Origin of the sequence: Sodalis sp. RH15 (assembly GCF_047324255.1) — a bacterium.
GTDB lineage: Bacteria > Pseudomonadota > Gammaproteobacteria > Enterobacterales > Enterobacteriaceae > Acerihabitans > Acerihabitans ligni.
Map to the genome: position 1 here is coordinate 5,354,005 of NZ_CP178738.1, position 230,686 is coordinate 5,584,690.

The 230,686-nt window shown below is 55.0% G+C and carries 189 protein-coding genes and 3 pseudogenes (1 of these 192 cut by a window edge); 77 read left to right on the forward strand and 115 right to left on the reverse strand.

Annotated features, from left to right (window positions below; all coding sequences use genetic code 11):
• Positions 1–189, reverse strand: partial view of a type II toxin-antitoxin system Phd/YefM family antitoxin gene (locus tag ACL2XO_RS24335; protein WP_132925394.1) — the 5' portion only. 51 nt of this gene lie to the left of the window's left edge; only the first 189 of its 240 coding nucleotides appear in the window; it begins with the start codon at positions 187–189; its stop codon lies off the left edge, out of view.
• 126 nt (positions 190–315) lie between these two features.
• Positions 316–876 carry a GNAT family N-acetyltransferase gene (locus ACL2XO_RS24340; RefSeq protein WP_413741731.1) on the reverse strand — a complete coding sequence of 187 codons (561 nt, stop codon included), beginning with the start codon at positions 874–876 and terminating at the stop codon, positions 316–318.
• Between the two features lie 375 nt (positions 877–1,251).
• Between ACL2XO_RS24340 and ACL2XO_RS24345 the strand changes: the two genes are divergently transcribed.
• The gene (locus ACL2XO_RS24345) at positions 1,252–1,461 is read left to right on the forward strand and encodes a hypothetical protein (RefSeq protein ID WP_203520999.1); all 210 of its coding nucleotides are present in this window, start codon (positions 1,252–1,254) and stop codon (positions 1,459–1,461) included.
• Between the two features lie 128 nt (positions 1,462–1,589).
• Here the strand turns inward: ACL2XO_RS24345 and ACL2XO_RS24350 are convergent, their stop codons facing one another.
• Complete coding sequence (locus ACL2XO_RS24350; protein ID WP_413741732.1) at positions 1,590–2,558, reverse strand: PDR/VanB family oxidoreductase; 969 nt, start codon at positions 2,556–2,558, stop codon at positions 1,590–1,592.
• Between the two features lie 19 nt (positions 2,559–2,577).
• Positions 2,578–3,612 carry a molybdenum cofactor-independent xanthine hydroxylase subunit HpxD gene (gene hpxD / locus ACL2XO_RS24355; RefSeq protein ID WP_413741733.1) on the reverse strand — a complete coding sequence of 345 codons (1,035 nt, stop codon included), beginning with the start codon at positions 3,610–3,612 and terminating at the stop codon, positions 2,578–2,580.
• Between the two features lie 137 nt (positions 3,613–3,749).
• Here hpxD and ACL2XO_RS24360 point away from each other — a divergent pair, with 137 nt between their 5' ends.
• The 7 genes from ACL2XO_RS24360 (at position 3,750) to ACL2XO_RS24390 (ending at position 10,764) form a co-directional block, all read left to right on the forward strand.
• Complete coding sequence (locus ACL2XO_RS24360) at positions 3,750–4,652, forward strand: LysR family transcriptional regulator (RefSeq protein ID WP_413741734.1); 903 nt, start codon at positions 3,750–3,752, stop codon at positions 4,650–4,652.
• Positions 4,653–4,737: 85 nt separating this feature from the next.
• Entirely contained in the window at positions 4,738–5,232 is a 495-nt protein-coding gene (locus tag ACL2XO_RS24365; protein WP_413725700.1) for a DUF1198 family protein, read from the forward strand.
• Between the two features lie 359 nt (positions 5,233–5,591).
• The gene (locus ACL2XO_RS24370; RefSeq protein ID WP_413741735.1) at positions 5,592–6,587 is read left to right on the forward strand and encodes a hypothetical protein; all 996 of its coding nucleotides are present in this window, start codon (positions 5,592–5,594) and stop codon (positions 6,585–6,587) included.
• A gap of 130 nt (positions 6,588–6,717) precedes the next feature.
• Entirely contained in the window at positions 6,718–7,176 is a 459-nt protein-coding gene (locus tag ACL2XO_RS24375) for a GTP-binding protein (protein ID WP_413741736.1), read from the forward strand.
• A 198-nt stretch (positions 7,177–7,374) separates the two neighbouring features.
• The gene (locus ACL2XO_RS24380; protein ID WP_413741737.1) at positions 7,375–8,511 is read left to right on the forward strand and encodes a mandelate racemase/muconate lactonizing enzyme family protein; all 1,137 of its coding nucleotides are present in this window, start codon (positions 7,375–7,377) and stop codon (positions 8,509–8,511) included.
• Entirely contained in the window at positions 8,474–9,247 is a 774-nt protein-coding gene (locus ACL2XO_RS24385; protein WP_132925363.1) for a GntR family transcriptional regulator, read from the forward strand. The genes ACL2XO_RS24380 and ACL2XO_RS24385 overlap by 38 nt, the downstream gene beginning before the upstream one ends.
• A 179-nt stretch (positions 9,248–9,426) precedes the next feature.
• Positions 9,427–10,764, forward strand: a complete 1,338-nt coding sequence (locus ACL2XO_RS24390; protein ID WP_413741738.1) for an MFS transporter — start codon at positions 9,427–9,429, stop codon at positions 10,762–10,764.
• Positions 10,765–10,862: 98 nt separating this feature from the next.
• Here ACL2XO_RS24390 and ACL2XO_RS24395 read toward each other — a convergent pair whose 3' ends face one another.
• Positions 10,863–11,504 (reverse strand): glutathione S-transferase family protein, encoded by a 642-nt coding sequence (locus tag ACL2XO_RS24395; RefSeq protein WP_203520990.1) that lies wholly within the window; start codon positions 11,502–11,504, stop codon positions 10,863–10,865.
• Positions 11,505–11,676: 172 nt separating this feature from the next.
• On the opposite strand from ACL2XO_RS24395, the gene ACL2XO_RS24400 reads away from it, so the two are divergent.
• Positions 11,677–12,213, forward strand: a complete 537-nt coding sequence (locus tag ACL2XO_RS24400) for a TetR/AcrR family transcriptional regulator (RefSeq protein WP_207917970.1) — start codon at positions 11,677–11,679, stop codon at positions 12,211–12,213.
• A gap of 28 nt (positions 12,214–12,241) precedes the next feature.
• On the opposite strand, the gene ACL2XO_RS24405 is transcribed toward ACL2XO_RS24400, so the two are convergent.
• Positions 12,242–12,760 (reverse strand): cupin domain-containing protein, encoded by a 519-nt coding sequence (locus tag ACL2XO_RS24405; protein ID WP_413741739.1) that lies wholly within the window; start codon positions 12,758–12,760, stop codon positions 12,242–12,244.
• 299 nt (positions 12,761–13,059) lie between these two features.
• Between ACL2XO_RS24405 and ACL2XO_RS24410 the strand changes: the two genes are divergently transcribed.
• The 4 genes from ACL2XO_RS24410 (at position 13,060) to ACL2XO_RS24425 (ending at position 17,958) form a co-directional block, all read left to right on the forward strand.
• Entirely contained in the window at positions 13,060–13,824 is a 765-nt protein-coding gene (locus ACL2XO_RS24410; RefSeq protein ID WP_413741740.1) for an alpha/beta hydrolase, read from the forward strand.
• A 29-nt stretch (positions 13,825–13,853) separates the two neighbouring features.
• Complete coding sequence (locus tag ACL2XO_RS24415) at positions 13,854–14,534, forward strand: heavy metal response regulator transcription factor (protein WP_132925356.1); 681 nt, start codon at positions 13,854–13,856, stop codon at positions 14,532–14,534.
• Positions 14,531–15,982 carry a heavy metal sensor histidine kinase gene (locus ACL2XO_RS24420; protein WP_413741741.1) on the forward strand — a complete coding sequence of 484 codons (1,452 nt, stop codon included), beginning with the start codon at positions 14,531–14,533 and terminating at the stop codon, positions 15,980–15,982. The genes ACL2XO_RS24415 and ACL2XO_RS24420 overlap by 4 nt, the downstream gene beginning before the upstream one ends.
• Positions 15,983–16,272: 290 nt before the next feature.
• Positions 16,273–17,958, forward strand: a complete 1,686-nt coding sequence (locus tag ACL2XO_RS24425) for an NAD-dependent malic enzyme (protein WP_413725709.1) — start codon at positions 16,273–16,275, stop codon at positions 17,956–17,958.
• A 67-nt stretch (positions 17,959–18,025) separates the two neighbouring features.
• Here the strand turns inward: ACL2XO_RS24425 and ACL2XO_RS24430 are convergent, their stop codons facing one another.
• On the reverse strand, positions 18,026–18,616 hold the full coding sequence (locus tag ACL2XO_RS24430; RefSeq protein WP_413741742.1) for a TetR/AcrR family transcriptional regulator: 591 nt from the start codon (positions 18,614–18,616) through the stop codon (positions 18,026–18,028).
• Positions 18,617–18,727: 111 nt separating this feature from the next.
• On the opposite strand from ACL2XO_RS24430, the gene ACL2XO_RS24435 reads away from it, so the two are divergent.
• Positions 18,728–19,468, forward strand: coding sequence for an SDR family NAD(P)-dependent oxidoreductase (locus ACL2XO_RS24435; protein WP_413741743.1), 741 nt, complete (start codon positions 18,728–18,730; stop codon positions 19,466–19,468).
• Positions 19,469–19,600: 132 nt separating this feature from the next.
• Here the strand turns inward: ACL2XO_RS24435 and ACL2XO_RS24440 are convergent, their stop codons facing one another.
• Both ACL2XO_RS24440 and ACL2XO_RS24445 read right to left on the reverse strand, forming a co-directional pair.
• Positions 19,601–20,686 (reverse strand): lactonase family protein, encoded by a 1,086-nt coding sequence (locus tag ACL2XO_RS24440; protein WP_413741744.1) that lies wholly within the window; start codon positions 20,684–20,686, stop codon positions 19,601–19,603.
• 288 nt (positions 20,687–20,974) lie between these two features.
• A complete protein-coding gene (locus ACL2XO_RS24445) occupies positions 20,975–21,523 on the reverse strand; it encodes a DedA family protein (RefSeq protein WP_132927981.1) in 549 nt (182 codons plus the stop codon).
• 195 nt (positions 21,524–21,718) lie between these two features.
• Here ACL2XO_RS24445 and yajD point away from each other — a divergent pair, with 195 nt between their 5' ends.
• Positions 21,719–22,069, forward strand: a complete 351-nt coding sequence (gene yajD / locus ACL2XO_RS24450) for an HNH nuclease YajD (protein ID WP_132925344.1) — start codon at positions 21,719–21,721, stop codon at positions 22,067–22,069.
• Here the strand turns inward: yajD and ACL2XO_RS24455 are convergent, their stop codons facing one another.
• The 32 genes from ACL2XO_RS24455 to ACL2XO_RS24610 all read right to left on the reverse strand — a co-directional run bounded on the left by ACL2XO_RS24455 (position 22,070) and on the right by ACL2XO_RS24610 (position 53,840).
• Positions 22,070–22,756 (reverse strand): GntR family transcriptional regulator, encoded by a 687-nt coding sequence (locus tag ACL2XO_RS24455; RefSeq protein WP_413741745.1) that lies wholly within the window; start codon positions 22,754–22,756, stop codon positions 22,070–22,072.
• A gap of 72 nt (positions 22,757–22,828) precedes the next feature.
• Entirely contained in the window at positions 22,829–24,232 is a 1,404-nt protein-coding gene (uxaC, locus tag ACL2XO_RS24460) for a glucuronate isomerase (RefSeq protein ID WP_413741746.1), read from the reverse strand.
• 100 nt (positions 24,233–24,332) lie between these two features.
• The gene (locus tag ACL2XO_RS24465) at positions 24,333–25,811 is read right to left on the reverse strand and encodes a mannitol dehydrogenase family protein (RefSeq protein ID WP_413725714.1); all 1,479 of its coding nucleotides are present in this window, start codon (positions 25,809–25,811) and stop codon (positions 24,333–24,335) included.
• A 381-nt stretch (positions 25,812–26,192) separates the two neighbouring features.
• Positions 26,193–26,759: a hypothetical protein gene (locus tag ACL2XO_RS24470; protein WP_413725715.1), complete on the reverse strand. Its 567-nt coding sequence runs from the start codon at positions 26,757–26,759 to the stop codon at positions 26,193–26,195.
• A 37-nt stretch (positions 26,760–26,796) separates the two neighbouring features.
• Complete coding sequence (locus tag ACL2XO_RS24475) at positions 26,797–27,048, reverse strand: hypothetical protein (RefSeq protein WP_413725716.1); 252 nt, start codon at positions 27,046–27,048, stop codon at positions 26,797–26,799.
• Positions 27,048–27,695, reverse strand: coding sequence for an HrpE/YscL family type III secretion apparatus protein (locus ACL2XO_RS24480; protein ID WP_413725717.1), 648 nt, complete (start codon positions 27,693–27,695; stop codon positions 27,048–27,050). Before ACL2XO_RS24480 ends, ACL2XO_RS24475 begins: the two co-directional genes overlap by 1 nt.
• On the reverse strand, positions 27,640–28,278 hold the full coding sequence (locus tag ACL2XO_RS24485; RefSeq protein ID WP_413725718.1) for a type III secretion apparatus protein OrgA/MxiK: 639 nt from the start codon (positions 28,276–28,278) through the stop codon (positions 27,640–27,642). Before ACL2XO_RS24485 ends, ACL2XO_RS24480 begins: the two co-directional genes overlap by 56 nt.
• Entirely contained in the window at positions 28,259–29,017 is a 759-nt protein-coding gene (locus ACL2XO_RS24490) for an EscJ/YscJ/HrcJ family type III secretion inner membrane ring protein (protein ID WP_413741747.1), read from the reverse strand. Before ACL2XO_RS24490 ends, ACL2XO_RS24485 begins: the two co-directional genes overlap by 20 nt.
• Positions 29,014–29,313 (reverse strand): type III secretion system inner rod subunit SctI, encoded by a 300-nt coding sequence (gene sctI, locus ACL2XO_RS24495; RefSeq protein WP_132925330.1) that lies wholly within the window; start codon positions 29,311–29,313, stop codon positions 29,014–29,016. Before sctI ends, ACL2XO_RS24490 begins: the two co-directional genes overlap by 4 nt.
• Positions 29,314–29,410: 97 nt before the next feature.
• Positions 29,411–29,635, reverse strand: coding sequence for a type III secretion system needle filament subunit SctF (gene sctF, locus ACL2XO_RS24500; protein ID WP_413725720.1), 225 nt, complete (start codon positions 29,633–29,635; stop codon positions 29,411–29,413).
• A 22-nt stretch (positions 29,636–29,657) separates the two neighbouring features.
• Positions 29,658–30,845 carry a PrgH/EprH family type III secretion apparatus protein gene (locus tag ACL2XO_RS24505; protein ID WP_413741748.1) on the reverse strand — a complete coding sequence of 396 codons (1,188 nt, stop codon included), beginning with the start codon at positions 30,843–30,845 and terminating at the stop codon, positions 29,658–29,660.
• Positions 30,846–31,308: 463 nt separating this feature from the next.
• Positions 31,309–31,578: a phosphopantetheine-binding protein gene (locus ACL2XO_RS24510; protein ID WP_413725722.1), complete on the reverse strand. Its 270-nt coding sequence runs from the start codon at positions 31,576–31,578 to the stop codon at positions 31,309–31,311.
• A 68-nt stretch (positions 31,579–31,646) separates the two neighbouring features.
• Positions 31,647–33,965 (reverse strand): hypothetical protein, encoded by a 2,319-nt coding sequence (locus ACL2XO_RS24515; RefSeq protein ID WP_413741749.1) that lies wholly within the window; start codon positions 33,963–33,965, stop codon positions 31,647–31,649.
• 16 nt (positions 33,966–33,981) lie between these two features.
• Positions 33,982–35,133, reverse strand: a complete 1,152-nt coding sequence (locus ACL2XO_RS24520; protein WP_413725724.1) for an IpaD/SipD/SspD family type III secretion system needle tip protein — start codon at positions 35,131–35,133, stop codon at positions 33,982–33,984.
• Positions 35,134–35,190: 57 nt separating this feature from the next.
• Positions 35,191–36,339: an IpaC/SipC family type III secretion system effector gene (locus tag ACL2XO_RS24525; RefSeq protein ID WP_413725725.1), complete on the reverse strand. Its 1,149-nt coding sequence runs from the start codon at positions 36,337–36,339 to the stop codon at positions 35,191–35,193.
• A 13-nt stretch (positions 36,340–36,352) separates the two neighbouring features.
• Positions 36,353–38,140 (reverse strand): type III secretion system translocon subunit SctE, encoded by a 1,788-nt coding sequence (sctE, locus tag ACL2XO_RS24530; protein ID WP_413741750.1) that lies wholly within the window; start codon positions 38,138–38,140, stop codon positions 36,353–36,355.
• Positions 38,137–38,643, reverse strand: coding sequence for a type III secretion system translocator chaperone SicA (gene sicA, locus ACL2XO_RS24535; protein ID WP_413725727.1), 507 nt, complete (start codon positions 38,641–38,643; stop codon positions 38,137–38,139). The genes sctE and sicA overlap by 4 nt, the downstream gene beginning before the upstream one ends.
• A gap of 192 nt (positions 38,644–38,835) precedes the next feature.
• A complete protein-coding gene (locus ACL2XO_RS24540) occupies positions 38,836–39,882 on the reverse strand; it encodes an EscU/YscU/HrcU family type III secretion system export apparatus switch protein (RefSeq protein WP_413725728.1) in 1,047 nt (348 codons plus the stop codon).
• 35 nt (positions 39,883–39,917) lie between these two features.
• Positions 39,918–40,709 (reverse strand): type III secretion system export apparatus subunit SctT, encoded by a 792-nt coding sequence (gene sctT / locus ACL2XO_RS24545; protein WP_413725729.1) that lies wholly within the window; start codon positions 40,707–40,709, stop codon positions 39,918–39,920.
• A gap of 2 nt (positions 40,710–40,711) precedes the next feature.
• Complete coding sequence (locus tag ACL2XO_RS24550) at positions 40,712–40,972, reverse strand: EscS/YscS/HrcS family type III secretion system export apparatus protein (RefSeq protein WP_132925308.1); 261 nt, start codon at positions 40,970–40,972, stop codon at positions 40,712–40,714.
• A gap of 22 nt (positions 40,973–40,994) precedes the next feature.
• On the reverse strand, positions 40,995–41,651 hold the full coding sequence (locus ACL2XO_RS24555) for an EscR/YscR/HrcR family type III secretion system export apparatus protein (RefSeq protein ID WP_413725730.1): 657 nt from the start codon (positions 41,649–41,651) through the stop codon (positions 40,995–40,997).
• Entirely contained in the window at positions 41,641–42,576 is a 936-nt protein-coding gene (locus tag ACL2XO_RS24560) for a FliM/FliN family flagellar motor switch protein (protein WP_413741751.1), read from the reverse strand. Before ACL2XO_RS24560 ends, ACL2XO_RS24555 begins: the two co-directional genes overlap by 11 nt.
• Positions 42,573–43,520 (reverse strand): hypothetical protein, encoded by a 948-nt coding sequence (locus ACL2XO_RS24565; protein ID WP_413741752.1) that lies wholly within the window; start codon positions 43,518–43,520, stop codon positions 42,573–42,575. The genes ACL2XO_RS24560 and ACL2XO_RS24565 overlap by 4 nt, the downstream gene beginning before the upstream one ends.
• Positions 43,508–43,960, reverse strand: a complete 453-nt coding sequence (locus ACL2XO_RS24570) for a hypothetical protein (protein ID WP_413725733.1) — start codon at positions 43,958–43,960, stop codon at positions 43,508–43,510. Before ACL2XO_RS24570 ends, ACL2XO_RS24565 begins: the two co-directional genes overlap by 13 nt.
• Complete coding sequence (gene sctN, locus ACL2XO_RS24575; RefSeq protein WP_132925298.1) at positions 43,944–45,239, reverse strand: type III secretion system ATPase SctN; 1,296 nt, start codon at positions 45,237–45,239, stop codon at positions 43,944–43,946. Before sctN ends, ACL2XO_RS24570 begins: the two co-directional genes overlap by 17 nt.
• Positions 45,240–45,641, reverse strand: a complete 402-nt coding sequence (gene spaK, locus ACL2XO_RS24580) for an SPI-1 type III secretion system chaperone SpaK (RefSeq protein ID WP_413725734.1) — start codon at positions 45,639–45,641, stop codon at positions 45,240–45,242. It lies immediately after the preceding gene.
• A gap of 20 nt (positions 45,642–45,661) precedes the next feature.
• Positions 45,662–47,716 carry an EscV/YscV/HrcV family type III secretion system export apparatus protein gene (locus tag ACL2XO_RS24585; protein ID WP_132925294.1) on the reverse strand — a complete coding sequence of 685 codons (2,055 nt, stop codon included), beginning with the start codon at positions 47,714–47,716 and terminating at the stop codon, positions 45,662–45,664.
• Positions 47,717–47,754: 38 nt separating this feature from the next.
• On the reverse strand, positions 47,755–48,861 hold the full coding sequence (gene sctW / locus ACL2XO_RS24590; protein ID WP_413725735.1) for a type III secretion system gatekeeper subunit SctW: 1,107 nt from the start codon (positions 48,859–48,861) through the stop codon (positions 47,755–47,757).
• A complete protein-coding gene (gene sctC, locus ACL2XO_RS24595) occupies positions 48,852–50,567 on the reverse strand; it encodes a type III secretion system outer membrane ring subunit SctC (RefSeq protein WP_413725736.1) in 1,716 nt (571 codons plus the stop codon). The genes sctW and sctC overlap by 10 nt, the downstream gene beginning before the upstream one ends.
• A complete protein-coding gene (locus tag ACL2XO_RS24600) occupies positions 50,564–51,334 on the reverse strand; it encodes a helix-turn-helix domain-containing protein (protein ID WP_413725737.1) in 771 nt (256 codons plus the stop codon). Before ACL2XO_RS24600 ends, sctC begins: the two co-directional genes overlap by 4 nt.
• Positions 51,335–51,577: 243 nt before the next feature.
• Entirely contained in the window at positions 51,578–52,093 is a 516-nt protein-coding gene (locus tag ACL2XO_RS24605; protein ID WP_413725738.1) for a transglycosylase SLT domain-containing protein, read from the reverse strand.
• 10 nt (positions 52,094–52,103) lie between these two features.
• Positions 52,104–53,840 carry a winged helix-turn-helix domain-containing protein gene (locus ACL2XO_RS24610; RefSeq protein WP_413725739.1) on the reverse strand — a complete coding sequence of 579 codons (1,737 nt, stop codon included), beginning with the start codon at positions 53,838–53,840 and terminating at the stop codon, positions 52,104–52,106.
• A 1,056-nt stretch (positions 53,841–54,896) separates the two neighbouring features.
• Here ACL2XO_RS24610 and ACL2XO_RS24615 point away from each other — a divergent pair.
• Genes ACL2XO_RS24615 through ACL2XO_RS24630 form a run of 4 tightly spaced genes read left to right on the forward strand, consistent with a single transcriptional unit; the run spans position 54,897 to position 63,936 of the window.
• Complete coding sequence (locus ACL2XO_RS24615) at positions 54,897–56,180, forward strand: MdtA/MuxA family multidrug efflux RND transporter periplasmic adaptor subunit (RefSeq protein WP_413725740.1); 1,284 nt, start codon at positions 54,897–54,899, stop codon at positions 56,178–56,180.
• The gene (locus tag ACL2XO_RS24620) at positions 56,177–59,392 is read left to right on the forward strand and encodes an efflux RND transporter permease subunit (protein WP_413741753.1); all 3,216 of its coding nucleotides are present in this window, start codon (positions 56,177–56,179) and stop codon (positions 59,390–59,392) included. The genes ACL2XO_RS24615 and ACL2XO_RS24620 overlap by 4 nt, the downstream gene beginning before the upstream one ends.
• Positions 59,392–62,496 carry an efflux RND transporter permease subunit gene (locus tag ACL2XO_RS24625; protein WP_413741754.1) on the forward strand — a complete coding sequence of 1,035 codons (3,105 nt, stop codon included), beginning with the start codon at positions 59,392–59,394 and terminating at the stop codon, positions 62,494–62,496. The genes ACL2XO_RS24620 and ACL2XO_RS24625 overlap by 1 nt, the downstream gene beginning before the upstream one ends.
• A 48-nt stretch (positions 62,497–62,544) precedes the next feature.
• Positions 62,545–63,936: an efflux transporter outer membrane subunit gene (locus ACL2XO_RS24630; protein ID WP_413743106.1), complete on the forward strand. Its 1,392-nt coding sequence runs from the start codon at positions 62,545–62,547 to the stop codon at positions 63,934–63,936.
• A gap of 94 nt (positions 63,937–64,030) precedes the next feature.
• Here ACL2XO_RS24630 and ACL2XO_RS24635 read toward each other — a convergent pair whose 3' ends face one another.
• Positions 64,031–64,699 (reverse strand): TetR/AcrR family transcriptional regulator, encoded by a 669-nt coding sequence (locus tag ACL2XO_RS24635; protein WP_132925276.1) that lies wholly within the window; start codon positions 64,697–64,699, stop codon positions 64,031–64,033.
• A gap of 592 nt (positions 64,700–65,291) precedes the next feature.
• Between ACL2XO_RS24635 and ACL2XO_RS24640 the strand changes: the two genes are divergently transcribed.
• Entirely contained in the window at positions 65,292–65,543 is a 252-nt protein-coding gene (locus tag ACL2XO_RS24640) for a hypothetical protein (protein ID WP_132925274.1), read from the forward strand.
• 705 nt (positions 65,544–66,248) lie between these two features.
• Here the strand turns inward: ACL2XO_RS24640 and ACL2XO_RS24645 are convergent.
• From ACL2XO_RS24645 to ACL2XO_RS24655, 3 genes are read right to left on the reverse strand one after another with little or no spacing between them, the layout of a single operon-like run.
• Positions 66,249–67,283 carry a lysylphosphatidylglycerol synthase domain-containing protein gene (locus ACL2XO_RS24645; protein WP_413741755.1) on the reverse strand — a complete coding sequence of 345 codons (1,035 nt, stop codon included), beginning with the start codon at positions 67,281–67,283 and terminating at the stop codon, positions 66,249–66,251.
• Positions 67,280–68,524 carry a cardiolipin synthase ClsB gene (clsB, locus tag ACL2XO_RS24650; RefSeq protein WP_203520905.1) on the reverse strand — a complete coding sequence of 415 codons (1,245 nt, stop codon included), beginning with the start codon at positions 68,522–68,524 and terminating at the stop codon, positions 67,280–67,282. Before clsB ends, ACL2XO_RS24645 begins: the two co-directional genes overlap by 4 nt.
• Entirely contained in the window at positions 68,521–69,285 is a 765-nt protein-coding gene (locus tag ACL2XO_RS24655; RefSeq protein ID WP_413725744.1) for an endonuclease/exonuclease/phosphatase family protein, read from the reverse strand. The genes clsB and ACL2XO_RS24655 overlap by 4 nt, the downstream gene beginning before the upstream one ends.
• Before the next feature lie 595 nt (positions 69,286–69,880).
• On the opposite strand from ACL2XO_RS24655, the gene ACL2XO_RS24660 reads away from it, so the two are divergent.
• Entirely contained in the window at positions 69,881–70,975 is a 1,095-nt protein-coding gene (locus ACL2XO_RS24660; protein WP_413725745.1) for a DNA alkylation repair protein, read from the forward strand.
• On the opposite strand, the gene ACL2XO_RS24665 is transcribed toward ACL2XO_RS24660, so the two are convergent.
• The gene (locus ACL2XO_RS24665) at positions 70,932–72,173 is read right to left on the reverse strand and encodes an anaerobic sulfatase maturase (protein ID WP_413741756.1); all 1,242 of its coding nucleotides are present in this window, start codon (positions 72,171–72,173) and stop codon (positions 70,932–70,934) included. The two genes, ACL2XO_RS24660 and ACL2XO_RS24665, sit on opposite strands and share 44 nt — an antisense overlap.
• 222 nt (positions 72,174–72,395) lie before the next feature.
• Positions 72,396–73,661: a translesion error-prone DNA polymerase V subunit UmuC gene (umuC, locus tag ACL2XO_RS24670; RefSeq protein WP_413741757.1), complete on the reverse strand. Its 1,266-nt coding sequence runs from the start codon at positions 73,659–73,661 to the stop codon at positions 72,396–72,398.
• A gap of 373 nt (positions 73,662–74,034) precedes the next feature.
• Here umuC and ACL2XO_RS24675 point away from each other — a divergent pair, with 373 nt between their 5' ends.
• Genes ACL2XO_RS24675 through ACL2XO_RS24685 form a run of 3 tightly spaced genes read left to right on the forward strand, consistent with a single transcriptional unit; the run spans position 74,035 to position 77,977 of the window.
• Positions 74,035–76,488 (forward strand): DmsA/YnfE/YnfF family dimethyl sulfoxide reductase, encoded by a 2,454-nt coding sequence (locus ACL2XO_RS24675; protein ID WP_413741758.1) that lies wholly within the window; start codon positions 74,035–74,037, stop codon positions 76,486–76,488.
• A gap of 9 nt (positions 76,489–76,497) precedes the next feature.
• The gene (locus tag ACL2XO_RS24680) at positions 76,498–77,115 is read left to right on the forward strand and encodes a DMSO/selenate family reductase complex B subunit (protein ID WP_413741759.1); all 618 of its coding nucleotides are present in this window, start codon (positions 76,498–76,500) and stop codon (positions 77,113–77,115) included.
• Between the two features lies 1 nt (position 77,116).
• Positions 77,117–77,977: a DmsC/YnfH family molybdoenzyme membrane anchor subunit gene (locus tag ACL2XO_RS24685; protein WP_413741760.1), complete on the forward strand. Its 861-nt coding sequence runs from the start codon at positions 77,117–77,119 to the stop codon at positions 77,975–77,977.
• 501 nt (positions 77,978–78,478) lie between these two features.
• Here the strand turns inward: ACL2XO_RS24685 and ACL2XO_RS24690 are convergent.
• Positions 78,479–79,804: a hypothetical protein gene (locus ACL2XO_RS24690; protein WP_413741761.1), complete on the reverse strand. Its 1,326-nt coding sequence runs from the start codon at positions 79,802–79,804 to the stop codon at positions 78,479–78,481.
• A gap of 468 nt (positions 79,805–80,272) precedes the next feature.
• On the opposite strand from ACL2XO_RS24690, the pseudogene ACL2XO_RS24695 reads away from it, so the two are divergent.
• A pseudogene (locus ACL2XO_RS24695) lies at positions 80,273–80,790 on the forward strand (DmsC/YnfH family molybdoenzyme membrane anchor subunit).
• Between the two features lie 106 nt (positions 80,791–80,896).
• On the opposite strand, the gene ACL2XO_RS24700 reads toward ACL2XO_RS24695, so the two are convergent.
• From ACL2XO_RS24700 to xylF, 8 genes and pseudogenes are all read right to left on the reverse strand, one after another.
• Entirely contained in the window at positions 80,897–81,595 is a 699-nt protein-coding gene (locus ACL2XO_RS24700; RefSeq protein ID WP_413741762.1) for a hypothetical protein, read from the reverse strand.
• A 1,029-nt stretch (positions 81,596–82,624) separates the two neighbouring features.
• Positions 82,625–82,993: pseudogene (locus tag ACL2XO_RS24705) on the reverse strand (methylated-DNA--[protein]-cysteine S-methyltransferase); the annotation flags it as partial.
• A complete protein-coding gene (darD, locus tag ACL2XO_RS24710; RefSeq protein ID WP_413725752.1) occupies positions 82,992–83,657 on the reverse strand; it encodes a darobactin export ABC transporter ATP-binding protein in 666 nt (221 codons plus the stop codon). The gene darD and the pseudogene ACL2XO_RS24705, both read right to left, overlap by 2 nt.
• A gap of 1 nt (position 83,658) precedes the next feature.
• Complete coding sequence (gene darC / locus ACL2XO_RS24715; RefSeq protein WP_413741763.1) at positions 83,659–84,915, reverse strand: darobactin export ABC transporter periplasmic adaptor subunit; 1,257 nt, start codon at positions 84,913–84,915, stop codon at positions 83,659–83,661.
• Positions 84,906–87,290 carry a darobactin export ABC transporter permease subunit gene (darB, locus tag ACL2XO_RS24720; RefSeq protein WP_413725754.1) on the reverse strand — a complete coding sequence of 795 codons (2,385 nt, stop codon included), beginning with the start codon at positions 87,288–87,290 and terminating at the stop codon, positions 84,906–84,908. The genes darC and darB overlap by 10 nt, the downstream gene beginning before the upstream one ends.
• A gap of 369 nt (positions 87,291–87,659) precedes the next feature.
• A complete protein-coding gene (gene xylH / locus ACL2XO_RS24725; RefSeq protein ID WP_413741764.1) occupies positions 87,660–88,838 on the reverse strand; it encodes a xylose ABC transporter permease XylH in 1,179 nt (392 codons plus the stop codon).
• The gene (locus tag ACL2XO_RS24730; protein WP_132925245.1) at positions 88,816–90,360 is read right to left on the reverse strand and encodes a xylose ABC transporter ATP-binding protein; all 1,545 of its coding nucleotides are present in this window, start codon (positions 90,358–90,360) and stop codon (positions 88,816–88,818) included. Before ACL2XO_RS24730 ends, xylH begins: the two co-directional genes overlap by 23 nt.
• 148 nt (positions 90,361–90,508) lie before the next feature.
• Positions 90,509–91,504, reverse strand: coding sequence for a D-xylose ABC transporter substrate-binding protein (gene xylF, locus ACL2XO_RS24735; protein ID WP_132925243.1), 996 nt, complete (start codon positions 91,502–91,504; stop codon positions 90,509–90,511).
• Between the two features lie 490 nt (positions 91,505–91,994).
• Between xylF and xylA the strand changes: the two genes are divergently transcribed.
• Positions 91,995–93,314 carry a xylose isomerase gene (gene xylA, locus ACL2XO_RS24740; protein WP_132925241.1) on the forward strand — a complete coding sequence of 440 codons (1,320 nt, stop codon included), beginning with the start codon at positions 91,995–91,997 and terminating at the stop codon, positions 93,312–93,314.
• A gap of 280 nt (positions 93,315–93,594) precedes the next feature.
• On the forward strand, positions 93,595–95,052 hold the full coding sequence (xylB, locus tag ACL2XO_RS24745; protein ID WP_413741765.1) for a xylulokinase: 1,458 nt from the start codon (positions 93,595–93,597) through the stop codon (positions 95,050–95,052).
• Positions 95,053–95,201: 149 nt separating this feature from the next.
• On the opposite strand, the gene nadS is transcribed toward xylB (ACL2XO_RS24745), so the two are convergent.
• The 6 genes and pseudogenes from nadS to ACL2XO_RS24775 all read right to left on the reverse strand — a co-directional run bounded on the left by nadS (position 95,202) and on the right by ACL2XO_RS24775 (position 100,721).
• Positions 95,202–95,486, reverse strand: a complete 285-nt coding sequence (gene nadS, locus ACL2XO_RS24750) for a NadS family protein (RefSeq protein ID WP_132925237.1) — start codon at positions 95,484–95,486, stop codon at positions 95,202–95,204.
• Positions 95,473–95,820, reverse strand: a pseudogene (locus tag ACL2XO_RS24755) (type II toxin-antitoxin system RelE/ParE family toxin). Before ACL2XO_RS24755 ends, nadS begins: the two are co-directional and overlap by 14 nt.
• Positions 95,821–96,091: 271 nt before the next feature.
• The gene (locus tag ACL2XO_RS24760) at positions 96,092–97,531 is read right to left on the reverse strand and encodes a carbohydrate porin (RefSeq protein ID WP_413741766.1); all 1,440 of its coding nucleotides are present in this window, start codon (positions 97,529–97,531) and stop codon (positions 96,092–96,094) included.
• 82 nt (positions 97,532–97,613) lie between these two features.
• Positions 97,614–98,915: a C4-dicarboxylate transporter DctA gene (dctA, locus tag ACL2XO_RS24765; RefSeq protein ID WP_413725759.1), complete on the reverse strand. Its 1,302-nt coding sequence runs from the start codon at positions 98,913–98,915 to the stop codon at positions 97,614–97,616.
• 40 nt (positions 98,916–98,955) lie between these two features.
• A complete protein-coding gene (locus ACL2XO_RS24770; protein WP_132925231.1) occupies positions 98,956–99,864 on the reverse strand; it encodes a hypothetical protein in 909 nt (302 codons plus the stop codon).
• Positions 99,864–100,721 (reverse strand): amidohydrolase family protein, encoded by an 858-nt coding sequence (locus tag ACL2XO_RS24775; protein WP_413725761.1) that lies wholly within the window; start codon positions 100,719–100,721, stop codon positions 99,864–99,866. The genes ACL2XO_RS24770 and ACL2XO_RS24775 overlap by 1 nt, the downstream gene beginning before the upstream one ends.
• Positions 100,722–100,884: 163 nt before the next feature.
• Here ACL2XO_RS24775 and ACL2XO_RS24780 point away from each other — a divergent pair, with 163 nt between their 5' ends.
• The 5 genes from ACL2XO_RS24780 (at position 100,885) to ACL2XO_RS24800 (ending at position 104,891) form a co-directional block, all read left to right on the forward strand.
• Entirely contained in the window at positions 100,885–102,102 is a 1,218-nt protein-coding gene (locus ACL2XO_RS24780) for a LysR substrate-binding domain-containing protein (protein WP_413725762.1), read from the forward strand.
• 522 nt (positions 102,103–102,624) lie between these two features.
• On the forward strand, positions 102,625–102,825 hold the full coding sequence (locus ACL2XO_RS24785; RefSeq protein WP_413725763.1) for a multidrug ABC transporter ATPase: 201 nt from the start codon (positions 102,625–102,627) through the stop codon (positions 102,823–102,825).
• An 8-nt stretch (positions 102,826–102,833) separates the two neighbouring features.
• The gene (locus ACL2XO_RS24790) at positions 102,834–103,676 is read left to right on the forward strand and encodes a hypothetical protein (RefSeq protein WP_413725764.1); all 843 of its coding nucleotides are present in this window, start codon (positions 102,834–102,836) and stop codon (positions 103,674–103,676) included.
• A gap of 829 nt (positions 103,677–104,505) precedes the next feature.
• A complete protein-coding gene (locus ACL2XO_RS24795; RefSeq protein ID WP_413725765.1) occupies positions 104,506–104,688 on the forward strand; it encodes a hypothetical protein in 183 nt (60 codons plus the stop codon).
• A gap of 5 nt (positions 104,689–104,693) precedes the next feature.
• Complete coding sequence (locus ACL2XO_RS24800; protein ID WP_413725766.1) at positions 104,694–104,891, forward strand: hypothetical protein; 198 nt, start codon at positions 104,694–104,696, stop codon at positions 104,889–104,891.
• 401 nt (positions 104,892–105,292) lie between these two features.
• On the opposite strand, the gene ACL2XO_RS24805 is transcribed toward ACL2XO_RS24800, so the two are convergent.
• Positions 105,293–105,481 carry a hypothetical protein gene (locus tag ACL2XO_RS24805; protein WP_413741767.1) on the reverse strand — a complete coding sequence of 63 codons (189 nt, stop codon included), beginning with the start codon at positions 105,479–105,481 and terminating at the stop codon, positions 105,293–105,295.
• Positions 105,482–106,615: 1,134 nt separating this feature from the next.
• Here ACL2XO_RS24805 and ACL2XO_RS24810 point away from each other — a divergent pair.
• From ACL2XO_RS24810 to xylR, 3 genes are all read left to right on the forward strand, one after another.
• Complete coding sequence (locus ACL2XO_RS24810; protein ID WP_413725768.1) at positions 106,616–106,813, forward strand: hypothetical protein; 198 nt, start codon at positions 106,616–106,618, stop codon at positions 106,811–106,813.
• Positions 106,814–107,047: 234 nt separating this feature from the next.
• Positions 107,048–108,103, forward strand: coding sequence for a PDDEXK nuclease domain-containing protein (locus tag ACL2XO_RS24815; RefSeq protein WP_413725769.1), 1,056 nt, complete (start codon positions 107,048–107,050; stop codon positions 108,101–108,103).
• 329 nt (positions 108,104–108,432) lie between these two features.
• Complete coding sequence (gene xylR / locus ACL2XO_RS24820) at positions 108,433–109,611, forward strand: D-xylose utilization transcriptional activator XylR (RefSeq protein ID WP_132925217.1); 1,179 nt, start codon at positions 108,433–108,435, stop codon at positions 109,609–109,611.
• A 34-nt stretch (positions 109,612–109,645) separates the two neighbouring features.
• Here the strand turns inward: xylR and ACL2XO_RS24825 are convergent, their stop codons facing one another.
• Positions 109,646–110,050, reverse strand: a complete 405-nt coding sequence (locus tag ACL2XO_RS24825; protein WP_413743107.1) for a winged helix-turn-helix transcriptional regulator — start codon at positions 110,048–110,050, stop codon at positions 109,646–109,648.
• Positions 110,051–110,148: 98 nt separating this feature from the next.
• Here ACL2XO_RS24825 and ACL2XO_RS24830 point away from each other — a divergent pair, with 98 nt between their 5' ends.
• Positions 110,149–111,018, forward strand: a complete 870-nt coding sequence (locus tag ACL2XO_RS24830) for an SDR family oxidoreductase (RefSeq protein ID WP_413741768.1) — start codon at positions 110,149–110,151, stop codon at positions 111,016–111,018.
• A gap of 119 nt (positions 111,019–111,137) precedes the next feature.
• Here the strand turns inward: ACL2XO_RS24830 and ACL2XO_RS24835 are convergent, their stop codons facing one another.
• The 4 genes from ACL2XO_RS24835 to ACL2XO_RS24850 form a co-directional block, all read right to left on the reverse strand.
• Entirely contained in the window at positions 111,138–111,569 is a 432-nt protein-coding gene (locus ACL2XO_RS24835; RefSeq protein WP_132925211.1) for a CopD family protein, read from the reverse strand.
• Positions 111,566–111,934, reverse strand: coding sequence for a DUF3817 domain-containing protein (locus ACL2XO_RS24840; protein WP_203520837.1), 369 nt, complete (start codon positions 111,932–111,934; stop codon positions 111,566–111,568). Before ACL2XO_RS24840 ends, ACL2XO_RS24835 begins: the two co-directional genes overlap by 4 nt.
• A 341-nt stretch (positions 111,935–112,275) precedes the next feature.
• The gene (locus tag ACL2XO_RS24845) at positions 112,276–113,520 is read right to left on the reverse strand and encodes an FAD-dependent monooxygenase (RefSeq protein ID WP_413741769.1); all 1,245 of its coding nucleotides are present in this window, start codon (positions 113,518–113,520) and stop codon (positions 112,276–112,278) included.
• A gap of 245 nt (positions 113,521–113,765) precedes the next feature.
• The gene (locus ACL2XO_RS24850) at positions 113,766–114,413 is read right to left on the reverse strand and encodes an L-fuculose-phosphate aldolase (RefSeq protein WP_413725773.1); all 648 of its coding nucleotides are present in this window, start codon (positions 114,411–114,413) and stop codon (positions 113,766–113,768) included.
• A gap of 690 nt (positions 114,414–115,103) precedes the next feature.
• On the opposite strand from ACL2XO_RS24850, the gene ACL2XO_RS24855 reads away from it, so the two are divergent.
• From ACL2XO_RS24855 to yicI, 9 genes are all read left to right on the forward strand, one after another.
• Positions 115,104–116,603: a sugar ABC transporter ATP-binding protein gene (locus tag ACL2XO_RS24855; RefSeq protein WP_413725774.1), complete on the forward strand. Its 1,500-nt coding sequence runs from the start codon at positions 115,104–115,106 to the stop codon at positions 116,601–116,603.
• Between the two features lie 3 nt (positions 116,604–116,606).
• Positions 116,607–117,587 (forward strand): ABC transporter permease, encoded by a 981-nt coding sequence (locus tag ACL2XO_RS24860; protein ID WP_132925203.1) that lies wholly within the window; start codon positions 116,607–116,609, stop codon positions 117,585–117,587.
• A 101-nt stretch (positions 117,588–117,688) separates the two neighbouring features.
• Positions 117,689–118,612 (forward strand): ABC transporter substrate-binding protein, encoded by a 924-nt coding sequence (locus ACL2XO_RS24865; protein WP_413743108.1) that lies wholly within the window; start codon positions 117,689–117,691, stop codon positions 118,610–118,612.
• A gap of 89 nt (positions 118,613–118,701) precedes the next feature.
• Positions 118,702–120,501 carry an L-fucose isomerase gene (gene fucI / locus ACL2XO_RS24870; protein ID WP_132925201.1) on the forward strand — a complete coding sequence of 600 codons (1,800 nt, stop codon included), beginning with the start codon at positions 118,702–118,704 and terminating at the stop codon, positions 120,499–120,501.
• A gap of 109 nt (positions 120,502–120,610) precedes the next feature.
• On the forward strand, positions 120,611–122,080 hold the full coding sequence (fucK, locus tag ACL2XO_RS24875; RefSeq protein WP_413741770.1) for an L-fuculokinase: 1,470 nt from the start codon (positions 120,611–120,613) through the stop codon (positions 122,078–122,080).
• Positions 122,074–122,502, forward strand: coding sequence for an L-fucose mutarotase (gene fucU / locus ACL2XO_RS24880; protein WP_413741771.1), 429 nt, complete (start codon positions 122,074–122,076; stop codon positions 122,500–122,502). The genes fucK and fucU overlap by 7 nt, the downstream gene beginning before the upstream one ends.
• Positions 122,503–122,570: 68 nt before the next feature.
• Complete coding sequence (gene fucR, locus ACL2XO_RS24885) at positions 122,571–123,320, forward strand: L-fucose operon activator (protein ID WP_203520823.1); 750 nt, start codon at positions 122,571–122,573, stop codon at positions 123,318–123,320.
• A 185-nt stretch (positions 123,321–123,505) separates the two neighbouring features.
• Positions 123,506–124,858 (forward strand): glycoside-pentoside-hexuronide (GPH):cation symporter, encoded by a 1,353-nt coding sequence (locus ACL2XO_RS24890; RefSeq protein WP_132927976.1) that lies wholly within the window; start codon positions 123,506–123,508, stop codon positions 124,856–124,858.
• A gap of 66 nt (positions 124,859–124,924) precedes the next feature.
• A complete protein-coding gene (yicI, locus tag ACL2XO_RS24895; protein ID WP_413741772.1) occupies positions 124,925–127,252 on the forward strand; it encodes an alpha-xylosidase in 2,328 nt (775 codons plus the stop codon).
• A 150-nt stretch (positions 127,253–127,402) separates the two neighbouring features.
• On the opposite strand, the gene ACL2XO_RS24900 is transcribed toward yicI, so the two are convergent.
• The gene (locus ACL2XO_RS24900; protein ID WP_413741773.1) at positions 127,403–128,236 is read right to left on the reverse strand and encodes a sugar phosphate isomerase/epimerase family protein; all 834 of its coding nucleotides are present in this window, start codon (positions 128,234–128,236) and stop codon (positions 127,403–127,405) included.
• A gap of 83 nt (positions 128,237–128,319) precedes the next feature.
• Entirely contained in the window at positions 128,320–129,108 is a 789-nt protein-coding gene (locus tag ACL2XO_RS24905) for a 3-ketoacyl-ACP reductase (RefSeq protein ID WP_132925186.1), read from the reverse strand.
• A gap of 210 nt (positions 129,109–129,318) precedes the next feature.
• Here ACL2XO_RS24905 and ACL2XO_RS24910 point away from each other — a divergent pair, with 210 nt between their 5' ends.
• From ACL2XO_RS24910 to ACL2XO_RS24935, 6 genes are all read left to right on the forward strand, one after another.
• Positions 129,319–129,975 (forward strand): TetR/AcrR family transcriptional regulator, encoded by a 657-nt coding sequence (locus ACL2XO_RS24910; RefSeq protein WP_413725782.1) that lies wholly within the window; start codon positions 129,319–129,321, stop codon positions 129,973–129,975.
• Between the two features lie 166 nt (positions 129,976–130,141).
• A complete protein-coding gene (locus ACL2XO_RS24915) occupies positions 130,142–130,633 on the forward strand; it encodes a MarR family winged helix-turn-helix transcriptional regulator (RefSeq protein WP_413741774.1) in 492 nt (163 codons plus the stop codon).
• A 12-nt stretch (positions 130,634–130,645) separates the two neighbouring features.
• A complete protein-coding gene (locus tag ACL2XO_RS24920; protein WP_413741775.1) occupies positions 130,646–132,736 on the forward strand; it encodes an FUSC family protein in 2,091 nt (696 codons plus the stop codon).
• Positions 132,733–132,942: a DUF1656 domain-containing protein gene (locus ACL2XO_RS24925; protein ID WP_132925178.1), complete on the forward strand. Its 210-nt coding sequence runs from the start codon at positions 132,733–132,735 to the stop codon at positions 132,940–132,942. The genes ACL2XO_RS24920 and ACL2XO_RS24925 overlap by 4 nt, the downstream gene beginning before the upstream one ends.
• A 21-nt stretch (positions 132,943–132,963) precedes the next feature.
• Positions 132,964–133,878 (forward strand): HlyD family secretion protein, encoded by a 915-nt coding sequence (locus ACL2XO_RS24930; RefSeq protein WP_207917953.1) that lies wholly within the window; start codon positions 132,964–132,966, stop codon positions 133,876–133,878.
• Between the two features lie 2 nt (positions 133,879–133,880).
• Entirely contained in the window at positions 133,881–135,389 is a 1,509-nt protein-coding gene (locus ACL2XO_RS24935) for an efflux transporter outer membrane subunit (protein WP_413741776.1), read from the forward strand.
• A 56-nt stretch (positions 135,390–135,445) separates the two neighbouring features.
• On the opposite strand, the gene ACL2XO_RS24940 is transcribed toward ACL2XO_RS24935, so the two are convergent.
• Both ACL2XO_RS24940 and ACL2XO_RS24945 read right to left on the reverse strand, forming a co-directional pair.
• Entirely contained in the window at positions 135,446–136,510 is a 1,065-nt protein-coding gene (locus ACL2XO_RS24940) for an NAD(P)-dependent alcohol dehydrogenase (RefSeq protein WP_413741777.1), read from the reverse strand.
• Positions 136,511–136,605: 95 nt separating this feature from the next.
• A complete protein-coding gene (locus tag ACL2XO_RS24945) occupies positions 136,606–140,970 on the reverse strand; it encodes a hypothetical protein (protein ID WP_413741778.1) in 4,365 nt (1,454 codons plus the stop codon).
• Between the two features lie 405 nt (positions 140,971–141,375).
• Between ACL2XO_RS24945 and ACL2XO_RS24950 the strand changes: the two genes are divergently transcribed.
• Positions 141,376–141,873, forward strand: a complete 498-nt coding sequence (locus tag ACL2XO_RS24950; protein ID WP_203520803.1) for a thiol-disulfide oxidoreductase DCC family protein — start codon at positions 141,376–141,378, stop codon at positions 141,871–141,873.
• 9 nt (positions 141,874–141,882) lie between these two features.
• Here the strand turns inward: ACL2XO_RS24950 and ACL2XO_RS24955 are convergent, their stop codons facing one another.
• The 7 genes from ACL2XO_RS24955 to ACL2XO_RS24985 all read right to left on the reverse strand — a co-directional run bounded on the left by ACL2XO_RS24955 (position 141,883) and on the right by ACL2XO_RS24985 (position 149,816).
• Positions 141,883–142,851 carry an MBL fold metallo-hydrolase gene (locus ACL2XO_RS24955; protein ID WP_413725789.1) on the reverse strand — a complete coding sequence of 323 codons (969 nt, stop codon included), beginning with the start codon at positions 142,849–142,851 and terminating at the stop codon, positions 141,883–141,885.
• Positions 142,852–143,001: 150 nt separating this feature from the next.
• On the reverse strand, positions 143,002–144,537 hold the full coding sequence (locus tag ACL2XO_RS24960) for an HAL/PAL/TAL family ammonia-lyase (protein ID WP_413741779.1): 1,536 nt from the start codon (positions 144,535–144,537) through the stop codon (positions 143,002–143,004).
• A gap of 25 nt (positions 144,538–144,562) precedes the next feature.
• Complete coding sequence (locus ACL2XO_RS24965) at positions 144,563–145,339, reverse strand: ABC transporter ATP-binding protein (RefSeq protein ID WP_132925156.1); 777 nt, start codon at positions 145,337–145,339, stop codon at positions 144,563–144,565.
• Positions 145,336–146,070, reverse strand: coding sequence for an ABC transporter permease (locus ACL2XO_RS24970; RefSeq protein ID WP_132925154.1), 735 nt, complete (start codon positions 146,068–146,070; stop codon positions 145,336–145,338). The genes ACL2XO_RS24965 and ACL2XO_RS24970 overlap by 4 nt, the downstream gene beginning before the upstream one ends.
• Positions 146,071–146,097: 27 nt before the next feature.
• Complete coding sequence (locus tag ACL2XO_RS24975; protein WP_413741780.1) at positions 146,098–146,814, reverse strand: ABC transporter permease; 717 nt, start codon at positions 146,812–146,814, stop codon at positions 146,098–146,100.
• Between the two features lie 81 nt (positions 146,815–146,895).
• A complete protein-coding gene (locus ACL2XO_RS24980; protein WP_413743109.1) occupies positions 146,896–147,726 on the reverse strand; it encodes a transporter substrate-binding domain-containing protein in 831 nt (276 codons plus the stop codon).
• A 437-nt stretch (positions 147,727–148,163) separates the two neighbouring features.
• Complete coding sequence (locus ACL2XO_RS24985; RefSeq protein WP_413741781.1) at positions 148,164–149,816, reverse strand: glucan biosynthesis protein D; 1,653 nt, start codon at positions 149,814–149,816, stop codon at positions 148,164–148,166.
• Between the two features lie 307 nt (positions 149,817–150,123).
• Between ACL2XO_RS24985 and ACL2XO_RS24990 the strand changes: the two genes are divergently transcribed.
• The gene (locus ACL2XO_RS24990; protein ID WP_341785751.1) at positions 150,124–150,672 is read left to right on the forward strand and encodes an N-acetyltransferase family protein; all 549 of its coding nucleotides are present in this window, start codon (positions 150,124–150,126) and stop codon (positions 150,670–150,672) included.
• Positions 150,673–150,756: 84 nt separating this feature from the next.
• Here the strand turns inward: ACL2XO_RS24990 and ACL2XO_RS24995 are convergent, their stop codons facing one another.
• On the reverse strand, positions 150,757–153,210 hold the full coding sequence (locus ACL2XO_RS24995; RefSeq protein ID WP_413725791.1) for a DUF3772 domain-containing protein: 2,454 nt from the start codon (positions 153,208–153,210) through the stop codon (positions 150,757–150,759).
• 331 nt (positions 153,211–153,541) lie between these two features.
• Here ACL2XO_RS24995 and ACL2XO_RS25000 point away from each other — a divergent pair, with 331 nt between their 5' ends.
• Positions 153,542–154,831 (forward strand): DUF445 domain-containing protein, encoded by a 1,290-nt coding sequence (locus tag ACL2XO_RS25000; RefSeq protein WP_413741782.1) that lies wholly within the window; start codon positions 153,542–153,544, stop codon positions 154,829–154,831.
• A gap of 204 nt (positions 154,832–155,035) precedes the next feature.
• Positions 155,036–160,933, forward strand: coding sequence for a hypothetical protein (locus ACL2XO_RS25005; RefSeq protein WP_413741783.1), 5,898 nt, complete (start codon positions 155,036–155,038; stop codon positions 160,931–160,933).
• Positions 160,934–160,990: 57 nt separating this feature from the next.
• Here ACL2XO_RS25005 and ACL2XO_RS25010 read toward each other — a convergent pair whose 3' ends face one another.
• Both ACL2XO_RS25010 and ACL2XO_RS25015 read right to left on the reverse strand, forming a co-directional pair.
• Positions 160,991–161,890, reverse strand: a complete 900-nt coding sequence (locus tag ACL2XO_RS25010) for an SDR family oxidoreductase (protein WP_413741784.1) — start codon at positions 161,888–161,890, stop codon at positions 160,991–160,993.
• A gap of 167 nt (positions 161,891–162,057) precedes the next feature.
• Positions 162,058–162,798 (reverse strand): SDR family oxidoreductase, encoded by a 741-nt coding sequence (locus ACL2XO_RS25015; RefSeq protein WP_413725795.1) that lies wholly within the window; start codon positions 162,796–162,798, stop codon positions 162,058–162,060.
• 126 nt (positions 162,799–162,924) lie between these two features.
• On the opposite strand from ACL2XO_RS25015, the gene ACL2XO_RS25020 reads away from it, so the two are divergent.
• A complete protein-coding gene (locus ACL2XO_RS25020; protein WP_132925128.1) occupies positions 162,925–163,818 on the forward strand; it encodes a LysR family transcriptional regulator in 894 nt (297 codons plus the stop codon).
• A 39-nt stretch (positions 163,819–163,857) separates the two neighbouring features.
• On the opposite strand, the gene ACL2XO_RS25025 is transcribed toward ACL2XO_RS25020, so the two are convergent.
• Together ACL2XO_RS25025 and ACL2XO_RS25030 are read right to left on the reverse strand one after the other, a co-directional pair.
• On the reverse strand, positions 163,858–165,816 hold the full coding sequence (locus ACL2XO_RS25025) for a glycoside hydrolase family 127 protein (RefSeq protein ID WP_413741785.1): 1,959 nt from the start codon (positions 165,814–165,816) through the stop codon (positions 163,858–163,860).
• A gap of 21 nt (positions 165,817–165,837) precedes the next feature.
• Positions 165,838–167,235 carry an MFS transporter gene (locus ACL2XO_RS25030; protein WP_413741786.1) on the reverse strand — a complete coding sequence of 466 codons (1,398 nt, stop codon included), beginning with the start codon at positions 167,233–167,235 and terminating at the stop codon, positions 165,838–165,840.
• Between the two features lie 328 nt (positions 167,236–167,563).
• On the opposite strand from ACL2XO_RS25030, the gene ACL2XO_RS25035 reads away from it, so the two are divergent.
• Complete coding sequence (locus tag ACL2XO_RS25035) at positions 167,564–168,388, forward strand: helix-turn-helix domain-containing protein (RefSeq protein ID WP_132925122.1); 825 nt, start codon at positions 167,564–167,566, stop codon at positions 168,386–168,388.
• A gap of 59 nt (positions 168,389–168,447) precedes the next feature.
• Here the strand turns inward: ACL2XO_RS25035 and ACL2XO_RS25040 are convergent, their stop codons facing one another.
• The 6 genes from ACL2XO_RS25040 to ACL2XO_RS25065 all read right to left on the reverse strand — a co-directional run bounded on the left by ACL2XO_RS25040 (position 168,448) and on the right by ACL2XO_RS25065 (position 177,436).
• Positions 168,448–169,563, reverse strand: coding sequence for a succinylglutamate desuccinylase (locus ACL2XO_RS25040; protein WP_413741787.1), 1,116 nt, complete (start codon positions 169,561–169,563; stop codon positions 168,448–168,450).
• A gap of 15 nt (positions 169,564–169,578) precedes the next feature.
• On the reverse strand, positions 169,579–171,054 hold the full coding sequence (gene astD / locus ACL2XO_RS25045) for a succinylglutamate-semialdehyde dehydrogenase (protein WP_413725798.1): 1,476 nt from the start codon (positions 171,052–171,054) through the stop codon (positions 169,579–169,581).
• 208 nt (positions 171,055–171,262) lie between these two features.
• A complete protein-coding gene (locus ACL2XO_RS25050) occupies positions 171,263–172,201 on the reverse strand; it encodes an Rpn family recombination-promoting nuclease/putative transposase (protein ID WP_413741788.1) in 939 nt (312 codons plus the stop codon).
• Between the two features lie 304 nt (positions 172,202–172,505).
• Entirely contained in the window at positions 172,506–175,571 is a 3,066-nt protein-coding gene (locus ACL2XO_RS25055; RefSeq protein WP_413741789.1) for an efflux RND transporter permease subunit, read from the reverse strand.
• Positions 175,568–176,662 (reverse strand): efflux RND transporter periplasmic adaptor subunit, encoded by a 1,095-nt coding sequence (locus ACL2XO_RS25060; RefSeq protein ID WP_132925113.1) that lies wholly within the window; start codon positions 176,660–176,662, stop codon positions 175,568–175,570. The genes ACL2XO_RS25055 and ACL2XO_RS25060 overlap by 4 nt, the downstream gene beginning before the upstream one ends.
• Before the next feature lie 156 nt (positions 176,663–176,818).
• Positions 176,819–177,436: a TetR/AcrR family transcriptional regulator gene (locus ACL2XO_RS25065; protein WP_413725802.1), complete on the reverse strand. Its 618-nt coding sequence runs from the start codon at positions 177,434–177,436 to the stop codon at positions 176,819–176,821.
• Between the two features lie 166 nt (positions 177,437–177,602).
• Here ACL2XO_RS25065 and ACL2XO_RS25070 point away from each other — a divergent pair, with 166 nt between their 5' ends.
• Positions 177,603–179,432, forward strand: a complete 1,830-nt coding sequence (locus ACL2XO_RS25070) for a glycoside hydrolase family 15 protein (RefSeq protein WP_413741790.1) — start codon at positions 177,603–177,605, stop codon at positions 179,430–179,432.
• Between the two features lie 79 nt (positions 179,433–179,511).
• On the opposite strand, the gene ACL2XO_RS25075 is transcribed toward ACL2XO_RS25070, so the two are convergent.
• The 3 genes from ACL2XO_RS25075 to ACL2XO_RS25085 are packed head-to-tail and all read right to left on the reverse strand — an operon-like array spanning position 179,512 to position 185,113.
• Positions 179,512–180,378, reverse strand: coding sequence for an aldose 1-epimerase (locus tag ACL2XO_RS25075; protein WP_413741791.1), 867 nt, complete (start codon positions 180,376–180,378; stop codon positions 179,512–179,514).
• Complete coding sequence (locus ACL2XO_RS25080) at positions 180,356–181,786, reverse strand: sugar porter family MFS transporter (protein WP_413741792.1); 1,431 nt, start codon at positions 181,784–181,786, stop codon at positions 180,356–180,358. Before ACL2XO_RS25080 ends, ACL2XO_RS25075 begins: the two co-directional genes overlap by 23 nt.
• A gap of 9 nt (positions 181,787–181,795) precedes the next feature.
• A complete protein-coding gene (locus tag ACL2XO_RS25085) occupies positions 181,796–185,113 on the reverse strand; it encodes a DUF5107 domain-containing protein (RefSeq protein WP_413741793.1) in 3,318 nt (1,105 codons plus the stop codon).
• A gap of 111 nt (positions 185,114–185,224) precedes the next feature.
• Between ACL2XO_RS25085 and ACL2XO_RS25090 the strand changes: the two genes are divergently transcribed.
• A complete protein-coding gene (locus ACL2XO_RS25090; RefSeq protein WP_203520745.1) occupies positions 185,225–186,445 on the forward strand; it encodes an ROK family transcriptional regulator in 1,221 nt (406 codons plus the stop codon).
• Between the two features lie 388 nt (positions 186,446–186,833).
• Here the strand turns inward: ACL2XO_RS25090 and lsrG are convergent, their stop codons facing one another.
• From lsrG to lsrA, 6 genes are read right to left on the reverse strand one after another with little or no spacing between them, the layout of a single operon-like run.
• Entirely contained in the window at positions 186,834–187,127 is a 294-nt protein-coding gene (lsrG, locus tag ACL2XO_RS25095) for a (4S)-4-hydroxy-5-phosphonooxypentane-2,3-dione isomerase (protein ID WP_132925098.1), read from the reverse strand.
• 20 nt (positions 187,128–187,147) lie between these two features.
• Complete coding sequence (gene lsrF / locus ACL2XO_RS25100; protein WP_413725808.1) at positions 187,148–188,029, reverse strand: 3-hydroxy-5-phosphonooxypentane-2,4-dione thiolase; 882 nt, start codon at positions 188,027–188,029, stop codon at positions 187,148–187,150.
• A 23-nt stretch (positions 188,030–188,052) separates the two neighbouring features.
• On the reverse strand, positions 188,053–189,078 hold the full coding sequence (gene lsrB / locus ACL2XO_RS25105; RefSeq protein ID WP_132925094.1) for an autoinducer 2 ABC transporter substrate-binding protein LsrB: 1,026 nt from the start codon (positions 189,076–189,078) through the stop codon (positions 188,053–188,055).
• Positions 189,079–189,107: 29 nt separating this feature from the next.
• Positions 189,108–190,109, reverse strand: a complete 1,002-nt coding sequence (lsrD, locus tag ACL2XO_RS25110) for an autoinducer 2 ABC transporter permease LsrD (protein ID WP_132925092.1) — start codon at positions 190,107–190,109, stop codon at positions 189,108–189,110.
• Positions 190,109–191,179 (reverse strand): autoinducer 2 ABC transporter permease LsrC, encoded by a 1,071-nt coding sequence (lsrC, locus tag ACL2XO_RS25115; protein ID WP_132925090.1) that lies wholly within the window; start codon positions 191,177–191,179, stop codon positions 190,109–190,111. The genes lsrD and lsrC overlap by 1 nt, the downstream gene beginning before the upstream one ends.
• Positions 191,172–192,707 (reverse strand): autoinducer 2 ABC transporter ATP-binding protein LsrA, encoded by a 1,536-nt coding sequence (gene lsrA / locus ACL2XO_RS25120; protein WP_413725809.1) that lies wholly within the window; start codon positions 192,705–192,707, stop codon positions 191,172–191,174. Before lsrA ends, lsrC begins: the two co-directional genes overlap by 8 nt.
• Before the next feature lie 255 nt (positions 192,708–192,962).
• Between lsrA and lsrR the strand changes: the two genes are divergently transcribed.
• The 12 genes from lsrR (at position 192,963) to ACL2XO_RS25180 (ending at position 204,613) form a co-directional block, all read left to right on the forward strand.
• The gene (gene lsrR / locus ACL2XO_RS25125) at positions 192,963–193,922 is read left to right on the forward strand and encodes a transcriptional regulator LsrR (RefSeq protein WP_413726849.1); all 960 of its coding nucleotides are present in this window, start codon (positions 192,963–192,965) and stop codon (positions 193,920–193,922) included.
• A gap of 78 nt (positions 193,923–194,000) precedes the next feature.
• Positions 194,001–195,602 (forward strand): autoinducer-2 kinase, encoded by a 1,602-nt coding sequence (lsrK, locus tag ACL2XO_RS25130; protein ID WP_253073431.1) that lies wholly within the window; start codon positions 194,001–194,003, stop codon positions 195,600–195,602.
• Between the two features lie 523 nt (positions 195,603–196,125).
• Positions 196,126–197,559 (forward strand): Ig-like domain-containing protein, encoded by a 1,434-nt coding sequence (locus tag ACL2XO_RS25135; protein WP_413741794.1) that lies wholly within the window; start codon positions 196,126–196,128, stop codon positions 197,557–197,559.
• A gap of 256 nt (positions 197,560–197,815) precedes the next feature.
• Positions 197,816–198,490, forward strand: a complete 675-nt coding sequence (locus tag ACL2XO_RS25140) for an Ig-like domain-containing protein (RefSeq protein ID WP_413725812.1) — start codon at positions 197,816–197,818, stop codon at positions 198,488–198,490.
• 434 nt (positions 198,491–198,924) lie between these two features.
• On the forward strand, positions 198,925–199,848 hold the full coding sequence (locus ACL2XO_RS25145; protein WP_413725813.1) for a ketopantoate reductase family protein: 924 nt from the start codon (positions 198,925–198,927) through the stop codon (positions 199,846–199,848).
• A gap of 490 nt (positions 199,849–200,338) precedes the next feature.
• Positions 200,339–200,680, forward strand: coding sequence for a hypothetical protein (locus ACL2XO_RS25150; protein WP_413725814.1), 342 nt, complete (start codon positions 200,339–200,341; stop codon positions 200,678–200,680).
• A 142-nt stretch (positions 200,681–200,822) separates the two neighbouring features.
• Positions 200,823–201,056 (forward strand): hypothetical protein, encoded by a 234-nt coding sequence (locus ACL2XO_RS25155; RefSeq protein ID WP_413725815.1) that lies wholly within the window; start codon positions 200,823–200,825, stop codon positions 201,054–201,056.
• Complete coding sequence (locus ACL2XO_RS25160) at positions 201,053–201,271, forward strand: hypothetical protein (RefSeq protein ID WP_413741795.1); 219 nt, start codon at positions 201,053–201,055, stop codon at positions 201,269–201,271. The genes ACL2XO_RS25155 and ACL2XO_RS25160 overlap by 4 nt, the downstream gene beginning before the upstream one ends.
• A gap of 449 nt (positions 201,272–201,720) precedes the next feature.
• Positions 201,721–202,290 carry a cytochrome b gene (locus ACL2XO_RS25165; RefSeq protein ID WP_413725817.1) on the forward strand — a complete coding sequence of 190 codons (570 nt, stop codon included), beginning with the start codon at positions 201,721–201,723 and terminating at the stop codon, positions 202,288–202,290.
• Positions 202,291–202,464: 174 nt separating this feature from the next.
• Positions 202,465–202,998 carry a tetratricopeptide repeat protein gene (locus ACL2XO_RS25170; protein ID WP_413726850.1) on the forward strand — a complete coding sequence of 178 codons (534 nt, stop codon included), beginning with the start codon at positions 202,465–202,467 and terminating at the stop codon, positions 202,996–202,998.
• 26 nt (positions 202,999–203,024) lie between these two features.
• Complete coding sequence (locus ACL2XO_RS25175; protein ID WP_413725818.1) at positions 203,025–203,639, forward strand: sigma-70 family RNA polymerase sigma factor; 615 nt, start codon at positions 203,025–203,027, stop codon at positions 203,637–203,639.
• Complete coding sequence (locus tag ACL2XO_RS25180) at positions 203,636–204,613, forward strand: anti-sigma factor family protein (RefSeq protein WP_413725819.1); 978 nt, start codon at positions 203,636–203,638, stop codon at positions 204,611–204,613. The genes ACL2XO_RS25175 and ACL2XO_RS25180 overlap by 4 nt, the downstream gene beginning before the upstream one ends.
• A 111-nt stretch (positions 204,614–204,724) precedes the next feature.
• Here ACL2XO_RS25180 and ACL2XO_RS25185 read toward each other — a convergent pair whose 3' ends face one another.
• On the reverse strand, positions 204,725–205,411 hold the full coding sequence (locus tag ACL2XO_RS25185; protein WP_413725820.1) for a TetR/AcrR family transcriptional regulator: 687 nt from the start codon (positions 205,409–205,411) through the stop codon (positions 204,725–204,727).
• A 610-nt stretch (positions 205,412–206,021) separates the two neighbouring features.
• Between ACL2XO_RS25185 and ACL2XO_RS25190 the strand changes: the two genes are divergently transcribed.
• The gene (locus ACL2XO_RS25190; protein ID WP_413725821.1) at positions 206,022–206,597 is read left to right on the forward strand and encodes an Ail/Lom family outer membrane beta-barrel protein; all 576 of its coding nucleotides are present in this window, start codon (positions 206,022–206,024) and stop codon (positions 206,595–206,597) included.
• Between the two features lie 397 nt (positions 206,598–206,994).
• Here the strand turns inward: ACL2XO_RS25190 and gntU are convergent, their stop codons facing one another.
• The 10 genes from gntU to ACL2XO_RS25240 form a co-directional block, all read right to left on the reverse strand.
• Entirely contained in the window at positions 206,995–208,332 is a 1,338-nt protein-coding gene (gene gntU / locus ACL2XO_RS25195; protein ID WP_132927971.1) for a gluconate transporter, read from the reverse strand.
• Between the two features lie 580 nt (positions 208,333–208,912).
• Positions 208,913–209,974 (reverse strand): glycosyltransferase family 9 protein, encoded by a 1,062-nt coding sequence (locus ACL2XO_RS25200; RefSeq protein WP_413741796.1) that lies wholly within the window; start codon positions 209,972–209,974, stop codon positions 208,913–208,915.
• Between the two features lie 334 nt (positions 209,975–210,308).
• Positions 210,309–210,611, reverse strand: a complete 303-nt coding sequence (locus ACL2XO_RS25205) for a chaperone modulator CbpM (protein WP_132925060.1) — start codon at positions 210,609–210,611, stop codon at positions 210,309–210,311.
• 6 nt (positions 210,612–210,617) lie between these two features.
• Positions 210,618–211,574, reverse strand: coding sequence for a curved DNA-binding protein (gene cbpA, locus ACL2XO_RS25210; RefSeq protein WP_413741797.1), 957 nt, complete (start codon positions 211,572–211,574; stop codon positions 210,618–210,620).
• A gap of 191 nt (positions 211,575–211,765) precedes the next feature.
• Entirely contained in the window at positions 211,766–212,551 is a 786-nt protein-coding gene (locus tag ACL2XO_RS25215; RefSeq protein WP_413741798.1) for an inositol monophosphatase family protein, read from the reverse strand.
• A gap of 151 nt (positions 212,552–212,702) precedes the next feature.
• Complete coding sequence (locus ACL2XO_RS25220) at positions 212,703–213,629, reverse strand: carbohydrate ABC transporter permease (RefSeq protein ID WP_413741799.1); 927 nt, start codon at positions 213,627–213,629, stop codon at positions 212,703–212,705.
• Positions 213,630–213,632: 3 nt separating this feature from the next.
• Complete coding sequence (locus ACL2XO_RS25225) at positions 213,633–214,910, reverse strand: ABC transporter substrate-binding protein (RefSeq protein ID WP_413725825.1); 1,278 nt, start codon at positions 214,908–214,910, stop codon at positions 213,633–213,635.
• 57 nt (positions 214,911–214,967) lie between these two features.
• The gene (locus ACL2XO_RS25230; protein WP_413725826.1) at positions 214,968–215,768 is read right to left on the reverse strand and encodes a carbohydrate ABC transporter permease; all 801 of its coding nucleotides are present in this window, start codon (positions 215,766–215,768) and stop codon (positions 214,968–214,970) included.
• A 15-nt stretch (positions 215,769–215,783) separates the two neighbouring features.
• Positions 215,784–216,908, reverse strand: a complete 1,125-nt coding sequence (locus ACL2XO_RS25235; RefSeq protein WP_203520705.1) for an ABC transporter ATP-binding protein — start codon at positions 216,906–216,908, stop codon at positions 215,784–215,786.
• 148 nt (positions 216,909–217,056) lie between these two features.
• Positions 217,057–217,857 carry an SDR family NAD(P)-dependent oxidoreductase gene (locus ACL2XO_RS25240; protein WP_132925041.1) on the reverse strand — a complete coding sequence of 267 codons (801 nt, stop codon included), beginning with the start codon at positions 217,855–217,857 and terminating at the stop codon, positions 217,057–217,059.
• Between the two features lie 157 nt (positions 217,858–218,014).
• Here ACL2XO_RS25240 and ACL2XO_RS25245 point away from each other — a divergent pair, with 157 nt between their 5' ends.
• From ACL2XO_RS25245 to ACL2XO_RS25255, 3 genes are read left to right on the forward strand one after another with little or no spacing between them, the layout of a single operon-like run.
• Positions 218,015–218,866 carry a DeoR/GlpR family DNA-binding transcription regulator gene (locus tag ACL2XO_RS25245; RefSeq protein WP_413725828.1) on the forward strand — a complete coding sequence of 284 codons (852 nt, stop codon included), beginning with the start codon at positions 218,015–218,017 and terminating at the stop codon, positions 218,864–218,866.
• A 49-nt stretch (positions 218,867–218,915) separates the two neighbouring features.
• On the forward strand, positions 218,916–219,716 hold the full coding sequence (locus ACL2XO_RS25250; protein ID WP_132925038.1) for a BtpA/SgcQ family protein: 801 nt from the start codon (positions 218,916–218,918) through the stop codon (positions 219,714–219,716).
• A 34-nt stretch (positions 219,717–219,750) separates the two neighbouring features.
• The gene (locus tag ACL2XO_RS25255) at positions 219,751–221,277 is read left to right on the forward strand and encodes an FGGY-family carbohydrate kinase (RefSeq protein WP_413741800.1); all 1,527 of its coding nucleotides are present in this window, start codon (positions 219,751–219,753) and stop codon (positions 221,275–221,277) included.
• Here the strand turns inward: ACL2XO_RS25255 and ACL2XO_RS25260 are convergent.
• The 5 genes from ACL2XO_RS25260 to dalD form a co-directional block, all read right to left on the reverse strand.
• Positions 221,255–222,133, reverse strand: a complete 879-nt coding sequence (locus ACL2XO_RS25260) for an ABC transporter permease (RefSeq protein ID WP_132927969.1) — start codon at positions 222,131–222,133, stop codon at positions 221,255–221,257. The genes ACL2XO_RS25255 and ACL2XO_RS25260 overlap by 23 nt on opposite strands.
• A gap of 115 nt (positions 222,134–222,248) precedes the next feature.
• Positions 222,249–223,748 carry a sugar ABC transporter ATP-binding protein gene (locus ACL2XO_RS25265; RefSeq protein WP_413741801.1) on the reverse strand — a complete coding sequence of 500 codons (1,500 nt, stop codon included), beginning with the start codon at positions 223,746–223,748 and terminating at the stop codon, positions 222,249–222,251.
• Between the two features lie 46 nt (positions 223,749–223,794).
• Complete coding sequence (locus ACL2XO_RS25270) at positions 223,795–224,754, reverse strand: substrate-binding domain-containing protein (protein ID WP_132925032.1); 960 nt, start codon at positions 224,752–224,754, stop codon at positions 223,795–223,797.
• A 468-nt stretch (positions 224,755–225,222) separates the two neighbouring features.
• Positions 225,223–226,692: a xylulokinase gene (xylB, locus tag ACL2XO_RS25275; protein ID WP_413725831.1), complete on the reverse strand. Its 1,470-nt coding sequence runs from the start codon at positions 226,690–226,692 to the stop codon at positions 225,223–225,225.
• A gap of 15 nt (positions 226,693–226,707) precedes the next feature.
• A complete protein-coding gene (gene dalD / locus ACL2XO_RS25280; RefSeq protein ID WP_413741802.1) occupies positions 226,708–228,108 on the reverse strand; it encodes a D-arabinitol 4-dehydrogenase in 1,401 nt (466 codons plus the stop codon).
• Positions 228,109–228,293: 185 nt separating this feature from the next.
• Between dalD and ACL2XO_RS25285 the strand changes: the two genes are divergently transcribed.
• Both ACL2XO_RS25285 and ACL2XO_RS25290 read left to right on the forward strand, forming a co-directional pair.
• A complete protein-coding gene (locus ACL2XO_RS25285) occupies positions 228,294–229,247 on the forward strand; it encodes a sugar-binding transcriptional regulator (RefSeq protein WP_413741803.1) in 954 nt (317 codons plus the stop codon).
• A gap of 131 nt (positions 229,248–229,378) precedes the next feature.
• Entirely contained in the window at positions 229,379–230,341 is a 963-nt protein-coding gene (locus ACL2XO_RS25290; RefSeq protein WP_413741804.1) for a GNAT family N-acetyltransferase, read from the forward strand.
• Positions 230,342–230,686 lie beyond the last annotated feature (345 nt).

The following is a 230,686-nucleotide window of genomic DNA, read 5'->3' on the forward strand; positions in this document are numbered from 1 at the left end:
ATTATCGGGAGCCGAGATTTTCCCCTTCATAAAGCCAATCCTGGGTGTTTTTTCCGCTGCCGACAAAGGGACGATTTTAGCCATAGGCTTGCCGTTGCGAGCTATCACATAGGTTTCTCCCGTTTCTTGTACTTTGGAGATAATCCTGGAAAGATGGGTTTTTGCATCATAAAGATTTACTTTTTGCATCACTGCCCCCTTGGCGTTAACGGTAAGCCAGCGTCAAAAAAAGTTGGTCAACTGCATTGAGTCTACTTGGTCTAATTTTGTTGGTCAAGACATGCAAATAATCATTGAGGCTTTCATCCCAAGGTATCATACCGTCGTGTAGAGATAGATATGGGTGTCATCCAACCGGCCATGGCCATCGAGACGCTCGTTGGAAAGAACGGCTTCGCGCTTGAAACCGCAACGCAGCGCCACGGCAGCGCTACGAATATTCTTTCCCGCGGTTCTGATTTCCAACCGGTTCGCTTTCAAAACGTCGAGGGCAAGGTTTCGCACCAAAATGCACGCTTGGGTCATCAATCCTTTGCCCAAAACGTCGGTTGCAAGCCAATAGCCTATTTCATAATAGGGGATTTGCGGATTACGAATAAAAAGACTGATGCAACCCAAGAGTTTTTGGCTTTCGCGACTGATGATGAGGAATTTGTATTCGTTACTATCCTTTGCAAAATCCTGTATCGCTGCCCGCATATTTTCCCGAACATCATCAAGGCTGTTTTCCCTGGATGCCCATAAAAGGAAATCATGATGCAATTCATTGAAATGACTTATCAAAATGAGCATTTCTTCAACTCTGCTCATCGTAGGCGCAATGAGTCGAATGGAGTCATTACAGAGAGATTCCACCGGAAAATCCATGATTTTCATGATAATAGCCATCCTGTTTACCGACCTGTCAGCGCAAAATAGTCCATCCGAAGCCGCAATAAAAGTAAAAAAACGGTGAATGTACCGAGAAATGGAGAGACCCCATCCCCAGTTTCCGCTACGTTTCGTTCTTTGACGAAGTTAACCAGAACGCCGGGCTTCAGGGAAGTCACCCTGACCCACAGCGGCTCGCTGGCGTTCAGAAGATTGTTAAACGTTTAAACCCTTTTGCTTTCATGATCCGGCAAAATGCAAAAAAGCCACACCATGCCCCTCCAGATCTGTTTATCTTTGATTTAATATGATATATGAACTGTTTTGGTGCAACTTCGGGTAAACAACTCACCAAAATCAATCAGAGAAAAGGATAAGCTTATGTGTTTCTATAAAGCGACGTCGTTAAAAGAAGCTGAAAATATCCTCAAAACGGGCAAGGCAAAAAAAGTTGAATTCGCCTTCGCAATGACCAGCGATGAGTTTTTTGAACTGACTTCGAACCTAACTGCCACCGGAGGTAAAATAACCAAAGAAAACGGTAACTTCATCTTCACCCTGAAAAATTCCCTTTCCTGCCAAAATCTTTAAAACCACCTATATAACATTTTAATACCACCGCATCAGCTTTCGGAGGCGGTGTCAATAATCAACGGGCTAACGCCTGCAAGGGCGATGGAGATGCGTCATGTGCCCCTTCTCCATCGCCACGGACAATCCTACAAATCAATAACCAAATTGCCGGTCAGGCTGCGGGAGCAGCAAAGGGTTATCTGCTGCTTATGGCCGGCCTTTTCCGTTTCTGACTGCACGGTGTCGCGATGGTCCGCTTTGCCCTCCAGCACCGGCGTCAGGCAGGCGCCGCAAATGCCCATTTCACAGGACAGAGGCACATCGACGCCATGCTCTTGCAGCACGGCGGCGATGGTTTTGTCTGGAGGAACGGTAAAAGACATCCCGCTGGATTTCAGCGTTACGGTAAAATCATGCTCTATCTGGGTGCAGGGTATATTACGCGCGCGGGGCTGGAATGATTCAGAGTGAATGTCTTCAGAACGCCAGCCGGCATCAAGCGCTCTGTTGCGGATATGCGACATAAACGCCTCTGGGCCGCACAAATACAGTTTTTTCCCCGCGGCGGGCTGCGCCAGCCCTTCAGGCAACGCTGTCCGCGGCGATCTTCCCTCGCAACCCGACCCGACATGGCACCGGCCATAGGCAAAATGGTTGTCCAGCCTTTCCCGGAATATTACGTGGCTTCTCCGCTTCACATAATAACGCAGCTCAAAGGGTTGCTTAAGGCGCTCCAGTTCTTCCGCCATCGCCAGCAGAGGCGTCAAACCGATCCCGCCGGCAATAAGCAGATAGCTGTCAGCCTCTTCGAGGGGAAAGAGATTTCGCGGCGGTGAAATCTCCATCTGCTGGCCTAACCGCAGTTCATTATGCAGATAGCGCGAACCCCCGCGGGAATCCCGTTCATTTTTAACGCAGATGAGATAATGATCCGTTCCGCCCGGAGGCCCCGTCAGGGAATATTGCCTGATAAGCCCGTTGGCCAGATGGAGATCAATGTGAGCCCCCGCTTCCCAAGCCGGCAGCGATTTCCCCGGTTCCGGGGTAAGCCTGACGGCTATGCAATGTTCTCCCTGGCGCGAGAGCGCATCGACAAAAACGGCAAGTTTTTCCATTTCCGTTTCCTTTTAGATTTCAAACCAGGAAGAATTCGCCGAAACCAAGTTTTTTCAGTCCGCGCCGGTAGGCAATGGAGCTCCGGTCAGCGGGAATATGCGCCTCCAGCGTCAAATCGAGAGGAAGGCGTTCCGGCCGTTGCGTCTCCACCATCAGCCGGTCCTCTTCGAAAACCTTATGGTTAAAGGCATGCACGTCCTCAACCGGTACATGGAGGTCAAAGTTACGGGCGATGGGCGCGAACATGCGGGTCTTTCTGGCGGAAACGGGGGAGGCCGCGTTCATTATGACCAGCCGCGACTCGCCGGGAAAATGTATGGTCAGCGTGGCGGTGAACGGCAGATACATATCGAAACGGCGCAGCCATTTAAAGCCCTCGGGGCCGCGGTGCTCCGCACTGGCGGGATAATTTCCCACCGTACTCCAGTAATCAACGGAAAAACCGTACGGCGTTTCAGCGGGGGAATAGTCCGGTACTTCCTGGTTGTCGGGATCGGCGAAGGTTGCGGTATGGATCCAGGCAAAATGGGCGACGTCCAAAAAACCTTCGACCTGGCGCCCGGCAAAACCCGCCACATCGAACGGGGGGCAGGTTATTTGCTGAAAACCGGCATCGTCCCAGTGGGGCATCGACGGCAGCGGAGCGTCAGTGTCTTGCACCGGTGCCAGACAGGTCCAGATCAGCCCATAACGCTCCCGTGCAGGGAATGTCGTCAGGTTGAGCTTTGCCGGAATGGTTTGTCCCGGGCTGGAGGGAATCCGGTTGCAGCGGCCATTTACACCGAACCTCAGCCCGTGATAGGGGCAAACAATGCCCTCCTCTTCCTGAAATCCCAGCGTCAGCGGCACTCCGCGGTGCGGACAGACGTCTCTGGCGACGACAATTTGCCCTTTTAGCCGGTAAATCACCAACTGTTCGTCCAGCAAGGTCGCCTTTTGCGGCGCGTTGCCCACATCGCACGCTCGCGCCACGGGATACCAATAGCCGGCCAGCCGCAGCCAGTCGTCAGGCTCGAAACTGCAGTGAGGAGGGGGCGCTATTTTATTCATCATCCGGTTCCTCTCAGACTCACAAAAAATAATGGATAAGACATTGCTCTTGCATTTACATTGTGAATACACTTTGGTGTTGCAGTCCATAACAGAATTTTAACTTTTACTCTGCAAAAAACAGTACAGGAGCGACGCCAGTGGATCCTTTCTCCAGATTTGCCACCTATTTTGTGGAGGTCGCCCGTAGCGGCAGTTTGCGTAATGCATCTGAAAAACTTCACGTTTCCGCGTCGGCTATCAATCGGCAAATCCTGAACGCCGAGGAGGAAATGGGGGTATTGTTATTTGAACGGCTACACGCCGGTTTGCGGTTAACCTCCGCCGGAGAGCTGCTCTGCGATGATTTGCTCCGCTGGCGCCGCGAATACTCACGCACCCGAGAACGTTTTGATGAGCTCCAGGGACTCAAGCGCGGCCATGTATCCCTAGCGCTGATCCAGGCGCTGAGCGAAGGCGTCATCGCCGGAAAGCTGGCGGAGATTGCGCTGGAATGTCCCTGGCTGACGCTGGATATCAGCGTGAATGACAGCCGTGACATCAGCCGGCGCGTATCGGATGCGGAAGTGGATTTCGCCATTATGCTGGACCCGGTGGAACATCATGGGCTGGAGGTGAAAACCTTTATTGAAATACCCATTGGTATCGTGATGTCGCCGGCCCACCCTCTCGCTTCCAGCCAAACGGTGTCCATCAGCCAGATGTCGGAATACCGCCATATTATGCCCGCAGCCCCACTGACCGTGCACGATCGGGTGCATCTCCACTACAAAAGGCACAGCATCACCCCCGACGCCGGGATCCTGTGCAATGATATCCGGATGATCAAATCGTTTATTCGCCAGTCGGCCGGTATCGGCATCTTGAGCAAACTGGATGTCATCACCGAGGTGCAAAGAGGCGAGCTGCTGTTCGTTCCCATCCAGGGCAGGCCGATACGCCCTTTAACCCTGGCGCTTTGCGTCGCCCCTCGCCGCCAGCTGTCGCGCGCCGCGCAGATGATGATACAGAAGCTGGCGGTCACGCTGGATGAAATGGCGTGAACGAAGACAACCTTCCCTCAACACCGCTGTTTTCTCTTCTATGGTTTACCCTTATGATAGGGCTTGGTTTGCTAAAGGATGTCCCATGATCTGGCTAATACTGGCGACACTGGCTGTCGTTTTTCTTATCGGCTTTCGCATTGTGAACTCCGATTCCCGCCGGGCGTCGCAGGCGTTGACCAAACGGCTGAACATCGAGCCGGTTTACGTGGAATCCATGATAAGCCAGATGGGGAAGACCCCCGGCGGCGAGTTCGTCAGCTATCTGCTGCATAATACCGAGGCCCATATCGGCAACGCGGCGGGCGTGCTGCTGATCTACCAGACCTTTATTATCGATGAGTCCGAAGAGAGCCTGCTGTTCTGGCACTCGGTGCTGGGTAAAGCGCGGCTGCCCGCGGAGCTGACCCATAAACACGTACGTCTGGCGCTGTCGTTTTTACGGGAACTGGAGCCGGATGCCGATGAGCTCGCGGCTTATCGCCTGCGCTATAACGGACGATTTACCGCCATCGCCGATGCGGGCCCCGCCGCCAACGGCAATGTGTTCTATATGGACGGCGTTTCACCGAAACATTAAGCAGCGCCGCCGGCGTGGCTTCGTGCGCACGGCCGCCCTCTCCTGCCGCCCTCTCGCCCTCTCATCCAGGCGGAACCTGCCGTTATTTATTCCTCTCCTAGAAAATCGCGGCAGTATAAAAATAGCGACTTAAGCCAAATTGGAATATGCTAAAATTCATTACAGGGTGAAAAATAATATTGCCCAATTATGGGTGACTCGCTTTGAATATATATATGTATTCGATCAGAATACATAAATAGATTCGATCCGAACGATCGATTTTATCAATTATACATTATCGATTATGGGTCTTAAAGTATTTGCTTCGGTATACTTCTTGAATACATTTTGAATAGATTAATGGTAACGGAGCGAATATGTTTACACCCACCTTTACCGCCGTAATGGCACGCATCTATGCCGGCCAGGAAGATGAATCTGTTGCAGCCCTGCTTCACGCCGCCGGAGACGGACGAAAATCCCACGATCCCTTGGCATTGCGGCTTAAACCAGGCGTTCGGGAATTTGTCGTTCGTCAATCAGCCGGTTTGGGTATATCGGCTTCCGGCCTGATCAATCTCATTCTGGAAGGGGTTATCCGTGAAATGCTGCTGCCGTTTGAAAATCAGGCCAGTCATGTTTACGAACGTTTCCAATTACTTATGGAAGCGCATGGTTTGGGCATCACCGAAGTGGCGACGCTGCTGGCGCCGTTCAACATTCGCCTGGGGGTGCTGGAAGACCGGGCGCGAACGCTGGATTATCTCAATGAAGAAACCCTGGATTGCATAGCCGGCTGGTTCAATATCGATGCCGACTGGCTGAAGGCAAAAACCGCCGCGCCGGTCAACCTCGCCCTGTCTGCCCATCGGTGGCGGGATAATCTGGACCATGCGGCCAAAAGCCTGCTATCCGCCGACAGCGGAGATATTAAAACGGATGTTTATTTCTTTCGTTCAAGCCAGCACTCGTTGCTCAATAACAATATCGATAACGATCATCATGTGGGGCTGTATGTTCTGCGCCGTAAAAGCATTAACGGCGTAAGCATCAATACTGTGAGGCTTTTTGAACAGGCGCCGTGGAGTAATGAGCAGGCCCGGTCGCAATACCGGATGTTGATGGGGTTTTGCGCCCTGGCCCAGACCGCCGGACGATTACATCTGAACACGGTGGCCTTGCGGCCGGGGCAAATGATGGCGCTGCGCAGCGGCGTAACGCTGCCGGCTTTGATAGCCTTCCTGCCGCAAACCGTGGGCTCGTTGAACAGCTGGCGTCCGGAGGAGAATTTACCGCTGCGTTATCCGGATAATTACATGACGCCGGAATGGCGGGCCATCGCAAATAAGTACCTGCATGGGACAAATGATTAAACCATGGGGAGATGACTTTTTTATTATTGATCGTGATTAAGACCTACCTAAAAGAGACATTAATGATGCGCCGGCATCAGGGAATTCTTTTGCTTAAAATCTTGCCCCCTTTTGAAAAGGACAAAACACAATGGACCATAATTTACCCGAAACCGAAAGATACGGCATGGGCAACTTTATCTACCGCGCCCGTCGACCTTTCCATCCTGAGCGTTTATATCCTCTTCTTGAAGAAAATTTACCGGGTGTCATACGCTCCACCGGTTTTTTCTGGCTGGCTACGCGTCCCGGTTACACCGGTTTCTGGTCCCGCACCGGTGGCGTGAGCATTTATGGGCTGGCGGGACAGTGGTGGCCCGCCATACCCCGCGACACAATGTCCCACGATGCCCAAGCCCGGATTCATCCACGCCAACATTGGCTTGAAGGAATTGGCGATGCCCGGCAGGAGCTGGTATTGATAGGCCGCGGCCTTGATGAAGCGGTGTTGAGAAAACGATTTGATGATTGTTTATTAACCGATGAGGAAATGGCGCTGGGAGCGAAAATCTGGCAGTGGTATAGCGATCCGTTCCCGGCATGGTATTAAACCGCTGATCAGAATCTGCGGCTTTGTTCACATTTTCGATTTTTTAATCTTGAACACTTGGATACAAGTGTCCAAGATATTCTTACATAAACAATACTGGTTGTTAACATAAATGCCATAAAGCGTTGTCCAGGCGCCTGAAAAAGGATAACTACCGGCCGGTAAGAGTTCTTTATTCAATTTAACAGGGTAAAAACAATGAAAATCAGCAATATAAATGTCTCGGTTTACAGAACGCCGCCCAGCGTCGCCTGGGAAGACGCTACCAATAAAGTCCAGGGCATTGAATTCATCATCGTTGAGATTCAGACAGACAAAAATATTGAAGGAACCGGCTTTACCTATACGGTGGATATCGGAGGCACCGCCATTGCGTCGCTGATTGAAAATTACCTGGCGCCGCTGGTTATCGGCATGGACCCGCTGGATAACGAAAAAATCTGGCACACCCTGCAACGCCAATCAAGGCGCCTGGGTATCGGGGTGAATCTAATGGCAATCGCCGCCATTGATATAGCGATATGGGATATAAAAGGTAAAGTTTTCAATCAGCCCTTATATAAAATTTTCGGCGGCATGCGTTCCGACATCCCGGCCTATATCAGCGAAATTAATCTCAGCAAGGATGACCCGCTGGAGAACTTTCTGGACAGGGTGGATGATTATATCGCCAGGGGTTATCAAACCATCAAATTCAAAATCGGTCGGGATGACCTGGAAGAAGATATCGAGCGAATTGTAAAGGCGAAGGAGAAATTGGGCGGCGACGGAAAGCTGCTGGTCGACCTCAACCAGAAATGGTCCGGCAGCGACGCGCTGGTAAACTGTGCCCGTCTGGACGCCTTAGGACTGGGCTGGATTGAGGAACCGCTGCTGCATGATAATCTTCAGGGCTATGTCGATTTGAAGGCCGCCGTCAGGACGCCGTTGGCCCATGGCGAAAGCATGCATGCCCGATCGCAGTTTCTGGACTACCTGAAGGCCGGCGCCATCGATTTTGTCCAGGCGGACGTAGCGTTTGTCGGCGGCTTCACCGAATGGCTCAAAATAGCGCATTTATCCCAGGCTTTCGGTAAATTAGTCGCGCCGCATTTTATGATGGAGCTGTCCGTCCATATGCTGTGCGGCGTGCCGAACGGCTTCATGCTGGAAAACGTTATCGGCGGCTCTTTCCAGGAACTGGGCATAGCGGAAGGGTCCGTCACGATAGAAAATGGCATAGCCTATCCCAGTGAAAAACCAGGCCATGGCATCGTATTTGATAAAAAAGCGTTAATATCGATAAAGCTAAATCCCGATGATGTCAGAAATTCATTTAAAGGCGGCAGTAAATAACGGCGGCTTTTTACCGGAGACAGGTATGAACGCAAATACATCCAATGCTTTTGAACTCGACAGAAACACATTGGAAAACCAGATCTATAAAGAACTGAAAAACAGGATTGTTTCGGTGCAAATTCTGCCGGGACAGATGATTTCCGAGAATGAAATGGCCAATAAATTCAGCGTCAGCCGTACCCCTATCAGGCAGGCTTTTTTCCGCCTGTCGGTTGACGGATTGCTGGAAATTATGCCGCAGAGAGGCGCGCTGGTATCGTTTATCTCCAAACGAAAAGTCAGGGAGGCACAAAGGATCCGGGAAGTCCTGGAGCTTGAGGCCTTCACGGAAGCCGCGGGAAAATGGGATAAAACCGCCTTGGAAAGCATTACGCTGTTGGAAAAAGCAGAAATGCTGATAACAAAACAGGAAGAAGAGATAAAAAAGCTCGATTATTATGAATTCACCAAATTAGATGAAGAATTCCATGATTGCATCATTCAATTTTCCGGAAATCTCAGCCTTGCTTATATCGTTAAAGAAATGCGTTCCCATTTGAACCGGCTTCGCTATATCGAATTGCAGGAAGCACATCACGAAGCAACGGCCATTCTGCAACACCGTGCATTGCTGCTGGCCATCAAAAACAAGGATGATGACGGCGTGAGTAGAATTCTCATCGACCATCTTAAATTAGTGGAAAACTTCAGGGAGTTCATTTTCAAAAAGCGGGCTGAACTGTTTATTGATTAAAAAATAAATCAATACTCTCGCAACGCGCCAGCGTTTGGGAGCGGTTTTTCCAAAGACTCTCTTTATATATCGGCTTTTGCTGAGCCGCGGTGCTGTTTATTTTTTTGCATGACATTATTTTTTATTTACCTACCCGTATTGGCGTATATCAAGATGGTATCGAATTCAGGAGAGACAGAATGAACGCTGAAAAAAGTTTTCTGCCACAAAGCACTCTGGTCAAGCAAAGGTCGGGAATAAGGCGCGCGGTTATCGCATCCACCGTTGGTACCGTTATTGAATGGTTCGATTATGCCCTGTATGGCTCCGCGTCGGCCCTGGTTATCAATAAACTTTTTTTCCCCCAGCTTTCCAATTTGGCCGGCATTCTCGCCGCCTTCGCCACCTTTGCCATCGGCTTTTTCGTTCGGCCTATCGGCGGGATGATCATTGCTCATATCGGCGACAAATTCGGCAGGAAACCGGCCTTATTGCTGACCATTATCCTGATGGGTATCGCCACCGTCGGCATGGGGCTGTTGCCCACCTATGCCCAGGTGGGCATATTGGCGCCCATACTGTTGGTGCTTACCCGCGTATTGCAGGGTTTCGGCGCGGGTGCGGAATACGCCGGCGCCGTGACCCTGGTGGCGGAATATTCCCCCCCCGGCGAACAGGCCAAGCTCACCGCCATACTTCAATCCGCCTCGTTAGGCGGCATACTGCTCTCAACCATCGTATTTCTGGCGGTGGCGCAGTTGCCGGAAGACGTATTGCTGGCATGGGGATGGCGGATACCCTTTTTACTTTCCATCTTTTTATTTGTTATTGCCGTTTATATCCGTAAACATCTGGAAGAAACGCCTGAATACAATTTAGCCATGGCCAAGGCGGCGAAGAATAAGCGCGAAAAACAGATTCCCATTAAGGATCTGCTTAAAAACTCCCCTAAAGAAGTGATATTCGGTTTCCTGTCGATCACCGGACATAACGCCAATGCGTACCTGTTGGGAAGCTTTGTATTAAGCTATCTGACCAACACCGTAAAAATGCCCAAAAGCGACGGGCTGGTTGTGGTGATGATCTCTACTCTCGTTGGCGCGCTGATGACGCCGCTGGCCGGCAAAATCGCCGATAGAATCGGTTGCGCGCCGGTGTATGCCTTTGGCGCCGTGTTCACCGGCATCTACGTTTATCCGCTTTTAATGATCTTGCAACAGGGGAATCTGCTGTTCTCCATCCTGGCCATGTCCCTTGCCTATGGCGTGGGTTTTGCCACCCTGGCGGGGGCCCAGGGCGCGTTTTTGTCCAATCTTTTCCCGACCCGTTACCGGTATTCAGGCATCGCCATCACCCGCGAACTCAACGCTATGCTTATCGCCGGGCCCACCCCGTTTATCGCCACGGCGCTGGTGGCGGCGGCCGGCGGCAGCCCCTATTATGTGGCGGGGTATATGTCCCTGTGCTGCCTGGCGACCTTTGTCGCCATATATGCCCTGGTGCGCGTACAAAAAAGGGCGGTAAGCACTGAATATTGAAATCAACTCCGCCCGCGGCGCCGTACACAGGGCGCCGCGTCAGATGCCGTCCGTCGCGGCACCCTTCACCAAGCCGAAGAGGTATAGGGGGAAAAGGTTTAGGCGTTGGCCACGCTCGGGCGCTGGTACATGCGCTCCTTCCAGGCCAAGAGCGCGGAATACTCTGCCGACACCGGGATATCGGCATAATGCGCAAACAGCAGTCCCCCCAATACGGTGGCGTCAGCCATGGAAAATGCCTCTCCGGCGATGAATGGCTGCTCTCGCAGTACCCTATCGAAATAGTGCAGACCGCCCTCCGCCTGTTCGCGATGCATCCGGCCCCATTGTGTCCGCCCCTCCCATTCCGGATGCTTATGGGCCTGCAAGATGGGCCCCAGGCCGGGCGTGGCGTGGTGGAAATAGATGCCGATGGCATCGATAAGCTCAGACTCGGCGCGCTTTTGCATCATGTGGATCACCGCCTTTTCCCGCGCCGTCCTGCCGGTGAGGGTTGGATTCCCCGCCAGATTGTCCAGATACTCGGTAATGGCCGTACATTCAGAAATATACGTGCCGTCATCCAGTTCAAGCACCGGTACCGTACCCGTGGGATTAATGGCGAGAAACGCCGGCTGTTTATGCTCGGCGGCAATCAGGTCGATTTTGATAAACTCCACCTGTGACAGCAGATCTTTTTCGCCGAGAACAATGCGCACGCGCAGGGGATTGGGAAAGCCCGGGGTGTCGTAAATTTTCATAATGTTTATCCTGTAAAAAAGCGCGGCGCTGGTGGTTAACATGACAAATTCCATGAATCTATCGATAGATAGACAATAAGGCTTGCATTTCCAGCCGTCAACATTTATTAATCGTTGCAGGAATCAACGGGAGAGCACCGAAATGGGCAGTGCGGACACAAAGGAAAATATCATGGCGATTGCGCGCTTGATGGTGCAGGCCAACGGCTATACCGCCCTGAGCTTTCGCGACATCGCCGCCGCCGTGGGGGTCAAAAGTTCAAGCGTGCACTACCACTTCCCCACCAAGGGGTCCCTGGGAGCGGAACTTGCGCGCCGCTACACGCAGGAAATGAATGATTATCTTGAGCAGTCCCTCGCTGAAAGCCCGGACGCCGCAGCGTTTATGGACCGGTATACCAACGTGTTTCGCGCCGCCCTCGCCAATGACAATCGGATGTGCATGTGCGGGATCATGGCGGCGGAGCATGACGAGCTGCCGCCGGAAGTGCAACAAGAAGTCGCGTGTTTTTCCGAGGTTAATGTACTGTGGCTGAGCCGCGCCTTGGCGCTTTTTCGTAAGGAAGAGCCGGCGGCAAGGCTTCAGTCCCATGCGCTGGCTATCTACGCCGCGGTGGAAGGGGCTCAGCTTATCGCCCGCAGCCGCGGCGATATCGCCGTCTATGACCACACCATTGACGCGTACCGTTCCAACGGTCTGCTGCCTTGAGAAGCCGGCCGGCATAGAGATAACGGTATCATCTTGATGCAGGCAGAGAGCCCTCATCTCCAGGCCTAACATCCGGCAAACCATCGTGCCCGCCGAACGCCTGCTCCGGCGGCGATATCCAGCGATCATCACGCGTCAGTTCATAGCGCGGGTTTTTCGGATAATGAATCCTGTTTTCCGCTTTCGACGCTTCCCCCACCACCAGTAAACGCACTTCATTGGCGCTATTATTGATAAAGGTGTGGCAAATACCGGTCCCGGCGGGAAGCCCCACCGCATCCCCCGGCGAGAGTTGATGCAGATAGCCATTGATCCAGGCATGGGGGGAGCCTTCCAGCACATAGATAAATTCCTCCTCCGCGCTCTCGGCATGAGGATAGCTGGTGCGGTGTCCGGGCAGCAGGCGTTCGTGGTTAATGCCGATACGGGTCAAACCCAACGCACGGCCCAGCGGGGCTTCAATGCACATCGGTTCATCGCTGTCCTCATAGGATTTCGCGTCTTTGGCCTCTAGTTCGCTCCAGTGCTTGATAAATTCAGGGCGCATCAGTTTTCTCCTTTGCGCAAACGCCACGGATGTGACGGGAAGGTGGGTGGAATGTAGTCTGTCTGCTTTAAAAATAGTCGCATCGGTTAATTAACGCTATCCAGCGCTGCCTTCATCGCCATGCTTCCGGCTTATAATGTACTTGGTTCAAGAGCGTCAAAGAGACTGGGCGAGGGCAGTTCGGCCCGGGCCCGTCATTTTTTTGTAATAACCTGGTCATGGTCCTGTTGGTGGCCCGCCCGTAGTCTGGGAAACGTGCTCAACACCACTCATCCAACGTTATCCATTAAGGACTTGCCATGACCACCAAACGTACCGCCTTATCTCTGTTATGCTCCGCCCTGCTGTTAGGGGCGGGAACCGCATCCGCCCTGGCCGCGCCCATTAAAAATATCGTGCTGGTACACGGCGCCTTTGTTGACGGAGCCGGCTGGCAACCGGTCTATAACCTCCTCGTCAAAGACGGTTATCACGTCACCCTGGTGCAGGAACCGCTGACCTCGTTTAGCGATGACGTGGCGGCCACCAAGCGCATCCTCGACCAGCAGGACGGTCCGACGGTGCTGGTGGGCCATAGCTACGGCGGCGCCATCATCACCGAAGCCGGCAACGACCCTCATGTCTCCGCCCTGGTCTATATCGCCGCCCACGCGCTGGACAGTGGGGAAACGGAAGCAAGCAACGGCAAAAAGCTGCCGAACACGGCGCACCCGTTTGTCAAAACCCCGGATGGCTATTTATATATTGACCGCAAGAATTTCCCGGCGGATTTTGCCGCCGACCTGCCTCCCGCCGTAGCGCGTTTTGAAGCCGACTCGCAAATACTCACTTCCGCCTCGGTGTTTACCGCCAACATTCCCGACCCGGCGTGGAAAGTGAAGCCCAGCTGGTATATGGTGGCTCAGGCCGACAAAATCATCAGTCCGGATCTGGAACGCATGTATGCCAAACGGGCCCACAGCACCACGGTGGAAGTGAAAGGGGCCAGCCACTCGGTCTATCGCTCCCACCCGCGAGAGGTGGCCCGCCTGATTGAAAACGCGGCGCAGAATGCCCTAAGATAACCCTCCTTCCACCCGACAGGCGGCCGGCCATGCAAAGGATCCTGATTATTGAAGACGAGCCGAAAGCCGGCGAGTATATGCGCTCGGGCTTGACCGAGGCCGGCTACGTCGCCGACGTGGCTACTGACGGCATCACCGGGCTGCACCTGGCACGGGAGTTTCAGTTTGACCTGATTTTGCTGGACGTGATGCTGCCGGATATGGACGGCTGGCAGGTGATGGCCGCGCTGAAAAATCACGATGTCCCTACGCCGGTGCTGTTTCTGACCGCGCGCGGCACGCTGGAGGATCGGCTGAAAGGCCTGGCCTCCGGCGCGGAGGATTATCTGGTCAAGCCCTTTTCGTTTGCCGAACTGCTGGCGCGCATCCGTATCGTGCTGCGGCGCGGCGGGCGGGAACCCCAGCCCGATCTGCTGGAGCTGGCCGGCCTGCGAATGGACGTGCCGAAACGCCGCGTGGAGCGCGACGGCGTGCGTCTGGCGCTGACCAATAAGGAATTCAATCTGCTGCATCTCTTTTTAACCCACCGGGGTCAGGTACTCTCCCGCACGCTCATCGCCTCCAGGGTATGGGACATGAATTTCGACAGCGACACCAACGTGGTGGACGTGGCGGTGCGGCGCCTGCGGCAAAAAATCGATGAGCCGTTTTCCCGCCGCCTGTTGCATACCGTCCACGGCGTGGGCTACCGCTGCGACGACGAAGCATGAGTCGCTTCTCGCTGACCGCCAGGCTGTCCATTATCCTGGCGGTACTGACGCTGACGGTCATGACCGCCGTGGGCTTTATCATGTACCGCACGCTGGAGCGGCAGCTTATGGTGCGCGACGATGGGGCGCTGGTGACCCGCGTTGAGCAGATCCGCGCCCTGCTGCACGATGAGGATGTACTGGATCTCATCCATAACAAACCGCAGCTGTTCGCCAATATGCTGGGCAATACCGAATCGCTGCTGGTGCTGCGCTTTCCCGGCCGCACGCCGCTTATCGAAGTGAACCCCGGAAACTCCCCGGTGCCGGATATCGCCGCCGTGCCCGCCGACGGCAAGCTGTCCCTTGCGGCGGTGCACCATCGGCTCCAGGACGATATCCCCTTTATCTATACCGCTGCCCAGGCAAGGACCACCCGCCCGCCCTATAGGCTTGAAATCATCACCGGCCGACTGATGATGGAGCGCACGCGTATGCTGGCATCCTATCGCAACCAGATTTTCGCCGTGGTGGCCGGCGCGTCGCTGCTGACCATGCTGCTGGCGGGGCTGGTGGCCCGCCGCGGGCTGCTGCCGCTCCATCGCCTTGCCGCCCAGACCGGGCGTATCGGCAGCAAAAACCTGTCCATACGCATCGATAGCGAAGATGCGCCCCGTGAACTCAAGGCCCTTATCGACGCCTTCAATTTGATGCTGGATCGGCTGGAGCTGAGCTTTACGCAGTTAAGCCAGGTATCGGCGGACATGGCCCACGACCTGCGCACCCCCATCGCCACCCTGATGGGCCAGACGGAAGTGGCCCTCAGCCGCCCGCGCCCGGCGGAGCACTATGCCCGGCTGCTGGGCTCCAATTTTGAGGAACTGGGCCGCCTGTCGAAAATGATCGAGAATATGCTGTTCCTGGCCCGCGCCGAACAGGCCGGCCATGCCATCGGCCGCGTCTGGCTGGATATCGATGACGAGTTCGCCACCCTTAACGACTATTTCGAGGGTCCGGCGCAGGAGCGGGACCTGCGGCTGGCGTTCAGCGGCGCCGGGCGGATCTATGCCGACCCCCAACTGCTGCGCCGGGCGCTGGCCAATCTGCTGGCCAACGCCATACAGTATGCCGATGCGGGTTCCACGGTGACCCTCAGCGCGGAACACCAGGCCGGCCATACCATCCTGAGCGTCAGCAACCTGGGTGCGGATATCAGGGAAGAACATTTAGCACGCCTGTTCGAACGTTTCTATCGCGCCGACGCTTCCCGCACGACCGCCAACCAGGCCAGCGGCCTGGGGCTTGCCATTGTGCGCGGTATCATGACACTGCATCAGGGCGGCTGGCGGGCCACCAGCGCGGCGGGACAAACCTGTTTTCAGTTGACCTTTCCCCACGGCGAACGCCGGCACGATGACGATGTCCGGGAGAATGGCGAGGAGGCTCCCGCCCCCATTGAGCGGCCATAGCGGGCGGGTTAAGCCGGTCGGGTTCAATCCCTCAGCTGATTTGCGGCGATAACGGACGCAACGGCGCCGTCGGACCGCCGCTGTTCCAGCAAGCGGCGAAGATATGCGTCGTCCGGCAGCATAAAATAAGAAAAAAACGCTGAAAAGACATTTTTCAATCTCTATCGACCGCTATTCCCGAAGCCGTTTTAGCAAAAAATTAAGTATAATAATTCAACAGACTGGATAGCAAGATCTTAAAAAAACCGCTGCATAAAGACATGCCGTAATGCATTTCATGAGGCCATTTCATGCTAACAAAACGTCCGCTCTATACCCACTACACTGGTTCGTTGTTGATCGATAATCCGCTCCTTAATAAAGGTTCAGCGTTCAGCCAGGAAGAAAGGCTGGAATTGAATCTCACCGGCCTGCTGCCTCAACAGGTTGAAACCATTCGGGAGCAAACCGATCGCGCCTATACGCAATTCAAGGATTTCAAGCGAGATATCTCCAAACACATATATCTGCGAAATATTCAGGATACCAACGAAACCCTGTTCTATAACCTGCTTACCGAACATCTTGAAGAGATGCTTCCCATCATCTATACGCCGGTGGTGGGTGAAGCATGCGAGCAATTTTCCGATATTTATCGCCGGGCAAGAGGTTTATTTATCTCTTACCCCGATCGCGATCACATCGAAGATATGCTGCAGAATTTCTCCAAAAACGATATTAAGGTCATTGTCGTGACCGATGGAGAACGGATCCTCGGCCTTGGCGATCAGGGCATCGGCGGGATGGGAATCCCTATCGGCAAGCTCTCGCTGTATACCGCCTGCGGCGGCATCAATCCCGCCCATACGCTGCCCATTATGCTGGATGTCGGTACCAATAATGCGCTGCGCCTGGATGACCCTTTATATATGGGCTGGCGCCATCCCCGCATTACCAGCGAAGATTACCGGAATTTCTTGGATATGTTCGTCCAGGCGGTGAAAGCGCGCTGGCCTGACGTGTTGCTTCAGTTCGAAGACTTCGCCCAGAAAAACGCCATGCCGCTGCTGCAACGCTACCGCGACCAGCTTTGCTGTTTTAACGACGACATCCAGGGAACGGCGGCGGTGACGCTGGGGTGTTTGATTGCCGCCAGCCATGCCGCGGGAACGAATTTACGCGATCAGCGTGTGGCTTTTTTAGGCGCCGGCTCGGCCGGTTGCGGTATCGCGGAAAAAATTATCGCGCAAATGGTGGATGAGGGCGCTGATGAAGAAGAAGCGCGCGGCCAGGTATTTATGGTGGACCGCTTCGGTTTATTGACCGATGAGATGCCGAACCTGCTCGACTTCCAGCAGCGGCTGGTGACGAAACGCGACAAGATAAACCATTGGACGGTGGATCCGCACAAAATATCGCTGTACGACGTGGTGCGCAACGCAAAGCCCACGGTGCTTATCGGCGTATCGGGCCAGCCCGGCCTGTTCACCGAGCAGATCGTGCGCGAAATGAACCGGCATTGTGAGCACCCGATTATCATGCCCCTATCGAACCCCACTTCACGGGCGGAAGCGCTGCCGCAGGATATCATCGACTGGACGTCGGGAACCGCCCTGCTCGCTACCGGCAGCCCCTTTGCACCGGTATTCTATCATGACCGGACGTATGATATTCCGCAGTGCAACAACGCCTATATCTTCCCGGGGCTGGGTTTAGGGATTCTGGCCGCCAAAGCCAAACGCGTGACCGACGCCATGCTGCTGGCGGCCAGCCAGGCCCTGGCCGCTCACTCGCCGCTGGCCTCCACCGGCCAAGGTTCTCTGCTGCCCGCCATCGCCGATATCCGTCAGGTCTCGCAGGCGATTGCCATTGAGGTGGCCAAAGTCGCCCAGCGAGACGGCGTGGCGCCGATAATCTCTGATGAAGACCTGGCGCAGGCGATAAAAAACGAATTTTGGCAGGCCGACTACCGGCCTTACAAACGCTCGGCACTGTAAGGCGGCATCACCGGCGCCGCGGGTGCCGGCGGTAGAGTTTGATGACATGGCGTCCGGTCGGGCCCGATTATGCCGGCCAGAGGGCCATCGCCATCTCCGCTACGGCATCAAGGGCCTCGAAGCCGGCGCCGTCGCGGGCCTGTATCGACAGTCCCTGCTGAATGCCGACATACATCCTTGCCAGCGCGGCCGTATCAATGCCGGCGCGCAGTTCGCCCATTCGCACCCCCTGCTCCAGGCGGCCGGCCAGCTTATCGATGCCCTTTTGGCGCAGCCGCATAACGATTTCCCCCAATCGGGGGTTGCCTTCACTGGCGACGGTGGACAGCGTTACCATGCAGCCCAGGGGAGCATCATCGCGCGTCAGAACTTTCGCGGAGCATTTGAGCCACTGCCGTACCCCTTCGCGGACGCTGGGGGCGGTATCCAGCGGCGACCATAACTGCGGCGCAATGCTTTGCTCGTAATAGGCGACGGCCTCCAGATAAAGATCCTCTTTATTGCCGAAGGCGGCATACAGGCTGGGCGAATTTATTCCCATCGCCTGATAAAGATCCGCCATCGACGTGGCGGTGTAGCCCTTTTGCCAAAACAGCGCCATCGCCGCGGCCAATGCGTGCCGGCGATCAAAACTTCTCGGACGTCCTCTTACAACCATCGACCCGCTCTCATTAATTTTGTGCCAATCGATATAATAATCCTGTTGACCCTGGGAGACAATTACGTTTACTGTAATTGTGTATCGATCAACACATAAATAGGAAACAAGATGAACTCTCTAAAAGATAAGCGTGCGCTGGTAACCGGCGCCAGCCGCGGATTGGGCAAGGCCATGGCGTTGTCTCTGGCGCGGGCGGGCGCCGATGTGGCGATAACCTATGAAAAGTCCGCGGATAAAGCCCGACAGGTGGTGGAAGAGATCAAAGCGATGGGCCGCAAAGCGGTAGCCATTCAGGCCGACAGCGCATCCCCCGCGGCGGTGCGCGGCGCGGTAACTCAAACCGTGGCCGCGCTGGGGGGCCTGGATATTCTGGTGAATAACGCCGGCATCGCGCGCGGCGGTATGCTGGAGGAGTTGTCGCAGGAGGATATCGACGCAATGATTAACGTCAATATCCGCGGCCTGGTGATTGCGACTCAAGCGGCCCTGCCTCATCTGGGCGCCGGCGGCCGCATCATCAATATCGGCAGTTGCCTGGCGGAACGCGTTCCCATGCCGGGCATCAGCGTTTATGCCATGACCAAATCAGCGCTGCTGGCGTTAACGCGCGGACTGGCGCGGGAATTGGGTCCCAAGGGTGTTACCGTTAATCTGGTGCATCCCGGTCCTACCGACAGCGACATGAACCCGGCCGACGGCGAAGGCGCCGAAGCACAACGCCAGTTCATCGCCCTGGGCCGGTATGGCAAACCCGACGACGTGGCGGCCGCGGTGACCTTCCTGGCCGGCCCGGCGGCACAGCATATCACCGGTACCGGCATTAACGTCGACGGCGGCGTCAACGCCTGATAGCGGTCGGGGAACGGCGGCGCGCCAGGCGCGTTCCGGCGTTTCCGCGTTCCAGCGTTACGGCGTTATGACCTTGCTGCGGCGCCGTTTGCCCGGTCCGGCTCATGGGCGAAATGATGTCCGCCCTTGATATCAGTTAAAAGTTACCGTCTCAATCCAGTTCGGCCCCTTCCCCACCGGATAGTGTCCGATGGCGGTAAGATTTCCGGTGGATTTATCGATACCATAGACGCTCATTTGCGTGGAAAGCTGTCCCACCGCCAGCAGATAACGCCCGGAGGAGTCAATGGCGAATCCCCGCGGCTGTTTCTCGGTAGGCCAGGTGCCGGTGCGGGTGAGCTTGCCGCTGGCATGGTCCACCTGAAACTGCGCCAGGGTGCTGGAGGTGCGCTCCGAGGCAAACAGGTAGCGTCCGTCGGGGGTGAGATGCACATCGGCGCCCCAAGGTTTGGCGCCGTTGAAATCCGCCGGCACGATGGACACGGTTTGCACCGGTTTAACGGTATCGTGGTGCCGGTTGAAGGCCAGTACGTGCAGTTTCCCGTCAAGTTCGTCAATCAGGTAGACAAACCGGTGGTCGGGGGAGAACACAAAATGCCGGGGTCCGGATTTTTCCGGCAGCTTGAACGCCGGGGCCTTGTCCTGCGTCAAACGGCCGTTTTTCGCATCAAATTTCAGCCGCAGCCAGGCATCGGATCCGAGTACCGAGGCAAATACATAGCGATTATCCGGTGCGTTTCTTATGGCATGAGCCATGGGGCCGGTGGGGATGACTTGCTGTACGTTCCCCACCAGGCCATCCGCTCCGATAGGGTTCACCGCCAAAAGATTACCGCCATAGGAGGCGGAAAACAGGTAGCGCCCGGTGGCATCCGTGGAGATATACGCCATGCTCTCCGCCAGCGGTGAGGATTTGACCTGCGTCAGGTGCCCGTCGGCGGGATCGATGCTGAAGCTCAGCACCTGATAGGGCTTGGAGCGCAGCGCGGCGTAGAGATGGTGTTTATCCGGCGATACCGCCATGGGCATCACGGTTCCCCCCGCCGGCTTAGTGGCCGCTTTTGTCAGTAAACCGCTGTTTTCATCGAGCCGATAGACCGAAATATCGCCACTGTCGGCATTGGATATATAGGCGAATGTCGCCGCCCGCGCCGTACCGCCCAAGGCCGCTAAAACAATCAGGCCGATACGGCCGTAAAGAGATAAAGCATTTCGCATTTTTTGGTCTTCCCCGACGGTGAGCGTTATAAGGCGAATAGAAAGACATGCCGGAATCCGTGCATTCAAATCCATTGATAATCATAAAAAAGCGTGAAATGACGTTTAAGCACACATCAGGCAGCAGTATAAGAAACGGCAATGGCGGCGGCAGCGGTCAAAAGCACAGAATTATATTCACTGCCCGCGGTATTTTTGGGCGGGTGTATAGACCGGTGCGAATTGAATCACAAAAAAATCATGTGGCGGCTTACCGCCCGGATTTGGGCGGGTTAAATGCGGAGTTTGCTATGACCTGCGATGTTTCAGAAAGTAGCGAATGGTTCTGGGAAGCAGCCAGACCACCACCACCACCGCCAGCAGGAAAAAGGCGTATTTCAGGTGATGGTGGACTTTTGCCAGCCACGGCGCGACCATCTGGCCCCCCAGATAACCCAGGGTGACGAAAATAAGCGCCCACAGCACGGCGCCGATGACATTAAAAATAATGAACTTGACGGGCGAGAGCCGGCTGGCGCCGATCATCATCGGCCCCACTAGGCGAAAGCCATACATAAACCGAACAGCCATCACAAAAAATAACGGATGGCGCAGAATCATTTTATTGGCGCGCCGGATATTGGGCTGGGCTTTCTTGAAACGCCTTAATAACTTGGCGCCGTACCGGCGACCGAGAAAATAGAGCAGCATATCCCCGGTAGTGCCGCCGAGGGCGGCCACCGCCACGACATAGCCGTAGTTCAGCAGGCCATCGTGGGCCAGCAGGCCACCGAGCAGCGTGACCGTTTCTCCCTCGGCCAGGCAGCCGACGAATAGCGCCCAGTAACCATAGAGCATGATGAAATGAGTGAAATGCAAGGTATTCAGTTTCCTGTAAATCCGCGACTGCCAGCCGGCGTTTCCGCCGGAAGAGAGATGCTATTACAACATGTACCCGACATACTTCAGCACGGGCTAAAACATGGTAATTAGCCCTGTTTTAGCGTTAGTATAACCCTATATCCTTTGCACTGGGCTAAGAACAGGTTCCCTATGGCATACATTCCGAAAAATTACGCGCGGCTCGAGACCGACTACCGTGAAAAGGCGCTGAAGCTTTTTCCCTGGGTCTGCGGACGCTGTTCCCGAGAGTTTGTCTATTCCAATCTGCGGGAGCTCACCGTGCATCACATCGATCACGATCACAGCAACAATCCGGCGGACGGGAGTAATTGGGAACTGTTATGTCTCTATTGCCATGACCATGAGCATTCGAAATACACCGAGGCGGATCAGTACGGCTCCACGGTGGTGGCGGGAGAGGATGCGCAAAAGGATATAGGGGTGGCCACCCATAACCCTTTTGCTGATTTGAAAGCGATGCTGAACAAGAAAGATCGCTAGCTACTTGTCTTCAAACCAGTCGCTATTTTGCTGGGCGATAGGCGTGATGGTATAGATAAGCTCCTGCAAATGCTCGCGGATGGCCCGTTCCGCCGCATCGGGATCCTGATCCCTGATGGCGTTGAATATCTGATAATGCTGGGTTATCAGGCTCTGCGGCGGCGAGACCTTGCCGAGGCTGAGAAAACGCACCCGGTCCATGGTGGCCTTGATGGATTCGATGATATCCCAGGCCAGGGCGCAATCGGCTATTTCCGTCAGCAGCTGATGGAAATCGTCGTCCAGGTTGAAAAATTCCCCTATCTGCCGGTTCTGCGCCGCCAGCTCCTGGCGATGAAGGTTATGCTCCAGCAGCATAACCTGTTCGTCCGTGCGTTCCGACGCGGCGCGGCGCACGATGCTGCACTCCAGCGCCTGGCGGATGAAACGGGCGTCCGCCACCCGCTTCGCCGAGATTCGCATGACAAAGGTGCCGCGCTGCGGCAGGATTTGCACCAGGCCGGCTTCCGCCAATTTGATAAAGGCTTCCCGCACGGGTTGGCGGGATACTTCAAAACGGGTCGCCGTCTCTTTTTCAGACAACAGCTTGCCGGGAGGAATAACGCACTCGACGATATCCTTGCGCAGCAGCCGGTAAATTTGCTGATTAACCGGCTCGTTATTATTAAATGAAAATAATGTATCCATGCGAGTGCATTTTTCCCCTGCTAAACCCGATATCGTTACCGTATATTATACCAAATCCATCGGGCCGATTTGCTAGAATTGGAAATAATCCCGAGCATTGTTATAGCAAACATTTTCCGTAAGTCGTTTGAGCAATTTCATATCGTTGGGAATTTCTCCCTGGCTAACCCAAAGGCCGACCAAATTGCAAAAAATCCGCCGGAAATAATCGTGACGGGGATAAGAAACAAAGCTCCGTGAATCCGTCAGCATGCCGACGAAATTCATCAGCAACCCCTGATCCGCCAAGGTGGTCAATTGCCTGACCATGCCCCGGCGGGTATCATTAAACCACCAGCCGGATCCAAATTGCATGGGAGATTTCACCACCCCGGGCCGCTGGAAATTAGCCAGTGCCGAGGCAACCACGTCGTTTTGCGCCGGATCCAGATTATAAAGAATGGTTTTCGGCAAACTTTCCCGCTGGTCCATGGCATCCAGCAGAGCGTTAAGCTGCTGTGCTATATCCGACTGGGAACAAAGTGAATCACACCCTATATTGGCCCCCAGTTCGTTAAAGCGACGGGTATTATTATTACGCAGCGCGCCGAAATGAATTTGCATGGCCCAGCGGCGCCGGGCATAAGCCCCGGCCAAAGCCAGCAGTACCGCGGATTGAAAGCGTATTTTCTCGTCCGGCGCCAAGGTCAGGCCCCGGCATTTTTTCGCCAGCAGTGCGTCCAGGGTCTTTTCATCGGCGGGCAGATATTTCACCTCCGTCAGCCCGTGATCCGCCAGGCGGCCGCCGTGCCGATGGAAATACTCCACCCGGTTTTCCAGCGCGGCGGCGAAATCGCCGAACCGGGTAATCTCTTTACCGGTCAGTTGTCCCATCACCGAAACGAAGTGGATAAAGGCTTCGCCTTCGGCATCCAGGGCAGCATCGGGCCGGAAGGTGGGCAGGACTTTGCAGGGGAACGCCTCATCGGCCCGAATGGCGTCATGGTATTCCAGCGTATCCGTGGGTGAATCCGTGGTGCAGATTACCGCGACGTTGGATTGGGTAATAAGACCCTTGGGAGAAAATTCCGGACGCTGCAATAACCGATTGCACTGGTCCCATATACGCCGCCAATTATCGCCATTCAGGGTTTCGGTAATGCCGAAATAAAACTTCAGCTCCAGATGCGTCCAATGATAAAGCGGGTTGCCGATACAGGAATCCAGTGTCTCCGCCCAGGCCTGGAATTTTTCCACCGCCGGCGCGCTACCGGTTATTTTCTCTTCCGGTACGCCATTGGCCCGCATGGCCCGCCATTTGTAATGATCTCCCTCCAGCCATAAATCCGTAATGGTATCGAAAGGTTTATTTTCGGCAATCGCCCGCGGATCCAGATGGCAGTGATAGTCGATAATAGGCTGGTGGGCGGCGAACTGATGGTAGATCTCCCGCGCGGCCTCGTTGGTTAACATGAAATCTTTACCAATGAATTCCATAACGCCTTCTCATGAAAGGAGTGAAGTAGCTGTCTGATAGGAGCGACCCGACAAATAGGCCTTCGCCGTATTGTCGGGTCATTGGTGGCGCACGGGCGGATTAAATGTCCGCAACCTTGCTTACCGCCTGTTTTGCGCCGTGGTTTTTCAAGAGCGCATAGGCATCGCAAATACTTTTGACGAAGAGATCGTTGGCCGGCAGTTCGTCGCCGAACACGCTGGATAAGGAGAGCAGCGCCTTGACCCGTTCATTGCCGTCGGCGGAAGACTTCACCAACCTGGCCAGCTTGTCCTTCAAGGGATCGCTGATATCGATGGCGTTGCCCTGATCGTCCACGCCGCCGACATAACGCATCCAGCCCGCGACGCCCAGCGCCAGCAGCGGAAACGGCGTACCGCGTTCCAGGTGAACGCGGATGGAATCCAGCATACGCTGCGGCAGCTTCAGGGTGCCGTCCATGGCGATTTGCCAGGTGCGGTGCTTTAGCCCGGTATTACGATAGCGGGCCAGCAGCGACTCGGCGTAGGCGTTTAAATCAACCCCTTCGGTATGCAGGGTCGGCGCTTGCTCATTAAGCATCAGCTGACGCGCGGCGCGGGCATAATGTTCATCTTCCATGCACGCATCGATGTATTGATAACCCGCCAGATAGCCCAAATAGGCCAGGAAGGAGTGGCTGCCGTTGAGCATCCGGAGCTTCATTTCTTCATAGGGCAGCACGTCGGCCACCAGCTCCGCGCCGGCTTTTTCCCATTCCGGCCGGCCGGCGACAAAATTATCCTCGATAACCCATTGCCTGAAGGGTTCGCAGGCGATCCCCGCCGCATCCGTCATGCCGCCCAGCAAATCGGTAATTTTTTCCTGGCTGGCGGGGGTCATGGCCGGCACGATCCGGTCCACCATGGTACAAGGGAAACTGACATGCTGCTCTATCCACTCAGCCAGCTCGGCATCGCCGGCTTTTGCCAGCGCCAGCACCACATTGCGGGTCACATGGCCGTTATTGGGCATATTGTCGCAGGACATGACGGAAAACGGCGGCAATCCCTTTTCCCGGCGAATGCGCAGCGCTTCGATAATCACCCCCGGAGCCGATTGCGGCTGACGCGGATGGCTGATGTCATGCTGTATCAGCGGGTTTTCTTTATCGATGGAGGCGGTGGAGGGCAGATAGCAGTAGCCCTTTTCGGTCACGGTCAATGAAACGATGGCGATTTCCGGCTGCGCCATGGCTTCCAGTACCCGATCGATGCCGTCCACGGCGCCGTGCAGCGCCTGGCGTACCACGCCCACTACCCGGCCGTTCCAGTGATCGCCATTCATTTCGCAGACGGAATACAGCAAATCCTGCTGTTTGATAGCCGCTACTTGCTGCTCACCGCCGATAAGATTAACCTCGCAGTAACCCCAATCGCTGCCGTGCCCGGATGCCAGCAAATCGGCGAATACCGCCTGATGGGCCCGGTGAAAGGCGCCGAATCCCAGGTGAAGGATACGGATTTTCAGCTTGTCGCGATCGTAGGACGGCGTGGTGACCCGGCCGGCCAGATGTTTTAACGTATTGGTTGTCAGTTGCACTTTTTTATCCTGCATAGTCAGGTTAATTACCCATTTCACAGAGAACCGTCATCGATATCACGGACACCCCTTCATGTCTACTACCATACAAGTATCGATGCTAGTATTTTTTGAGGCAAGTCACAGTTTTCGCTAAACCAGCGATATTTACCGAGGTGAGAATATCATGCGCGGCATAACCGGCGCACCCGGCGAGATGTCAGATGAAAGTATATACCCTAAATAATTCGAGTTGCAGGAAGGCGGCGACGCACCAGCAATACGGGTATAGCCTACCGCGGCCGATAACCAGCGATTAGCTGATTGGCCGGGATTTCGGGGGGTATTTGAGCGCGGAAATAGTCCGATGCCAAGACTGCCGACGGCACCGGTGTGCGGTAATTACCGGATATTCAATACATCGGTGGCACAGTGCATATAGCCGTTCAACGCGTTGTTCCATAACGTTATGTCCCCTGCGCCGGCATTCTCCCGACCGGTCAGAACATAGGAGGGCGCATAGATCGGCTTGCCGATATCCTGAACCTGACGGCACAGTGCGGCCAATTGCTGTTTATTGCTAAAGCGCGCATTGATCGCCTGCCAAAAGGCCTGCCGCTGATCGTTATTAATGGATTGCAACGCTTCTCCCAGCATCGAGGAGTGCGCCTGCCTGGCCTGGTCCGTATCAACACGCAGAGCGTCGAAATAGGAATACGTCCCCGCCAGGGCGAAGAGCAGCGCCCCATCGTTCAGGTTATTGGCTTTAATGCAACTTACCATGCCCTGATACAGCACCGGCGGCGTCAGGGTATTGTTCAAGGAGGCGTGCGGCAGACACCCCGGGTTGGCGACCTGGGTTAAATACTTGCCGCCGGGGCTGTCCTTTTTAGTGGACTTCATGGGCGAGGAAGTACAACCAGTCAGGATCATCACCACCGCTATTGTCGCCAGGGCGCGGGTGTTCATTGCTTGCCCTCCTGTTTGAGCTGTGCCTGAATCATATTCATTCGTCTTTCCATGCGTCCCACCAATCTTGTGGTTTATTGGTCACCATATTCATGGTGAAAAAGTCCAACGATATTATTCTGCATACCTCGGCATTATCCGGTGATTCCGCCCCCCCTTCCGTGGCCGGTATCCCGGCTTTGGCTTTTTGTATTGCGTCCTGAACGCGCTCTTCGATGCTGGTGGGCTTTGACGCATTTACCGCCGAATTTAGTGGCTGATTTTCCACCGGTTGAATCGGTATCGACATCAGTTGTCTTCCTCTTTGTCCAGATTATCTCCGGACGCAAATTGTAAAAATACCTCATTTAGCCTGCCCAGGGCGGTTTCGCTGAGGGCCCGGCACTGCTCCGGCAAGCTATCTGTCGAAACGAGGCGCTGCATGCCGGCGGCCATAAATGCATCGGCGTCGAACTCAGCCAATTGATCGCCGTACTTCATCACAAACCGACTATCGTCGTGGTAGGTCAAGGTGAATTTACCCGCCCACCCCGACTCAACCCTCTGCTTAAGGGCGGCGTGTGATTTACGGGCCGCCTCCGGTATCAGCAAATCAAGGACCGCCGGTGACGCCGGATCGGGTAAGGCCGCCAGCCACTCGTCCACCAGTTCCAGAAGGATGTCCGGATGGTTCAGAGCGGAAGACAACAATTGCCGCGCATGTCCGTTAATACGTTTTTGCACATCCGCGGCCAGTTGCCGCTCCTGCGCCAGAAAGCCGGCAACGGCCGCCGCCGACGCCAGGATACCTTCCTGATAACCCTCGCCGACGGCCTGAGCGCGTATAGCCTGGGATTCTTCCTGGGCCTGTTTCACCAACCTGGCGGCCTGGCGGCGGGCATCACTTAATACATCCAGGCATTGGCGCTGGCGCTTGAGCTGTGCGCGGGTAATCAAAACGCCGCCTGAACTCGGCGGCATCCGGCGTATCGGGATCTCTCTTGGCATGTTGAAAGGCAAGCTTAATCAGTAACGGATTGGGAGATAACTGCCGCGAAGCGGCATCATCCCTATCCATATGGGGTGGAAACAACAGGGAAATGCGTTGCCGGAGAGCCTCCGGCAACTGCTGCCCGCAGGCAGCGAGCTCGTCTTTTCCCCAGGCTATCAAGGTAAGCGGTTCCCATGGCATAAACGGCAAGGGGGCGGCTGAATCAACGATATCCAGTTGGGCAAAGCGACGCACCCAGGCCGGCAGGGACATTATGCGGCCTTGGCGGGTCAGCGCCGCCCGGTGGCGCTGGCAGGCTATCAATAGCGCGACCTGGGGCAAATGTTCCCATTGATGGATGAAATGCTCAGCGAGGCCGGTTTCCGCTAACACCGGACGCTCGATGGACCAGCCATGGGCCCGGATAATCATATCGTTGATAATCGAACGTTGGGCAATGCCGTCAAATCCTCTTTTAAGAGTCAAACGCTGCGGATGCATCCAGGACAGCGGATTGAACAGTATCGTATCAAGCGGCGTTATTTTCATCAGGGGCGGTCCGATTCGGTTGCAGTGCTTTTACCTTGCGCCAGTAAACCAGCCCCGCGGCCAAGGCTATCAATAACAGGAATCCCCCCGCCATGGTTAACAGCCCAGCGGATCCTCCGCTTTTGCCCGCCCGATTATCCACGGGCGACTGATGCTGAATCGCAGGCTGTTTGGACATCACCACGGAAATATTGTCATAGTCCACTTGATTGAAACTATTTTTCAAAAAACGTTTGATATCGCTTATCAGCAGCGAAGGATCGGCGTCGCTTCGATAGCTGACCAGCGCCGAGAGATGCACCGGGGCCGGGGCCCGGCCGGTCTCGCCGGAGTCAATATCGTAGCTCACGTGCACCCGGCCCGACACTACGCCGGCCAGAGTCTGCAAAGATTGCTCCAGCCGCTGTTCAATAGCCGAATAAAGGCGGGCTTTTTCGGCCCGCGGCGAAGAGACCAGCGAATCGCTGGGAAAAAGCTGGGCGATTTCCATACGCGCCCGCGAAGGCAAATCATGGACCTTGAGCAAATCCACCGCCGCGGGGATATCCGCCTTATGAACGCTGATGCTATAGCCGCTTTTTCCTTTATCGGACTTGGCGGCCTCGATATTATTCCGCTGCAGGGCGGCGATGACCTCATTGGCCTGCTGTTGATCCAGTCCCTTGAGCAGAGGTTCGTCCTTGCAGGCCGCCAGGGTAAATACCAGCAGTGGAACAAGCAATAACGGCTTTTTCTTCATGATGACCGAAGCAGCGTTTCCGCCGTGCCGACAATTTTACGCGCCGCGGTACCGATAAAAGCCACGGTATTGCTGTACTCCAGCATCGACTTTTGAATTGAACCCACGACCGCGGGATCGGCAAGATTATCAGCAGTCATCATTCGGGCGATATCCTGCTTTTCCACGTGAATATCGGCGGTGGTTTTAGCCATCGTCTCTTTTATAATATCGTTAATGGAAGCCACTTCCCCGATTGCCGGATTAATATCCACTGCCCGGAGCCGGTTGACTTCAGTTATGCTGTTAATAGGCATACTCTGTCCTTACTATACATAAATCGCTTTTAATACCGCTGGAAGATGCGGGAGCGCATCTTATGACCAAGGTATAATGAGCACTTATAAATTGGCGCTAAAACTTCGATAGTATTAATGAATCAAGATCGGCAATCTTCTTGATCGCCGTTGCGCTCAAGCTCTGCACAACGCTATATTCATTGAGCTTGGCCTGATATTCCGCCAGGTAAAAGGGATTGGACGGATCGCTTTTGGCTTTCTCAAGCGCTTCCTGCTGGCTAATATTCGCTGCTATCGTACTCGGCTCCAATGCATCATAAATCGCGGTTATCGAACCCATAATGTTCTCCAGTGACAGGTGATTAAGGTTTAGGGAAATACCAGTGCCCGGGCGTCATTTTAACGTAGCCGTGCTGCCCGTATTTAAATGATTTGCCTTTTAGCCAATCATCTTCCAGCTCGACGGCGAATTGCACGTAATGCCCATTCCAGCGGCGCTCGTACCCTTCGACAAAAGAACGTATCCTTTGACGCTCGCCATCGTTTAATGCGCCGGTAATAACAAATGTCACGCTATCGGCATTGTCTATCCGGGTATAAGGCACGGCGAGTTTTTTAACGCCCTCCTCCGCGTCCGTTGCCACCGCCTGGTCATCCATATTTTCCAATCGGATATCCTGGGCGTAGGGCAATTGCTCCATCAATCCTTTGTGCAATAGGTTTATTCCCGCATCGTCCACCACATTTCTTTGCCGGCTTATCAATAGCAACGGCTGCGTGGGTTGCTCAAGATTGAAGTGGTGCAGCTTGATAAAGGGATAATTCGCCTCCAGCCAGCGCCCAATGCGCTGCGTCTCTTCACGGTAACTGGCGATAGTGACCTTTTGCGACGCTTTGCTACGCACCAGGGACTGGCGTCCCCAGGAGGCATCCTGATCATCGGCCGTCAGCACATGCATCGTGCCGTCACGCCCGGAAAGTATGCGGTATTTTTCCGGTTCGTCGCTCAGCTGATTGGCCAGCGCCATGATTTCCCGCTGCTGGACATCCCATTTCCCCAGGAGTAATACCAGGATAAATGCGGTGACCGCCGTGCAGGCCAGGGCGGCGATAACCCAACGGTTGCGATTTTTATTGCGTAAGGGAACGGGCGCCGGCGCTTTATCAACCTGGAAATTCAGAATTTCGTCCGACCAGGTTTCATTCCCTTTCCGTATGGCCAGCATCAGGCTACCAACCGGGTATGCCCGGTTGGTCTCCAGCGTGGTTTCACGCGCTTCGCTATCGTCAAGAATGTGTAAAACGGCCGTCTCGCCGGTGGCCGGCGCGGTGATAATCTCGAAATTGACGCTTTCGCCTTCCGCCAGCAGCAACACGCTGTCCTGGGGAAAGGAGGGTAGCGCGCAGGCGTCAAGCTCGCCTCCATCCGCCGCGATAAACAGCGTTTTACCGGAGGAGAGATGATATTCACACCCTTTCAACAACCCATTCAGCAATCGAACAACTATAACGTCATGGGGGTCGACCAATCTATCTTGTTCAGTATGCATGTTAAAATTTATTGGTATTCCATAGGGTCATAATGAAATGGAGTATAAGCCGTTCCCTATATCACTTCATGATGACAATCTGATAAAGTATCCTCAATAATAATGATGCCTAATAATTTTATTATCTCGAATTACAACGTTTAGCATCAAAACCTGTCCGACGCTTTCTTTATCATAGCGCCGGCGATCGTGGCATATATTGATGAGCCTCTTGAGGTTACGCATGCTTGATCGTCAACGATTTCTGTAAGATATAGCATGACTATCCTACTTCAAGAATTTTAACAGCAGTGACTTCAACATCACCATAATCACTTCTTTATTTTGATGATGAATCGTCTTTACCCGGCCTTCAACCCAGGATATAACCCAATTAACGCGTATTGTCGACGAATGAAAATAGCATGAAGCGGTTTATAGCTTTACCGTCTCGTACGGTTGCGGGGCATCCGGCTCCATGGATCTATTTATCTGCGATATGCCTTTTTACGATGTGATAAAGATCTTCCACTGTTTCCATTTGCAGCACCTCTTTTTCCGAAATATGAACATCAAATGTTTCCGAAATACCGATTTCAATTTCGATGAGATCTAAAGAATCAACGTACAGCTCATTTACCAGATGAAGGTGATTTAAGATCTCGTGTTGTTGTCGGCCCAATTTATAGGCCAGCAAGGCATGCAGACGCTCTCTGATCGGGTCATCACATTGGAGCAGCGGAGTGTTGGTCATGGTATGTTAGCCTCGTGCGTTATCCAGTTACGTATAGGCCTGCCGCCCTAAGGGCGGTGGGCCGGATTTCAGCTTTTGCCGTCTTCTTTGATGTCGTTGGCCCCGGGTTTATAAGCGGCCAGGCGTTTTGACGTATAATTCGTTTTGCCATTTGCCAGCGTTGGCAAAACCTCTGGCGTTTCACCCATCGGCACGAAATGTTTTACGCCCGATGTACCGTGCGTACGGTTCGGCCGCCGAAGTCCCGACGCGGAAAGCACCACCGGTTCATATGCTTCCGTCGGCTGAGAAATCGGCGGCTCGATTGGGGATGTGTCCAAGGGTTTGCTTGGCGGTACTGCTTTTGTTTCAGCGGCCGGAATAGCCTGCGGGGCCGGCATATCTCGGGCCATCGTCTGAGCGACATCAGCACGCGACAGCTGCTGTGCCCTGGCCCGAGTTTCGGCGCCGCCGTCTGCCTGGCGTTTCAATGCCTCCAGAGGCGGCGACAGAGTATCCATGCCGGTTCTTTTGAGCCGATTCCTTACGGCTGTCAAATCTTCCTTTTTCATATTTGACGGCGCGAAATGCTTTACTTTCGGCTCAACGCGCGGCAGTTGCGACAGCTGCCTGCCCTGATTGGTGAGCACTACCGGCTGCGTTTCTTCCAGCGCATGGGAACGTGTTTGCTCGTGGGTCCACGAAGCATCTTCGTCCTTAATGACCCGTTGGTCATTGTCCGATGGCGGCAAATTATGAACCTGGGCACGGGAAATCGGCGACCTGGTTATTTCGGCGAAGCGTTTATCGTCCGCCATGGTGTGGTTGATGCCGGAAAGCGGCACGTCCTGCGCCTTAGACAGCGGTGCGGCATACTGCGGCGCCTGGGCTGTCAGCGGCTGCGAATGGATAACGGTGGATAACGGCGCTTCAACTTGGCGCGGCGAAATATGTTCCGCAACCTGGAGAGGCGGCTCAACGATGCTGATGGTCTTTAGCTTGCTGAGCATTTTCGCGCTGAGGATTTGCTCAACTGGCTTTTCCTCCACCTCAGCAAACATTGGCTTTGGCCACACACCAATCTCATACTTTTCCTGTATTTGAACCGGGATCCAATCTGTTTGGGTAGAGGCATCCGCCCGTTCGGTATGCGGTTTCTTACTGTCCGGCTTTTCCTCGCCCTGGTTGATATTGATGTTAATAGGATTATGAGTGATATGAGTGCTGAAATCGTATGAATTATTGATATTATAGATACTGGCTGGTTTAGGCGGCCCGTTTGTTTTATCCTGCTCGCTGCCCGAAAGTACGGTGGCGGGGTTAATCTCATCCTCATCCGTCTCAGTCGTCAATGGTTTAGGCTTGGGCTGCTGCTCCAGGGTGGCTGTTTCCGAGGGCCGCTTTTCTTTAACCCGGTCTTCGATTAATGGCCCTAATAAATTCGGCAACTTCAAGACCATATCGATGGCTAGGCAGACCTTCTCTATCTCGTCGGTTTTATGTTCCTTGATGCCTTGAAGCACATTTTCCCAGGTCGCTTTGGCCCGGCTATCAAGGAGCTCGTCGATCGTTTTCGATTGTTCCGGCGTAAGCAAAATGCCTAATTTTTTCTCAACATAAGTTCTAATAAAAGGTTCAGCACCTTTCGTGCGTAAAAAATTCCCGGCGGCAAAGGTACCCTCCCCAACCAATTTCGCCAATCCCGCCATCAAATCCGTCTCAAGGCCTTTTACCTTTTTGAAATCATCTTTCCCACCCGGCCGGTAGCTGCCGAAACTGGATTTTTGGCCCAGGCCGTCCTTTACCATCATCGTGGTCAGTTTTGCCATGACGCCATTGATTTCACTCATCGCATCATTGGAAGGACGCGCCATTACAGCCACATGATAAGCGGTGGCTATCCTTCTCAATCGAGGTAGAGCAGCCTTGTTTTCACATTTGCCGAACAAGGTGACCAGGGCGTCCTTATTTTTACCGGCGGCATCAAAAAGCGAGTGCAAACAGGCCTGATCAAAATCATTTTTAAATTCGTCGAGATGAACCGGCGTTCGCGGCGGGCTCTTTTGCCCCATCGCGGAAGCAGTTAACTCATCCGCGGCTTTCGCCATGTCGTCGTGAATATCGCTATCATCCACACTCGACGACCGGACGATACCTTTTACACCCGCTGAACGGGTTGAACGTGTTTGGCCCGGGACCTCCTTGCCTACGGCGCCACGAGAGACGCGACGGGCATCTGATTTAGCCATCGGCGCCGATTTGGCCGGCGGCACCAATGATGATGCGGCCCGTGCTGTCACGTTGCCGATACCCTTCATGCGGCTTGCCAACGGCGATGGATCTAAAATATCGCCGACTTTACGTAAAGCTGCGCCTATGGCGTTTGCTGTCGCGCTAATAGTGGTCATAGTCTTTTCACCTATGCTACATGGAGGCAAGGATTTGTTTAAGCGTTTCGGCGCCGGCGGTTATCGTAGAGCTCAAAATCTTATTTATCGTATCGAACATCCCGTTGGCATTGCCGTATTTGGTGGTTAGCGTTTGCAACGTTGTTTGAAATTTACTCGATTGAGCATCAAATCCGCTTTTCCACGACTGGTATTGGAAAGTCGTCATGGTACCGGACATCTCTTTGAGATTATCGCGGATGGTGGTCAACGGAGAGAGGTCTATCGTTACCACAAAACCGCTGCCGGAGGGCTTGACGCAACCGGCGGGCAAACCCAGTTCGGAGGCCCACTTTTTCGCCTCGGTTTCGCTCACCGTGCCGGAGGCGGGGAAAAGCACGGCCTTGTCCCCGGAATAAGAGCTAATCAAGGCATTAATTTTCTGCAGCGCTTCCGGTTTGAATTCCATGGTCTGAGTGCCTTTATCATCCGTACTAAAGGTAATCAGGGCGGTCAATCCACTCATAAAATCGCTGAAGCTGCTGTAAAAGGCGGTATAGCGCTCCACGACCGTTTCATACACTTCCAGATAGCCCGATTTGATGCTGTTAATGCCGTCCGCCGCATCCTGCCAAAGCTCCCGGTAGCTTTTGGCCCTTTTCTCATCCAGATCGGCGATAAAGACCGAGGCGCCGTCATCAATGCTTTTGGCAAAGGTATCTGAACCTACCGCGCTCTGCTCAAGGGCCATGACCCCATTCAACTTATCCATGGCCGACTTCAATTCAACCTGCCAGCCCGGATCGGTTTTAGCCGACGCCAAAGAGGAGACGTTTTGCCCTTGAGCGGGGTTTTCATTCCGCAGGCCGGCGTCCATGGCATTATCAAGCTGCCGTTGGCTCGCGTGGAATTGACTTTCCAACTTCGCCGTGTTGTTTTTTATAGTATTATCGTTTCTGCTCAACGTTTCACGGCAATTTCTCAGATCGACAAGGGCCTGGGACGTTAAGGATTCCATCTCATTGACCAGCGCCGAGTTGTTATTAGCGCCGCTTTCTGCAGTAGGCGTTTCGTCAAGAGAGTACACTTCAACGGCGTTTGTAAGCTGGTTTGACGTCTTATCCACATTTTTGGCAATAAAAAAGGGCTTGGGATGATTTGTTATTGACGAGGAAATTTCATAAGACATGGTGTTAACGCTCCATACTGCGCGCCGCCGCGTCATTGCCGGCGGCGCTTGTTATAATCAAACTGATTTACCCGCTATCATGCCGGCGGTGTCCAAATGGGCCCGTATGATTTCCGCGAGTTTTTGCGCGATGGTTTGCAGCAGGCTCTCGAAATCACGGGAATTGGCGCTGCTGGTTTCCCCCAGACCGTCGGCGGCATGACCCACCTGCTGCAGAATATGCTGCTGCGCATTCTCACTGGCCTGAATAGCCTGGGTTTGGCCGGCGGTGATGCCCGTGACGGGATGGTTCATCTGTGACATGAACATACCTAGGTTTTTGATTTTTTCAGCTTTGGCCATCTCATCCTTCATATCAATTTCAAGATGATTGATTTCATTCTCCCGTGCGGTGAATCGGGCGCCATCTTTGACATGCTCCCCATACGCCTCTTTAGCCGTTTCATTACTTTGTCCGCGGACAAAGTTTTGACCGTCGGCATTATTGAAACGCGGCGGCTCGATATCCATGGCGGAATCGGGGGTTGAAGTTCCGCTTCTTGAAAAATTCATTCGATCGTTTTCCAACGTAAACTTCTTTTCAACAATGTCCCTGTTATTATTCTTAAGCACTTGGCTTTCGTGAGCGAGGCCTTTTTGTTGCGTGCTGAAACCCGCCCCGGAAATAGCGGTGCCGAATGCCGCCTGGCCGATAGCGCCGTTGAGTGCTGTTTGTCCACTCTTTATAATGGCTTCCGCGGCACCCGCGGTCATTTGCCCTTTCAGGATCGCCATATCCCCTTTATTATTATTTTCCGCCGTTTTATTTGCCTGCAGCGCCTTTAAAATTTCGGCAAATATGGCGGCGATATTACTGGACGTTAATTTACTGATATCAAATTCCTTTTTTACCTCCTTTTTTTCCGTGCCTTCGGCTGCACGTTGCTCCAAAACCTGCAAGAGATCCGGGCGTTCCAGCATTTTTTCCACCTGGGCATGCAGTTCCTTGACCGGCATGCGCCCGGCGCTATCGGGATGTCTTAACGTGACGGCGGCACCGGTACCTAATAAAGAGTCAAGCATTTTGTCGGTGACGATACCGGCAAAAGATTGGCTGGATGATATCGGTTTCCCGTTGGCCTCGGCATTGCTGGTTTGAGCATTTGCGGTGAGAGCTTCCTGGTTCAGCACACTAGAGGCTATGCCTTGCGAAGATATTGCGGACATGATAATTTCCTTTTTAAGCTATTGAATTTCTGAGTATGGATTTCTGGGTTTGGCCAGTATTGGTTTGCGCGTCTGACAACATCGCCATAAGCCGTTGCTGATCCTGTTGCGAATCGGCGAACTTCTCGATTAATTGTTCAATCAGTTGCCTGATTTGCGCCATCACCGCGCTGGACAGGGTGAAGCTTGCCTCAATGTCAGCGGCATTTTTTTCAGCGAATCCCCTGGCCACGCCGATGCCCCCCTGTATCGTTTCCGAACCCAATGCGGTACCGGCACTGATAGTGTTAAGACGATTGGAATAGAGCTGAAGGGCCTCTTTATCCGACGCCATCTTCAACCGGTCAAGCGCGCGTCTCACACCGCTTCTCACCGCGCTGTTCACCGTGGTGGCGGCATTCTTCAACACCACCGGCAGGATATCCTTGAGCGCTTCCTTCACCATATTGGCAAAGGCGGTGGAGGCCACTTTTCCGGCCGCGGCTTTGCCCACAATCATGACGGCGATGACCAGAGCCGCGGCCACCAGCGTTCCGACAATGCCGCCGATCATGTTGGCGGTGGCGGCGTCCATCCCCAGCCTTTCGAGCATTTTGGCAATGCCTTTGCTCAGGGCATCCACCAGGGGTTTGATGATATTGTCCATGATCGGGCTGAGTGCTTTTTCCATAAAAGAAACGCCGGTGACCGCTTTACTGATTTCATCACCCACCATCAAAGCGATACCGACGGCAGCGATGGCCAGGCTGGCGCCTCCGGAAAATATCGCCCCGACGACGCTTATCAGCGTGATAAGGCCGCCAAGAATTCTGCCGACGCAGCCCATTGCCGTATTCAAGGCCTCGGCTTTTTTCATCTCTTCGGCGTGTTTGTCACCCTGGATTTTCAACGATCGCTGTTCGCTTTCCTGGATGTTCAGAAATAATTCCTGATCGTTTGCCAGCGCTTTTTCATTGTTTTCACCCATCAGCTTCATCAGGGTGCTGATAAGGAATAACATGCGGGCCATGGTGCTGAGGCTTTGTTCCGCCGATTCCTTCATCATCGGGGACGGAATATTTGCCGTTCCCTGCATTTTCCGGAACAGATCGTCCAGTAATAAAGAACTTTCCCGTGCGGCCTGATAGGACTCACCGGCTTTTACCTGCGCCTGGGCAACATCCCTTGCGGCGTCGGACAATTCCCGCTCGGCCGATTCGAACCGGCTTAGTGCGGCGGTATATTCCGGGTCCTCGGGAGAAAGCAGGTCCAATCGATTTTTGGCCTGATCATAATTTTCCTGTTTTTCCGCCAGCGAATTTTGTGCGGTTTGCAATGATGCGCTATCAGCTTCCGCGGCACTGAGCGCGGCCGCGCTGCTGTCCACAGCCTGCTGGAATTGCTGCGCCAAAGCCTCGTTAGCCTGTTGCAAAGCTTCGCTATTGGCCTGTATTATCTGCAACCGATCGGCCAACTGCACCAGGGAGTGATTCCCCAGCAGCATCATGGCGTTTCCGGCCAACAGTGTGAACACGGCGCTGCCGCTGAGTTTTGCATCCGCGCCCACCGGTTTCGCCGGTTCTCTTAACTCAGGCGCGCCGCTTTCAGCCAAAGGCCGCGAAGTGGATTGTGCAGCGTTATCGTTCATGACGGCCAACATGGCCAGCGCAGCCTTCTGCGATTCCTGAAAAAGCGACAGCGCTTTTTCCTGCGTAATATGTGTCTTATTGTATAAAGCCGTATTAACGGCTTCATTGCCCTTAGCGGGTGTCGTAAAAATATGAACTTGACTGCTGCTCAGGGGTTTTGAGATATCCGTCATGTAAGCTCCTTATGTTCAGCAACTGAATCTTTTTTTTCAACATCCTTATTGAGTTGGTCCAAATAAGCGTTGGCTCTGATGCGAAAAGCTTCTTCCCGTGAGTGTTCCGCCACTAATTCAAAGCATTGTTTTGCTTTATTGGCCTTTTGCATCAGCAGCTGGCATTGCCCGCTGAAAAACACCGGCCGATAATCATCTTGTGCAAGAGAAAAAGCCACGGCATAAATATCCGCCGCTTTTTGGAATTGCTTTTGCAATTGATATACCGCCGCCAACCCCATGTAATAATCAGGATTATAAAAATCATAAATACATAGAAAGCGGAAAAAAGTGGCGGCTTCGTCCAACTGCCCTTTATTGTAAAAATCATAGGCGTGCGCATAAAGCCCTTCCATCATTTCATCCGGCAACTCATGCACGTCTTTTAACGTTACTCCGCTTTTAACCGCATTCCACAACATAGACGCGATTTGCTCATCGCTGACATTATCATTTACATTCATAAATAACTCCTGAAAATGTCACCATCGATAATGATGGTGACTTGATTGAAACATGAAACTAATGGCATTACTTTCAACTATCGCTTACTAAAAAAAAGTGAGATAGTTTTTTTAACCAGACGAGTGTGATCAGATTCAGAATATTAATAAATTTTTATTGAATATTTAAAATAAAATTTTTCTTTAAATCCATCAAGGATGTGATTCACTTTGCCAGGCATCTTCTACTTCTTTAAGCCAGGTTAATAAACGCATCACTTCATCAAGTTCTTCTAATTTAATAAAGGTATATAAACGATGGGTTTTATAAATCTTCCTGGCTAGCTGTATATCACGTACTACGGGTACGCCGACCTCTTCGGCATAGCGTCTGACCGCCAATGCCCGCTGGTTGCATTCAAAAACCGAAATAAAGGGCGCCGGCACGACATCCGGGTTGAAATAAATCCCGATGGCTATATGCGTCGGGTTGGCGATGATAAGCTTTGAGCCCCTGATATCCGATTTGGTCTGCTCTGAAAGCAACTCCATATGCAGCTGGCGCCGCCGTGATTTAATCTCTGGATTTCCGTCTTGTTCTTTCATTTCTCGTTTAACTTCTTGCTTATCCATTTTCAATTCTTTTAAATGCAAAAAATAATCCGCCAGAGCATCAAGCATCGAAACGAGGATAAGACAGGCCAGGCAGGTTAACACCAATGACAACAGCAGATCGCGCCAGATAAAAACAATGCTTGCGCCGGTACCGTGGACCTGAGAAAAAAGAAGGTGTTTATTTTTATGCCAGGTGATAACAATAGCGAGGGCAAAGCTTGCAAAGTATAAGAACGCTTTTACCGCATCCTTGATGGTCCGCATGCTGAATATTTTCTTGAAGCCTTTGGTAGGATTCAACGCGTTGAAATTCAGCTTCAGCGCCTTGGTGGCAAGAACAAAGCCGGTTTGAATCAGCGTGGGCAGCGCCGAGGTCGCCAAGCATATCAGCAATATAGGGATAATCAGCTTTAATGCCAGAATGATTATTGCGGTGCTGTACGCTTTTAGGTTCAATTCAAAATTGACGGCTATCAGATTACGATACAGTTCCATCAATTCTGACAAAGAGCTCACGGACGTCAGCCAAAGAACGCCGCATAGCAGCATGCAGGCCACCAGAAGATCGCGGGATTTAAAGGTTTGGCCTTTTTGCGCCGCGTCCTTTAAGCGTTTCGGGGTCGGCTTTTCTGTTTTGTTCGACATCGGGTTTCCTGCGGCTGGGCCTTATCCGTTGGTGATCAGTTAATAGATGAACCTATTACATCTTTTAACAGCCAAATATTCCAATGATCGCCCTGAGGCCATAACGCCCTGAATGCGTCGGGCACAACCGGTGAAAAGTAGAGTATGAGAATGAAGAATGCAATTAAGCTTTTAATGGTTAATGAGATTGAAAAAGCATTCATTTGTGGCGCAAAACGCGACAGCAGCCCCAGCAGCATTTCCGATAGCAATAACGCGGCCAGAACCGGGCTGGCCAGGATCATCATTTTGGTGACCAGATAAGATAATAATCCCAACACCGGAATCAGGGGCGGCGAGCATGTCAACAAGGGATCGCATATCTGATAGCTCCGCCTGAAACCCTCCATCATCAGTGACAAGCCGCCGCCAAACAGGAACAGCGCACCGGCAAAAAGATTGAATAAATTGGCCAATTCCGAGGTATCGACCCCGGACATGGGATCAAGCGTGCTGCTGATGGTAGCGCCGCGCTGGTTGTCGATAACGCTGCCGATGGCGTGCATGATCCAGAACGGCATGGCGAAGACGATGCCCAGGATCAGGCCGACAAAGGCTTCCTGGGCAAGAATTTTCATATAATCAGCGACATGCTCGAGAGGCAGGGCGTTGATGGGGTGAGGCCATAATGATAGGCCAATCAACATGATGACCGGCATACGGATGGTGGCGCTGACAACGCTGCTGCTTAAAAAGGGCAGCAAAAAAAAAGCCGGCGTGATTCTTACTGAACCCAGCACCATGGCGGCCAATCCATGCTGAATGTCGAAAATCGATGAGATATTCATGATCAGGGTCGGCTCAAGGCCATTCTGATGACTTCCCGGCCGAAACCAAGCAGCGTCTCACCGTACCAGCCGGATAATAGAAAAATGCATAACGTCACGCATAATAATTTTATGCCGAAAGGCAACGTTTGCTCTTGTAATTGCATGACGGTTTGGAATAAACCCACCAGCAGACCGACCACGGTGGCCACCAATATGGGTCCGGCGGATAAAATAAGCACCAGATAAAGCGCTTTATTACCGGCAAAGACAATATCATTCATTATTACACCAGATTCTCTTTCATTAAGTAGCCAAATCTATGTACTGTAAAATAAGGCCCTTGGAGAGGAGCGTCCAACCATCGAGCACCACGAATAAAATAAGTTTTATCGGCACCGAAATGGTTATGGGGCTCATCATCATCATGCCCAAGGCGAGCAGAATGCTTGAAATCAATAAATCCACCACCACAAACGGCAAATAGAGATAAAAACCTATCTTGAAGGCATTTTTTATCTCGCTCAGGGCATAAGCCGGCAACAGGGCAAGCATCGAGGGAGAGGAAAGCTCATCCTCAATGTCGGTGTCCCCATTTTTATGTGATTGCGCTTTTTCAAAAAAGCGGGCCAGATCGGGGTCGGTATATTTTTGCAAATAGGTTTTATAGCCGTCCAACCCGTTTTCCATAAAATTCATCACGGATTCCGAGCTGGCCATATCCACGCCTTGATCGTGAAATGACTGATAGGCGTCGCGGGCCACGGGCGCCATAACGAATAGCGCCAGCAGCAGCGCTACCCCGTTGAGCGTCATATTAGACGGCACCTGTTGCAAACCCAGCGCATTCCTCACCATGACAAAAACGATGGAGAACTTGATATAACAGGTGCCGGACGCAATCAGGAACGGCAACAACGACAAGAACGATAATGTGCCGATAAGGCCTATATCAGTGTTCATTGGAACGGTCCTGGTGTAACGACATTATCTCAACTCCAAGCCTGTCCTCCAATTGCACCAGTTCACCCACCGCCATCACATGCCCGTTGGCCCGGATTTCTATATTTTTTTCACCGGACGGATCGATTTCCAACACTTGACCTTTAAACAGTTGCTGTAGCTCACCAATTGGCAGATAGCGCCGCTGCAGGATAAACTCCACCTTCAACGGTACCGCCGCCAATGCGCCGGAAACGGGTTCTTCCGCCGGGGACGTCATGCCATCCCCCTCCGGCAGGTCGCCAAGCTGATGGTTCTCTTTAATCATAATCATCTCTTCTTTTTGCCAATAGGTGCCGATTGTTATCCCCTGGCAGCGCACCTGGTTTTCCGTCTTGCTGATCAGCAAGACATCGCCAGCGGAAAGTTGTTTCGCCAGGGCGCCGGGTACACGGCTTGAGCCGATTATCCACTCAACCGCCAACGGCATACCGGACAAGCAGGTCCCCGCGGATCGTGGTTTCATCACCAGGCTGTCGGCGATGTCGGTAATCCACAGCGTACATTCCCGTGCGGATACGCGGGGTAAAGGTTCTGAATGTCCGCCGCCTTGCTCGATCAGACCTTCGGCCCGCAAGGAGCGGTACGTCAGGGCTTTGTGGGCAAAGGTCAGCGGACGCGATCGGATATTGAACAGCGCCATGATTTTTTCGTCATCGCAGGCAGCGCCGGCGAGAGTCGCCAGCTCTGGAAATTCATGGCACAGCCACTCCCTGGGATCCATTAACGCCCGCCAGACGCCGCCATCGGCGCTGACCAGCATGCGACGGCCGACATGCACCGGCGTCTCCAGGGAGACAGCGATATCCTGCGTTCGCCAGCTCGCCAGTACGCGTCGCCAGTTCATCTGCGTACGGGGCAGAGACCGCAGTTGCCGGTAGCTCACTGATCCTCTCCCGTTTCCTGGTCGTGCCGCTGTCGCTGCTGCTGTTCACGATCGGAAGGGGGTTTTACCAGATACCCCCGCGCCTCGCTTTGGTTCGCCAGCAGATTCTCCTGGGTGATTCTATTGGACGGGGTCAGTACCGTCGAACCTTGGAAGGCAATCTTCACCTGATTGACTTCCAGGGCTCCCGAGGCGAGCGCCTTACCATTATTAAAGGTATAGAGCAGCGTGCCGTCGCGTTCGCTGTCACGGCTTTTCGTCTCGGGCGCGAATTGAGCGATATGGTGCCGTTCATTCAACAGCGGGTCTGGGGTTTTTAACTGCGCCGGCATCGATTCTCCCGCCGGGCGCGCGTTCACCGGAACGCCGGCGGACGCCAGGCCGTTGAAGGAGTTATCCTCGCCCTCTCCGGCGCTGTCTGCAACGGTGTCGGGCATGTCGGCAAGCCTGGGTTCGGCGGCATTGGCCGCCGATGGCAACAGGGCTTCCCCCGTAGCGGCGACTTTGGCCGCCGGCGGCAACGGTGTTTCCCCCGTAGCGGCGGCTGTTAACCGGCGGCGGCCTTCCCTATCAACCAAGGCGCCCTGGATATCCTGTCCCGCGCCATGACGGTTTTTAAGCCGGGATGCGGATTTATTTTCCCCCATGGCCGCAGACTCCTGCAAAGGTATGGCGCCTTGAACAAGGGCACCCACTTCACCGTCGAGACCGGGCTGCTTCTTTTTCCTGCCGACGCGATCCTCCCGAGACAGCTCTTGTCCGAGCGATGGCTGTGCGGCGTTGTCCGCCGTGTTGGCCCAGTCAACCGGTTTCTCCGCCGGCGACGGGCTGGCCGGGAATTGAAACGCTCCCTTGCCGGCAACGATCTGTTTAATATCGACGGCGGCTTGCTGACCGCTGAACGAATCGGCGTAAACATGTCCTGAGGTCGTTAAGATTTCCACGTAATGATCTCCTGCATTTCATTTTCCTCCTGGCGTAGCCGAACGGCGCTGCGCTGCTGTCGCTGCCGGTCGGCCCAACGCTGATATTTTTCCTGCTGCCGGTGCCAGTGCCGCCGGCGGGCCTGCACTTCGCGCATCTGCTGACCGAGCTCCTCAACCTCCTGATGAAGCTTTTTTTCCTGGAGCTGCAGTTCATGAAATTTCCGACGCAGGACCGCCAGGCGGCGTTGGCGTAAAAAAAGCTGCGCCCGGTCCAGCTGGCCTTGCGGCCGCTCCAGTTCGATTAATCGCCGCATCCCCTCGTTATGCCGCTGCAGCGCGGTAATCTCTTCGAGGAAGCCCTGCCGGCGCCGTTCGTCGTTGGCCAACTGCAGTTCACAGCGCTGCCGGCTGACATCACAACGGCCGATAAGGTTTTTTATCTTATGAAATAACGTCATACATCCCCTGCAGCGTCGCCGTGAAATCGGTGGCCTCGACGGTGGATTGGCATAGAAAATCCCGCAATGCCTGGCGTTTGTTGATAGCGCGATCGTTTTCGGGATTTTCGCCGGGCTTGTATTCACCCAGATCGAGGAAAATCTGCAGCTCCTCAAGCTTGGCCAGCAGTTTGCGGATCTCCCCTGCCATAAGCTGCTGGTTATTGTCCGTCACCTGTCCGGAAACCCGGCTGATGCTGCGCAGGATGTCGATGGCCGGGTAATGGTTCTGCATCGCCAGTTTACGGCTCAGATAAATATGCCCGTCGAGAATAGAGCGTATTTCATCGGCGATGGGATCCGGTTCGTCGTCGCTTTCCAGCAAAATGGTATAAAACGCGGTAATGCTGCCACGGCGGGTGTTGCCGGGCCGTTCAAGGATGCGCGGCATGGCATCGAAAACCGATGCGGGATACCCCCGCCGCGCGGGGGCCTCGCCGGCGGCCAGGGCCACATCGCGCAGGGCGCGGGCATAGCGGGTGATGGAGTCCAGAAACAGCACCACTTTTTTGCCCTGATCGCGGAAGTACTCCGCTACGGTGGTGGCGACCATGGCGGCATTGCAACGATCCAGGGAGGAGTAATCCGAGGTGGCGTAGACCAGAACCACCTTGTGCTGTCGCCCGGAAAGCCGCAATGCTTCGGTAAATTCGGTGACTTCCCGTCCGCGTTCGCCGATAAGACCGACGACAAACACGTCCGCGTCTGAGCGTTCGATAAGCATATGCATCAGCACGGTTTTACCGCAGCCGGCGGAGGCGAAAATGCCGACCCGCTGGCCGGCGCCGCAGGTCAATACGCTATCGATGGCCCGGATGCCGGTAATGAAAGGCGAATGGATGCCGATACGCTGCTGATAGGAAGGCGCATCGGTGTCTATAGGCCTGATTTCCGGCAAAAGGCCCTCATCGGGCCGACAGAGCCGTTCGGTAATAGCCCCTTGCGGATCAATAACCGCCCCCAGCAGAGCATCGCTGACGCTTACCGTCAGCTGCGCGCCGGTGGGATGCAGGACCACATCCCGCGACAGGCCCCGGCCGTTGCCGATTAAACTCAGCACGGTACGTTCATGATGGAACCCCATGACCTGTGCGCGGGCAATCACCTCCGAAGAGGTCCAGTTGCGGCGGATTTCGCATATCTCACCCACCTTTACGCCCGGCAAAGCCGCCTCGATGATGGGACCGGCCAGACGCAGGGGCATGGCCTGCCGTCGCAACAACCGCAAGGTGCCGGTCATTTACTGCATGACCACGACGAAGCGTTCAAGTCGCTCAAAGAAACCGCTTAGGGCAACCGCAAAATTCTGCCCGCTGTTCAAGCACATGGGTTTTAGCAGGGCTTTGAGTTCGAGGTAGCCCTCGTTCCTGGATAAATGAAACTGTTCGCCGCGGATAAAATCAGCGCCGCTCATTAATTCATCAAGCAAGGCATGTGCCCGTTGCTCCAGGATATTATCGCTATATTCCGCCAGTCGCGACCACAGCCAAATATCCTCTTCCTGACTGCTGATATAGATACTTGGCAAATCATTAAAATCAAGTGCGATAGTGGAATGACTATCGAAATTACTCAGCAGATTCGGATCGCAACCGCTTTCTAACAGTGCTTCTCGGACCAACTCTGCAATATCAACATGCATGTATTATACTCCAAGGTTAATTATATTGTTTTGATAACATTAACATTGACAACTTCTGTCAATTCACCAAAAGACATCACTTCAAGATCGCGGAACCGCGTTTCAATCAATTTTTTAACAAATCGGCGAATATCCACCGACGTCAATAACACCATGTCTTTATGAGCAATCAATATGTTTTCTAAACCTACGGTAAATAGGTCCATTAATTCCTCCGATACTGCCGGCTCGAGATTGAGAAAAGCGCCTGAGGAGGTATTTCTGATACCGCCCCGAATCATTTCTTCAATTTCGGCTGAAATAATTATCGCCCTAAGTTCATTATTAACGGCAAATTTATGACAGATATAGCGCGCAAGCGCGGTGCGCACATGCTCAACCAGGGTGATGACATCCTTTTCCCGCGGCGCCCATAAGGCCAGCGACTCCATAATAAGCTTCATATTGCGGGTGGAGATCCGCTCGGTTAACAGCCGTTGCAGTACTTCGGCGATACGCTGTACCGTGGCGTGGCGCAATACTTCTTTCAGCAGGTCGGGATATTTGCTTTCCATCATATCCAGCATGTGCTTGGTTTCCTGCACGCCGAAGAACTCGTTGACATGATGGGTGAGCAACACCGAGAAGCAATGGTAGATTTCGTCTACAGCGGAGCGTAGCTGATAGCCTAATTGTAATAACGTTTCCTGCGCCTGGCGCGGCACCCAGATAGCGTCATTTTCCTTACGGGTTTCAATGCCCAGTTGATAAAGTTCATCGGTGCCGTTTATCACCCTCATCAAATTGAAATGGATGGTGAACGCATCCGCGCGAATTTCATTGATCAAGACCACTACCGTTTGATCGTCCACATTATCCGATGCGCGCAGCATCAGCTCCGGCAGTTTGACGCCATAGTCCACAAAGAACTGGCTGCGAAGTCGCTCGCATAGCTGATCTTTTGCCAGCACGGCGTGGTTGCCGCGGGAGACGAGCAGGATCAGCGCGACGGTTTCGGCGGTCATTTGATCGAGATCGTTGATAATGCCCAATTGGCTTTCCATGCCGGGATTTTGTCCAGGCGTTCCCTCTTGAAACGCCATGGGGGAAGAAGCGGCGCCCGCGCTGGCCCGCCGGGTTTGGCGATGCTTGAAATAAAACAGGCCGCTGAGCGCCACCGCCAGTAGAATGAACACCGGCATGGGGAATCCCGGCAGCATACCGATGCAAAGCGCCAGCATGGCGGTGATGACCAGAACGAACGGGTTGCCCAGCAACTGCTGCATGATGGTGCGGCCCATATTGTCGCCGTCCCCATTGACCCGGGTGACAATCAGGCCGGCGCTGATAGAGATGAGCAATGCCGGTATCTGGCCCACCAGCCCGTCGCCGATGGTTAACATGGTGTAGGTGGCCAGCGCCGTGGACATGTCCATATGGTGCTGATTCATCCCCACCGCCATACCGCCGATAAAGTTAACGAAGGTGACGATGATGCTGGCGATGGCATCGCCCTTGATGAATTTCATCGCGCCGTCGTAAGAGCCGTACAGCTGGCTCTCCCGCTCAAGCACGCTGCGCCGCTCGCGCGCGCCGTCCGCGTCTATGGTGCCGCTTTTGAGGTCGGCGTCGATACTCATCTGTTTACCGGGCATACCGTCGAGGGAAAACCGCGCCGCCACTTCCGCCACACGTTCAGATCCTTTGGTGATAACAATGAATTGCACCACGGTCACGATAGCGAAAATCACGAATCCCACCACCAGGTTATCGCCGATGACGAACTGGCCGAAGGTGGCGATGATTTCGCCCGCATCGGCGTTGGTGAGTATAAGGCGCGCGGTGCTGATGGTGAGCGCGAGCCTGAATAATGTCGTAATCAGCAGCACGGAGGGGAACGTGGAGAAGCTCAGAATACGCTCGATATAAAAAGCGCCCATGAACACCAGTATGGCTATGACAATATTAAGTCCAATCAAAAAATCCACTAAATAAGTTGGTAATGGAATAATGAGCATAGCGATGATCATAATGACCAACGCTAATATCAGCAGCTCAGGCCGCGAACGCAGATTGTTAAGAAATTTATTAAACACGTAACTATTCCATTACCAGTTATATAGATGATGATGAACTATTTTATTCTGTCTTCAATCAATTCATGCTTATAGGCAATCGAGGCGAATGATTGCAAATCCCTTAGCAGTCTGAATGCCGATTCGGCACTGTGAAATAATCCATGCGGTAATGATTTACATGCCTGAAAGAGTAATTGTAAAATGGCCGATCGCTCTCTATGGTAAGTTAACATAAATCTATCCCCTAATAATATATGAAGATGATTACCTATTTCTTCCGGATATTCCAGCAGTGAAAAAAACAGCATCAACCACTCCGGCTCGCTTTTATTCAAAGCGGCCATGGTATTGTTGTTCATTAATTTTTTAATGAATAGTTCATCGCCGGAACGAATGAGCTTTACCTGACTTAGTTTGCCGATAAGGTCGCCGAACTCCAGTTTTGAACAGCTTGGGTCCTGCGAATCAATATCCGTTAGCAGCGCCGCTTTAATGAAATCCAGCACCACGCCGCGATATTGATAACCATAGCAGGCGATCCAGTCTTTGTAATCCTCCATGGCGTGCTGTTCGTTTTGCAGATAACGTCGATAGCTACTGCGTAATAAAGACGGTTTCAACGCCAGGTATTTTTGGCTGAAAAGGCGCGCTTTCAACGCGCAGTTGATGCCCGCTTTGGATTCGCGGGGATTGGCTTGCGCCACCACTTCATCAAGCAGGGCTTTAAGCCTCTTCTTCAAGGTTTCGCTTAATTTGTGACGCAACAGCTCCCTCAGTACCATGATCAAATCGCTGTCGTCGGGAAACATCGAGCGGGCGTAAAGCAGCAGATTCACCAGAGATTCTTCTTTTACCGATGCGACCTTCAGCAGTGATTTGGCTTTCGGTATCGCGTCTTCCTCCAGTACCCGCTCAAAACCATCGGACAGAGATTCCCCTTTTTTATCAAAAAGACGTCTGTTGGCGAATTGGGACGCCAGCGCCGACATTTCGTCGCTGGATTGGAGAAACTTCAAGAGCTGCCCGACCGGCGCCTCCTCGCTTTCTAGATTTTCGGCCAAGTCATGGGCCGCTGTCGGCACCGTATGCGGTTTTGTCTCCGACTGCGCCGGATTGCTGTAAACCGCGGGTTGGGGCATAGGGTTATTAATGCTCAGCGCCATTTCTGACTGTCCAGGTAGTTACGGGACCAATCGGGTAAATGATCGTTCTCGCGGTTTTTGATAAGCCCCGTGGCGAATTCACTCGCATCCGCCGGCAAGGGCTCGGTAATCTCGCGCGGCTGGATAAGGAAAATCCGCACGGTATTGGACTGGCTTTCGTGCTTATAGCGGAACAGGCCGCCGATAAGGGGTATATTGCCCAGAACCGGTATCTTCCCTATCTTGTTGCTCGATTCATCCCGCGTGTATCCGCCCACCAGCAGGCTCTTCCCCTTCGGTACCCGCGCCACGGTGCTGATATGGGTGCGGCCGACCTTAGGCAGCAGGGCCTGTGCCGATTCGTCATTTTGCGGCAGCTCATTGCCGTCTTCGATATTCAACACCATTTCTATCTGCCCGTCGGCGGCGAAGCGCGGCAAGACGCTTATCATGGTGCCGTAGGTAACGTGCTGCAGATCGGCGAACCGCTCACCCAGCAGCTCAGTATAAAAAGTGCGGTTGTTGTCAAACAGCGCCGGGACATTCTCCTGGGTCAGCACCACCGGACGGGAAACGATATTGGCCCGCTTTTTTTGCGACAGGGCCTGTACCGAGGCGACAAAGCGCCCGCCGTCCAGCGTGGAATAGGACCCCTGGTTGAAGGTGGCGCCCAATTGGCTGCCAATCTTGACGCTGCCCTGCCAATCGACGCCCAGCTGATCCAGATCCTCTTTCTGCAGATCCACGATCCACAGCGACAGTTCCACATGGCGTTTGGCGATATCCAGCGCCGATACCAGATTGGTCACCAGCTGCACCTGCCTGGGCGTGCCTTTTACCAGCAGGCTGTTGGTATCGGGATTGGCGATAACGTTGACGGCGCCGGTTCCGGTGCCGGCCTCGGCGCGCAGCGCTTCAGCCAGGCTCGATCGCGGCTGGTACTCCATACCCCGCGCCCCGATATTCTCTCCGTTGAACGTCGGCATCGCCGGCGCCGGCATGCCGTCGGGCACCAGATTCATCACCTGGGGCTGCACCGTTTTTTCCCCCTTTTTGGTTTCCCCGTGCAGCAGCCGGTCTATCACCGTGGCGATGCCGGGAATGGTGATTTTCTCACCGCGGGATTCATAGGTCCGGTCGCCGACAAAGGTGTTGCTCAGGCGGATGACCGCGGTTTTTTCGCCTCCGTTCTGCGTTTCGGGCTGCTCGTCCATAAACTTGGCGGTATTGAGCACCAGGTCCACATACACCGGCGGACCGGAGACATAGAACGTGCCGCTATTGTCGTCGCCGCGCAGCGCATAGCGCTGGTCGTAAAGCTGCGAACTGCGCAGAAAATTATTCAGCGCGCTGAAGGAGATATTGCGCAGCGACATGACCGAATTGCGCATTTCACCGGCGTCGTACACATAAACGGCCTGTCCGTCGTGGTACCAGATGAGTCCCAACTGTTGCGATATCTGTTCCAGCAAGGCTTGCGGATGACTGAAATCAAACTCGCCGCTGATGTGTTTGCGTGCCGCAAGCTTGCTGACAATCACCGGCTTGCCGAGGCGCGAGGAGAGCGCATCGAAAAATATTTTCAGCCCGTCTTTATTGGCAATGTACCCTTCGGCATCGGCGCGGCCGCCGTCGGCCAAGGGCGCCGCCTGCAGGTGAGTGGACAGCGGGCCGCCGGACAGGCACCAGCAGATGAACGTTAATCTCAAATAGCGTAGCGATTTCATTTTTCCGATTTCTTGTTGATCATGTTCCACAAACCCCTGGGAGAGACGCCAAAAGCATCTCTGATATCGTTGGAAAGATGTGAAGATGAGGCATAACCGTATCGCATGGCCACCTGGGTCAGACTTTGACCCTCTTCCACCACATCCAATAACGCCCTGGCTATGCGCCAGCCTCGCAATTCACTTTTCGCCGAATTGCCCAGGGCGTTGCGGCATAAACGCCGAAAGTGGGAATAGGACAAACCATAGCGCGCCCCCAGCTCTTGCAGCTTGCCGTTATTCACCGATTCATTGAGTAAAAAACGGATCAGCCAGTACCATTCGGTCCGGCGCAAAAAAGAGGCCAGGGTCGCCATTTCCACCGGCAGCGTATGGGTTTGCGATAATAACCAGCGCTCCACGTCGCCGCAGGACGTGATATGCGGATAATTATTAAGCTCAATTGATTCCCAGTGTTGCGGCTGCTCATATTTCAACGTCAGATTTTTAGACTCATCAATAAAGACCTGCAATTTCACCAAGGCAAATAACGGCAATTCCTGCTGTTTCATGGCGCCGGATATCACCTCGATATTGACGCGATTCATCATCAATATGCCGCGCCAGCCCTGTGGCACGGCAAGACAGTTGGATTCCCGGGCGGAGTGGAAATGAAAACGGCACCCTTTTTCACCGGTTTCAAACAGCCAGCATTTTGGTGAATTAATATCCTCTTTGAAGGTTGCCGCCAGCAGCCTTTCGGGAGCAATAATATTTTCCTTGTGCATTATTAGTCCCGTCCGTCTTTGATTTACCTTTACATTCATTATAATGCCTATCTATTTTTTAAAAATCATGATGGGAATCTGATTCATGGTCAAATATTCATTATTCTATAAGACATAGCGAAATATAATAAAGCCTAAATAACCTCGCTGTTTGAACAAGGTGAAGAACTTTATTCATCCTTAACGGCCGAAGCAATTAGCGCATCAAAGGTAATATTCCGCTTTATTTATAAGTGAATTTAATTATGTATTAGTAATACCTTTCAACTTGGGGCTGGCGGGATATTTTGCCGGCGCCGCGGGCGCATTTCCAGGCCGTTCGGCAGGGAGTTTTTCATAATGACCCCAAACCCGTTTGGCGTAGCGCCGCCGCAAATCCCGGCGATGGGCAGCCGTGCCGGCGTTGTAGGCCCCTACAGCCTCCCATGAATAACCGTACCTTTTCATCATATCCGCCAGGACCGACGCTCCTACCATAACGGAAAGACAGCTGTCGTTATAAAGAAGATGCTCATCAATGCCCAGTGCTTTCAGGCGGGGCAAATGGATGCTGTTTATCTGCATCAGGCCGATATCCCGGCTGCCGTCCTTATTGAATCCCGTAGCCTGGGGATTCATGTTCGATTCGGTAATGGCTATGGCCTGCAATAATCTGGCTTCGATGCCGAAATGGCGCTCCGCATCGCTCCAGCAGGTAGCGGACGCGGGGGTTGAGGCCAAAATCAGCAACAGCAGGCAACGTATTCGGCGGTAAGACATGATCGCGCGTTTACTCCCCCGTCAGGCTATAAAGCTGTTTTACGCGCGGATCGTGGCGCCAGAGCATCAAACAGCGTGAAGATGAGCGGCTTAAGCGGTCATACCATTTTTTAGCGGCGCGCAGTCCCTGGCATTGCATGATCATCGGCAGCAGCGCCGACGGCATGGGATGCTCCGGCTGTTGCATCATTTGAGCGAATTGCTCCGTATCCGCGGCGGCGGGCTGTGAAAACAGGCGGGCATACAAGGTATTGAAAAAAACAATCCCGTCGCTTTCACTGCCTTGCCGCAGGTGTTCGATCAATTCCTTGGCGCGGCGAGGCTGTCCCTCGGTGCAAAGGATAACCGCTTTCATGCTTATCAGGACCGGATGCCGCGCGATGCCGTCCGGCTGTCCGTCGGCCATTTGCAGGGCGACGGACGCGTTATCGTCGCAATACGCCAGCCACATCATCAATACCCGTATCGCCGTCATCGCCGGCAGCATGCCATGGGCCTGCCGGGCAAAATGCCGCGCCCGTTTGATTTCGCCGACAAGGAATAAATGCCAGGCATAATAATAATTTACTGACGGGCAATCCGCCGCCAGCGTCAGGGCGGCGCGGAACATTTCCGCCGCCTGGCCCAATTGGGAATCCAGGCCGTGCAATACCCCTCCCAGCGCCAGCGCCAAAGGATGCCGCGGCTCCAGCGCCAGAATCGCCGACACCAGCGCGCCGCACTCCCGCAACGCGCTGTCCAGCCCCTGCATTCCCATTTGTCCCAGGGCGAAATAGCACTCGGCGAGATGGCATAGCACCTCCCTGTCCTCAGGCAGCCGCTGCCGGCATTGCTGGAATAAGGAGAGGGCCAGGGCCAGGCTCTCCGGGGTGTATTGCAGGAAGGCCTCGCGCCCCGACCGCAGCAGCTTTTGCGGATCGTTTCCCCCCTGCGGGTTCAGGGTGTTTTCTTGCCGGATCCCCAGGCTGGAAAGATGCCGCTGGACAAGGGGCCTTAGCGCGGCATTGATATTATCCGCGTCCGGGGGATTGCCCAAGGCTATGCCGGTGCGGTGCAGGACTACGTGATCGTGGGCCCGAATCAGTTCCATACGCAGGCAAGGCCCGTCTGACAGCAGCAGTTCATAGCCGGTGAGATAAAAATCAGCACGGATTTTATCCAGCATATCCAGGGTCTCGAGTATGGTGCCGCAATTGAGGGTCAATGAGGACGGCAAGACGTGCAGCCCCGATGCCGCATAACCCGATAATTCCTGTACGATGGCGTCATGCAGGCCCGGCGCTTCCGGCCGGTTGTTCAGTTTAAAAGGCAGCACGGCGAATATGCAGTTGGCGCAGACCGGCCGCTCCGCCGGAACAATCTTGGTGACCGGCAGGGAGAAACGATAGCCCTTGCCGTAGACCGTATCGATAAAGCGCTGATGCTTACCCTCCTGCAAAATGCGGCGCAAGACATAAATGCACCGGGTCAGGGACTCCTCGCCAACGTTGCCGCCGGCCCACACGTTATCGATCAGCTGCTCTTTGGTAACGACCTCGCCGGCCGATTCCAGCAGTAATACCAGCACGGCCAACTCTTTCGGCGATACGTTGATTTGCCGGGTTTTATGAAACAAAACGCGAGAAGGCTGTAGAATAAAATCGCCAAAAGAGTATTGCGCTTTAATACGATTGATTACCTCTTTTCTCACCCCTTTGATGGGAAGAGAGAGGGGTTTCTCAGCATGCGGCTCATTTAATGATGTCATTGTAATTTAACACCCCAACGAAATTAATATACGCCTAATATTTATCACGACTCGCCTAAGAATATGATAAAATTCGTGTATGCTTCATAAATGAAACAGATTAACTATTATCTATTGACATCTGTGCAATTCATTTTTTATACGATCCTCGATGAATAAAATTAACACTGGGCATTAAATAATATGCAATAATTATCCACATCAATGATGTAATATATTTTATAAGCGAATAAGCTCACTGTTATCCTTTTTCAAATGTAATGATAACTAAAGCTTACAGATAAAAAGACATAACTTTTGCTGCGCAGATCAAAAATGTTAAATCTTAAATTTACGACCGTTAACTTTGGCGCCTCTCAGCGTCATTAACACCACCCATGCTTTCAGGTCTTAAAGAGTGTACCTTAAAACCTATTACCTCTTCAGGTAAAAATCACTAAGGATAATGACCGGTCGCTACATCAGATTTGTGTCGAGTATATAGTGAGTATGCTTACAGTCAAATTAAGCAAAATGGCGATGTGTAAAGTTATGGCATCCGACGTTGCCGGAACGGGGAAGGGGAGATATTTCGGAATAAACCACGGCCGGAATAAACATTAAATCCGCATAAATAATCATTATTTTAACATTTTTAACTTTTATGAAACAAATCACATTGATGATTTAAACGCCGTTTTACGAAAGGAAAAATATGACCTGCTAAAAAAATATCTTCATAAACAAAGGACTAAATGGAATGAGGACAACAGGAAATTGCAAAAATAAACTATTAATATCAAATCATTACGAATTTTGTCGTTCTTGGGTTCCTACCGCTGCCTGATAATAATCTTGATTACATTATGCACATTGCACCAAATAAACTTGGAAATTAATTCATCCCATTTATAGATGCCTGACAATTTTTTTACAGTTTTTCACCCGCTACCATCGCAAACTCGCAGGGAAAACCCGTCTGGTCGCCCTTAATCGAAGATAAGTGAAATGGTTTTTGTCAAAACTTTTACAGTAACTATGAGTAAAATACTTTATCCTTATTGAATCATTTATCTTATGATCATCACCTTTGGCCGCCCGTATCGCATGAAAACCCATTCAGCCTCCAAAATTAAATGGCGTAACGTCATACTGCTGTTAGTCCTGGTATTGCTTATCGTATTTCTGGTGTATTACTTTTTCTTTCGTCACGCCGCAGGGGATGGACGCGGCAAACCGGGTATGGACCTCGCCACGCCGGTGCATAGCGGCGTGGCGCGGCAAGCGGATGTGCCGGAGTACCTTTCCGCGCTTGGCACGGTGGTGGCCAATGCCACGGTCACCGTCACCAGCCGGGTGGACGGCCAATTGATGGCGGTCTATTTCACCGAAGGCCAACAGGTGGCCAAAGGGCAGCTGTTGGCCCAAATCGATCCGCGCAGCTACCAGGCCACCCTTGAGCAATACCAGGGCTCCCTGGCGCAAAACCAGGCCCTGCTGAAAAGCGCCCAGCTGACACTGGCGCGCTACAAAACCCTGTACGCGCAGGACTCCCTGGCCCGGCAGGATTTGGATACCCAGACCGCCACCGTGGGCCAATACCTCGGCGCCATCAAAGCCGACCAGGCGCAGATTGATGCCGCCAAGCTTGATCTCGAGTATGCCCGCATTACCGCGCCCCTGTCCGGCCGGGCGGGCCTGCGTTTGGTGGACCCCGGCAATATGGTGCACAGCAGCGATACCACGGGGATTGTGACCATTACCCAAACCCAGCCCATCGCGGCAACCTTCAGCGTGCCGCAGGTCTATTTGCAGACCTTGCTCCAGGCGCTCCGCCAGGGCAACGGCCTGCCCGCCACCGCCATAGATCAGGACGGCGTGACGGTATTAGCCCAGGGCAAGCTTAACTTTATCAGCAATCAGATCGACAGCGATACCGGCAGTATCAAGCTGAAGGCGATTTTTGATAATAAAGACGAGCGCCTCTACCCTAACCAGTTCGTAAATATCCGCTTACAAACCGGCACGCTGGCAAAGGCGACGGTGATTCCCGCCCAGGCGTTGCAGCTGAGCAGCGACGGCGATTTTGTCTATGTCATCCAACCCGACAATACCGTGGCGCGCCAGGCGGTGAAGACCGGGCCGACCTTCGGCGACGATATGCAGGCCATTCTTTCCGGAGTGGCGCCTGATGACCGCGTGGTGACCGAAGGTATTGATCGTTTGAAGACCGGCAGCAAAGTGTCGGTGGTGAACAGCGCACCGGTGGGCACCGCCGCGCCGGTCCCGGAAAAAGCACGGGATGCCGCCGGCTCCCCGGAGCATAAGGCGATCCAGAATAAAAGCGTGACCGCGCAATGAATCCATCCCGTCTGTTTATTGAGCGTCCGGTCGCCACTATCCTGTTGATGATCGGCGTGCTGATAGCCGGTATTTTCGCCTATCGGCTGCTGCCCACCTCTGCGTTGCCGCAGGTGGATTATCCCACCATCCAGGTCACCACGCTTTATCCCGGCGCCAGTCCGGATGTGATGGCGTCTGCGGTTACCGCTCCGCTGGAGCGGCAACTGGGCCAGATGGCCGGCCTTAGCCAGATGTATTCCGCCAGCTCCGGCGGCGCGTCCACCATCACCCTGAAATTTTCGCTGGATTTATCACTTGATGTGGCGGAACAGGAAGTACAGGCAGCCATCAACGCCGCCAATAGCCTGCTGCCGGACGATTTGCCCAATCCGCCCACCTATAAGAAGGTCAATCCGGCGGATACCGCGGTGATTACCCTGGCGGCCACATCCGATACCTTGCCGTTGATAAAGGTACAGGATCTGGTGAATACCCGCATCGCGCTGAAGCTGTCGCAGATTTCCGGGGTCGGCATGGTGACGCTGGCCGGCGGCCATCAGCCGGCGATTCGGGTGCGGATGGATCCCCGGGCCCTGGCGGCGCGCAACCTGACGCTGGAAGACGTCAATACCCTGATTGGCAACAGCAATGTCAACGGTTCCAAAGGGGGATTCGACGGCAAGCACCACTCCATTACCATTGATGCCAACGATCAGTTGCGCACCGCGGCGCAGTACGGCGATTTGATCCTTTCGTATCAGAACGGCGCCGCTCTGCGCCTGCGGGATATCGCGCAGATCGATGAGGCGGAAGAGAACATTTACCAGTCCGCCTGGGCAAACCGGCAGCCGGCCATTATCATCAGCGTCCAGCGGCAGCCCGGCGCCAACGTGATATCGGTGGTGGATGCCATCAAAGCGCAGCTTCCCACCCTGCAGGCGGCGTTGCCGGACGGGGTCAAGGTCACGGTTTTATCCGATCAGACCCAGACCATCCGCGCCTCCATCAGCGATGTACAGTTCGAATTGCTGCTGTCGATAGCCTTGGTGGTAATGGTAACGTTCCTGTTCCTGCGCAACCTGGCCGCCACCCTGATTCCCAGCATCGCCGTGCCGCTGTCCCTGGTGGGGACGTTCGGCGTCATGTATCTGGCGGGCTTTAGCCTGAATAACCTGTCGCTGATGGCCCTGACCGTCGCCACCGGCTTTGTCATAGACGATGCGATAGTGGTGGTGGAGAATATCTCGCGCCGGCTGGAAGACGGGGAGACGCCGATGCAGGCCGCCCTTAATGGCTCGGCGCAAATCGGCTTTACCATTATTTCACTGACGTTTTCCCTGATCGCCGTGCTGATCCCGCTGCTGTTCATGGGGGACGTGGTGGGGCGCCTGTTCCGGGAGTTCGCCATTACCCTTGCGGTATCGATCCTGGTATCCATGGTGGTGTCGCTGACCCTGACGCCAATGCTGTGCGGCTATCTGCTGCATCATATTCCGGAGGAGCGGCAGAGCAGGTTCAACCGCAAGGGCGGGCAAATTTTCGATAAGCTGATTGCCGGTTACGATCGCCTGCTGTCCATTGTGCTGGATCACCAGACCCTCACCCTGCTGGTGGCCCTGGCGACCCTGCTGTTTACCGCGCTGCTGTATGTTATCGTGCCGAAAGGATTTTTCCCTACCGAAGACACCGGGCTTATCCAAGGCATCACTATCGCCTCCCAGGATGTCTCATTTAAGGAAATGGCCACGCGCCAGCAGCGGCTGGCGGACGTTATCCTGAAAAATCCCTCGGTGGAAAGCATCTCGTCCACCATCGGCATCGACGGCAACAATACCAGCCTGAACAGCGGGCGGCTGCAGATCAATCTCAAACCGTTCTCCGATAGGGATCTGCGGGCAACGGAGATCATTCAACAGCTCTCCACCGCCGCTCAAAACGTCGCCGGCATCCGGCTTTATCTGCAATCGTCCCAGGATCTTACGGTGAACGATCAGGTCACCCCCAGCCAGTATCAGTTCACTCTTGATGATGCCGACAGCGAAAATCTGGTGACCTGGACGCCCAAAATGGTGGCGGCATTGCAAGGGCGGCCGGAGTTCAGCGACGTAGTGAGCAATCTGCAAGACCAGGGTCAGGTGGCGTATGTGGAGCTGAACCGCGATGAGGCGGCCCGTTACGGCATTACCGCCGCCGATGTGGATACCGCGCTGTACAACTCCTTTGGGCAACGGCTGGTGTCCACCATATTTACCCAAGCCAATCAATATCGCGTGGTGCTGGAAGTTGAACCGAAATTCCAGCAGTCGCCGGCGTCGCTGGACGATATCTATCTGGCCGCCGGTTCCACCAGCAGCACCGATTCTTCCAGCAGCACCAGCACGTCAAGTACCTCCGGCAGCTCCACATCTTCCAGCAGCGCGAGCAGCAGCACCACCAACGATTCCGGTTCCTCTTCCACCACCACCGGCATGGTGAAGCTCACCTCCATTGCCCATGTGCACCTGCGCACCGGTTCGCTGGTGTATGCCCGGCTTAATCAATTCCCGGCGGTCACGCTCTCGTTTAATCTGCGGGACGGTTATACGCTGGAGGATGCCCAAAAGGCCATCGCCAGCGTCAGCAAGCAGATGAAGCTGCCTGACACCATTACCCTGCGTTACCAGGGGGAGGCCTCGGCGTTCCAAAGCTCCACCGACAATACGCTATGGCTTATTCTGGCGGCGCTGCTGACTATGTATGTGGTGCTGGGCATCCTTTATGAAAGCTTTATCCACCCGGTAACCATTTTATCCACCCTGCCCTCGGCGGCGGTGGGCGCCCTGCTGACGTTGCTGTTCGCCAATACCGAGTTCAGCCTGATTGCGTTAATCGGCGTCATTTTGCTGATAGGCATTGTGAAAAAGAACGCCATCATGATGATAGACTTCGCCCTTGAAGCGGAGCACAAACAGCATCTCTCCCCCCGTGACGCCATTCACCAGGCCTGCCTGCTGCGCTTTCGTCCCATCATGATGACCACCATGGCGGCCCTGCTGGGGGCCCTGCCGCTGATGCTGGCCCATGGGTCGGGGGCGGAGCTCAGGCGGCCGCTGGGGCTGGTGATCGTCGGCGGCCTGATATTCAGCCAGGTGCTGACCCTGTTCTCCACGCCGGTTATCTATCTGGGATTTGACCGGTTGTCCCAGCGCAGCCGGCAGGTATGGCAGCGGTTCGGCCGGCAGGCGCGCTAATGAATATTTCCAGGGTATTTATCTTCCGGCCGGTGGCCACCCTGCTGCTGACCGCGGGCATCCTGCTGCTGGGCATTCTGGGCTACCGGCTGTTGCCGGTGGCGCCGCTGCCGCAGGTGGATTTTCCCACCATTATGGTCAGCGCCAGCCTGCCCGGCGCCAGTCCGGAGACGATGGCCGCCACGGTGGCCACCCCGCTGGAACGCGCGCTGGGACAGATCGCCGGCGTCAGCGAAATGACCTCCAACAGTTCCCAGAGCTCCACCAACGTCATTTTGCAGTTCGATCTTGACCGGGATATCAACGGCGCGGCGCGGGATGTGCAGGCGGCCATTAATGCCGCGCGCAGCCTGCTGCCCAGCAGCATGCCCTCGCTGCCCACCTACCGCAAAGCCAATCCGTCCGATGCGCCCATCGTGATGCTGGCGCTGACCTCAACCACCCGCAGCAGCGGCGAACTGTACGATTTGGCCTCGAGCCAGATCCAGCAGAAAATCGCCCAGGTGGACGGCGTCGGCCAGGTCTCGGTGGTGGGCAGCTCGCTGCCGGCGGTGCGTATCGATTTACGGCCGCAGATGATCACCCATTTCGGCCTCTCCCTGGACAGCATACGCAGCGCCATTGCCGACAGCACCACCAATCTGCCTAAGGGAATGCTGGAAGGGGATCACCAATCCTGGCTGGTGGACGGCAACGGCCAGCTGGATCAGGCCCGGGACTACCGCGCGCTGATTGTCAGCTACCGGGACGGCCACGCCGTGCGGCTGGGGGATGTGGCCAATGTCTACGACTCGGTGGAAGACAAATACAACGTCGGTTTTTACAACCAGACCCCGGCGGTGATGATAGGCGTTACCCGCCAGGCCGGCGCCAACATGTTGGAAACCATCGACGCCATCAAGGCCAGGGTGCCGGCCTTGGCCGCCACCCTGCCCGGCGACGTCAGCCTGAATATCGTCATCGATCGCTCGCCGACGATTCGCTCATCCCTGCGCGCCACCGAAGAAACGCTGCTGATCGCCATCGCACTGGTGATAGGCGTGGTATTCATCTTTCTGCGCAACCTGCAGGCGGTGATAATCCCCGCGCTGGCGCTGCCGGTGTCGCTGATCGGCACCTGCGCGGTGATGTACCTGCTGGGCTATAGCCTGGATAACCTGTCGCTGATGGCGCTGATTATCTCCACCGGTTTTGTGGTGGATGACGCCATCGTTGTGCTGGAGAATATCACCCGCTATATCGAGGAAGGATTCGGTCCGGTGCGGGCCTCCCTGAAGGGGGCGAAAGAGGTGAGTTTTACCGTGCTGGCCATGACGGTGTCGCTGGTGGCGGTGTTTATTCCCATCTTGCTGATGGGCAGTATCGTCGGGCGGCTGTTCCGGGAATTTGCCATTACCCTCACCGTCTCGCTGCTGATTTCCATGCTGCTGTCCCTGAGCCTGACGCCGATGCTGTGCTCGCGCCTGCTCAAGCGCAAGGCCCCGCCCACCCGCCGGCCGCCCCGCATTTATCTGCTGATCGAACGGGGCCTGGCGCGGATGCTGGCGGGCTATTCGCTGGGGCTGGCCTGGGTGATGCGCCATCAGGGATTCACGCTGCTGACACTGCTGCTCACCATCGTATTGAATATCTTCCTGTACACCGTGGTACAGAAAGGCTTTTTCCCCAACCAGGATACCGGTTTGCTGATGGGCATGCTGCGCGCCGACCAAAACGTGTCGTTCCAGCAAATGAAACCCAAGCTGGCGGAGTTCTCCAAGCTGGTGCAGCAGGATCCGGCGGTGGACGGCGTGCTGGCATCCATGGGCAGCGGCGGCTTCGGATCGCGTAATACCGCCAATTTTTTCGTGCATTTGAAAGACTTCAGCCAGCGGGACGCCGATGCCACGCAGGTGGCGAACAGGCTGAGCGCCAAAACCCGCAACCAGGCGGGCGTACAGCTGTTTTTGATGCCGGCGCAGGATTTACGCGTAGGCGGGCGCAGCGCCAACGCCTTGTATCAGTACAGCCTGCAGGCGGACGACCTGTCCTTGCTGCGAATCTGGACGCCCAAGGTAGAGGCGGCGCTGGAAAAAATCCCGCAGCTCACCGGCGTGGACAGCGATGCCCAAACCGGCGGCCAGGAAGTGATGCTCAACATCGATCGCGATAAAGCCACCCGGCTGGGGGTGGACGTCAAGATGCTGGATACCATGTTGAACAATGCCTTCAGCCAGCGGCAAATCGCCACCCGCTATAAGACGTTGAACCAATACCATGTGGTGATGACCCTGGACAGCGATTTTACCGCCGACCCGTCGGTCCTCAACGATCTGCTGGTGGTGAACAACGACGGCAAACAGATTCCCCTGTCCGCTTTCGCCAGCTTCAGCGGCGCCAATACGCCTTTATCGGTGGCGCACCAGGGGCAATCCGCCACCAGTACGGTGGCGTTCAACCTGGCGGACGGCGTGTCGCTGGAGCAGGCGCAGGCCCTTATCAAAACCGCCATGGCGCAAATCGGCCTGCCGGATACCATCCAGTCCGGTTTCCAGGGCACCGCCAAGGCCTTTACGTCGCTGGCCGCCTCGATGCCCTGGCTGATTCTCGCGGCCCTGGCGGCGGTGTATATCGTGCTGGGCATGCTTTATGAGAGCTATATCCATCCCCTGACCATTCTTTCCACCCTGCCCTCAGCCGGCTTGGGGGCGCTGCTGTTATTGCTCATCACCGGCACGCAGCTGACGGTTATCGCCCTGATCGGTATTTTACTGCTCATCGGCATCGTGAAGAAAAACGCCATTATGATGATAGATTTCGCGCTGGCGGCGGAACGTAAGCAAGGGCTTACTCCGCAGCAGGCTATTACCCAAGCCTGCCTGATGCGTTTTCGACCCATCATGATGACCACTCTGGCGGCTTTTTTCGGCGCCTTGCCGCTGGCGCTGGGCGGCGGCGGCGATGCCGCTCTGCGCAGCCCGCTGGGGATGGCCATTGCCGGCGGCCTGGCGTTAAGCCAGCTGCTGACCCTGTTCACCACGCCGGTAGTGTATCTCTATATGGATCGCCTGAGCCGAGGCAGCCGACGAGTCTGGCGGCGCTATGCTAAGCGCGACGCGGTTTAACCTGATAATGACGATGGAATTATGCTAAAAAAACGCGGACTGCCCGCCATGAAGCTGCTCCCTTTGACCGCCGTGCTTTTAATGGCCGGTTGCCTCAACGGTTGTATGGTAGGGCCGGATTACCGACGCCCAACGGTCCAGACGCCGGCACAGTTCAAACAGGCCAAGGGCTGGACGCAGGCGGTGCCGCAGGATCAGGCGGACAAGGGAGAGTGGTGGGGAGTCTATCGGGATCCGGTCCTGTCCGGGTTGCTGGGCCAGGTGAAGATCTCCAATCAGAACGTGGCGCAGTATGAAGCGCTGTACCGGCAGGCGCGGGCATTGAGCGCCGCCTCGCGGGCCAATCTTTATCCCACGGTAACCGGCACCGCGTCCAGCACCCGCAGCGGTACCGCCGGCAGCGCCGCCGCCACCCATAACGCCGAGGTCAGCGCCAGCTGGGAGCTGGATATCTGGGGTAAACTGCGCCGCACGCTGGAAGAGAATCAGGCCAGCGCGCAGGCCAGCGCCGCCGAACTGGCCAACATCACCCTGAGCGCCCAGTCGGAATTGGCGCAGGATTATTTCCAGCTGCGGGTTATGGATCAGCAAATCGCCCTCTATCAGCAAAGCGTCGAGGCTTATCAGCGCTACCTTCAGATCATAGACAATAAATACCGGGCCGGCAGCGAGTCGCGCGCCACCCTGGCCCAGGCGCAAACCCAGCTGGAGAGCGCCCGCGCCTCGGCGCTGGATCTGCAATGGCAGCGCGCGCAGTTGGAACATGCCATCGCGGTATTGATGGGCAAAGCGCCGGCGCAGTTCAGCCTGCCGGCCGCACCCCTGACCGCCGCCATGCCGCGCATACCGGTGGCATTGCCGGCGCAGTTGCTGGAGCGGCGACCCGATATCGCTTACGCCGAGCGTAACGTCGCGGCGGCCAACGCCGCCATCGGCGTGGCGCAGGCGGCCTATTATCCCGACCTGACCCTGAGCGCCAGCGGCGGTTTCCAAAGTTCAGTGCTGCATAACCTGATTTCCATGCCGAACCGGGTCTGGTCGCTGGGGCCGGAACTGAGCGGCACCCTGCTGGATTTCGGCGCCACCAAGGCCGGCGTGGAGCAGGCGCAGGCGGCGTATGACGCCAGCGTCGCCAGCTATCGTCAATCGGTGCTGGATGCTTTCCAGGAAGTGGAGGATTATCTAGTGGAATTATCGACCTTGGCAGAGGAAACCGCCGCCCAACAGCGCGCCGCGGAATCGGCCCAGGAATCCGCCCGGGTGACCTACAATCAATACCAGGCCGGCATGATAGATTATCTCGATGTCGCCACGACGCAGAACACCAGCCTCTCCCAGCAGCAAAATCTGCTGTCCCTGCGCAGCACCCAGTGGGTGGCCAGCGTTCAGCTGATTGTGGCGTTAGGGGGTGGTTGGCATGGAGAAGGAGTGCAGCCCTAAGTGCCTGGTCGGTGTGAACCTTTGGGGTCCCCCCGGCCAGGATGGCGGAGTGAGAGCGCCGCCATCCGCGCCTGATTTCCTTTCATCGCCTGTGTCAGGCTTCTTCCGCTACCGGGGCTTTATTCTTTCCGGCGCTGGTGAGCTCCGGCCAGACGGCCATCAGAGTGGAAACGATATTATCCAGCTCTTCCTGGGTCGCCCCGTCACGGGCCTGCACCGCCATGCCCTGCATAATACACATCAGGTACTTGGCCAGCGTGGCAATATCGGCCGCGGGAGAGATATCTCCCTTGGCCTGCCGGGCCCGCAGGAAATCCGCCAGCATATTTTCCTGGAAATGATGGCGTGCGCGCAGCATTTGCGCCACATCGTCCGATTGTGAAGAAAGCGCCGCGGAAGTACAGATAAGAAAACAGCCCGACGGCAGGTTTTTATCGGTATAGAGCGCCGCGGTATCGCGCATGAAATCTTCCGTTGCCTCCGACACCGTGCAGTTCGGATTGGTCAGCAGCGCCCTGCCCCGTTCGGCGAATTTAGTCATATAACGTTCAGCCGCCGCACGGAACAACCCTTCTTTATTGCCGAATTCACCGTACAGTGTCGGTGCCTTCGCGCCTGTTGCCTCAACCAAGTCGGCCAGCGAAGTCGCTTCATAGCCATGGCGCCAAAACAATTCAAGCGCCTTGTCCAGCGCATCGTCACGATCGAACTGTTTTGGACGTCCGCGTCCCTTTTTGGCGGACACAACATGCTCAGTACTCATCAGGTCCTCTCTTAGCAAAAAATGCCATCACCATATAATTAATGATCGTTAAAAAAATTACAACCACTTTTTGTCAAAATGACAAAAATGGGGTAATTCATTAGCATCGTAACTATATTGTTGCTCCTTGCAGACGTTGGTTTTCATATCTCAAGCACAGAACGAACAAGCGAAACAGAATGGCGTTTCGTTCCCCAAATCAACATTATAACAATTATATTAACGATCGTTAAAATTTTAGTTGATCTCAGTCACAATTACCACTATTATTTAATTATCGAGCGTTAATAAAAAGTTAATTTAACGTAACTCACCTCTTCAAACTCCAAGGTCAGGCCGCCTGTTTCGACAGGTATGGCGCCTGAGCCTCAACCGGGACGCCAAAGGAACGCGCAACCTTAACCGGGCAGCGAGGCAACCTTGCTGGGTACAAGAAAAAAATATGATAAAACAACGCGGTAAGTTTTATCTTAACGATCATTATATTATTTACTTGATCCTGCCGTGTCCCTGTACTACCATTTACTTATCGAATGTTAATAAATTTGCGGCGTGATGAAAATAGTCATCTTTGCCGTAAGGAGTAAGCACCATGCGTAAGGTAAAAGCAGTAAGCCTGGCTATTGTCTTGGGGGCGTTATCTTTCGGCAGCAGCGCAATGCAGATAACCACCCAGGGGACAGGTCCGGCGCAAGACACCGCCGTAAGCGCGAGCGCTGTCCTGGCCTCCTCGGCCAACGGCGCTTTGAATGAAAAAGCCGTACCTGACGGTACCCGTTCTTATCCGATGACTTCTGTTGCCGGCCAGCGGAATATGCACAGTACGTCGGTTGTGTATGAATAATGAGCCCTCGACAACGGCGGCGCATTTTTCATGCGTTACGGTCTATTTAAAAAGCGTTTGTTAATAGTTTGGCAAACGCTTTTTTTATGCCGTTCCGGCCTGTGTTTTTCAGAAATATTCCGCTAAAATAGACTAATCCGAAAAAACAAATAAATATTTAAATTAAGCCTTTTCTTATTTCTAAATAGCGAGTATGTTTATTCTATCCTCAAGAACTTCCTTTCCCGTCATTAATCGTAATTTGATACATTTGTAGTAACTATTTTTACGGTTAGTCTCATTGACCTATTATTCATTAAGGTTAATCATTACAGCGTATGTAATGATAAATTAACTGGAGCTTGCCAATGCGTCGTATTTTAACTTACCTCGGGATTATTATGCTCAGCGTTGCTTTAAGCGGCTGCATTTGGGGTGGACCGTGGGGCCGGGGCCATGGCGGCCATGACGGCGGCGGATACCATCGCCATTATTAATCCGATTTTTTAAAAGCTGCCTTGAGAGCTGCGCCCCAACCGCCTGTGTGTTTCCCCGGAGTTTGGCGGCGCAGTTTTTTATGCCAGTGTATAAATTCCGATACCCGCCGATAATATTCATTTATCCATATGTGGCAGCAGGCTTAAATTGTTTTCCTTGCCGTCGCTGCCCGGTTTGAACTCTTTCCTCCAGCCTCATAGGACCGGTTCTTTTCAAAACCTTACCGGTCTAGGATTCTCCGTCCTCTGCTATATCGGGACCCACGTTCTTGTCCCGTGAGGGTGTTTTCGCCCGCAGCGCATCGGCGCGGCTCTCCAAGCCGAAATAGAGCACAATCGCCAGCAATAACGGCGCGATAAAATAGATGGCGCGATAGGCCAGCAGGGCGGCGATAATGGTGCCGTGACTAAGATGCTCGCCGCCGAGCATGGCGACAAATACCGCTTCCAGCACCCCGATGCCCGCCGGAATATGCACAATCACCCCGGCAATGCTGCTTACCAGCAATACGCCGAGCACCAGCGGGAAATCCGCTTTATTATTCAGCAGGACATAGATAATGGCCGCCATCACCATCCAGTTGGTACAAGACACTAGCAATTGCATGCCGGCCATGCGCAGCGACGGCAGCACCAGCTTCTGGCCCCTGACGGTCCAGCGGCGGTGTTTGGCAAAGGCGCAGCACCACAGATAAGCGGCGATAAACAGCAATAAGCCGATGCCGATGAGTCGCAGCGCTATATCGCTGATATCCCATTTTCCCGGCAGCTTTATCACGCCGAAGGCGCAGACCACGCCGGCCAACAGAATATACCCCAGCCAGTTGGTGGCGAGGCTCAGGCTGAATATGCGGGTGATGGCGCTGTTGGACAGCCCGAGACGGGAATAGAGCCGGTAGCGCATGCCGATGCCGCCGACCCAGGTGCTCAGGGTCAGCGTAAAGGCATAACAGATAAAAGAAACCAGCATGACCTGCGACACCGCCAGTTTGTGGCCGCAGTAAGCGCGGCCGATGAGATCGTAAATGCCGTACAGCAGATAGCTGACCACCACCAGCCCCGTCACAATCAGTACCGATCGCCGGCTGTAATGGGTAATGGCCTGCGCGACATCGCCCCAGTCCACCTTGCGCGCATACACCACCAGCAACACCGCCACGGCGATAAAAAACAGCGCCGTCAGCATTTTTTTTATTACGGGCCAGCGCCCGTGCTTTTGTTTCGGCTGCCTCCCATGGCGGCGGGAAGAGTCGTCATGCTTCATGGCTTGGCGCCCTCGTTTTCAGGTTCGGCGCGGTCCTGGGTTTCAATTTCCGGCTGCACCGGCGGCGGCACCAGGGATAATTTCGGCGTATGGGCCGGCAGCCAGCCGATCCAGGCCGGAAAATGCCGTAAAAAATGGAACACCAAAACGCTTTTCGCCAGATGCCAGTAGGTCTGTTTCGGCACCTGGCTCTCATCGATAAGCTGGCAGTCCTCGGCGATTAACCGATCGAGTTTATTACGCAGCGTATGGTTGAACTGACTGTCGTGAATCATCACGTTAGCTTCAAGGTTCAGCGACAGGCTCAGGGGATCGAGATTACTGGATCCTACGGTGGCCCAATAGTCGTCCTTGACGGCGACTTTGCCGTGCAGCGGACGGCGGAGATATTCATATATCATTACCCCCTCCGGCACCAGATAGTTATAAAGCATCCGCGCCCCCACCTTTACGATGGGCATGTCCGGCTCCCCCTGCACGATCAATTTCACCCGTACGCCCCGCCGCGCCGCGTTACGCATCTCCTTGAGCAGCCGGTAGCCGGGGAAAAAATAGGCATTGGCGATGATCACATCCTGCTTGGCGGTGCGCAGCATATCGAGATAATGCCGCTCGATATCGGTATCGTGTTCGTCGTTATCACGATAGACGAACAGCGCCTGGGCATCGCCGGGCTGACGGTTATAGGCCGGCAGTTTCGAGCGTCGGCCCCACCAGTTGCGCTGCCGGGCCTCGCTGTACAGCGTTTCCAGGGTATAACGGTGAATATCCGCCACCACCGGCCCCTCCAGCTCTACCGCATAATCCTGTTTCGCCTGCGGGCCGTAATCGCTGTAATGCTCGGCGGAGAAGTTAATACCGCCGATAAAGGCAATGCGTCCGTCCACGACGACCGTTTTACGGTGCAGGCGGCGGAACATATTGGTGCGCATCCCCATAAAGGCCGGGCGGGGATCAAAAAAGCGGAAACGAACCCCGGCGGTGGTCAAGGCGGCGATATATCCCTCGGAAAGATTGGCCGAACCGTAACCGTCCACCATGACTTCCACCTTAACGCCGCGCCGCGCCGCGGCAATGAGATTCTCTTGCAGTGCTAAGCCGACCTTATCCTCGAACAGGATAAAGGTCTCCAGCAGCACTTCCGTTTCCGCCCGGCCTATCCGGTCATAAAGCCGAGGGAAGAATTCCTCGCCGTTTTCCAGCAGGGAGATTTTATTGCCGTCACGCCATTCCATATTCATAACGAAATCTCCACCGCCAACGGGGCATGATCGGACAGATGCGACCAGGGCTGATTGGCCAGGGAGGTGGGCCGGCTGATGCGGGCATTGCGGACATAGATGCGATCCAGGCGCAATACCGGAAAACGGGCGGGAAATGTCTTGGCCGGGCGGCCGTAGGCTTTGGTGAACACCTCTTCCAGACCGGCCTCCCGGCCGAGCAGGGCATTGGCCTGTTGGCGCCAGTCGTTGAAATCGCCTGCCAGCACCAGCGGCGCGCCCTCGGGCAGGGTGGCGATATGTTTGCTTATGAGAAGCATCTGCGCACGACGATGCCGCTCCCTTAATCCTAAATGCACGCACATCATGTGCAGCGGCATATCCCGGCCCGGCACCTGGAGGATACAATGCAGCATACCGCGCTTCTCGGTGCCCTCAACCGAGAGATCCAGGTTATGGTAGCTGGCGATGGGAAAGCGGGAAAGCAGGGCGTTGCCGTGATCGCCGTCGGGATAGACCGCGTTGCGGCCATAGGCAAAATCGGCCCACAGGGTATCGGCCAGAAATTCGTATTGCGGCACCACCGGCCAATTTTCAAACCGCCGCGAATGTTTTTCATGGGTTCCCAATACCTCCTGTAAAAAAACGATATCGGGATCGACGGTACGTACCGCTTCGCGCAGCTCCGGCAGGATGAAACGCCGGTTAAACGCGGCAAAGCCTTTGTGGGTATTGATGGTTAATACCTTGAAGGAGAATCCCTGCTCCGCTGATGTCGTCATGCTCACTGTTTCTTTTTTCTCTACGTGAAGGTTCGTTCGAAGCATGGTGCAAAACCCCTGGGTTATCCTTTGGCAAAAGCCCGCCGCTTCCGATGACGGCAGGCGAAAAATACAAGGTTGGTTTGAACCGCGAATATTACGGTGCGGAGTTCGACGGCTTATGCCGTGAAATCGGGCCGCAAAATTGATGGAAACCGTCATGGTGCGGTTTCCTCATTTTATTGAAATTTATGATCATGCTTATTATCGTAGCCATCCAGGGGCAACTCCGCCAATGGCGATCCCCCGGCGAGTGAGTGGCCGTGCCAGTGGCCGCCCGTGACGGTTCCGGTTTATCTGATTAATAATCCTGACTTTTACCCCCATGGCGGCCCTCATTCCGGCCACGGCGGCGCTGACGCGCAACAAATAAAAAAGTTATAAAAATTGATTCAAGATTACGTTTTGTTACCTTTGGATACGTTATGACATCCACGTTAACCCATCGGCGTTACGACGGCCTTCCGCGGCGGGCGGCCGGCGGGTTCTTCGCCCTTGCGGCTAGAGGTAATTTTCATTAGCCTGCTGTATCGCAGCCATCGGATGGAGAGAGGGAATGTCCGAACAAAGCGCCCCGGCGCTGAAAGAGATTTTCAACCATCAGCGGCTGGAGTTTATCGCCGCGCAAACCGAGTCCGTTTACGGGGATTTTCCCAAGGCGCGTTTTTTGTCCGCCGCCGCCGCCGGACTGGACGAACTGTCGCTGATGGCGCGGCTGCGCCGGGTCAGTGCTTGTCTTCACGACGGCCTGCCGGCGGAATTCCCCGCGGCGCTGGAGATTTTGCGCCGTCTCGCTCCCCGTCTGGACAGGGGCTTCGTCACGTTGATTTTACCGGAATACGTGGCCATGTACGGGCTGGAGGACTATGAGCTGTCTATGGAGGCGCTGCGTTTTTTTACCTCCTTCGGCTCGTCGGAATTCGCGGTGCGGCATTTCCTGCGCCAGGATATGTCCCACGGGCTGGCGCTGCTGGAAATCTGGTCCCGGGATGAAAACGAGCACGTCCGGCGGCTGGCCAGCGAAGGCAGCCGCCCGCGGTTACCCTGGTCCTTTCGTCTGGAAGCGCTGCGGGCCGATCCCTCGCCGGTACGCGGGATACTGAACAACCTGCGCGCCGATCCCAGCCTATACGTGCGAAAGTCCGTGGCAAATCACCTTAATGATATCACCAAGGATCATCCGGAATGGGTCATGGATCTCCTGGCGGGCTGGCCGCTGGAGGATCCCGCCAGTGCCTGGATTGCCCGCCATGCCTTACGCACCCTGATCAAGCAGGGAGATCGCCGCGCATTGGGTCTGGTAGGGGCCGGCAGCGCGGCACAGGTCAGCGTTGAAGCCTTCACGGTCACTCCGGCGGCGCTGGCGCTGGGGGAACCGGTAGTCCTGGCTTTCAGCCTGCGTTCTACCTCGGCCCTTCCGCAGCGGCTGGTTATCGACTATACCGTTCATTATGTCAAAAAATCCGGCGCCACCTCAGCCAAGGTGTTCAAGCTCAAGACCTTGACCCTGGCCCCTAATGAAACGGTAGCCATAACCCGCAGCCAGACAATCCGGAATTTCACCACCCGGACGCATTACGCCGGTAAACATGTGGTGGAAATTTTTATCAACGGCGAGTGCCTGGCGCGCGGGGCATTTGCGATCCGCTGATGGTTGCCGCCGCCGCCATCACATTGGCCGGTGGCTGCCGCAGCTGAATCTGGCGGGCCATGTAGCGCATGTAGGGATCCATATGGCTGAAGATGGCTTTATAGCCGGCGCACAGATGGTTATGCCAATGGTTATCCACTTGATGAATCCGGTGTTTCGGGCAGCCGCCGCGGCAAGCGAACCGGTATTCACAACGTTGGCAATCCGGGGGAAGTGAGGCTTTTTGCATGCCGAAACGTTTTTGCTGTTTGCCGTAGACCACCTCTTCGAGCCGGTCCCGCTTGATATTGCCCAGGCGATGCTCGGGATAGACGTAATGGTCACAGCTGTAGAGATCGCCGTTCTGTTCCACCACCAGCCCATGGCCGCAGGTGGGCTGCATGATGCACAGGCTTGGCTTTTCACCGGTCCAGGCCGCCAGGGCGTTATCAAACAGCTGGACATACACCCGGCCCACATCGTGCCTGACCCAATAATCAAAAACAGCGTTGATAAACCGGCCGTACTGCTCGCCGCTCACCGACCATGGAGTCAGCCCGTGGTCTCCCAAGGCCTGGGGATAAATCAACTCCCCGCTGGGACGCGACGCGGACCTTTGCTCCACCACCGGAATAAACTGGACAAACCGCGCGCCCAGTTCCCGGGTCAAAAACAGGTAGATTTCCAGCGGAGCCTCGGCGGTAGCGCTGTTCACCACCGTCAGGATATTAAAATCAACCCGGTATTTCTGCAGCAGCGAAATGGCATTGATAACCCGGTCAAACACTGATTTCCCCGCCGCGGTCTTACGATACCTATCATGCAGGGGCGCCGGACCGTCCACCGAGATGCCCAACAGGAACCCATTCTCCGCCAGAAAGCGCGCCCATTGCTCATTTATCAATACGCCGTTGGTCTGGATACTGTTATGTATGACTTTGCCGTCGGCAAAGTGCCGCTGCAAGGCCAGTACCCGCTGGTAAAAGTCCAGACCCGCCAGGGTCGGCTCGCCGCCCTGCCAGGAAAACTCCACCTCCCCGCCGGGGCTGCACTGGATATACTGGCGGATGTAGGACGTCAGCACCTCATCGTCCATGTGTCGCCGTGGCCGTTGGGTTTTCAAGGCGCCCTGCTCTTTCTCAAGGTAAAAACAGTAATCACAGGTTAAATTGCATTGATAGCTGGCGGGCTTGGCCATCAAATGAAAAGGACGCTGCATAAGCTCTCCGGGTAAGTCTTGCCGGCGCGGGGTGATGTAATAGCTAACATCCAAATTGTCGACAGCAAGGTATGGGCAAAATGTATGACATTGTTTGTTGCCAAACCCTAATAATAAATATGCCTAAACCATCATTTTGCGATCTATGCAGGCGTTGAATTCCTGATGCCGTCCGACGCATGACTTCCCCGCGCCATGGGGCATTGCCAAGGCGTCCGCCGATCACACCGACACCCGGAGCAAATCCTTTAATCGGGTGGTATAGGCCGGCGACAGCATTTCCCGTTTCATTTGCCACTGCCGCCGGATGCCCTGGCCGGCGAAATAGATTCTGTTTTCGCCGCCGCGATTCAGTTTATCCAGCGTCTTCATTAATGACCCGCTGTTTACCCTCGGCTTGTATTCATCAAATAAGCCGAGCTGCGCCACCCCCTGATCAAAAAAATCCCCCAGCACGACGCCCGCTTTCAAATAGCGCTGATCCTCCAGCCAGATACTCTCCAGGCATTGAACCGCCTGGGCGATGATATCCCGGGTATCATTGGTGGGAATGGTAATCAGGCCGGTGGCTTGATTACCGTAAAAGAGCTCCCCCTGCGCATGGGGGCTGGTGCGGATAAATACCGATACCTGCCGGCAATATTGTTTCTCGTCGCGCAATTTTTCCGCCGCCCGGCCGGCATAATCACATACCGCCTCGCGCATGTCCTGATAGCGGCTAATACGGGAACTGAAGCTGCGGCTGCTGATAATCTGCTGCTTAACCGCCGGCACCTCCTCCACCGCCAGGCAAGATTCGCCGCACAGTTCCCTGACGGTGCGCTCCAATACCACGCTGAAATTTTTCCTGATAAACGCCGGCGGGGAATCCGCCAGCTGCAGCGCGGTGCAAATGCCCATGGCCCGCAGTTTTTTACCCATGCGCCGCCCGACGCCCCACACATCTTCCACCGGCATCAGCGCCATTAACCTGCGTTGGCGCAGGGGTGAGGAGAGGTCCACCACCCCACCGGTCTTACGCCACTTCTTGGCCGCATGATTCGCCAGTTTGGCCAGGGTCTTGCTAGGGGCGATGCCCACCCCGGAGGTGAGCTTGGTACACTGCAGCAGGGTTTGCCGCACCTCGCGTCCGAACTGTTCCAAAGAGGCGCACGCGCTGACGCCGGTGAGGTCGAGGAAAGCTTCATCGATACTGTAGATTTCCACCGCCGGCGCCATCTCCTCAAGGAGGGTCATCACACGCTGGGACATGTCGGCATATAGGGCATAGTTACTGGAAAAGACCGCCACGCCGTGGCGGGCAAGATGCTCGCGGATTTTGAAATAGGGCTCGGCCATATTGATGCCCAACCGTTTGGCCGCCGCCGAACGGGCAATCACACAGCCGTCGTTATTACTGAGCACCACGACGGGCCGGTCCCGCAGCTCCGGCCGGAATACCGTCTCGCAGGATGCGTAAAAGGAATTGATGTCTACCAGGGCATACATGGATGCGCTCGCCTGAATACTGTAATTAAATACAGTATAGCGGCATGCGCTTCGCCTTGTGAAGCCACCCTCCCCCGGTAAACAGCCAACCCGTTGTTAACAGGAAATATTCAGTTATCGCTTTCGGGTTAAGGCTGTGCCGCCTTTATAAATCATCTCATTTATCGCACCGTTATATAATAAATTACCTAACGGATCATATTTTTTGCTTTTTAAAAAACGGGGTTTTTATAACAAAATTGTCCGAGAACAATATTCGCTGATTATTTTTCATTCATCATCATAAAAGTAATTCATCAAAGAACCATAAGCACACTATGTATATCCGTGCCGCCGGCAGACAGGATGATAAAAATATATCGGGGGATGGCAGATGAAGGAAAACTTTCTTTTAACCGCCCTGGCCGAGTCGGGCATCAGCCGGCGCAGCCTGGTGAAAGGCGGCATGGCGGCGGGAGGACTGCTTATCGCCAGCAGCGCGCTGCAGTTACCCTTCACATTCGCCCGTAGCGCCATGGCCCCGATCCCGGCGGCCGGGGCAGACGATAAGACGGTCTGGAGCATGTGCTCGGTGAACTGCGGCAGCCGCTGCGCGCTGCGTCTGCATACCCGCGATAACGAAGTCTACTGGGTTGAGACGGATAACACCGGTCAGGATATTTATGGCGATCATCAGGTGCGCGCCTGCCTGCGCGGCCGATCCATACGCCGCCGGATGAACCATCCCGACCGGCTTAAATATCCGATGAAACGGGTGGGTAAGCGTGGTGAAGGCAAATTTGTTCGCATCAGCTGGGACGAGGCGCTGGATACCATTGCCGATAATCTCAAACGCATCGTCAAAGACTACGGCAACGAAGCGGTGTATATCCATTATTCATCGGGCATCACCGGCGGCAACTTTACCCGCTCCTCCCCGTCTGGCTCGCTGGTGACCCGGCTGATGAACTGCTACGGCGGTTCCCTGCAGCAATACGGCACTTACAGCACGGCGCAGATCAGCGCCGCCATGCCTTACACCTACGGTAGCAACGACGGCAACAGCACCTCGGACATCGTCAATACCAAGCTGGTGGTGATGTTCGGCAATAACCCGGCGGAAACCCGCATGAGCGGCGCCGGCATCACTTACCATCTGGAGCAGGCCCGTGAACGCTCCAACGCCCGCATGATTGTTATCGACCCGCGTTATACCGATACCGCCGCCGGGCGGGAGGACCAATGGATTCCCATCCGCCCCGGCACCGACGCGGCGCTGGTCTCGGCCCTCGCCTGGGTGTTGATTACCGAGAATTTGGTGGATCAGGCGTTTCTCGATACCTATTGCGTCGGTTACGACGAAAAAACCCTGCCCGCCGGCGCACCGGCCAACGGCCACTATAAAGCCTATATCTTAGGCCAAGGGGACGATAAGACCGCCAAAACGCCGTTCTGGGCGGAAAAAATCACCGGCATCCCGCGGGATCAGATAATCAAGCTGGCTCGTGAAATCGGCGGCGCCAAACCGGCCTATATTTGCCAGGGATGGGGACCCCAGCGGCAGGCCAACGGCGAACAGACGGCGCGCGCCATCGCCATGCTGCCGATCCTCACCGGCAATGTGGGTATCAACGGCGGCAACAGCGGCGCCCGTGAATCCACCTACACCATTACCATCGAACGTATGCCGGTGCTGAAAAACCCGGTTAAAACCCAGATCCCGGTATTCATGTGGACCGACGCCATCTATCGCGGCAAGGAAATGACCGCCCTGAAGGACGGCGTCAAAGGCAAGGCCAAGCTGGATGTGCCCATTAAGTTTATCTGGAACTATGCCGGCAATACCCTGGTGAACCAGCACTCCGATATCAACCGTACCCACAAGATTCTGCAAAACGAGCAGGACTGCGAGATGATTGTGGTTATCGAAAACTTTATGACCTCTTCGGCGAAGTATGCCGATATCCTGCTGCCGGACATGATGACCACCGAACAGGAAGATATCGTGCCCAATGACTATGCCGGCAATATGGGGTATTTGATCTTCGGCCAGCCCTCCACCACGCCGAAATTCGAACGGCGCTCCATCTATGAGATAACCAAAGGAATCGCGCAGCGGCTGGGGCCGGACATCGAACAGAAGTTTACCGAAGGGCGCAGCCAGTCCGAATGGCTGCAGTTTCTCTACGGCAAGATGCTGGCGAAAGATCCCCTGCTGCCCTCTTACGATCAGTTGAAGGCCCAGGGGATTTATAAACGCCGTGACCCGGACGGACATTTTGTCGCCTACAGGGATTTCCGCCAGGACCCCCAGGCCCATCCGCTAAAGACCCCTACCGGCAAAATCGAAATTTATTCCACCGCCCTGGCCGCCATCGCCGCCACATGGGAACTGAAAGCGGACGAAGTCATCAGCCCGCTGCCCGTGTATGCCAGCACCTTCGAAGGCTGGAACGATCCGCTGCGCTCACGTTTCCCGCTGCAGCTGGCCGGATTCCACTATAAGGCGCGCACTCACTCTACTTACGGCAACATCGACGTATTGCAGGCGGCCTGTCCACAGGAAGTCTGGATCAACCCGCTGGACGCGCAAACCCGAAATATCAATAACGGCGATCGGGTGCGAGTATTTAACGACCGGGGTGAAATCCGGATCTTCGCCAAGGTCACGCCGCGCATCCTGCCGGGCGTCACCGCCATCGGACAGGGGGCTTGGCACCAGGCCGATATGGCGGGGGACAAGATTGATCACGGCGGCTGCATCAATACCCTCACTACCCAGCGCCCGTCGCCGCTGGCCAAGGGTAACCCGCAGCATACCAACCTGATTGAGATAGAGAAGGTTTAGGAGTAGCCGATGAGTACGCAATACGGTTTTTATATTGATTCAAGCCGGTGTACCGGGTGCAAAACCTGTGAGCTCGCCTGCAAGGATTACAAAAATCTGGGCCCCGATGTCAGCTTTCGCCGCGTCTATGAATATGCCGGCGGCAGTTGGCAGCAAGACGGCTACGGTTATCATCAGGATGTTTTTGCCTATTATCTTTCCATTGCCTGCAACCACTGCGAAGATCCCGCCTGCGTCAAGGTGTGTCCCAGCGGCGCCATGCATAAAGGCGACGACGGCTTCGTGGTGGTGAACGAAGATATCTGTATCGGCTGCCGCTACTGCCATATGGCCTGTCCTTACGGCGCGCCGCAGTTCAACGCCGAGAAAGGCCATATGACTAAATGCGACGGCTGCCATGAACGGGTGGCGGTGGGGCAAAAACCCGTTTGCGTGGAATCCTGCCCGTTGCGGGCGCTTGATTTGGCGCCCATCGGCGACTTGCGCGACAAATACGGCGATCTGGCCGCGGTGGCGCCGCTGCCCGACCCGATGTTTACCCAGCCCAATCTGGTTATCAAGCCCAACGCCGGCAGCCGGCCGCTGGGTGATAACACCGGTTATCTTGCCAATCCTAAGGAGGTTTAATATGGGTAACGGATGGTCGGAGTGGCCGCTGATGTTTTTCACCGTGGCGGCCCAGTGTGTGATTGGCGGTTACCTGATCATGGCCATGGTGCTGTTGGCGGGTAACCTGACGGCGGCGGGCGCCCGCAAAGTGCATCTGTCGATGTTCTTTTTATGGCTATTGATGGGGCTGGGATTCCTCGCCTCCATGATGCATCTGGGTTCGCCGCTGCGGGCCTTGAATTCATTAAACCGCATCGGCGCCTCGCCGCTGTCCAACGAGATCGCCGCCGGCTCGCTGTTTTTCGCTCTAGGAGGCATCTACTGGCTGATAGCTGTGCTTAATCGCATGCCCCGGATGGCGGGTAGCATATGGCTGGTGATCACCGCCCTGTCCGGCCTGCTGTTTTTATATGCCATGGGCCGGGTCTATATGATAGATACCGTGCCCACCTGGGATACTGTTTATACCCCTCTTGGTTTCGTGCTGACGGTATTTATCGGCGGACCGCTGCTGGGCTGCCTGCTATTGCAGGGCGCGGGCATCAGCGGTCCGGGCTGGCGCTACCTGCCCTGGGTAAGCGTTATCGCGGTGATGATAAGCGTGGCGGCGGTAATGATGCAGGCCGCCGGTCTGGCCGCTATCCACAGTTCGGTACAGCAGGCCTCGGCAATGGTCCCCGATTACGGCCTGCTGATGGCGGGAAGGGTGTTGCTGCTGGTACTGGGACTGGCCTGCTGGCTTTGGCCGGTGGCCCGCGGCAAAACGCCGCCTGTAGCCGGGCTGGCGCTGGGACTGGTGCTGATTATCGGCGGCGAGCTCATCGGCCGGGCGGTATTCTACGGCTTGCATATGACGGTGGGCATGGCGATTGCCAGCTGATGCATGATCTCCATGCTTCAGGCTGGCCGTTGGTCTTATTGCGCTAACTGTGGAACCTGCCGGCTTAGGCGACCGGTTTTCTAACCCATCAGATTTGCCATGAAAAATTTATTGTTTCACTTTTTTCTGGGATTCGGCGCGGCTTGCAACAGAACTGTAACTTAGGGTTAAGGACCCTGTTATTGTATCCGCAATGAGAACGTCACCGACATTAGCATATACATTGCCTTTAACATTTTCGGCTAGGTTTAAAATTTCATTCAGATTTTAATTTTTAATGAATTTTCTAATACATCTGTACCGGATGAATGAGCGCATTGATTCGCAGTGGCTGGACTGGTGCCTGGCTGTGAATTTCCTGAAATTTGCATATTGTTTTACTCCATCTCTTCTATTGCAATGAGCTCTAAAAATACCTAAATTGATATTCTTAAAGCCTTTTTCTCTCGCTTTCCTTTTTATTTCTGATCTTTTATTACCAGCAAAACAACGTTTTTGGAATTATGAAACCACCTCGATAATATTATCTATATAATCCACACTGCCGGTACCTTTAGTGACCAACTGTAATTTAGCATCCGGGTTAGCCGAATTATCCACCGTTAGTGTCGAAATCTTCCCGTAAAGAAAGATTTCAAAAATATTTTTTTCTATATTAACAGAGTTGGAAACATCAATCTGGTATTTATCGGGCTGTGGACCAAAAAAGATCTGAGTGTTATCCACAATTGATTTGGCCCTGCAATTTGTATAACTATTACCAAAGGTGATTGAACCAGCAAACCTTTTCTTAGGGATTTCATGACTTGTTGTGGGATTATTTTTCTCACAAGGCTTTTCAGGTATAACCCAATGGAGATGGTTCAAGCTTGATTTTTCATCAATAACCGTATTTTTGCTATTCGTTGTAATCTTTGCTTTATGAACAGTATTTTTAAAAACTGTTTTACCTGTTTTTTGCTCAATGCATGTGTTTTTGTCGGTTTTAATTCTTTCGACTGTGATTTCACCGGAGTCCGTTATCAATTTTTCCGGCATATAGCAGGTAGAACCTTTAATGAAAATATTTCCGCTTGTTGTTTCAATTTCTTCAGCATCAGAATTATCCAATGTGACTGACCCGGATTGTTGATTGGTCTTAATTTTTTTTACTTTTGCGTCACTTTCAAGTTTAACGGAGCCACCGTCGGTTTTAATTTCATTTTTAACAGAACTGTATTCCACTAAGACATCGGCACCCCTACATAAGGTAGCAATCGTGCCCACCGTTGATTTTCCAAAGAGTCGGACCTTCCCGCCGATAGTTCGGACATCATCAATAACTTCACTTCCGGTGACTATGACGATACCGCTTCCGCATGTGGTTTTAATGCTTTTTGCTTTCGAACCGCTGATTAGCTCAACAAATCCTTGAGTAGTAGTAATACTATTTTCAACTTCACTATCGTACACCTTGATAGAACCGGTCTCTTTCTTAGTTTCTATGGCGGCAACTTTTGCATTTTCGGACAGCTCAACAGCGCCTTGTTCAGTACTTATCGCTTTTAAATTCGCTCCCTTTATCTCGACGTTTCCAGTGGTTGATTTAACATTGGCATTCATTTCACCGTTTTCTATTGATATACGACCTTGCTGACTATCGATTGTTATTGTATTGTCTCCCTCATTAGTAAAACAGCTTATCAAATTAATATCATTTCCATTCGAAAAAATATCAGAAGACAATCTTTCCGCTATCTTTTGAATACCACCACGCATATTATTACTTGTTGGACAATTACTGCCGGTAGCTATGATTGAGGATAATGAGGGGCTTGAAATATTCATAATATTATTCTCTTAAAACTTGATGTGATCATATGCCTTTAACAAAAAAAGCACTATAAACTGAGCGTTGATTATAATAAGAATTAATTAAACGAACGCTTAACAACTTTATTCTAAACGTGAGTTATGAAGCGTACCATTGCGGATAAAATACGTACCAGCGAGCATAATAAATTTTCGCCTTCGCTGAAATAACCTTATCTACGATTTTGCTATTTTAGTCTCCTTTTCAATCAGAAACCGCTTGCGTTCAATCCTCCAGCGCTAGCCGGACAGCGCACCGCCGCTGCGCACCACCAGATGTAAGGGGATGGCCACCTCCAGCTGGTTGGCGGCGCCGGCCACGGCCGGCTGAAGCATAGGCCCTAGGCGTCAGTGCGGTAATGGATTTGAACAGGCGGTAAAAATAAAACGGCCATCCGCTGGGTGATACCACCGGTTATCTTGCCAATCCTAAGGAGGTTTAATATGGGTAACGGATGGTCGGAGTGGCCGCTGATGTTTTTCACCGTGGCGGGCCAGTGCGTGATTGGCGGTTACCTGATCATGGCCATGGTGCTGTTGGCGGGTAACCTGACGGCGGCGGGCGCCCGCAAAGTGCATCTGTCGATGTTCTTTTTATGGCTATTGATGGGGCTGGGATTCCTTGCCTCCATGATGCATCTGGGTTCGCCGCTGCGGGCCTTGAATTCATTAAACCGCATCGGCGCCTCGCTGCTGTCCAACGAGATCGCCGCCGGCTCGCTGTTTTTATATGCCATGGGCCGGGTCTATATGATATATGCCATGGGCCGGGTCTATATGATAGATACCGTGCCCACCTGGGATACCGTTTATACCCCTCTTGGTTTCGTGCTGACGGTATTTACCGGCGGACCGCTGCTGGGCTGGCGCTGGGACTGGTGCTGATTATCGGCGGCGAGCTCATCGGCCGGGCGGTATTTTACGGAAGGCATATGACGGTGAGCATGGCGATTGCCAACTGATGCGCGCCGTTGGGACAGGGGTTGGCGCGGGCATAAAACAAACCCGGCCCGCGGGAGATTTCCCCAAGCCGGGTGGTGTGTTTCAAGCAGCGTTATAAAAGAGCTATTACACCGGTTTTCCGTGGTTATAAGTTTCGACAGTGCCCTTAGAGCTCATTATGATCCCCGTCCGCGGAACTCTATGAACGTCATGGGACTTCAAACCATTTATATTTTCACAACTGGAAATGGTGCCAGTTACTTTCTCTGTCCTTATGAAAGAACTCTCTCCGCCGAAAACGTTAGTCGTTCCGGTTGAGGGACCCGGTCTGACCCCGGCATTGTTTGATGATCCTTGAGTGGAGTTTGCACCAGCAGAACGGGCAATGTCTTTATTTGCTGGATTCCCAGGGGTCTTGATTTTATTTTTGTCATGACGGCTCGTAAATGTCGATCCGCTCGAAAAAAAAGTGGAAGTCAGATTTAATAGGCCAATCGTATCCGCCTTAATAGAATCACCGTTATTGGCGATTATATCTCCCTGAATGCCATCGGCATTTTCCAAAATCTTATTCAAACGTTCAAAACGTTCATCTAAATTAATATCGTCGGAATGATAATGTCTCGTCGAAGTTATATCGCCTATTATTTTGGATTTAATGACGTCGCCTGTGTTAGCGACAAGATCGCCCTTGCAATTTACGGATTTTTTGATGATTTCTTCCAAATTATTAAGATTATCGGTGTTTCCCGCCCCATAATTTTTCACCGATTCTATTTTACCTATATTTTCCGCTATATAAACATCACCGCTATTGGCAATCACATCACCGTTAACTTCTGTCCAATCGCCGTGGTCAGAATCCGGGGTGGACGGACGGGAAGAAGATGAAGATTAAGATGAAGATGATTGTCGCCCATCAGGGTTGTTTCGCGCGCTGGAAAATTTTTGCGTCGCCACATTCAGGAAAAATCCCGATGATGGATCAGTGCTCTGACTACTCGCGCCGGTGCGGGTTTCGTTTGGCTGTGAAGTTGCGGGTGGTTGTGTATTTCCGGTAATTTGCATAATGTTGTCCTCAATCCTATTTATACTGTTTCGGCCATATGAATAAATAATTCACTACTAACTAATGACTTATTTTGAGCGTACTTCACTAAAACAAATTTTCACCGTTTCAATCAGGGATAAAGATTAAGCTATAGCCCGTTTTATTAACTATATTTACGCTTATAACAACTCCTGTCGTTTTGTGTCGGGCCTGACAGCCAGTTAAAATAAATTTATTTTTATTGTTTTTTCAGGCATTAGCCAATGAATACATCCTACAGATGAATCTTTATCGATTATTGTTTTTTGCTTGCCGTTGTAATCAATTACTTAAGACCTTATACTACAAAATTGGGTTAAAGTACGAATCAGCAAAATCCTATAACAGCCAAGTTAAACACATCTCTAACAGATCTTCCAATAATCCACATTCATACTGCGTATCGCATATGATACGGCACACTGACATAATATATCACCCTACCATCGTCTCGTTAAACAGTTTGGAGACAGCCTTGATATTCCGGCAGAATTTCCGAGTCCGCTTATGACTGAAAGAGATGCCTGTCTGAATAATCCTTTTATTGAATTAGAACAGAAGGCGCTTTTGCATCTCTTGATTAATTATCAATATCCTGAACGGGGTACTACAGAATACTGATAAGATAATTAATTATAATCGCTGCATTTTTATTCCAATTATATACTATATCAAACCAGCTATTGCGCGCCATCTTGATAAAGCAATGAAATCCGGGTCATGCACATGGACGGACAAAACGTCGCGTTATTATGCGAAACTCTTCAGCGTTGCCCCTCGATTACCAGCAAACGTCTTTTGCGTTCGATACCCCAGCGATAGCCGGACAAGGTCCCGCCGCTGCGCACCACCCGATGGCAGGGGATGGCCACCGCCAGCGTATTGGCGGCGCAGGCGCCGGCCACGGCGCGAACGGCGATGGGCATGCCGATGCGTTTTGCCACCTCGGCATAGCTTAACGTGCTGCCGGGGGGAATGTCCTGCAAAGCCTGCCAGACCCGCGGCTGAAACGCGGCGCCCTTGATATCCAGGGGTAAATCCAGCCCGAGGCGAGGCGCATCGACAAAGCCGGTAATCAAGGCCATTCGCCGGACGAATTCGTCATTGTCCCCGGCTAACCGGGGTGGCTTGTCAATGGCTGTCAAGCCGGCCATCCCGCATCATAAGAACGCGCCCGGCATAGCTGGACGCCTCCCGCGAATGGGTCACCATTACCACTGTGGTTCCCTGCCCATTGATTTTTTTAAGCTGCTCAAGTACCGCCCGGCTGTTTTTACTGTCCAGATTGCCGGTGGGCTCATCGGCCAGGATCAGCGCCGGATGTGAGATCATGGCGCGGGCAATGGCAACCCGCTGCTGCTGGCCGCCCGAAAGCTGAGACGGGTAATGTTCCGCCCTTGGGGTCAGTCCAAACGTCTCCAAAGTCTGCTTGACCCGCGCTTTACGCTCCGTTTTGGGCACATTTCGATACTTAAGCGGCAGGGCGACATTTTCATTTACCGTCATATGGGAAATAAGGCTGAAGGACTGAAAAATATAGCCTATCAAGCGCCGCCGCAGTGCTATTTTTTGGGAATAAGAGAGCCCTTCCACCACTTCGCCATCCAGGGTAAGACGCCCTGTATCCAGGGACTCGAATAAACCCAGAACGTTCAGCAAGGTGGATTTTCCCGAGCCGGAGGGGCCCATGACCGACAGGAATTCCCCAGGGATAATGGCAAGATCCACATTATTAAGCGCCAGCGTTTTGATGGTCTTGGTGAGATAGAATTTTCCGGCATGTTCCAATTTAATCATATCAATCGAACTCGATGATGTTGGATTTTTCATAGTCGTTGTCAGCGAAGGTCACCACCTGCTGTCCCTCGGCCAGGCCATCGATAACTTCTGATTGCGCCGCCCCTTGGCGCTTGATCTTCACCGGGGTTTTCACCGCCCGCCGCGTCTGTTTATCAAAGACATACACCATGGCCTGGCCGTCCTGAAAGAATATCGCTTCCGAGGGCGCCAGCAGCGCATTGCGGGAGGTGCCCAGAGAGACGCGCAGATCAATGGACTGGCCGCGTTTCAATGCAATCTGTCTGGGCCGGGACATCAGCAGCTTCGCTTTGAACTTGCCGTTATCTACTACCGATGAAACCGTCTCGATGGTCAGCGGGATGCTAATGCCGCCGGCATCAGCCATTACATTCACCTTCGGCTTTATTTTATCGAGGTAATACTCGCTGAAGGCGGCCTCAAAGTAGTAGGAATGCAAATTATCCACTACGCTGACTTTTTCGCCGGGTTTGATTTGCTGGCCGATTTTAATATCCAGAGCGGTGAGCGTACCCTCTATGGGGGAGACTATCGTAAGCTGTTCCAAACCGCCTTTGATCAGATCAACCAATTTCCCCAGACGTTTGATGGATTCGTCTATCTCCCGATATTGATGGGGCAAAATGATGGCTTGCTGTTCATTATGTTCGGATAGGATTTCATAGGTCTTTTTCCAATATGCCAGCTCATCCACCAGGTTTTCATATTTGGCTTTTTCAATGATGGATTTCTCGTACAATTTTTTATTCCTTTGAAGTTCCTTTTTTGTTTTCATTAAGTTATAGCCCGATTTCTCGAGTTCTATTTTGGTGTCGCGGCTATTGCGTTCAAGCAGCATACGCATATTACGTAAGTTATTAATTTGCTCAGTGGCATCAGCGATACGGGAGGTCACCTGTAAAACAAAATCATAATTGGACAGCCGGGCGATAACCTCTCCCTTTTTGACAAAACCGGAGGAAAATTTGTAAATTTCCACCACTTTCCCGCCCCGTTCGGAGGAGACAACCACGCTTTCATTTGGAATGGCGACAGCCCGTGTCACCAACGTATCATTATACGAGCCGCGTTTGATCTCATGAAATTTCACCCCGGAAGAAGGCACCCGCAAAAAATTATCCGCGGTGGCCAATCGATACATGAACCCGCACAGTGAAATAAATAACAGTAACGCACCCCAGGCCAGCCATTTGGACCGCCAATGTATGAAGGATTTTTTTTCCAGCTTTACATCCATGCCTCCCCCTTCTGCGTGCGCCCTGTGGCCCGGAACCACCGACCGCCCGCCATCAGCGACAACGCCATCACCGCCGCCACGCCCAGAGTCAGCAGCAGCAGCGCGGCGAGTGCATAGGTATAGGTTAACCCGGTCACCAGGTCATATCGCTTGAGCCAGCGATGTAAAAAACCAAAACCTACTATAAAAGCAAGGGCGGAGGATATAAGCAGCGGCGCCATGTTTTGCTGCAAAAAGAAAACGATGCCGGTATAGACCGAGCCGCCCACCGCTTCCATGATTTTCAGGGTCTTATTCAGCCGGACGGCCTCGGATATACCGATAATCACGGCACTGCCCAGCAGCAACAGCAGAGAAAGCGCCGCCACCAGGCGTATTACATTGGTTATCAACAGATGGTTTTTAAAATGCCGGCGGTGCAAATCATCCACCAATACTATTTGACTCTCGGAAAGCCCATAATCCTGGAGCTGCGAGATGATGTTATCCCGTTGCCGACGCGTGGAATATTTAATCGAGCCATATTTTTCGATGTTGTCTTTTATAAATATCATTAACGGCTGCGGTAATGTTGTCCGCTCGCCGAGGTAGATATTGTCCACGATACGCAGCACACGCAGCGCTTTTTTCTTTCCGTTGAGATCAATATAAAAGGTGTTATTCATCACTTCATCATAGGAGGACTGTCCCATCGCATTCATAAACGCCCGGGTGACAATGACGTGAAGGATTGCCGGATCCCGGCTTTCACTGACGGCGTTTTCTTTGCCGGCCAGGGTCTCCAGGCCCCACACCAGGGGGAAGTTACGGTCTGCGGAAAAGGCGTTAATGGCGACGGACTGATCCTGCTGCTGCCGGCCATGCTGTACCGTCATCACCGCTGGGGACATATCAAAGGGCCGCCAGCTGCTTAATGCAATATTGGATGTACCGGTGGTTTCCTTTAGCCGGTCTTGCAACATCCGCAACATTGCGAGAGAGCGCAACGGCTCATTAATTTCAAAAGTCAGCAGATTTTTTTTGTGATATCCGAAGTCGGTGTCCATAACATAGTGGTTTTGCGCTATGGCGCCGGCCCAAATATAAACCATGCTTCCGGAAAGCAATAGCTGGGCCACCATGGACAGCTTATTGATATAATAAGTTGCCTTGCTTTCAAAACGGGCATCCCCGCGTGTATTTCTTACGCTAAAGACAAACAGGCGAAGGTAAATCCATTGGCTCAGAACAATCATGCCACCCATTATCAGCGACACGGATATAAATACCCCAACCTGCAGCCGGCAGGGAACTTGATGCAATAACGCCAGTATCGGTTCGGACAATAGCGCGGATCCCAGCAGCATTCCCAGGGCCAGAATCATGATGCAGAGAAATTGAGGGAAGATGATACCGCAGTATTCCGCGAGGATTTGTTTATCCGAGGCGCCGATGCAGCGCTTGATATGCAGACTGCTTCTTTTGGCGGCATTGATAATGCCGTTTATGGAGAGAAAATTTACCAGGGTGGTTAGCAGTACAAATATCGCCGCGCCATAAAGGGTATGCAACAATGCCATGGAATGCACGGCGGCCAATTCATCAGGAAAACCCTGACCATAGTGCATAGCCAGGATATTGCGGGCGCTGAAATGAAGAGATTGTGCGGGAGTAGCGGGCGCACCGGGCAATTGCGGCGCATAGCGTTCAACCACCTGGTCAAGTAGGCGATTATCGAAGGTTTGCGGCGACGCCGAATGGATAAAAGCATAAACCTGGTTGTTGTACCAGTCACGGCGCTTATCGTCATAACCCTCCATCATCCAGGGTGAAAAGGCGATCATTATCGGCATGTTTTGGCTGCTGTCTTTATGAGGTTCCACCACGTCCTTGATGATGAATTTCCCTTGATTTCCCACCTCGATTATTTTGCCGCGGGGCGAAGAGAAGCCGAGATATCGCCGGTTGAAGGCCGGGGTAATATAAATTTCGTGGGCCTCCAGCGGGGCCAGAGACTGCCGGTAAGGATTCAATCGGGTTAAAAATTCAGGGCTGATCGCGAAAATTTCCACGTCGGACATTACCCGCCCTTCACTGCGGATCGTAGTGAAAAAACGGTGGGCATAACTGACGGATGTAATTCCCGGCTCTTTTTTCAACGCGTCGATCAAGGGCAGCGGCACCTGCGCGGAACGGACCCGGACGCCGTTAGGCAATAAAAGCTGGGATTCAAGCCGATAAATGTGGCGATAATCGGGATAAAACCTGTCGGTACGAAAATCAGAAATGAATAACGCCAAGGTGAGGAAGGTCGTGACAAAGCCGATAGCGCTAATGATAATGCCCAATACTGCCGGTACGGGATTCAATTTAACGTCATAATAAAACTCATTCAATATCATCGGCTGATTGTCTCGACGTTAAGGGCGTTGAGGCACTTGAAATTCGCGATTGTCCATTCAGATTCTTATTAATTAATATCCTTGATATATTGCACCCCTTTATCAATGATATATTCATGTCTTCATTTTACATAACCCCCTAATTAATGATATTGACCATAGGTATACAATAAAATAACCGATTTAGGGGATAAGCACGCCATCAAATAAAAAACGTGAAACACCCTCCCATGACAAAAGGGGCGTATCCGCCCCCCGAGCTTGTTGACATAGTGTCCGGTCGAGACAGGCTGCCAGATCGTAAACACGCCGTGAACCCCTCCCTGGGAGCTCGATTTGCCCGGATCATCTATTGCCGTACGGCTAGGCCCGCTTTTTGGTGGCGGTATCCATCCAAACCGCCAATAGCAAAATGGCGCCTTTGACGATATATTGCCAAAAAGTGGACACATCAAGCATGCTCATGCCGTTGTCCAGCGACGCCATGATAAAGGCCCCCATTACGGCGCCGGCCACGCTGCCGACGCCGCCCGCCAGGCTGGTGCCGCCGATAACGCAGGCGGCGATGGCGTCCAGCTCCGCGATATTGCCGGCGGAGGGCGAACCGGCCCCCAGGCGGGAACTGAGGATTAGACCCGCCACGGCGACCATCAAACCGTTGATGGCAAATACAGCCAGCTTGGTGCGCTCCACGTTCACCCCGGACAGCCGGGCGGCATCGATATTGCCGCCGATGGCGTAAATCCGGCGGCCGAAGGCGGTGCGGGCCGCCAGGAACAATCCCGCCAGCATCAGCGCCACCAGAAGGAGCACCGGCGTGGGTACGCCGCGATAATCATTCAGCAGGTACACAGCCCCCAATACCACGACCGCGGTGATAACCTGCCGGGCGAGATCCCCGGTGCGGGTGGGAACCGATAAGCCAAGGCCCTGGCGTTTGCCGCGCCGGCGCCATTGCCAGGCGATAAACAGCACCAGGCCGATAAAACCGATGCCGAACCCCGTACCGTCCGGCAAATAGCTCTGCCCTATTTGCGACATGGCCGCCGAGGTGGGAGAGACGGTGGTGCCGTTGGTTATACCTATTAGTATGCCGCGAAAGGCCAGCATACCGGACAAGGTGACGATAAATGACGGCACTTTGCGATAGGCCACCCACCATCCGTTCCAGGCCCCCAGCAGCAATCCCAGCAACAGGGTCACCAGGATGGTCAGCGTCAGCGGCCATTTGAGCCAGACATCGAATATCGCCGCCACCCCGCCCAGCAGGCCCATCATGGAGCCCACCGACAAATCGATTTCGGCGGAGATAATCACAAACACCATCCCCACCGCCAAGATGCCGGTAATGGAGGTTTGCCGCAGCAGATTGGAGATATTGCGGGCGCTGAGATAGGCTCCCTCGGTGGTAAAGGTAAAGAACAGCATAATGACCACGATAGCGGCCAACATAACGAATACCTGTAAATTTAATGGCTTGTTTTTGCCGGCGGCAGTATCGCCGGTAGCCGCCAAGCGGTCAGACCGCGTGATTTTCAACATGGGAGTCACTCCTGAGTGCCGCTTCCATTACCTGTTCCTGTGTCAGGTCGCGGTTGATAAGATCGGCTTTGATTACCCCTTGGTGCATCGCCAGCACCCGATCGCTGATGCCAAGGACCTCCGGCAGTTCCGAAGAGATCATGATGACCGCGATACCCTGCTGTACCAGCTGGTTTATCAAGCGATAAATTTCCTGCTTGGCACCGATATCGATACCGCGCGTCGGCTCGTCAAGGATCAGGATTGCCGGATTCAGCAACAGGCATTTCGCCAGGATGGCTTTTTGCTGATTACCGCCGCTCAGGCGGCCGATGGCCAGCTCCGGCGAGGTGGTTTTCACTTTGAGACGCGCAATGGCGTCGCGGATGGCCGCCTGTTCGCCGGCCTCATCCACGACGCTAAGGGATCCGCTGAACTGGCTGAGGGCCGCCAGGGTAATATTGGAGCCCACGCTCATGATCGGCACGATACCGTCTTTTTTGCGGTCCTCCGGCACCATGGCCACTCCATGGGCCATGGCCTGCCGGCAGTTGCTGAAACGAACCGGCTTGCCGTGCAGCGTGATCCGGCCCTCCCAGCGGCCGGGATAGCAGCCGAACAGGCACTGCGCCAGCTCGGTGCGGCCCGACCCAACCAGGCCGGCGACGCCGAGGATTTCCCCTTTATGCAGGCTAAAGGCGGCATTGTCCACCCGCCGGATATGCTGATTCACCGGATGCCAGGCCGTCAATCCCTCCACCCGCAAAATTTCCTCGCCGACGGCATGGGGTTCATGGGGATAAAGCTCGGTGAGCTCGCGCCCCACCATCATCCGGATCAGGTCCTCTTCGCTCAGGCCCTCGGCCGCCCGGGTCGCGATATGCTTACCGTCCCGGATGACGCAAATCACATCCGAGATGGCCTTGACCTCGTTAAGCTTGTGGGAAATATAAATACAGGCGATATCGTGATTGCGCAGGTCGTTGACGATATCCAGCAAGATGGCGGTTTCGCTTTCGGTCAGGGAGGCGGTGGGTTCATCCAGAATCAGCAGGCGAACCTGCTTGTTCAGCGCCTTGGCAATCTCCACCAGTTGCTGTTGCCCCAGCCCCAGCTCCCCGACGCGGGTATTGGGATCGATATCCAGTTTCACCTGCGCCAGCATACGGATACAGCGCAGGTACATATTGTCGTAATCCATAACGCCATATTTGGCCCATTCGGCGCCGAGGAAAATATTTTCCAGCACCGTCATCTGCTTCACCAGCGCCAGTTCCTGGTGAATAATGGCGATCCCTTTTTGCTCCGTGTCGCGCACGCCGTGGGCCACCAGCGGCTCGCCGCCGAACAGAATCTCTCCCTCGAAGGTGCCGTAAGGATACACCGCCGACAACACTTTCATCAGGGTGGACTTGCCCGAACCGTTTTCACCGCATAACGACAATACCTGGCCCGGTTCAACGCTCAGGGACACATTATCCACCGCCTTTACCACACCGAACCGCTTGGTGATATTTCTCATTTCCAGTAACACAGACGCCATGATAATTTCCCTCCGCAGCAAGGCCGCCCGGTTCGGCGGCCCACATATACCCGTCATACTTCAAGCTGCAGGTGCGTTGGCTTTCCTACAACTTGAATTATTTAGGGGTATAATTCACGTCACAAACAACAATCGGCGTAACGGCGGATCAGTTCAGCTCGGACTTCTTATGGAAACCGTCGGCAATCACGGTGCTGTCGATATTGCTCTTGTCCACCGCAATAGGTGTCAACAGATAGGAAGGGACAGCCCGCAAGCCATTGTTCAGCGAAGCGTTGGATTTGGGTTTTTCACCCTTGGCCAGCTCTATAGCGATAATGGCGGCATTGGAGGCTTCCTGCTTGATGGGTTTATAGACCGTCATGGTTTGGGTACCCTGAATAATACGTTTGATGCCGGCCAGATCGGCATCCTGCCCGGAAATAGCCACTTTACCGGCCAGACCCTGCGCCGCCAGAGCCTGTATGGCGCCCCCGGCGGTGGCGTCATTGGAAGCCACCACGGCATCGATTTTGTTGTTATTGGCGGTCAGCGCGTTTTCCATGATTTTCAGCGCGTTTTCCGGCAGCCAGCCATCGGCCCATTGGTCGCCCACCACCTTGATTTTGCCGCTGTCGATTAACGGTTGCAGTACTTTCATCTGACCGGCGCGGAACATCTTGGCATTACTGTCCACCGGCGACCCGCCCATCAGGAAATAATTACCTTGGGGAACGCGATTGACGACGCTTTGCGCCTGTAGCTCACCGACTTTTTCATTATCGAAGGAGATATAAAAATCCACATCAGCATTATTAATCATCCGGTCATACGCCAGGACTTTTATTCCAGCCTGTTTCGCTTCCGCGATAACATTACTTAACACATTCCCGTTATAAGGAATTATCACCAATACATCCACGCCGCGATTAATCATATTTTCAATTTGCGACATCTGGGTTTCTTCATTGCCGTTGGAGGATTGAACAAACACATCCGCCCCCAGGGACTTGGCTTTATCGACAAAAATATCCCGATCCTTCTGCCAGCGTTCCAGGCGCAGATCGTCCACCGCCATGCCGATTTTGATTTGTTTGGCAATACCCGGCTGGCAGGTCAACACCAGTGCCGCACAGGCAGAAAGCAAGAGGGTTTTCAGTTTCATCTTTCATTCCTTATGTTGCTTTTTTAAGAACATAACCAGCAAGGGAACTCGCTGTTTTATAAGATAAGATACAAACCTTTACAATGTGACGACAACGTATTGCCGCTAAAAAATAATCGACAGCAAACCCAATTAGTATTAGTGGGGAAAAAAGCAGGCGGCAATTGCAAATTTTCACAACGCCATTACGATATTTAACTGAAATGTGGTTTCTGTGAGCTAAAGCTTATTTTATGCCGTTCTCGCCCCGGATGATTTAATTTTTAACATTATTGCATTTGTAATAATTTTTATCGGTCATTCTATGTGATCTCACGCACAATAAATAATTTCATGAATCCATATGTGAAATAACGTAATTGATCGCCCCCGCTGTTCTAACCAGAATCAATTGCAGTGAATCCCCTTAACCCGCCGGCGTTATTGCCGGACGCCGGGTTAAATCATGTCCGCTTCAGAACGGACCCTGTATTTTCGAGGAGCCATAATCATGTCTCAATACTTTGACAAAATTGAAAAAATCCGTTTTGAAGGGCCCAAGAGCACCGAACCTTTGGCTTTCCATCATTACAACCCTGATGAAATCATATTAGGTAAACGCATGGAAGACCATTTGCGTTTCGCCGTGTGCTACTGGCACACCTTCTGCTGGCCCGGCGTGGATATGTTCGGCACCGGCGCGTTTCAACGCCCCTGGCAGCAGCCGGGAGATGCCCTTGCACAGGCGAGGTTGAAAGCACAAGTGGCCTTTGAATTTTTCAGCAAACTGGGAGCGCCTTACTACTGCTTTCACGATATGGATGTGATCCCGGAGAGCAATACGGTAAAGGCGTATCTCGATAACATGGCGGCCATGACGGAAGTCTTGGCGCAGCATCAGCAGCAGACCGGCATAAAACTGCTATGGGGCACGGCCAACTGCTTTAGCCATCCCCGCTACGGCGCCGGCGCCGCCACCAATCCTGACCCGGAAGTCTTCGCATGGGCCGCCGCGCAGGTCAACAGCGCCATGGCGGCCACCCAGACCCTCGGCGGCGAAAACTATGTGTTATGGGGCGGCCGTGAAGGCTATGAAACCCTGTTGAACACCGATCTGCGGCAGGAACGGGAACAAATCGGCAGGTTTATGCAGATGGTGGTGGAGCACAAACATAAAATCGGTTTCCAGGGCACCTTGCTTATCGAGCCCAAGCCCCAGGAGCCCACCAAACATCAATATGATTACGACGTCGCCACGGTATATGGCTTCTTGAAACAGTTCGGTCTGGAAAAAGAGATCCGGGTCAACGTGGAGGCCAACCACGCCACCCTCGCGGGACATACCTTCCATCATGAAATCGCCACCGCCATCGCGCTGGGAATTTTCGGCTCGGTGGACGCCAATCGCGGCGATCCGCAATCGGGCTGGGATACCGACCAGTTCCCCAACAGCGTGGAAGAAAACGCATTGGTGATGTATGAAATCCTGAAAGCCGGCGGCTTTACCACCGGCGGCCTGAACTTCGATTCCAAGGTGCGCCGGCAGAGCACCGATAAATACGATCTGTTCCACGGCCACATCGGCGGCATGGATACCATGGCGCTGGCATTAAAGGTGGCGGCGAAATTCATTGAGGACGGACGGCTGGATCAACTGGTGAAAGCCCGCTACGCCGGTTGGAACGGCGACCTGGGACAGCGTGTACTGCAAGGCAATCTTTCCCTGGCCGACGTGGCGGCCTACGCCCAACAGCACGCCCTGGCGCCGGAACACCACAGCGGACAGCAGGAACTGTTCGAAAATATCGTTAATCAGGTGCTATACAGCTAAAGGAGCACGGCCCGCGATCACCGATCGTACAACGACCGTGTTAAAGGGAGAGCGTGCCGATGGGGTCGAAGCGGGCGTGGTTTTTCCGCCCGCCGGAGCGCCCCACAGCACGGTAGGCCCGCTAACACCAAGGCTGCACCGGACACCCTATGGCACGGTAGGCCCCCGATCACCAAGCGGACAACGAACCAGTTAAAGCGGGCTGCGGCATACAGGCTGCCGCATCGGTTTTCCCAAGCGGCGACAGCCGCGCTACTTATAAACAATTAAGGGATACCTCATGTATATCGGCATAGATCTAGGTACCTCAGGCGTCAAAGCCATTCTCCTCGACGAACAGCAGCATATCCTGGGCAGCCATACGGAAAGCCTGACGGTCTCCCGTCCCCACCCGCTATGGTCGGAGCAGGACCCGGAACACTGGTGGCAGGCCGCCGACCGGGCCATGCTGGCATTAAAGGCCAAACAGGATCTCTCTTCGGTGCGCGCCCTGGGCCTGACCGGGCAAATGCACGGCGCTACGCTATTGGATAACAAACAGCAGGTGCTGCGCCCCGCCATTCTCTGGAACGACGGCCGCAGCTTTGCCCAATGCCGGACGCTGGAAACAGCGGTACCCCGCTCCCGGCAGATAACCGGCAATCTGATGATGCCCGGATTCACCGCCCCCAAACTCTGCTGGGTGGCCGAGCATGAACCGGAGATATTCAGCCGGGTGGACAAAGTTCTTCTGCCAAAAGATTACCTGCGCTGGCGCATGACCGGCGAGTTTGCCACCGACATGTCCGATGCGGCTGGCACGATGTGGCTGGACGTGGGCCGCCGCGACTGGAGCGACGAGCTGCTGGACGCCTGCGGCCTGAACCGTAGGCATATGCCGCAATTGTTCGAAGGCAACCAGGTCACCGGCACCCTGCGGCCGGACCTGGCATCCCGCTGGGGAATGCCGCCGGTACCGGTGGTGGCCGGCGGCGGCGATAACGCCGCCGGCGCCATCGGCGTCGGTCTCTATCGCCAGGGCCAGGCCATGCTGTCGCTGGGAACTTCCGGCGTTTATTTCGCCGTCAGCGACGGCTTTCTCAGCAATCCGGAAAAAGCGGTGCACAGTTTTTGCCACGCGCTGCCCAATACCTGGCATTTGATGTCGGTGATGCTCAGCGCCGCCTCCTGCCTCGATTGGGCGGCAAAAGCCACCGGCCTGGGCAGCGTCCCGGCCTTGCTGGACGCCGCCGCCGGCAGCCGCGCCGATATCTCGCCGGCCTTCTTCCTGCCCTATCTGTCCGGGGAGAGAACGCCCCATAACAACCCCAACGCCACCGGCGTCTTTTGGGGACTAACCCACGATCACGGCCCGGCGGAGCTGGCGCGGGCGGTGGTGGAAGGCGTCAGCTTCGGTCTGGCGGACGGGATGGACGTATTGCATGAAACCGGACTGCGGCCGGACAGCATCACCCTCATCGGCGGCGGGGCGCGCAGCGCATACTGGCGGCAGTTGCTGGCGGATATCAGCGGACACCAGCTGGATTACCGCACCGGCGGCGATGTGGGTCCGGCGCTGGGGGCGGCCAGATTGGCGCAGCTCAGCTGCCATACCGATACGCCCTGGTCGGAAATTCTGCCGCCGTTGCCGCTGGAGGCCAGCTATCGGCCTGATAAAAACCGTCATGAGGCCTACCTGGAACAACGGCGCACCTTCCGGCAGATATACCTGCAACTGACACCCTTGACGGGTGTGTAGAGGGCTTTTTTTGACCTTTAAGCTGTCCCTTGACCACCACGAACCGGGGACAACGCCCGTCAAGGCGCTACGCGCCATGCCCGGCGCATAAATGAAAAAGCCCGCAACCGCGGGCTCTCATCGTTGGAAATATTATCGGCCATCAAGACCTAATGTACAGCCAGCTCCCGGAAGAACGCCGGGTTATCCCGAATAGTCGCCAGAACTTTTGCCGCCAGTCCGGTAGGATTGCGTCGCTTTGTTTCCCAGCTTTTAATGGTATCAATGCTGGTTCCCAGGACCTTTGCCATCTCACCCTGTGAGACATTGAGTTGTTCTCTGATAGCCTTCACATCGGCCACTTCATAACTGGTGACCCGTGCAGGCGCTTTAACGCCATTTTTAATTTCAACAGCTTCTTCAAGAGATGCTTTCAGATCGTCAAAAAAGCTCATGATATACCTCATCTTTCAGTAATTTCGTCAGTTTTTTAAGTTCTGCCTTTTCAGCATCCGTCAGGCTGTCTTTGATGTTTTTCGGATAGGCCATAACCAGATAGATAACCTCTTCTGTGGCAAGAAAATAAATAACTCTGGCACTCCCGCTTTTCCCCTGCTACCCCGTCGCCATTCTGAATTTTCGCAGCCCACCCGTTTTTTGTATTAAATCGCCTTTATCCGGAAATTCGATTAATTCTTTCTGAAGATCCTTCAAGTCATCGTCCGTGGCAATTTGCTTTATCTGCCGGGTAAACATTGCCGTCTCGATAAACTCTATTGCATGACTCACTTAAATACTCCCTTACTTTTATGATGTACATAGTACACCATCGGGCTGAATTTTCCAGCAAAAAATGAGGGTTTACACCCCCTGCGTAACATCACTCCTTTCCGGTTAGTGAAAAAAGTTCTTTACTGTTACGCCGCCCTTTTCAAGGGAGAAACCAATACAATGGCCGAGTCAAAGACAATAGTCACTGACCCGGCCTTCAGATTTTATGAACCGCCCCGGTTTCCAGGGGCGGTTCAGTCAGAGAGGGAGAAGCAGATCTATCCCATGTTCAGTCGCCGCCGCCCGGCGAGCTGAGGCCGAACATGCCGCCGAAGTTTATTTGCACGTTGAGCCCATAGACCAGCATGTTCTTGGGCAAGATTGCGGTTTTCGGCATGCCGGAATTATCCGGGTTGATGATGTACTGGACGTTGGGCATGACGATTACGCCAGGGCTGACATGCCAACCGTAGTTGAGTTCCAGGGAATACTCATGAGGATCGTTGCTGCCGTGGCCCCCGGCCTTGGCCCGGGAATCGCGCAGGAAGGCGGTTTCCTTGTCGGTGAGATTGAACAATGACGCGGAGAAGCCGATGGTGTCATGCGGCCGCGATGCCATTGGTCCGGTCAGCACGACGCCGCTCAGAAACTGCTGCTTCATGATCTCCTCATCTTCCAGTTGCTGGACCACGCCGCCAAATACCGCGAGGTTGCGCTTCGAGTCCGCACCGGGCCGCCAGACCACCTTGTCGCCGAGCAGATAAACGCCCTTGCGATCCTCGTTCACCTTGCGGGCGGTGCCGCCGAAACTCCCCAGCGAACGGCCAGCGGTGTTGTAGTAAGGGTCGGAATGCGATGCGGTGCTGATGTAGCCGCCGACCTTGAGATCGAAGTTACCGGGCTTGGTCCAGCCCCACTCCAGCGGCACGGTCACGCCGGTGGACTCGGCAGTGGAGAAGTCCAGGCCGTTACTGGCGGCGGTGCTGGGGTTGACCTCGTATACGCCGGTTTCAATATAAGTATGAGGGGTCGTGCGGTAGCGCATGTTGAGACCCCAGGTGGCCGAGGGCAGCAGGCTGTAGCCGGATTCGGAATTGACCAGGCGCGGTACGCCGCAGTTGTCGCCATTCTGAAACTGACAGTTGGTGGGCAGCTTGGCGTAATAAGCGGTGGTACCCAGTCGGCCGGCGACCACATCCAGTCGGTCGTCCAGCAGTTTTTGCTCGAAGGCGAACAGCCCCAGGTGCCAGGCGGGAAATTCGTTCTTGTAGATATTCTGCTGTTTAGGGAAGGTGCCGGTGACGTCATGACTGAGGCCGGAGCCATAATCTTTGTAGACGGTGAAATGAAAACTGCTGCCGTGGGTGCCAATCAGCTTGTCGAGATTGAGATCGGCGCCGACGTTGAATTGGCCAACGTTGGTGTGGCCCTGCCCAACGCCGCCGCGGGTGTTGCGGGCATACTGATTGATCAGATTGGCCCGCAGCAACACACCCTGGCCGGCCAGTTTTCTCAACGCGGCGCCGGGGTCGGGGGTACCGGGCTCCTGGCTGACGGTTGGCGCAGCGGCCGGTTCCCCCTGGGTGTCGTTCGGTACTTTCGGAGTATCCGGTGTATCGGCCAGCGCGCCGGAGAGGGAGGCGGATGGCGAAACGGTTGCGGCCAGGGTAGTGTCTTGAATCAAAAAACCGAGAATGCTTACTGCCAGAATATTTATTGTCGTTTTCATGGTGCGTGCCCTTGCCGGTATTGCGCGCAGGTTACCCTTGCGCGTGGCAATCCGGTCGATGCTGTTGTGATAAATCGGGTGGTCAAACTTCGCGGTAACCCGCGTCCAGCTCGCTTTCCAGTTGCCTGCGGTCGATGGCGTTTTCCCATTTGCCCACCACGAGGGTCGCCACGCAGTTACCGGTGATATTGGTAAAGACAAACGCCGAGGCTAGGATGCGATGGACGCCGAGGATCAAGGCAATGCTGCCGACCGGGATCGACTTGGTGGCGGCCAGGGTCATGGCCAGGACCGCGATGGCCGAACCCGCCACGCCGGCGCCGCCCTTGGAGGTGACCAGCAATACGCCTAGCAGCGACAGCTGTTGTTCCCAACCCAACGCGGTACCGGTGGCCTGGGCCAGGAACACCGCGACGGCGGCGAAATACAGGCAGGTCCCGTCGTGGTTGAAGCTGTAGCCGGTGGGTAGCACCAGCCCGACCACCGACTCTTCGATACCGAGTCGCTTGAGCTTGCCGATCAGTTGCGGGAACACGCTTTCCCCGGAGTTGGTGCCAATCACCAGGATCAACTCTTCACGGATGTAACGCATCAGCTTGAGCAGGCTGAAACCGGCGTACCAGGCGACCGGCGCCAGCGCGATAAGGAAGAAGATCGCGCAGGTCAGGTAGAACTCCCCCACCAACGCCGCCAGAGGCACCAGCGACTTGAGGCCGAATTTGGCGACCGTAAAGGCAATGGCGCCGAAAGCGGCGATGGGGGCCAGTTTCATCGCCAGGCGGATCACCCAGAACAGAGACTGGGATACGGTGTCGACCATGTTCAGCACCGGTTGCGCCTTATCCCCCATAGAGGCCAGGCCACAGGCGAACAGCACCGAGAACACCAGAATCTGCAGGATTTCGCCCCGGGCGAACGCACCGATGGCGCTCTCCGGTACCAGGTTGAGCATGAACTCGCCCACACTCATGTGCGAAGCGGGGTGCGCCGCTTCACCGGCGGTTCGCAACAGCGCGGGGTCTATATTCATCCCGACACCCGGCTTGAGGACGTTGATGGTCACCAGGCCGATCACCAGAGCGATGCTGGTGACCACCTCGAAATAGACGATGGCCTTGATCGCGATACGACCGACCTTGCCCAGATCACGGACGCTGGCGATACCGTGGGTGACCGTGCAGAAGATGATCAGTCCGACCACCATCTGGATAAGACGGATGAACACATCGCCAAGCGGCTTGAGCGTCTGGCCGATGTCGGGCGCCAGGGCGCCTACCGCAATGCCAAGGACCATGCCGACCAGCACTTGAAAAGTCAGGTCTTCGTAGAAACGGCGCGTACGCTGGGTACCCAGGACGGCGCTGGTAGAAATGTTACGAGTCATAGTGGACTCCACAATAATAGGTGAGATGGCCGGGAGCTGCTTAATCGGCGTCGCTGCCCAGCAGCTTGCGCGCTGGATCGAACACGTCTTTCAGGCTCAAACGTCGGGGTAACAGCCCCTGTGCCATACACGCATCAATGGTGAAGTCGAGAGCACCGGCCAGGCTTTCGAAACCGAACAAGGTCGGACTCAATGTCTTGGCTTCGCCCGTAGCGGGAGTACTGCGCCGATCGGCTTCGCGCAGCAGCGCAAAGGCATGTCGAATGGCATCCGGCTGCCGTGCGCAAGCATCGGCACTCGCCACCACCATATGGTTGATCGGCATGAAATGATGCCTGTGCCACCAGGCCAGATCCCGGTCTCCCGCGTTCTTGATGACCGCAATGTATTCTTCACCCGAGGGCAAGTCATTGCCCAGGATCGCCGCGTCCACGTCGCCGTCGCGCAGCATCTGCAACGAGCCCTTCGTGCCGGGGATCTGTTCGACAAATCCGGGGTTCCGGTACTGCTCAACGTGCGCCGGGTCGTGGGTTATCCACCGCACTTTGGCGATGTCCAGTCCAACATCCTCGGCCAGATGCGCCCGAACCCACATGCCGGTGGTCTGGGTATAAGCACGCACGCCAATGCGCTTACCGGCCAAATCAGTCTCGGCCGGTACGCCGTTGGGGCCGTAACCAATCAGGCAGCCGCGCTGAAAGCGAGAAGCGACCACGGCGGGTAACAGCACCACCGGACGGCCATAGGCAATGGCTTGCAACGCGGTGACCACGGCTAATTCGCACAAATCATAGGCCTGGTCACGGACCATGGGCGCGAAGGCCTTGTGCACCACGCCAACGTTCTGGAAGTCCAGGCGTATGGCGGGATCGGTCAGTTCGCCGGAATGCAGCGCCGCCGTATGCGGATAGTGGCCGAGTACGGTACGTAAAGTTGTCGCAGTATTCATCAGCGTTGCTCCGTCGAGGCGAACGGATACAGGCGCCGGGCGGTGCCGCCGGCGATGTCCTGCCGATCTTGCACCGACAATCCGCCCAGTACCTCGCGAGCAGTGTCAGCCAACTCGGCCAGCGTGCCCGCCGCCGCGGGGAAATTTGAGCCCCAGGCGATATGATCGGCACCGAACGCGGCGATGATCGTGCGCAAGAAGTCGATGGGGGTCGACTTGCCTTCGGCGGCGGCGGCCAGGGTGCGGTTGGTCAGCTTCAAATGAACGCCCGGAAACGCCGCCAGAGCGAGCAGAGCGTCGGCCGCCTGGTACGGGGCGCCGGCGGACAGCACCGGACGCGCGCAATGGTCTAGTAGCACAATCGCCTTGGGGAAGCGTTCAAGCAGACTGCGCAGGGCAGGAATGCCTTCCATGGTCATTTGCAGACACACCGGAATGGCATGCGCCTCGGCCCAGGCCCAGGCCGGATAAGAATCAACATGGCCCAACCAGTCGCCCTGACCGGGCATGGTGCTGCCGGTGGTGAACAACCGGAAGCCCGACAGCCCTTGTTCCTGCCAGTAAATAATCTTTTCCACCGCATCGGCGGCGAGCGCATCCAGTGAATACACGCCAACCAGGCGGTCACGGTGTGCCCGCACGGTGTCGGCGACATAGCGGTTATCGTGACCGTAGACGGTAGAGGCCTGGACTACCACGGCCTGTTCGATGTCGGCGGCGTCCATCGCGCGCAACAGGCTGTCGGCATCCACCGGACGAGCCTGCGACCATTGCGACTGATGCCCACCGATGGGGTCAGTGGGATAACGCTTGTTGTCGGGAGAGATCACATGGGTATGGGTATCTAGCAGCTTCATAGGTGCCTCTTTTTTGTAGGGTGACAGAGATATCCGGATTAACTATTGATCGAGTTATTTTATTTTCACTAGCGCTTCGGATATCCTCCGACTATATATGGATGTATTTGAGAGAGAAAATTCGAATTACGCTCCGGCTATTGAATTTGGCTAACGAATAAAAATGACTCAAGCTTATTCACTTAACCTGCGACACCTCGGCGCCCTGCTTGCGGTGGCGGCGACAGGTAATATCAGCGGCGCGGCGAAGACGGTCAATTTATCGCAACCGGCACTGGCCCAGGCCATCAGTAAGATTGAACAGACACTCGGCGTAAGCCTGTTCGAGCGACGTCCGGGTGGAGTGACCATTACCGACGCCGGCACCGGTTTCATCATCCGTACCGAGCGGGCCCTCGCCTACCTGGCCAGCGGCGTGCGGCAAATCCGTCGCGGCTCCGGCAAACCGGTGTTAATGAAGCTGGACCAGCGGGTGACCATGAGCCAGCTGCGCGCGCTGGTGTCGGTAGTCGGCGCCGGCAGTTATGCTGTCGCGGCGAGGCAACTGGACATCTCCGTACCTTCGCTGCATCGGGCGATGCGTGAATTGCAGGAGACCGTTGAAATCCCTTTACTGGAGCGCACGGGCAGAGCGATCCGACCTACGGCGCCGGCGGGTCAGTTGGTGCACTACGTGCGCCTGATGCTGGCGGAACTGCGGGCCGGGATCGACGAAATCGCCACCCGCAACCAGGGTCTGAGCGGCACGCTGCGCATCGGCGTGTTGCCCGTGGCCCGCTCCTACTTCCTGTCCAGGGTATTGGCCGGATTCTGTACCCAGTGGCCGGCCGCCTCAGTGGAGATTGTCGAAGGGCCGCATGCCGAGTTACTGAGCCACCTGCGTCAGGGGGATGTGGACTTGCTGATCGGTTCGCAACGCGAGTGGGTCCCCACCCATGACGTAACCCAGGAAGCGTTGTTTGACGACGAACTGGTGATCGTTGGCCGTACCGGACATCCGCTGCATGGCAAAACCCCCCTGACCACAGCCGACCTGCTGGATCATCACTGGGTGATGCCGGCGCCAGGCACGCCGATGCGGGTGAACTGGGAACGCATGTTCGCCGTGCGCGGACAAACCCCTCCGATCCTGCGGGTGCAATGCGGGTCTGTGACCCTTAAACGCGGCATGATGCTGGAAGGCGACTGGCTGACGCTGATGTCGCGGGATCAATTCCGTCTGGAAAGCCAGGCTGGACAACTGGCGGAAATCGGATCGCCCGGCGCGGACTTCTGGAGAACTATCGCCCTGACGCGCCGGAACGATTGGCGTCCTACTGCACTGCAGGCCACCTTTATCGAGCTGTTGAGATCGGTGGCTGCACAGATGCGGCGCCCTTAGGCGGGTGTAATTTATAGATGTTCAACTCAAGCGCTTGGCAATCACGCTGTGACTCATAAGCAATTAAACCCTGACCATTACGCACGCCAGTCACCTGGGGTATGAGCTTATGTTTACCGCTCATCAGAAAATATCCGTGACAGCCCTTTTATTAAGAAGGCCGATTAGCATGGGCCAGTTGGGCCAGATAGTGGGCAACGAAGTGCCGGTGGGACTTCCGGGACCAACCACCCACGATGGGGGATGGGATATCAAGGGATTGGCTATCCGCTAAAGCTGTTTTCGGCGTAGGGCAGCAGGCAAGGGGATCTTTAGATGATTGGCGGCTTAGGTTTCTTACCTTTAAGATAAGAAAGAACTTGCTAAACCGAGGTTGGACAGCTTAACTTATTAACAACATATGGTTGTTTTTTTGAATCCTCCCACATCGCCATAACTATTATAATGCTTATCGTTTGTGGCGATGTTGTACCATCATCGCGCGGGATGTATAATCTCGCGCCCTCAGCATAGGAGGCACTTATGTCAATGTCACTTGCATTGAAAATAGGTATCCCGACAGGAAGCCCTACCGAGCGGCTGGCGCGGGTACTCAAAGAAAACAAAGATCGATACAACATCAGTAAAGATGGCTTCATCTCCATCAATCTGGACAACGCGGATGTGCAGGCTGCAATTGAGAAACAAGTCTCGAAACTAGCGTATATCAAGGAACGAAGTTAATCTCATAGATGAATACCGTATTATTAGTCGTGATCCTGATTAGTGGATATATATATGTAACTCTTTCACTATCAGCCAGATATATATTTAAGCGTTCCACCGGCTGGGACGCTTATTTTTTTGTTGCAGCCTGGGGTACCCTCTTCGTCACCTTATCCTGGGGTATCTGTTCATTCTTAAGCGTCGCTGGTTTTTTTCGTTGGGTCGTTAATGGTTCTCTGCATTTATTGAGCCTCAAAACAGATGTCTTTCAGCGTGTATTCCCTATCTCAACTGATGATGCTGCTCGATATAAAGACTTAAAGTTCGCCGTTTGGGGGGCATTGTCGTTACTGCTTGCATGTGCTGCAGGGGCATTCAGAAAATGGTGGACAGGAAGAGGGAATCGACGGATAGATGCCTTAGTAAAAGCGGTGGGTGATAATGCCCTGGAAAATTTGCTGATGGAAGCGTCAGTCAGGCAGTTTCCGGTGATTATTACTTTAAAATCGCGCAAATTTTATGTTGGTTTTATACACTGTCCAGCATTTGAGCAAGGTGCCTCGGAATTTTTAGAGTTGCTGCCTTTGCTGAGCGGATACCGCGACAAGGATGATCTGACGATCCACGTTACGACGAACTATCAGAAGCATTACATTAACACCGGCATACAGCAGGGGATTGGATCCCTTAATTTCTACGATTTCAGAACATTGATACCTAAGGGCGAGATTGAAGGTCTTTCTTTTTTTGATACTGATACTTACAGTAAATTTAAAGAACAGGAAGCGCAGGACAAAGCTGAGTCAAAAGCCCTGGCCGAAAACTTCATGCCTGTGCCGGAGCAGAATAAAACCCCGAGCAGTCAGTAAACCCCAAAACCATGCAAACGGTGGTTAAGCAGCAACCCCAAACGTTCATCGAAGCTCAACTCAAGGTAAGTCCCCGGTTGCGACCATTGTTGCTCCAGCGCCTGACCCAGATGGCTTAACCTCTGGGCCCTTAGTTGCTCCGTAAGCGGCTGGTGAACTCACCTTAACGAAATGAGATCAACAAGGCGAGATGCCCAGCCCCTTACGTTCGTTTTAACCCGCGCAGTGCGAAAGTTCTACGATATGGATGATCACGTTATTCAAACAGTGCGTTTCACAAAATTTCGGCAAAACGCCAACGCTATCCAATCCCAAAAAAGGCGGCACGCCCCTGTTAGCTCAATCGCTATTATAATTGAGGCGGCGGATTTACAGAACGAGTCCAGAGGGAATCGGTTCTCAAATCAGCGATGAATCCCATTTTTTCCCAAGTAACACAGTTTGGTTTTCCTGCCATCACATTCTCAAGCTGATTTTTTAATCCATCAATTTCAATTATAATTAATATTTACTTAAATTTACTTATGCCAATTTTGTCCTCGAACAATACAGATAAAAATAAATATTCGCGTAATAATATAATATCTTCATGTAACCTCATCTCACGGTAAAAATTATATAAACTATTGATTATATTAACTTAGCAAGTAATGTTTTTGTTATTTATCTCTTGCCATCGCTAAAATAATTCCGTTATTATAGCCCGGCATTAGTTTTTTAATGCAGGGACTTGCACTCCCTAGTATCAACGGCGGCATAATATGCATATTGTATTATGTCGTCTTCTCAGTAATCATTGTACCGCGAGCCAAACTCGCGCGTAATATCAATGGTGGCTCAGTTCGGGCAGCTTAAGGGCTGGCCGAGAATAGTTGATACCGGTTGTGCAAACCCGTTCTGGGCCACCGCCATTGATAGTTTTTTTATGCGGTGGTACTCGCAACCGAGGTCACCGTATCTGTTTTTTTGCTCATTAAAAACATCTGCGCTGCACCTCACCTTTATCAGGTGAAAACCATGGAAAATCTTGTTGACCCCGCCAAGCTGTGTTTTGACGACGTGCAGTGCCAATGCCGGGCGCTGGCCTTTGCCGCCTATAAAATCGAAGACGAAGACGTGAGAGAGTTGCTGTTATATACCCTGATGGAAAAACAGCAGCAGTTGGATATGCTGTTGCCTACGAACACATCAATGAAGATCGACGACACACATTAACGCAGCGACCTTTTTTTGCCCTTGCAGACCTATAACGAGAGGGGAGGAGTACAGCCCCCGGATCATTAATTAACGGTAAAACGGGCAGTTTGAAACGCGTCTATCAATGGGATAAAATTCCGATCAAAAGAAATATATTGAATAATAAGCTCGATCAAAATTAGACATTTAAAAACCGTAACCTTGCTCTTTCACCCATCGACAGCTTCTTCAAGAGATGCTCCCAAACCATCAAAAAAACTTATGCTGTACTTCTCCTTTCACTCAATTTGTCAATTTTTAGTTCTGCTTTTTCAGCAACCGCCAGGCTGTCGATGGGTAATTACAGCGGTTCATATTCATGATTAAAGAGCTTGAAAAAGTAGCCATGATTTTAATTAAGGTCACAACTGTGACCTTTTTCATTTGCTCGTTAAACGTTTCCCTACCGCTTCATGATGAGGACCTTTCATTGCCCTAATCGCTGGCGCAGCAGCAATTAACATTTTTCTAATTTGCTCTTTCGTAAAGGAGATTTCTTTTCCTTGAACAAGCGATTCAGTTTCCAGCATTGGGTTGCTGGAGGAGTTCAATTTGTTAACAAAAGACATCGCTAAATTCCTTTTTTCTATGTAATGATATTACCGCTCAAATTTTTCTATTTTCAAATATATTGATTATTTCGTAACCATTCAGGAGTTAGATAGTCTGAATCGCCAGTTGACCTATAGCGCAGAGAGCCGTCCCCAAATACATCTTTAAAATGGAAGTTCTTCATATAATGTTGAAGAATTTCTTCATTTACAGGGTTTTCAATAAAGATACCTAGTCCGCGGGCCTTTCTCCATTAGAAAAGATCTTAAAACAAAAATTGTAGTGTTCATTATGATCTATATCCTGTCCGACATTTAACCATTCAAGCGGAAAGGGCGACTGTCGTGAAAAGTGTATGCACCATCGTAAATCCTCCTGACTCATACGGTTGACTCTTAGTGAGCTATTAGTTTTTAGGAAGTAATCATTCGTTTCAAGGATGGCGATTTCTGCGGCAGCCCTTACGTTTTTACTATGAAACATACATTTTTTGGTCTTATTTATTTTTCTCATAGTGTAATAGCGCTTACATGAACTCCCCTTTTACTCAATTATGAATAGTCTAAGTCAAGCCGGGTATTATTTTTAATCACTTTACAAGTAATATCATCGCATCACTAGTTTCAATGATAATTAATATTTACTTAAATTTACTTATGCCAATTTTGTCCTCGAACAATACAGATAAAAATAAATATTCGCGTAATAATATAATATCTTCATGTAACCTCATCTCACGATAAAAATTATATAACCTATTGATTATATTAACTTAGTAAGTAATGTTTTTGTTATTTATCTCTTGCCATCGTTAAAATAATTCCGTTATTATAGCCCGGCATTATTTTTTTAATGTAGGGACCCTCACTCCCTTGCTACACACGGCGACGTAGTATGCATATTGTATTATGTCGTCTCCTAAGTAATCATTGTAACGCGAGCTAAACTCGCGTGTAAAATCAATGGTGGCTCAGATCGGGCAGCTTTAGGGCTGGCCGAGGAGTAGTGTGTAGCGGTTGTGAGATCCCGATTTGGGTCACCGCCATTGATAGTTTTTTATGCGGTGGCGCTCGCAACCGAGGTCGCCGTATCTGTTTTTTTGCTTGTTATAAAACATCTGCGCTGCGCCTCACCTTTATCAGGTGAAAACCATGGAAAATCTTATTGACCCCGCCAAGCTGTGTTTTGACGACGTCCAGTGCCAATGCCGGGCGCTGGCCTTTGCCGCCTATAAAATCGAAGATGAAGACGTGAGAGAGCTGCTGTTATATACCCTGATGGAAAAACAGCAGCAGCTGGATATGCTGCTGCCGGCGACCACATCCATGAAGATCGACGACACGCATTAACGTAGCAACCCTTTTTATGCCCTTGCAGACCTATAACGAGAGGGGAGGAGTACAGCCCCCGGCTCACGGGCACCGCTAAAGCGGGCCATTTTAAGTACATCAACCCGAGTGATGATTGATCATTGAGGACGATTCGTAATCAAGCCGGCGTATACGGTGGCGAAAGAAAATGCAAGGCTTGCTAACCGGCACAGCGCCTGTGCAGGTTGACGAACCCGACACGGAGGTGACGGCATGACACAAGAGCTCCATGCTTCATTGACTCTAGTACCCAGCGGCTACGCCGCCTGGCTGGCCGACCTGAAGTGTCGTATCCATAACGCCCAGCAGCGTGCCGCCCTGGCGGTCAACCGGGAACTGGTGGGCCTATATTGGCAGATAGGTCGCGATATCCTGGCACGGCAAGCTGAGCAGGGCTGGGGTGCCAAAGTCATTGAACGGCTGGCGCATGATTTACGCACAGCTTTCCCCGAAATGAAGGGCTTTTCACCGCGTAACCTCAAGTATATGCGGGCTTTTGCCGAAGCGTGGCCGGATTCAGAATTTGTGCAAGCGGTGCTTGCACAATTGCCCTGGTATCACCAACTGGCCCTGTTGGACAAACTTAACCGCCCTGAAGATCGCCGCTGGTATGCCTTCAAGGCTATTGAGCATAACTGGTCGCGTAATGTACTGGTCATGCAGATTGAAAGTCGCTTGTTACAACGAAGCGGCACCGCAGTGACTAACTTCGATGTCAGCTTGCCACAGGCGCAGTCTGACCTAGCTCGTGAATCACTCAAAGACCCATACCGTTTCGATTTCCTAGGGCTGACTGAGGAGGCCCAAGAACGTGAGGTGGAAGATGCTTTGGTAAAACATGTAACCGAGTTTCTTCTGGAACTGGGCGCGGGCTTCGCCTTTGTCGGGCGACAGGTGTTGCTGGATGTGGGTGGCGATGAGTTCTTTATCGACCTGTTGTTTTACCATCTCAAGTTGCGCTGCTATGTAGTAATCGAACTCAAAGGCGGAAAATTCAGGCCAGAGCATTTGGGGCAACTGGGGTTCTATCTGACAGCCATTGATCGCCAGGTGAAAAACGAGCAGGACAACCCTACCATTGGTCTTCTGCTGTGCAAGAGCAAAAAAAAAGTGGTTGCCGAATATGCCTTAGGCGACAAGTCCCAGCCTATGAGCATCGCTGAATACAAATTAGTTGAATCCCTGCCTGCGGAGCTGCAAACCAGCTTGCCAAGCATCGAGCAACTGGAGCGGGAGTTGGCCTGGAATGCAGAAGAGGACTCAGCATGAGCGAATACGGCTAAGTCGAAACACAATGTCTAGACCAACTGGTTGAGCTAGGCTGGGCAGTAATCGGCCAAAGTAGCGACTTCCCGCAACATGCTGATCTCAGTCTGCAGTGTGTTGCGGTTGTGCAAACCCGATTTAGGCCACCGTCATTGAGAGTCTTCAGCAGCTGCTTACCATGGAAAATGAGAGGGAAGCAGCACTGCCCCTGAACCCGGATTTTTTGCCGGTTTTTATCGCGGATTTGCTAGCTGGCGCACACGCGGTTAATACTTCTGCCGCGTTACTGGGTATATGCTGGCTACCGGACGATTTTTGCGAGAACACCCTGTATGTTCGAAAAACGTTATCGCATCACATTGTTATTTAACGCCAATAAAGTATACGACCGCCAAGTGGTGGAAGGCGTGGGGGAATATTTGCAGGCGTCCCAATGCGATTGGGATATTTTTATCGAGGACGATTTCCGCTGGCGGATCAATCGTATCGAAGACTGGCTGGGAGACGGCGTTATCGCCGATTATGACGATCGGGAAATTGAGCAGCTGCTGAGCGGCGTCGACGTGCCCATTGTCGGGGTCGGCGGCTCCTATCAGGACGACGAGGACTACCCGCAGGTGCATTATATCGCCACGGATAATCACGCGCTGGTGGCCAGCGCCTTTATGCACCTGAAGGAAAAAGGTATCAACCGCTTTGCCTTTTACGGATTGCCCCCCAGCAGCGGCAAACGCTGGTCGCAGGAACGGGAGCAGGCCTTCCGCCAGCTCGCCGCCGATGAATATTACCAGCCCATAGTCTACCAGGGGGTGGAGACCACGCCGGACAACTGGCAATACGCCCAGAACCGGCTGGCGGACTGGCTGCAATCCCTGCCGTCCCATACCGGCATCATCGCGGTTACCGATGCCCGTGCCCGCCATTTGCTGCAAGTGTGCGAGCATCTGAATATCGCCATCCCGGAGAAGCTGTGCATTATCGGTATCGATAACGAAGAGCTCGCCCGCTGCCTGTCGCGGGTGCCCTTATCCTCCGTGGCCCAAGGCACCCGCCAAATGGGCTACCAGGCCGCCAAGCTGCTGCATCAGCTGTTGAATCACTCCCGTCTGCCGTTGCAGCGCATTTTGGTGCCGCCGCTCAAGGTAGTGGAACGGCGCTCCACGGATTTCCGCTCCCTGCGCGACCCGGCGGTGATCCAGGCCATGCACTATATCCGCTATCATGCCTGCAAGGGCATCAAGGTGGAGCAGGTGCTCGACGTGGTGGGCATGTCCCGTTCAAACCTGGAAAAACGCTTCAAGGACGAGACCGGCAAAACCATCCATAACGTTATCCACGAAGAGAAGCTGGAGAGCGCGCGCAATTTATTGGTCTCCTCCTCGTTGACCATCAACGAGGTCTCGCAAATGTGCGGCTATCCTTCGCTGCAATATTTTTATTCCGTGTTTAAAAAGGGCTTTGAAATCACCCCCAAAGAGTATCGCGATAACCATATGGAACTTCACTTCTAACCGAACGGGAAACAGCGGGCGTGCAGCGAGCCGGTTAAAGGGAGCCGGCCTCTTGCATCGACCGGGGCCGGGCGGCCCGCGACCGCACAATCCGCGGCATATTGAATTCAATCCAATCCGCCAATGCCTCGATTTTTTCCCCCGCCTCTTCCCCCAACGGACTCAGGCTATACTCTACATGGGGCGGCACGACGGGGAACGGCTTTCTAACCACCAGCCCGTCGTCCTCCAGCCATTGCAACGTCTGTGAGAGCATCTTTTCGCTGACGCCGCCCACTTTGCGGCGCAATTCGCTGAAACGGTGAGTGCCCTGCGCCAGCGCGATGAGCACCAGCACCCCCCAACGACTGGTCATGTGCTTCAAAATTTCACGGGAGGGGCAGTTTACATCCAGCAATTCCCCTCGCTGCATCTTGGTAGCCAGGGAGTCATTCGGCATGCCGTTTATTATCATCATACTTACCTTTTTGTTAGTACTTACTAAAAGTTAGTATAAAGGCTAAAGTGGCATTACTAAACCATACAGGAGAAAAAAATATGATCGTTGTTACTGGTGCTACGGGCCAATTGGGCCGTCTGGTTATTGCCGAATTATTAAAAACCCGGCCAGCCGCAGAGCTGGTTGCCGCCGTGCGTTCGCCGGCGAAGGCCCAAGATCTCGCCGCCCTGGGCATCAATGTCCGCCAGGCCGACTATAACGAACCCGCTACGCTGGACAAGGCATTCGAGGGCGCGGAAAAAGTGCTGCTGATCTCCTCCAGCGACGTCGGCCGGCGCGTACCGCAGCACCGCGCCGTGATAGAGGCCGCCAAGCGGGCAAACGTAAGTCTGCTGGCCTACACCAGTTTATTGCATGCCGACACCAGCCCGTTAACCATCCTCGGCGAAGAACATCGCGCCACTGAAGCGCTGTTACAGGATTCCGGCCTGCCGGCAGCGCTGTTGCGCAACGGCTGGTATAACGAGAACTACGCCATGGGTATCCCGGCGGCCATCGCCATCAACTCATTGGCCGGATGCGCCGGGGACGGCCTGATCTCCTCCGCCACCCGCGCCGATTATGCCGCCGCCGCCGCCGCCGTGCTCACCGGCACCGGTCATGCCGGCAAGATTTATGAACTGGCGGGAGACGAGGCTTATACGCTGACGGACCTGGCGGCGGAAATTTCCCGCCAGTCCGGCACGGTGGTGAATTATGTCAACCTGACGCAGGCGGGGTATCAGGAGCTGCTCAAACAGGCGGGCCTGCCGGAACCGGTGGCCGCCATGCTGGCGGATTCCGCCGCCGGAACGGCCAAGGGCGGACTGTTCGACAGCAGCCGCCAGCTGAGCCGGCTTATCGGCCGCCCCACCACGCCGATGGCGCAAACCGTGGCGGCGGCGATCAAACCGACCGCGGCAGCTTAACCGGATCGAGGGTGGTAACCGCCCCTTAAGGGTCAGATACCGCCCTAAGAGGTTAGCCGGGCCTAGATGGCGTGCCCCGGCCTGTTAACCCCACCCTAACAGCATTGCCCCCGCCGGCCTTAAAACGGCTTAAGCTGGATCAGCAGCACGATAATCACCAGCGCCGCCAGGGTAAAACCGGCGGCATGGCGCAAAATGGCGGGCGCCTGCAGTTGGGATTCCCCCAGGCTGCGCCGAAAGGATCCCGACTGGATACCGTGCAAAGCCGATAGCGCCAGCACAAACACGCCCTTAAGCAGCAATGAGTAGGATGGCGGCCAATTGCCCATCATCAGCAACGCCAGGCCGGACAGCCAGCTCAACAGCATGGCGGGCATGGTCACCGTCTGATTCCAGCGTTGAATGGCGGTAAAGATACTCAGGGAGGGAGAAAGCTCCAGGGGTGGGATCTTTTTCCAGCTGTTCATGGCCAGGGCCAGAATAAGCATGCCGCCAATCCACAGCGTGAAGGCGACAAGATGCAGCGAAAGCAGCAGTAAATAAGTTGTCATGAATTCTTTTCCTTAGCCGAAATATCAAGGGCATCCGATCCGGCTGACCGCCTGGTGATCATACCCAGATTAAAAAAAGTGCCGAAGGGGATAAACGCCAGCAACAGCAACCGCGCAACCTGCCCCTTGCGCCACATGCCGCCGGAGGCGGTATTTATCACCATCCAGGCGTAAAACAGAAAGGCCAGCCCATGCACCGGACCCATCACCGCGACAATTTGCGGATAGCCGCCAAGATGTTTCAGCGGCACCGCGATACAGGTCAGAATAACCAGGGTGCAGCCTTCCACCAGGGAAGCCAGATGTAATTTTTTTAGCAATGAACGTTCCGGACCCTTCAGCTCCGGCTGCGTTTTTGGTGTCATGACCGCTATGACCTATGGCCGCGTTGACGGCGAAATGAGGTGTTTTGTCCTCGTGCCGCAACGGCCGCCGCCGTTGCGTTATGAAGGGCCTGGCCGGCCGGAGTGATGGGCTTGGAGGGACATGCCCGCGGCGGTCCCTGCCCGCCGAATACCTCTCCGGTCAGTAAGGGCATTCTAACGGCCCGTCCGCCGGGCGGCAAGGAAGTCTCGGTTGGCAATGAAGAAATCGGGGCGAACTTTCCTATAAAACCCGTCCGCCCCGATGCAGGTATAACGGCCATTGACCGGCTCGGGAAAAATGCCCGGCGAAATAATCCGCCGAAGAGCCGGGGGCTTATATTTCAGCCGTTTACCGGCTCGGGAGCGGAAACCGACGACGCAACCCGCCGGCCGGCCGGGCGAAACGCCGTAGCATCGTAGGAAAAGACCCAATGGGCCTCTTGTCCCGCGGCGTGGGGGCTTAGTATGGTTTTCAGCTTATAGCTGAAGTCCCGTTTGAACTGCTGCCAGGGGGACGTCAGATGAAAGCGTTTGCCCCGCGCCCGCGCGGAGAGCTGAACCCGGCTGGTGCGCGGCATCCGTTCCGCTTCATACTGCTGCAGCGCTTCCGTCGCATCAATCCCCGGCACCGCCAGCAGGCTGGCCAGGATATAGCCGTCTTCCAGGGCCATGGCCGCGCCCTGGGCCAGGAACGGCAGCATGGGATGGGCGGCATCTCCCAGCAGCGTAATATGCCCTTTCGACCATTGCTCCATGGGATCGCGATCAAACAGGCCCCATTTGAACACACTCTCGGCCGCGGAGAGTTCCCGCAGCACGTCGGGATGCCAGCCGGCAAAGGCCTGCAGCATTTCCTCCCGGCTGCTGGGCACATGCCATGACTCGGCCATCCAGTGCGGCGTCTCACTCACCGCCACGATATTCTGCGCGTTGCCGCCGCTGATGGCATAGGTCACCACGTGGCCGTTGGGCCCCTGCCAGACCGCGGTGACCGGGCTGATGAATTCCGGATGCAGCGCCGCCGGTATGACCGCGCGCCAGCAGATATTGCCGGTGAATAACGGCGCCTCGGCGCCGAACAGGCTATCGCGTACCACTGAATGCACTCCGTCGGCGCCCACTATCACATCCGCCTCGAAGTCTTCATGATCGGAAAAGCGCGCCACCGCTGTTTGGCCATGATTGGTCACCGAAATACAGTGGGCATTCATGGTAACCTGTCGCGGATTGATTAAATTCACCAGCATCGCCAGCAGGTCGGCCCGGTGCAGATGATAACAGTCGGTACCGAACATCCGCCTGCAGGCACCCGCCTGCGGGGTACGGAAATTTTCCCGCCCGGTGCGCCAGTGGCGGCCGATAACGGCTTCCGGCACATAGCCCAGCCGGACCAGAGTATTCCGTAATCCCAGCGCATAGAGAATTTTTACCGCATTAGGGGACATTTGCACCCCCGCCCCCACTTCCCTAAATGCCGCGGTACGTTCAAACAGATGCGCTTCCATGCCCCGTTGCCGCAATGATGCAATCAATGCAGCGCCACCGATCCCTCCGCCGATGACTCCAACACGAAGCTTACGATTCATTCAGATGACCCTTTTAGAATAAACGCTTAATGAAATTGCTTTTCGAACCCACTGCGGCCACGGCCGCTGCGCCCGGATAGGTCCGGCGCAGGGAAAAGGCCTTGTGCCGCGGCATTTAGCGTACTTATGTCAGTCTTGTTCAGCGGTATAGCCGAAGCAATGGCCTAAGGGTCATAGACATATTGCTTATTATTTCAGTAACAAGGTCTATAGGAAGGGATGGATAGCGCCACGGATAATCGTAATCAGCGTTCCACCCGCAGACCGTAGGTTTTGAATTTTTCCACCACCCGGGCGATTTCATCAGACGGCAATACCGGCACCGGCTGGACGATGGGCAGCAGTTTCAGGTACAGCGCCGCCAGGACTTCCACCTCATGGGCCAGCCATAACGCCTTGGAAAGATTCTCTTCGGCGGCGATGAGCCCATGATGCTGCAGCAGCGTCGCTTTACGGTGCTCCATGGCGACCGCCACATGTTCGGACAATTCCCGGCTGCCGAAGGTGGCATAAGGCGCGCAGGGAATATCATCCCCGCCGCCGGCGGCAATCATGTAATGAATGGCCGGAATCGGCCGGTTCAAAATTGATACCCCGGTACAGTTTAGGGCATGGTTGTGAATGACCGCGTTGGCGTCCGGACGGGTATGATATACCGCCAGATGAAATCGCCATTCACTGGACGGGATTTTATCTGTTTCACCCCGCCCTTTGCCGTCGACAAACACAATCTGCTGTTCGCCGAGCCGGTCGTAAGGGATACCGGAAGGCGTTATCAACATGCCGTCCTCAAAACGGACGCTGACGTTACCGGCGGTACCCTGGTTAAGCCCCAGGCGTGTCATTTCCAGGCAGGTATCGATAATTTCTCGCGCTAAGGTTGTTCTTTCCATTATTTTTCCTCGACATACCCGTCATACTTCAAGTTGCGGATGCGTTGGCCTTCCAGCAACCCAAATTATTCAGGATATATATAGTTACACTGCATTTAACCCTGACCGATATAATTAACTGAAGGGATATTCGCGAAATCCTGCTGCTGTAAAAATGTGATCGATACAGCATTAATAATGCCGGCGGCCGTGATCAAACTTTGTACGTTAATAAAATGATGCCCGCTTTTTTAATTACCGACCAATACGGACATTTAACAACAATGTCTTTTCCTCGATGATGTTAAATCCACGCAATAAAGTCCGTTATTTTAGTGATTAGACTCACATTTTATTTACATAATGCCGGTTATGGAGCAGACAGCGTATGTTTTTTAAATTGACCGTTTAGAATTTTCTCCACCGGCAATAAGGGAACGACAAGAACCGATGGCCGTCGCCGGCAACGGGTCTTGATTCGGCGCTCAATAAATAAAAGCATTTTTTTCAGCACATTAAAGCATACGTATCGATCACCATCACAAAATTCATATAAAGGCTTTGTGTCTGAACAGCACATTTCATAAATTGCTAACTCGAGTTAGCGTAAGCAAAAGCCGCTTTAAAAGCACCATGGTGACTGCGCGCTGGGTTTTAAGGATCATCGCCTGAAAGATTAGTCCGCTAATCGGAGTGTTATCCGGAGGCCACATGCCCGAAACAGTTTTGCAAATGAACCATATTACGAAACGATTCCCCGGTGTTTTGGCACTGGATAATGTCAGTTTTGATTTGCAGCGGGGAGAAGTCCATGCACTGCTCGGCGAAAACGGGGCAGGAAAATCCACGCTGATGAAAGTCTTGTCCGGGGTGTATATCTGTGACGAAGGGCAAATATATCTTGAGGGTCAGCCGGTAAATATCACCAGTCCCATTGCCGCTTCCGCCCTGGGCATTGCCATTATTCATCAGGAATTTAATCTCTTCCCGGATTTAACCGTCGAGCAAAATATTTTTATCGGGCGGGAACACCATAAAAACATCAAATGGATTCTTGATGAGACATCGCAGCGCAAGGCGGTGGAGGAGCTGCTGGCCATGCTGAACCTCACCATCCCCCCTACCCGGCTGGTCTTAGCGTTAACCGTGGCGCAGCAGCAGATGGTGGAGATAGCCAAAGCGCTGTCGGTGAACGCCAAAATACTGATTATGGACGAGCCCACCGCCGCGCTGACCGAAAGTGAAATCGACAGTCTGTTTAACGTCATCCGTCTGCTTAAAACGCAGGGAGTCTCCATTGTGTATATCTCCCATCGGCTGGAGGAACTGGCGTTAATCGCCGATCGGGCCACGGTGATGCGCGATGGTAAATACATTGCCACCGTAGACTACACAACGGTGCGCATCGCCCAGTTGATCACCATGATGGTGGGCCGGGAACTGGGGGATATCTACCCGGTCAGGGCCGCCGCTCCCGGCGAGGAGACGGTGCTTAGCGTCAAAAACCTGTGCCGCAGGGGGGTGCTGGATAACATCAGCTTTGAACTTAAGCGGGGGGAAATCCTTGGGTTCGCCGGTCTGATGGGGGCCGGTCGCACTGAGGTGGCCCGCGCCCTGTTCGGCGCCGATGCCATCGACAGCGGCGAGATTACATTGTCAGGCCGCAAGGTGACCGTGGACAGCGTTTACCGCGCTATTTCCCTTGGCATCGGCTATCTCACCGAAGACCGGAAAAAGGACGGCCTGGCCCTGGGGTTGTCCGTGGGCACCAATATCATGCTGAGCAGCTACCGGCAATATGCCAACGCCTGGGGCGTCATCGACGAGAAACGCTGCCGGGAAGCCGGTGAGGATCTCCGCCGCCGGCTGCGGATCAAAACGCCCGATCTGGCTCAATTGGCGGTGAATCTAAGCGGCGGTAATCAGCAGAAGATTATTATTGCCAAATGGTTATGCAAAAACTCGGAAATACTGATTTTTGATGAGCCGACGCGGGGTATTGATGTTGGAGCAAAACTCGAAATATATGAATTGATGAACCGTCTTACCGCCGAAGGCAAATCCATCATTATGATTTCGTCTGAATTACCGGAAATCCTCGGCATGTGCGACAGAATATTGGTCATGCGTCAAGGGCGTATTACTGCCGAATTGCAATCAACGCAAGCGGATCAGGAAAATATAATGAAATATGCGACGTTAGAGGGCTGAATCATGATTGGCATAACCAAATATTTACAGACTGGCACGAATAAAAAACTAAGCAATAAGGCGTTGCTGATGCGTTTCGCGCCCCTGCTGAGTTTGATCCTGCTCATGTTATTTTTCAGCCTGAGCTCGCCCTATTTCTTAAACACCGACAACCTGATGACCATCGCGCTGCAAACCTCGGTCATCGGCATCCTGGCCATCGGCGTGACCTATGTGATTATCACGGCGGGCATTGATCTTTCCCTGGGTTCGGTGGTGGCTTTTTCCGGCGTATTGGTTGGGCTGGCCGCCTCCTTCGGGCTGCCTATCTCCCTGTGCGTCCTGGCCGGCGTGCTGGGAGGCTGGATTTGCGGATTTATCAACGGTTTTCTGGTGACCAAAGGGACCATTCCGCCGTTTATCGCCACCCTCGGGCTGATGATGTCGGCGCGCGGCGTCAATCTGGTGCTTACCGACGGCCGAGCCCTGTACTTTCTGCAGTATCCCGGCTTTCAGATGCTGGCGCAGGGCAAGCTATTCAATTTCCTGCCTTATCCGGTTATCTATCTGATAGTGCTGGCCGCCGGGGCGGCCTATATCCTGAACAAAACCGTTATCGGCCGCTATATCTACGCCGTCGGCAGCAATGAGGAAGCCGCTCACCTGTCGGGTATCAAAGTCAATCGGGTCAAGGTGTTCGTGTACGTTTTTTGCGGCGTGTTGACCGGCATTGCCGGCGTGATATTGGCGTCGCGGCTTAATTCCGCCCAGCCGACGGCCGGGATGGGGTATGAATTGCAGGCCATCGCCGCGGTGGTTATCGGCGGTACCAGCCTGATGGGCGGCGTCGGCACCATCGGCGGCACGATTATCGGGGCGTTCATTATGAGCGTGCTGAATAACGGGCTTAATTTAATCGGCGTATCGCAATTCTGGCAAATGGTGGCCATGGGCATCGTAGTGGTTGCGGCGGTTTATTTGGATACGGTCCGTAAAAGAATTTAATTCCCCGACGTCATTCTTACCTGAACTGTATTACCCAAGGGTATAACGATAAATCACATGAGGTTGTCATGATGAAAATAAAAACGCTTTGCGGCCTGGCAATGATGGCAATATTCGGCATAGGCCAGTCTTATGCCGCTGCCCAGCTTTATGTCCCGGTGGTCAGTAAGGGATACCAGCAAGAATTCTGGCAGACGGTGAAATTAGGCACGGAGGCGGCGGCAAAAGACCTGTCGGTAAGAACCAGTTTTGTCGGCCCGTCCGATGAAACCCAAATCGCCGAGCAGATCCAGCTGATGGAGGATACCATCACCCGCCATCCCAACGGGATATTACTCTCGTCCCTGGATGCCAACGCCCTGATTCCCCTGGTGGAGAAAGCCAACGGCCAGCATATCACCGTGGCGACCTTCGACTCGGGGGTGAATTCCGATATCCCGGTCAGCTTTGTCGCCACCAGCAATGTGAAAGCGGGTTCGGCGGCGGCGGATGCGCTGGCCAAGGAGTTGGGCGGTAAGGGAAAGGTCGGCATCGTCGCCCATGTGGCCGGCACCACGTCGGCCATCGAACGCACGGAGGGGTTCACCAAGACCATCAAGGAAAAATACCCGAACATTACGCTGCTGCCGGTGCAGTACAGCGACGGCGATCCGCAGAAAGCCATGGATAAAACCATCGATATGACGCGGGCCAATCCCGATTTGGCGGGTATTTACGCCACCAACGAAGGCTCGACCCTGGGGGTGGCCAATGCCATTAAAACCCTGGGACTGTCCGGCAAGATTAAAGTCATCGGTTTCGACAGCACCGAAGCCATCATCAACTACCTCAAAATCGGCGCTATCCAGGGTTTCATCGTTCAGGACGCCTATCAGATCGGCTATCAGGGATTGACTACCCTGGTGAACTCCATTCGTGGGCAGAAGGTACCTAAATCCGTTGATATTCCGGTGAAATTTGTCACCCAAAGCAACCTGAACGAACCGGCGATTCAGAAATTGCTCTACCCGTTCGGTAAAAAGTAGCTCTCTGAATCAATAAAGGGCGGCGCCGCGCCGTTCGCCGAAGCCCGGCCGGCGCCGCCAATGCTGTTTGGAACAGAAAAGGAATCTTTATGAGCAGTCAACATCTATCTCCCCATCATGCTTCCCCGGCTCCCAAGGTGGGTATCCGTCCGGTTATCGACGGCCGCCGGCTGGGTATCCGCGAATCCCTGGAAGAACAAACCATGAACATGGCCCGCGCCACCGCGGCCTTTTTGACGGATAACCTGCGTTATCCCAACGGTGAAGCGGTGCAGTGCGTAATAGCCGATACCTGTATCGCCGGCATGGCGGAATCCGCCGCCTGCGAAGAAAAATTCAGCACGGAAAATATCGGCCTGACCATCACCGTGACGCCCTGCTGGTGTTACGGCAGCGAAACCATCGATATGGACCCGTTCCGGCCGAAGGCGATTTGGGGCTTCAACGGCACCGAACGGCCCGGCGCCGTCTATCTGGCCGCCGCGCTGGCGGGCCATAATCAGAAAGGGTTGCCGGCTTTCGCCATTTACGGCCACGATGTGCAGGATGGCGGCGATAACAGCATCCCCGGCGATGTACAGGAAAAACTGCTGCGCTTCGCCCGGGCCGGCATCGCGGTGGCGGCCCTGAAAGGCAAAAGCTACCTGTCCATCGGCGGCGTCGCCATGGGCATTGCCGGCTCCATTGTTGATCATGACTTTTTTGAATCCTGGCTGGGCATGAAAGTCCAGGCGGTGGATATGACCGAACTGCGCCGCCGGATGGATCAGCAGATTTATGACGCCGATGAGCTGGAGCTGGCCCTCTCCTGGGCTGACAAGTATTTCCGTTTCGGGAAGGATAAAAACGCGCAGCAATACCGCCAGTCCGAGGAACAGAGCCGCGGGATATTGCGCGAAAGCCTGCTGATGGCGATTTGCATCCGCGACATGATGCAGGGCAGCGCCAAAGTGGCTGAACGGGGCTTTGTGGAAGAATCCCTGGGCTACAACGCCATTGCCGCCGGTTTTCAGGGCCAGCGTCACTGGACCGATCAATACCCCAACGGCGATACCGCCGAGGCGCTGCTCAACAGCTCCTTTGACTGGAACGGCGTGCGGGAAGCCATGGTGGTGGCGACGGAAAACGACAGCCTGAACGCGGTAGCCATGCTGTTCGGCCATACATTGACCGGCACCGCGCAAATTTTTGCCGATGTGCGTACCTACTGGTCCCCCGATGCGGTAAAACGCGTTACGCAATATCAGCTGGAAGGCCATGCCGCCGAAGGCATTATCCACCTTATCAACTCCGGTTCGGCGGCGCTGGACGGCACCTGCCGCCAGACCGACGCCGAAGGCAAGCCCACCCTGAAGCCCCATTGGGAAATCAGCGATGAGGAGGCCCAGGCCTGCCTGGCGGCCACCGAATGGTGCCCGGCCATCCATGAATATTTCCGCGGCGGCGGCTATTCGTCCTGTTTCCTGAGCCGCGGCGGCGTGCCCTTCACCATGACGCGGGTCAATATCATCCGCGGGATCGGGCCGGTACTGCAAATCGCCGAAGGCTGGAGCGTCGATCTGCCGGCGGCGGTGCACGATACCCTGAACCAGCGCACCGACCCTACCTGGCCCACCACCTGGTTTGCGCCGCGCCTGACCGGCAAAGGTCCCTTCCGTGATGTCTATTCGGTGATGGCCAACTGGGGCGCCAACCACGGCGTCCTCACCGTCGGCCATGTGGGGGCGGACTTTATCACCCTGGCGGCCATGCTGCGCATTCCGGTATGTATGCACAACGTGGCGGAGGAACAGATATACCGCCCCACCGCCTGGGCCGCCCACGGCATGGACCCGGAAGGACAGGATTACCGCGCCTGCCAAAACTACGGTCCGCTGTATAAAAAATAGCCGCGCCGGCAATTCGTCAGACTGCTGACAAACGGACTCGGAGTTAAAAAGGCGGGACAGGACATTGAGTCAACAAGCTCGCAAAATCTATCCGGAGGCTAAAGCCGCCATGAGCCAAAATGTTGTCATCGTACTGGATTGCGGCGCCACCAATCTCAGGGCCGTCGCCCTCTCCCCCGAGGGCATGGTGGTGGCGAAGGCGGTTATCCCCAATGCCAGCCGGCCCGGCGGGGAAAACCCCCTCTGGCAGATATGGTCCCTGGACGAAATAATGGCCGGCCTCGGCCAGTGCTGCCGCCGCTTATCCGCAGAGCTTTCCTCCTGCCGCATTCATGCCCTGACCGTCACCACCTTCGGGGTGGACGGCGCATTGGTGGATGCCCAAGGGGAACTGCTCTATCCGGTTATCAGCTGGAAATGCCCGCGCACCGCCGCCGTCATGGCGGATATCGGCCGCTATATCTCCCCGGCGGAGCTCCAGGGCATCTCAGGCGTGGGGCAATTCAGCTTCAATACCCTTTATAAGCTGGTATGGCTGCGTGAAAACCAGCCGCGCCTGCTGGAGAAGGCCCGGGCCTGGCTGTTTATTTCATCCCTAATCAATCACCGGCTGACCGGCGCGTTCACCACCGATCGCACCATGGCGGGCACCAGTCAGCTGCTGGATGTGCAGCAGGGGGATTTCAGCCGGCGGATTTTGCAGAGCGTCGGGCTGGATAACAGGCTTTTCCCGGCTATCGCCGACGCCGGCGACAGGGTGGGCACGCTGTTGCCCGCCGTCGCCGAACGGTTGGGACTCCCGGCCGGACTGCCGGTGGTCTCTGCCGGCCACGATACCCAGTTTGCCTTGTTCGGTTCCGGCGCCGCCCTCGATCAGCCGGTTCTCTCTTCCGGCACTTGGGAGATCCTCATGGTCCGCAGTCAACGGGTGAATACCGCCATGCTGCCGGAAATAGCCGGATCCACCTGCGAACTGGACAGCCGCGCCGGTTTGTTTAACCCGGGATTGCAATGGCTGGCCTCCGGCGTACTGGAATGGGTCCGCCAGCTGTGCTGGGCCGGCAGCGCCCCCGCCGCGGTCTATCGGGAAATGATTGAAGAAGCCCGGTCAATCCCGCCGGGTACCGACGGCGTGCGTCTGCACGGCAGCCTGGTGGACGCGGCGGCCGGCTGGCAGGGACTGTCGCTGTCGGCCCGGCGCGGCCATATCTATCGCGCTGCTCTGGAAGCACTGTCCGCCACCCTGCGGGATAATCTCACCTTGCTTGAGCGAATCGGCCATTTCACCAGCCAAGAGCTGACGCTGGTGGGGGGCGGCAGCCGCAACGATTTATGGAACCAAATCAAAGCGGATGTGCTGAATTTACCCATCAAGGTGCTCAATGAAGCTGAAACCACCGTGCTGGGGGCGTCCATGTTCGCCTGGAGCGGTATCGGCTATTACGCCACGCCGGAAGCGGCTCGGCAGCAGGTGGCTTATCAATACCAATGGTACAGGCCGGGGGACGACGCCGCCTGTTATCAGCAGCTGTTCCCGCCCTGTCGCGTTACTTCTTTAACAGGAGATGCTTTATGCTGAAAAATATTTCCCCGCTCATTTCTCCCGCGCTGCTGAAAATTCTCGCCGAGATGGGCCACGGCGATGAAATCATCCTGGCGGACGCGTTTTTTCCGGCTCACTCACTTGGGCCGCAGGTGGTGCGCGCCGACGGGTTGCCGGTGGATGCGCTGCTGGCGGCCATCATCCCGCTGTTCGAGCTGGACAGTTATGCCCCGCCGCTGGTGATGATGGCCCCCGGCGCCGGCGATGAGCTGGATCCCGCGGTGGAGGCCCGCTATCTGCAAGCCCTGTTCGGTGAAGGCAGCCATCCGCCGGTAGCCCGCATCGATCGTTACGCGTTTTACCAACGCGCACGGGGGGCTTTTGCCATTGTCCTCACCGGTGAAACGGCTAAATACGGCAATATCTTGTTAAAAAAAGGGGTGACGCCCATATTTTGACCGGTCTATGTCGTATCTTATGCCGACGGTAAGTACCGATTATCCTGACCCAAGGCATCGGAGGGCATATGAAATCAACGCGGCAGCAAGATATTCTGGCGTTAATATCCCAACAGGAGATCCTGAAGGTGGACGAACTGGCGGCCTGGTTCCAGGTCAGCAAAGAGACGATCCGCCGTGATTTCAACAGTTTGCAGGACAGGGGCTTGCTTATCCGCCAGCATGGCCGGGCAAAAAACATTAAACGGGGCGTTCCGGACAACGGCGACTCGTTTAACGAGCGGGTCAAAAGCCACCTATACAGCAAGGCCGACATCGCCGAACAGGCCTTGACCTGGATCGACGAGGACATGGTGATTGCCCTGGACGCCAGCACCACGTGCTGGTATCTGGCGAAAAAACTGCCCGATATCCCCCTGACGGTGTTTACCAACAGCGTCAGGGTCTGTCATGAATTGGAAAAAAAATCCCGTATTACGTTGATAAGCTCCGGCGGCACCCTGCAGCGTAAATATGCCTGTTATAACAATTGCTCGATTTTTTCACTGCTTAAGCATCTGGATATTGACCTGTTTATCTTCTCCTGCGAAGGCATTGATAGTGAAGGCATGATGTGGGACTCCAACGCCATCAACGCCGAATACAAAACCATCTTGCTCCATAAAGCCACCCAATCCCTGCTGCTGATGGATAAAAGCAAGCTCGGGCGTAAAAGCACGGTTAAAATCGGCCCGCTGACCCAGGTGGAACGAATCATATCCGATGCGGGCGACTCACGCATCGTGCCGGTGCTGGCGCATAAGCTGTTTCAGGGTTAGCGGCAACGCCGTCGCGGCAACCGGCAAATAAGCCTGCATGATCACATAAAACAACAAACATAATTACATTATGAAATATCGTAATGGCATGAAGATTTGTAACCCCCTAACTTATTAGCCATCTAAGCTTTTTGTCTTTCCAACCGCGACAGTCGTTGAGGATAAAAACGATGGCAGATTCCTTAATTTCTCATTCAATACTCTCTGTAAAAGAAAAGATCGGTTATGGGCTGGGGGATGCCGCCAGCCATATCGTATTTGATAACGTCATGCTGTATCTGATGTTTTTTTATACCGATATTTTCGGTATCCCGGCGGGCTTCGCCGGCACGATGTTTCTGTTCGCCCGGGCGCTGGACGCCGTTTCCGACCCGCTTATGGGGCTGGCGGCCGACCGTACCCGTACCCGGTGGGGCAAATTCCGCCCTTATGTGCTGTTCGGGGCGATACCCTTCGGGATCGTTTGCGTCATTACCTATAGCACTCCCGATCTCGGCCTGACCGGTAAAATGATCTATGCCTCGGTGACCTACACCCTGCTGACGCTGCTGTACACGGTGGTGAATATTCCTTATTGCGCCCTGGGAGGGGTCATCACCAACGATCCGACCCAGCGTATCTCGCTGCAGTCCTATCGTTTCGTACTGGCCACCGCCGGCGGCATGCTAAGCACGGTACTGATGATGCCGCTGGTGAAACTGGTGGGGGGCACGAACCAGGCCCGTGGATTCCAGGGCGGTATCGCCATTCTTTCGGTGGTGGCGATTATCATGCTGGCGCTGTGTTTCGCCACCACCCGGGAGCGAATCAGCGATCGCACCGCCCTGCAGGGCACCATGCGCGAAGACCTGCGGGATATTATCCATAACGATCAATGGCGTATCGTCGGCATCCTGACCATCCTCAATATCCTGGCGGTATCGGTGCGGGGCGGCGCCATGATGTATTACGTCACCTATATCCTCGGCCGTCCGGCGATTTTCGCCCTGTTCCTCGGCACCTATTCGGTGGGCAACCTGATCGGCAGCGCCCTGGCGAAACCGGTCACCGACCGGTATTGCAAAGTGGCGGTATTCTGGTGGACCAACGCCGCGCTGGCGGTATTGAGCTTTGCCATGTTTATGGTGCCGATAGGGGCAAATATCGCCATGTTCTGCTTTATCTTTATCATCGGCGTGCTGCACCAGATGGTCACCCCGATCCAATGGGTGATGATGTCGGATACCGTGGATTACGGCGAATGGACCAACGGTAAACGGCTCACCGGCATCAGCTTCGCCGGCACGCTGTTTGTCCTTAAGCTGGGGCTGGCCCTGGGGGGCGCGGTGATTGGCTGGGTGCTGGCCGGCGCGGGTTATCAAGCGGGAGCCGCCACCCAGAACAGCGGGACGCTGGCGAGCGTGATAGCCCTGTTCACCCTGGCGCCGGGTATCTGTTACCTGCTGAGCGCCATAGTGGCCCAGCGTTTTTATACCCTGCGCACCCCGATGATGAACCGTATTCTAGACGAGTTATCCCTGGGCATAGGACGCAAATAACCGCGGCGGCCGCGTTGAAACAGGCTTAATCAGGTTGAATCATTTATAACGTTTTAAGGCGATAAGATGAAAATAAGCGATGGCAACTGGCTGATACAGCCCGGTTTGCAGCTGACACATCCGCTGCGGGTATTCGAAGTCCGGCGGCAAGGCCGGGATCTGGTGGTATTCGCCGCGCCCCGGGACGTCAGCTCGCGGGGGGACCAATTGGATATCCCTCTGCTTACCCTGCATTTTTTCTCGCCGCAAACCGGCGTTATCGGCGTGCGCATTGAACATTTCCAGGGGCTTCCCGCCCAAATACCCTGTTATCCGTTAAACAAGGATGACTCCACCCTAACCCGCATCGAAGATAACGCGGAATATGCCTCTTTAAGCAGCGGCGACCTGTCGGTACGGGTGAGCAAAGGAGAAAACTGGGCCCTGGACTTTCTCCATGACGGCCGGCGCATCACCGGCAGCGGCGCCCGGTCCGGCGGCTATGTCCAGGACGAGCATAAGGGCAAAAATTACGTCTTCGAACGCTTGGATTTAAGCGTGGGGGAAACGGTGTACGGCCTCGGCGAACGCTTCGGGGCGCTGGTAAAAAACGGCCAGGCCATTGAGACCTGGAATCGGGACGGCGGTACCAGCACCGAACAATCCTACAAAAATATTCCTTTTTATCTCACCAACCGTGGCTATGGCGTGCTGGTAAATCATCCGGAGTGCGTCTCTTTCGAAGTGGCTTCGGAAAAAGTGTCCAAAGTACAGTTCAGCGTCGAAGGCGAGTATCTGGAATACCTGGTGATCGACGGTCCGACGCCCAAACAGGTGCTGGACGGCTACACCCGCCTTACAGGCAGGCCTGCCCTGCCGCCGGCCTGGTCTTTCGGCCTGTGGCTCACCACCTCCTTTACCACCGACTATGACGAAAAAACGGTGAACCGTTTTATCGACGGCATGGCGGAAAGGCGCCTGCCGCTGCATGTGTTTCATTTCGACTGTTTTTGGATGAAGGCGTTTCAGTGGTGCGATTTTACCTGGGACCCGGAAGTCTTTCCCGACCCGGAGGGCATGCTGCGACGACTCAAAGGGAGAGGACTCAAGATCTGTTTATGGATCAATCCCTATATCGGACAGAAATCGCCGCTGTTCAAGCAGGGCATGGAGCAGGGATATTTGCTCAAACGTCCCGACGGACGGGTCTGGCAATGGGATCGCTGGCAGCCGGGCCAAGGCATCGTGGATTTTACCAACCCGTCGGCCTGCGCCTGGTATACCGGCCACTTGCGAAAACTGCTGGAGATGGGGGTCGACTGTTTCAAGACCGACTTCGGCGAACGCATTCCCACCGAAGTGGCCTGGTTTAACGGCGCCGATCCGCAGAAAATGCATAATCATTACGCTTATTTATACAATAAAGTGGTTTTTCAGCTCTTACAGGAAAGCCGCGGACGGGAGGATGCGGTGCTGTTTGCCCGTTCGGCTTCGGTTGGGGCGCAGCAGTTCCCGGTGCACTGGGGCGGCGACTGTTATGCCAATTATGAATCCATGGCGGAAAGCCTGCGCGGCGGTCTCTCCCTTGGCATGTCCGGCTTTGGTTTTTGGAGCCATGATATCGGCGGGTTTGAAAATACCGCTCCCGCCCACGTCTATAAACGCTGGTGCGCCTTTGGCCTGCTGTCCAGCCATAGCCGGCTGCACGGCAGCAAATCCTACCGCGTCCCCTGGGTATACGACGAGGAGGCCTGCGACGTGCTGCGGCATTTTACCCAGTGGAAATGCCGCTTGATGCCTTATATCTACCAGGCGGCGATCCAGGCCGCCGCCGCCGGTACGCCGATGATGCGCGCCATGATGCTGGAATTTCCCGACGATCCCGGCTGCGATTATCTCGATCGTCAATATATGCTGGGGGATGCCCTGCTGGTGGCGCCGGTATTCAGCGAGCATGGCGAGGTTGATGTTTACCTGCCGCCGGGCCGCTGGACCCATCTGTTCAGCAATAAGGAGGCCGTCGGCGGCTGGCGTAAAGAGCGCCATGATTTTCTCAGCCTGCCGCTCTATGTACGGGAGAATACCCTGCTGCCGCTGGGGCAAAACGATCAAAAGCCGGATTATGATTATACCGTTGAGCCGGCGTTTCACCTGTTTGCCCTCGGGGACGGCCGGCAGGCGGTGTGCCGGCTTTCTTCCTGCTCGGCTAAAACGCGTTTCACCCTGGTGGCGGAGCGTCGTGGGCAGGATATTTCTCTGCGGGCCGAAGGGGAAGCCCGTGGTTGGACCCTGTGCCTGCGCAATATACACCGCATTGCGTCGGTAAGCGGCGGCCTGGTCGCGGACGACGCCCAGGGCATAATCATTACTCCGGACCAGGGCGCCGAGCAGCTGACGATCCGGCTGGCGGAATGAACGCAAGCCGGCAGCCGATAAACTAAAGGAGCTTGTTGACAACGTGTCCGGTCGGGACAGGCTGCCAGATTGACTCCGGGCATGTTTGTCAGCAGTCTGCGAAGGCACAGGGAACCTGTGCCGGTTATCACCGCCATAGTCCGAATCCCATCAGCAGTGCCGGCGGTGTCTCTCTTTACAGGTTTCCAGCACCTCATCCGGGTCCCGCCGCCACCAGTTTTTTTCGGAAAATATTTCCACCTCATGAAAGCCCCGGTAGCCCTGGGCCTCCACCGCCCGGCGCATGCGGCGGATATCGATGACGCCGTCCCCCATCATGCCGCGATCCTCCAGCATATCCCGGGTCGGCACCAGCCAATCGCAGATATGGAAGGCCAGCAATCGCTTTTTACCGGCCCGTTCAATCTGCCCGAACAGTTTCGGATCCCACCAAGTATGGTACACATCCACCGCCAGACCGAGCCCTTCGTCTCCCAGTTCGTCGCACAGGTCATTGGCCTGCTCAAGGGTGTTGACGCAGGCCCGATCGGCGGCATACATGGGGTGCAAGGGCTCGATGGCCAGGGGCATGCCCGCCGGCCGGGCATACTCCAGCAGTTCCGCCAGTCCGTCCATTACCTGCAAACGGGCGCCGGGAAGATCTTTGGATGAACCCGGCAAGCCCCCCACCACCAGCACCAGGCAGGAGGCATTCAGTTCCAGGGCCTCGTCAACCGCCCGCCGGTTGTCATCCAACGCCAGACGGCGCTCTTCGGCGGTGTTGCCGGGGAACATGCCGCCGCGACAATAGCCGGTCACCTTTAGCTGGTGAGAGCGGATCCGCCGTCCGGCCTCATTGAGCCCCAGGGCCTGAACCTGATCCCGCCAGGGGGAGATGCCGCGGATGCCGTGCCGGGCGCAGCCGTCGATAATCTGATCCAGGCGCCACTGCCGGCGCAGGGTGGCGGTGTTGATGGAGAGCAATTGGCCGTCCGGCTCATTCATAGGATATTTCCTTGCTTAACGTTCAACGCGATCGTTCACGATCGCGGAGCTGGTTGATAGCGTACCGGTATATTCGCGCCGGGCTAGAAATGCGGTTTGCCCAGGCCGCCGTCCACATCGATTACCTGGCCGACGGTAAACGGCAATTGCCCGGCGGCGATGGACTGGATGACCCTGGAGATATCCTCAGGCTGTCCCCAGCGCCGCATCGGCACCAGACCGTCGGCAATCAATTGATCGTACTTGGGTTTAACCCCTTGGGTCATGTCGGTTTCAATAATGCCCGGGCGGATTTCATAGACGCCGATACCCTCGTCCGCCAGGCGTAATGCGAACAGTTGGGTCACCATACTGGCCGCCGCCTTGGAGACGCAGTATTCCCCGCGGGAGATGGAAAGGATGTGGGCGCTACAGGAGGTAATATTGATAATGCAGCGATAGGCCGCGTTCAGCCCTCCCTGAGAGAGCATCTGCCTGGCGGCCTTTTGGCACAGAAAAAACATGGCCCGGCTGTTGATGTTCTGGCAATGATCATAACTTTCCAGGGTGACGTCCAGCAAATCCCCACGCCGCAGCGCGGCGGTACCGGCGTTATTCACCAGACAATCCAGGCGACCCCAGCGATGGACAATGGCGTCAATCATGGACTGCTGACTATTCAGGTCGGCGACATCGCCGGCGCAGGCCAAGGCATCAATGCCGTATTGTTGCAGTTCGGCCACCAACGCCTGCTGTCGTTGTCGTCCCTCCTCGTTATCGCGGCCATTTATCGCCACGTTAAAACCGGCCCGCGCCAGGGCGACGGCGCAGCTTTTCCCTATCCCCCGGGTAGACCCGGTGATAAAGGCGACCGGTGGACCGGCATGGTTCATCTTTTTTACCTCCGTAAATTGAACGCCTAATCAACCGGATGGTTGATTAGCGAAGTATAACGTTACGGGACCGTTAAAAAGATGATCCACTTCGCATAATCAACCGGGCGGTTGACTAAGGACCAGGCGCGAGCGCAATATCGGCGGCAACCCATGGCATAGAGTGCCGATAGCAATCCATCGTTACGCATCATTCAGTGAGGAAATAACATGTCGGCTGACATCGGCAGCAAACGCAAACGCGATCCCGCCCTGACCCAAAGCCGCATTCTGGCGGCGGCCCGCGAAGAGTTTGCCCAGAAGGGTTTCGACGGCGCCCGTGTGGAAAAAATCGCCGCCGCCGCACAGGTCAATAAGCAACTGCTCTATCACTACTTTGAAAACAAAGACCGTCTGTTTACGCGGGTGCTGGAGGACGCCTACCGCGATATCCGGCAGCAGGAAGCCGCCCTGGCGCTGGATCATTTACCGGCGGATCAAGCGGTAATGGCGCTGGTGGAATTTACCTGGCGCTATTACCTGGCCCATCCGGAATTCATCCGTCTGCTCAACAGCGAAAACCAGATGCAGGCCCGTCATCTCAACCACTCCGCCGACGTGCTGCACATCAACGCCAGCTGGCTGGCTATCGCCAAAAACCTCCTGGCGCGCGGCCGCAGCGAAGGAACCCTTCGAGACGATATAGACGCCATGCAGCTGAATATCAACATTTCGGCGCTGGGCTTCTTTTACCTGATCAACAGCGCCACCCTGTCCCTGGTCTATCAACGGGACCTGACCGCCGCGCAGGCCCTGGAAGATCGCCTGGCGGTGATGAAGGATACTGTCCGCTGCTGGCTAAGACCCATTAGCCTGGCGCAGGCTTGATAATCCCTTGGCCGGTTAGCGTTGGCGCGCTTAGTGCGCGGAAACAGGGGTTACCAGAATCAAGGGCTGGTGCTTTGGCAGGGACATACTCCTATATGAGGTATTGACTCCCCTTGCCCCTCGCCATATAGTTAGCAAACTACCTAATTATATGCTACGCATAATCATGACCTTGCCAAAAAATCGCGAACAGGCATTAATGACCCTCACCGTCGCCCTGGGATTATTGCAGCGGGCATATCGGGCCAAGGCCGACAAAGTGGTGGCGCCGCTGGGCCTGTCAACCGCCATGGCCTGGCCGCTGGTGCTGATTGGCCGCCATCCGGAAGGCATTCGCCCCGGCGGCCTGTCGGAAGAGTTGGGTATCGAAGGGCCCTCGCTGGTGCGCTCGCTGAATCAGCTGGTGGATGCCGATCTGGTCCTGCGCCAGGAGGATAAGGTAGACAAACGCGCCAAAATTCTGTGCCTGACGCCTGCGGGCAACGCCATTCGGACCCGGATCGAAGACCTGCTCAACGAGCTGCGCGCCGAATTGTTCGATGGGGTATCCGACGAAGACGTCCAGGCCTGTTTGCGGACATTTTGTGTGCTTGAGAAACGATTGGGTATCAATGGTTCCTCTTCCATCGATGCCGAGAACATGACAGATACGCCCTGAATGACGATGACCATGCCGACGATTAAGCTGTTCTCTCGCGCCGAGATCATCTATTCCCTCAAAAGTTTTACCGCTGCCATGCTGGCGTTATATCTGGCCAGCCGCGCCGGGCTGCCCAACAGTTTTTGGTCATTATTGACGGTCTATGTCGTAAGCCAGCCGCTGGCGGGCATGGTGCGCTCAAAAGCGGTCTATCGCCTGTGCGGCACCTTTATCGGCAGCACCGCGACGGTGTTTCTGATCCCGACGCTATCCAATGCTCCGGTGCTGTTATCCCTGGCGATGGCGCTGTGGGTCAGTGTCTGCCTGTTTGTGTCCCTGATGGACAGGACCCCCCGCTCCTATACGTTTATGCTGGCCGGTTATACCGCGGCGTTAATCGGTTTTCCCACGGTACAAACGCCTGATCTGATTTTCAACACCGCCGTGACCCGCGTGGAGGAAATCAGCCTGGGCATCCTGTGCGCTACCCTGCTGCACAGCGTGGTGCTGCCCGCCGGCTTGACCAACAGCGTGATGGGCCTGCTGGATAAAACCCTGACCGATACCCGACGCTGGCTGAAGGATATCTTCTCCACCGGGGCACCGGTTCCCAAGGAAGACTATGACGCTATATCCGCGTCCCGCCTGCGGCTGTCGGTGGATATTACCCAACTGCGCCTGCTGGCCACCCATATTCCCTACGATACGGGAAACCTCACCTGGACTGCGGGGGCGGTTCGCGCCATGCAGGACCGGGTGGCGGAACTGATCCCCACGCTTTCGGCGGTGGAAGACCGGCTTAAGGCGCTGTACAAGGCCGAAGAGGGCTTCAGCCCGGATGTCGTGGCGGTGATTAACCGCATCAGCCAATGGCTGACGGAGCATGACCCGCTGACCGACCGCGTTGACCTGGCCGAATCTCTCACCGCGGCGGAGTTTAACGACCAGCGTCTGCAATTAAGGGATGCCATACAGAGGCTGGAGTCCGGCTCAGGGCAGACGCCGTGGTCGCGGGCGCTGCGGATTTCCCTGGCAAGCTATCTGGAAGAACTGGTGTTGAAATGGCAGGCCTGCATGATATTGCGCCAGGATATTACCCAGGGGATGCGCCACGGGGTGATGCCCCGCCGCCGTATCGCCGCCATCGGTAACCGGGTGCTCCATCGCGATCTCGGCATGGCGCTGCTGTCGTCTCTGGCGGCGTTTATCGCCATCGGTTTCTGCTGTCTGTTCTGGATTATGCTCGGCTGGGATTCCGGGGCGACGGCCGCCATGATGGCGGCCGTCTTTTGCAGCTTTTTCGCGGTGATGGACGACCCGGTGCCCGCCATTAACAATTTCCTGAAATACACCTTTTGGTCAGCGCCTCTCTCGGCCATTTATATCCTGGTGCTGCTGCCCATGGTGCAGGACTTCGGCATGCTGGTGCTGGTTTGCGCGCCGCTGTTTATTGTCCTGGGCTGCTATAGCGCCCGGCCGGCCCTGCTGATGGTCGCCCTGCCGCTGCTGTTCGGCGTGGCCGGCACACTCTCGTCCCATGACACCGACCACGCGGATGTTATTACCTTTATCAATAGCACCACGGCACAACTGTTCGGCACCTTTGTGGCGGCTCGAGTGACCCAGTTATTCCGTTCAGTGGGAGCCGACTGGAGCGCCAGGCGCATCCGCAAGGCCATCCGCCGAGATCTGGTGGTCATGTCCAGCGGAAACCGCACGCATCAGCTGCAGATTTTCGCCGTCCGCATGGTGGACCGTATCGGGTTATTGGTGACCCGTATCGCCCAAGGGGAAGTCACCCGCAATAATATTATCGCCCGCGAAACCCTGCGGGATCTTCGTCTGGGCACCAATGTCATCGCCCTTCAGCAGGCGCGCAGAGCTTTTCCCTCCATCGGTTTTCCCGCCCTGCTGGCCCAATTGGCCGCCCTTTTCCGCACCGCCGAAAACCAGCCCGCGGGGACCTTACTGGCCGCCATTGACGGCGCCTTGACGGAAATCCTAAGGATGCCGGAAAAATCCGCGCACTGGCGCACCGCCATCACCGCGCTGGTGGGGCTGCGCCATAACCTGTTCCCCGACGCTCCCGTCAAACTGCTCGCCGCGGGAGAAACGGCATGATTGGCGAAGCCAGTTTCTACGGCCTCTATATCCCCTGGTTAATGCTGCTGTCGCTGGCCACGCTGGCGGTATTCTGGCTGGTACGGCGCCTGCTGTTTATCGTCGGCTTCTATCGCTGGGTCTGGCATCCGGCGCTGTTCGATATCGCCGTCTATTTTCTTCTGCTCTACGGGATGACTCATGTTACTTTTTTTGTTCAGCGATAATTTGCGATGAAATCTGAATTAATGACTTTACGCACACGCCAATTCATTCGGGTATTCATCACCTTGCTGGTCACCCTGGCGGCCATCTGGGCAGTGTTGAAACTCTGGGATCATTACGAACTGGCGCCCTGGACCCGAGATGGACGGGTACGGGCCAATGTAGTGGTCATTGCGCCGGATGTTTCCGGTCTGGTAACCGACGTGGCGATTCAGGATAATCAGCGGGTAACCGCCGGTTCGCTGCTGTTCGAGGTGGATCACAGCCGTTACGAACTGGCGGTGCGGCAGGCGCAGGTGGCCCTCGACTCGCAGCGCATCGCCATCGCCCAGGCCCAGCGCGAAGACAAACGCAACGCCCAATTGGGCACGCTGGTGCCTCTGGAGGAGCGCGAACGGACACAAACCCGCCTGGAGCAGGCGCAAAACGCCCTGGCCCAGGCCGAAGTGGCGCTGGATAGCGCTAAGCTGAACCTGCAGCGCGCCCAGGTCCGATCCCCCGTGGACGGTATTGTCACCAATCTCGACCTGCGGCAGGGCAGTTACGCCACCACCGGCAAACCGGTTCTGGCCCTGGTAGACGTTGGTTCGATGTATGTGGAAGGCTATTTTGAAGAGACCAAGCTGCCGCGCATTCATATCGGCGATCCGGTGCGGGTCATTCCCATGGGCGGCCACGGCCCCTTCACCGGCACCGTGCAAAGCATCGCGGCGGGCATCGCCGAACGCGACCGGCTTACCGGCGACAATCTGCTGCCCAGCGTCAACCCTACCTTTAACTGGGTACGTCTGGCGCAGCGGGTGCCGGTCCGGGTGAAAATCAATGCTTCGGATATCGCCCGCCAGCGCCTGGTGGCGGGCCAAACCGTCACCGTGGAAGTCACCGCCCCTAACGCCGGCGGCATCGGCGGCCTGACGTTTATCCGGCAGGGACAATAAGCATGCCGGATTTCGCCTGCCAGCTCTCGGCCCGCCAAGCGGGCGCGTTATTAAAAAGAGCCTTCTTACCCTTGGCGCTGGCCGGATTGTCCGCCTGCGCCATGCTCCCGGTCGGGCCGGACTACCGTCCGCCCGCATCGCCGCTGCTTCATCGCGCCGGCAGCCAGCCCCTGCTGAACGCGGGGGACAATTCCCAGTCCGCTACGGCCGATGCGCAACCGCTGCCGGATCATTGGTGGCGGCTGTACCGGGATGACCGTCTGGACAGCCTGGTGCGCCAGGCGCTGGCGCATAATACCGATTTACGTATTGCACAGGCCGACCTGGAACGCGAGCTTGCACTGTTAAAAGAAGCCGGCAGCGCCCGCAACCCTGCCCTGTCGGCCAATGCCGAACCCAGCTTCGGCCACCCATCCGGCGTCGCGCTGCTGGCGCCGGATTATGTCCCGCCCAATACCTGGAACTATGACAGCGGCTTGAATCTCTCCTATCAGGTGGATTTATTCGGGCAGATACAACGGGCCATCGAAGCGGCCGATGCCGACAGCCAGGCGGCTCGGGCCGCCCTGGATCTGGTAAAAATCAACGTGGCCGCCAATACCGCCCGCGCTTACGCCGAAGTATGCGCCACCGGTTTACAGCTCCAGACCGCCCGCCGCTCCATCGACCTGCAACAGCAATCGGTGACCTTGACCGATCGCCTGCTCCAGGCCGGACGCACCGGCGAGCTGGATACCCTGCGGGCCAGGGCGCAATTGCAGCAGTTGCAAGCGGCGTTACCGCCGCTACAGGCTAGACAGCAGAATGCCCTGTTCCGGCTGGCTACGCTCACCGGCGCCTTGGCGCAGGATTTCCCCCGGGATGTGGCGAATTGCGTTTCGCCGCCGCAGCTGACGCGGCTTATCCCGGTGGGAGACGGCGCGGCATTATTGCGCCGCCGTCCGGATATCCGCCAGAACGAACGCCGTCTGGCCGCGGCTACCGCCCGGGTCGGCGTGGCGATGGCCGATCTTTACCCGAAAATCACCTTGGGGTTGGCCGGCAGCTCCGCCGGCTATATGAAAGATATCGGCGGAGGCGACACCTACGGCTGGAGTCTAGGCCCGCTGATTTCGTGGACCCTGCCCAACACCGGCGCGGTTCAGGCGCGCATCGCCCAGGCACAGGCCGGAGTACAGGGAGATCTGGCGCGCTTTGACGGTTCCGTCCTGACGGCGGTGGGGGAAGTTGAAACGGCGCTGAACAATTACGCCCGCGAGCTGGACCGGCATCAGGCCCTGCTGGCGGCCGCAGGTGAAACCCGACAGGTGGCGGAAAAAACCCGCATGCTCTATGCCAGCGGCAAAATAGGTTATCTGGATGTACTGGACGCCGAACGGGGTATGGCCGCCAGCGATGCCGCCCTGGCGCAATCATCAGGCCAACTGGTGGACGATCAGGTGTTGCTGTTCCTGGCGCTGGGGGGAGGCTGGCAAGATACCCCCGCCGCCGGCGCGCCAAAACAAAGGTAGGCCCGCCATCGCCGATCGTGCAACGAGCCCGTTAAAAGGAGAGTGTGTTCCGTCCGTTATGCCGCTTCTTTTTTCAGCGACGCCATATCAATCACAAACCGGTATTTCACGTCGCTCTTCAGCATCCGTTCATAAGCTTGGTTGATATATTGAATATCAATCACTTCCACATCGCAGGTAATGCCTTTTTCAGCGCAAAAATCCAGCATTTCCTGAGTCTCCGGCAGACCGCCGATCAACGATCCGGCCACCGACTTGCGGCCCATGATAAGCGGCACGGTGCTGACCGCGGGATTCAGCGCCCCCACTAATCCCACCAGCACCAAGGTCCCGTCGAGATTCAAAGTCGAGAGATAGGGATTCACATCATGCTCATAGGGCACGGTATCGATAATCAGATCAAAATGATCCGCCACATCCTTCATTTGATCCGGGTTAGTAGACAATACCACCCCATCAGCACCCAGCCGGCGGGCTTCGTCTTCCTTACCCGGTGAACGGGTGAACAAAGTCACCTCCGCTCCCATGCCCTTCGCCAGCTTAAGCGCCATATGGCCCAAGCCGCCGAGGCCGACAACCGCGACTTTACTGCCTTTTTTCACATCCCAATGACGCAACGGCGAATAGGTGGTGATACCGGCGCACAGAAGAGGCGCTGCCGATTTGGCATCCAGATTGTCCGGTATCCGCAGAACGAAATCTTCAGACACGACGATCTTTTCCGAATAGCCGCCGTAGGTCGGCGTGCCGTCATGGCGATCCTTATCATTATAGGTTTGGGTCGCCACTTCTTTACAGTACTGCTCCAGCCCCTGTTCACAAGAGCTGCAATGCCGGCAGGAGTCCACCAGACACCCTACCCCCACAGTGTCGCCGACCTTGAATTTTTTCACGCCGGCGCCGACGCTCACCACTTTGCCGATGATCTCGTGTCCCGGCACCACCGGGAAAACACTAAAGCCCCAGTCATTGCGGGCCTGATGGAGATCGGAATGACAAACGCCGCAGTAGAGGATATCGATAACGACATCATCCTGCCGGGGATCGCGCCGGTCGATGGAATACGTTGCCAGCGCGGAACTCGCGGTTTGCGCCGCATAACCCAAAATTTTAAAGGACATGTTTTTCTCCACATTTTTGCTGACATAATCTCATACGCTTGCCGCTAAATGGCGGGAAACGTTATGCCGAAAGAGTTAATAATAGTCCGTTTTACCTAGGGATTCTGGATAAAATTAACGCCTACCGGCAAGTTGGCCGGCCGGCCCGGTATATTGGTATCACTGGCATCAATTTCCTTCATCGATGGGGGAAAGCTTCCGGGTAACCGGGCGATGGGATTGCGGTTTATGAAGAGGATTTGCAGTGCGCCGGGCAACGCTTCCGGCAGCGTTGAAACAAAATTATTAGTGAGCTGAAGGGTCTTTAATCCGTGAGGCAAATTTGGCAACACCACTTCGATAAGGTTATGATTTAAAACTAATACTTTCAAGCCTGGCGGTAAATAGGGCGGTGATGAAACCAGCAAATTTCCTGATGCGTATAATTTACTTAATTTCGGAGGCAAATAGGGAGGAAAAAAGGTTAATAAATTTTTCGAGGCATATAATTTTTCTAAACGCGGCGGAAGTAAAAAAGGCAACTCCACTATTCGATTACCGGTAATATCAAGGGTTTTCAATCTTGTTGGCAACATGGGCGGCAAAGAGACAAAATGATTGCTTGCAATGTCCAAAAAGGTCATTTTAGGCGGCAGCTCGACCGGCAGGCTCAGCAGCTGGTTGTTGCGAACCTCCAGCCACGACATCCCATCCGGCAGATCCGGCAGCGCCCTCAACTGATTATTATTGGCGGATAAACGGGTGAGCGATTTCGGCAGCGGCCGCGGCAGCTGATATAAATTGTTATTGCTGACGTCCAGAAAAGACAAACAGTCCGGCAGAACCGGCAGTGAAGTCAGCATATTATGGCTTAAATCAAGAAAAACCAGCCGCTGAGATAAAGACGAGGGGATTTGAGTAAGAAAATTATGACTGGCATCCAGCATAGACAGCCTGGCAGGAATAGGGATCGGTAGCTGGGAAAAGAAATTGGTACTGATATCCAGGCTCAGTATATTGTCCGATAATGGCTGCGTCACACCAGACAGGCGGTTGCCGCTGAGATCAAGATTGATAACATCATCTGGTAAAATCGCGGGCAAATCGGATAGAAAAAGGTCTCTCAGGATAAGCTGAGGGTTTGGCCCGTCGAAATAGATGTTCAGCCTTTCCCATGCCAGCCACCTCTTTTCCGCCGGCAAGGATTGAGCCAGCCATGGGCCCCACGCACGAGCATATCGTTGTTGTAACGATGCCAATCTTTCTGCCGCAAACGCTCTTAAACTGGCGGCCCGAATGGGTTCGTTTACATGGGGAGGGAAAGCGCGAAGCAAATTTTGTACAGGACCGATATCCAGTTTTTGAATGATTTCACGTTGCAGTTCAGATGATAAGGTAAACAACAAGTTATATTCATACATTCCCGCCGCCCTCATCACATTTTGCGCCGCCCCGGTCAACTCTCCCGCCGGACTGACATAATCCGACCAGACATTTTCGCTTAACCCAAAGTGAGTTAAAAATTCTTGCCTTCCCAGCGGACTGAGGCTATGTGCATTTTCCACCCAGCGCAGTATGTGATCTATCTTTACGGGAGGCGATTTTTGCAAGGGCGGTCTTCCCCTTCTGCGCTGGACGGCCATCCGCGAGGCGGCACGGCCGGCGCCCCGGCCGCTTAACCCCGACTCAAGGATATTTTTCAGGCGCTGCGCCATGGGTTTGGGCACCGTATGCAACATCCCCATGGAATCACGCGTATATTTCTTGCCAAAAACATTGCCCGTGACGAGGTCGACTTGTGCATAAACCGGCTGCCGCTTATATTTTGCCCCCTGCAGTTTTTTCACCTGCACATCCTTATCTATCCCCGGCAGGCGGCCGGTTTCAATATACTTAGCGGAAATCAGGGGTTCACGTTGATGCAATAATACCGCCTCCAAATCAGGCAGCACTTTTTTCCAGGCCGGAATTATTTCTTTTAGCAGGCGGCCCGCCGCAGTCATCTGGCGAAGTGCATGGGTACCGATTATGCCCGCCGATTCCACGCCGGGATCAACGCTTCTGAGCAACGTCACTCCCAATTGGATAAATGCTTTTTTATTCAGTTCCCCGGCTGCCGTAACCACCCCGTGGCGAACAAATTCCCTGCTAGCCTGGCGTATGGCGGTCCTTAGCGTTTCGCGAGCCACAAGGGAGCCCATGGCGGACCGATATGCCATTATTCCCCCCTTGAAACCTTGCTGGGCAAAACGGGAGGCCAGTCCCAAGCCCTGCCCGGCCATCGGTACCAACAGAATCATGTCCAAGGCGCAGGAAATAGGCGCATCATTTTCTTGATTAACAATGCCGCTGATGCAGTTATAAAAGGGAATCAACGATAATAGGAATCTTTGCGCCTTTTCACCGGTCGTTTCTTCATATCCCTGCTCATGTAGCTGATGAAGGAAATTATTCCGATGTTTTTGTATAAGCCGGCCGGCCAATTGTTCAAGCGGCTCCGCCGCGCTTTTCAAAAGCTCTCGTTCATTGTTATCGTAGACTCGCAATTTATATTCTTTATTCCGACGAACCTGTATGCTGTCAGCCATCAATTCATAATATAATTTTTCATCATAATCTACACGATTCAATTCATACCTTTCGCCCATATATTGCAATGCATAAATTCTTTTATTTCCATATTGGGAAGCGGCAAACAAATCGACATTAAGCGATAAAGGGACGGTGTGGGCGCGCCGGGGTAAAACCCGTACCGCTATTTGATACCGAATCTCATCAAACGCCGAAAAATCCGCTGATGCCTTATAAATTGTCGCCGTTCGCAAAAAGTCAACTTCATCCCGCGGCAGCTGTTCAAAGGCTAATGCGACCATCAACATATCCACCACTGCAAATTTTGCCGCGATGTTTTCATTCTGTTCCTTGAACAGCAGGTCGGCATCGGCATTTTCAAGAACGGAGGGACGCAGTCCGCCCTGGCAAAGGGGGCCGACGGCCTTTTCATTCAGGGCCGTCCGGTTATTGTCCACCATGACGTCCGACGTTGATAGCATTTCTCTTATCTGGGTACGGGTACGAAAATTTCCAAGAGCCTGGCTGAATTGGTTAAAGGGACTTTCTTCCACCTTTTGCCGTTCACTGGCGGCAAAAAAGGCCTCTAGAGCCATTTCATTCCCTTCCACGGAGCGGAAAATTTTTTCCATCGACAGTTCCCCGCTCTGCTCGGCCTGTTGCTTGATATACAAAAGCTTGGCGGGGAGTAAAAACAGACTCACAAGTTCCGCTTCAATCACCCCTTCCCGCAACATATCTTCTAAAGAACGACCAAGTTGAATCAGTTCATCGATAGAAATTTGGCTGATATCTTTTTCCGTACGTCGGGCAATAAGCAGACCGACATGCAAAAATCCCCAGTCCACGGTGCCTGCATGGAGATTGTGATTATCCATATCTTCATGTCTTAACGCCAAACAAGGCAACTCCATAAAAAGAACTTCATGGATAAGATAGTTTTGGGCGGTTTTATCAAACGAATATACTTCTTCAATACGCTCCGCCGCCCCCTCCTTGGACATACCAATTTTGCCTAAAATATATGAAAAAAGAATGTCGTTTGACAATTTTACCGGCTGCCGACCGCTGCAACCATTATTCAACACGGTCTGAGCGATAACCCGGCCGATAAATTCGCCGAGGCTATATTTGAATAACAGCTGACTAAGCCAGTGTCTTGTGATGCCGTATTGTTGCTCGAGGCTTAATTTTTCATTCTCATGGGCGCCATACTCTCCTGAATCTTTCACCAAAAAAGATGAAAGAGACTCTAACCCATCGGGACAGCTAATAATATAAAGAATTGTTTTGTCAATAATGCTTTCAACGTCATTTTTGATATTTTCCTTAAAATATTTTTCCAGAAATCGTATACTCTTTTTGGTCAGTTGGAACACTGGATTTTTTTTCCGATCTTCCTGGTATTTTTTGCCCCGTTTCGTCCTGCCGGAGGTTGGAGATTCGATGTCTGATACGGATTCAGCTGACAATGCCAGGGTGGAATTCGGCTTGACCAATCGTGTTGAAGCGTAAATACCTGTGGATTTACCCGTAGCAGCGCCGCGATTGCGCCGGCCTGCACGCTGAAAAAATGATGAATGATGATCGGCGGTAATAGCGCCGACATCGCTGTAGGCTGACGGCAACAAGGAATACCGCGTTTTAGCCAGGCCAGCCAGGTTACGGGTATTCGCGGTCTTGACCGCTTGCGATCGGACCAAGGCCTCGCCGGTCGTCAGTGAAATATTGGAAATCATTAATATTGATTGCAGTATCAATAACGCTCTCGCCCTTTTGGCTGCGTCTCCAGGGTTTTTTGACAGATCGTACAGCATGTTTTGCTGAGCAACCTGATTGATGCTTTTTTTATTAATAGTAGCATGATAATTACCGACATGATTTCTATATAACTGTTGAGATATTGGCATAGGCAACTCCGATGAATAATATATAGACTTAGACTGATAAATTTACTGGGATGCACACAATCAAGGCGAACCAAGAATGCAGATTTTACACAAAAGCAGTTGTTTTATTAAATAATACAGAGCAGCCTAAAATAAATATTCATTTACCAGCCGTAATTCGAAAGCTGATTTAAGCTCAACAGCTTATATAATCCGTAAATAAAAGCACATTTAGTTATGTTTTTTGGTCAGCTCGCCTCCGTTCAAAATGATTTTTGGCCGGCTATTAACAATGTGACCCCGATCCCTACATTTTCGTTAAGATAGATTATGCTGAAAATACTTTATATTCAAAAAGGTACCCCACCTGCCACTTCGGGTGATTTTATTGGCGACAGGTAAATAGGTCTTGAGGAGGGTGGTTATATGCAAAATGCCAAACGCAAATCTACCGTGCCGCCGCTTTATCTAATCCGTAATGAACGCCTCACGCCGCCACCGCATCTGCTGGCGGGTGAACGGGTGCTGTTATTCGATGGCGAATGCGTCCTGTGCCGGCGATTGGTGCAAACGCTTATCCGCGCCGACTGGAGAAAAAAGATCCATCTCGCGACGGTGCAATCAAAGCCGGGAAAGGACCTGTTACGTTGGTCGGGATTGTCCGATGAAAACTTTAATACTATCGCCTACATTGCCGACGGCCAGGTTTCCATTCGCTCAGACGCTTTTTTCGAGGCGTTGATCCAGCTTGGCTGGCCGTGGCGCGCACTGCGAATCTTGCGGTTTTTACCCCGGAAACTGCGCGACGGAATGTATAACCATGTCGCCCGCAACCGCTATCGCTGGTTCGGTAAACTGCCTGCCGGCACCCTGCCGCCGGATGACGGACAGGGACGTCGCTACCTGGACGGCGGGCGGCAATAAATTTCCCTTTCAGCGCACCTCGCCGAAGCCCACCGGCGTCCAGCGGTAGCCCTGGCTGCCGTCGGCGCGCAGATAACCGATGCCGGGGAAGGTGATGTGGGCGCCGGCAATCAGGGTTTTTTGACGGACCACCTGTTTTAGCAGCGCCTGCCGGGTTTTAATCGCCAGGGCGCTATTGGAATCAAAGCCGATACCCAGTTCGGGATGGGCAAACTGCAGCGCCGAGTAGTGGACGATATCCCCCCAGAACAATATGCTCTGACCGTTTCGCTCCAGCATAAACCCGCTGTGGCCCGGCGTATGGCCTGGCAACGCCACTGCTTTCAGGCCGGGCAGCAGGTCTTTATCGTAGCTGAAACTGTGCAGTCTGCCCGCCGTCTCATAGGGCGCAAGGATATCCCTGGCGCGCTGGAAGGCGGCCTGCTGATCGCTGGGCGCACCGTCGAGATTGGCCTGGGAAAGCCAGTAATCCACTTCCGGTTTCGACGCCCATACCGCGGCATTGGGAAACGCCGGCTGTCCGTTGTCGGTCACCAGCCCGCCGATATGATCGCGGTGCATATGGGTCAGCAAAATCATATCCACCTGCTCCGGTCGGTAGCCGGCGGCTTTCAGATTGGCCATGGCCTGGCCGAACCCCGGTCCCAACAGCTTGCCGCCGCCGCTGTCGATGAGGATCAGGTGGTCGCCGGTATTAATGAGAAAGCTGTTAACCGAGCCGTTCACTACTTTGGGAGCGTCGCCGTCCACGGCGGCCACCTCTCGTTGCAGCGTTTCGGGGGCTGCATTTTTGAATAAGGTTAAGGGAAATGTCGAACTGCCGTCATACAGGGCGGTAACCTGGGCGCCGCCCACCATGATTTTGAAATAGCCCGGCGCCTGGTTTTTCACCAGCGGTATGGAGGCTGTGTCGGCATCGGGGGCCAGCACAACGGCAGCCATGAGGACAGCGGCGCGGGTAAGGCTTTTTATCGTCATTTCTTTTCTCCGGCGAAGTCGTGGATCGGATGACAATCAGGAAATGTCGCTTGCTTACGGACTTATTGACACAATGACCGGTCGGGATGAACCTGTATGTCAGCAGTCTAATCAATAGTTTCCTGAACCGCACCCCCTTTATCGCCCGGATCAGACCTCCGCGGCGCTTTCTTCCGCCAGCAGTCTCGCCAAGAGATTTTGACCGGTTATCAGCCGAGCCGCGGTACCGATATCCGGCGCCAGCCAGCGATCCGCCGTATAGGGCGCGACCTGCTCGCGCAGCAGCGACCAGGCGCGGACCGTGCCGTCGCCGCACTTTTCCGGCCCGATAAATTCCAACGCCTGCGCCGCCAGAAGGTATTCTATAGAGAGTATCTGCGCAAGATTTTGCAAAGCGCGATCCAGCTTCAGCGCCGCGCCGGTGCCCATGCTCAGATGATCCTCCTGCAAGCCGGAGGTCACGAAATTATCCACCACCGCCGGCTGCGCCAGTTGGCGGTTCTCACCCGTCAGGGCGGCCGCGACGTATTGCGTTATCATCATGCCGGAATTCACGCCGGGCTCACTGACCAGGAACGGCGGCAAACCGCTCACCAGCGGATTCACCAGCCGATCGATACGCCGTTCCGCCACGCCGCTCAATTCAGCCACCGCCACCGCCAGCAAATCGGCGGCCATCGCCACCGATTCACCGTGAGGATTGGCCTGGGATACCACGCGAAATTGATCCGGCGTGCCAAGCACCAGCGGGTTATCGGTGGCGGAATTCAGCTCGATGCCGATATGCCGCGCGGCATGGTCTATCTGATCCCGGCAGGCGCCGTGAATTTGTGGTATTGAGCGCAGGCTGAGCGCATCCTGGGTGCGCAGGTTGGCGCTTTCAGCAATATTTTTACTGTGCCGAATCATAAGACGCAGATGCCCGCCCACTTTCTGCATGCCGGGGTGGGGTTTTAAGGCCAGGATTTCCGCATCGAAGGCATTGGCCTGCCCCCGCAGGGCCTCGAAGCTCATGGCGCCGATAACATCGGCCCAATCCGCCAGACGCACCATATCATCCAGCGCCAGGCTGCTCAGGCCGGTCATACAAGGCGTGCCGTTCACCAGGCACAGGCCGTCCTTCGCCCCGAGCTCCGGCGGCGTAACCCCCGCCGCCGCCAGCGCTTCGGCGGCGGAGCAGCGCTGGCCGTCATAATCCACTTCACCTATGCCCATCAGCCCCAGGCCGATATGGGCCATATGGGTCAAATACCCCACCGAACCCTGGGACGGCACCAGGGGGGTAATATGGTGATTGAGCAGATCCAACAGCCCCGCCACCACGTCGCGCCCGATGCCGGACTTACCCTGGCTGTAGTTGGCGATGGCGGCGCAGATAATGGCGCGTGCCTGTTCGCTTCGCAGCGCCGGACCGACGCCGCAGGCGTGGCTCATCAAGGTATTGCGGGACAGCGCGGCCAGTTGGTCCTCCCGCAGCGCCACATTGCATAACGCGCCCAGACCGGTATTGATCCCGTAGGCGCGTTCGCCGGACGCCACTACTCGATGGACGATGGCGCGGGCGTTATCGATACGTCCCCAGGCGGTCTCCGACAACGCCAGCGCCGCACCGCCGCGGGCCACGGCGGTGAGATCGCGCCAGCTTAGCGGCCCGTCTCCATAAACGATTGTTTTGGTTGATGACATGAAAACTCCTGTTGCCCCACGCCCGCTAATGATGGCTGGAGATAAATTGCCGGAAGCGCTCGGATTCATGGTGGGTAAACAGCGCCTCAGGCGTGCCCTGCGCCTCGATATACCCCTGATGCATAAACACCACCCGGTTCGATACGCCGCGGGCAAAGCCCATTTCATGGGTGACCACCAGCATGGTCCTGCCCTCTTCCGCCAGGGCGCGCATCACTTTCAGCACCTCCCCCACCAGTTCGGGATCCAGGGCCGAGGTGGGCTCGTCAAACAGCATCACTTCCGGATCCATCGCCAGCGCCCGGGCAATGGCGACGCGCTGCTGCTGCCCCCCGGACAGCTGCGACGGGTAATACTCCCGCCGGTCGTACAGTCCCACTTTCGCCAGCAGACGTTCGGCCTGCTCCAGGCACTCTTTGCGGGATTTTTTCAATACGTGCAGCGGGCCTTCCATCACGTTTTGCATGGCGGTCATATGCGACCAAAGATTGAAGCTTTGGAACACCATGCCCAGCCGGGCGCGGATGCTGTCAATCTGGCGCCGGTCGGCGGGAAACTGCCGACCCGACGGGTGGCGCTTCATCCGGATGGTTTCGCCGCCGATGGCTACCGTGCCTTCGTCGGGTATCTCCAGCAAATTGATGCAGCGCAGAAAGGTGCTTTTACCTGAGCCGCTGGCGCCCAGTATGGAAATAACTTCTCCTTGCCGGGCATCCAGCGAAATGCCTTTCAGCACCTGCTGATCGCCGAAAGATTTACGGATATCAATCATCGACAGGGTAATGGGGGCGGGTTTGTTCATTCTCTCTCCCTAAGCAGGGTGTCACTGTTGTCGGCCAACGCGGGGCGAGGACGTAAATGATGGGACAGCCGTTTTTCCCAGGCGGCGAACAAGCGCACCAGGATGAAGTTCAGCAGCAGATAAATCACCGCGGCACAGACAAATACCTCCATCGTCCTATAGGTACGCTGGATAATCTGCTGCGCGACGCCGGTGACGTCCCAGACGGTAACCAAACTGGCCAGCGCGGTGGACTTCACCAGCAAAATCGCTTCGGTGGAGTAGGCCGGCAGCGCATAGCGCAGGGCAATGGGGCCGATAATCCGACGCACCAGCACCCAGCGCGACATGCCGTTGGCCAATCCGGCTTCAATTTGCCCGTGGGGAATGGACAGCAGGCCGCCGCGGATAATCTCGGCGGTATAGCCGGCGGTGCACAACGCCAGCGCCAGCACCGCACAGGAATAAGGGGAGCGCAATACCGGCCAGAACAGGCTTTCACGTACCAGGGAGAACTGCCCCAGCCCGTAATAAAGCAGGAACATCTGGATCAACAGCGGCGAGCCGCGAAACACCATCATATAGCCGCGGGCAAAATAGCTCAGCACCGGATAACGGCTGACGCGCAGCGTCACTATCACCAGCGACAGCAGGCCGCCGAGGATAAATGAGCAGATAAACAGCCCAAGCGTAGTGGGCAGCGCCGCCAGAAGCTTGAGCATGGTATCGCTGAGAAAGGCAATATCAATCATAATCGGGTCCCCGCGCTGGACAAGGGCTTAACGGGAAGCAAAAGGCGTTTTTCCTGAGCGGCCAAGACGTTTCTCCGCGCTGCTGATCAAGGGATTGGAAAGACCGGTCAACACCAGATAACACAGGCCGCCGATAATATAGAAAGTGAAATACTGCCTGGTAGACCCCGCGGCCACCTGGCTGGCGCGCATCAGCTCGACGATGCCGGTTACGGACACCAGCGCCGAATCCTTCAGGCTCATTTGCCAGACGTTCGCCAGGCCCGGCAGCGAATAACGTAGCACCTGCGGCAGCAGGATCCGCCGCAGCACACAGGCTTTGGTCATCCCCATAGCGTAAGCGGCTTCCAGCTCCCCCGGCGATACCGCCATGACCGCGCCGCGATAAACTTCCCCCTGATAAGCGCCGGAAATCATGCCGATTGCCAGAGCGCCGATGAGAAACGCCGGCACTTCAATATAGCCGTCCGCGCCGAAGAACCGACCGATCACGGTCAAAAAACCCGAACCGCCGAAGTAAAAAAGATAAATAATCAGCAATTCCGGTATTCCGCGGAAAATCACCGAATAGCCGTCGCCGAAAAAACGCCACAACCGCCGGCGGGACAGCTTTGCGCCGGCCACCCAGGCGCCGAACACAGACCCCACCAGCAGCGCGGCAAAGGTCAGGCCCAGGGTGGTCAGGGCGGCCAACAGCATCATGCCGCTCCAGCCATCTCTCGAAAATCCCAGCATCTCCAACATGTTCACCACCCCTATTGCTGTTACCGCTGAATCACCCCGGTGGCGAACGACGGATTTTCGCCCCGGACCATCATGGGATCTTTACGGCGTCACATCGGTTTTAAACCATTTTTCGCTGAGTCGTTTCACCGTTCCGTCCGCCATGGCGGTTTTAATCGCCCCATCGAACTTGGCTTTTAAATCCTGATCGCTTTTACGTATCCCCAGCGCTTCCCCCTGCCCCCAGACCGGCCCGGCGATTTTCGGGCCGTCAAAACCCAGATCCTTGTTCTCCGGCCGGGACATGATTGACGTAAAGAAGGTCACGTCATCAAATACCGCATCGATACGCCCCGCCTGCAAATCGAGAATAGCGTCCGCCGACGCGTTATATTCCCGCACCGTGGCGATATCCTTGAAATATTGGTCGATAAACGGCGTGTATACGGTGCCGGAAGCAATACCGATGGTTTTGCCTTTCAGCGCGGCGCGTAATCCGGCAATGGCGGGATTAATGGAGGCGGGATCGTTGGTGAGCTTGATAATGGCTTTATCACCGGTGGTTTCCGGCAATATCTTGCCGCCCACCGAGACAAAGCTGGCGGCGGTGGCGGCATAGGGCACCGTAAAGTCGATAACCTTCTGACGGTCCGGAGTGATAACGATGGCATCCATCAGCACATCGAATTTACCCGCCTGCAGACCGGCTATCATGCCGTCCCAGTTTTGCACCACCAGCTTGCACTGCATCTGCATCCGTTCACAGAGTATCGTCATGAGTTCAGGTTCAAAGCCGCTCAGCTTGCCGCCGGGCAGCGTCAGGTTCCAGGGCTCGTAGCTGCCTTCGGTGGCAATGGTAACGGATTTCCACTCTTTACCCTGCGCCGGCAGGACCGCAAGAAATGCCGCCCCCAAAATGCCAGCCACTAACATACCGGTAAATCGATGATGATATTTCATAGCGCGGATTCCCCGTAAAAAGTTTGATTATGTACATGTATATACAAGACCAAGCAATTAAAGGGCCAACACCGCAGGGAAGTTTAAGAAAGATTGTACCGGCGTTTCAGCGCCGGCCAACGGGATAACACAACGCATTGTCATGTGCGACGAGACAAGACGCCCTCATTTTGGTGCAGCGGCAAAATCCGCCGGCACCAATTTGAGGCAAAAACCCGCTAATGCAACGCTGGCGCTCAGGCTCGCCATCACAGAAGCTGAACCGGACGTGCTAAAGGGAGAGCGTGCCGATGGGGTCGACGCGGGCGTGGTTTTACCGCCCGCCGGAGCACCCCATGGCGCGCCAGGCCCGCCATCACTGAAGCTGAACCGGGCGTGTTAAAGGGAGATCAGCGCCTCCGGCGCTTCCTTCAGCTCATCTGCCGATCGTCAACATAGCGGCGCTTATCCGCCGGCGGCGGAAAATACTGGTACAGCCAGGTTTCGCTCAAGGCGGTAACACCGGTGCGCAAAAACATCCGCAGCTCCACCGGATCCGTCTTATCGCTGTCAGGGATCCAGTCAAACAGAATACGATAGCCGTCCATCGGTTCCACAAACAGTATTTCGATATTATCTATCTTGCCTGCAGAGGCATTGATAACCGGCTCAATACCCTTCGGCGCCGCCGCTTTAATGTCGCCGCCGACAAAATCGACGGCAAAACGGCGCGCCCAACTCGCCGGATAATGCTCCCCTGGCGCCCAGCCTTCCGGAAAGCCGCCCATACCGGTACGAGTCGCCATGACCCGCGCCATCCCACTGACCACCGGCGGCTCGCCGCTCCAGTAGAGACGATAGCGATAGGTATACTCCCGACCCGCAACGATAGGTTCGGCCGGCTGCCAAAAACACACAATGTTATCCAGGGTCTCGCCGGTGGTGGGAATCTCCATCAGATTCACCGTACCTTTGCCCCAGTTGCCCACCGGCTCAACCCACAGGCTGGGCCGCTTATTATACCAGCCGATAACATCCTGATAATCGTTGAAATCATGATCAAGCTGCAGCAGGCCGAACCCCTTGGGATTCTCATCCATATAGGCATTAAATTGCAGCTTCTGCGGGTTATTCAACGGCCGGCATATCCATTCGCCGTTGCCGCGCCACATTGCCAGCCGATCGGAATCGTGGATTTGCGGATGAATGGTATCGCAGGTACGCCGTTCGTTGGTGCCGCAGCTGAACATACTGGTAATCGGAGTGATGCCCAGTTGCTTGATGGCGGTACGGGGATGGATATGCTTCTCGATATCCATCACCACCCGCTCGGCCTGGCAATCGATAACAAAACGATAGGCGCCGGTGGCGCTGGGACTGTCGAGCAATGCATAGACGGTAAATACCGTATCCGCGGCTTTCGGCCGATCAAACCAGAAAGCGACAAAATCCGGAAACTCTTCCGGTTGGCCGGCATAGGTATCAATAGCCAGGCCGCGGGCCGACAGCCCGTATTGGTAGGTGCTGTCCACCGCCCTGAAATAGCTGGCGCCGAGAAAAGAGACCACATCGCGCCGGGTAAGCTCCGGGGCTTTGTTCACCTTGAAACCGGCAAACCCCAGATTATCTCGGCCTACCAGCTGCGAGGTATCCACCCCGGCATGGTGGTAATTAAACAGTTCCGGCCGAAAATGAATCTCCCTGGCCTGATGAGACGCGGGATCGACGGAATACATCCGCACCCGCCGTTTGAACCCCATGCCGACATGGAACAAATGTACATCAAGCTGGCGACCCGCTATATCGTGCCAGAGAGAATGACTGGCATCGTATTGGATATCGTTGTAAGCCTGCGGCGTCAGCTCCGCCAGGGTTTTGGGCAGCTCCGCCGGCGGGCCGCCGAAAGGCTGGCGGGACAAATCCGCCGCCATGGATTGCAAAAGGGAGAAATCGAACGGAGTGGCGCTGCCGTCGGCAATTTCCCCGGCGGCCAGCGCCGAACGCATAAATAACGCCGCCGAACCGGTCGTGCCGCAGTAGGCGGCCAGCGCGAGTGATGCTTTGATAAACTTTCTTCGTTCCATGCCGGAAAAGGTTCCTGTGCTGGCAATGTTTTGATCCCATGGAGCCGGTTACCGGTCGGCGGCACACTTTACAGCACAGCGGGCACGGCACTCCAGTGCGATTCGAAATTGTTCCCCAACGGCTCGGCCACAAGGCCGGGCGCCAATGGCAACCTGAAGAGTTTACTGCAATATCCGGTAACTGCAACGGCATCGACTCTGCGAAACGGCATTCTCCGGGTTTTACGGCGGACACTCGATGCGGCGCTACCGACGTGGACAATTCTCCTTTATGATTAATATTCACTATTTTTTCGGGATAAAAAACGTGTCCGTTTCAGAGATAGTCATTGGCGATGCCGCCGAGGCAGAGGTAGCCGCCATACGGGATATTTACGCCTGGCATGTGATTAACGGAATCGCGTCCTTCGAGACCGAGCCGCCAAGTCTGGCGGAGATGCTGGCACGGCGCGCATCGGTGTTGGAAAAAGGCTTGCCCTGGCTGACGGCGAAACGAGACGGTCAGGTGCTGGGTTATTGCTATCTGGGCTTATACCGCACGCGCTACGCCTACCGGTTTACCGTGGAGGACTCGGTATATGTCCATCCTGATTGGGGCGGACAAGGCATAGGCTCCCTGCTGTTATCCCAGGCCATCGGACGGGCGGAACGGGGCGGCTGGCGCCAAATGCTGGCCATTATCGGCAACAGCGAAAACAGGGGGTCCATCCGGTTGCATGAGAAGCTCGGTTTCAGCCAAACCGGCATTATGACCGCGGTGGGATTCAAGCACGGCCGCTGGGTAGACACGCTATTAATGCAGCGTCCGCTGGGCGAAGGCCAAACCACCCTGCCCGAGCGCCCCACGGCGCGATAAGCCCGCGATCACCGAACGTGCAACGGGCGTGTTAAAGGGAGACCGTGCCGATGGGGCACGGCACAGCCTATGCCAACCCGCTGATTACCGTTCGGTTTGGTCAGGGGCCTCCACCGGCGGCGACGGCATCGGGGAGTTCTCAAAGATCATCTTCTGCGGCATTGACAGCGCGATGCCCGCCTCCCGCAGGCGTTTGAGAATCTCGAACAGCAAATCGCTTTTTACATTGGCGACAATCCGCGGGCTGTTGACAAACCCCGTCACGCTCAGCACGATTCCATTGGAGCTCAACTGGCTGAAGGTTACCGACGGCGCCGGGGCGGCCAGGATCGACTCATGATCGCGATAAGTTTCCAGCAACAGATTGCGCACCTGCTCGGGATCGATATCCAGCGGGAAGGTCAGCAGGATGGTGGCCACGCCCTGAGCATTGCCCATGGTGGCGTTACGCACATTTTGCGAGATAAACTGCGAGTTAGGCACGATTACCGTGGACCGATCCCCCAGCTGAATTTCCGTGGCCCGCACATTGATGCGCCGGATATCCCCCTCAATACCGCTGATGGTAATCAGGTCCCCCACTTTCACCGGGCGTTCAATCAACAGTATCAGCCCGGAGATGAAATTCTTCACAATCTCCTGCAGGCCGAAACCGATGCCCACCGATAAGGCGCTGACTATCCAGGCCAGATTGTTCCACTGAATGCCCAGGGTCGACAATGTCAGCAGGGTAATCAGGATATACCCGATATTGCTGAACAAAATCACCAGCGAGGCCCGCATGCCGGTTTCCATCTTGGTTTTCGGCAGAAAATCCTTATCCAGCCAGCGCCGCGCCGAGCGCAGGACATAAATGCCGATTGCCAGGAATATCAGGGCGTTCATCACATGGGCCGGGACGATATTCAGCTTTTCAAGTCCCTTGCCGCCCCACATATCCACAGCCTTGTCAAACAGCGCCATCGGCGTGGTGGAACCGAAAGTACCGTTCAGCAAGGCCACCGCCGCCAGCAGAATCAGCACGGTTTTACCGATAGCCGACAAAAGGGTGGCGGCCTGTTCCAAATGCCGGTCGTCAAGGCCCAGGGAGTGTTTGATGCGCTGCCCCACTACCGTATGGGGTGAAAACAGGCTGTCGCACAGATCCACCACCAAATGGATCAGCAGATAAAGGCAGGAGAAAATCATGCCCACCCACACCAGTTCATAGGTCAAAAACCGCGCCAGGGCGATATACCCGATCAACAGCGACAGCAGTATCGCAATGGACACCACCGTGGTGCTTAAATGGATTAGGCCGGCCACCGTGGAACGGGCTTCGGGCTGTCCCCCTTCGGCCATCATCTTGCGCCGGACCCGGTTGGTGCGCAGCGCCGCCATGGCGGCGGTTAACGCCACCAGCAGCGATAATATGCCGTTACCGAAAATGGTGGTGGCCAGGCTGGTGCCCACCATGCGGTTCATTTGCTCCACCGCGCCGAAAATCAAGATGAACGCAGCCAGCGTCGGCGGCAGGGATCGCATGGCCAGCGCCACCGGGTCGGCGATGGTGGGCAAACGCCAGGTCGGACGCTGGTTGGACAAAAATGCCCGTCCCAGACCCGCGATAAGACCGGAAAACAGCGCCAGACGAAAGAGCTCATCGGCGTAATCCTGCACCTGCTGCGACACATCGGGATGGCGGATGAACAGCATATAGATCAGCTGGGCTCCCACCCCTACCGACAGTACCGTGGCCAGTGCCGTGGCGCAGGCCAGGAAGCTGCGCCGCAGACGGCCCTCGGGCAAGACATTGATACTGAACCATCCCAGCGGCTTGTCCAACAGGCGGGAACCGAACGCCCAGATGAGCAAGGCCAGCGCCAAAAATATCCCGGAACCCACTCGCCATCCCGGTTCCCAGGCCGCCAGCCAGGCGTCTTGAACGTCTTGGAAAAAATCATCCAGCCGCTGCTTGTCTTCGGACTGGGTTTGAAACAAAGGCGACCAGAAACCGGGGGAAAGAATGCTGCCGGAGTTCAGCGCCATCTGGGTACGCAGGGCGTTACGGCGGATATCGACGATTTGCGCCGCGAGGGTGGCCGCGCTCTTGCTGATGGCTTTGGCATGTTCCACCTGCGCGTCCACCAGGGTCTTATGGGCGTTCAATGCGGTACGCTGCTGGGCGACGACGGCGGTTTCCGGCATTGCCCCGGCGGCCGGCGGCGGCCCGAGAATAGCGAGCTGCGCCTGGATCTGGGCCTGCTCCGGCTGCAGGGCGGTGGCCAGCGCATCGGCGTCCGCGGCCAGCTTCAAGGTGTCGTCATTCAGTTCCCGCAATTGATTATCCATGGTGGCGGCGGAGACTTTCTGCTTCATGCCGTCGAGCTGTTTTTGCAGCTTGACCAGCTCGGCGGCGGCATTGATTTTAACCGGCGCGGCCGGAGCGCCGGTGGACGTTTGATCGGCGGCCACGGCGGGAATAACAGGGGAAAGCGCCGCCGCTAAAAACGCCAGCAGCAGCCAGGCGGGAAATAGAATCCGTAAAAGTTTATACATAGAATAATTAATTCCGAAAATCAACGATATCAAGGCCGCTATGCCGGATAATCCTATCCTGCCCATAACCGAGCAACAATTGTTTTACCCACCAGACCTGCCGGCTAAAAACTGCCCTGCCGGAGGCAATCGGCTAATATTACACTTATTCATAAAAAACGTTACACCAACTCTACCTTTTACGTTAAAGGCTAGTTAACAGGCTCATAGTAATGGTATTCATCATTAACAAAAGAGATTATCGTCATGGGCGATCGCCGACGATATTTTATGGGAAATTACCGGCACACGCGTTAAGACTTCTCTTGAACACGCCGACAATTGATACGTTATGACTAAACAAACAGAACTGAAAAAAATTAAAGGGATGGCCCTGCTGTTATTGACCGGCGCGGCGATGATATTTATCGTAACCCTGTTTATACCGCCCGGTTTTTGGCGCGATGGACTCAAGGCGGTTGCCGAGGCATCAATGGTGGGCGCCATGGCCGACTGGTTTGCCGTCGTGGCCCTGTTCAGACGCGTACCGATCCCGTTTATCGCCGCCCATACCGCCATTATTCCCCGAAATAAAAATAAAATCGCCGATAACCTGGGCATCTTCATACAGGAGAAATTCCTCGATACCTCGTCCCTGGTGGAGCTTATCAGACGTCAGGATCCGGCGCGGACTATTGCCGGCTGGTTGGCAGAGCCCGACAATGCCCACCGGCTGGGGCGCCAGATCCTGCAATTGATGCGCGGCTTTCTCGACTTTACCGACGATCGGCGCATCCAGGCTTTTATCCGCAGCGCCCTTGATGCCGTTATTGATAAGATCGATCTGTCCGCCTCCGTCGGCGCCATTCTGGACAGTCTGACCAAAGACGGCCGGCATCAGGATTTGCTGGACGCCGGACTGCGCCAGCTGGTTAAACTGCTGAACAAACCCTCTACCCGCGTCCTTATCGCCGATCAGATAATCCAGTGGCTTAAGCGCGAGCATCCGCTAAAAGAAAAAGTGCTGCCCACGGAATGGCTCGGTGAACACAGCGCCGTCGCCGTGGCCAACGCGGTGAATAGCTGGCTAGATGAGATCAGCCGCGACCGCGGCCATGAGCTGCGCCGGCGTTTCGACCGGCTGGCGCTGAGACTTATCCAGCGGCTCAAGAACGATCCCGCCACCGCCCGCCGGGCCGAGGAAATCAAGCACTACCTGAAAAACGATGCCGTACTGAATACTTACATCAGCGGCTTATGGGACGACATGCGCGGCTGGCTTAAAGAAGATTTGGATCGGCCGGATTCGGTATTGCATGGCAAGGTGACCGAAGCGGGGCTGTGGCTTAGCCAAACGCTGGCGCGGGATGACGGCCTGCGCTCCTCGCTGAACCAGCATCTGGAGCAGGCGGCTTTGCGCATAGCTCCCGACTTCTCGGCATTCCTTACCCAGCATATCAGCGATACGGTGAAAAGCTGGGACGCGCGGGATATGTCGCGGCAAATCGAACTGAATATCGGCAAAGACCTGCAGTTTATCCGCATTAACGGCACGCTGGTGGGGGGGGTTATCGGTTTGATCCTGTATTTGCTGTCGTTCTCGCCCGCTTTGCCGGCCCTATTGCAGCTGTGGCTGCAATAGCCCTGAGAAGGGTTTCTTTTTTTTCTCTATTTTGACAAGCATCTTTTTGTTAAGAATATCTTGAACACCTTTTCGCTGCCCTTTCTTTATTAAGATGTTCAAATATGCCTTCAGTTCAATGCCATTATTAAATTTTTGGCATCTCCTTCCGTATTTTTACATGGTAATTCTCATTGCGCTCAAATATGACTTACTGGAGATAATATGTTTAATAATACAGTCAGCCGATATAATGGCTATTCTAAAAATGAATGTAAACTTAGTGGTCGCCATACTAATTCGCTATTTAAAAATAATAATTATAATGAAACAATAAAAAAGATTTATAATCACCCTAATACAGTTCTGTCCTCTTCATACTCGGTTCTAAACCCGGCCTCACTAACGCTGCATCCTATAGAAGCACCCCACGAAACCGATGAAGAAAAATCACAGGCGGATCGTTTGTTCACCTGCGCGGCATTATTTAAAAAACACCCGGAAAGTCTGTCCACCGCCAAGCCTGGAAAAAACATTACCATCCAGCTTGCGGAAAAGACTCTCAGCATTACCACGAAAAAAATCACTTTACCCGGCGGCTATACTGCCTTTGTTGGGCGGGTAGCCGACCGGTGGCTGGTTTCCGACGGCGTGATATACCATATTGACGATCTGGTCAGCCCGCCCGACACCTGGCTGGACACTATTATCTATTTGCTCGGCCACCTGACCGGGGTCGCTCCGGGATACGGCGGAACCCGAATATTCCCGCCGCCACCCCAAGCAGCCCCCGAGCCGAGGGCGGCGATGCCAAGCCCGCCCGTAGGATTATGCAGCGGCGAATCCTTGTTATCCTCGTGGGCACGCAACACCCGGATCCCGACGCCCTTTTCGATGCTATCGCATCTGTCTGGCTTAACATGGTTTTTTCCCGTCGCTGACGGGGCAAAGGTGGAACCGCCGCCGCCGGAGGTTTTATTCCCCTGGCTTAAAATATCAGACAAATATCCCTCTTTTGCCTTAAAACGACCTCCCCGCCAAGCCGCGAATGTCACAAATGCACGTCCTGCTGCCTTGCCCTTGATATCCGACCCGCCAACAAACGAAGGCAAGAATAGTCATGAAGATGCTATTTGTGAGACCAACCTGAATATTGCCAATCACTCCGCAAGGGAACTCTATCAGGCAATCAAACAACAGTTTATCCCCTTGACCAACAAAAAAATCTACTCGCTTGCATGGATGTCAGAACTTAACGTCTTTCTCTATGATAAATTATCCGAAATTTATAATGATGGAACTTACTTAGATAACAAAACGCAGTATACCGATATGATAATGTTAAAAAAATACATCGAAAAGAATATCGAGAATTGTGTGAATTCCAGCAGCAAAAAAAAATTGGATGACGATATACTCCGAGACTATTTTAGTGAATACAGAACGATCGCAGATTTCTTCCCACTCTTAAATATACAAATTGAAAGAACAATTTACGATATTAATTTTAAAACACTTCGTGAACTGATAGATTTTAAAAACGGCATCTCTTACGCCGATGCAAAAAAAAATTTGAAGCAGCTCATCGATGAATCTCCGGCGGATAAAGCAAAAATTTATAAAGAACAACTTTTTATGTTGGCTATAATGCAGCAAGCCCAACATACCTATGAAAAGTTATTAATCAGCGATTCAATCCCTCTGCTTGACCGGCTAATCTACTTCAATAGCAGAGAGATATTTCATGACATGTTAGATGAACGACCAATACACCTTCGGCGAATACTGTTAAAGCGGTTTTTTTATTATATATTCGAATACAGCAGAAATAATGGACTTAGCATTCAGGGGAATTATCTTATCATCCCCGGCGAGCTTACTGAATACAGGAGTTTGTTCGACCAGACGGAAGCGCCGTTAACCGAAACGGAGATCGCCGAGCTGGTGGCGAATCAAATCGTGGATTATATTCACGGCAGCAATAAATATCATCCACACATTGACCGGCTGATCCGAGACATTGAATATTACCGCATCCACTCAACCAACAGCGTTGATAAAGAAAATTGGGCAGAGGACAACATGCGCCCCTATAAAGAGACCCTGCAGTCTCTTGATAAAAGCGTAAAAACAAATCTCGAACGCATGGACAATACCCTGTACCAGCAAAATCCTCAATGGATAAATGAGCTGGTTGATCAAGTAAAATATGATAAAGAGTGCATTTTATTATTGAGCTTTCTCGAAAAACTGCAAGCCTACCTCATTGAAATTGTCAGCGAACATCAGCACGAACACATTCAGCTAGGCAGCAGAACAAATGAACAGCGACTGGCGGAGGCAAAAATTCAGGCTATGATAATGGCGTCCCCTGGTGATTCATTCCAGAAAACGCGGCAGGAAATACTTACTTTATATTTCACCAGCGTTACGGCGGGTGATGTTTCCTTATTGTTGAGAGCAGCAATCTACTGGTATATTGATTATCATCACATTCGTTCTGACCAGTTGAGCGGATTGAGTGCTTTGTACATTATCAAGGAATTCCAGGCAGAAAAAAAGCAGATTTCATTAGACTTCGAATCACGATCCTCTGAAAATTTCAAAAAAATCTTTGACCTGAAACCCTCGGATGAGTTTCAGTCGGCCAGGGAATTTTATAATCAATTTATTCATTACAAGGACTATTCATTACAACAGGAAGCCAGGCAATTTACCTATAAAATCATTTCCCGGTCGGCATTAGATTACCTGGATATGATTTACCCCCCCAAAGAAGTGTACACCTTTAAAATTTATTCCAGAAATTATGTTCAAAACTCACTGGCGCCTAATCAAGATGTCTACTTACCAAATAATAACTTTGGCACTTTCTCTTTAATCAAAACCTATAGTCATAAGGTCATTATCGCCTCGACTCTTTTTAGCGCGCCATTCATTAAAACCATTTCAATGGATCCGGATAATATATTTTTTAATAATTTGATAGATGAATATAAAAAAACCAATTTTGACATTGATTGGATCCATCGGCTTAAAATTCCTGTCACCGCTAATGATATATTGGAGCTTTTTGATATACCCTATGACAGCACACAACTACGCATGTCTCCTTTAAGTCTTTTCCTGATTGAACCTGAAGAAATAATCCGAAGTATGCCAAAGCCGGATTACGTACTGGTTGCAGGAGAGGAAAAAGAGGATTATCAGACGATGATTGAAATTTTAGATTATTGGAATGCCATAATGCTAAGAGAAATAGTGGATCAGCTGAAAATATCACTTCGCATTAAAAAGTGGTGGCAAGAACTGCTTGCGCTGATACCTTTTTATGAAATCTTATGGAAATATGTAAATGACGCTGACAATGAATTCAATGGGATAGAAGTTATATTCGATACCTTTGATCTGGCCTTTATGCTTGGACAATTAACCACCAGTGCCGCAAAAGGAACCGGGGTAATATACAAGCGATTAATTAATATCGCAAACATTGAAACCTTGCCGGTTAAGCAATTGAATAGAGCCATATCACAAAAGCTGGCTGAAGAATTACCTTATATCGCAAGAAAGAGTTCTGGGTCTATTTTCAGCAGTGTTATTGGTTATTTGAACCCGCTACCCATACATGCTATTTTCTCAAAAAAAATAAAACATCATTTATCAGCAAATATGGCAACAGTGATTACATGGATGAGCAATTTCATTTTAAACAATATGGAACAAAAGATGACTAAATTTATTCAATGGTCTTCTGATATTGATAGGAACTTGTTGATACAAAAGAGAGATGACGGAAGTTTTGTACTGGATCAAGGGCAAGGTACGACGCAAAATTTCATCGAAATAGACGAATATTTTTTTCAGGTCATCTGGGATGCCGCCATAAGGACTTGGCGCGTGGTCAAACCGACAGAGGTGATGAATTTAAACTACGCTGTTCCCATGTATAAGAATGAGAAGGGTAAGTGGGCGGCCTCTTCTTTTTTGGATAACGATCGTTTCTCTATAACGGCCCGTTCTGGACGTAGGACAAGATACATCAATGACGATGTTGACTTTATCCATATGGAGCCAATTCGTTCCATTACTCTTCCTATAGACCATTATAAAGATAATAAATGGATGTATATTCATATGTTGGAACTTATGGTGAATGATTATGTTCATCATATAGAATCTTTGTTTCTCAACAACGGTGATATGAGTAAAATGTTGACCGATTTTGTCAATTGCCTGACGAGTGAAGCTAAATTTCGCGAAGTCTTCACCCATGAGACCGACAGTAATGTAAATATTTTGCTGCTCCAGTTTATCAAAGGATTAAGTGTGGACGGCGGCGTTAACGTCGGTTACCGAATGCAGCGCTTATGGCAAAACGAGCATGACCGTTCACCGGTGGATCATTTGGTTATTATACTGAGAATTAATAAAAATGATTATATCATTGATATGCTTCATCTGCGACCCTATGGGGCAGGACTGATTATCGATCGCCAGGTTTTTAATGAACCTGAGTGGGCTCATTTGACCAAAAAAAGCATTAGTAGTGATTTCCCTTTGATAAAATACAAAGATTTTGCCAAAATAAGCACGGCTATTTCTTTCCCCTATCGTGAAGCCGGGCATCCGGGAAAATATATTAAAGGGGCAATCTTGCTGCGCGAGCCTATATGGTATAAAACCGTTGCGATAAAATATTATTATCGATATGTTAAAAAAGAACCTTCCAATACTTTGGACGCAGACTCATCAATTTTATCAGCCGCACGGACCATGATCTCTTCATATAATCATCATCACCGCATGCAAACAGATTATAATCTGAATGTGACTTTTCCTTTTTTAATATTGAAGGAAGCGAAGGTTCTCGATGCACGTGATGCAAACGAGATGCAGCAAAGAGTCACGCTGGCCTTCGGCCAAAATTATCCTGCGCAATCATATATGTCTTCCATTCTGGAACTGATTGATAGTACCGATCTGTTAAAACTAAAACCGGGCAAGCTGTTGGGTCTATATTACGATGATGTTTTCCTAAGCCATTTATTAATTAGCGTCGGAGAGGGCCGCTTCGCAGGCGTAGGTAATAATTTATTCGATCCGCTGTTCGAATCCGGACCCTCGATTATCGTGGCCGAAGAAATGGGCACGTTTGACGAAGGCAAGCTTGCCATGAGAGGTACGAATGAGCTATATACCGTTTTAGCGGGTAATCCCGTTAACGCTCCGGCAAATGAAACCCTGATGCTGGATAAATTAGCGCTAAAAAGTTTTGCCACGAAACCTGAGGGGGACAGAGAACCCTCCGAGGAAATTGTCTATGCCTCGAGGGAAAGAATGTTGACCCAGGACAACTGGACACTGTTCGCGTCGCCGAACAGCTCATTGCTGACGCTCAAAATGGAGGCTGTCTCTCAAAACATCTATCCAGTGGCCAGCCGGGAAATGGCGCATATTATCCGCGGCATGTTTTATGCCAACAGCCGGTTTCCCGATATCGCAGAGGTAGAATGCATCGAGTTAATCACCTTATTTGATGGTTTTGCAGCGGTATCTCTTCGGGGACAGATTTTGGCCAATGACCTGAGACTGGATGTTCAATTATGCCCTTACCTGGCCACAGACGGCATCAGGCAGCGCCAGCCCCAATGGTTTACCCGCTTTTCGCCGGCGGCACAGGAATTGGGGGATCCGTTGCATATGCCGGCAGATACACCACTGGCTAAGGAAGATTACCGCGATAACAGGAAAATAAAACATCTCGCCGATATGGTTGAAATGCTTATCACTATCAGAACATCGCTCAATAATGCACGTATCAAAAGGAATGTTGGATTGTTGCCGGCAATTTTCAGCGATCTCGCGCGTCTGGTCATTCGTGATATGAATTTTTATGAATTCATCGGACAATATCGGATGGATAAAGAGTCGGAAGAAAAACTGTATCATATCCTTAAAGAATATCAGGGTTATATTTCAGAAGGAGATGAATATTACCTGCAATGTTATTTTGACCTCCTGCTTTCCGTTGAGCGGTTCCAACAGCTGGCCGAGACCATTTATCCCATGCCGTCCATCGCCGCCAACGGCACGCTGCCGTTGTGGCCATACACAGATTGAATTAGAGCGCCGCGTTATACCGCGGCGGGGGTGATGGTATAGTTGGAGATTATTCACTTATGTGCGTATGTGCGGTGTAAGCAGGTCTTGGAGTCCGATACGCCGGAACAGTTCGGTGCGTACCCGGTCCGCCACGCCGTTGACCACTTCACAACCATCCTGTGAAGGGTCGATATGGCTGCGGAAAGGTCTCGTGCCAAACGGCATATCCACCACGCTGACGATGGCTTTCGCCACCTCGGCAACATCGGCATCGGCCGGTTCCAGGGCTGAAAGCCCCTTCAGGCTTTGTTCCGCCAATCCGGCATAGGGCCCCTGGTGATACTCCTCGGCGCGGGCCTGGTCAGCAGGAGATCCGGAGTGAGCGAAATGATTCGTACCCTTCGTGAAGGCCCCCGGTACTATAATACTGCTTTCAATGCCCCAACGAGTTAATTCCGAGGCGTAGGATACGGCCAGTGAATCCATGGCCGCCTTGGCGGCAAAGTACGGTGCAAGATAGGGGGGCGTGCCGCCGCGGGCGCTGCTTGAAGAGATCCAGACCACCAGGCCCCGTCCCTGTTTGCGCAGTTGCGGCAGGACGGCGCGGTTCACCCGCTGAGTGCTTAGGACGTTGATATCAAACAACTGGGCATACTGTTCCGGGGTAAACGCTTCCGCCGGGCCGAAGGACATATGACCGGCATTATGGATAACCACATCCAACCGTCCGCAGTCATCGATGATGCGGGTTATGCCGGCCTCAACCGAATCGTCGGAAGCGACATCCAGTTCCACCGCCCGCAAATCCACCTTATTCTCGGCAGCGTAACGTTTAACATCAGCTACCTGCGGGGCGTTACGCCCGGTTGTTTCACGCATACCGGCGTAAACGGTATGTCCGGCGTCCGCCAGGGCGCGTGTGGTGAGGGCGCCGAAACCGCTGGAAGCGCCGGTAATAACGATGACTTGGTTCATGATGTAACCTCGCAGATGAACATGCCCGTCATCTTTCAAGCTGCAGGTGCGTTGACTACACTCGTTAACCCGAATCACTTGCTTTAGTAAGCTCATCGGGATTTACTCGCTTGCCGCCTTCCTGCAACCCGACATCTCTTGGGCATAGTAAAATGATTCCCGGAAACTTAAATCAAACCGCCATTGGCACGTAATACCTGGCCGTTGATCCAACTGCCATCGGGCCCGGCCAGGAAGGCCACCGCGGCGGCGATATCTTCCGGCGTACCCAATCTTTCCAGCGGCGCCATTTTGGCCATGCGATCGATCACTTCCTGGGGCTTGCCTTGCAAAAACAGGTCGGTACCGGTGGGTCCGGGCGCCACGGCGTTAACATTGATTGAGCGGCCGCGCAGCTCTTTGGCCAGGATGGCGGTCAGGGTTTCCACCGCCGCTTTGGTGGCGGCATAAACGCCGTAGGTTTCCAGCCGTAGACCCACCACGCTGGTGGAGAAGTTGACAATGCTGCCGCCGTTGCGCAGACGCCGGGCCGCTTCGCGCATGCCGTTAAAAGTGCCCTTGAGATTAATGGCCATCTGGCGGTCGAAGAGGTCGTCGCTGCTGTCGGCCAGGCTGCTCAGATTCATGATGCCGGCATTGTTCACCAGCACATCCACGCCGCCAAAAGCCTCGTCCGCCCGGTCAAACAGCTTGGTAAAGGTTGCCGGGTCGCTGACGTCCCCTTGAGCGCTCAGGGCGCGGCCGCCGGCCTGTTCAATACGGCTAACCAGCGCATCCGCTTCCCCTTGCTGACGGGCGTAATTGATGATGACGACGTGACCGTCGCGGGCCAGCCGTTGCGCGACCGCGGCGCCGATGCCTCTTGATGCGCCGGTGATAATGGCTACCCGTTGAGTTGACTGATTCATGTTGTTCCCCTGCCTTTTTTGCGGCCGCACACCCATTGTGGGCCGGTAAAGAGAGTATGGACCTTTTTATTAGCTGCATAATTGCCTATTATTCGTCATTACCATGCGAAAATAGCGAACAATACCTTGGATAGATATGATGCGATGAAAATCTTTACGCGGGTGGTGGAACAGCGCAGTTTTACCCTGGCGGCGCAGGATCTGGGGGTTCCCCGCTCCACCGCCACCGATGCGGTAAAACTGCTGGAAGCCCGGCTTAAGGTGCGTTTGCTGCACCGCACCACGCGCCACGTCAACCCGACTCTAGATGGTGAAGCCTATTATCAGCGCTGCCTGATGATCCTGGCGGCGGTGGAAGATGCGGAGACCGCCTTTGCCGGCGCCAAGCCCAAGGGCTTGTTGCGGGTAGACGTACACGGCACACTGGCCCGTCATTTTTTATTGCCGGGGCTGCCGGCTTTTTTACAGCAGTATCCGGATATCGAATTTTTCATGAGCGAAGGGGACCGGCTGGTGGATTTGGTGCGTGAAGGGATAGACTGCGTACTGCGGGTGGGTAAGCTCAAAGACAGCGACATGGTGGCGCGACGGTTGGGAGAACTGGCGGAAATCACCTGCGCCGCGCCGGAATATGTAAAACGCTATGGCCGGCCGGCCTCGCCGGCGGACCTGGAGGGGCATCAGATGGTGGGTTTCCGCTCTTCGGCCACCGGCGCGCTGATGCCGCTGGAGTTCAGCGCCGAAGGCGTATCCCGGCCCTATCTGCTGCCCGCCGCGGTATCCGTCACCGGCGCGGAGAGCATGGTCACGGCGGCGCGGCTGGGATTAGGCATTATCCAGGTTCCCCGCTACCATGTCAGCGACGACCTGGCCCAAGGGACCCTGGTGCCTTTACTGACGGACTTTACTTCATCCTCCATACCGGTATCGGTGCTTTACCCCCGCAACCGCCAGCTCTCTCCCCGGGTGAGGGTATTTATCGACTGGATCGGACAAGAATTCGCCAGTCGAAACATCTGAGCCGCGGCCTCGCCGATAGGCGGCCCTGCCCAAGCCGCCTCATGCCTCCTCAATCCATATCCGCATTTCACCTTCGCCGCGGTTGGCCCAGCAGAAATAGGGGATAAACAGCAGCTGCCGCGACCGCCGCCGGGGGGGCTCGCCGTCATAGCCATAGAGCGGCTGTTGTCCGGCATCAGTATCTTGCACGCTATCCCCGGTGGCCTGTATCACTATTTTTCCCGCCAATACATCCTGGCCGGGCGCCAGGGAAAAATCGGTACCGGCGGCCAGACGCAGTTGATGTAAATTGGCGCCGTTATCCGCTTGTTCGAGGCAGTACACCAACGGTCCCCGCTGCAAGGCGACTTTGCCCAGGTTCTGGCGTACCAGGGGATTGCTTCTGACCCGGCGCACCGGCATGGGCAACGTCAGCCGGATGCTGTCTCCTTCCTCCCAGGTCCGGGTGAAATAGGCATATCCCTGGCGAGGACGGATCTCAACCGGTTCGCCGTTCAAGACCGCCTCCGGCGCCGGGCACCAGCCCGGTAAACGCAGCGCCAGGGTGTGCTCCGCCGGAGATTGGCTGGTCACCGTCAAATCAACGGTGTCGTCCCAGGGATAATTACCGGTTTGCCGCAGCGTCAGAAAGCCGTTCCCCGCCGGTACCGTGACTTCGCTACCGATATAGAGATTAACGAACAGGGTATCCTCGGTTTGGGTGTAGATATAATTGCCCAGCGAACCCAGTAACCGGGCAATATTGGGCGGGCAGCAGGCACAGCCGAACCACTGTTGGCGTTCCGGTTTCACATGATCGTAAATATGGTTGCACTTTATGGCGCCCGGATGGACCTCCAGCGGATTTACATAGAAAAAGTGCTTACCGTCAAGGGCCATTCCCGCCAATACCGTGTTATACAGCGCCCGCTCCATCACATCCGCATACTGGCCGTCGGCCTCCATTTGCAGCATACGCCGGGCGAACATCATCAGGCCGATGGAGGCGCAGCTTTCCGTATATGCGGTATCGTTGGGCAGATCATAATCAGAGGTAAACGCCTCGCCGTGGCTTTGAGCGCCGATAGCGCCGGTGATATACATTTGGCGCCGGGTCATATTGTCCCATAAACGACGACAGGCGCGACGCTTCTCTTCATCCCCGCCGATGCGCGCCAGATGGGCGACGCCGGCCAGCAGATAAACAAACCTCACCGCATGCCCCACCGCCGTCTCCTGCAGCGCAATGGGTTTATGCGCCTGGCTGTAGGCCTTGTCTTTCACCATCCAGGCGGTGCCGTAATTTTGCCAATAGGATGTGCGGCCGCGGCGTTCATATTCCAGATCGTAGAAGTGGGGCTCGGTACCGCGCTGTTCGACAAAATAGCGCGCCAGGGAGAGATAACGCGTATTGGCGGTGGCGTCATATAACTCCATCAGCGCCAGCTCGATTTCCGGATGGCCAGGATAGCCGTGCAGCTGTTGCGGCCCAGGGCCGAACACCCGGTTGATGTGATCCGCCAGACTGCAGACCACCTTCAGCAGACGGGTCTTACCGGTGGCACGATAATAGGCGACGCCGGCTTCAATCATATGCCCGGCGCAGTAGAGCTCGTGGCATTCCGCCAGGTTGGTCCAGCGCTGTTCCGGCGCTTTGACGGTGAAATAGGTGTTCAGATAGCCGTCCGGCTGCTGCGCGGCGGCAATCAGCTCAATGGTTTCATCGGCGGTGTGTTCCAACTGCGCATCCGGCTGCTGGCAGAGCATCCAGGCCACCGCTTCCAGCCATTTAGCCACGTCGCTGTCCTGGAATACCATGCCGTAGAATTCCCCTTGGCTGCGTCCGGCCGCAATGCGAAAATTTTCAATCGAATGGCTGGGCTCCGCGTCGGCGACGCGATCGTTCAACGCTTCCCACTGGTATGGCAACACCACATCCCTGACCAGTCGCTGATAACCCAGCCAAAAAGGATCCGTCAGCTGGAGATGATGCAGGTCGATTTCGGATGTTTTTTTCATCTTTGATTCCTTACTCAACGTTTATGACAACTGACGATCCCGCAGGTCGCCGGCTATACGGGCCATGCTGTTATTGTCCAGTCTGCAATAGCGCAGGACTACCGCCAGAAATAAATGAAACAGTGCCGGCAAGAAGGTTTCCATAATCCGGATGCCGTGCAGCGACGCGGGGGTTTGATTACCGATGCCGGGGGCATAAGCAACCAAAATAAAGACCAGGCTGATAATACCGGCGCTGGAGGCCCAGGAGAGTTTGATAAAAAACAGGTTAAAGGCAAAGCTCATGCCGGAAGAACGAATACGTGTTTTCCAAAAACCATAATCATCGGCAAACGCCATCAGGGAGAAATGCAGCGTCAGGGTAAAACCAAGGATGACATCGTTAATGAAAATCACCGCCAGCCATAGGGTGCGATACCCTTCCCCGGTCGGGATAAACCACATCAGGATACCCAAGACCGCCAGTATGATATTGGTATAATAATAAAGCTTTACCGTATCGATACGCCGGGATAAACCGTTGATGATCACGGCGCCGATAATGGACGCCACCGTGACGGCGGTGAAAAACAGCGATGCATAACCGGCCCCGCCGTGCAGAACATAGGTAATGAAATACATGTAGCCGCCGCCGCGAATATTAAAAACATTCATCAGAAGAAAAGACATCAGCAGCATAAGCAATAGCTGGTCGTTTTGACGCAGTCCCCGCAGATGTTCCCGCGGTGAAAATTTACCCATTACCGTCAAGGGCACCCGTTCACGCACCCAGAAGAAGCAGCATAAAAACATCGCCACCGCGATAACGCAGAGCACGGCAACCCCGCGTTGATAGCCCTGGGCGTTATTACCGCCCCCCAGGCTGTCCACCAGCCAGGGCAAACCCACGGAAACCAGGAACCCGGCAATGCCGCACAGAACGAAACGCCAGGCCTGACAGGAGATCACCTCGCGGTGAACGCCGGTCATGGTATTGATCAGCGCGCAATACGGCACGTTGATGGCGGTATAACTCAGGGACAGCATAAGATAAGTACCGAAGGCCCAGAGAATTTTCCCATTGACGCCGACGTCCGGTACCGTGAAGGTCAGGACGCCGATAATGCCGATGGGCAGCGCAATCCACAGCTGCCAGGGGCGAAAACGGCCCCATCGGCTGACGGTCCGGTCCGCCACCATTCCCATCAGGGGATCGGACACCGCGTCCACCACCCGCAGTACAATAAACATCGTCCCAACCAGCGCGGGGGTGAGGCCGAAAATGTCGGTATAAAAAAATGTCAGGAAATTCATGATAAGGCAGGTTATTACCGTGCCCCCCGCATCGCCTAGACCATAGCCGATTTTTTCGCGGATGGACAAATAGCCGCTGGCGGCAATGGCCTGGCCGGCGGTATTGGGTAGAGAGGTGGTAGACATATTTTTCTCCTCGCTTGTAACGAGTTATTGGCATGCCTATGGGTTGAGAAATTTAATAGGCAATATACTCGTCATACTTCAAGTTTCAGGCGTGTTGGCTTTCCTGCAACTCGAATTATTTAGAGTAATATAAATGTTTTTTTATTTTTCCCGGGATTAAAAGTCGCACACTAATCCCAAGGCAACAAGGTGTGGAAAAGGCATAAAAACGGTACGATTCCGACATAAATTTAAATTTGTGAAGCAGATCAATAGAGCGCAGAGAGAAGCTGACATATCCGGCGATGTTTGCTAATGTTAATTAATCCAGCGATAAAAGTGATTAATTATGCTAGATATATCAGTTGATTACCCCATCAGGATTGAAAATGGCGGACTGTTTATTTCCCGTGGATTGGGCCATCATCCTACCCGTATCCTGGAATCCTACGAACTGATTTTTGTTGAGCAGGGGATATTAGCGATTTCGGAAGACCAGCATGATTTTCATGTCAAAGCCGGGGAATCACTTTTATTATGGCCAGGTAGAAAACACGAGGGAATCGGCAATTTTCCGCCGGATTTAAAATTTTACTGGCTGCATTTCGGTATTATTGCCGCCCGCCCCGCGATTCAGGACGCTTTGAAATTACCCATACCGCAATACAGTAAAATACGCGATCCTCATCGATTTATTACGCTGTTCAGACTTTTCCTCAGCGAACAGGAAAATCGGTCACCCCCATCCTCTCTGGAGCTGATTCTGCTGTTGCTGCTACAGCAGGTGGCGGACGGCTGGACCGAAAGCACTGAACCGGCGGAACCGGGAATGGCATTGGCCTGGAAGGCGCAGCAGCTGATCGGCACCCAGTTTCATTTACCTCTCACCGCCTCTGGTTTGGCGGCACAGTTATTTTGCAATGCCGATTATCTTGGGCGTGTATTTAAAATGACCTTCCGCATGACCCTCACCGAGGCAATTCACCGGCGGCGCATCGGCAACGCTGAAAAAATGCTGGTGGCCGACTGCGGCGCCATTGCCGATATCGCGAAACGCTGCGGCTTTCCGGATGTCGCCTACTTTCGCCGTCTCTTCCGCCGGCTGACCGGTTTAACCCCGCTGGAATACAAAAAACGCTACTGCAAGGAACATGTCAATTCGGACATACTCTGAATCATTCGAGTTTCGTGAAGGCGGCAACGCCCCCGTACTTAGACGTATTAAGAGTGGATTTAGCACTGATTATCCTCATCCTCAACCAGCATTAGCCCGGCCCGTAAACCTATCGCCACGTCGGGGTTGGGAAAGAGCACCCACTCCTTTTCCTCCCGGACCCGATATTCATTACCCGTCTCCCTGGCCAGCAGCTCCCCTCGGTCAAACATGGTGAAATTCAGGGTATCGGCGGGGATAAGCAAAGTGAAATCCGGCTGGGTTCGTGTGATCTGCCGGCAGACGCGATAGTGTTTGACCGGCGGCCCGAGACGTTCCGGCAACGCCTCGCCGCTGATAAGCGCCCACAGGGCGGCGCGGACGCCATTGAATTGGGCGAGGTCATTTGCGCCGAACGGCAGCGCCTTGCCAAGTTCCAGCGTGACGCTGGCAGCGGAAAATTGTTCGCTGCTGTAATGGGTAAAGGTGGTACCGGCGGCGCGATGCCTGACCAGGGCATCCAACTGCGCGGCGTTGAGCCAATGGAGCAGCGCCGGGTCATGGCCGCCGGGCTGATAGGGCAGCAGACCGAAACGCACGTGGCGGGATCCCCGAATCGCCGTATGCATATCCAGGTGCCAGCGGCAGCGATCCTCCGGCAGGAAGAACCGGCCGAGATGCCGTTGCAAAAGCCGGCAGCGTAAGGTTTCGTTGCTCTGCGGCAGGGGCGCGCCCATGGGGAGCGCCGGGTCGGCATCCGCATGACCTGGTTGCGCATCGGCATGCCGCAAAAGGCCATGGTCATTCTTTTCCGCGGGGTCCCTGCCGGCGACATTAGCTTCATCCCAGGCTTTGTCGCTGGCGCCGCCGCCGAACAGCCGGTTCAAATCGTAATCAATATAACGTTTTCCGGCCCGCAGCGCCTGCGGGTTGCCTAATATCACCAGCAGACGCGGCGCCAGCGGCATCCTTCCGGTCATAAGCTCCGCCAGCAGAAGATTGATGAGCTCCACCGGCGCGGTTTCATTGCCATGTATACCGGCGGACAGCACCAGGGACATCGCCGCCGGCCGGCGGGGCAATAGCTCTATCACTCCCTCCTCCAGCCAGCGCCAGGTCAGCCACGGCGTTTCTCCCCAGCGTTCAGCCGGCGGGTGGCCGGCCAGAGTCAACTCAAGAAAGTCAGCATCAGTCAATGAAAACGCTCCTTTTCAATCAGACGGAGTATCAAAGCTCAGACCCGGCGTCAGGGTCTCCGGCAGGGTCAGCAGTTCGCTCTCCAGCGAAGCCATGGGCCAGGCGCAGTAATCCGCCGCATAATAGGCGCCGGGACGATGATTGCCTGACGCGCCGATGCCGCCGAAGGGCGCATTGCTGGCGGCGCCGGTAAGAGGCTTGTTCCAGTTGACGATGCCGGCACGGGCCTCCAGCAGCAACTGTTCGAACTGGCTGCGATGGGGGGAAATCAGTCCCATGGACAGGCCGAACCGCGTATGGTTCGCCATGGCAATGGCCTCATCAAACCGGTCATAACGCCTCACCGTCAACAGCGGACCGAAATACTCTTCGTCGGGGATATCCGCCATCCCGCCGACATCGATAATACCCGGCGACAGCAGGCTGCTGTCGGGCAGCAGTTGCGTCATTAACAGCAGCGGCTTGCCGCCGAGCGCCTGCAGCCGCTGTTGCGTGAACAGCAGGTTGGTGGCCGCCGTGGTCGTTATCAGGCCCCCCATGAAGGGCGGCGGCGTGCTGTCCCAAGCACCGATACGCAATGTCCCGCTCACCTCCACCAGACGGCGCAACAGCGCATCCCCCATGGCCCCGCTCCTCACCAGCAGACGACGGGCGCAGGTACAGCGCTGGCCGGCTGAGATAAACGCGGACTGTATAATCACATTCACCGCCGCGTCCATATCCTCTACGTCTTCCACAATCAGCGCATTGTTGCCGCCCATCTCCAGCGCGAGCATTTTCTCCGGCCGGCCGCCCATATATTTGTGAAACCGATAACCGGTAGCGGCGCTGCCGGTAAACAGCGCCCCGTCGATTTCAGCGCTCATGCCCAGCTCCGCGCCGGTATCCGGCCCCCCCTGCACCAGGTTGATCACTCCCGGCGGCAGCTCCGCTTGCTGCCATAACCGCACCTGGAACTCGGCGGTCATGGGCGTATGTTCGCTGGGCTTGAACACCAGGGTATTACCCGCCAGCAGCGCGGGGACGATATGGCCGTTGGGAAGATGTCCCGGGAAATTATAGGGACCGAACACCGCCATAACGCCATGGGGACGGTGGCGCAGCGTGGCCCGGCCGTCGGCCAGAGGCGTATCGCTTTCACCGGTGCGGACCCGGTAGGCTTGTACTGAAATCGCCACCTTGTTGATCATGGACTGCACTTCTGTCCGGCTCTCCCAAAGAGGCTTGCTGGTTTCCTGGGAAATAATGGTGGCCAGTTCATCGTTGTGCTGTGCCAGCAGCGCGGCAAAACGCTCAAGAAAACGGATTCTCTCCGTCAGCGGCAGCCTGGCCCATGCGGGAAACGCGGCACGGGCGGCTCGGCAGGCGGACTGCACATCTGACCCATCCGCTTCCTGACCTATCCATAAATGCTTGCCGGAAACCGGGCATTCTTTAGTAAATATCATGCCGTGACCACACAGCCAGTTACCGTTGATAAAATGAGACATGAGTATTTCTCCGTGGCGATTGTATGACCGCTGTTTATATTACCGCCGCGAGAACAGCGGCCTCCCGTCAGAAAGTATCCTACCTTGATGATAGAGCCGGAACGTTGACAAATGTCCCAACGGCAATGCGCTCTCGTTATCACGCCATGGGTCTGCCTGCCAAGAGGAAGGACTTACAGAGCCGGTAGCGCAAACACCGGTGATAGGCTCAGTCCGACACCAGCTTCAGTTCGTCATCCGAAAAGCCGGTCACTTCTTTGATCATGATGCGGTTCACGCCGCGCAATAAGAGCTGTCGTGCCACCTCCTGTTTCCCTTCTCTTTTCCCTTCTCTTTTGCCTTCTCTTTTGCCTTCTTTTTTGCCTTCTCTTTTGCCTTCCAACCTACCCTCATCTTTCAATTGCTGCGCTATGGTCATCATTTCTTCTTTCTCCAAAAAAAGCGGCGCTTGTTCCTTTAATTTATTAATTAATAGCTGACTATCAAAAGTTTTCCCTGCCTGCAAGATATAGCGAAACAGGCTTATACGCAGCTCAAAGGACGGTTGCCACTGGTTTATCAGGGTGCCGAGATCCTCCACCAACGTCCCTATATCCCGGATACGGATATGTTTAAGCACCAATTCCAGCATAGCAACCCGGCCATGAGTCTTGATTTCATCATCCGGTATCATGGTGAGATCGATTACCGGAAAGGGGTGGTTGTATACCTGCCGGGCTAATGCATTATCGTCAAAACAATCAAACCAGCCGTTTTTGTAGGGATAACCTTTTCGGACCCCATGATAAAACAGTAGAGGTACCACTACCGGCAGCCGTTTATTGCCTTTGTCCAGATGCTGCTGCATGGCCGCCAGGCTGTAACGCATCAAACGAAAGGCCATCATTTTCTGCGGGCTGCTCTGGTGTTCAATCAAACAATAGATATAACCCTTGCCTCGCCGGGTCCGCACCGAATACAACATATCCGAGCAGTGATGACGCAGATTGAGTTCTATAAAAGAGCCTGAACACAATGAGAGTGTATTGAAATGACACTGGTGGCGTAAAGAGGGCGGTAAATGATTATTAAAAAAATCTCGGGCGACGTCGATTTCACCGAGAAACTTCTTAAATAAAGCATCATGATGAGAATAATTTATTATCATATAGGATATCCTTATCACTAATTTAATATCAATAATAAAGGTCAGTTATTCCAAAGTGAGTTATTTCCAAATTATACTAAACATCATAACGGACCTAAATAATAAGTCGAACAAAAAAACCAGCTCGATACGGTAAATAAATTTCGTATTAAACCGTATATATGAGGTTATACATTTGCCCTATGCCGTCTTAGCTTGGCGGCACGGCATCGCTGCAAAAAAGCCTATGGATGAAATCAATCCCCTAGAATATACCGGCCGGCGGGTGTCCCGCCGGCCGGTATATCCTCACTAACCATCGCCTTCAGACGGCGGCTTTTATCGGCGGCTTAATGCGGAACCAGGCGGCATAGAGCGCGGGCAGGAAAATCAGCGTCAGCACCGTACCGCCAATGGTACCGCCGATGAGGGTAAACGCCAGCGAACCCCAAAAAACTGAAAAGGTCAGCGGGATAAACGCCAACACCGCCGCCAGCGCCGTCAGGATTACCGGACGCGCCCGCTGCACCGTGGCCTCCACCACCGCGTCGTAGGGCGTTAGCCCCTCATGCTGGTTGCTGTGTATCTGGCCTATGAGAATCAGAGTATTGCGCATGATAATACCCGCCAGCCCGATAAGACCCAGAATGGTATTGAACCCGAACGGCTGGTTAAACAGCAATAGCGTCGGCACCACGCCAACCAATGCCAGCGGCGCGGTGAGCAGCACCATGGCCATGGCGGACAGCGAACGCACCTGGAAAATAATCACAATCATCATCAGGATCAGCATTAACGGAAAAATCGCGGCCAGCGCGGTGTTGGCCTTACCCGCTTCTTCCAGAGCGGCTCCGGTTTCAATGCGGTAACCCACGGGCAGCTTAGCCATGATGGGCTGGAGGCTTTTGATGATTTGCAACGCGACTTCCGGCGGCTGTTGACCGTCGGCAATATCCCCCCGCACGGTAATGGCGGTCATGCGATCCCGGCGATGAATAATCGGATCCTCCATGCGGATGTCTGTATGACCGATTTGTTCAAGGGGTATCCGCTGCCCCTGGCTGCCGGTAAGGGTGAAGTCCCCGAGTTTTGCCGGATCCAGCCTTTCGCCGCCGGCGCTGCGTGCGACTACCTCGACGGTGCGGATATCCTCGCGAACCTGGGTTACCGACACGCCGTTCAGTAAAAATTGCAATTGTTGCGCGGCGTCCTGGGAACTGAGGCCGAAGGATTGCAGCCGATCCTGATCCAGCACGAAATGGACGGCAGGCACCCGCTCGCCCCAGTCGGTATTCACCTGGCGCATGGAGGTGTTGTCCAGCATTACCTGCCGGACCTGGCGGGCTATTTCCCGCACGATTTCCCTGTCGGACCCCATGACCCGGAACGCCACCGGAAACGGCGAGTAGGGACCGAATACCAATTGCGTGACCCGCACCCGCGCCTCGGGGGCCAATCCGTCGGCCACCGCCTGCCGGGCGTGATACTTGAGCGTTTCCCGGGCCTGTTCATTCTCGGTGAGTACTACGATCTTGGCGAAGGAGGGATCGGGCAATTCCGGCGACATGGCTAAATAGAACCGCGGCGCGCCCTGGCCGATGTAAGAGGTGACCAGTCTGGCTTCCGGCTGCCGCTTCAGCCACTCCTCCACTTTAGCGGTCGCCGCGCTGGTGGCCTCGATGGTGCTGCCTTCGGGCAGTTGCACTTCCAATAACACTTCCGGCCGGTCGGAGACGGGGAAAAACTGCTGTTTTACCGCCCCCAGACCAAAAAACGCCACCAGGAAAAACAGACCCACCACCAGCACTACTTTCTTATTGTGGGCTACCGCGCGGGCGATCAGGGAACGTAGCTGTTTATAGCGCGGCGTACCGTATATCGCTTTATGACCGCCCGGAATGGGCTTGATATCCGGCAGCAGCTTCACGCCGAGATAGGGGGTAAACGCCCCCGCCACCAGCCAGGAGGTGAGCAGGGCAAAGGCCACGATCCAGAAGATATTGCCGGCGTATTCACCGGCGCTGGAGGCGGCAAAGCCTACCGGCATCAGGCCGATGGAGGTCACCAGCGCGCCGGCCAGGCGGGGCGACGCCGTGCTGACCCAGGCCTGGCCGGAGGCGTAGATGCGATCAAACCCCTCCTCCATGCGCACCACCATGGTTTCAATGACGATGATGGCATCGTCCACCAGCAGACCCAGCGCCAATATCAGCGCGCCGAGGGTAATGCGGTCGAAGTCGCGGCCGGTGGCCAGCATAATGATAAACACGCCGGCCAGGGTCAGCGGCACCGCCGCCGCCACCACAATTCCCACTCGCCACCCGAGGCTCACCAGGCTGACGGTTATCACCACCGCCAGGGCAACGAAAAATTTCAGCATGAATTCGTTGTAGGATTCTTTGATATTTACCGCCTGATCGGTGACTTTGGTGAACGTCAGGCCCAGCGGCATCCTGGCGGAGATGTCCGCCGCTTCCTTCTCCAGCGCTTTACCCAGCACCAGCCCGTTATAGCGATCGCGCATCACGATACCCAGCAACAGCGCCGGCTCGTCCTGATTTCGGATCAGATAGGTGGAGGGATCTTCATAACCGCGCTTGACATCGGCCACATCGGAAAGCTTCAGCGTCCGGCCGGCGGCAACGATGGGGGTATCGCGGATTTTTTGCAGACTATTGAATGCCCCGTCCAGGCGAATCTGGATTTGCGGTCCGTTAGCGTCGATGGAACCCGCCGGCGTCACGCTGTTTTGCGCGTTGAGGGCGGTAAAAATATCCCGGGCGGAAACCCCTAGGGTGGCCAGGCGGGCATAGGAAAACTCGACATATATCCGTTCCGGCCGCTCGCCGATGATATTGACTTTTTTGACTCCCGGCACGCCCAGCAGGCGCTGGCGCAGGGTTTCCGCCTGGCGCACCAGTAATCGCGGCGGTTCTCCCCGGGCTTTCAGGGCATAGAGGGCAAAGGTGACATCGGCGTATTCATCGTTAATGGTGGGGCCGATAACACCCACCGGCAGATTGGCGGCCTCATCGCCGAGCTTCTTGCGCGCCTGGTAGAACTCTTCCTGGACCTCCGACGGAGGCGTGGAGTCTTTCAGTGTAACGGTGGTAAAGGCCAGACCGGGCCGGGTATAGGTTTCAGTCCGGTCATACCATTTCAATTCCTGCATCCGTTTTTCCAGCGGCTCGGCAACCTGATCCTGCATTTCCTGCGCGGTGGCGCCGGGCCAGGCGGTGACTACCGTCATGACCTTGATGGTAAATACCGGATCTTCCGCCCGTCCCAGCTTCAGGAAAGCGAAGGCGCCGGCGGCGGAAATCGCGACGATAAGAAACAGCGTGACGGCCCGTTCACGTACCGCCAGGGCGGAAAGATTAAACCCACTCATTTCACCGCCCCGCCGTTATCGGCCAGGCGCACGGCTTCGTCCTGATGCAGCAGATGGGCGCCGAGGGTGACAAAACGATCGCCGGGTTTCAGGCCGCCGGAGAGAATGGCGCTCTCCTCCGTCAGGCCGGAGAGCCGAACCGCCCGCCACACCGCTTTGGGTTTATCCCCCGCCACCAGCCAGACGCCGGGCCCCTGACCTTCATCGTACAACGCCCCCAGCGGTACGCTCACCAATCCGTCGGCGCCGGGATCGGGCAGGGCAACGGTGACGGTTGCGCCCAAGGGAGCGGTAACCATGGCTCCCGACAGGACATAACGGGCCTCGAAGGTGCGGGTCTGCGGATCGGCGGTATCGGATAGCTGGCGCAGCGTCGCCCTGCCGCTCATGGGCCGGTCGCCATACAGCCTGGCCTGCCCGGTGGTGCCAAGGAGGGGCCGCTGTGTTTCCGGCAAGTACACCACCGCTTCCCGCGGTCCGGCGTGGGCGAGCTTCACCACGGTTTGCCCGGCAGAGACCACTTGCCCCGGTTCAGCCAGGGTCTCCATCACCACGCCGTCGTCATCGGCGGTCAGCACCGAATAACCGGCCTGATGGCGGGCGACATCCTCCTGCGCCTGCGCCGCATTGAGCTGGGCGCGGGCCGAATCGGCGGCGGCCTTGGCCTGATCATAGGCGGAGGCGGAGACCACCCCCTTTGCCACCAGCGTCCGATAGCGCCGCTCGTCGGCGGAAGTTTGCGCCGCCAGCGCCCGGGCGGCCATCACCGCGCCGGTTTGCGCCTGGGCGGCCAGGGCTAAATCGGCGGGATCGATTTGCATCAGCGGCTGGCCGCGTTTCACCGTCGCGCCGGCGTCCACCAGACGCCGCACCACCTTACCGGCGACGCGAAAACCCAGCTCGCTCTGCACCCTGGCCACCACAGTGCCGGTGTAGGCTTTTTCAGCGTGGCTGAATTCCTCCACCACAGCGGTGCGCACCAGGGGCGACCCGGTGCGGGGATCCGGCTGTTGGGCCTGGCCGCAGGCGGTCAAGCCGAGCGCCAGGGGGACGGCAACAAAAACCAGAAAGGTGGAACTATTGCGAAACATGGTAATCCTCCGGGAAAACAGAGGAGCCAGTCTGACATCTAGTGACCAAATATGTCAATAGTCACTTAAGCCGATCATTTGATACAATTTATCGATGTGAACCGCCGTCAGGATAAAGCGTAACGTTAAACCTATGAGGCAAATCAGTACAATCGGCTACGGGGTCAAGCTTCGCAGTACCAGCTTGATGAGATCATCAATGGCGGCGGGGATGCCGTCAAGTTTATGCTGTAATAATAAGGGGTTAACAAACGACTCCATGGCCAGGAAGATGCTGCGGCACTGATCTTCAAGCGGAGTTCGCGTTTCAAATTCACCCGTTTCCCGCCCCTGGCGGAGAATATTTTTCAGCAGTTCCCGCACCTGCCGCTCATATTCCTGGGATGAAGGCCATTCTTCTCCGGTGGAATAAATGACAATGTCATACAGCCGACGATCGGAGAAAAACAGATCGGTGCTGCCGGCGGCGATGGTGGTAAACAAGATGCGCAACCCATCGGCGGCGGTTGAGCCTTCCCCAAGCGCTTCCCGCACCTTGTCCAGCAGGCTGCTGAGGCATTTGTGGCAGATGGCTTCGCCAATGGCCTGTTTCGAATCGAAAAATTTATAAATATAGGCTTTGGAAAAACCGATGGCTTTCGCCAGATCCGACACCGTGGTCTTGCCGTAGCCGTAGTAGCTGAAGTGCTCGTCGGCCGCCAGCAGAATCTGATCGCGGATACTATGGTCCGCCGGACCCCGAACCCCGGCATGGGGGGATGCTTTTATATTCATGGCCGCATTATACACTGTGCAGGGAACAAAACGGAAAGGCCTCTTCGGCCGCTACGGCGCGGAAAACGATCCCTCACCGATAAAGGCTACACTATAGTTTAAGCATACACTCTTCACATCTGACGGCCTATGCGCCCGTTCTTGACATCAGGAAAGGAAATCAAGCATGACCCAACGACGCAAAACCGACGCGGCGCGGCCCATAGGCGATCACGGCATTATCGGCGATTTACGCACCTGCGCGCTGGTCGCCGTTGACGGCACCATCGATTATTTTTGCTGGCCGGATCTCGATAGCCCGTCGATCTTCACCGCCCTGCTGGACAGCGATGCCGCCGGTATCTTCAGTCTTGCTCCACGCTGGCCCGATGCCCGGCGCCAGCAGCTTTATCTGCCGGATACCAATATCCTGCAAACCCGCTGGCTTGACGACGCCGGCGTGGCTGAAGTGACCGACTATATGCCGATCTGCGACGATCCGCACCAAACGCCGCGGATCATCCGCCGTTTGGCGGTATTACAGGGCGAGGCGAATTTTGAGCTGCGCTGCGGACCGGTGCATGACTATGCCCGCGCCGCCACCCGCGCCGCCCGTCATGGGGATGCGGTGGATTTCAGCGCGCCGGGACAGCCGGTGCTGCGTCTGGCGGCCGGCGTTCCGCTGCACGTCGAGGGGCATGCCGCGGTGGCCCGCTTTGTACTCAAGGCCGGCGAGTCGCTGGAATTCGTTTTCGGCAGCGCCGAGGATGAGCGCGTGGCGGCGGGGGACAATCTGGCCTGTTTCACCGCCACCCTGCAGTACTGGCGAAACTGGTGTGCCGCCGGTAATTATAAAGGCCGCTGGCGGGAGATGGTGAACCGTTCAGCCCTGGCGCTGAAACTGCTGACCTCCCTGCGCCACGGTTCCATTGCCGCCGCCGCAACTTTCGGATTACCGGAACATCTTGGCGGGGAACGCAATTGGGATTATCGCGCCTCCTGGATCCGCGATGCCTCCTTTAGCGTCTATGCGCTGATGCGCCTGGGTTATACCGGAGAGGCGACCTCCTTTATCAAGTGGGTTGCCCGCTGTCTGGAGCACAGTCAGTACCAGCCGGATAAGCTGCAGGTGATGTATCGGCTGGACAGCGAAACCGACCTGCCGGAGGAGGATTTACCCCATCTGTCCGGCTATGCCGGCTCAACGCCGGTGCGCATCGGCAACCTGGCTTACCGGCAGGTGCAGTTGGATATCTATGGCGAACTGATGGACGCGGTGTACCTGGCCAATAAATACGGTGAAGCCATATCTCACCGGGGCTGGGAACATATCACCAAGATGATCGATCATGTGTGTGAAAACTGGAACCAGGCGGATGCCGGCATCTGGGAAATGCGCGGCGAGCCCCGGCATTTTCTGCATTCGCGCCTGATGTGCTGGGTGGCCATCGATCGCGCCCTGCGGCTGGCGGCGAAACGATCCCTGCCGATGCCCTATGCGCGCTGGGATCAGGCCCGCACGGCGATCCGCGAGGATATCTGGACCCACTTCTGGAATAAGGATCTGGGCCATTTCACCGCCACCCGCCACGGGCAGGATCTGGATGCATCCATGCTGCTGATGCCGCTGTTCCGGTTCGTCGGCGCCACCGATCCCGACTGGCTTGCCACCCTGGACGCCATTAAACACTCCCTGGTGCAGGACGGGCTGGTCCGGCGCTACAACAATGCCGATACCCCCTCCGATCCGCTGCCCGGCGATGAGGGGGCGTTCGCCGCCTGCTCCTTCTGGTACGTGGAGTGCCTGGCCCGCGCCGATCGCCTGGAGGAAGCGCATTTTGAATTTGAAAAGCTGCTCAGCTATGCCAATCCCCTCGGGCTGTATGCCGAGGAGTTCGACCGGCGGGGATATGCCCTGGGCAACACGCCTCAGGCGCTGACCCACCTGGCCCTGATCAGCGCGGCATTTTTCCTGGAGCGCAAGCTGAACGGCGGCGAGCCGCTCTGGCAACCTTGATGCGCTAACGACCTTACGCAGCGGTGAGTTTGTTGACACAGTGCCCCGCCTTATTGACACCGAGAACGTTTGTCAACCTTCAAGCCGCTCCTTGCTGGACGGTGCGGCTGATTTGCATCTCAAGCGTCACGGATTCACCCGGTTCCAGTATGGCCAGGCCGGGCAGTGCCGGCTGGCGATGGGCATTCACCGGGTGGGTCTGCGGTTCAAGGCAGATAAAATCGCTGCCGTCAGGTTGATAGACCATCAGTATATCGGCGCTGCTGCTCAGGGTGACGATGGAGCCGTCAAGTGCATCATGGAGCGCCGCCCTGCCCGGCCAGCCGGAGAAAGCATTATTGATCCATTTATCCCCCGGCACGCGGGGTGAGGAAAAGTTCCACCCGGCGGGCAGCGTATCACGCCAGGGCGCAGGCAGATGGTGCTCCCGTTCCGGCCAATAGCCGTTGCCCTCGAACCACAGCGTCATGGCGGGGGTTTTGGTAAAAAAGGGATGAAACCCCAGCCCGAAGGGAAAGGGCTGGTCGTCAGTGTTGGTGATGCCGAGGGTAGCCAGCAGCGTCCCGCCCTGCAGCTCATAGCGCAGCCGGGCATCATACCTGCAGACCCCGGGCAGTACAGATGCCAGCGCCAGGGTGACCGAGTCGGGCTGCCGTTGCTCCAGAGTCCAGGGCCGCAGCCAGCCGTCGCCGTGCAGAAAAAAGCGCTCATCGTAGGGCGACGAAGGCAAGCTTATCCTCTTGCCCCGCCAGTGAAAAGCGTTGCCCTCCACCCGGTTCGCCATGGGCAGCATGGGAAACAGGGCGCATTCCCCCGGCGGCGCCAGGGGGTTGATGGTGGGCCGCAGAATATTGACGCCGTCCGGCGTGGCGAGGTTTAACAGCGCGCCCCCCTGCAGTCTGCACCGCAGGGAAAGCTCGTTATTATTCAGCGTGATGTTGTGCATAATCCAGCTCCGCCTGGTCGCCGAAGCGCTGTTCCAGCGCCTCCAGCGTGACGCCTTTGGTTTCCGGCACTTTACGCCAGATAAAGGTAAACCCGGCCAGGCAAATAATGCCGTACAGCAGGAAACTGCCCGAGGCCCCCAGCGCGGCGTTTAACAGCGGGAAGGTATAGGTCAGCAGGAAACAGGCCACCCATAAGGAGAAGGTCCCCACCGCCATGGCCATGCCGCGTACCCGGTTGGGAAAAATTTCCGACAGCAATACCCAGGTGACCGGCGCCAGGGTCAGGGCATAGATGGCGATGGCCACCAGCACCAGCAACAGCACCGGCATACCCATAATGCCGAACGCATAGGCGGCGGCGATCAGGGCATAGATAATGGTCAGTCCCAGGGAACCCAGCAGCATCAGCTTGCGGCGGCCGAGCTTGTCCACCAGCGGCAGGGCGACAATGGTAAAGATAAGATTGATAAGCCCGGTGGCGACAATGGACTTCAGCGTATCGTTGATATCAAAGCCGGCGGAAGCAAAGATCTCCTGGGCATAATTAAAGATAACGTTGATGCCGCACCACTGCTGGAACACCGCCAGTACGATACCGATAATCATCACCGGCCGGACCCGGCGGGCGAACAGCTGCGGCAACCGGACCCGCCGCGCATCGTCCGCGTCCATGGAGCGGCGAATTTCCGCCAGCATCGCGCGGGCATAATCGGCGTTGCCGATTTTAGCCAGCACTTTTTCCGCCTTCTCGAAGCGGCCGACCTTCACCAGCCAGCGAGGGGATTCGGGCACCGTAAACAATAGAATCAAAAACGCCACCGCCGGTACCGCGCCGGAGCCGAACATCCAGCGCCAGCCCATTTGACCGTTCCATGACTGCGCAATGGCCGCCATGCCTGCATTAGCGGCAACCGGCTCGGCTATCATGAGGTTCACCAACTGGGCCGCCAGCACGCCGATGACGATGGTCAGCTGGTTCACCGCCACAAAGGTGCCGCGCTTTTCCGCCGGACTGACTTCGGCGATATACATGGGGGAGAGTGCCGACGCAAGGCCGATACCGATGCCGCCGATAATCCGGAATGCCACAAACACCTCGAAGTTATGCGCCGTGGCCGATCCCCAGGCCGACGCGGTGAACAGCACCGCCGCCAGCAGCAGCGGCAGTTTACGGCCGAAACGGTCGGACAGCGTGCCGGAGATGATGGCCCCCACCACGCAGCCGGCCAGGGCTGAACTCATCGCCCAGCCGGACTGGGCTGGATTGGTGATACCGAAATAGGCTTCATAAAACGGCTTGGCGCCGCCTATCACCACCCAGTCATAACCGAACAGCAGACCGCCGCAGGCGGCCACCAGACAAATAGACCAGACATAGGCAAGATTAAGCTGACTTTTGTGTTTCATACGACCACCCTATTGGTTTTGTGGTGAGCAGTCCTGCATCTCTGTGGCCAGCATGTCCGCCAACGTCGAGAATATCTGCGCTTTATCATGGTTGGGATTGCAAGCCAGCAAGGCGGCGCGCTGCTGTTGCCAGCGGGCGTCGTCCCCCAGCCCCAGATAAGCCAGGGCGCTGACGAACAGGCAATGTTGCTGATGGTTTTGCTGCGGATCGCTATCCAGCACCACCAGGTCGGGAAGAGACACGGCAAAAAAATCCGTTTCTACCGGCCGGCTGATGGCCGCCGCCGACCAGTCCCGCATCCGGCTGAAAATGTCCCGCGCCTGTCGCCGTTGCCCCAGACGCATCAGCGCCGCGCCCTGGTAGAACAGATAGTCCACCGGCTGGTCGTTGTAATAACGGCTCTCATTCATGTCGCCGCTGCCTTGGGCCGCGCGCTGAAAGTATTCCCGGGCCTGCCGGCTGTCCCCTGACCGGGCCGCGCAGACCCCCTGCCAGAAGGCGATGTCATTATCGGTCTGCCCCACCAGCCGGCCTTCCCCCAGGTTCGGCGGATAATGCAGCGCCGCATCCAGGCTCGCCATAGCGGCCTGGGGCCGCCCGTCCGCCAGCAAGGCATGGGCTTGGCGCAGCTGCGTTATCACATACTGGGCGGTGACTTTGCCCTCGCCGCCTTCCCAAGGGTGGAAGGCATGGGTATGCAACAGCTCCTGCGCTTTTTCCGGCTGCCCCAGCTGATTGTATAAACTCAGCAGCTCGGCAATGAGATCGTCGCGTTTTAGCGCCACCGGCAGATGCGCCGACAACAACCTCAGCCGTTCGACAGGTTGAACGCCACAAAGCTTGCGCAGGTGATCCCATTCAAACAACAGCCGCGCATCCAGGGGCGCCAAGGTGAAGGCCTGTTGCAAACAGTGCTCGGCCTGCGCCCGGTCATGCCGCTTATTGAAATAAAACACCGCCAGATCGCGCCAGGCGCCGGCAAATGATGGCTCCAGCTCAAGGCAGCGCCGCCAGCAGGCTACCGCCCGTTCGTAGCTGCGTTTGCTGTAATGAAAGCAGCCCAACAGATAGCAGGCGAAATAACACTCCGGCACCTGTTCCAGCATGGCCGCTTCCGCCAGCTGATTGGGAAACCGCACCCATTGGCCGAAGTTATCCCGCGCCTGCCCGAGCAACGCCAGATACTGTTCATGGGGAATACTGTCCTTCAGCAGCACGGCACGGAGATAAACCGGCAGGGTTTCCCGGCTGTCCAGCAGATCAAGCACCGCCAGGGCTTCTTGGCGCAGGCCGAACGACAACAGGGTATTGGCGATGGTCAGGGCGTTAATGCCCCGGCCGCCGGTGACCCGCCGCAGTTCGTCCAGGGATTCCGGCCGATTATCAAACAGGTAGCGCAAGGCAAGCAGGACATAATGCAGCGGGTAGGTCTGCAATTGCCCATCGATATAATCCAGGCTTTCCGCCAGGCGGCCGCTGCGCTGCAGCATTGCCGCCCGCAGGGACAACAGTCCGTAATGGGCGCCGTTGCTCAGCAAGCCCTGATCGGCGAAGGCCAGCGCCTGCCGCCATAATCCCCGCCGGGCGGCGATACGTCCCAGGCCGAAAAATCCGCCCTCTTTGCCGTTACCGCTCCAGGTTGCCCGGTAAAAATCTTCATAGGCGTCGTCCCATTGCTCCAAACGCTCATGGGCGCAGGCGCGGATCAGACTGGCGCCGCCGTCCAGGGGATTTTTGTTCAGCCGGTGTGCCCGGACCAGCGCCATATCGGCATAGTCAATGGCCCGCCGGTACTCGGCGCGGTTGTACTCTTTCACCGCCAGCGCCAGGTTGCAGCGATAATCGCCGGCATCCAGCGCCAGGCCGCGCCGGTAATAGTCGTCAGCCCCCTGGCCGGCATGGTTGTATTGATCAAGATGCTGACCGATAAACCAGGCTTCGTCGGCGCTGTTGATCTCGGCGGCGGGACGCGGCGGCGTGGCGGGGGACGGCAGAGGCGCGTCCGTGGCTTGATGTTCCAGATAATCGAGCACGATATTGCCCTGGTTATCCGTTAGCCGAATGGACAGCCGGCCGGGGAAATCCCCCGCCAGATCCTGTTTCAACGCCTGGGCGGGGGTGAGATTCACGCCGGTCTCGAACAGCGGCGCCGACTGCCCATCGCTATGGATCGCCAGCCGATAATCATGCAGCGTGGTCACGGCGTACAGGCCCCAGGTCAGTCCGGTTGCGGTGCGTTCCAACTTCAGGGCGGCGTCGGTACTGGCGTTTTGCACCATGCCCAGCGTGTTGTAGGGCAGGAAATTCTGCACAAAACGTTTCTCTTCCCCGGCATCCAGCCAGGTGAAATCAGGCTGGTTATCGGTGTACACACCGGTCATCAGCTCGATATAAGGACCGTTGGCGTCGGTGAGGTTGCGATCCCAGGCGCGGCCGAACTCGCAGTTGCCCCAGGTCCACTGCTTTTTGCCGGGGGAAACGTGATGATCGGCGATATGCAGCAATCCCCCCTGCTCGTTATGGCTGTAGGCGCCGACAAAATCGTAATCCGACTTGTAGGCCATATAGGAAGTGGGCACCGGAATGTTCTTATAACGGGAGATATCCACCCCGGCGGAGTAGTCCACTTTATAATAAGTGCCGGTAGCGATAGGGAAAGTAGAAACATCCCGCTTGCCGTGATCGAAAACCGCCGTGACGTCCGGAGGGAAGACGCTTTGATGATCGTCGCCCCCTTTTACCGCCGGGTTAGCCCACCACAAGAACGGCCGCGGCGTATCGTTGCCGTTAAAGATGCGCGCGGAAATTTCAATCAGCGCCCGGTCCGGATAGAGGGTAAAGCCGGTCATCACCTGCAGGCCGCGCATGGGTTCGATTTCTCCCAGCCAAACCGTACAGGCGCCGTCTTCACCGGTTTGCAGCCGGTAATCCACCGGCATATACGTGGTGGGACGGTGATGCTGCGGCCAGTTGAACTCGATGCCGCCGGAAATCCAGGGCCCGAGCAGTCCCACCAGCGCCGGCTTGATGACCTCGTTGTGATAGATAAAATCACGCTGCCTGATTTTGTCATAGGCCCGCTGGATACGCCCTCCCAGCTCAGGCAGCAGCATGACCCGCAGGTAATCATTTTCCAGCCAGAGCGCCTGATACTCCCGCGGCGATTTCTCTCCGGTCAGGGTATCAATCACGCCATAGGGATACACCGCGCCGGACGATCCCTGGTAGACCCGATGCTCCAGAAACATCGGATGGGTATCCTGTTCACCGGTCCGGTAGGTGGGAATCGAGACGCTTTCCTGCCACACCTTCACTGCACCTGCCATATCCGCCTCACTCAATCTTTTGATTAAACATTCCAGTGGAGGCAGTATAGAGGACAATATCTGGCCTATATCTGTGAAGCTTCACGCTATACAGTTAAGTGAGTTTAGTGAATGAGCCTGTTCGGTATTAACAACCAGTTTATGCGCAGCCATAATAAGTCGGTGATAATCAGCCATTTATACCGCGAGAAAACCGCCAGTAAATCGTCCCTGGCCCGCCTGAGCCAGTTGAGCATCCCGGCGGTGAGCAATATCCTCGACGAGCTGTTGGCCGAGGGCTACCTGAACCGGTCAGCGGTGAATTTACATACGCGGGGCAATAACAGCGGCAGTTATCAGATAGCGACACGGGGGAATATCCTGTGTTTGAATATTTCACCGTTTCTGATTGAAAGCGTGCTGACGGACGGGCTGGTCCGCCCGCTGCAGCCCCTGCAACGCCTGAAAACAGAGATCATGACTCCGCAACAGCTGCAGCAGGAAATTGAACGGCAGTACCATTCTTACCGGCAATACGATCCCCAGACCCCGCTGCGTATCGCGCTGTCGGTACACGGCCAGGTCAATCCCCGTACCGGCGTTTCCGAGAGAATGCCCCAGGCGGTGTGGCATGAACCCGTTGAGCTGCGCTATCTGCTGGAAGAAAAACTCGGCACCAGGCTGCTGCTTGACAATGATTGCGTCATGCTGGCGCTGGCGGAAAAGTGGCAAAATCCCGCCAGCGCCAATGATTTTTGCGTTATCAATGTCGATTACGGTATCGGTTCGTCATTTGTTATCGACCGGGAAATTTATCGCGGCAACCTGTTCGGCAGCGGTCAGATAGGCCATACGATTATCGATCCCGACGGAGCGGCCTGCCCCTGCGGGCGCTATGGCTGCCTGGAAACCATCGCTTCGCTTTCGTCGCTGAAAAAACGCGCCCGCATGCAGTTGAAAATGACTCCCGACAGCGGCCTGGAAAACACCCCTATCGACACCGCCTGGTTGATCAGTGAATATCACGGCGGCAACCCCGAGATACGCCTGATGGTGAATAATGCCGCGCGGGCCGTCGGCCTGAGCCTGTATAATTTCCTGAATGTGTTGAACATCAATCATATCTATCTTTACGGCCGCAGCTGTAAATTCGGCGCCGATTGGCTGAATATCATCCATGAACAGACCCATTACAATCCTTTCGACGGCGGCAACACTACGCGTGAAAACGCCACGCAAATCGTCGTGGGCGGCCTGACCCGGCAGCAGCAGGTGATGGGTATCGGCTTTCTGTACGCCGAGGATATTTTGAAAAACGGGCTGTTTCAAAAAGCGGAGGCAGCGGCGAAATAAGCAGCCCCGCTACCACCATAGCTCGAGGTAGGCCTGTTAAAGGGAGAGCGTTCCGGATGGGGTCGAATCGGCGCAAGCCAACCGAGTAGCCATCTTCCAAGCTCAACCGGGGCCCGGGCGGGACAGGATGCCGGATCGTAAACCCGCCGTGAATCCATCCCTGGAGGCTCGATCCGCGCCGTCCTGGCGCGGACGGTTTACTCTTCCAGCATCCTGTCCCGCCTCACTCACTCTGTGCTCATTGGTCGTTAGTGTACCTGTATGTTAACAAGCCAAACAGCGCATGATGTCAACCAGGGTGCTATGCCGGACAAGGCGCAGCACAGGCCCACGTCCATCGAGCGTGCAACGAACCTGTTGACGCCACCCCAGTCAGTGCTTACTCACCTTACTCCGGCAGCAGGCCGACAAACGTCGTTTTTTTACGCGGGCCCGTCATCAGCGGCTCCAGCTGTTCCACGCAGCGTAAATAATGCGGGGTCTTTTTATGCGCCGCCACCGCCTGCTCGTCTTTATACGCTTCATAGATATAAAAACGGTTCGGCAACTGCTCGTCCCGCAACACATCAAAACGCAAATTGCCCGGCTCTCGAATGGAGCCCACATGGTTCTGCCGGAACACCGCCAGAAACTCCTCCACCCGGTCCGGCTTGACATTGATTTCCACCAGCGTCACATGCATTTCGTTCCCCTCCCAGACCGTCAGGCCGAGTGTTGTTCGCTCAAAAACAGCTGATAGGCCCGCTCGGCGTTTTCACCCTCATGCACCACTGCCCGCACCGCTTTCAACATGGCCACCGGCGCGGCGGACTGAAATATATTGCGCCCCATATCCACCCCGGAGGCGCCCTGATCGATGGCGCGATAACACATCTCCAGCGCATCCCGCTCCGGCAGCTTTTTACCGCCGGCGATAACAATCGGCACCGGACACCCCGCCGCCACCCGCTCGAAGCCGCTGTCGGTGTAGTAGGTTTTGATGATTTGCGCGCCGATCTCGGCGGCGATGCGCGTCGCCAGCGAGAAATAGCGCTGGTCGCGCGCCATGTCCTTCCCCACCCCGGTCACCGCCATGGTGGGCATACCGTAACGGGTGCCCTGATCCACCAACTGGATGATGTTTTTGATGGACTGGTGCTCGTATTCGCTGCCGATATAGACCTGGGCCGCCATGGCCGCCACGTTCAATCGCAGCGCGTCCTCAATGCATACCGCCACCGCCTCGTTGGACAGCTCGCCGAGAATGGAATTGGCGCCGGAAGCCCGCAGCACCACCGGTTTGTTTACCGCCGGCGAGACGACGCTGCGCAAAATGCCCCGTGTGCACATCAAAACATCGGTATGGGGAAACAGGGGCGCGATATGCAAATCGATCCGCTCCAGTCCGGTAGTGGGGCCCTGGAAATAACCGTGATCGAACGCCAGCATCACCGTATGGCCGGATGCCGGGTTGAAAATACGCGCAAGCCTGGCCTGCATCCCCCAATCCAGCGCCCCGCTTCCTTTGAGGAAGAACGGCGAAATCTGCTGCGCCACGCCGATGCCGAAGTCTTTCCCGTCTTTGATATCATCCAAATCAGCCATGGTATCGGCCTCCTGAGTACCGATTAAAAGTCATATTTACCGATATTGTCCTTGTCGAATTGCACCCGCTGCGGCAGCAGCACGATGCCGTTGTTTTTCCCTTCGTATTGATAGCCCTGCACGCTGTTGGGGGAGACCTCAACCTGGCCCACCTGGGGAATGGTGAGCTTATCTCCCACCTTCAGGTCGCCTTTTTGCAGCATTTCATGGGCGACATACACGGCGATTTTCCCCTGCTGCACCACATCCCACAGGCCGAAGGTTTTCACCGTGCCCCGCTCCACATAAGGACGCATCACGTTCGGCGTGCTGAACCCCACAATAACCACATCGTGTCGGCCGAGGTTTTCCGCGGCCTGGGCGGCGGCGGGCAGCGCGTTGGCATCCGGGGCGATAATCGCGTCCAAATCACCGTAGGCCTTCAAAATGCCTTCGGCGGTTTGCAGGGACTTGGTGGCGTCGTTGTAACCGAACTGAGTGGTGACAATGGTCCAGCCGGGATGTTCGGCGGCGATTTTAGCCTTGGCCTCTTTTACCCACTGATTCTGATCGGTCACGGTGGGGCTGGAGTAAAAGAACGCCACCTTGGCCTGGGGCTTGGAAATCTGTTTGGCCGCCATATCCACCAGCAGCGTCCCCAACTGGGCCGGCGTGCCCTGATCGATATAGATTGAACGGCATTCCGGCTTGGTATCGGAATCCCAGGTCAGCACTTTCACGCCGCGCTGCATGGCGCGCTTCAGCGCCGGGCACAGGCCGTCCGGCGACACCGCCGACACGATGATGGCGTTATAGCCCTGGTTAACGAAGTTGTTGATAAGCTGGACCTGGCCGGAGACGCTGGGCTCGGTGGGGCCGTCATAGGTAACGTCCACCCCCAGTTCCTTACCCGCCGCCAGGGCGCCGTTGCCGCCGCTGGTGAAAAAGCCCACCCCTACCAGCTTGGGTATAAACGCAATTCTTTCTGCGGCCTGAGCCCCGGCAAGACTGGCCGATGCCAGGCCGAGCGCCGCCGCCAATATCACTTTGCGCCAGATTTTATGAGCCATGTTGGTTCTCCATCGGTCATGGGAAGGGTTCAGGAAGAAACCCGCGGGCGCAGCCGGCGGGCCAGTAGACGCGTTATTGCTTCGCGATGCAGGCTGGCGGAACGGCCTAGCACCACCAAAATCAACAATGCGCCGGATAACGCACTGGAAACCTGGCTGGCGACGCCGGCCATTTGCAGGCCCTGCTGCAGGAACCCCACCAGCAGCGTGGCCAGGGCGGTACCGAGGATCGAGCCCGACCCGCCATAGATGTTCGCCCCGCCCAGCACCGCGGCGGTGATGGCCGGCATCAACAGCGCGCCGCCGAGATCGGAACGGGCGGAGCCGAAATAGGACACCATCAGTACGGCGGCCACGGCGGACCCCAGGCCGGTCAGCCCATACACCGCGCACAGGGTAGAGCCCACCGGTACCGCGCTATAGCGGGCCACCCTCGGATTCTGGCCGATGACAAACACCTGCCTGCCCAGGCGGGTGCGATGCATCAGCAGCCAGAAAACCAGCAGCGTAAGCACAAAGAGGGATAACGGCATCGGCAGCCCCAGCACCGTCATATTGGCGAAATCAGTGAATGCCGAGGGGAAACCGCCGATGCCCTCATAGCCGGTGGCTCCCGCCAGCCCCGACAGCAGCAGCGCGCTGCCGCCGTATAAATACAGCGTGCCCAGGGTGATAACCAGCGGATTGACCCCGGTATACAGGATAAGTCCGGCATTGAGCAGCCCGCAGGCCAGGCCCAGCAGCAAAGTGAGCGGAACCGCCAGGGCCAGGGGCAGACCGCTTTGGTACAGCACGCCCAGCGCAATGGCGCACAGTCCGACGGTAGAGGCGAAAGAGATATCGATACCGCCGCTGACAATCACCATGGTCAGCGGCAGGGCGACAATGCCGATCGTGATAAAATCGCTGGTACTGAACAGCAGCATATTCACATCCAGCATGCGCGGATTCACGGCGCCGAACAGCAGGATTTCCGCCAGCAGCAGGACCACCAGCGCGCCTTCCCAGCCGTGCTCTTTCAGTCTGTTCATCAGGCCACCCCGCCCTTTTTATCGGTGGCGATGGCCGTGCGTCTGGCTCCGCCTGACCGGCGTTTGCGGCCTTTTGGCTTCGTCGTCGAAGGGTCGGGCATAAAACGGGCATACTTCTGGTGCCGACGGCTCAGTTCCAGCGCCCGCCGCAGGCGGCCGTCGAAAATCAGCACGCCCAGCAGCACCAGGCCGGCGATAAAATCGTTCCACCAGGCGGGCAAGCGCAGCAATACCAGCACGCTGTCGATTTGGGTGAGGAAATAGGCTCCCAGAATGGCCCCGGCCACCGTGCCGGTCCCCCCCAGCAGGCTTACCCCGCCCAACACGCAGGCGGCAATGGCTTTCATCTCCAGTCCGCTGCCGGTCTGGTTGGGCACGAAGCCGATTTGCGCGGCGAAGACGATACCCGCCAGCGCCGCCATCAGGCCGTTGACGGCAAAGGCCGCCATGCGAACGGTATCCACCGGCACGCCGAGCTGGCGCGCGCCGGGCAGGTTATCCCCCACCGCATAGAAGCTGCGGCCGAACGAGGTACGGCGGCATAACCAGAACAGCGCGGCAAAAAGCACAATGATCACGTAGCCGAAGGGGGAAATGCCGAACCAGAGCGGGTTTGACAAGGCTTTCAGGCCGGCGGGCAGGTTTTCGATCCATTTGCCGCCGGTAAGCAGCAGCATCAGACCGCGATATAAGCCCAGCGTGCCGAGGGTGGCGACAATGGCCGGAATTCGGCACCAGGCCACCAATATGCCGTTGAACATCCCTGCCCCTACGCCCGTAAGCAGGGTCAGCAGAAGCGCGGACGTCAATCCGAAACCGTGGTTTAACATCAGGCCCAGCGCCACCGCGCAAAGGCCGGTTATGGATCCCACCGAGACATCGATGTTGCGCGTCAGCATCACCAAGGTGGCGCCCATGGCCAGTAGTATTAGGATATGCGCACTGCTGAAAATCATCAGCAATGTCTGCATACCGATATAGTTGCGATCCAGCGCCCCCAGCAGCACAAACAGGGCCACAATCGCCAGCAGCGCCGTGAGTTCGCGATTATTTTGCAGCAATTTAAGCATCGGCGGACTCCTCGGCGCCGGAACCGAAGGCCATGCGCATCATGTGCTCCACCGTGGCGGCCTCCCCCTGCATCGGCGGGCTCAATTCCCCCTGGTGCATGACGAAAACCCGATCCGCCAGCAGGGCTATCTCTTCCGGATCGGAAGAAATCAGCAGCACCGCCACGTTTTGCCCCACGATATCCCGCAGCAAACGGTAAATATCGGCGCGGGCCGACACATCCACGCCCCGGGTCGGCTCATCGATAATCAGCAGCCGCGGCTGCGCCTCCAGGCATTTTGCGATGAGCAGTTTCTGCTGATTGCCGCCGGATAACGTACGCGCCGGCTGGCCGCCGTCAGCATATTTAATACCCAACGCCCGTTGATACCGCGCCAGCACCGCCATTTCCCGTTTCGGATGCAGCCACCAGCGATGGCGTTCGGCGGCCAGGGCACCGGTATTCCAGTAGAGCGGCGCGTCAAGATAAAGGCCCGACGACTGGCGGTCCTCCGGCAAATAGACCAGGCCGGCCTCAAGCCGCTGGGACAACCCCAGCCCGCCGATATCCCGCCCTTCCAGCCGCAGTTGACCGCCCCACAGCGGACGCAGGCCGTACAGGGTTTCCGCCAGCTCGGTGCGGCCGGCCCCCACCACCCCCGCCAGGCCGACGATTTCACCGGCATGTACGGTAAATGACACCTGGCGGAAGCCTTCGCCGCTCAAGCGGTCCGCCTCCAGCACCAGCCGGCGCGGATCGGCGGTATGCCGCTGCCCGGGCAGCTCAAGCCACATTTTTTGCGCCGCGGATAGGCCGTCGCCGCCATTGATCGGCGCGATGGCCTGGACAAGCGTCTGGGTATCGAAATCGCCGATAGGACCGCTCAGGGATAGGACCCCGTCGCGCATCACGCTGACCCGGTGGGCCAGCGCATAGACCTCGGGCAGTTTATGAGAGATAAAAATTACCCCGACGCCGCGGGCCAGCAGGTCCCGCACCTGTTTGAACAGCCGCCGGGTTTCCGTCGGCGTCAGCGAGGCGGTGGGCTCGTCCAGAATCAGGATACGCGCGTCGCGCATCAGTCCACGCAGGATCTCCACCAGTTGTCTGTCCGCCACTTCCAGCGTTCCGGCGGCTGCCTGCAGCGATAATTCACAGCCGAGACGTTCCAGCAATTGCTGCAATTTACCGACGTCCGCCTGCCGGCGCGGCAAACGAAACAGGATATTTTCCTTCACCGTCATATTGGGAAACAGCATGGGTTCCTGCGGCACCAGATAAATACCGTACTGATGGGCGCGGGCCGGGGTAAGACGCTCACAGGGCCGGTCATCAATGGATATTAAACCGCTGTCCGGCGACTCAACCCCGGCAATGATTTTCATCAACGTCGATTTTCCGGCCCCATTACCGCCGAGCAAGGCATGGACTTGCCCGGCCATCAATGTGAAGCTGATATCTTTCAATACCGTCACGCCTGCATACTGCTTGCAAACGTTCTGCACCTGCAGCAGCGGCGCCGGGGATAACGGGGGTCGTTGCGTCATATCGCTCTCTACCGGAATGAACAAATGAATTTTAAATTCAAAACTGTTCATAATCCTAGTCGGGGTGATATAATAAAAACGCCAAATTGATCACATTTCATTCATGTGCACATCCATTGTCGTATCGGGAAATAAGGTCATCACGTTTTTGCAGGTCCGGTCACAGTTCACCTCTCCCGCAAACTGAACAATTGAATATAATTTTAAGAAGTGTTCTATATGAATAAAAATAGCCATGAAAAAACCAGTCTTGAAATGAAGGGCTCCGAAAATGTTGGCCCGGCGGATAACGGCATGGCTGAATCCGAATTATTGGCGCGCATAGCCTGGTTCTATTACCACGATGGCCTGACCCAGGGAGAAATCGGCGACCATCTGGGGCTGACGCGGCTTAAAGTGTCGCGCCTGCTGGAGAAAGGCCGCCAGTCGGGGGTGATCCGCGTACAGATCAACTCCCGTTACGAAGGCTGTCTGGAGTTGGAGAATGTGCTGCTTGAACGATTCAAGCTACAGCATGTCCGGGTACTGCCGGCGTTGCCGCAGCGTGAGATCAACCGGCGCATCGGCGTGGGGGCGGCCCAGGTGATCATGAGCCATTTACAGCCGCAGCAGCTGCTGGCGGTGGGTTTTGGCGAAACCGCCATGAGTACCCTTCAGCACTTGAGCGGTTTTATCAGTTCCCAGCAGGTACGGCTGGTGACGCTGTCCGGCGGCGTCGGCCCCTATATGACCGGTATCGGCCAGTTGGACGCCGCGTGCAGCGTCAGCATTATTCCGGCGCCGCTGCGCGCGTCCTCCGCCGAGGTCGCCGCCATATTCCGCCGGGAACGCAGCGTGCATGACGTCATGCTGACCGCCTGCGCCGCCGATATCGCGGTGGTGGGCATCGGCGCGCTGAACCAGAAACGCGAGGCCACCATAATGCGTTCAGGTTATATCAGCGAAGGGGAACAACAGCTGTTCGGCCGCAAGGGCGCGGTGGGAGACATTCTCGGTTATTTCATGCAGCGCAGCGGAGAGCTGGCCGAGGCCATGCCGATCCACCAGGAGCTGATCGGGGTGTCGTTACAGGATTTGGCGAATATCCCGCAGGTCATCGGCGTGGCGGGCGGCACGGAAAAAGCCGAGGCCATCCTGGCGGCTTTGGCGGGCAAACACATTAATGCATTGATTACCGAGGAAAGCACGGTACGAACCATGCTGGCGCTGCTCTGACTCATCAAACAGGACGGTTCGCCCGGCAGCCCGGCTTTTATCCTGCGCTCCGGCGCCGCTGACACAGAGATAATGACAATGACGACACTCTGTACTCCTGCATCACCCGCCGCTCACTCCGGCTATCTTATGGCGCTGGACGCCGGCACCGGCAGTTTTCGTGCGGTGATTTTTGATATCGAAGGCAATCAGCTGGCGGTGGGCCAGGCGGAATGGCGGCATCTGGCGGATCCGCTCATCCCCGGTTCCATGGCGTTCGATCTGGAAAAAAACTGGCAGTTGGTGTGCAACTGCATTCAGCGGGCGCTGGCCGCCGCCGCCATCGAACCCCGACAAATCCATGCCGTGGCCGCCTGTTCAATGCGCGAGGGCATCGTGCTTTACGATCGCCAGGGCAAACCCATCTGGGCCTGCGCCAATGTCGATGCCCGCGCCAGCCGTGAAGTAAGCGAGCTTAAGGAGCTGCACGATAACGGTTTTGAGAGCGAAGTCTATCAATGTTCGGGACAAACCCTGGCCCTGAGCGCCATGCCGCGCCTGTTATGGCTGGCCCACCATCGGCCGGATGTCTATCGCCGGGCGGCTACGCTCACCATGATAAGCGATTGGCTGGCCTATATGCTTAGTGGAGAGCTGGCGGTGGACCCCTCTAACGCCGGCACCACCGGCATGCTCAGCCTGGCAAGCCGGGACTGGCAGCGCAGCCTGCTGGACATGGCCGGCCTGCGCGCCGATATGCTCTCCCCGGTACGGGAAACCGGCACCGTGCTGGGCGCGGTGACCGGGCCGGCGGCCCAGGCCTGCGGACTATTGGCCGGCACGCCCGTGGTAACGGGGGGCGGCGACGTACAGCTCGGCAGCCTCGGACTGGGCATCGTCCGGCCAGGACAAACCGCGGTGCTGGGGGGCACCTTTTGGCAGCAGGTGGTCAATTTGCCCGCGCCCATCACCGACCCGGACATGAATATCCGCGTCAATCCCCATGTCATCCCCGGCATGGTGCAGGCGGAATCCATCAGCTTTTTCACCGGCCTGACCATGCGCTGGTTTCGCGACGCCTTTTGCGGCGAAGAGAAGCTGATTGCCGAGCGGATGGGAGTGGATACCTACAGCCTGTTGGAAGACATGGCCGCCCGCGTGCCGGCGGGGTCCTACGGCGTCATGCCGATTTTTTCCGATGCCATGCGCTTTAAAAACTGGTATCACGCCGCGCCCTCCTTTATCAATCTCTCCATCGACCCGGAGCGCTGCAATAAACAAACGCTGTTCCGCGCCCTGGAGGAAAACGCCGCCATCGTGTCCGCCTGCAACCTGGAACAAATAGCCCGTTTCTCCGGGGTCCAGCCCAAGTCGGTGGTGTTTGCCGGCGGCGGCTCCAAAGGCAAATTATGGTGCCAGATTCTCAGCGACGTCACCGGACTGACGGTAAAAGTGCCCGACGTTAAGGAAGCCACCGCCCTGGGCTGCGCCATTGCCGCCGGGGTGGGCGCCGGCATCTACCCTTCCCTGGCCCAAACCGGCGAACGCCTGGTGCGCTGGCAACGGGAGTATCAGCCGAATGCGGAAAATCACCAGCTCTATCGCCAAATGAAAGCCAGCTGGCAGGCGGTATACGCCGATCAGCTGGGGCTGGTGGATAACGGACTCACCACCTCGATGTGGAAAGCGCCGGGCTTGTAAACGATTATGCTTAACGCTTGCATATGCGATAGAACCAAGCCCAGCCGCTGTACTGTCTGCTAGACCGGCGAAGCGGGGCTATCATTCCAGTAGGCAACTACGATCAAATCATAGAGCGAAAACATCAGGTTATGGATGCCCCGGAATAACATGGCTTCCACTCTCCTATATTTATGTTATGTTTTAGCAGTCCTCATGCAAATAACAACATTGCCTAATTTTTCTAGGCCGGTAATATTGAACATAATGATGCTCAACTCAGCATAATTTTATTTTTTTACGCACTTATGAACGGTATATTCCTGCCGCACTGAGTTTTAAGCGCATAAGGGAGTAGGTCAGCGATGAAAATATTATTTTTGCGTCACAATATTCAAATGGCCAAAAATATTTACCGCTGATATTACAGGCTTTGATATAGCATCATTAGTTTAATTTAAACTATAAATAAATAGGGACATATTTATATTTTCCGAAAACTTCAATTATTTACAAAATATTTTAGAGCATATGAGGGGGCTTTATGGCACTCCAACCACCTAGCTTGCCACAACTTACCAATAACACTATTACTACGGCCAAAATATCCGCGGATGGTGGTATAATTGTCGACATTCCTTCTTATGGAAATTTGAGAATAAATGACACCGTTAGAATATATTTCAACGGTTCGTTAGTCATTACTTATGATATTGTAAATATTGGTGATTTACCCCACCAATTCCTTATCCCCGGCACATATGCTGTTATAGGAAGCAATATTATGCAATATACAGCTACCGATAGGTTAGGTAACACAAGTCCATCTGACCCCGCCTCTTTCACAGTAGTACAAAGCGCTTCCGTGAGCGGCTATGTTCTAAATTCCCAAGTCATACAGAATGATGCCAATGCTGATGGTTCCGACCGAAACCAGATTATCTACATTCTCTCCAGCATGACGGGTCAGCAGGTATCCGGCCAGTTTATCACTTTTGCGCACTATGATTCCGGCGGCGTTGGCCTAAGTGATCCATTCGTCCAGACAGATACCGCCGGGATATCCAGTTTGTTTGTTACCAGCAGCATCAGTGAACGTGTTTTAATTGTCGCCACGCTGATCACAGATAACACGGTGACCAATTCTCAGGTGCTGAATTTCGTTGAAGCGCCTATCAGTTATAGCCTGTCCGCCACGCCTCAGGTTAATAACCAGCCCGCGAATGGCCAGGCCACTAATCTGGTGGTGGCAAAACTGGTGAATAGCGCAACGCAGGCAGGAATCGGCGGCAGAGTGCTGCAAGTTTACGTCGGCGGCGCCGCCACTTACCCGAATACCGTCACGACCAATCCGTTTGGTGAGGCCAGCATATATATTTCCACTATTAACCCTGGGTCAATGAACGTCATTATTTCTCTGCAATCTGACTATAACGTTCAAACAAATGTAGACATAAATTTCGTTCCCAGCTACCCCATTACTTTTCCTTCATATGAAGTATGGGTAGGAGAGTATGTTCCAGTGAGTACGTTATTTGGGCCTATATATTTTCAACAAGGACATGTGTATCAAGTATCACTCAGCCGGACATATAATTATATTTGGGATTGTGGCGTAAATTATGCACATATATATTCAGGAGCGGGTACTGTTTGCGCCTCAGGTCGGCCAACGGACTTTTTATTTCTTGGCGATGGTTTCTCATATTTAAAACCGCTTAAAACCGGTTCTGGCGCCGACTTTTATTCCCGATATGCACCTTATTACAATGCTGCAAATTCAGGATATACCTTCGTGACTGTAGTTGACCACGGGCCAACTGATAGCATATTCTCCATACCCGCGATACTCGGTAAACAAGAAAATTTGCTGTTAGAACATTCAAATAATGCGGAATCGCCCAATTCAATTGAAAACGTCACGCCGGAGACTGCTTGTAACCCCGCTGACGACTACCCATGCCATACTCGGGTTTAGGATTTAGTTGCAACTATGGGTATTGTGTCCCAATGATTGGCACACAATACCCACGGGTTTATAGTAAAAAAATAATATTATAACATTATTATAAAAATGTTTTTTTTCGCAATTTCTCACGTAAATAACAACACTGTCTAATAATTTTTTAGCAGGTAATATTCATATAAACTTTTGAAAGTACACTCCAAACGAAATTACATAAAATAAAAAATTTTGAAGTTGATCATAGCAAATATGAAATTAAGGAGCTTATATGTCATCAGCATATCCCTGTACTCGACCTCTTTTTACCTTGCGTCCTCCGCTGCTTCCGCAAGTTTTTAATGGTGTAATCCATACCATTCAAATCGATCTTGCCGGTGGTCTTTACTTACAGGTGCCTCTCTATCCCGACGTAGAGATCAACGACATTATCCATGTATTTTTTTCTAGTAACGACTTCCCGCTAGTCAGTTTCATTATACAAACACTGCCGGGTTTACCAAGAAGCTTTCTGTTCCCGGCCAGCGTAGCGACCGTGGGACCGCATTTTGCTTTTTATGTGGCGGAGGATTTTGCCGGTAATTCGTCAATATCTGAAAGAGTTGATTTCCAAATAGTTCAAAGCTTGCAGCAAAACAGCTTACTCACGGCCACGGTCCTTGCTAATAACGCGCTGGCCGATGGCGTTTCAACAAATATCGTCAGAGCCACGTTATATGACGCTAGTGGATATCCTTCCTCGGGGCAAGTGCTGCGTTTGACGGCTTCCGGTCAAGCCCAACATCCTCAATTTGTCGTCACAGATGTTACGGGAAATGCTTTTATACCAATAACAAATACCGTTCCTGGAGTCGTCATTCTTAATATTGAACTTGGAACGAATCCCGCCACAAGCACTTCAGCACAAGTGATGTTTACCGTTCCCGGTCAGTCTATTTGTCGATGAAGGGAAATAGTCAAAAGATAGCCAGCCCGGCATGATTATGTTCTTTTTAAGAGTTTGAAAAATTGTATAGTCTTGCCGGACTGTTTTTGATGAACGATATCAGTTTGGTTTCAGATAACAACCAGATCGTTAAAATTCATATTTTCTTAAAGATATTAGTATGAAATAAGTGAAATGTTATCATCCGGAAAACCGTTTCTTTAATATTTATTGCTAAAGCTTAAAGCAAGGGGTAACCGGCCCGCTTCCGGCAAAAGTGTTCATTTCAATATCACCCGACGCGGACGATAATGCCCTCAATCCGCATCAAGTGAGGCATAGGACAATCCGCACGCTGAACCGCCACTGATAAGCGCTGGACACATACTGGCATATGCCCCTATTCTAATCCCATGCTGTTTCACTTAATTGCTGAAAACAATATGGATAACAACATGCGTATGCTGGTTGTGGGCGCCGGCGCCACCGGCGGTTATTTTGGCGGCCGGCTGGCGCTGGCAGGACGTGACGTGACGTTTTTGGTGCGTGGTAAACGCGCGGCGTCGCTGCGTTCCGAGGGGATGCGTATTATCACCCCGTCGGGCGAGCTGGCGCTGCAACCCCAGGTGACGGAAGCCGCAGAGATAACCAGGCCCTACGACGCCATTTTGATTGCGGTCAAAGCGTTCAGCCTGGACGGCGTATTAGAAGCCCTTAGGCCGGCAGTGGATGAAAACACGTTGATTATGCCCGTTCTCAACGGCATGAAGCACCTTGAAGTCCTGGCGGAACGCTACGGCAAAAACGCCGTTATCGGCGGCCTGTGCAAAATAGCCGGGACCTTGGATGATAAGGGGAGAATCGTACAGCTGAGCAGTTTGCATGAACTGACGTATGGAGAACTGGACAGCGCGGCCTCTGAGCGCATCACCCGTTTGGATCGCTTTTTCCAGGGCGCCGGTTTCAATGCTCGCCTGTCGCCGAATATCATCAGCGAGATGTGGGAAAAATGGCTGCTGCTGGCAAGCCTCGGGGCCATTACCTGCCTGATGCGCGGTAATATCGGCCAGGTAGCCTCCGCGCCGGGAGGCGACGCATTTGCCCGCGGGGTGATAAACGAAGTCCTGGCGGTGCTGGTTTCTCAGGGCTATGTCCGGCGGGAAGAGTATATACAGCAGACCATCGACCTGTTAACCCGGAAAGAATCGGTTCAAACCTCTTCCATGTACCGCGACCTGATGCAGGGCTACGAAATAGAAGCAGACCAGGTGATAGGCGATCTGGTGGACATCGCCGGCCGCGCAGCGCTGTCGGTGCCGCTGCTGAAAGCAACCTATGTCAACCTGTGCGTATACCGGGCCGCGCGCGGTAACGCTTAGGAGTCATCGTGGCGGCGTTGTTTGTTATGGATGGCGTTTGACGCCGCCGCGAAGTCATCGGCCGCCATCGGCTCTCGCGTCAAGACCCCCGGTACAGGCTGATGGCCTCGCATCCGGCCTGCCGATTTACCGGTGAAAGAGCATCGAAGCAAAAACATGGCAAAAGCTTCTTAGCCCGGTTTAAATTTTATTTTTCAGGCAAATAATTGAAAACTATATTTTTACCGAAGTTTATGTTAACAATTGAATATTACTCTTTCTCAATGACAAGCTTTCCCATAAGAATATATTCTCTTATTTAGCAATGTCTCCCTTTTATAGCATTCAAGTGTTCGAAAATTGTTATTCTCAAAAAAAGAAAAGCCTGCTATCAAAAAATATCATTGTTTATCATGGAAAAAAATGTAAGCTCTGTATTGAGCTTAATACTGATTATTTTAAAAGATAGGTGAACCCTTTTTGTATAAATACCAAAAATCAAGGAGTTTATATGGCTCTTTCACCACCGATTTTACCACAAGCGGTTAACGGCGTAATCACCACGGCCCAGATTGAAGCGGCATATGGTATTTTTGTGTTGATACCTATTGATGCCAGCTTTTCAGTTGGGGATGTCATATCAGTGCGCTTAAACAATGATATGCGTCAAGCCGTATATCTAGGGGGCAGCGAACCAATTTTGGTGACATTTGATGACCCGGTTTATTGGATTTTTGACTTTTATAATCAATCCTATTACGGCCAGACAAACAGATATGGCGATGAAACCTTTTCTCCCACGGTGGAATTTTTTTTATCGAGCAAAACATTTTTCGGGATCATTGCACCGTGAACGTCAATATCAATAATTTTTAATTTTAGAACATTAATCATTATTAATTTATATTTTGAATCAGCCGGGACCGGACCATCGCGTTTTTGAAAGAGAGAGACGTAATGGATTCGGTCCAACCCTTTTTTCAAAGCAGCGGGCCATGATTCGGCTTACCACCAACAATGCCCTTGGTGGCGTCTTTGCCAATATCTACCCTTTTCGCTTGCTGATACCTCAAGGGCAACGTCCCGCCGGGTTGGCGGTATCAATTCAGTCCGATGCGCGGCCCCTACATGGCGTGGATACCGTCCCGGATCCACGGATGATCTCCCGCGGTTTGCCGCAAAGTAACAAAACGCTGTGTACGTTCTCCCATCATGGCGCGAATCCTTGAGGCCTACCCCGGCGGAGCGGGATAAACTGGCGGCATCGCAGCCGCTATGGCAGGCGGAGCAGCGGCGTTTCGAGACCATTATGCCGGCTAATCAGACCGTGGCATTAACCGCCATTCTGGCCGAAATTTCATCGCCGGAATGTGCGCACATCTTTATCGCGTCACCAGAGGTAAATCCTGCATCACCTGCATTATCGAAAAAAGCCGATCGCTGAAAAAATAAAGTGCCAATGTTCCAAAAGCCAATAGAAAAAAAACGCCTAATATCATATTTATCGTATAAGAATTCAGTGAAGCGTTAATGGATTCCAATAACTTTAATTCTCGCTGCCTCGAGGCCAGCGATGCCTCTATTCTTTGCAGGGACAGCGCTATTTGTTCAAGCGTTGCCGTCTCATCAGAGTCTGTTTCTTCGGTTATATGAGTCACCTCGAGTAAAACCGGTCGTGCATTAATCATGGCGGCCATACCTTTAAATAGGGTGTCGGGCCTGATAAGGTTGGTGCTTTTTACGCCAGGATTCAACCCATCCGAAGGTAAAAAAACAATAAAATAATTCAATTATATGATTTATATGGCATTATTTATTTTTCAAAAAAGACCGAATAAAATCTTCTTACGAGGTGTTTACTCGGTATGCAAACCATGAGAATAGGATGATAGTATGTCAGTGAATTCCATCGCACGAACCAGCACCGTGAAACACTATTATGATAAATTAACGTTAACCCTGCATTGGGTAACGGCGCTGATAGTGATTTTTCTTTTTGCCAGCTCGCAAATATGGGAACAGCTTGAGCGCGGAACATTTTGGCGGAAAACACTACAATCACTACATATTTCTTTCGGCATTGCATTGGCGGCGATAATTATTATCCGCCTCATTTGGCGCGCGACCGCTGGAAAAAAATTACCCGCAGCCTCTTCATCGTTATTGATGCATCGTTTAGCCAAATTAACCCACTGGGCGTTATATCTTTTATTAATTGCACAAATTACGCTGGGTTTTCTTTTCCGCTGGGCGCAGGGCGAGCCCTTCATGTTTTTCGGCTTATTTACCGTACCTGATATATTCAACGTTGATCCTATGTTGCGCAGAACTTTCGGCATGCTGCATTTCTATACCGCCTGGACCATCATTATCCTGACCGGCCTGCATGCCTGCGCTGCCTTGTTTCACCACTACGTCCTGCGTGACGACACGCTGAGAAGAATGATGCCGCCGGCGGAATAACGCCGCCCGTCCGCCGGCGACGCATGCCGGCATTTATCCCTGATTGCCAGCCCCGCCCAGGCGGAGCCGGATAGACATACCCAAAAATCAGTACCTGCGGCCCGCGCCGGCGCATTATCGGCCGGTGGGGTTGAAATCCACTCCACAAAAGGACATATCGCCATGTTGAAACCGATGACATCAATTGCCGCCGCCAAACATTTCCCACTGCTGCTCGGAGGCGCCCTGCTGCTGATATCCGGCCTGAGTCATGCCATGGGGGACGATTCATCAACCACTCCCACCTGCCCGAAAGGACAAATTTATGATTCGCGCACCAAAACCTGCATGGTGGATAAAGGCAGTATGATCTCCGACGCCGACCGCACCCGCTACGCCTATACCCTGGCGAAAGCCAAGCGTTATCAGGAAGCCCTGGCGGTGTTGGACACCTTAAAACAACCTAATACCGCCCAGGCCTGGAACTATCGCGGCTATGCTACGCGCAAGCTGGGCCGCACCGACGAAGGCATCGGTTATTATCAGCGCTCCATCGCCCTGGACCCCCACTATGCCCAGGTACGGGAGTACCTGGGCGAGGCCTGGATGATCAAAGGCCGGCCCGATTTGGCCAAAGCACAGCTGGCCACCATAAAAACCTTGTGCGGCACCGGCTGCGAGGAGTATCGCGATTTGTCCAACGCCATCCAAGGCCACCCTGAATCCTGACGGGCCCGAGGCATAAACGCCACCTTATGTTATCTTCCTTAACCGGTCCTTGTATTCTGGAAAAAGCTGTTCCTATAATCTGCCGAGACACTGAATTGGGGCAGGAGATCGCTATCATCGATACCCATGATATCCGCGACGAGCTGGGGCACTATTTGACGCGCTTATGGCGCTACGGCATGGTGTTGTCCCGCAAACCGGATATAGCGGATGATTTGGTGCAGTCCACCTGTGTAAGGGCTATGGAACGTGCCGGGCAATTTACCGCCGGCACGGCGCTGGACCGCTGGCTTTTCTCGATTCTGCACTCCATCTGGATCAACGAGATCCGATCGCGGCAGATTCGCCAGGGGCAAGGATTTGTCGATATAGACGAGGTGACGGCACACAGCGGTGAATCGGATTCGGTAAGTCATATCTGGGCGAATCAAATCATGGCCCGCGTCAACCAATTGCCGGAGGCGCAGCGCAATGCGGTCTTTTTGGTCTATGTGGAGGGGTTTACCTATCAGGAAGCGGCACAGACCCTATCCGTGCCCATCGGCACGATTATGAGCCGGCTGGCCGCCGCCCGGCTGACGCTGGCTAAAGACGCCGCCATATCATCGGCCCGGCCCCAGGTGGAGGGCGACAAGGTATGACAAAACGCCCCTTGGTTCCGCCGCTGACCGATGAACTGCTGGTGGCTTACCTGGATAATGAATTGGATGCCGACCAGCGCCGACAGATTGAACAGCGGCTCGGCGACGATCCCCAGCTCGCCGAACGGCTGTCGCTGCTGGACCAGGCCAGCCTGCCTTTCAGTGCGGCTTACGCCGTTATGCTCAATCAGGCGCCGGCGGCGCGTTTGCGGGCCAGGCTGGAGAGTCTGACGGAAGCAAACAGCCCGAATGGCTTAGACCGGCCCGATGGCTTGGATATTCCGCATGACGGGGATGGGCTCGACGACTCGGGTAATCCGAATGGCCTGGATAGGCATGATGGCTCGGGTAATCCGAATGGCCTGGTGGATAGTCATGATGGCTTGAGCATTGCAAATGGCGTAGACCGGCCGGACGGACGGGCGCCGATAACGGCGCCGGCCGCCGGTCGCGGCATCAGTCGCAGAAATCTGATGGCGGCGGCGGTGGCCGGCCTGGCGGTGGGCATCCTCGGCGGACGGCTGTCGTTCGGACTGTTCACACCGGCGGGACATCAGGATAACTGGCGGGATCTGGTGGCGGAATATATGTCGCTCTATACCGACGAAACCTTCGCGGATACGGCAACATCGCCGGACCTGCAGCAGCAGCAGCTAAAGACCGTCGGCGCCAGGCTGGGATTATCCCTTGATCCCGGGCGGCTCAGCCTGCCGGGCGCCGAGCTGAAGTTCGCCCGGCTGCTGAGCTACGACAGACAGCCCATAGCGCAAATTGCCTATCTGGATGAAAGGCACGGGCCGCTGGCGCTGTGCATAACCCGCGCCGGCGACGGCCGGCAAGACGGGCCGGAAAATGAAGTACTGCGCGGAATGAACGTGGTGTACTGGGCTACGGGAGGCCACCGTTATATGCTGATTGGCCATAACCCGCCGGCGGAGCTGAACGCGCTGGCGCAAAAACTGATTGCGGCATAATCATTGGCATGAGAACCATGGCAGGGTTCAGGCCACGGAGTGGTTGACTGAATCATGGGGCACGGACGCCGTCAAACAATCGCGGGCCGGGTACGCCGGCCCAGCCGAGGTTCAAGCTTCTTCGGCCACCGCTACCGGCAGCGGTTGTAAGCGCTCGGCGCTCAGGTTCACCAGATGCGGCCATACCGCCATCAGCGTGGAAACGATGAGATCCAGATCCGCCTGGGTAGCGCCGTCGCGCGCTTGCACCGACATGCCCTGCAAGGTACCGGCCAGATATTTTGCCAGCGCCGCCACCGGCGCGTCGGCGGACAGCTCGCCCAGCGCCTGGCGGGATTGCAGAAAATCCCTCAGGGTGTTTTCCTGCAAATGATGGCGGCATTTCAACATCTGCGCCACTTCTTCGGACGATGCGGAGAGCGCGGCCGAGGTACAAATGATGAAACAGCCCGACGGCAGGCTCTTATCGGTAAACATTGAGGCGGCCGCGCGGAAAAAGTTTTCCACCGCCTCGGCGACGGTGCAATCCGGACGGGCGAGCAACGCCTTGCCCTTCTCGGCGAACTTGATGACATAACGTTCCACCGCCGCCCGGAACAACCCTTCTTTATTGCCGAACTCGGCATAAAGCGTCGGTGCCTTGGCACCGGTGGCCTCCACCAGATCGGACATCGAGGTAGCTTCATAGCCATGGCGCCAGAACATCTCCAGCGCCTTATCCAGAGCGGAATCACGGTCAAACTGCTTTGGGCGCCCGCGACCCTTCTTCAGACATGCCGCTACTTGCTCTGTGCTCATAACTTTCCTCGTATTCGGTGGAGTGGCAGAAAATAATTAACGTCCACTATAAAAAATCTTTTTACCGCTGTCGAGAGAGTTTTCCGAATTTTGTAAACAACATTTTCCGACGGTGAGCGCCCTTGCCCCGCGGCCTCCCTCTTTTCATCTTTTCATCGGCTGAGCCTTCTCTGCGGGTTCAGGCAGCCCTGTTTCGTATGGGATCAAGAGAAGATGCGCCAGGATTAACGGATGAGGTCACGGGGCATTCGGGTGAACCTATCGGCACTGTGACTGCCGCCACTTTCATATTTATTATTATCGATGGGCCGAAGAGAACTTTATATACATGCAGTTATGATTTTATTAAAAAATATATCACTTTGATTAAAAATAATTAACAGAGCATTATCTCTACCGTTGATAAACAAATTTCATTTGCAGCACTAAAATTCCTGATAGTTCATTTTTTTCGAGATTTTTTAAAAATTTATATTTATTATCTGCCTTCGAAGATCGCTGTTGCCGCTTTTATCTCGTCATTACGTCAGGATAATCCCGCGGATGAAATAACAAATACTAGACCTGCTTCATAATAAGTAACGTGGATTTTTATAATAAGGATGACATCATGAAAAAGCTTTGTTTAGCGCTGCTAGCCTGCACCACCCTGGGAACAACCTTCAACACCCTGGCCGACAGTAACCATACGGTTTCAATGGGTTATGCACAGAGTAAGATTAAAGATGGCGCCAGCTTAAAAGGGGTGAATGCCAAATACCGCTATGAGTGGGATAGCCCTGTAAGCATCATTTCTTCATTGACGTATATGGGTGCAAGCCATACTGAGGAAGAACGGCACAGTTTTGATAGTAGATTCGAGAAAACAAAATTCAAATATTTAAGCCTGTCGGCTGGCCCAGCTTACCGTTTTAATGAATTTGTCAGTGTTTACACCTTAATAGGGGCCAGCTTTGATAAATTCTCTGATAATGTATGGTCCGTTACGCATGGTAGTAAAAACAAAACAGATCAAAGTAGCAGTACTGATAAAAGCACTGGGTTTATGTATGGCGCCGGGATACAAATAAATCCGCGCCATAATATTACCGTGGATATAGGCTATGAAGGCTCGAGGGCGAAGGATAATGACAATGACAGATATTCCATCAACGGCTTTAACGTCGGCGTCGGTTACCGGTTCTGATTGAACTCTACGTTGTTCCCTCGTTATCGATTAATCCGCATTCAGGCCGACCAATAAAGGCCTGAATGCGAATCGCGCCTTTACAGCGGGAGAGCCCGCCGGCGCGACAGTGCAGCCGCCTTGCAAATCACCAGCTTTAACCGAAGCGAGTACCAGACGTGTTAAAGGGAGACCGTGCTGATGGGGTCGAATCGGGCATGGGTTTTCTGCCCGACAGAGCGCCCCACGGCACGGTAAGCCCGCTATCACCGAGCCATGACCCGAGCGTGTTAAAGGGAAAACGTCCTGCCTGCCGCCTATCTCATTAAAGGCAAACCCACTATAACAACACTGTTTAACACTGTACCGCCAACCCAAGGCCATCAAATAGACCGAACCATCAGGCTGAAAGCCACACTCAAAACAGCGTATAGGCCACCATGCCCACCAGCGCGCCGGTGGTGCCGAGAATCGTCTCCATCAGGGTCCAGGTTTTCAGGGTCTGCAGCTCGGTAGCGCCGGTCAGCTTGCCGAACAGCCAAAATCCCGCGTCGTTAACATGGCTGCAGACAATGGAACCGCCGCCGATGCATACCGATAAGGCCGCCAGCTGGGCGCCGTTCAGACCAAGGCCGGTGATAACCGGCATCACCAGTCCTACGGTGGTTAAACACGCCACGGTAGCCGATCCTTGAATAATACGGATGGCGGCCGCCAGCACAAAACAGGCCACCGCGATAGGCAGGCCGGTGCCGATTAACGCATTACCCAACGCCGGCCCCACCCCCGAATCCACCAATACCTGTTTAAAGACGCCGCCGGCGCCGGTCACCAGCAGAATGATCCCCGCCGGTTGCAGCGCCGCCGAGCAGATTCCCATCACCTTGTCTTTGCTCATGCCCTGCCGGTACGCCAGGCCGTAGATGGCCACCAGGCAAGCCAGCAAAATGGCGATAAAAGGATGGCCCACCAATTCCATCCAGCGGTAAAGCGTCGAGCCCTGGGCCACAAAACGTACCCCGATGGTTTTTAATCCCACCAGGATCAAGGGGAACAACACCAGCGACACGCTGAACCCAAAGGAAGGCAATGCCTCGGTTTTTAATGCCGGCGCGGCGATATCTTCCGGCAAAGGGATGGTCACATACCGGCTGATAATGCTGCCGAATAGCGGCCCGGCCACCAGCATGCCGGGGATGGCCGCCGCCAGGCCGATGGCTATCATCCAGCCATAATCCGCATGCATCTGCGATGCCAGCAGCATCGGCGTCGGTCCGGGCAATAAAAACGCCGCCGCCGCGGCCACGCCGGCAAATAAAGGCACCAGCAGTTTCACCAGATTGTCGCCGGTACGGCGGGCAACGGCGAACACCACCCCAATCAACAGCATCACCGCCACCTCAAAAAACAGCGGCAATGCGCAAATAAGCCCGACGATGCCGAGGGCCAGGAACGCCCGCCGTTCGCCAAAGCTTTTGATCATCCTGGTGGCGATTTGATCCAGGGCGCCGGTTTCATGCAGTACTTTACCGAACATTGATCCCAGCGCGACGACAATGGCCAGGAAACCCAAAGTGCCCCCCATGCCGGCCTGCATGGTATCGGCGATTTTTTCCAGCGGCATTCCGGAAAAAATCCCGGTTCCGACGGACACCAGCAGTAAAGCGACAAATGCATGCATACGCGCTTTCATGACCAGAAAAAGTAATATCAACACCGAGCCGATGGCGGTGATGACCAGAGTTAAGGTGCTCATCATGCGTTAATCCGCCCGGCGTAGCCAAATTCAAAGGCCGGGGCGTCCAACGCCGGGACATTATTTTCTTTTATGCTTGGTTCAAACACCTGTTCACTCCACTGGAATAAAAACGTGCCACGTCTTGTTCCGCTGCCGTTTAATTGATCTTGGCCAGATGAGTATGCATCTCAGCTGGCGAATGTGAATGTTACCGGTAACAATAGTCCGGCCGTCCCTCTTAAAAGGCAAGAAATTAGATGTACATCACACAAATTTTGTGATGCACGTCGAAAAATTCGATTTAACTCACACTTTTTTGTAAAGGATTCGTTCCGGTACTATCACCATTGGAAATTATTTACTTCTCTGCGCGGCAGCGGAAAGGAACGGAGTCCGTCCCTTGATGAAAGGAAAAATTGCGGGTAAACAGGGCAACTGAGGGGTTACTTGGTTAATTATCCATAAATATTTTTTCTTAAATAAAGAAAGCTTTTTAGTTTTCTAAATTAATCATTATGTAATAATTATGTGATCGTAAATTTTCTTTCCAGGCCTTTCTCTGAAAAAATAAAATTTGCTTGCTGTTATATTAATATTATTAATTATTCCAGCCAAGATTCAGCGCGGACTCGGGCTGCAAAATAGCAGCGTCTTCACCCTTCTCAGCCAAATGCTGCAACGCCTGGAATACTTCCTTGGGCGCAATATTCACTACATTATTTTCCGGCGCCGCCAGCAGGATATAGGGTACCTGCCAGGGCGCCCAACAAACGGGATCGCTGTCGCCGAAGAGGGCGACAATGCTTTTACCCAGTCCCGCCGCGATATGCATGGCTCCGCCATCGCTGGTGACCACTCTTTCGCACAGCTCCATGGCGCCGATAAGCTCTTCCAGCGTCCGGGTAGGGATCGGTATCAGGCACGACAGATTACAGGCCGCGACAATACGGGCGGCCAGGGTATCGTCGCCGGGATGGGTGGGGTTGTCCTCCGCCCCCGGCGACCACAGCAGGATAATCTGGCAGGGCCCCAAGGCGGCCACCATCTGCGCCAATGCGACGAAATGAGACTCCGGCCAGCGTTGCAATACCCGGCGGGCGCTGATCTGCAAGCCCAGGATCGGCAATTGGTTATCAATACCGTATTGTTGAGCCAAGGCAGCGACTTTTGCCGGATCGGCGAACAGATGGAGCGGTCCGGCGGCGTCCCGGATGCCCAACGGGGCCAGCATGCGATGAAACAGCTGCACCAGATGCTCGGTATGGGGCGCGGGCAAAGGCACCAGTTCGGTGATGGCCGGATGGGGAACGGCGCCAAGCGCGATGATTTTCGGCGCGCCGGATAACGTGCACCATTTTAAGACCCGTTTATCCCACCGGCTTTTGGCGATAATGGCGATATCGTAATGAATGCGCCTGATATCCCAAATAATGCGCAACCGGTGCAAAAGTATTTTAAGCAGAGACTCGCCCCGGGCGCGATGATGATTTTTTTTATAAACATGTACCCTAAATATATCGGGGTTGCCCGTTAATACCGCCGCATTGTAGCTATTGGCTAATACATCGACTGAAAATCCTCCATTAGCCAATGCGTTTATCAAGGGGGTAGTTAACAGCGTGTCACCGATATTATCCCGACAAACCACCAGAGCTTTCATGCTAAGTCTCCGCTTATGCTTATATATAATTTCGGCTTGTCGTTAAATGAATGCTGATTTAGGGCCGACCGGCCAATGCCCCTGGCTGGAGATATGACAATCTCCCCAATAAAGGGTTCACTCATGAGGAAAATAGACTTTTAACAGTTTAAAATTCGAGCATAAACCAATCAGTGAATAAAAGTGTGTGATAAGAGTATCAGAGTGAAAGAACGCCCTGCACGGCCGCGATATCCTTGATCAAGGGGCGAGAAAGCGTCAGTGGCGTTTTGAGAACCTGCCAGCGCCGGGGCGGCAATGCGCCAAGCCCCGAGCTGCCGGTTTGCTGCCGGGGCTATTTTTGCAAAAACCGGTCCAGCCGCTGCTGCAGGTGGCGATTTTCTTGGCGCAGGCGCTTGATCTCATCCAGCAGGCCCACCGCCAGCGCGATACCCGGCCAGTCAAGCTCCAGTTCCTGCCGCAGACGCTGCGCCCGCTTGATTTCATGCAGCGCGGCGGGCTCGAAACGCCAGTTATCATCAGCGTCGTCTTGCGGGGTAATGATGCCCAGACCCACCACTTCAAACAGTTCATCCCGGGAAATACTGGCATATTGACAAAATTCGGTAATTTCCAGAGTTACCCTAATGTCGGTCATGACCTGTCACTCCCATTCCGCACGAGGATTAAATGCACAATGCTCGGCGATTTCCGCCCACAGCTTACGCCCCTTGTCATCCGTCTGCTGCGGCATCACCACCTTGATAAGGGCATACAAATCACCGGTGCCCTGTTTGTTCGCCAATCCCTTGCCTTTGATACGCAGCTGCTGGCCGGTCTGGCTGTTGGGGGGAACGGTAAGGGTTATTTTGCCCGTCAGCGTCGGAACGGTCACCTTGGCGCCGAGCGCCGCTTCCCACGGGGCGAGGGGCAGTGTCACCAGCAGATTATTACCGTCGATATCAAACAGCGGATGAGGCGCAATGCGGATAATCAGGTAGACATCGCCGTTAGGGCCGCCGCCGCTGCCGGCGGGACCCTGCCCTTTGATACGAATGCGATCGCCATCGCCGACGCCGGCGGGGATTTTGACCTTCAGCGTTTTGGCCGCCGGCGGGGTTTGACGGCCATACTCCACCGACCCCGGCAGCTGGAAGCTGATGGTGCGCTGATGCTCTTTCAGTGTTTCCTCAAGGAAAACCGCCACCTCGATTTCCACATCCTGGCCGCGGCGGGCGGCCGTCCTCCCGCTCTGCGCGGCGCGGGCCTGGCCCCTGCCGCCGAACACCGACTCAAAGAAATCGGAGAAATCATGCTGCTGGAAATTGAAATCATCGCCCGTCTGGGCGCCACCGGCACGGCCGCTGGGCTGCCAGCCCGGCGGCGCCTCGAAACGGCCGCCCTGGCCGTACTTGCGCAATTCATCGTACTCGGCGCGGCGGGCGGTATCCTTCAGCACCTCGTAAGCTTCCGCCACGTCTTTGAACCGGCTTTCAGCGTTGGGTTCGGTGCTGACATCCGGATGATATTTGCGGGCCAGCCGGCGATAGGCGGTTTTGATTGTTTTGAGATCGGCAGTGGGCTCGACGCCCAATGCGGCATAATAGTCTTTGAAGTCCATACAGCTCTCTACCGCCATGTTTTAAGGGATGAAGCGCGGTTTTAAATACCCTGAATAATGCGTGACGGGTATAACACCGCTGACGGAAATATCTGCAATGTCGGTAACTTTAGCACTTCAACCCAGGTGATAAAAGTCTGTATGTCCCTGTCAAGCCAATAAAAGAACCGCGGGCTGATTAACCGTTTAAATTAGCACGGCTGGAGGTTCGGCCACAGCGGTCGCACGGCATCCAGCAGGGAAGCCGTGCCGGCCGCCACCGACATATGCCGTATATCGCCGTCCCGGAAAGCATGGGTGACCTCCAGTCCCGCCTCGGCGCAGATAACCAGCCCGCCGGCGATGTCCCAAAGCGTGGTACGACGCTGCAGATGGCCGTCAATCAGGCCCTTGGCGGCGAATAGCATGCCTACCGTGGTGCAGCGGTAACATTCCACCGACCACTCCGCACCGCGCAGGCCCTGGTAAAAGGCCGCCGCGTCCTGTAACCGGTCATCGGCGCTGTCGCCGAGAGACACCATCTTCACTTGGTCAAAGCGGCTATCCCGCACAAAGGGCTGTCCCTTACTGAATACGCCTTGGCCGGTTTCAGCGGCCAGCAGTTCGGTAAGCACCGGCAGGGCGACCACCCCCAACACCGGTTTTTGCCCCTCGAGCAGGCCCAGGGAAACGCCCCATAACGGCGAACCGCGCAAAAAATTCGCCGTGCCGTCAATGGGGTCGATGACCCAGTTAGCCCCCGAGCCCAGTTCGCCGCCCAGCTCTTCGCCAACGACATTATCGTCGGGAAAATGCTGTTGCAGGCGATCGCGAATTAATCGTTCCACCGCCATATCGGCCTCGGAAACGAAATCCTGGCTGCGTTTACTGTCAAGGCGCAGCTCGGCGCGGCGTGAAAAATGCCATAACGCCAACTCCGCCGCCTCGGCGACGATGTGTCCGGCGATGGCCAGACGATGGGAGGGTAACGCTGTCATAACGCTCCTGATGTTTCACAGGCCCCCGGCAGGGGCCGTCACGGCAAGACTAACAACATAGTCCGGCCAGGTGAAAACATCCATCCGTTAATCCGGCGAAAATGAAAAGCCGTTAGCCGCGGCGACGTTCCGGCAGGAGAAATAACACGCCTTAACCGCGGCGGCGCTCCAGCATGGCGAAAAACAGCACCGTCATCACCAGCACGATAAGCAGCAGCACCAGCGCGGCGGCTGAGCCCTCATTGACGGACAGACCGAGAAAAGCCCGGCGGTAGGCAAAAAAGCTTAACACTTCGGTGGCGGTGCCGGGACCGCCGCGGGTGAGCACATAGGGCAAATCATAGGTTCGCAGTTCATTGATCAATTGGATGACCACGGCGATGGCCGCCACCGGACGCAGCATCGGCAGCGTGATAAACCAGAACTGCTGCCAGCGCCGGGCGCCGTCCATTTCAGCCGCCTCATAAGGCTCCCGTGGCAGCGCGGCAAGGCCCGCCGCCAGGATCAGCACCACAAACGACATCTGCTGCCAGATATCGATAAACGCCATGGTCCAGAAGGCCATGGTAGGATCCCCCAGCCAATCCAGGCGCGGCAATCCCCAGGTCTCCAGCAGATGGTTCACTATGCCCAGATTTGGCTGCAGCAGCATCCGCCAAATCAGCGCCACGCAGACCGGCGACATCGCCATGGGAATGGTCAGCAGCGCGAAATAGATCGCCCGGGTCCTGACCGTCCGGTTCAGCATCAAGGCGATGCCCAGCCCAACAACGAATTCCCCGGCGACGGTTATCACCGAGTATTTGATAGTCAGCCAGGCCGCAACCCAAAAGGCTCCATCGCTCAAAACCGCGGTAAAGTTATCAATGCCGATAAAGGGCGCCAGCGCCGGACGCATCAGGGTAAAGGATGAAAACGCCAGCGCCACGGCATACAGCACAGGGAAACCCAGCACAATGGCCAGCGCCAGCAGCCCCGGCGACGCGAACGCCCATCCGGTGAGGCGAAACCTGTCAAACCCCGGCCACCGGGGTTTAGGGCGCCGCAAAGGAGCGGCGGAGGTTTTAGTTAGCATCATCAATTACTTCTTTTTCATCAGCGTTTCAAGCTGGGTGGCCGCCGCCGCCAGAGCGCCGTCCGTATTGCCGCTGCCGCCGGCCGCCTGGGAAAGCTGGGTGCCGAGCACATCCTCATACTGGGCGGAATAGGTAAAGATCGGGAAGGATTTCCCCCCGGCCACCACCTGCTGCGCGGTTTGGTAATAGGGGAACTTGGCCAGCACCGCCGGATCGCTATAAACGTCGGTCCTCACCGGCGCATGGCCCTGCAGGGCGCGTTCCGTTTCGACCTTTTTGCTTTGCACCCATTGGATAAAGGTCCAGGCGGCCTGCTGTTCTTCCGGCGAAACGTTTTTCGGTATACCCCAGCCCCAGCCGCCGCTTTCGCCATGGCCGCCGGGCATCGGCGTCAGCGCCAGCTTACCGGCCACCGCCGGGCAGGATTTGGCATTATCCAGCTGCGGCAGCATCCACCAATAGGTGATCATGCTGAAAGCCTTGCCGCTGCACATCAGGCGCTGGGTGTCATCCAGGGTGGCGGACAGCGCGCCGGCCTGGGCGCCGTGCTGGATGGCGTCGACATAGAGGGCAAGGGCCTTTTTGCCCGCAGGGCTGTTCAATACCACCTTGTTGTCGCCGTCAAGATAATCGCCCCCGGCGGCGAACAGATAGTTGGAAAATTCCATACTGTTGGGATCGCCCCGCTGCCCCTGCATGGCGGCGCCGGCGATATTCTGTTTTTCCTTGACGAACTTCGCCAGGGCCACGTATTCATCCAGGGAAGCCGGCAAGGCCAGCGGCTTGTTGTTCGCGGCCTGGAATTGCTGTTGCAGGTTTTTGTCCCCCAGGATATCGGTGCGATAAATCAGCCCCATGGAGTAGTTGTACATCGGCAGGATAAACATCTTGTTTTTGTCGTGGTTGAGCAGCGACACCGTGGAAGGGATAAACGCCGAGGTATCGAATTTCGATTTGGCGATCATCGGCGACAAATCCGTCAGCCACTGCGCGGCGGGGAATTCTCCCGCCCAGAGAAAATCCACTTCCAGCAAATTGTAATAGCTTTGCGGCGCAATCAACTGCGCCACCAGCTTATCATGCATATCGCCGTAGCCGATTTTTTCAAATTCCACCTTGATACCGCTCTGTTGTTCAAATTGCGGTAACATTTGTTCGATAATATGGGTTTCGGGCACATCTTCCATCAGGGCGTGCAGCACCACCTGTTTTGCCTGCGCGCCGTTGGCAGCGGACAACATCGCCAAACCGGCCAAAAAAAAGCTTTTTTTCATGGATAACATGGTCGTCTCCTGTTTCGTCTGGATTGACGATTCAATGCGGTTGATAAATTCTCAGTACTACTTAACGCTGCCGAAGGTCAGGCCCTTGACGATGAAACGCTGGATAAAATGCGACGCGATAATCAGCGGCAATATGGCCAGTACCACCCCCGCCGAGACTTTGCCTATCTGTACGCCGTTAGAGGTTTGCAAGGCCGCCAGCGCTACCGGGATGGTGGAGGTTTGCGGTCCGCTCAGCACCAGGGCGAATAAAAACTCGTTCCATGAGAGGATAAAACCCAGCACCGCGGCGGCGGCCAGTCCGGGCAGGGAAACAGGCAGGACGATATGGCGGAACGCGCCCCAGGCCGTGGCGCCATCGGTCATGGCCGCCCACTCCAAATCCACCGGAATTCCCTCGAAAAAACCCATCAGGATCCAGGTGAGGAACGGCAGGTTCAGCGCCGCGTACACCAGCGTCAACCCCAGCAGGGAATTGGTGAGACCCAGGGTGCGCAGCAGCGCGAACGCCGGCAGCACCAGCGCCACCGCCGGCAGCATCTGGGTAGCCAACATGATAAAGCGTGCCCCGCTGCCGCCGGTTCGAAAGCGGGCGAACGCGTAGCCGGTGGCGGCGGCAAACGGCATCGCCAGAATCACCGAACAAAACGAGACGATCAGGCTATTGCCGTAATGGGTGAGAAAATCATTCTGCTCCAGCAGGCCCCGGTAATTTTCCCAGGTCCAGTGGGGAAAAACCGCCGTGCTGTAAGAGAGGGATTCCGGCACCAGGCTGGTGCGCAGGGCCCAAAGCGGCGGCAGGATCACCACCAGGCAAGCGATTATCAGGCCCAGGTGCAGAGTAATTTTACGTAACATAACCTGACTCCCGGATTAATTGATAAAGGGCGGCGACGCCGGACGCGAAAGGACATCGCCGGTATGGCTGTCGAAGAGATGCAGGGGATCGGGATCCATATACAGGGTGAGCCGCTCCCCCGGCGCCGGCAGGGTATGGCGGTCGAGGCGCACCACAAACCTGACATTGTCGATGGTGCCGGTGACGATATTTTCCGCCCCCAGGGCCTCCACGGCGGTGACGTTGAAGGGCAGCGGCTGCCAGTGGGCGCCGTGCTGGCGCGCGTGGAAATCCTCCGGCCGGATACCCAGGGTGACCGGCTTGCCTTCATGGCGGCGATAATGCTGCTGCGCGTAATCCGACACCCGGATAAGCCGGCCGCCGTCCAGCTCCAGGAAGATTTCGCCGGCCCGACTGCGCACAATGCAGGAAACCAGGTTAATGGGCGGCGAGGAGAGAAACTGCGCCACGAAGGTATTGGCCGGGTTGGCGTAAACCTCAAGGGGCGTGCCGCTTTGCACCAGATATCCGTCGCGCATGATGCAGATACGATCCCCCATGGTCATGGCCTCAACCTGATCGTGGGTGACATAAACCATGGTTTTACCCAAACGACGATGCAGCTTTATCAGTTCGGTGCGCATTTCGGCACGCAGCTGGGCATCCAGGTTGGACAGCGGCTCATCCAGTAAAAACGCCTGGGGTTCGCGGACAATGGCCCGGCCGAGCGCCACCCGCTGGCGCTGGCCGCCGGACAGCGCGGCGGGTTTACGGTGCAACAGCTGATCCAGTCCCAGCATCGCGGCGGTTTCAGCGACCTTCTGCCGGATAATCGCCGTCGGCGTACCGCGCATTTTCAGGCCGAAGGCCATATTTTCCGCCACGGTCATATGGGGATACAGCGCATAGCTTTGGAATACCACCGCGATATTGCGGTCGCGCGGCGCCACCCGGTTGACGTTTTGACCGTTTATGCGCAGCTCGCCGGAGGTAATGCTTTCCAAACCGGCAATCATGCGCAGGGTGGTGGATTTGCCGCAGCCGGACGGGCCGAGGAAAATAACGAATTCGCCGTCGTTGATCTTCAGGTTAACGTCGCGCACGCTGTATTGATTATTCTGATAGATTTTTGATACTTGCTGCAATTCAATAGAAGCCATGGGCGTTGTCTCCGACGCTGACGCACGAGCGATCCGCCATCAACGCAAACGGTTGCCGCGTTGATGGCGTTAACTGACTGCCGGCCTCTATGAGCCACAAGAGGCGTATTGTTCTAAATCAAAAACAATGTTGTCTTTTGTTCACTTGTCAGCCGGTATAAACACCGCCGGTGACATTGACGCCTTGCCCGGTCATGAAGCGCGCCGCATCCGAGCAGAGAAAGGTCACCACATCCGCCACATCTTCGGGTGTTTCCAGCCGTCCCAGCGGAGTCTGCGCGATATAATCCTCAATGACCCGCTCTGGCGTGACGGACCGCAGTTCGGCCTCCCACTCCACTTCCCGCGACTGCATGCCGGTTTTGACGAATCCCGGGCAAACGGCGTTCACGCGTATGCCCTTGGGAGCCAGTTCCCTGGCCAGCGCCTGGGTCCAGCCCAGCACCGCGAACTTGCTGGCGGAATAGTGCGCCAGCAGCGGAGCGCCCACCTTCGCCGCCAGCGACGCGGTATTGACGATTACCCCCTGACCCTGGGCCACGAACTGCCGGGCGGCAATCTGATTGGTGAGAAAGATGCCGCGCGCGTTAACGTCAAAATTGAAATCCCACTCTTCATCGGTGAGCTTCAGCGCATGCTGCATGGTGGATACCCCGGCATTGGCCGCCAGGATCTGAAAGCTGCCGAACGCATCGTTCACTTTGGCGAATCCCTCGTTAACCGACTCGCGGGAGCGCACGTCCAAATGAAATCCGAAGGTCTCGCCCCCCAGCTCCGCCGCGGTGCGTTTGGCCGTAACCTCGTTAATGTCGCCAATGGCCACACGGACCCCTTGCGCCATAAGCGAGCGGGCAATGGCCCGGCCGATGCCGGCGCCGCCGCCGGTCACCACCGCGGCTTGGCCGGCCAGGCCGGGGAACTGACAGGGACTGGAAGTATCGAGGCTCATGTTACGGCTCCTGAAAGAGATGTACTATTACTTATAACAAAAAAGCAAACAAATCAAAACAAAATTTGTTTGATAAAAAAATAATTACCCGTATTATGTTTGAAACGATGTTTGAATTAACGGATGTTTCAAACATTCTGACTTTTAGGATCTCAACATGAATGCAAACAAAGACGTTCTGCCGGTATTTCCGGACAAACCGGAACGGACCCGGCTAATGGCCCAGGACAGGCAACTGCATATTATTGACACCCTGGCGCGGGAAGGCTCGGTCTCGGTTACCGGCATCGCGGCCGAACTGGACGTCTCGGATATGACCATCCGCCGCGACCTGGTGGAATTGGAATCGGAAGGGAAACTGGTGCGCATCCACGGCGGCGCGGTGCTGCCGGAGAGCAGCCCGCCGGTGGCCATGGATCGCGAAGAACCCAGTTTCGAGTCCCGGCTGGCGCTGCATTGCGACGCCAAAGCCCGTATCGCGGCGGCGGCGGCGGACATCGCCTGCGGCTATCGGACCGTGGCGCTGGATGTAGGCACCACCACTTACCTGATGGCGGAACGGCTGATGGAACGCCACCGCTTGAAGATTTTCACCAATAGCGTGCGCATTGCCTACCGCATGAGCAGCGGCGCGCCGGACATCTATCTGGCGGGGGGACATATGCGCGGCGACGAAATGTCCATGGGCGGCCCGGCCGCCGTCGCCCAGTTCGAACCGCTGTGGTTCGATATTGCCTTTATCGGCGTTTCCGGCATCACCGGCAGCGGGTTTTACGATTACTCCTTTGAAGATGTTGAACTCAAACGGCTCTATCTGCGCCGCTCGGGTTTCAAAGTCGTACTGTGCGACTCTTCAAAATTTCAACGCATGTCCCTGGTGAATATCGCCCCCTTGCCGGGCGTGGACATGCTGATAACCGACAGCGCGCCGCCGCCGGCCATCGCCCTCGCGCTGGAAGCGGCAAAGATCAAGGTGGTTGTCGCGCCCCCTTTATCCGAGATCGGCTGATACGTGGAAGGGAACAGCGGGTTCCCTAGTAAATCGTCTGGAGCATCCTATGATTTTTGAATTTTTGGGTAATAAAAAGAAAGCCGTTATCGCCATGGCCCATATCGGCGCTCTGCCGGGATCGCCGCTTTATGATGCCGACGGCGGCATCGACAAGCTGATTGAAGGCGTGCTGGCGGATGTGGAAAAACTGCAGGCGGGGGGCGTGGATGCCGTCATGTTCGGCAATGAGAACGATCGCCCCTATGTCTTCAACGCCGCGCCGGAGGGCGTTGCCGCCATGGCGGCGGTGGTGCAGGCGGTGAAACCGTCGCTGAAGGTTCCGTTCGGCGTTAATTACCTGTGGGATCCGAAAGCCAGCGTCGCCATCGGCGCCGCCACCGGCGCCAGCTTTGTGCGGGAAATCTTTACCGGCGTGTTCGCTTCCGATATGGGTATCTGGCAGCCCGACTGCGCCACCGCCTCCCGCCTGCGGCATAATCTCGGCCGCGACGATATGAAACTGCTGTTCAATATCAACGCCGAATTTGCCCACTCCCTGGACAGCCGGCCGATAGAACTGCGGGCCCGCAGCGCGGTATTTTCTTCCCTGGCGGACGCGATTCTGGTCTCCGGCCCGATTACCGGCGAAGCGGCGGACCAATCCCATCTGCGTAAAGTCTGTGAAGCGGTAACCGACGTGCCGGTGTTCGCCAATACCGGCACTAAAATCGATAATGTGCGCGAGGTGTTAAGCCTGGCCAGCGGCGTCATTATCGGCACCCATTTCAAGGTGGACGGTTATACCTGGAATGCGGTGGACGGCGATCGGGTGAAACGCTTTATGGACGTGGTGGAAACCCTGCGTTAAGAGGCACCGCAACGGCAGCATGACGGGAGAAAGCATGACGTGTTTGCTGGGTATTGATATAGGAACGACGTCCACTATCGGCATCCTGATCCGGCCGCCGGATCGGGTGCTGGGCATTGTTTCCCGTCCGGTGCGGCTCTCGTCGCCCCAGCCGGGATGGACGGAGGAAGATCCCGGACAGTGGTGGAGTAACGTCGGCGACATCTGCCGTGAGCTGCTGGCGACCGCGGCGCTTGACCCCCACGAGATTGCCGGCATCGGCGTCACCGGCATGCTGCCCGCCGTGGTCCTGCTGGACGACGGGGGAAACCTGCTGCGCCCCAGCATCCAGCAAAGCGACGGGCGCTGCGGAGAGCAGGTGGCCGAAATCCGCGCTGAACAGGATGAAAAAGCCTTTATCGCCCGCAGCGGCAACGGCATCAATCAGCAACTGGTGGGGGCGAAAATTCGCTGGCTTGAACGGCATGAACCCCAGGTTTATCAACGCATAGCCACGGTATTCGGCTCCTATGATTATATCAACTGGAAGCTCACGGGCGAAAAAGCCGTTGAGCAGAACTGGGCGCTGGAAGCGGGTTTTGTGAATATCGCCACCCACGAACTGGACGATGGGCAGATTGCCCTGGCCCACCTGCCGCGCCGAACGGTTCCCCGGCTGGTGCGTTCCCATGACATTCTCGGCGTCGTGACGCCCGACGCCGCGCGGTGGACCGGTCTGGCCGCCGGCACGCCGGTCATCGGCGGCGCGGCGGATATGATTGCCTCCGCCCTCGGCGCCGGGGTCACCCGGCCGGGGGATGCGCTGCTGAAATTCGGCGGGTCGGTGGATGTACTGACCGCGGCGGCGGACGTCTATCCCGATGCCCGCTTATACCTGGACTATCATCTGATTCCCGGACTGTATATGCCCAACGGCTGTATGTCCACCGGCGGCTCCGGCCTGAACTGGTTCGCGGAAAATTTTGCCGGTCAGCACCGGGCGGCGGCGGAAGAGGCGGGCATGTCACTGCACCAGTATCTCGATAGCCTGGCGCAGCAAAAGCCGCCGGGGGCCGACGGCGTGCTCTGCCTGCCCTATTTTCTCGGCGAAAAAACCCCGCTGCACGATCCGGCGGCGCGCGGCGTGCTGTTCGGGCTGACCCTTTCACATGATGCGGGCCACGTATGGCGCGCGTTGCTGGAAGCCTATGCCTACGCTATCAAACATCATGTGGAAACCCTGCATGATATCGGTTATCCCACCCGCCGCTATATCGTCTCCGACGGCGGTTCCGCCAGCCGGCTGTGGATGCAAATCGTTGCCGACGTGCTCGGCGCGCCGCTGCAGCGTCTGACGGGACATCCCGGCTCGTGCCTTGGCGCCGCCTGGGCCGCCGCCATCGGCACCGGCCAAAGCGACGACTGGAACGGCGCCGGGGCCTTTGTGCGGTTCGGCGAACTTATACAGCCCGACGCCGGTAATCATGGCCGCTACGGCGAACTCTATCCCCGCTTTCGTGAGCTCTATGCCCAATGCAAACCCCTAACTGGGGGAGGAATCATGCCCGCGCCCGGGATTTAAAGCTCTCCAGCATCACGGCGATGATAATGATCGCCCCTTTCACCACCTGCTGGTTGTAGCCGGAGATATTCATCAGGTTCATCAGATTGGAGATGATGCTCAGGATCAGCACGCCGATAATGGTATTCACCACCGTCCCCTTGCCCCCCGCAAGGCTAGCGCCCCCTACCACCACCGCCGCGATGACGTCCAGTTCGAAACCGATGGACATTACCGGCGAACCCACTCCGGTACGGGTGGAAGCCAAAACTCCTGCCAGGCCGCAGGCCAACCCGCTTAGGGCATAAACGGCGAATTTGTACCAATCCACCCGCACGCCGGCAAAGCGCGTAGCGGTTTCATTGGAACCGATGGAAATCACCAGCCGCCCGAACACCGTATACTGATAAACGAAGTGCGCGATAAGGGCAAAAGCGATAAACACATAGACCGGCAGCGGCAGTCCGAACAAATAGCCGGTGCCGAAATTCACATAGGAAACGTCATCGATAAATATCGGCTGGCCCTTGGACACAATCAGCGCCAAACCGCGGGCGATGGTCATCATGGCCAGGGTGGATATAAACGGCGCGATATTGAAAAAGGTCACCAGGCAGCCGGCAGCCGCCCCCACCAGAGTGGCGATACCCACCCCCGCAACAATGGCCGGCAGCACGCCGATTTCCGGAATCAACAGCGCCACGGCCACCGACACCAGAGCCATAATCGACCCTACCGACAAGTCGATGCCGCCGGTGAGGATGACAAACAGCATACCGATAGCCGCCAGCCCCAGCGGTACGCTTTGCCTGAGCACATTGGTGATATTTTCCGGACTATAAAACCGATCGGATAAAAAATTGGCGACAATCAGCATGACAAAAAACACCAACAACGTAGAGTTATTGGAAAAAAATTTCAGCACCTTGGTCCGCAGGGAAAAACCCGCCGAATCAGTGGAATGGGTTACCGTTTCCATAATCTTTCCTCATTTACGCTAAAGCACGTTTAGGTATGGCGAATCTCATGATGTTTTCTTCGGTGATTTGAGCGCCCTGCAATTCGGTGGTTATGGATCCTTCGCTCATGACAAAGACCCGATGGGCGAGGGAAATAACCTCAATCATTTCGGAAGAAATAACAATAATGGCATAGCCCTTTTGCGCTAATTCATGAATGACGTTATAAATTTCCACCTTGGCGCCGACATCGACCCCACGGGTTGGCTCATCAAGAATCAGCAAATCACAATCAGTATTCAGCCATTTAGCGATAACCACTTTTTGCTGGTTGCCGCCGCTGAGACTGGATATAGGATCTTCGATGGATCCCAATTTAATCGCCAGCCGTTTTCGGGATTGTTCGCTGAAGGATTTTTCATGGCGGTAATTGATTATTCCAAGCTTATAACAGACGCGTTTCAAACTGGACAGCGTCATATTTTCCCGAATGGGACGGGATAATATCGCCCCCTGCTCTTTCCTGTTCTCCGGTACCAAGCCGATGCCTTGCCGCATGGCGTCGGCAGGATGTTTGATAACGATTTCCTTGCCGTTTTTAATCACTTTGCCGCTGCTCATCCGATCGAGGCCGAACAGACAGCGCGATATTTCCGTACGGCCGGACCCTACCAATCCCGCCAGGCCGACGATTTCACCTTTCCTGGCGGTAAGGTTGATATCATTAAGCAATGACTTGGTAGACATGCCCCGGACTTCCAGGATCACCTCTTCTCCCGGAGTGTTTTTTTTCGGATAAAGATTTTCAAATTTACGCCCCACCATGCTGGAGATAATGTCATCTTCCGTGCAGGTTTTAGGATCCAGATCGGTAACCGTTTCGCCGTCTTTAATCACGGTAATCGCATCGGCGATGGCAAATATCTCATCGAGCCGGTGGGAAATATAAAGAATGGTGACGCCTTGGCCCTTGAGCAATTTCAGCTGGCTGAATAAAATATCTATTTCCCGGCTGGATAATACCGCCGAGGGTTCGTCCAGAATCAGTATCTTGACATCCCTGGCCAAGGATTTGGCGATTTCCACCATTTGCTGATACGCCACGCTCAAACTGCCGAGACGGGCGGTGGGCGGTATTTGGAAACCCAGATTCGACAGTACCCGGCCGGCTCTCTGGTTCATTTTTTTCCAATTGACAAAATGGCCGCCGAACCCCAGATCGCCGAGGAAGATATTTTCCGCCACGGTCAGATCCGGCGAGAGCGCCAGTTCCTGATAGATAATGCCGATGTTGTTTTCCCGGCTTTGCTTCGGCGACGTGAAGTGGACTTCTTTGCCATTGATGGCGATGGTCCCGCTGTCCTTGATATAGATTCCGGACAGTATTTTCATCAGCGTCGATTTACCGGCGCCGTTTTCCCCCACGATGGCATGAATAGTGCCATGCTTCACCTTCAGATCAATATTTTTCAGCGCATGGACGCCGCCGAAACTTTTTTTCACATTATTGATAACGACCGCATACTGGTCCATGACAACACCTCATTTTCAGCCCCCCTCATGACAAGGGGGGACGGCCTCAGAAAAGCGACTTGGGATCGTAGACTTGTTTCACGTTATCTTTGTTAATCATGATGGTGGGGGTATAGACATAGTCCGGGAAGTCTTTATTGCCGGCGGAATATTTGGCGATAACCCCCAGGGCGGTATCGGTCAGGGTATTGGGGTTATTGGCGGCGGTGGCCTGCAAATCGCCGCGTTCAATGGCTTCCAGGCCCTTTTTATAACCGTCATGGGCATAGACTTTCACGTCCTGCAGTTTATTGGCGGCCTTGAGGGAGAGTATGGCGCCCAGGGCCATATCGTCCATTTCGCTGTAGACGCAGTTGATCTTGTTGCCTTGGGCGACAATGATATCTTCCATGGCTTTCTGGGCGCCCTGCTGATCCCAGTTGCCCCAGCCCTGACTGACGACGGTCAGGCTGGTATGGTTATATTTGCGCAGCTGAGCTTCCATAACGCCGCGGACGAAATTGGTGCGGCGGGCTTCTCCCACCAGATTGCCCTGATTGCCGCTGATGATGACGCAGTTCATCGGTTTGTCGCCGAATTGCTGCACCGCATACTCGCCAATTTCGATATTGTCTTTGGCATTATTGGCCTGCACCCGGGTAATCACCGGCGCGTCCAGGGAGATATCGCTGTCCAGGATAACGGTGGGGATGCCGGCCCGTTTGGCGATTTGCGTAATGCGCATGCCGGCTTCCGGATCCTGCGGATTCAGCACCAGGTAATTGATCCCCTGGGAAATCATATCCTCCACGTCGGAGATTTGTTTATTCAGATCGCCGCGGGCATCGGTGGTGATCAAATCATATCCGCGCTCTTTGGCGTGAATCTTCATATATTCAGTCAGGCCGTTAAAAAAGGCGCCGTTCAGGGTCCGGTTGGCAAAGCCCACCTTGATTTTATCCGCGGCGTGAGCCGATACCGTCACCGTTGCCAAAGCCAACAGAAGACTCATGAATGCTTTTTTCATTAAAATCCTTCCTTTTGTTTGTTACGTTGGGTAGAGGTCACTTCGTAAGACTGATGCTCTTTTCTGCTTATCAAACTCTTGTTGCGAAAACTGCGTGCTTATAGAACGACTTGTTTATAAAACCAAGGGTGGTGCCACCGGAGGTATCGGGCCACATCGGCAATCTGAAGGCACTCATCCATGAACAACCTGAGCTTGCTGACAGTCTCATTAGTGTTTGGGCGGGGACAGGACGATAGATCGTAAACACGCCGTGAATCCATCCATGGAGGCTCGATCCGCGCCATCCTTGGCGCGGACGGTTTACTCCTCTATCATCCTGTCCCGCCTTATCAGCTCCGGGAGAATCTGTCAGCAGTCTAAAGGCTCTCATCCATGATGAGCCGTCTCGGAACAACACATTACGGGTTGTTGTAAATACGCTCCTTAAGTTATCCGAAACTTCAGCATGTAATGGAAAACGATGTTTTAAGGCGCCAGCCTTCTCGCCTCCACCTGCTGCTGATAAAACAGGCGGTAGCGCTTCAAACGGCTCTCCAGCTGCCTGGCGCGTCCGGCGTCGGCTTCAAAACGGGCATGTACCTCCGGTTTGCGGCACACCTCGGCTTCGTTGCCGCCCACCGCCAGCCAGCCCAGCCGCGCGGCGCCCAGCGCGCCGCCCGCAGCGCCGTCGCGGTGCGTAACCACCGGAATCTTCACCACGTCGGCTATCAGCTGCGCCCACCACGGACTCCTGGCGCCGCCGCCGATCAGGGAAAATTGACTGATATGGCTGCCCGCCTGCTTCATCACATCCAGCCCGTCATCCAGGCCGAACGCCACCCCTTCCAGCACCGCATAAGCCAGCGCGGCGCGTTCCGTCGAATGGGTCAGCCCGTGGAACGAGCCGCTGGCAACCGGATCGTTATGGGGCGTGCGCTCACCGGACAGATAAGGCAGGAAAATCGGCGCCCGGCTCTGCTCCTCGAGACTCAGCGCCGCAACCTCTTCCAGCAGGGCGGTTTCATGGGTGCCGAGAATCTGGCACAGCCAGCGAAGGGCGCTGGCGGCGGTGAGCATGACGCTCATCTGATGCCAGCGGCCCGGCAGGGCATGGCAAAAGGCGTGCACCGCCGACTGCGGATTGGGCCGGAATGTGTCATTCACGGCAAAAATCACGCCGGAGGTACCCAGCGAAATAAAGGCGTCGCCGCTGTTCACCGCGCCAATGCCCACCGCGCTGGCGGCGTTGTCACCGCCGCCGCCGGCGATAACCACCTGTTCGGACAGGCCCCATGCCCGCGCCACATCGGCCTTGAGACAGGCGGACGGCGCCGATCCTTCCACCAGCGACGGCATGTTGTCCCTGGTCAGCCCACAGGCCGCCAGGATGGAATCGGACCAATCCCGTTTGGCCACATCCAGCCACAGGGTGCCGGCGGCGTCGGACATATCGGAGACCTTTTCGCCGCTCATCAGCAGCCGCAGATAATCCTTGGGCAGCAGCACGGTGCGGACCGCGGCAAAAACGGCCGGTTCATGTTCGGCCACCCACAGCAATTTCGGCGCCGTGAATCCCGGCATGGCCAGGTTGCCGGCCACCGCATGCAGCTCCGGCGCCAGCCGGGTCAGCAAGGTACACTCTGCGGCGCTGCGCGTGTCGTTCCACAGAATGGCGGGACGCAACACCCGATCGTGCTCATCGAGCAATACCGCGCCGTGCATTTGGCCGGAAAGGCCGATGCTGCGGATCCGGCTCCAGAGATCCGAATGGCGGGCGCGCAGCCGGCCGATGGCCAGGTTGGTTGCCGACCACCACTGGGCGGGATCCTGTTCCGACCATTGCGGATGGGGACGCTGCACCGTAAGGGGCTCTCCCTCGGCGGCCACAAGCCGGCCGGTGTCGTCGATAATGACGATTTTTATCTCCGAGGTGCCTAAATCAATACCGAGATACATAATTCATCCCCTTGATTAATGCGTGGTTGCCAGCGGCGTATTCGCCTTGACCCAGCTATCGAGCCGGGCAACGGTATCCCTTAACAGCTGTTCGAATTCCGCCCTGGCGGCCAGGGGGCCGAACATCTTGCCGTCACGGGCGTACCGCGCCAGCGGATCGGCGGAGGTGAACATCGCGTGAACGGCGGCCTCGTCCAGGATCCCGTCCTGGTAGGTATAAGGCAGTTCGCCTTCATGCCAGCGCCGCATAAAGATAAAGAACAGCGCCGGCAGGACGGCGGTGGCCTTGGGCTGTTGTCCGCGCCGATAACACTCGATCAGGGTGGGAGTGATAAAGCCCGGTATTTTGGAAAACCCGTCGGCGGCCACCCGCTGGTTGGTATCGCGGATATAGGGATTACTGAAACGATCGAGCACCACGTCGCGGTATTGGGCCAGGTCAAGGGGGCTTGGGGTCAGGGAAGGGATGACATCTTGCGTAACATAGTCGTAAGCCATTTGCCGGATGGCATCGGTACCGGTGCTTTCATGAATGTAGGATTGGCCGATCAGCGTACCGGCCCAGGCGATACAGCTGTGGCTGGCATTCAGGATCCGGATTTTGGCCTCTTCATAGGGGACGACCGTTTCCACCATCTCCACCCCGACGTTTTCCAACGCCGGCCGGCCGGCGATAAAATTGTCTTCCACTACCCACTGGATAAAGGATTCCCCCATCACCGGCGCCCGGTCGTCCATATTTAACGCCTGTTTAACGCGACCGGCGATATCCGGCGACGGACGGGGCGTGATCCGGTCCACCATGGTATTGGGCGTGGTGGTATTGGCTTTGAACCAGGCCAGTAATTCGTTTTCCCCGCGCAGGGTGAGAAACTCGGTTAGGCCGTCGCGGAACCGTTCTCCGTTATGGCGGACATTATCGCAGCTGAGCAAGGTAACGCTGCCGGTATCCCGGGCACGCCGGGTCTGCAATATCTTGGCAATGGTGCCGTAAATGGTACGGGTGCCGCCGTTGAGATCCGCCTGGATATCCGCATTGGCCTGATCGAGTTTGAAATGGGTATCCAGGTAATAGCCGCCTTCGGTGACGGTAAAGGAGATAATGCGGGTATCCGCGGCGGCGCCTTGTTCCACCAGCGCCGTCAGCTTTTCATCCCAGGGGATGACCTTGCTGATGGAGGTGATTTTTTCATACTGGCGCTCACCAGCCGGTGTCACGGTTTCCAGTGCGTATTCCCCCTTCTGGGCTGTCAATGCTTCCAACAGCGGTTTGGCGTCGTCGCGGATATTGCCCAGGGCGATGGACCAACGCTTGTCGCCCTGCACCAGCAGGCGGTGCAGATACCAGGCCTGATGGGCGCGATGGAATGAGCCGGCGCCGATATGCATCCAGAAAAAATGATTAAGAGTGGACATAACTTATCGTACCTCGCATAGAGTGATTGAGCATAAGCTCACAAAACGGGTAATTGCTTAGATGGGAAGCTTAATCGAATAATAGCCCACTAAATGAGCTTTAGCTCACATATCAAAAATGATCGATTTACGGGACGGGACCAGGGCGGGTATATTTCATTAACAATTAAAATATGAGTGTGAAGATGAGTAAAAGCTTCCGGAAGCTGGATCAGGCCGCGCGGGCCGCCTGGATGTATTACGTCGCGGGCAAGACGCAGCATGAAATCGCCGAAGTGCTGGGCGTGTCGCGCCAGGCGGCGCAACGCCTGGTGGCGCTGGCGTCTGAAAACGGCCTGGTACGGGTGAACATTACCCACCCGGTGGCCGAATGCACCGCGCTGTCGGAACGTCTGGCCCAACGCTTCCATTTAACGGTCTGCCAGGTGGTCCCCTCCGGCGGCATGGAAACGGACAGCATCAATAGCATGATTGCGGTGGCGGGGGCCGAAGTGATGATGCAGTTTGCCGAACAGGAAGAGCCAAAGATTATGGCGGTGGGTTCCGGACGGGCGCTGCGGGCCACCATTAACGAAATGGCCCGGCTGGATCGTCCCCAGCACAGCTGCGTTTCGATGATCGGCGCCATCGCCTCGGACGGTTCCTGTACCCGTTATGACGTGCCGTTATGGATGGCGGAGAAGACCCAGGGCAAGTATTTTATCCTGCCGGCGCCGCTGTTCGCCGATAGCCTGACGGATAAAGAGCTGTGGTGTAATCATCGTATTTACCGCATGGTCACCGATAAGGCGGCGCTGGCGGATGTCACGTTTGTCGGCATCGGCCAGCTGAACTATCACTGCCCATTGCATACCGACGGTTTCATTACCGATGACGAGGTGAACCATCTTATGGAAGAGGGCGTGGTGGCGGAAATCATCGGCCATTTCATCGGCGCGAACGGCCTGCGGGTGGTGAGTGAAATGGACGATCGGCTTACCAGCATTACCATCAGTCCACACCCCGACAAACCGGTTATCGCTTTTGCCGGCGGCAGTGAAAAATTCCAGGCTATCCAGGCGGTGTTAACCGGCGGCTGGGTAAACGGCCTGGTAACCGATGAAGAAACGGCAACGAAACTCCTGGCCGAAGCCAACTGATTGCCCGGTGAAAGCCGGCTGACAATTCGCCCTCCGCCGCATCGGCATAGCGGGCATTCGAGTCCCGGCGGGTTGATTGAGATATAGTTGCATGATACAACTATATGTATCCTCTCGCCTTGGAAACCATCATGCCCGCGACTCACCTCGATGCAGTACGCGCCGCCTCCCGCCGGCTGGTGCGCGAATTCGGCTTTATGCATCCTACCCTGGCCGGTTCCGATCTCTCCCCCTCATCGGTGCATGCATTGGTTGAAATCGGCAACCGCGGATCGATGACGGCGGCGGAGCTTTGCGACGTGCTTTTGCTGGAAAAATCCAGCGTCAGCCGGATGTTGCGCAAATTTATCGCCGCCGGGCAGCTTTGCGCGGACACCAGCCCGCGGGACGGGCGGTCAAAAACCCTCGCCCTGACCCCTAAAGGGCGGGAAACCCTGGCGGCCATCGACGCTTATGCCCGCGCGCAGGTGGCGGGGGCGCTGGAAAAACTGCCTGCCGACGTCCACGGCAAAGTCCTGTACGGTCTGTCAACCTATGCCGGCGCCCTGGAAGCGTACCGCCGCAGGTCCGTTGTGCCGGTGTCCGCCGTCAGTATCAACAGCGGATACCGTCCGGGCGCCATCGGCCGGACGGTGGACATGCACGCCCGTTACTACTCGCGCACGGTAGGTTTCGGCGCCTTTTTCGAAAGCAAGGTTGCCGCCGGCATGGCGGAATTCGTCAGCCGGCTTGAGCATCCGCGCAATGAAATCTGGCTGGCCTTGGAGGAGGGCAATGTCATCGGCGCCATTGCCATTGACGGTGAAGACCTGGCCGCCGGCCGCGCGCATTTACGCTGGTTTATCGTGGACGACGGACGGCGCGGCGGGGGCGTCGGCAAACAATTATTAGCCGCCGCCCTGGCTTTTTGCGACGAGACGGGATTTGCCGAAACCGAGCTGTGGACCTTCAGCGGGCTGGACGCCGCCAGACGGCTTTATGAGGCCGCCGGTTTTGTCCTGGACCGGGAATTCACCGGCAGTCAGTGGGGTAAGGAGATGACGGAGCAGTGTTTTATCCGGCCCGGCCGAAATAATGCGCCAAACGAACCATGAGGCAATGCCTCAAAGTGAGTTTGTTGACAAAGTGCCCGGTCGGGACAGGCTGCCGGATCGTAAACACGCCGTGAATCCCTCCCTGGAGGCTCGATCCGCGCCGTCCCTGGCGCGGACGGTTTACCCTTCCAGCAGCCTGTCCCGCCTTTTGGGTTCCGAGCATGTTTGTCAGCAGTCTGACCTTGGGGCAATGCCGCAAGGTTTCCGGCAATAAATGAATCATGATGGCGTTAATGCCGTCAAAGGCTTCCCCTACACGCTCAAGTCCATTCATATCCTTAGACATATTTCCGTAAAGCTTAGCCATTACCCGCAATTTGTTTTACCTTTCCGCCACCCTTTCCA

What these genes read in the sequence shown, in the direction of transcription:
- ACL2XO_RS24340 (WP_413741731.1), bottom strand. Translation starts at nt 876, where the DNA reads ATGAAAATCATGGATTTTCCGGTGGAATCTCTCTGTAATGACTCCATT.
- ACL2XO_RS24345 (WP_203520999.1), top strand. Translation starts at nt 1,252, where the DNA reads ATGTGTTTCTATAAAGCGACGTCGTTAAAAGAAGCTGAAAATATCCTC.
- ACL2XO_RS24350 (WP_413741732.1), bottom strand. Translation starts at nt 2,558, where the DNA reads ATGGAAAAACTTGCCGTTTTTGTCGATGCGCTCTCGCGCCAGGGAGAA.
- hpxD (WP_413741733.1), bottom strand. Translation starts at nt 3,612, where the DNA reads ATGATGAATAAAATAGCGCCCCCTCCTCACTGCAGTTTCGAGCCTGAC.
- ACL2XO_RS24365 (WP_413725700.1), top strand. Translation starts at nt 4,738, where the DNA reads ATGATCTGGCTAATACTGGCGACACTGGCTGTCGTTTTTCTTATCGGC.
- ACL2XO_RS24370 (WP_413741735.1), top strand. Translation starts at nt 5,592, where the DNA reads ATGTTTACACCCACCTTTACCGCCGTAATGGCACGCATCTATGCCGGC.
- ACL2XO_RS24375 (WP_413741736.1), top strand. Translation starts at nt 6,718, where the DNA reads ATGGACCATAATTTACCCGAAACCGAAAGATACGGCATGGGCAACTTT.
- ACL2XO_RS24380 (WP_413741737.1), top strand. Translation starts at nt 7,375, where the DNA reads ATGAAAATCAGCAATATAAATGTCTCGGTTTACAGAACGCCGCCCAGC.
- ACL2XO_RS24385 (WP_132925363.1), top strand. Translation starts at nt 8,474, where the DNA reads ATGATGTCAGAAATTCATTTAAAGGCGGCAGTAAATAACGGCGGCTTT.
- ACL2XO_RS24390 (WP_413741738.1), top strand. Translation starts at nt 9,427, where the DNA reads ATGAACGCTGAAAAAAGTTTTCTGCCACAAAGCACTCTGGTCAAGCAA.
- ACL2XO_RS24395 (WP_203520990.1), bottom strand. Translation starts at nt 11,504, where the DNA reads ATGAAAATTTACGACACCCCGGGCTTTCCCAATCCCCTGCGCGTGCGC.
- ACL2XO_RS24400 (WP_207917970.1), top strand. Translation starts at nt 11,677, where the DNA reads ATGGCGATTGCGCGCTTGATGGTGCAGGCCAACGGCTATACCGCCCTG.
- ACL2XO_RS24405 (WP_413741739.1), bottom strand. Translation starts at nt 12,760, where the DNA reads ATGCGCCCTGAATTTATCAAGCACTGGAGCGAACTAGAGGCCAAAGAC.
- ACL2XO_RS24410 (WP_413741740.1), top strand. Translation starts at nt 13,060, where the DNA reads ATGACCACCAAACGTACCGCCTTATCTCTGTTATGCTCCGCCCTGCTG.
- ACL2XO_RS24415 (WP_132925356.1), top strand. Translation starts at nt 13,854, where the DNA reads ATGCAAAGGATCCTGATTATTGAAGACGAGCCGAAAGCCGGCGAGTAT.
- ACL2XO_RS24420 (WP_413741741.1), top strand. Translation starts at nt 14,531, where the DNA reads ATGAGTCGCTTCTCGCTGACCGCCAGGCTGTCCATTATCCTGGCGGTA.
- ACL2XO_RS24425 (WP_413725709.1), top strand. Translation starts at nt 16,273, where the DNA reads ATGCTAACAAAACGTCCGCTCTATACCCACTACACTGGTTCGTTGTTG.
- ACL2XO_RS24430 (WP_413741742.1), bottom strand. Translation starts at nt 18,616, where the DNA reads ATGGTTGTAAGAGGACGTCCGAGAAGTTTTGATCGCCGGCACGCATTG.
- ACL2XO_RS24435 (WP_413741743.1), top strand. Translation starts at nt 18,728, where the DNA reads ATGAACTCTCTAAAAGATAAGCGTGCGCTGGTAACCGGCGCCAGCCGC.
- ACL2XO_RS24440 (WP_413741744.1), bottom strand. Translation starts at nt 20,686, where the DNA reads ATGCGAAATGCTTTATCTCTTTACGGCCGTATCGGCCTGATTGTTTTA.
- ACL2XO_RS24445 (WP_132927981.1), bottom strand. Translation starts at nt 21,523, where the DNA reads ATGCTCTATGGTTACTGGGCGCTATTCGTCGGCTGCCTGGCCGAGGGA.
- yajD (WP_132925344.1), top strand. Translation starts at nt 21,719, where the DNA reads ATGGCATACATTCCGAAAAATTACGCGCGGCTCGAGACCGACTACCGT.
- ACL2XO_RS24455 (WP_413741745.1), bottom strand. Translation starts at nt 22,756, where the DNA reads ATGGATACATTATTTTCATTTAATAATAACGAGCCGGTTAATCAGCAA.
- uxaC (WP_413741746.1), bottom strand. Translation starts at nt 24,232, where the DNA reads ATGGAATTCATTGGTAAAGATTTCATGTTAACCAACGAGGCCGCGCGG.
- ACL2XO_RS24470 (WP_413725715.1), bottom strand. Translation starts at nt 26,759, where the DNA reads ATGAACACCCGCGCCCTGGCGACAATAGCGGTGGTGATGATCCTGACT.
- ACL2XO_RS24475 (WP_413725716.1), bottom strand. Translation starts at nt 27,048, where the DNA reads ATGTCGATACCGATTCAACCGGTGGAAAATCAGCCACTAAATTCGGCG.
- ACL2XO_RS24485 (WP_413725718.1), bottom strand. Translation starts at nt 28,278, where the DNA reads ATGAAAATAACGCCGCTTGATACGATACTGTTCAATCCGCTGTCCTGG.
- ACL2XO_RS24490 (WP_413741747.1), bottom strand. Translation starts at nt 29,017, where the DNA reads ATGAAGAAAAAGCCGTTATTGCTTGTTCCACTGCTGGTATTTACCCTG.
- sctI (WP_132925330.1), bottom strand. Translation starts at nt 29,313, where the DNA reads ATGCCTATTAACAGCATAACTGAAGTCAACCGGCTCCGGGCAGTGGAT.
- sctF (WP_413725720.1), bottom strand. Translation starts at nt 29,635, where the DNA reads ATGGGTTCGATAACCGCGATTTATGATGCATTGGAGCCGAGTACGATA.
- ACL2XO_RS24505 (WP_413741748.1), bottom strand. Translation starts at nt 30,845, where the DNA reads ATGCATACTGAACAAGATAGATTGGTCGACCCCCATGACGTTATAGTT.
- ACL2XO_RS24510 (WP_413725722.1), bottom strand. Translation starts at nt 31,578, where the DNA reads ATGACCAACACTCCGCTGCTCCAATGTGATGACCCGATCAGAGAGCGT.
- ACL2XO_RS24515 (WP_413741749.1), bottom strand. Translation starts at nt 33,965, where the DNA reads ATGACCACTATTAGCGCGACAGCAAACGCCATAGGCGCAGCTTTACGT.
- ACL2XO_RS24520 (WP_413725724.1), bottom strand. Translation starts at nt 35,133, where the DNA reads ATGTCTTATGAAATTTCCTCGTCAATAACAAATCATCCCAAGCCCTTT.
- ACL2XO_RS24525 (WP_413725725.1), bottom strand. Translation starts at nt 36,339, where the DNA reads ATGTCCGCAATATCTTCGCAAGGCATAGCCTCTAGTGTGCTGAACCAG.
- sctE (WP_413741750.1), bottom strand. Translation starts at nt 38,140, where the DNA reads ATGACGGATATCTCAAAACCCCTGAGCAGCAGTCAAGTTCATATTTTT.
- sicA (WP_413725727.1), bottom strand. Translation starts at nt 38,643, where the DNA reads ATGAATGTAAATGATAATGTCAGCGATGAGCAAATCGCGTCTATGTTG.
- ACL2XO_RS24540 (WP_413725728.1), bottom strand. Translation starts at nt 39,882, where the DNA reads ATGTCGAACAAAACAGAAAAGCCGACCCCGAAACGCTTAAAGGACGCG.
- sctT (WP_413725729.1), bottom strand. Translation starts at nt 40,709, where the DNA reads ATGAATATCTCATCGATTTTCGACATTCAGCATGGATTGGCCGCCATG.
- ACL2XO_RS24550 (WP_132925308.1), bottom strand. Translation starts at nt 40,972, where the DNA reads ATGAATGATATTGTCTTTGCCGGTAATAAAGCGCTTTATCTGGTGCTT.
- ACL2XO_RS24555 (WP_413725730.1), bottom strand. Translation starts at nt 41,651, where the DNA reads ATGAACACTGATATAGGCCTTATCGGCACATTATCGTTCTTGTCGTTG.
- ACL2XO_RS24570 (WP_413725733.1), bottom strand. Translation starts at nt 43,960, where the DNA reads ATGACGTTATTTCATAAGATAAAAAACCTTATCGGCCGTTGTGATGTC.
- sctN (WP_132925298.1), bottom strand. Translation starts at nt 45,239, where the DNA reads ATGACCGGCACCTTGCGGTTGTTGCGACGGCAGGCCATGCCCCTGCGT.
- spaK (WP_413725734.1), bottom strand. Translation starts at nt 45,641, where the DNA reads ATGCATGTTGATATTGCAGAGTTGGTCCGAGAAGCACTGTTAGAAAGC.
- sctW (WP_413725735.1), bottom strand. Translation starts at nt 48,861, where the DNA reads ATGGCGCTGAGCATTAATAACCCTATGCCCCAACCCGCGGTTTACAGC.
- sctC (WP_413725736.1), bottom strand. Translation starts at nt 50,567, where the DNA reads ATGAAATCGCTACGCTATTTGAGATTAACGTTCATCTGCTGGTGCCTG.
- ACL2XO_RS24600 (WP_413725737.1), bottom strand. Translation starts at nt 51,334, where the DNA reads ATGCACAAGGAAAATATTATTGCTCCCGAAAGGCTGCTGGCGGCAACC.
- ACL2XO_RS24605 (WP_413725738.1), bottom strand. Translation starts at nt 52,093, where the DNA reads ATGTCTTACCGCCGAATACGTTGCCTGCTGTTGCTGATTTTGGCCTCA.
- ACL2XO_RS24610 (WP_413725739.1), bottom strand. Translation starts at nt 53,840, where the DNA reads ATGACATCATTAAATGAGCCGCATGCTGAGAAACCCCTCTCTCTTCCC.
- ACL2XO_RS24615 (WP_413725740.1), top strand. Translation starts at nt 54,897, where the DNA reads ATGATCATCACCTTTGGCCGCCCGTATCGCATGAAAACCCATTCAGCC.
- ACL2XO_RS24620 (WP_413741753.1), top strand. Translation starts at nt 56,177, where the DNA reads ATGAATCCATCCCGTCTGTTTATTGAGCGTCCGGTCGCCACTATCCTG.
- ACL2XO_RS24625 (WP_413741754.1), top strand. Translation starts at nt 59,392, where the DNA reads ATGAATATTTCCAGGGTATTTATCTTCCGGCCGGTGGCCACCCTGCTG.
- ACL2XO_RS24630 (WP_413743106.1), top strand. Translation starts at nt 62,545, where the DNA reads ATGAAGCTGCTCCCTTTGACCGCCGTGCTTTTAATGGCCGGTTGCCTC.
- ACL2XO_RS24635 (WP_132925276.1), bottom strand. Translation starts at nt 64,699, where the DNA reads ATGAGTACTGAGCATGTTGTGTCCGCCAAAAAGGGACGCGGACGTCCA.
- ACL2XO_RS24640 (WP_132925274.1), top strand. Translation starts at nt 65,292, where the DNA reads ATGCGTAAGGTAAAAGCAGTAAGCCTGGCTATTGTCTTGGGGGCGTTA.
- ACL2XO_RS24645 (WP_413741755.1), bottom strand. Translation starts at nt 67,283, where the DNA reads ATGAAGCATGACGACTCTTCCCGCCGCCATGGGAGGCAGCCGAAACAA.
- clsB (WP_203520905.1), bottom strand. Translation starts at nt 68,524, where the DNA reads ATGAATATGGAATGGCGTGACGGCAATAAAATCTCCCTGCTGGAAAAC.
- ACL2XO_RS24655 (WP_413725744.1), bottom strand. Translation starts at nt 69,285, where the DNA reads ATGACGACATCAGCGGAGCAGGGATTCTCCTTCAAGGTATTAACCATC.
- ACL2XO_RS24660 (WP_413725745.1), top strand. Translation starts at nt 69,881, where the DNA reads ATGTCCGAACAAAGCGCCCCGGCGCTGAAAGAGATTTTCAACCATCAG.
- ACL2XO_RS24665 (WP_413741756.1), bottom strand. Translation starts at nt 72,173, where the DNA reads ATGCAGCGTCCTTTTCATTTGATGGCCAAGCCCGCCAGCTATCAATGC.
- umuC (WP_413741757.1), bottom strand. Translation starts at nt 73,661, where the DNA reads ATGTATGCCCTGGTAGACATCAATTCCTTTTACGCATCCTGCGAGACG.
- ACL2XO_RS24675 (WP_413741758.1), top strand. Translation starts at nt 74,035, where the DNA reads ATGAAGGAAAACTTTCTTTTAACCGCCCTGGCCGAGTCGGGCATCAGC.
- ACL2XO_RS24680 (WP_413741759.1), top strand. Translation starts at nt 76,498, where the DNA reads ATGAGTACGCAATACGGTTTTTATATTGATTCAAGCCGGTGTACCGGG.
- ACL2XO_RS24685 (WP_413741760.1), top strand. Translation starts at nt 77,117, where the DNA reads ATGGGTAACGGATGGTCGGAGTGGCCGCTGATGTTTTTCACCGTGGCG.
- ACL2XO_RS24690 (WP_413741761.1), bottom strand. Translation starts at nt 79,804, where the DNA reads ATGAATATTTCAAGCCCCTCATTATCCTCAATCATAGCTACCGGCAGT.
- darD (WP_413725752.1), bottom strand. Translation starts at nt 83,657, where the DNA reads ATGATTAAATTGGAACATGCCGGAAAATTCTATCTCACCAAGACCATC.
- darC (WP_413741763.1), bottom strand. Translation starts at nt 84,915, where the DNA reads ATGGATGTAAAGCTGGAAAAAAAATCCTTCATACATTGGCGGTCCAAA.
- xylH (WP_413741764.1), bottom strand. Translation starts at nt 88,838, where the DNA reads ATGTTGAAAATCACGCGGTCTGACCGCTTGGCGGCTACCGGCGATACT.
- ACL2XO_RS24730 (WP_132925245.1), bottom strand. Translation starts at nt 90,360, where the DNA reads ATGGCGTCTGTGTTACTGGAAATGAGAAATATCACCAAGCGGTTCGGT.
- xylF (WP_132925243.1), bottom strand. Translation starts at nt 91,504, where the DNA reads ATGAAACTGAAAACCCTCTTGCTTTCTGCCTGTGCGGCACTGGTGTTG.
- xylA (WP_132925241.1), top strand. Translation starts at nt 91,995, where the DNA reads ATGTCTCAATACTTTGACAAAATTGAAAAAATCCGTTTTGAAGGGCCC.
- xylB (WP_413741765.1), top strand. Translation starts at nt 93,595, where the DNA reads ATGTATATCGGCATAGATCTAGGTACCTCAGGCGTCAAAGCCATTCTC.
- nadS (WP_132925237.1), bottom strand. Translation starts at nt 95,486, where the DNA reads ATGAGCTTTTTTGACGATCTGAAAGCATCTCTTGAAGAAGCTGTTGAA.
- ACL2XO_RS24760 (WP_413741766.1), bottom strand. Translation starts at nt 97,531, where the DNA reads ATGAAAACGACAATAAATATTCTGGCAGTAAGCATTCTCGGTTTTTTG.
- dctA (WP_413725759.1), bottom strand. Translation starts at nt 98,915, where the DNA reads ATGACTCGTAACATTTCTACCAGCGCCGTCCTGGGTACCCAGCGTACG.
- ACL2XO_RS24770 (WP_132925231.1), bottom strand. Translation starts at nt 99,864, where the DNA reads ATGAATACTGCGACAACTTTACGTACCGTACTCGGCCACTATCCGCAT.
- ACL2XO_RS24775 (WP_413725761.1), bottom strand. Translation starts at nt 100,721, where the DNA reads ATGAAGCTGCTAGATACCCATACCCATGTGATCTCTCCCGACAACAAG.
- ACL2XO_RS24780 (WP_413725762.1), top strand. Translation starts at nt 100,885, where the DNA reads ATGACTCAAGCTTATTCACTTAACCTGCGACACCTCGGCGCCCTGCTT.
- ACL2XO_RS24785 (WP_413725763.1), top strand. Translation starts at nt 102,625, where the DNA reads ATGTCAATGTCACTTGCATTGAAAATAGGTATCCCGACAGGAAGCCCT.
- ACL2XO_RS24790 (WP_413725764.1), top strand. Translation starts at nt 102,834, where the DNA reads ATGAATACCGTATTATTAGTCGTGATCCTGATTAGTGGATATATATAT.
- ACL2XO_RS24795 (WP_413725765.1), top strand. Translation starts at nt 104,506, where the DNA reads ATGGTGGCTCAGTTCGGGCAGCTTAAGGGCTGGCCGAGAATAGTTGAT.
- ACL2XO_RS24800 (WP_413725766.1), top strand. Translation starts at nt 104,694, where the DNA reads ATGGAAAATCTTGTTGACCCCGCCAAGCTGTGTTTTGACGACGTGCAG.
- ACL2XO_RS24805 (WP_413741767.1), bottom strand. Translation starts at nt 105,481, where the DNA reads ATGTCTTTTGTTAACAAATTGAACTCCTCCAGCAACCCAATGCTGGAA.
- ACL2XO_RS24810 (WP_413725768.1), top strand. Translation starts at nt 106,616, where the DNA reads ATGGAAAATCTTATTGACCCCGCCAAGCTGTGTTTTGACGACGTCCAG.
- ACL2XO_RS24815 (WP_413725769.1), top strand. Translation starts at nt 107,048, where the DNA reads ATGACACAAGAGCTCCATGCTTCATTGACTCTAGTACCCAGCGGCTAC.
- xylR (WP_132925217.1), top strand. Translation starts at nt 108,433, where the DNA reads ATGTTCGAAAAACGTTATCGCATCACATTGTTATTTAACGCCAATAAA.
- ACL2XO_RS24825 (WP_413743107.1), bottom strand. Translation starts at nt 110,050, where the DNA reads ATGCCGAATGACTCCCTGGCTACCAAGATGCAGCGAGGGGAATTGCTG.
- ACL2XO_RS24830 (WP_413741768.1), top strand. Translation starts at nt 110,149, where the DNA reads ATGATCGTTGTTACTGGTGCTACGGGCCAATTGGGCCGTCTGGTTATT.
- ACL2XO_RS24835 (WP_132925211.1), bottom strand. Translation starts at nt 111,569, where the DNA reads ATGACAACTTATTTACTGCTGCTTTCGCTGCATCTTGTCGCCTTCACG.
- ACL2XO_RS24840 (WP_203520837.1), bottom strand. Translation starts at nt 111,934, where the DNA reads ATGACACCAAAAACGCAGCCGGAGCTGAAGGGTCCGGAACGTTCATTG.
- ACL2XO_RS24845 (WP_413741769.1), bottom strand. Translation starts at nt 113,520, where the DNA reads ATGAATCGTAAGCTTCGTGTTGGAGTCATCGGCGGAGGGATCGGTGGC.
- ACL2XO_RS24850 (WP_413725773.1), bottom strand. Translation starts at nt 114,413, where the DNA reads ATGGAAAGAACAACCTTAGCGCGAGAAATTATCGATACCTGCCTGGAA.
- ACL2XO_RS24855 (WP_413725774.1), top strand. Translation starts at nt 115,104, where the DNA reads ATGCCCGAAACAGTTTTGCAAATGAACCATATTACGAAACGATTCCCC.
- ACL2XO_RS24860 (WP_132925203.1), top strand. Translation starts at nt 116,607, where the DNA reads ATGATTGGCATAACCAAATATTTACAGACTGGCACGAATAAAAAACTA.
- ACL2XO_RS24865 (WP_413743108.1), top strand. Translation starts at nt 117,689, where the DNA reads ATGATGGCAATATTCGGCATAGGCCAGTCTTATGCCGCTGCCCAGCTT.
- fucI (WP_132925201.1), top strand. Translation starts at nt 118,702, where the DNA reads ATGAGCAGTCAACATCTATCTCCCCATCATGCTTCCCCGGCTCCCAAG.
- fucK (WP_413741770.1), top strand. Translation starts at nt 120,611, where the DNA reads ATGAGCCAAAATGTTGTCATCGTACTGGATTGCGGCGCCACCAATCTC.
- fucU (WP_413741771.1), top strand. Translation starts at nt 122,074, where the DNA reads ATGCTGAAAAATATTTCCCCGCTCATTTCTCCCGCGCTGCTGAAAATT.
- fucR (WP_203520823.1), top strand. Translation starts at nt 122,571, where the DNA reads ATGAAATCAACGCGGCAGCAAGATATTCTGGCGTTAATATCCCAACAG.
- yicI (WP_413741772.1), top strand. Translation starts at nt 124,925, where the DNA reads ATGAAAATAAGCGATGGCAACTGGCTGATACAGCCCGGTTTGCAGCTG.
- ACL2XO_RS24900 (WP_413741773.1), bottom strand. Translation starts at nt 128,236, where the DNA reads ATGAATGAGCCGGACGGCCAATTGCTCTCCATCAACACCGCCACCCTG.
- ACL2XO_RS24905 (WP_132925186.1), bottom strand. Translation starts at nt 129,108, where the DNA reads ATGAACCATGCCGGTCCACCGGTCGCCTTTATCACCGGGTCTACCCGG.
- ACL2XO_RS24910 (WP_413725782.1), top strand. Translation starts at nt 129,319, where the DNA reads ATGTCGGCTGACATCGGCAGCAAACGCAAACGCGATCCCGCCCTGACC.
- ACL2XO_RS24915 (WP_413741774.1), top strand. Translation starts at nt 130,142, where the DNA reads ATGACCTTGCCAAAAAATCGCGAACAGGCATTAATGACCCTCACCGTC.
- ACL2XO_RS24920 (WP_413741775.1), top strand. Translation starts at nt 130,646, where the DNA reads ATGCCGACGATTAAGCTGTTCTCTCGCGCCGAGATCATCTATTCCCTC.
- ACL2XO_RS24925 (WP_132925178.1), top strand. Translation starts at nt 132,733, where the DNA reads ATGATTGGCGAAGCCAGTTTCTACGGCCTCTATATCCCCTGGTTAATG.
- ACL2XO_RS24930 (WP_207917953.1), top strand. Translation starts at nt 132,964, where the DNA reads ATGACTTTACGCACACGCCAATTCATTCGGGTATTCATCACCTTGCTG.
- ACL2XO_RS24935 (WP_413741776.1), top strand. Translation starts at nt 133,881, where the DNA reads ATGCCGGATTTCGCCTGCCAGCTCTCGGCCCGCCAAGCGGGCGCGTTA.
- ACL2XO_RS24940 (WP_413741777.1), bottom strand. Translation starts at nt 136,510, where the DNA reads ATGTCCTTTAAAATTTTGGGTTATGCGGCGCAAACCGCGAGTTCCGCG.
- ACL2XO_RS24945 (WP_413741778.1), bottom strand. Translation starts at nt 140,970, where the DNA reads ATGCCAATATCTCAACAGTTATATAGAAATCATGTCGGTAATTATCAT.
- ACL2XO_RS24950 (WP_203520803.1), top strand. Translation starts at nt 141,376, where the DNA reads ATGCAAAATGCCAAACGCAAATCTACCGTGCCGCCGCTTTATCTAATC.
- ACL2XO_RS24955 (WP_413725789.1), bottom strand. Translation starts at nt 142,851, where the DNA reads ATGACGATAAAAAGCCTTACCCGCGCCGCTGTCCTCATGGCTGCCGTT.
- ACL2XO_RS24960 (WP_413741779.1), bottom strand. Translation starts at nt 144,537, where the DNA reads ATGTCATCAACCAAAACAATCGTTTATGGAGACGGGCCGCTAAGCTGG.
- ACL2XO_RS24965 (WP_132925156.1), bottom strand. Translation starts at nt 145,339, where the DNA reads ATGAACAAACCCGCCCCCATTACCCTGTCGATGATTGATATCCGTAAA.
- ACL2XO_RS24970 (WP_132925154.1), bottom strand. Translation starts at nt 146,070, where the DNA reads ATGATTGATATTGCCTTTCTCAGCGATACCATGCTCAAGCTTCTGGCG.
- ACL2XO_RS24975 (WP_413741780.1), bottom strand. Translation starts at nt 146,814, where the DNA reads ATGTTGGAGATGCTGGGATTTTCGAGAGATGGCTGGAGCGGCATGATG.
- ACL2XO_RS24980 (WP_413743109.1), bottom strand. Translation starts at nt 147,726, where the DNA reads ATGTTAGTGGCTGGCATTTTGGGGGCGGCATTTCTTGCGGTCCTGCCG.
- ACL2XO_RS24985 (WP_413741781.1), bottom strand. Translation starts at nt 149,816, where the DNA reads ATGGAACGAAGAAAGTTTATCAAAGCATCACTCGCGCTGGCCGCCTAC.
- ACL2XO_RS24995 (WP_413725791.1), bottom strand. Translation starts at nt 153,210, where the DNA reads ATGTATAAACTTTTACGGATTCTATTTCCCGCCTGGCTGCTGCTGGCG.
- ACL2XO_RS25000 (WP_413741782.1), top strand. Translation starts at nt 153,542, where the DNA reads ATGACTAAACAAACAGAACTGAAAAAAATTAAAGGGATGGCCCTGCTG.
- ACL2XO_RS25005 (WP_413741783.1), top strand. Translation starts at nt 155,036, where the DNA reads ATGTTTAATAATACAGTCAGCCGATATAATGGCTATTCTAAAAATGAA.
- ACL2XO_RS25010 (WP_413741784.1), bottom strand. Translation starts at nt 161,890, where the DNA reads ATGAACCAAGTCATCGTTATTACCGGCGCTTCCAGCGGTTTCGGCGCC.
- ACL2XO_RS25015 (WP_413725795.1), bottom strand. Translation starts at nt 162,798, where the DNA reads ATGAATCAGTCAACTCAACGGGTAGCCATTATCACCGGCGCATCAAGA.
- ACL2XO_RS25025 (WP_413741785.1), bottom strand. Translation starts at nt 165,816, where the DNA reads ATGAAAAAAACATCCGAAATCGACCTGCATCATCTCCAGCTGACGGAT.
- ACL2XO_RS25030 (WP_413741786.1), bottom strand. Translation starts at nt 167,235, where the DNA reads ATGTCTACCACCTCTCTACCCAATACCGCCGGCCAGGCCATTGCCGCC.
- ACL2XO_RS25035 (WP_132925122.1), top strand. Translation starts at nt 167,564, where the DNA reads ATGCTAGATATATCAGTTGATTACCCCATCAGGATTGAAAATGGCGGA.
- astD (WP_413725798.1), bottom strand. Translation starts at nt 171,054, where the DNA reads ATGTCTCATTTTATCAACGGTAACTGGCTGTGTGGTCACGGCATGATA.
- ACL2XO_RS25050 (WP_413741788.1), bottom strand. Translation starts at nt 172,201, where the DNA reads ATGATAATAAATTATTCTCATCATGATGCTTTATTTAAGAAGTTTCTC.
- ACL2XO_RS25055 (WP_413741789.1), bottom strand. Translation starts at nt 175,571, where the DNA reads ATGAGTGGGTTTAATCTTTCCGCCCTGGCGGTACGTGAACGGGCCGTC.
- ACL2XO_RS25060 (WP_132925113.1), bottom strand. Translation starts at nt 176,662, where the DNA reads ATGTTTCGCAATAGTTCCACCTTTCTGGTTTTTGTTGCCGTCCCCCTG.
- ACL2XO_RS25065 (WP_413725802.1), bottom strand. Translation starts at nt 177,436, where the DNA reads ATGAATATAAAAGCATCCCCCCATGCCGGGGTTCGGGGTCCGGCGGAC.
- ACL2XO_RS25070 (WP_413741790.1), top strand. Translation starts at nt 177,603, where the DNA reads ATGACCCAACGACGCAAAACCGACGCGGCGCGGCCCATAGGCGATCAC.
- ACL2XO_RS25075 (WP_413741791.1), bottom strand. Translation starts at nt 180,378, where the DNA reads ATGCACAACATCACGCTGAATAATAACGAGCTTTCCCTGCGGTGCAGA.
- ACL2XO_RS25080 (WP_413741792.1), bottom strand. Translation starts at nt 181,786, where the DNA reads ATGAAACACAAAAGTCAGCTTAATCTTGCCTATGTCTGGTCTATTTGT.
- ACL2XO_RS25085 (WP_413741793.1), bottom strand. Translation starts at nt 185,113, where the DNA reads ATGGCAGGTGCAGTGAAGGTGTGGCAGGAAAGCGTCTCGATTCCCACC.
- ACL2XO_RS25090 (WP_203520745.1), top strand. Translation starts at nt 185,225, where the DNA reads ATGAGCCTGTTCGGTATTAACAACCAGTTTATGCGCAGCCATAATAAG.
- lsrG (WP_132925098.1), bottom strand. Translation starts at nt 187,127, where the DNA reads ATGCATGTGACGCTGGTGGAAATCAATGTCAAGCCGGACCGGGTGGAG.
- lsrF (WP_413725808.1), bottom strand. Translation starts at nt 188,029, where the DNA reads ATGGCTGATTTGGATGATATCAAAGACGGGAAAGACTTCGGCATCGGC.
- lsrB (WP_132925094.1), bottom strand. Translation starts at nt 189,078, where the DNA reads ATGGCTCATAAAATCTGGCGCAAAGTGATATTGGCGGCGGCGCTCGGC.
- lsrD (WP_132925092.1), bottom strand. Translation starts at nt 190,109, where the DNA reads ATGAACAGACTGAAAGAGCACGGCTGGGAAGGCGCGCTGGTGGTCCTG.
- lsrC (WP_132925090.1), bottom strand. Translation starts at nt 191,179, where the DNA reads ATGCTTAAATTGCTGCAAAATAATCGCGAACTCACGGCGCTGCTGGCG.
- lsrA (WP_413725809.1), bottom strand. Translation starts at nt 192,707, where the DNA reads ATGACGCAACGACCCCCGTTATCCCCGGCGCCGCTGCTGCAGGTGCAG.
- lsrR (WP_413726849.1), top strand. Translation starts at nt 192,963, where the DNA reads ATGAAGGGCTCCGAAAATGTTGGCCCGGCGGATAACGGCATGGCTGAA.
- lsrK (WP_253073431.1), top strand. Translation starts at nt 194,001, where the DNA reads ATGACGACACTCTGTACTCCTGCATCACCCGCCGCTCACTCCGGCTAT.
- ACL2XO_RS25135 (WP_413741794.1), top strand. Translation starts at nt 196,126, where the DNA reads ATGGCACTCCAACCACCTAGCTTGCCACAACTTACCAATAACACTATT.
- ACL2XO_RS25140 (WP_413725812.1), top strand. Translation starts at nt 197,816, where the DNA reads ATGTCATCAGCATATCCCTGTACTCGACCTCTTTTTACCTTGCGTCCT.
- ACL2XO_RS25145 (WP_413725813.1), top strand. Translation starts at nt 198,925, where the DNA reads ATGCGTATGCTGGTTGTGGGCGCCGGCGCCACCGGCGGTTATTTTGGC.
- ACL2XO_RS25150 (WP_413725814.1), top strand. Translation starts at nt 200,339, where the DNA reads ATGGCTCTTTCACCACCGATTTTACCACAAGCGGTTAACGGCGTAATC.
- ACL2XO_RS25155 (WP_413725815.1), top strand. Translation starts at nt 200,823, where the DNA reads ATGATTCGGCTTACCACCAACAATGCCCTTGGTGGCGTCTTTGCCAAT.
- ACL2XO_RS25165 (WP_413725817.1), top strand. Translation starts at nt 201,721, where the DNA reads ATGTCAGTGAATTCCATCGCACGAACCAGCACCGTGAAACACTATTAT.
- ACL2XO_RS25170 (WP_413726850.1), top strand. Translation starts at nt 202,465, where the DNA reads ATGACATCAATTGCCGCCGCCAAACATTTCCCACTGCTGCTCGGAGGC.
- ACL2XO_RS25175 (WP_413725818.1), top strand. Translation starts at nt 203,025, where the DNA reads ATGTTATCTTCCTTAACCGGTCCTTGTATTCTGGAAAAAGCTGTTCCT.
- ACL2XO_RS25180 (WP_413725819.1), top strand. Translation starts at nt 203,636, where the DNA reads ATGACAAAACGCCCCTTGGTTCCGCCGCTGACCGATGAACTGCTGGTG.
- ACL2XO_RS25185 (WP_413725820.1), bottom strand. Translation starts at nt 205,411, where the DNA reads ATGAGCACAGAGCAAGTAGCGGCATGTCTGAAGAAGGGTCGCGGGCGC.
- ACL2XO_RS25190 (WP_413725821.1), top strand. Translation starts at nt 206,022, where the DNA reads ATGAAAAAGCTTTGTTTAGCGCTGCTAGCCTGCACCACCCTGGGAACA.
- gntU (WP_132927971.1), bottom strand. Translation starts at nt 208,332, where the DNA reads ATGAGCACCTTAACTCTGGTCATCACCGCCATCGGCTCGGTGTTGATA.
- ACL2XO_RS25200 (WP_413741796.1), bottom strand. Translation starts at nt 209,974, where the DNA reads ATGAAAGCTCTGGTGGTTTGTCGGGATAATATCGGTGACACGCTGTTA.
- ACL2XO_RS25205 (WP_132925060.1), bottom strand. Translation starts at nt 210,611, where the DNA reads ATGACCGACATTAGGGTAACTCTGGAAATTACCGAATTTTGTCAATAT.
- cbpA (WP_413741797.1), bottom strand. Translation starts at nt 211,574, where the DNA reads ATGGACTTCAAAGACTATTATGCCGCATTGGGCGTCGAGCCCACTGCC.
- ACL2XO_RS25215 (WP_413741798.1), bottom strand. Translation starts at nt 212,551, where the DNA reads ATGACAGCGTTACCCTCCCATCGTCTGGCCATCGCCGGACACATCGTC.
- ACL2XO_RS25220 (WP_413741799.1), bottom strand. Translation starts at nt 213,629, where the DNA reads ATGATGCTAACTAAAACCTCCGCCGCTCCTTTGCGGCGCCCTAAACCC.
- ACL2XO_RS25225 (WP_413725825.1), bottom strand. Translation starts at nt 214,910, where the DNA reads ATGTTATCCATGAAAAAAAGCTTTTTTTTGGCCGGTTTGGCGATGTTG.
- ACL2XO_RS25230 (WP_413725826.1), bottom strand. Translation starts at nt 215,768, where the DNA reads ATGTTACGTAAAATTACTCTGCACCTGGGCCTGATAATCGCTTGCCTG.
- ACL2XO_RS25235 (WP_203520705.1), bottom strand. Translation starts at nt 216,908, where the DNA reads ATGGCTTCTATTGAATTGCAGCAAGTATCAAAAATCTATCAGAATAAT.
- ACL2XO_RS25240 (WP_132925041.1), bottom strand. Translation starts at nt 217,857, where the DNA reads ATGAGCCTCGATACTTCCAGTCCCTGTCAGTTCCCCGGCCTGGCCGGC.
- ACL2XO_RS25245 (WP_413725828.1), top strand. Translation starts at nt 218,015, where the DNA reads ATGAATGCAAACAAAGACGTTCTGCCGGTATTTCCGGACAAACCGGAA.
- ACL2XO_RS25250 (WP_132925038.1), top strand. Translation starts at nt 218,916, where the DNA reads ATGATTTTTGAATTTTTGGGTAATAAAAAGAAAGCCGTTATCGCCATG.
- ACL2XO_RS25255 (WP_413741800.1), top strand. Translation starts at nt 219,751, where the DNA reads ATGACGTGTTTGCTGGGTATTGATATAGGAACGACGTCCACTATCGGC.
- ACL2XO_RS25260 (WP_132927969.1), bottom strand. Translation starts at nt 222,133, where the DNA reads ATGCTGATTGTCGCCAATTTTTTATCCGATCGGTTTTATAGTCCGGAA.
- ACL2XO_RS25265 (WP_413741801.1), bottom strand. Translation starts at nt 223,748, where the DNA reads ATGGACCAGTATGCGGTCGTTATCAATAATGTGAAAAAAAGTTTCGGC.
- ACL2XO_RS25270 (WP_132925032.1), bottom strand. Translation starts at nt 224,754, where the DNA reads ATGAAAAAAGCATTCATGAGTCTTCTGTTGGCTTTGGCAACGGTGACG.
- xylB (WP_413725831.1), bottom strand. Translation starts at nt 226,692, where the DNA reads ATGTATCTCGGTATTGATTTAGGCACCTCGGAGATAAAAATCGTCATT.
- dalD (WP_413741802.1), bottom strand. Translation starts at nt 228,108, where the DNA reads ATGTCCACTCTTAATCATTTTTTCTGGATGCATATCGGCGCCGGCTCA.
- ACL2XO_RS25285 (WP_413741803.1), top strand. Translation starts at nt 228,294, where the DNA reads ATGAGTAAAAGCTTCCGGAAGCTGGATCAGGCCGCGCGGGCCGCCTGG.
- ACL2XO_RS25290 (WP_413741804.1), top strand. Translation starts at nt 229,379, where the DNA reads ATGCCCGCGACTCACCTCGATGCAGTACGCGCCGCCTCCCGCCGGCTG.